A 230,686-nucleotide genomic window follows, 5' to 3' on the forward strand; every position below is an offset into this window, starting at 1 on the left:
CAGGGCCGATTAACGCCAAACCAAGATCTTCTGCGCGAGTGATGTCGTTATAACGTAACGGGCGGAAGCTCACCAGCATTGCGCGTGCTTGCAGGCCGCCGAGTAGGTCACGCAGCGATTCTAGTTTATACAGCGTATCATCGCCATCATCACGCATGCCTTTGGTTTTACACTCGATGATATGCAACTTGTTGTTTACAACGGACGCCACATCCAATTCATTGCGAACTTCACGCTCACCTAATTGGCGGTATACCTGCACATTAAGCGAGTGATCTTGGATCGTCGGCATATCTTGTTGGATTTGTCGTACCGTACTGTGCACCAACGTCTCAAGCCACTCGCCATTTGAGAAACGACGGGCTTCTTCGCTCGTAAAGGTCAAAATTCCGCCTTGATACGTCGCGATATCGGCTTCGACCAAGTCGCTGAGTAGCATGTTCAGTTCACGGTAGCCTTGTTGCTTATCCGATAATTCAACGTCTAAACGTTGTTCTTTACGGCAGGTGGTCGCGAGGTAATTCAGCGTCGCAAGGCCAGGGCCAAGCTCCAGCGCGTTACTTGCCCAGCGTTCGCCAAGCTCGTACAGTTTTTGATCAAGCTGAGGAGGGAGGTCGTGCTCGTTAAATTCGCCTCTTGCACCGAAGATGGTTAAGTAATCATCAATGGTGATGCGGTCTTCAACTTGTGTGTCTTCTTTGCCTTCAGGGTAAAGCCAGCACAAACGGTCGCTGTTCGGTTCTACCACAAAAATAGGCCAATGCAGGCTACGAAAAACTTCATAAACAGACAGCAGTCGGTGACGCAAACCACAGCTTGCGTTGAGTTTTACTTCTTCGCCTCGAGATTTAAGCTCAGTGGCAAGTTGGCAAACGGCTTGCTTGATTTTAGACGTATTAGCCACATTAGGAATTTCAAAAAATTCAGAGGTAATATCGCGCTTGGCCAACACACTATGAAGGCGGTGGTAAATCTCTTCTTGAGCTCTGACACCTATGAATACGATGTGCTGACTGATGGTACGATTATCGAGTAGTGGTGTGACTAATCGAATGGGGTCCTGGTCGATAATCCCAACATGAACGGCCATAGTTGTTCCTCATGTTTGGCTTGCGAAACGGAAAATGAATAGATAAATCAGCAAGCCTTTCTAACGATATAATGCTGCAGTCGACAAAAAACAAGGGCGATTTATCAATTAAATCGCCCTTGTTCAAATATTTAACGGATATTTCTGCATTACACCTTAAATCGATGGACCAATTCACCCTGCTGGTTAGCCAGTTGTGTCAGGTTATTACTGGTGCTGGCGATTTCAGCCATGGCTCGATAGCTGGAGTCCGCGATTTCATTGATCTCTTCGATACTGAGTGCGATTTCGCCGACGGTTTGGTTTTGTTCCTCGGCCGCGACCGAAATATGGCCGCTCATTTGGCTTATCTCCATAATCAAAGATTGAATTTCTTCCATCGCACTGTTTGCGTTAGAGGCTTGATCAACCGACAGAGTCATATCATTCATACAGCTTTGAATCACTTCACCTGCCGACGTTGAGCTGCTTTGCAGTGCGCTGATCATTTTTTCAATTTCGCTGGTGGATTCTGTTGTTCGTTTCGCCAATACGCGCACCTCATCTGCCACGACGGCAAAACCACGCCCTTGTTCCCCTGCGCGGGCGGCTTCTATGGCGGCATTAAGCGCAAGCAGGTTAGTTTGCTCGGCGATATTACGAATTACATCCAAAATTGAACCGATCTTGCTGCTCATGTCTTGCAGTGCTTTAACCGCGTTGACGGATTCGTTTAAGCGGTGTTCAAGTTGGTTTATGGTCGCGATATTTGTGGCCATGATATGTCGACCTTGCTCAGACGCTATTTCCACTTGGCCAACCATTTGCAATGAACTTTGTGCGCTTTGCGCGACTTCATTGACGGAATGTGTCATTTGGTTCATTGCGGTCGCAACGCTTGAGGTTTGATGGCGCTGCTGGTTTAGCTGAGTTTGCGTCGTTGTTAGGGTCGTTTGGTTTTTGTTGGCGGTATCGGTTAGATTGTCTGATGCCTCATTTAGGCGCATCAGAATGTTATGTAGATTGTCCGCTAGATCATTAATGTGCCCGCTTACGCGACTAAATTCATTGTTGTAGCGAATCTCGATACGTTGAGTCATATCGCCTTCACTTAATGCTTCTAGTGTTTTTAAAATTCGAGTTAATGGTGTGCGGACACTATGAGCGATGTGATAACCAATGCCAGCGGCAAAGACCACAACGACAAGACACAAAAAGATCGAACGAATCAATCCTGAGTCGTAAACTTTGCCTGCGTCGCTCAAAGAAGCATTGAGGTTATTTTGTGCCGTTTCACTGAATGAGTTCAACAGTACCATCGAGGTGTCGATTTCTTTAGTTAAGTTGGCAATGTTGTCGTAGAGCGCTTGGCGAGAGCGTAGATAGCTATCGTGCTGGTGCAGTACGCCGCCTTTTTGACCGATGTCGATAGAGAATTGGCCAACGGGCGCGTCAAACTTTTCTTGAAGAGAAGGAAGTTGAGTCAATAAGCCACGGTATGCGTAATTCAGATGAGTGACCGCTTTTTTGTTCTTGGCGACGGCTTTAGCGACAAACTCAGTGTCGCTACTGGCCAGGGCGTCGGAGGTGATCACTTCAGCGTCTTTAAGCTTATCAAAATAGCTTCTTGCCATGACTTTGACGGCAATTTTATCCTGATTATCAACGTATTTTTGCATACCAGAGCTGAGCTCTGAGTGGAGGCGTTGAAACTGACGCGTCGATTTTTGAACCAGTTCTTGCGCGGTAAACATGTTGCGATAGTTGTCCATCGCTTCCGTCGCTTCAGTAAAGTAGCGACGTTCCATGGCTTTGACTTGTTCCATGCGGTTGATGAGGTCGGGGTTATTTGCGCTGGCTTGTTCAAGTTCAACCAGCGTGCGGTCGAAATGCACTTTTGCCTTATCAAATTCGGTACGAATAACGTCCATGCGCTCAAAACTTTGTGTTGTTAAGTAGTCTTTGAACAGTTTATCCGCCGTTAGGAGAGCAACGTTAGTCTGATTCGATATCGAAACAAGAGGTAATGATGTATTGGTGACGCTCGCAAAATGTTGATGAATTTGTTCCATTCCACGTAATGCCATGAATGTGGATACGGCGAACATCAAAATGATCAATGCAAAGCCAGCGTACATCCGTCTTATCACTGAACCTTTCATGGATCTCTCCTTATTGGGGTAGTTAATCATTAAAATTATCAGGTTTGGGACAGATGTATTGAGTTTGATACACGTGTTTTATGACACATAATACAAAAAAAAAGTTTTTTAATTGAGATGATCCATTTTTATTAAATGAACGTTGTTTTAATTGTGATTTTTAGATACATGCCGCATACTTATTTTAATCGTTAGTGAGCGTTATTCATGGAGTACAACATGGCTGAAGAGACCATTTTTAGTAAAATTATTCGCAAAGAAATCCCGGCAGATGTCATCTATCAAGATGATTTGGTTACGGCATTTCGCGATATCAACCCTCGTGCGCCAAGCCATATTTTGATTGTTCCTAATACACTCATCCCGACAGTGAACGACATCGAAACCAATGATGAATTAGCCATGGGCCGTATGTTTACGGTGGCAAAGAAATTGGCAAAAGAAGAAGGGATTGATCAAGACGGTTATCGTTTAATCGTTAACTGTAATGCGCATGGTGGCCAAGAAGTTTATCACATTCATATGCATCTAGTGGGTGGTCGTCCGCTCGGTCCATTACTGATGAACTAAAAGAGATGAACTAAATTAGATGTTATCAGGTCTACAAAAAGCACAGCATAGGGTGTGCTTTTTATTACAATCAATTGGAGTGCGAATTGAAAGCTAGCGTTCGACTCGTGCTGGTCTTGTCCAGCTCTCTACTTCTCTCGGCTTGCGCCAATTTTACTGCCGGCAATTTATTCAGCGATTACAGCACACAAAACGCGGCGGTGTATCAAGCGGTCAAGCAGGGTGATTATGTCAAAGCGAAAGAAAAGTTACCTGATGAAATTGCTGGAGATATCTTAGATAATTTTGAAAAAGGCCGCGTTTACCTCTTGGGCCAAGATTACACGCAAAGCCAAGACGCACTAGGGCTAAGCGACTCTGCGGTGAGAGTGGAGCAAGATAAAGCGGTTGTATCCATTTCAGATACTGCATCCAGTGTCGGCGCTTTGGCGGCTAACGACAACCTCAAAACCTATCAACCAGTCGATTATGAGCTAGGCTTCCTTCACCTCTATTTAGGCTTAAACTATGTAAAAGCCAACCAATTAGATGATGCATTGGTAGAGATGCGTCGCGCCAATCAAGTACAAGAACAAGCAAAAAAAGATCGTGAGCGTGCTCTGGCTTCGGCAGAAAAAGAGATGAAGTCGAAAGGATTGACGCCAAACTTGGGCAGTGTATTGGCGAAATACCCAGATGCGGGTAAGACGTTACAAGCGGTCCAAAACGCCTATCTAATGTATTTGTCGGCTTTACTGTTTGAAGCAGACAATGATCTTAACAGTGCTTATGTTGATTACCGACGTGCGTTGGCGGTCATGCCTGATAATCGCAGCGTGATTGATAGCACCATGCGAGTCGCGAAGCGATTGGGCATGCGAGAAGATCTTCGACAACTCGAACAACGTTATGGCAAAACGCCAAAATTAAACCACAATCAAGCTCGAGTGATTGTTTTTCAAGAGCAGGGGATTGTTGATGCTTTACAAGGCTGGAAGCTATCTTTACCGCTCTATGACAGTCGCGGTAACGGTGCATTGTATTCTTTAGCTCTGCCGTATTACCCATCAAAACACGCCGCTCAATTTTCAGCACCGCGACTTAATCAACAAGCGCTTTCTCAAGATCTGCTGGCTGACGTTAATTTGATGGCACAACGCGACCTTTCTGAACGTATGCCAAACTTGGTGATCAGACAGGCGCTGCGGGTGGTGGCCAAAGATCAATTGCGTAAAGAAACCACCAAAGGTGATGACGTTGGCAATTTGATTTTTAATGTTTGGAATACCCTGACAGAGCAACCGGATACTCGTAGTTGGCAAACCTTGCCAGCGTCAATATACGCCAGTTCTACGGTAGTGGAAGCCGGAGAGCAACAACTTGATATCAATGGGAAACCATACAATTTTAGTGTGTCTCAGGGGCAAACTGTGTTGGTATGGCTTTCACGTCAAGGTAACAACGCCACATTGTGGCATAAGCAACTAGGAAGATTGTGATGAAGAAATTCGTAATAGTGATCTTATCAATGTTTGCCATGGTGGCTTGTACGACCAATACATCAGGCCTTCGCATTGATGGGGATGCTCAAAAAGTATTGTTTGGTGATTCTTCGATGTCGCGCAGTTTAAGCGTGGATGATATTACCACCACTCAGGTGGATGGCCATGCACAAGGTATTGTGAGTCTAACTAGCAATATCAGTAGCGATCTTGATTTGTTATATCGCTTTTATTGGTATAACGATCAAGGCCTAGAGGTCAACACTAAGGTCGGAAACTGGAGAAGACTCATTATTCGCGGTAAAGAAACACGCTCAATTTCGGAAGTATCGGTTAACCCCGATGCCACGCAATTTAGAGTTCAAATTAGACGAAATAACGATTAACTAAAGAAGTGAGGATTTCAGCGAGATTACGCGGGGCTCACGAGAAAATAATGAAGGAATCAAGCATGAAAAAAAGTGTGATTGCGCTATTGGGTTTAGCGGTTGTTTTAGGGGGTTGTTCTAACCAAGTGAGTTACGGCGACGCACAAGCTGTCGAAACGACAACCATTGACTTTGGCTCAACGGATCTGCAAACCATCGCAGCAGAGATGGTTGACAGCATGCTGAACTCAGGTTCAGTGGCGGCGATTACGCGTGATTCTCGCCCAATTGTGTTTGTGGAACGAATCAAAAACAAAACCAGCGAGCACATTGATACCGAATCAATCACTGACAGCATCAGCACCAAAATGTTGAACTCAGGTAAGTTCCGTTTTGTTGATATGGACCGTGTAGAGGCGGTGCGTGATCAATTGAACTTTCAAAACAATGATGAGTTAGTGAATCAAAGCAACGCGATTCAGTTTGGTAAAATGGTCGGTGCGCAATACATGCTATACGGCAACCTATCAAGCATTGCTAAAAATGCCGGTAGCGACAAAGACGTTTACTACAAAATGACGATGCGTTTAATGGATCTGGAGTCAGGTTTGATTGAATGGGCCGATGAAACAGAGATCCGTAAGCAAGAATCAAAGAGCTTCTTGGGTCTTTAATCCATTGACATCCAAACAACGCGAAGTTGCCGTTTAGCGATAGTGATCCTCCATTTAAATTTCTAAGTATTTGATGGCTTAGACGATCGATGTGGTCAGATTTAGAGAGTGAATCCGCGTAGCGGCAACGTCACGTTGTATGGAACAATCTTGGTATGAAAATATCAAAGCAAGGAACGATGTATGGCACGAATGTCGTGGCATGAAGCTTGTCAGCTAGACGGTTCATTGGCATCTCTGGATCGTTTTTTTGCGTCACCCCCGGAATACAGCCAGACACTGACTGGCGGGCTAACGAACCGTTGTTGGAAGATTGTAGAGCGTAGTGGTCGAGCTTATGTATGGCGACCGACCACACCCATTACTCAGGCATTTTCGATCTCTCGGGCGCAGGAATACCAGATTCTTACCTCGATTAACGATTGTGGCTTTAGTCCAAAGCCTGTGCATCTTAACGGCCAAGGCCTATTGGTCGAGTGGCTTGAAGGTCAATCTCTTACGGACAACCTGAGTGCTGAGTTATTAATTGAAGCTCTCGTTAATGTCCATTCGTTACCGACTGCTCGGCTTCCTGTTCCTCCCTTCAATTTTACCGCACGTGTTGACCATTACTGGATGCAATTAGAACCTGAACTTAAAAGTGAAGGCTACCAAGCGATTTACGAAAAATGGCGCAACCCACCGAGTTTACCTCCCGTCGAGCTGTCACTTTGTCATTTTGATCTGGCTGGATACAACATGGTAGGAACGGAACAAGGTGCTAAAATTATCGATTGGGAGTACGCCACGATAGGCGACCCTCGATTGGACTTAACGCTCAGTATTGATGTGGCCGAAGTGGATGAAATGGCTGCGATTCAGCATTACTGCCAATTACGTCAATTAGAGCACCCTGAAGCATGGGTTGAAGGGGTGAGAGCATGGCGTCCGAGGGCAACCATGATGGCGATGCTCTGGTACTTACTTGCCTATCAGTTGTGGGGCGATGAGTACTATTTACAGCAAGCTGAGCTGCTCAAACCGGGTCTTTACTAAGGACATTTTGTTGTCGAGATCACTGTTTTGTTTAGGCTCTGCAAGAATATCGTCTCGCTCTCTTTAAAACCTTAGCTTTCGTGTTAAATTAAATGACGTTTGTTGCCTTTTGGTAAGCGCATTGTGGCATTGTGAATCGGCATTTAAACAAACCGATTAGAATAATAAGGAAGTAACATGATCATCTATTTACATGGATTCGACTCTACCAGTCCTGGCAACCACGAAAAAATACTTCAGCTGCAATTTATTGATGACGATGTTCGCTTCATCAACTACAGCACGCTTCATCCTAAGCACGACATGCAGCATTTATTGAAAGAAGTGAATAAGGTCATCGAGCAGTCAGACGATGAACATCCGATTATTTGTGGGGTAGGGTTAGGCGGTTTTTGGTCTGAGCGGATTGGTTTTTTGTGCGGCATTAAACAAGTTATTTTTAACCCAAACTTACATCCTGATCGCACGATGCAAGGCCGTATCGATCGCCCTGAAGAGTACGTCGATATCGCAACAAAATGCGTAGAAGAGTTTCGAGTAAAGAACAACCAGCGTTGTTTGGTGATCTTGTCTCGTGAGGATGAAATTCACGACAATGGCAAAACGGCGCAAGAGCTAGAGGGGTATTACGACATTATATGGGACGAACATCAACCCCATAAATTCACCAAAATCTCTCAGCATTTACAAGCCATGAAAGCCTTTAAAGAGAGCTAATCAACGTCAATCTTCCGCTTTACACGACATGATTCAAAAGGGTATAAACTTCGGCATCAATGCGTTGTTTACGCCCTCTATTCCCCTTCCGTTTTAACATCCCTCTGCATCTCATTACATAAAACCATACAAATTCAGGTGAGTTTTTCACATTCTCTAGTTGCGCCATCAGTTTTGCTCTATATAATGAGTAAAATAAAATTTATTTGATAAATATCAAAAAAAATTGAGAGCGAGTGAAAAAACTTGCCCATTTTTGCAAAAAAAAGCCGTTTTTCGGCTGTTGAGCAAAACGACTGAGTCAGTCATTGAATTCCAATACGTGTTTCATATTGAGTGAACCTCTATCGCGCGAAAGCTGTGCGGACCAAAAATATTTCTTCAACTTGCCGTGCGAGTTGATCCAATTTCTTAGCTTTTTCATTTTTGAGGGTAATTACTATGACACGAATTATCGTAGTAGGCGGTGGCGCAGGTGGTTTAGAACTTGCGACAAAACTGGGTCGAACTCTTGGCCGCAAAGGTCGTGCAAACATCACTTTGGTTGACCGTAAAGCCAGCCACTTGTGGAAACCATTGCTGCATGAAGTGGCAACCGGTTCTCTGGATGAAGGTGTTGATGCGCTGAGTTACCGCGCTCATGCAAAAAACCATCATTTTGATTTTCAGCTTGGTAGCCTAGAAGATATCGATCGCGATCGTAAGGTCATTGTTCTGTCTGAATTGAAAGATGAGCAGGGTGAGCTACTCATGCCAAGTCGTGAGCTTGAGTATGATGTCTTGGTTCTTGCGATTGGTTCCACATCGAACGATTTCAACACGCCAGGTGTGCGCGAAAACTGCATCTTCTTAGACAGCCCAGAACAAGCACACCGTTTCCGTACCAACATGAACAATCAATTCCTTAAACTGCACGCCAAAAATGGCCAAGGCGCAGTGGATATCGCGATCGTGGGAGCGGGTGCAACGGGTGTTGAGCTTTCAGCAGAATTGCATAACGCAGTAAAAGAGTTACGTACTTACGGTTTTGGTGATTTGGACTCAAGCAAACTGAATGTGAGCTTGGTCGAAGCGGGTGAGCGTATTCTTCCTGCGTTACCGCCACGTATCTCAGGCGCTGCGCATCAAGAGCTAACGAAGTTGGGCGTAAACGTACGCACCGCAACGATGGTGACCAAGGCAGACAAAGACGGCTTAACCACAAAAGACGGTGAAAAGATCCCTGCGCAAATCATGGTTTGGGCTGCGGGTATTAAAGCGCCTGATTTCATGAAAGAGATCGGTGGCCTTGAGAGCAACCGTATTAACCAATTAGTGGTGAAAGACACGTTACAAACAACTCGCGATGACAGCATTTTCGTTATTGGTGATTTGGCACAATGCACACAGCCAGATGGTTCATTTGTTCCGCCTCGCGCTCAAGCTGCACACCAAATGGCCAGCCGTGCATTTAGCAATATTGTGGCGCAAATGACAGGTCGTGAGTTGAAAGCATACGTTTACAAAGACAATGGTTCTTTGGTTTCACTTAGCCGTTTCTCTACTGTAGGCAGCCTGATGGGCAACCTAACGAAAGGCTCAATGATGATTGAAGGTCGCATTGCACGCGTTGTGTATATTTCCCTTTATCGTATGCACCAAATGGCGTTGCACGGTGTCTTCAAGACCGGTCTTATTATTTTGATGGGTCGTATCAACCGCGTTTTACGTCCAAACTTAAAGCTACATTAATCAGTACGGATAGATGAATAGACAAAAAGAGCGCTCCGGCGCTCTTTTTTTATCGCAAATAACCACATTTCGTCCGGGCTAACGGTAACCCTTCCCAATAACCTCTCACCAGCAAATGCATAATGTCGCGTTAAGTATTCCGTGATGAGTCTGCTTATTAGCTTGGTACCATCGAATAAATGGCCCCACATCTTGGTTTGCCATTAAATAGGAAGCGATTCGCTGCATAGGCTTCAAACTGTGCCCCACAAGTTAAGGCGAGTTTTTGGCTGGCAATATTATCGGGATCGCACACAATTTCTAACCGAGTGAGCTTTAACATGTCAAAGCAAAACTCAATGAGTGCATCAAGGGCTCGATGCCCATAGCCTTGCTGCTGAAATTCATCGGCAATCCAATACCCCAAGCTTGCCATATTAAAAGTACGGTAGAATTCATTGATCGCCACCATTCCAATTAACGCATCGTCACTGCGTCGAAAAATACCAAAACCATAAGCATCGGATTTGACCCAATTGAGTCGCGTCGCTAAGAGGAATTGTTCTGCGTCTTCATCGCTAAATTGGGCATGACACCAATCAATCCAATGGTGAAGGTTGGGGGATCGCACAATCAAGGCTCGCAGTTGTTTGCTTTCTTGGGCGTCAATTAATCGTAAGATAAATTCAGGGGTGATGATTTGGTAGTCAGGACTCATAGCGTTCACTATTAATAGCGGTGAATGGTGAGTATATACGGAAAAAGAGGGGATGTGTTGAGGTGTAATGCGTTGCTGTTGCGTTGAGCACGTTAATGCTGGTAGCACGGTGGTGGAGCAATAAAAACGCCCTCTATTTGAGAGGGCGAGATAATGGGCTCAAGTCTGTGAATACTCGAATTTAGTTCACGCGACGAACTTGAATGATCATGCCAAGTAATGGATGGTCTAGGAAATGCGTTTCACTGCTTCGCATGCGGCGTTTCTGATCCATGCGATAGCTTTTCAAGAACGTTTCTGAATGAACGGTTGGCGTCACTTCCGTCATTAAGCCCGCTTGAACGGTATCATCAACATTAGGCGTCAACGTTTCTTCGCTGATTTCTATTTGGCGATCTTCAAGCACGACGTCGCGAACACTCGGCTCTTTTAGATCCAATTCTACGTCGGCATATAAGTAATGCTCTACGTAAATTTGTAACTTACCGTCGAGTTCATAGAGTGGGCGAGGAATCGATTCTTCAGTCACACCATCAATGATGGATTCACTGTGTGATTCAACCGGCGAGCCATCAGCGTTAAATTGACCCGAGTAGTCGTTACCCCCAGTAATATGGAATACAGGCGCAGACAAGCGGCCTTTGTCGCCTTGACGCCATGCTTTGTGCATGAGCACTTCAAAGCCAGCGTGATTACGCAATTTCTGGGCTTGTGCATCAAGCTGATAGCTTGAACGAGAGAGCATTTGTACGCCCTTACGTGCACGGTAGTTGGTGTCCCCAAAACTGCCGACGTTTTCCATACTGATTGCAGGGAGAGTGTTTGGCCAAGATTCTGCCACTTTCTCTGCATCGACTGCGCGTTTAAATATGATCACTTCAATATCGAATTGACGCTGTGCCATGCTCGGCATTGCGACCAATAAGAGAAGAAGTGGGATCAGTTTTTTCATCACAACTCCATATACGGGTAGTTTGCTCAAATGTTGTATTCCCGTGTTACTTAAATATGCAGCATTGTTGTGGATATTTCCTGTTCTAATCGCACATGGTGAATGTGGATGAGAAGCCGTTTACCGATCACAACACTGCCTATTCAATGATTTTCGTTAACGTCTTATTTTGGTAGTAAATTTTGCTGCAATTCAGCCAGCATGTCAGTAACAAACTGAATTCTTTGGCGTCTATCAACCAATGATACCGTAAACTTGAATTTAGTTGGTCCTTCCATTGCAAATTTTTGTGGTTGAGATTGTAGCAGTTTAACTAAATACATTGGGTTTATGTCAGCATCTGGATAGAAATCAATGTATCCGCCTTTATCGTGCGCTTCAATTTTTTTCACTTTTAACGTCGCCGCAGACAGTTTTAAGGCGGCGATCGAAAGAAGGTTTTTGGCTGAATCTGGCAATAAACCAAATCGGTCAATTAATTCGACTTTCAACTGATTCAGCTCATCGCTGTCGGCTACGCTGGCAATCTGTTTGTACATCGACAGACGTGTATTGACATCTGGGATGTAGTCTTCAGGCAGCAGAGCAGGGATGCGCATTTCAACTTCGGTTTGTTCACGTAATAGGTCATCCAGTGACGGCTCTTTGCCTTCGCGCAGCGCTTCCACGGCTTGCTCTAGCATTTCCATGTAGAGTGTAAAACCAACCGATTGAATTTGACCACTTTGCTCATCACCAAGTAACTCACCTGCACCGCGGATTTCTAAATCGTGAGTGGCGAGCGTAAAGCCTGCACCTAAGTCTTCAAGTGAGGCAATCGCATCTAAACGTTTGATCGCATCTTTGGTCATCGCTTTAGGATGTGGCGTCAACAAGTAGGCATACGCTTGGTGATGTGAACGCCCAACACGACCGCGTAACTGGTGTAACTGAGCCAAACCAAGGTTATCAGCACGATCCATAATGATGGTGTTGGCGGTAGGCACGTCAATACCCGTTTCGATAATGGTGGTGCACACCAGTAAGTTAAAACGTTGGTGATAAAAATCATTCATCACTTTTTCAAGTTCACGCTCGCGCATCTGACCATGAGCGACCGTAATGCGCGCTTCAGGTACTAACTTTTCGAGATCAGCGGCAACTTTATCGATGGTTTCGACTTGATTGTGTAAGAAATAGATTTGCCCACCACGCATGATTTCACGCAGAATCGCTTCACGAATGACGGTCTCTTCACGCTCACGCACAAAGGTTTTGATCGCCAAACGTCGGGCTGGTGGTGTCGCGATGATCGATAGATCACGCATGCCACTCATTGCCATATTCAACGTACGAGGAATTGGCGTTGCGGTTAAGGTCAAAATATCGACATCCGCACGCATCGCTTTCATCTTCTCTTTTTGGCGCACGCCAAAGCGATGCTCTTCATCGACAATTAACAGGCCAAGATCTTTAAACACAATGTCGTTCGACAGTAGTTTATGAGTCCCGACGACGAGGTCGACTTTACCGTCAGCAATGTCTTGTAGAACTAATTTTTGTTCTTTGGCGCTTTTAAAGCGAGAAAGCACTTCGACACGGATTGGCAGGTTAGCAAAGCGGTCGCGGAAATTTTCAAAGTGTTGCTGCGCGAGGAGCGTGGTTGGGACGAGCACCGCGACTTGTTTGGCATTGTCTGTCGCGACGAAGGCTGCACGCATGGCCACTTCGGTTTTACCAAAGCCGACATCGCCACACACTAAGCGGTCCATCGCCTTGGCTTGACACATATCAGACATCACAGCGTTAATCGCCATGCTTTGGTCATCGGTTTCTTCAAACGGGAAACCCGCTTTAAAAGTCGCGTATTGACCACGGTCGAGTGCAAATTTGTAGCCAGGCTTGAGTTCACGTTTCGCGTAAACGTCGAGCAGTTCCGCCGCTACATCGCGTACTTTTTCTGCCGCTTTGCGGCGTGCTTTAGTCCATGCTTCGCCACCCAGTTTATGCAGCGGAGCACTGTCTTCTGCGCCACCGGAATAGCGACTAATTAAATTTAGTGAGGCGACAGGTACGTAAAGTTTGGCTTCATTTTGATACTCAAGCGTGACGTATTCAGTCAGCATGCCACCGGCTTCAAGCGTTTGTAAGCCAAGGTAACGACCAATACCATGATCAATGTGGACCACAGGTTGGCCAGCTTTTAGCTCGGCTAGGTTGCGGATAACCGCATCACTATTGGTTGATTTGCGATCTTTTCGGCGACGTTGGATGACGCGGTCACCCAGTAAATCACTTTCACAGATGAACGCTATTTGATGGTCGCCATACAAGAAACCATGCTCAGCGGCACCAATAACGAGGGTGAATTTTTCTTTATGCGCCAGTGCTTCGCAGAAGCTCGCACACTCTGTCGGACGCAGTTTGATGCGTTGCAACAGTTCGAGCAATGCCTCGCGGCGACCTTCTGATTCCACCGAGAAAATGATTTTGCCGTTATAGCTTTCGCTAAATTGACGCAGCGTCGCCATTGGCTCTTTATTTTGATGCTGAACGGTAAGTTCAGGCAGCGGGGCAATCTCAGGGTTTTGACGGCCTTGCTTTCTCTTTACGGCATCGACGCTAAGTAAGGCTTGCGGCAAGGTTTTAAATTGTTTGAACAGTTCGTCTTTTTTCAGCCACAGCTCGTGAGGTTGAAGCAGCGGGCGCAATGGGTCGACTTTGCGCTGATCGTAACGGTAGTCAACATCGGCGAGGAATTGGTCGATAGCGGACTCAAGATCACCGACCGCAATCAATTGACTGTTATCGGGAATGTAGTCGAACAGGGTTTCTGTTTGTTCAAAAAACAGCGGTTGCCAATATTCGATACCGGCAGGCCAGGTACCTTTGCTCACTTGCATGTAGACTGATTCTGGCTCGCGGCGCGCTTCAAAGCGTTGACGCCAACGAATACGAAAATCTTCTATGGCGCTTTCTGATGTCGGGAACTCATGTGCCGGTAACAGGCGGATTTCCTTCACATCTTCAATTGAGCGCTGATTTTCGGGATCAAAGGTGCGGATGGTGTCAATTTCATCATCAAAGAAATCGATTCGGTAAGGATCGCTTGCGCCCATTGGGTACAAATCAATGATAGATCCGCGGCTGGCATATTCGCCGGGGCCGAAGACTTGATCAACATGGCGATAACCTGACTTTTCTAATTGTATACGCAGTTTGTCGAGTGAGAATAGGTCGCCCGTTTTCACCATTAGCGTGTGCTGCATTAAGAAATCACGCGGGGATTGGCGTTGCAGCAAAGTGCTAATAGGAACGATGGTGATGCCGTCACTTTGAGTCGGCAATTGATACAACCTTGCAATACGATCGGAAATAATCTCTTGATGTGGCGAGAAATTATCGTATGGCAGAGTCTCCCAGTCAGGGAAGAGGCGAACCGAGTGGTCGGTAAACTGCTCCAACTCTTGTTGCAGCTTTAACGCGCTTTGCGGATCAGGCGTTGCTAATAACGTGTGGCCAGTGTGCTGCTCTGTCAACTCTGCAATTGCTAGGGCGAGGGCTGAACCGGGTAAGTTGCCAACGAACTTTCTATCGCCAGCACCTTGTGGGTTAACAAGGTTAAGTAATGATGGTTTTGACATGTTTTTACGCTATTTTTCGCGGTTTAGAGAGCGCTGTCTAAGCAGCTTTTGCTGTTGATAAAGGGCGGCCTTTATTAACAAGTCTTGGTCTAAATCGCGCAGTAGGTCGTACTTGACGGTAATCACATGCTGCTGATTATCTTCCGTACATTCAGAAACGGAGCCATAACAATAAATGGCGGCAGCAGGATGATCGAGAAAGAGTTTGATTCTGAGTTTTTGCCCAAGCGCTAATGCCTCACTCGCAGTATAGCTAAATTGACTGGCACCAAATGTGATGGTCTTTCGACGCAGTGCTGGGTCATCTTGCTGCGATAACATAAAAGTCAGCAGCAGATTGAGTTTACTATTTTGTGTGTCCAGCAATTGAATGACGTGCTTAAAGTCATGGCTTTTAAGTTCTGAGCGCGCAGAATCGTTGAGCTGGTCAAGAGAACTGAATTCGCTGGCCACTAAAAATGGAGCCGGAATTTCTGCTTCAAATTGGTTGAAGCTAGGATAAGTTGCCTCTTCTGCCAAGAGCTCGACATTGGCGATCATTGAATAATGAACGGTAAAATATTCTTGGTCAGACATGTGGCTTTTCCTTCTGTTGATGCATTGATTATCGTCATACACAGCAACTAATCAAGGTATGTCATTGTTATCGTCAAACTTAATTACTAAATTTAACGTTGAAATGGCAATTTAAGGCTATCAGCTGTTTAAATTAACCGTTACAGTGTGTTCATTATTAGGTTTTGGTTTTTGCTATGTTTCATCCAGTGTCGACCTACATCGGATTGCGCTATTTACGTGGGCGATCAGGTGATAGATTTAGCCGTTTTGTTTCTTATATGTCCACAGCTGGTATCACGATTGGCGTGATGTCCTTAGTGACCGTACTTTCGGTGATGAATGGCTTTGAGGCACAACTTAAAGGGCGCATTCTTGGCGTCTTACCCCAAGCGATCGTATCTCATTCCGATGGCAAAACCCCTCGTACAGAGATTGCGCCTGAATTTATTCAAGCAATGTCGAGTGCTGGGCAGCCAGAGCCCATCATACAAAGTGAAGCGGTAATTCAAAGTGCCAAGCAATTGAGTGCGGGTTTGCTGATTGGGGTGGAACCTAACGAGCATGACCCGATCGAGCAACATTTGATTGCAGGGCGCTTGTCGGATCTGACGCCAGGCAAATATCAAGTCTTCATTGGTAGTTCATTAGCTCGTTCAATGGATTTAACACTTGGCGATAAAGTGCGTTTGATGGTGACCAGTGCAAGTCAATTCACGCCACTTGGTCGCATTCCGAGTCAGCGACTTTTTACGGTTGCGGGTATCTACAATACCGGCTCGGATGTGGACGGGCAGTTGATGCTTACTCACCTTGATGATGCCGCCCGTTTGATGCGAATGAGCAAAGATTCCATGACGGGATGGCGATTGTTTTTTGATGATCCGTTTGTTGTGGGCGAGTTGAGCCAGCAAACACTGCCTGAACAATGGCAGTGGCAAGATTGGCGCGATCAGAGAGGCGAATTGTTCCAAGCGGTACGCATGGAAAAAAATATGATGGGTTTAATGCTCGGCCTGATTGTCGGTGTTGCTGCGTTTAACATTGTATCGGCTCTGATTATGGTGGTGATGGAAAAACAAGCGGAAGTCGCCATTTTAAAAACCCAAGGTATGACGGACCGCCAAGTCATGGCCATTTTTATGGTTCAAGGCGCAAGTAGTGGGGTTGTCGGGGCGTTGATCGGCGGCGTATTTGGTGTGCTGTTGTCGGTCAATTTGAACAGTTTATTGGAAAGCGCCGGTATTGCGTTGTTTTCGTTTGGTGGTTCATTACCGGTAGACATCAATCCGGTTCAAATTCTCGTCGTTGTTACGTTGGCTGTGATGCTCAGCTTGTTGGCAACGCTGTTTCCTTCTTATCGAGCATCGTCTGTTAAACCTGCTGAGGCTTTAAGGTATGAGTGATTTATTACAGTGTCGTGATGTGACGAAAATTTATCATGAAGGTGCGCTGGAAACTCAAGTATTGAAAGGTGTCAGCTTTGATTTAAAACGCGGTGAACTGGTGTCAATTATAGGCACGTCGGGTTCTGGCAAAAGTACGTTACTGCATGTGCTTGGAGCTTTGGATGATACGAGTGCGGGCAATGTTACCTTTTTAGGCCAAGAATTGTCGAAACTGAGCTCGAATAAACAAGCAAAATTGCGTAATAAACACTTGGGCTTTGTTTATCAATTTCACCATTTGTTAGCCGATTTTAGTGCGTTAGAAAACGTGGCAATGCCGCTGTTGATTGGCGGCATGAAAGTCGCAGAGGCCAAACAAAAAGCGTTAGCCTTGCTTGAAAAAGTGGGATTGTCTCATCGTATTGAACACCGTCCGTCAGAGCTTTCTGGTGGTGAGCGTCAGCGTGTGGCAATTGCCCGTGCGTTGGTTAATAGCCCAGATTTAGTCTTAGCGGATGAACCCACGGGTAACCTTGACCACAAAACCGCGTTGGCGATTTATGACTTAATGCGTGAATTGAATCGAGAGTCAGGGACGGCATTTTTGGTGGTAACACACGACGGAGAATTGGCCGGGAAGATGGATCGTCGATTGCACATGCAAGATGGCCTATTGGTTGATGTGGAGGGCGCCTAGTGTTCTCTTCTCTTTCTCTGTTTATTGGTGGTCGTTTTAGCCGCGCAAAGCAGCGTAATAAAATGGTGTCGTTTATTTCGCTCTCTTCTACTATCGGCATTGCTGTGGGTGTCGCGGTGATCATTATTGGTCTATCGGCCATGAATGGTTTTGAGCGCGAGTTGAAAGACCGCGTTTTATCTGTGATTCCACATGGTGAGTTTGAAGGGGTACATGGACCTATTCAACAATGGCAAACGTTAGTCAATAAAGCGGAACAACACCCAAAGATTGAAGCAACAGCGCCTTATGTGAAATTCACCGCTTTAGCCGAGCGAGGACAGCAACTTAAAGCGATTGAAGTTCGAGGGGTTGATCCAAATAAAGAATCTCAAGTCTCCAATCTCAGTCAATTTATTGATTCCGCGAGCTGGAAAGCCTTTGAAGCCGGTCAGCAGCAAGTGATTCTTGGTCAGGGCGTTGCGGATTTACTTAAGGCCAAAGTGGGGGATTACATCACATTATTGATTCCTTCTTCCGGCAGCACGAGCCAAGTGCAAACGCCGAAGCGCGTGCGCGTGAAAGTCAGCGGCTTATTGAAACTCAACGGTCAAATTGATCATAGCCTTGCTCTTATCCCTTTGGCCGATGCGCAGAGCTATGCAAAGCTGGGGACTGGGGTCTCTGGGGTGTCAGTGCGAGTGACTGAGGTGATGGATGCCTTACCGATTATTCGTGAAGTGGGTATGACGTTAAATCAAGTGGTGTATTTGAAGAGTTGGCAGAGCAAATATGGCTATTTGTATCGCGACATTCAGTTGGTACGCACCATTATGTATTTGGTGATGGTACTGGTGATTGGCGTGGCAAGTTTCAATATTGTCTCAACCTTAATGATGGCGGTGAAAGACCGCGCGGCTGAAATTGCGATTTTACGTACCATGGGAGCAACGGATGGCTTAGTGAAGCGTATCTTTGTTTGGCAGGGGGTGTTTTCTGGTGTTTTAGGCAGTCTATTTGGTGGCATTGTCGGGGTGTTGGTGTCGTTTAATCTCACGCCTATCATCAAAGGACTGGAATCATTAATTGGTCATAAATTTTTGTCTGGCGACATTTACTTTGTCGATTTCTTACCTTCACAAGTCATGTGGAGTGATGTGTTGTTAGTCTCGGGAACCGCGATGATCTTGAGCTTATTGGCGACTTGGTATCCAGCCTCTCGTGCTAGCCAACTCAATCCTGCATCCGTATTAAGTGCGAAATAATATTCTCTGGCGAGTAATATAAAAAAAGGACCGAAAGGTCCTTTTTTTATATTTAAACGATCGCGCCGTATGAAATTCTATTCAAACTTCAAACTTCAAACTTCAAACTTCAAACGGTCACTTTAAAAAACGGTCATTTTAAATTAATGACCTTTCATGACCGTGGCAAACATTCATACTCAAGCAACATACCAGTTTCTTGACGCTATGATGTTTACTTCAAATTGGTCTAAATGATTCGTTTGGCGTTGCCACTCCGTTTATCTTATTTTTCGAGGCAAGCGAAAGCGGCGTTTTTGCCAGCTTCGTACCACAGAGTAACGCCAAAGTCCTTTGATGCCGAAATAGCCGATCATGGCTGAGGTGACACCGCAAATCATGCAACCCAGTAAGAATGGCGGTCCAATAGTGCTCATTTGGTGAAGAATGAACTCCCATGACAGCTCAAAGTGGAACGGCTGTGGTGGGACATGCATCACCCAAGCGCCTAACTTGTAAGCGAAATAGAAAAGAACGGGCATGGTGATTGGATTGCTTATCCAAACCAGAGCGACCGACAGAGGTAAATTAACACCGCATGCGATGGCTAAGCCTGCAGACATAAGCATTTGGCTAGGAAGAGGCACAAATGCCATGAATAATCCTACTGCAAATGCCCCTGCCGCTGAGCGGCGATTTAGGCACCATAAATTTGGGTTATAAAGTACATTGCCAAAAACTTTTAGTGCCTTTTGGCGTTTGATCATTTCGTGATCAGGCATAAAGCGTTTTATGAATTTTCTTGGCATCGGAAATTATGTCTCTCTTTCTTCATTATTGGACATTAGCGTCATTCGCTACCTTGATCATAACCTCACCGCAGTGGCCTATTATGCCGATGTGGATTTGGTCAGTTCCTTGCCTAGGTTGGCTATTGCTTAGTATCAATTGTAGAAGGCTTCGATGGGGCAGTGGTATTGCTTTGGCACTAATTGTTATTTTAATTAGTGGCAATTTGTTGCGCCATCAATCAAACACCCTGTTTCAAGCCGGCTCGAATATTATCATAAATGCCAAAGTTGACAGTCTTTTTAAGCCAATAAAACATGGCTTTCGCGGGGTTGCCTTAGTGAGATCAATCAATGGTGAAATATTGAACGAGATTTCGGCGCCCAAAGTTTATTTAACGACCCCTCAGCATCTTCAGCTTGGTGATGAAATTACCGCACGAGTGACACTGAAACCGATTGTTGGGGTACTCAACGAATTGGGGTTTGATCGTGAAAAGCAGGCAATTAGCCAAGGTATTGTTGGCGCGGCTTCCCTTAACGTTAAATCGTCATATTTCATCAAGAATCGTCCATCGATTCGACAACTTTTGTTTAACCGGATGTTTCACGCTTCTGAATCCCTTCCTCACCAAGGGCTACTGTTGGCGCTCAGTTTTGGTGAACGTGCTTATATTCCGCCTTCTCAATGGCGAGCGTTACAACAGAGTGGTTTAAGTCATCTCATCGCGATTTCAGGTCTGCATGTTGGGATTGCGTTTTCGGTGGGGTGGCTGATTGGTTTTTGTCTTTTGAGGTTGAGATTTCGAGCGGTTTGGTTGCCGATGATTTGTGCCGGTCTCGTCGCCTTCGGTTATTCGTGGCTCGCGGGTTTTACGATTCCAACACAGCGCGCGTTGTGGATGGTTGGGGTGCTCATCACACTGCATTTTATTGGGATTAAAACGTCTTACCGCTTTACCTGGTTAGTTGTGGTGGCGTCATTGTTGCTGGTGCAGCCATTGGCGGCCTACGCGGCGAGTTTTTGGTTGTCGGTGACGGCGGTTGCGATCATTTTTATGTTTCTTTCATTTCGATTGCCTCTTCGCGCGACGTGGCTTAAAGCGGTTTTAATGCAGGGGTGTTTGGTTATCTCAATGGCTTTGGTCGTTGCCTGGTTATATCAAGGGGCCAGTGCTCACAGTCTTTTATACAACTTGGTGTTTGTCCCATGGTTTAGCCTGATTATTATCCCGTTGTTGCTCGTCGCGCTTGTTTTGAATGTTTTTTCCGCCTCTCTTAGTTTGTGGTTATTTGAGCTTGTCGATCGGTTATTGGTGCCTGTCAGTGGCGCATTGCTGTGGAGTGATTGGCTATGGTTCGATTTGTCTAAATCTTCTGTTCTATGGCTTGCGATGGGATGCACCTCATTACTGCTGTCTGTACTGATCCAAAAAAGAACGCTTGCCATTATTTTGTTGAGTCTCACGCTCATGTTTGCGCTTCGACGGGATGAGCCCGATTGGCAAATGGATATACTCGACGTTGGTCATGGCCTCGCGGTGGTGATCAAAAAGAATGGGCATGTTTTGCTCTACGATACTGGTGCTGCATGGCAGCGCCGCGAATTGCGCCGATCGGCGTCTGCATCAAACGCAGAGGTGCCAGCAGAAGAGCATCAACTAAAAGGCAGTTATGCCCAGCAAGTGATTATTCCTCTATTGCTTGCGAGAGGGCATCGCGTAGATGGTGTGATCATTAGCCATTTTGATAATGACCATTCTGGTGGGCTTGAGTCAATATTGGATCGATGGCCTGAGGCCAAAGTGTGGTCAAGTCAGCGTCCGGAAACATCCGACGTCTTACATCAAGCGTGTGTGGCTGGGCAGCATTGGCAATGGCAAGGGCTCAATATTGAGGTACTTTGGCCACCCAAGTTGACCTCACGTGCTTATAACCCACATTCGTGTGTTGTACGCCTGCACGATGAATTTGGGCATTCGGTGTTATTGACGGGAGATATTGAAGCCGTGGCCGAGTGGATGCTATTGCGGAGCGACCGTCTTCTGGCCAGTGATCTCCTTGTCGTTCCTCATCATGGCAGCAAAACCTCCTCGTCTTCCCAATTCATTGCAAGGGTCAATCCACAGATCGCCATTGTTTCTAGTGCCTATCAAGGACGCTGGCAACTGCCAAATTCAGCGGTAAAAGCACGCTATATTGAGGCGGGAGCAAAGTGGCTTGATACGGGGATGTCCGGCCAAATAACGTTCCATTATCGAGGGGAAATTCGTCAACTAACCACAATGCGTTCAAGCAAAGGACGGGCTTGGTATAGGCAGATGCTGCGTAAGCGAGTAGAATAGAAGGATTATTGTAAAAAGAATAAAGCAATTCTATGTCTCTAGATAAAGATGAAACAACTTGGCAAACCTTCCAGCGTTTGTGGGCGTATATCCGCTTATACAAATTAGGTTTAACGGCCGCAGTGATTGCCCTCATCATTAACGCCATTGCTGATACCTATATGGTATCGCTGCTTAAGCCTCTTCTTGATGAAGGTTTTGGTAATGCAGAATCTGATTTCCTTAAAATATTACCTTTCATTATCTTCGGCATGATGATTATCCGCGGTTTGAGTGGATTCGTTTCGACGTACTGCTTGAGCTGGGTGTCTGGCAACGTGGTGATGGAAATGCGTCGTTCCATCTTTAGCCAGTTTATGCATATGCCGGTTTCCTATTTTGATAAAGAGTCAACGGGCGGTCTACTGTCTCGTATTACATACGATTCTGAACAGGTAGCGGGTGCAACGAGCCGTGCGTTAGTGAGCATTGTTCGCGAAGGCGCTAGCATTATCGGTTTATTGACACTGATGTTTTGGAACAGTTGGGAGCTTTCCCTGGTTCTTATCGTGGTGGCGCCAGTGGTTGCTTGGGCGATTGGCTTCGTGTCTAAGCGCTTTAGAAAAGTGTCTAAAAACATGCAAGACACCATGGGTCATGTGACATCTTCTGCTGAGCAAATGCTGAAAGGCCACAAAGTGGTATTGAGCTACGGCGGCCAAGAAGTGGAGCGTGAACGCTTTGATGTTGTGAGCAACAGAATGCGTCAACAGTCGATGAAATTGGTTTCGGCGCAAGCGGTCGCGAACCCTGTGATTCAGCTGATTGCATCGGTTGCCCTAGTGACCGTACTTTTCTTGGCGAGTGTTGATTCGATTCGTGACACGTTAACTCCAGGTACGTTTACCGTGGTGTTTTCGGCGATGTTCGGTCTAATGCGTCCTTTGAAAGCGTTGACTAACGTGACTTCTGATTTCCAACGCGGTATGGCGGCAAGCCAAACCTTGTTTGCGCTGATCGATCTGGATACAGAGCAAGATAACGGTAAGTTTGAAACGAAAAATGTACAGGGTGACGTTGCGGTTAAAGACGTAACATTCACTTATGCTGACAAAGAAAAGCCTGCACTGTCTAATGTGTCATTTACCATCCCTCAAGGCAAAACTGTCGCACTTGTTGGCCGTTCTGGTTCGGGTAAAAGTACGATTGCGAGCTTGTTTAACCGTTTCTACGACGTGGATTCAGGTTCAATCTCGCTCGATAACCATGACGTACGTGATTACACGCTTAAGAATCTTCGTAGCCACTTTGCATTGGTTTCTCAGAACGTACACCTTTTCAACGATACCATCGCGAATAACATCGCTTATGCGGCCACAGAGAAGTACACACGTGAGCAAATTGAGCATGCAGCGCGTCTCGCTCATGCGATGGATTTCATCGATAAGATGCCCGATGGCCTAGACACCGTTATCGGTGAAAACGGTGCGAGTTTGTCTGGTGGTCAACGTCAGCGTATTGCGATTGCTCGTGCGTTGCTGCGTGATGCGCCGGTACTGATTCTTGATGAGGCGACTTCTGCGCTGGATACTGAATCTGAAAAAGCGATTCAAGCCGCGCTGGATGAACTTCAAAAAGACAAAACGGTATTGGTGATTGCACACCGCTTGTCAACCATCGAAAAAGCCGACCAAATTTTGGTGGTTGATGAAGGTGAGATTGTTGAGCGAGGCAGTCATCAAGAGCTTATTGCTCTGCAAGATGGCGCTTATTCACAACTGCATCGTATTCAATTTGGTGGTTAAGCTGTGATTGAAAAGCTTTGGTTTGAGAATCATCCCATTAAGTATTTACTGTGGCCACTTTTGTGGCCGCTGAGTCAACTTTTTGGTCTGATCAGCCGCTCACGTCGTGATGCCTACCAAGCGGGCAAAAAAGAGGCTTATCGCTCACCCGTTCCTGTGATTATCGTCGGGAACATTACCGCGGGTGGTAACGGCAAAACACCCATGGTGATTTGGCTGGTGGAAAAACTGCAAGCGCTCGGATATACACCGGGAGTCGTGTCTCGCGGCTATGGTGCAAAAGCGCCGAGCTATCCGCTCATAGTTGGCGCGCAAACGTCGACTGCGCATTGTGGCGATGAACCCAAGTTGATTTTCAAACGCACTCAAGCCCCTGTTGCCGTCGATCCTGTCCGCTCAAATGCCGTCAAAGCACTGCTGCCGCTGGGGGTTGATATCATCATTACCGATGATGGTTTACAGCACTATGCGCTGGCGCGAGACATTGAGTTTGCAGTGGTGGATGGTAAACGACGTTTTGGCAACCAACAGTTGCTGCCATTAGGCCCACTGCGTGAACGTGTTGAACGTTTGGATGAGGTGGACTTTATCATTACTAATGGTGGTCAAGCTGAATCTGGCGAAGCGGCGATGACGCTTGCTCCAAACTTAGCCGTGAATATGAAGACGGGTGAGCGTGTTCCTGTTGGCCAACTTAAGCGCTTGGTCGCGATGGCAGGCATTGGCCACCCACCAAGGTTTTTCCACACGCTTGAAAAATTAGGCGCAGATCTTCATGTTTGCCAAGGGTTTGCGGATCATCAAAATTTCCAAACATCACAGCTGCTAGAACTGGCCTCTCGTGGTGCACATCTTATAATGACTGAAAAGGATGCGGTAAAATGTGCCGAAGATGCGCAAGATAACTGGTGGTATTTACCGGTTTCTGCGATGTTTTCTCAACATGATGAACAACGCATTTTAGAACGAATTAACCAAATTAAGGAACAGTATGGATCACCGTCTGCTTGAAATCGTTGCGTGCCCTGTGTGCAAAAGCAAACTGACTTATGATAAAGATAAACAAGAGTTGATTTGTAAAGCTGATCGCCTTGCTTACCCAATTAAAGATGGTATCCCTATGTTATTAGAGCCAGAAGCGCGCTCTATAAGCATGGACGAGGGTCGATAATGTCATTTACGGTTGTTATCCCTGCGCGTTATCAATCTACCCGTCTGCCAGGGAAACCTTTAGCAGACATCGGTGGTAAGCCGATGATCCAATGGGTATATGAACAAGCTAAGCAAGCGGGCGCAGATCAAGTGATTATTGCGACTGATGATGAACGAGTGGAGCAGGTAGCAAAAGCGTTTGGCGCTCAAGTTTGCATGACATCACCGAATCATGAGTCGGGTACAGAGCGTTTAGCGGAAGTGGTTAAGCTGATGAATATCGCTGATGATCATATCATCGTGAACGTTCAAGGTGATGAACCGCTAATCCCGCCATCAATCATTGCTCAGGTGGCAGAAAATTTGGCGAATAGCCATGCCCCAATGTCGACCCTTGCTGTTGAAATTAGCGATGAAGCAGAAGTCTTTAACCCAAATGCGGTTAAAGTTCTGACGGATAAAGATGGCTATGCGATGTATTTTAGTCGTGCGTCTATCCCTTGGGATCGTGATAACTTTGCGAATAAAACCATTGCTCAGCCTTTGCTGCGCCACATCGGTATCTATGCGTATCGCGCTGGTTTCATTAATACCTACATCAATTGGGAACCAAGCGCTCTCGAAAAAATTGAATGTCTAGAGCAACTGCGCGTGCTTTGGTATGGTGAAAAAATTCACGTTGCGGTTGCGAAAGAAGCGCCAGCGGCGGGCGTGGATACGCCAGAAGATCTTGAAGCTGTTCGCCAAATTGTCGCGAATCGCTAACGATCGTTAATCAGGTCCAAAAAGACAAAAGGGGCTCGCTTGAGCCCCTTTTTTGCGAGTTACGCCGTTAAGCCATGTTAGATACTTGAATCATAGTTACTGCGCTGTGGGCAAGAACCAATGATTTCTCTTCGACCAGTCTCTTTCAGCTCCTCTAGAATGACATCAAACCCCCACAGACGATAAAGATGCTTTAGCACTTCATTCGCGCTGTCGTGAAGGGGAACGCGATCATGTGGCACATATTGCAGTGTCATGGAACGATCACCGCGTACATCCACATTGAACACTTGAATATTCGGCTCTAGATTACTCAGGTTATATTGAGCCGCGAGTTTTTCTCGGATAGCTCGATAGCCGCTATCATCGTGAATATTACTAATCTCAATATAATTTTTACGATCATCGTCGACGATCGAAAAGAGTTTAAAGTCACGAATTAACTTCGGTGATAAGTACTGGCTAATGAAGCTCTCATCTTTGAAATTGTGCATCGCAAAGTGCACCGCATCTAACCAGTCACTGCCTGCTAAATCCGGGAACCACTCTTTGTCCTCATCGGTCGGCTCTTCACAAATTCGACGAATATCGCGGAACATAGCAAACCCAAGCGCATACGGGTTGATACCGCTGAAGTAAGGACTGTTATAGGCCGGTTGAGCCACGACGCTGGTGTGGCTGTGTAAGAACTCTAGGATAAAGCGCTCTGATACCACACCCTCATCGTACATGTGGTTCAAAATGGTGTAATGCCAAAAGGTTGCCCAGCCTTCATTCATCACTTGTGTTTGTTTTTGTGGGTAAAAGTATTGGCTGACCTTACGGACAATACGGACGATTTCACGTTGCCAAGGTTCTAATAATGGCGCGTGTTTTTCTATGAAATACAGAATGTTTTCTTGAGGTTCAGACGGGAAACGAACCTTACTGTCTTCTTCTTTGTGTGTTGACTTTGGTACGGTGCGCCAAAGGTCATTCACTTGCGATTGCAAATACGCTTCGCGCTCTTCTTGGCGTGAAGTCTCCTCCGCAATCGATATTTTTTCTGGGCGCTTATAACGATCCACACCATAGTTCATCAATGCGTGACACGAATCCAGAAGGTCTTCGACTTCGGTGACCCCATATTTTTCTTCACATTCGGCGATGTATTTTTTAGCAAATAGCAGGTAATCAATAATCGACCCGGCATCGGTCCAGGTTTGGAACAGATAATTACCTTTAAAAAATGAGTTATGCCCGTAACAAGCATGCGCCATAACCAGTGCTTGCATCGTGACGGTGTTTTCTTCCATCAGATAAGCAATACATGGATTTGAATTGATGACGATCTCGTAGGCAAGCCCCATTTGACCGTGCTTATAGCCTTGCTCTGTCTGAATAAACTTCTTACCAAACGACCAATGATTATAATTGATTGGCATACCGATACTTGAGTAGGCATCCATCATTTGTTCAGACGTAATGACTTCAATTTGATTGGGATAAGTATCCAGGCGGTAATGCTCTGCGACCCGCTTAATCTCTACGTGATAACGCTCAAGAAGGTTAAAAGTCCAATCTGGTCCGTCAGGCAGTAGTTTGCTGTTTTTCTTAGTCGGCTGCTTTGTCGTTGTTGTCATGGTGCCTCCCTAAGCATTTTCTTTTTGAAATAGTTCCCTAAAGACAGGGAATATATCTTCAACGCTACGGATGTTCTTCATCGCGAAATTACCAAATGCGCCATCGAGTTTTTCATATTCATGCCATAGTGTTTGGTGAGAACGACGGGTGATCTCGATGTAAGAGTAATACTGACATTTTGGCAGTAAGGCTTCTTGCATGAGCTCTTTGCAACGAGGTGAATCGTCTGCCCAGTTATCGCCATCAGAGGCTTGTGCTGCGTAGATGTTCCATTGACCAACCGGGAATCGGTCGGCAATGATTTCGTTCATTAAACGCAATGCACTAGAGACAATGGTTCCGCCCGTTTCTTGTGAATAGAAAAACTCGTGCTCATCGACTTCTTTTGCTTGTGTGTGGTGGCGTATAAAGACCACTTCTACATTTTCGTAAGTGCGAGTTAAAAACAGGTACAACAGTACATAAAAGCGTTTTGCGATGTCTTTGGTGGCCTGGTCCATTGAGCCGGAGACGTCCATGATACAAAACATAACGGCTTGGCTTGATGGAATAGGGCGGCGTTCGTAATTTTTAAAGCGTAAATCAAACGTATCGATAAAGGGTACGCTTTCAATTTTCTTTCTTAGTGCTTGGATTTCTTCTTTTAAACGGCGCTCTTCCATCAGCAGCGCGGGTTCTTGATTTTGAATTCGAGTCAGCTCTTCTTCGAGCTCGCTCATCATGCGTCGCTTACCGGCCGTCATCGCAGTACGGCGTGCGAGAGACTGCTGCAGTGATTTTACGATCGCGATATTGGCTGGCACACCCGCGGTTTGATAACCCGAACGATGCGTCTTCCATTCTGTGATTTTATTAACTTGCGTCTTGTCTAAATTGGGTAAGGCAAGATCTTCGAAAAGAATATCAAGATATTCATCTTTGGAGATTTGGAACACAAATTCATCTTGGCCTTCGCCATCTTGACTTGCCTCTCCTTCGCCGGCTCCGCCACCTTGACCGCCTTTAGGGCGATCGACTTTATCGCCTTTAATGAATTGGTCGTTACCCGGATGCACGCGCTCTTTCAGCCCGCCTTGGCCTTGGTGGAAAACAGGTTCGTTAATGTCTTTATGTGGAATCGCAACATCTTCGCCGGTGTCGGTATTGGTGATGGATCGACGATTCACCGCGTCAGCAACCGATTCCTTGATTTTTTCTTTATGACGACGAATAAAACGCTGTCTATTGACCGCACTTTTATTCTTTCCGTTGAGTCGTCTATCGATAAATTGCGCCATGAGTCACCTCTTTTAAGCAATCGTATCAGTCCACACGTTGGCGGGAATGTCCGCCAACGGTGGTGAATGTCCTTCCAACCTCAATTAAGAGGATTTACGTACGCGGAGATACCATTCAGAGAGTAGGCGTACTTGTTTCTCGGTGTAGCCTTTTTCCATCATACGAGCGACGAAGTCGTCATGCTTCTTCTGATCTTCAGAAGAGGTTTTACTGTTGAATGAGATAACAGGCAGCAACTCTTCCGTATTCGAGAACATTTTCTTCTCGATAACGGTGCGTAGCTTCTCGTAGCTCGTCCAAACAGGGTTAGAGCCGTTATTATTCGCACGAGCACGTAAGACGAAATTGACGATTTCATTTCGGAAATCTTTCGGATTACTGATCCCTGCGGTTTTCTCAATTTTTTCAAGTTCATTATTGAGTGCAGAGCGGTCGAACAATTGGCCTGTTTCTGGATCACGATATTCTTGGTCTTGAATCCAGAAATCAGCGTACATGACATAGCGGTCAAAGATGTTCTGTCCGTACTCTGAATAGGATTCTAAGTACGCGGTTTGGATTTCTTTGCCGATAAATTCTACGTAGCGCGGTACTAGGTAGCCCTTCAAGAACTCAAGATATTTTTCCGCGACTTCTTGCGGGAATTGCTCACGTTCGATCTGCTGCTCGATGACATAGAACAAGTGCACCGGGTTTGCTGCCACTTCGGCTTGATCGAAGTTGAAGACGCGTGACAAAATCTTGAACGCGAAACGGGTTGATAGACCTGACATGCCTTCATCTACACCCGCATAATCACGGTATTCTTGGTAGCTTTTGGCTTTTGGATCGGTGTCTTTAAGCGTTTCGCCATCATAGACGCGCATCTTCGAGAACACGGAAGAGTTCTCTGGCTCTTTTAGGCGCGACAAGATACTGAATTGTGAAAGCAGCTCGAGTGTACTTGGCGAGCACGGCGCTTTAGACAACTCGGAGTGGTCGAGTAGCTTCTGGTAAATTTTGACTTCTTCAGACACACGCAAGCAGTAAGGTACTTTTACGATGTACACACGGTCTAAGAATGCTTCGTTGTTTTTGTTGTTACGGAATGTCTGCCACTCAGATTCATTCGAGTGGGCGAGAATCATGCCATCAAACGGTAGGGCAGACAGGCCTTCTGTCCCGTTGTAGTTACCTTCCTGGGTTGCTGTTAGCAATGGGTGTAAGACTTTGAGAGGCGCTTTAAACATCTCTACAAACTCCATGACCCCTTGGTTTGCTTTACACAGCGCACCAGAGTAGCTGTATGCATCTGGGTCGTCTTGCGAGTAATGCTCAAGCATACGGATATCGACTTTACCAACCAAAGAGGAAATATCTTGGTTGTTTTCATCACCCGGTTCGGTCTTCGCAATCGCTAACTGATCAAGGATAGAAGGACGAACTTTCACAACCTTGAATTTGGTAATGTCACCGCCAAAGTCATGCAATCGTTTTGCGGCCCAAGGAGACATGATTGAGCGTAGGTAACGCTTTTCAATGCCGTATTCTTGCTTCAGTAAATCCCCATCTTCTGCAACATCAAACAGGCAGAAAGGGTGGTCATTGACTGGACTACGTTCACCATCAGCAGAGAGTACATAAATAGGCATTTGCTGCATGAGTGCTTTGAGTTTTTCAGCGATGGAAGATTTACCACCACCCACAGGCCCTAGGAGATAGAGAATTTGTTTACGTTCTTCCAATCCCTGAGCGGCATGTTTAAGGTAAGAAACGATTTGTTCTATCGCGTCTTCCATGCCATAAAAGTCTTTGAATGTTTCATAGCGTGAAATAACGCGGTTTGAAAATATTCTACTGAGATGTGGATCGAGCGCTGTATCGATTACTTCTGGCTCACCAATGGCGATGAGTAATCGTTCCGCTGCGTTGGCGTACGCGCTCTTATCATCTTTACACAACGCTAAGAAATCTTGTAAAGATAGCTCCTCATCCTTAGACGCTTCATAGCGCGCTTGGAAATGGTCAAAAATGCTCATAATGATTTCCCCTTTGAACCTGTCTAACTGACAAACAACTCGCTAATAAATAACTAATCCCTCAATAATTAAGCCTAGTGTGGATTTCTACTTTTGCTTAAAAAATATGGATTTATTTGGATTTTTTAGCGTTGAGACCGAGGTTAAGGAGTCGATGATTGAATGAAAAAGTGATGGGTGTTGCACTGCAATACCAAGGCGGAATAAGCAATCGTACACTTATTGGATTGATGATCGCTAAGGCGGCAATTGAGCGAGGGTGTTTAATAGCGGGTTTTTGTGAGGATTTAAAAAGGGTTGCACGGCAACCCTTTTGTTAAAGTCGATTTACGGTCTGCCTGTTAGGCATTGAAAATTTGCTTTAACTCATTCGCGCATAGATGGTATTGGCGTGGGCATTTACGCCATGTTGCTAACATACGGCGGTACTTTTCAAGCATTGGCATTTGTGCGTTGAAGTGGTGCTCACCTTTTTCAAATTGCGGGTAAAGGCCTTCAGATTCAACCAAGAAGCGAACGTAATGCACCAATTTACACTCAGAACCACAATCAAAGCCAAGGAACTGTAAACGACGCTGATCGACTTCTTTGCGTTCATGCTCTTCCAGCATATTGTTGGACTCTTGCATCGCATGGTACATTTCCATAATGTCCGTAATCTCGCGACATTCATCTTCTTCAATGCAACCAAAATCTTTATTTAATTCACGCATTTGCATCACATAGCCACGTTCTACAATTGTTTGTAAACGTTTGTATTTAGGTGCATTTTCTGGATCCATTTGTGACATTAAGTAGTATTGGTTCGATAGGATCAAACGTTGAGCGTTTGTCATTTCCATTAAGTGGCCTCGTAGTTCTAATACATCTTTCTTGTGCTTAGGTTAGCCTTTTGTTGTGAGATGAAACATGATCTCAACACAGGTTTATTGGCAAAAATGAAAACTTTTTACATTAATATTTGTGTATTTGTTCGTATATGTCAGTAAGTGAAGGGATCGTTCGGCCTGCCAAGTTTTCAATGAACAAAATGTGCCGCGTAACTTTGTTTATTCGGCCAGATAGGTGTAATTTTATAGGGAAGTTCGAGATGGTCTTCGAGCAGCCTTTAAACTGAAAAATCGAGTGTGATTGAATTATGAAAAAATCGATATTGGCGCTATTTTTTGCAACCTGTTTTAGCTACACAGCCAACGCATGTACGGGTATTTCGCTTTCCACGACCAACGATGATTACATTCAGGCGCGAACGATCGAATGGGGGCAGAATGATCTTAACAGTAAGCTTATTGTGTCGCCGCGTGACTATCGTTATACCGCGACGATGCCCGATCAAAAACAAGGCCTGACATGGGTAAGTAAGTATGGTTTTGCCGGTATTTCAGTCAGTGACGATAAATTTATTGCAGAAGGGGTCAATGAAAAAGGCCTGAGTGCTGGTCTATTTTATTTCCGTAATTACGGCTCTTTAGCCACGTATGACCCGCAAGACACCGGTAACAATATTACCGACATGGATTTTGTTCGTTGGATGCTGAGCCAGTTTGAAACCGTTGAAGAAGTAGAGAGTGCGTTAAAGAAAATTAAGATTGTGACGGTGTATTTTGATCAGCAGGGCAACCCATCACCGACGGCACATTGGCGCTTATCTGACAAACAAGGCAACAGTGTCGTGATCGAAATTATGGACCACGGTAAAATCAACATCCATAAAAACACGGCTCAAGTGCTCACTAACTCACCTGATTACCCGTGGCATGTCACGAATCTCAATAACTACATCAATCTGCATCCAGGCTCTAGCCCGAGCCAAAAGATTAATGATGTGGAAGCTCAATCCTTTGGCGTTGGGTCTGCATTTGTCGGTTTACCTGGTGATATCTCACCACCTTCACGATTCGTACGTGCCGCTTTCTATGTGAACAGCGCTCCGGAAATGAAAACGGGCCAACAAGCCGTGTCACAAGCGTTCCATATTTTGAACAATTTTGATATCCCGCTGGGAAGCGAATTCAATGACAAATCTCATATTCCAGATTTGCCGAGTGCGACGCAATGGACATCTGTTATCGACCAAAGCAATGGATTATTGTTCTATAAAACAATGCACGATAGCACCATTCGTCGAGTGGATTTGAATACGCTTAATTTTGATGCCAAATCAGAAACAAAACAGGCTTTGGATAGCGGTTCATTTAGCTATCAAGACGTGGTGATTAAGCCATAGACAAGGCTTTTTCAGTCATAACAAAAAGGGCGCTTCCGAATGGGAGCGCCCTTTTTTAATCAACTTGAAACCAATTAGTATTTCACGTTTGAGTGGTACTGACCTAGGATGGATTGGATGTTATCCATCGTCTCTTTTGATGGCGGGTTCACACCTTCAAGAGGGTAGTCAAAGCCTAGCGCTTCCCATTTATGGGCGCCTAGCTTGTGGTATGGCAACAGTTCGATTTTCTCGATGTTGTCCATATCTTTAATGAATTCGCCTAGCATGTGCGCAGCTTCGTCTTCGTCAGTGTAACCTGGAACAACAACGTAACGGATCCACGTTTTTTGGCCAATCTTATGTAAGTAGCGAGCAAAGTCTAAAACGCGACGGTTTGACACGCCAATGAAGTCTTGGTGAATTTCATCTTTCATGTGTTTTAGATCGAGCATGACAAGATCAGACACTTCAAGGACTTCATCAATCACATCCGTATGCTTACGGATGTAGCCGTTGGTATCGAGACAAGTATGAATGCCTTCAGCTTGAGCGGCTGTGAATAAGTCACGCACGAATTCAGGCTGAAGCATCGCTTCACCACCAGAACACGTAATGCCACCACCTGACGCTTTCATAAAGTGGCGGTAGCTTTTTGCTTCGTTGATGATCTCTTCAACCGTCACTTCTTTTCCATCGTGGGTGTCCCATGTATCGCGGTTATGGCAATACATACAACGCATTAAACAGCCTTGAAGGAAGACAATAAAGCGAATTCCAGGGCCATCGACTGTGCCACACGATTCAAATGAATGAATACGACCGATTGTTGACATGAGCTCATCTCTTATAAGTTATTTGCCTGTTATTTTATTACAAAAACGCCGTTGAAAATAGGCTTTACCGGAGGAGACGACAAATAAATCACGAGGGGAAGGGATTGTGGTTTTGAGTGAACGCCCCACCTAGCGCGCCTCAATAAAGTCTAGATGGGCGCGGCTAAGTGTTCAATCAGTCTGCTATAGGGTGGCGATTAAAAGAAAGTAAACAGAGTGAGACTACCAGTGCCGTAAATATCATCTGGGGCTTCTTCATAGTCTGCAGTTTTGACCGCCGTAGCAAGACTGAGCCCATAAGCGTTGTTATACCAAGAGACACCAATGACCGCGGTGGCTTGATTGTGCTTGAGGGCAACATCATAGATATTCGGTTCAGGTAGCCCCGAACGGTCACCTTCAATGGTTATATCGTTAAATCGATAGCGCGCTTCAATCCCACCATAGAGGAACCATCCGGAGTTTGATGAGCCGATCATCCCAGGTCTAAATGGATTCTCATTATCAATATTCGCCGCCCCCATATTCGCGCCGAGATCCGTTCCCCAGCGGAACATCACACCGGTAGAGATATCGCTGCGGAAGTTGCCTGCATTTACTTCCGAGATATTCGAAATTTCAAATTCATGGTCGCGACCTGTTGGCTGGCGATACCAATTAAAATGCGCCAGATAGCCAATATTGACGATGAATTGATTATCAACTTGGTAGTGCCAACCTTGCGGGTCATCTGAACCTGTAATGCCATGTACGAGGTCTTGTGCTTTGTCGGCTAAGGAGTTTTCCCCCGTGGTGCCAATAGTCAAATTTACACGCTGAGCCTGTTGGGAATGAAGACTGATATAGTTGAATTCAGAATGCAGAAAACCCGCATAGGGACGATTGTTGGGTAGAGGTTCCGCGGCTTCAATATCCGTCGGAGTATACATTTTGTGGCCGAGCGTAATCTCGTATTTATCCAGTGAGGATATCCCCCAATACGACAAGCTGAACGGGGCCGTCAGTGCGTTAGGTTGCACCGATGCTGAGGTATAAGAGAGGAATAAACCATTGGTATAGTCTTGATCCACACCAAAGATGCCATCATTGTCGATAGCAAAAGACAATGTAGCGCGATCCGATGCTGCGTAAACCGGTGAAAAAACCAGTACAGCTAGCAGGGATGAGAGAGGCAAATAACGCAGTGCTTTCATTCAATCGCTTCTTATAAAGTGTGGATATTTTCATTTTAGAACACTGGCCAAAATGAATCTGGGCGCATTCTCTATGAAATAAAACAGGAATTCACTTTACTACAAAGGGAGGAGGAAGCAGGTAATTAAGACTTAGAGTGTGCGCTGAATCCTAACTCTATTGTTTGCGATTGGCACGAGTGATGGGAAGGGACTTGGTGATTGGCGATTCAAATAACAAGCGAAAAAAAACCCCGCAAGAGCGGGGTTTCATCAATCAATCATTCAGCCGAGAATTATAGAGACTCAGTGAAAGTACGTGCGATTACGTCAGCTTGTTGCTCTGTAGTTAGAGAGTTAAAGCGTACAGCGTAACCAGATACACGGATTGTTAGCTGAGGGTATTTCTCAGGGTGCTTAACTGCGTCTTCTAGAGTAGAGCGGTTAAGAACGTTCACGTTTAGGTGTTGACCACCTTCGATGCCAGCTTCGTGGTGGAAGTAACCATCCATTAGACCAGCAAGGTTAGCGCGTTGGTTCTCTTCTTCTTTACCTAGTGCGTTTGGCACGATAGAGAATGTGTAAGAGATACCATCTTGAGCGTCAGCAAACGGTAGTTTACCTACAGATGTTAGTGATGCTACAGCACCTTTCTCATCGCGACCGTGCATTGGGTTTGCACCAGGAGCGAAAGGAGCGCCAGCACGACGACCGTCTGGAGTGTTACCCGTTTTCTTACCGTACACAACGTTTGAAGTGATAGTAAGGATAGACTGAGTTGGGATTGCATCACGGTACATCTTAAGTTTACGGATTTTGCCCATAAACGTAGAAACAAGTTCACATGCGATGTCATCAACGCGTGAGTCATTGTTACCAAATTTAGGGTAATCGCCTTCGATAGTGAAGTCGATTGCAATGCCATCTTCGTCACGAACTGGTTTAACAGTTGCGTATTTGATTGCAGATAGTGAGTCAGCTGCAACAGATAGACCTGCGATACCACATGCCATAGTACGACGAACGTCACGGTCATGAAGAGCCATTAGAGACGCTTCGTAGCTGTATTTGTCGTGGCTGTAGTGGATGCTGTTTAGCGCAGTCACGTATTGCTTAGCTAGCCAATCCATGAATGTGTCTAGACGACCCATTACGTCATCGTAGTTTAGAACTTCGTCAGTGATCTTGTCTGAAACAGGACCAACTTGAAGTTTCAGTTTTTCATCTACGCCGCCGTTGATTGCGTAAAGCATTGTTTTCGCAAGGTTAGCACGCGCGCCGAAGAACTGCATTTGCTTACCAACGATCATTGGAGATACACAACAAGCGATTGCGTAGTCGTCAGATTGTAGGTCAGGACGCATTAGATCATCGTTTTCGTACTGGATAGAAGAAGTATCGATAGATACTTTTGCACAGAAACGTTTGAAGCCGTCAGGTAGCTGCTCAGACCAAAGTACAGTGATGTTTGGCTCTGGAGAAGGACCCATAGTGTATAGGCTGTTTAGGAAACGGAAGTTAGTACGTGTAACTAGTGTACGACCGTCGATACCCATACCACCCATTGACTCAGTAGCCCAGATTGGGTCACCAGAGAACAACTCATCGTATTCAGGAGTACGTAGGAAACGAACCATACGTAGCTTCATTACGAAGTGGTCGATCATTTCTTGAGCTTGAACTTCGTCGATCTTACCCGCTTCGATATCACGTTGGATGAAGATGTCTAGGAAAGTCGAAGTACGACCTAGAGACATTGCAGCACCGTTTTGTGATTTAACTGCAGCTAGGTAGCCGAAGTAAGTCCACTGGATAGCTTCTTGAGCAGTTTGTGCTGGCTCAGAGATGTCGTAGCCGTATTTAGCAGCCATAACTTTGATTTGACCTAGAGCGCGGTGTTGCTCTGCAATTTCTTCACGAAGTTGCATAGTTGCTGCTAGATCTTCGCCATTCTCAAAACGCTCTTGTAGAGACGTAAATTGAGCTAGCTTATCTTTCATTAGGAAGTTGATACCGTAAAGTGCAACACGACGGTAGTCACCGATGATACGACCACGGCCGTAAGCATCAGGAAGACCAGTCAGAACACCAGACTTACGACATGCAAGGATATCAGGAGTGTAGATATCGAAAACGCCAGCGTTGTGCGTTTTACGGTACTCTGAGTAGATTTTTGAAATCATAGGGTCAAGAGTTTCACCGTATGCTTTGCAAGAACCTTCAACCATACGTACACCACCGTTAGGGATGATTGCACGCTTAAGTGGTTTCTCAGTTTGTAGACCTACGATAGTTTCTAGATCTTTTTCGATGTAGCCTGCATCGTGAGCAGTGATGGTAGAAATAACGTCAGTATCGAAATCAAGAGGCGCTTTAGTTGCGTTCTCGATTTTGATACCTTCCATTACTTTTGCCCAAAGCACGTTAGTTGCTTCAGTACCTTCAGTAACTAGGAAAGATTCGTCGCCTTCATATGGAGCGTAGTTCTTCTGGATGAAATCACGAACGTTTACTTCGCTTTGCCACTCACCTGCAGCAAAACCTTCCCAAGCTTTAGCAAATTGCTCTGCCATGACATACCTACCTTTTTAGTAGAAAAAACACGTACTGGTTTCGCCGTTGAGCCAGCTATCCCGAGAGTCGGGAACAGTACACTCTAATTAATAACAATATGTATAGCCTTTACCGATTCGATTTTAAAATCGATCACAAACCTATAGAAATTGTCACTACTCTTTATGTGGAATCTTACCAGTTCATTTTCAAGGTTACACTAAAAAAATTTTGAAACCTTAAACTAAATCAACAAATCCTAAAAAAAGTTTATAAAAAGGGGGGCTCAAATGTCAGCCCCCCACAGTTATAGCTTAAAAATTATAGGAATGCCTTAAGACCGTATTGATCTTCAAGCATACCAACTGCCAGCATTGCAACCAAACAGATTACAAGTACACCAACAGGGATAACAATCTTATCAACGAATGACAGACGAGCAGCACGCTCTTTGTCACCGATTAGACCGTTGTTATCTAGAAGCATGGTTAGTGCCCAAGCTAGAACAGGGTTCACTACTGCAGAACCAAAGATACAGATACCTGCCGCTTGTGAGTCTTTAGAGTCTTTAACCATCTGCATACCCGCTTCAAGTAGAGGTAGAGATACACCTACTAATAGAGCAACACGCATTACTGGTGGCCATACTGCGATATCCATTGGGAAACCAAGGATCGCGATGATCATAACCAATAGACCTAGCAAGATTGCGCCGCCAGGGATAGGGCGTTTCGCGATCGCAGCTGGGATCATGTAAGTACCCCAAGATGAAGTGATGTTACCACCACCAACTGCAGTACCAACCATTTGGCGGATAGAACACATGGTCATTGTATCATCTACATCCATCAGTACTTTTTCAGTACGACGAGGGTAGTTCAGTTCTTGGAAGATACGGTGACCAAGGAAGTCTGGTGACCACATTGCAACAGCAAGGATAGCAAACGGCAGTGATGCGATGAAGTGCTGCATGTTTGGTAGACCAAGCATCCAACCTTCTTCAGTGCTACCCCACCAGTAAACTGGGTTTAGGTTAGGAAGACCCGTTTCGGTTACAAACTTGATGTCAAAACCAGCGCCAAGGATAAGCGCAATGATTAGACCAGTTGCCGCACACACTGGAATCGCTAACCAACGCTTGTTTACTTTTGCAAGTAATGCGTAAAGTGCGATAGTCACAGCAAGAACAATCAGACCGACGTAACCCATGCTGCCAGCTTCAACGGTTGAAGACTGCAAACCAACGGCCCATTCCTGGATCGAGGTGATTTGGCTCATGGTACCGGTTAGGCCCAAGAAGATCAGCAAGCCGCCAGCGGTGCCTTCAGAGGTCAAATTGACTAACTTAGAGCCGCCTTTCAGGAAGCTTAAGATTAGACCAAAGATACCAATCAAAATAGCCAATGCTAGAGGGTGTGCACCGGCAAGAGCGATCGTACCGATAAGAGGAATCATTGGGCCGTGGTTGCCTGCTAGGTTCGCCTTAGGGTTGATAAAACCTGAGGCAAGAACACAGAATAGGAATGCTGGAATAAGCATTTCAACACGAGCAACTTCAATCGCAAATTCTTTACCAAGATTTACGTGATCCCAAGCGGCTGATAAGCCTTCTGCCCAAGACATCATTACCGCAGAGTACATTGCGATGATGCCGATAGTGCCAGCAAGTGCTGGAACTAGGTCTTCTAATTCGAAACGAAAATCACGACCAGGAAGGTTTAGAGCGAAGCGGCGAGGCTTCATAATTTGTAGTTCGTGATCTAGGTAATCTGAACGGGTTTCGAACTCCGATGCTGGACGGTGCAGCTCTTGGTAGCTCTTGTTCTCGATATCCGAATCAGAATGCGGCTTATTGACAGCGTCTGACATAGATTCCTCATATTTAAATTTAAAAAGTGAATGATTTTTTAAAGTCGCTTGTCTTTAATTATTGTCTAAACGACTGCATAGCAACGATAAGCGTCACTGATAGTGGTCCTTATACCGCTTGTGTGGCACGAAGTCTACGTGCTTTTAGGCAAGGCACAATCCAGATAAAAACAGCGTGTTTAGAGCTTATCTCTCGGGAGTTTAGCGTGCTAATAATGCTGATTGATTGATTTAGATCACTTTATGAAAGAATGTGAAACAAAATTACGCAGAATGGTTAAAGTTTGATTCATTGAGGGAGTCGTGCTGAAAAAACATTTCAGAATGTAACTATTACTAGACGTCGCACATTTGTTTTATTTTTGTGTTGAATGCGTGTCGACTTTCATGATTGAGGTGATGAATGAAGGTAATTTGTTAATGGTCTTTGTGGGGTGGTAGGTCGGTTAATGATGCTTTTAATGCGCAAAAAGAAGGTCAATCAACTAACAAGTGAATGTTTAATCATATTTGTTGACTATATATTGGTATTTTTCAGGTTAATAATTTGTTGCGTAATTTTAATCTTGATGCTAACTTGAAACCAGTTTGGGAGGAGCCCATAAACGGATCGATGTCTTTTTCTGATCGGTTGAATTAAGTACAGGGAGTAATGGCGCATGAGTGATGTATCCGCGCTTAATATCAAAAATCTGCACAAAACGTTCGGTAAAAATCAAGTATTAAAAGGTATTTCTTTAGAGGCGCATAAAGGTGATGTGATTTCTATCATTGGTTCCTCTGGTTCTGGAAAAAGTACCTTTCTTCGCTGTATTAACCTTCTTGAAACTCCCACTGCCGGTGAAATTTGGGTCAATGGTGAATTGATCGAAATGAAAAACGGCCGTTTAGGAGAGGCGGTTCCAGCGAATAATAAGCAAGTTCAGCGTATTCGTTCTCGTTTAGCGATGGTTTTCCAAGGCTTTAATCTCTGGTCACACATGACGGTGCTTGAAAACGTCATCGAAGCGCCAATACATGTATTAGGTGTATCAAAAGCACAAGCAATAGAAAATGCGGAGTTGATACTAAAGAAAGTCGGGTTATACGAACGCAAAGACTATTATCCGGGCCATCTTTCCGGCGGCCAGCAACAGCGTGCCGCAATCGCTCGTGCGTTGGCAGTTGATCCAGAAGTCATGCTATTTGATGAACCAACGTCTGCGCTTGATCCTGAATTGGTTGGTGAAGTCCTTGGCGTGATGCGTGATCTGGCCGAAGAAGGCCGAACGATGTTGGTCGTGACGCATGAAATGGCATTTGCGCGTGATGTTTCCAATCACGTGATGTTTTTACATCAAGGATTAGTGGAAGAGCAGGGGAATCCAGACAACTTATTTACCAATCCAGAATCAGAACGCCTTCAACAGTTTATCTCTTCTATTTATTAATCGCTCTAGTTAGAGGTGATGACGTCACTTCTATCGTTGGGCGGTGATGCGTCGCTCAGTTTAGCGAGGCTATTTTAGAAACGATAAAGACCGAAATGAACGAGATAAGGCACTCGATAAAAGCAATACAACATTAAAAAGTAAAAACAATCACAGGAGTATGGATATGAAAAAGTGGTTAGTCGTCGCAGCACTGGCAGCGACAACGTTGACAGGTATGGCCCAAGCGAAAGAATGGAAAACCGTTCGTTTTGGTATTGAAGGTGCTTACCCTCCATTTAGTTGGACGGAAGCCGATGGTTCACTGAAAGGCTTTGATGTCGACATGGCCAATGCGCTGTGCACCGAAATGGAAGTGAAGTGTAAAATTGTACCGCAAGATTGGGACGGCATTATTCCATCACTGTTAGCGCGTAAATACGATGCGATAATCGCGGCAATGTCGATTACGGAAGAACGTAAAAAGAAAATCGATTTCACGGGCAAATACGCTCTTATTCCAAACAACTTTATCGCGAAGAAAGACGCAGGTTTGAACTTTGATAACCTAGCTGGCGTTAAAATTGGCGTACAACGCGCAACCACACATGACAAGTACCTAACCGATAACTATGAAGACGTTGAAATTGTCCGTTACGGTTCATTTGATGAAGCCTACCTTGATTTAGCCAATGGCCGTATTGCTGCTGTACTCGGCGACGCGTCAGCGCTTGAAGAAGGCGTATTGAATGCTAAAGGTGGTGAGGATTACGAGTTTGTGGGCCCTTCATTGACTGACCCACAATGGTTCGGCGAAGGTTTTGGTATTGCTGTACGTAAAAGAGATAAAGACCTGACGGAAAAATTAGATGCCGCGATTCTTTCTTTGCGTGAGAAAGGTATCTACCAAGAAATTGCAGCCAAGTACTTCAACTATGATGTCTACGGTAAGTAATCAGTAGACCGGCCAGTCTATGTTGTCGGGCGGTGAACATCATCGACCTCTTGAGGCTGGTATCAACGACCGTTGGCTTGTTCAGAGAATGCGCTAACGGTCGGTTTTAAGTTCAGGGGCAGGAATTTACCTATGCTGGATCTTCAAGGATATGAAACCTCCATCTTAAATGGGGCCTTGCTTACCATACAAGTCGCACTCTTATCACTGTTGCTGGCAATGACCTTGGGCATGATAGGGGCATTAGCTAAATTAGCGCCGTACCGTTCCGCTCGCGCGATTGCCACACTTTACACCACGATTATCCGCGGCATTCCTGACCTTGTGCTGATGATGCTTATCTTTTTTGGTGGGCAAATATTGCTCAACAACAGTTTGTATTCGATCAATGAATGGCTCAACGAGTGGTTCACCTCAAGTAACCCAAACCATGAGTGGACAGCTTATTTACCTGACTATATTGATGTCAGCCCCTTTGTTGCTGGTGTGTTGACGATTGGATTTATCTTTGGCGCTTATATGGCAGAGACCTTCCGTGGTGCGATTATGGCCGTGGATAAAGGAGAACTGGAAGCGGCCAAAGCTTACGGGATGAGCTCAACGTTAGCGTTTCGCCGTATTTTGTTTCCACAAATGGTGCGCCATGCGTTGCCTGGTTTTGGTAACAACTGGCTCGTTTTGCTCAAAACCACTGCATTAGTGTCGATCATTGGCCTTGAAGATATGGTGCGAGTGAGCACCTTAGCGGCGGGCTCAACCAAAATGCCGTTTACCTTTTATATGGCCGTGGCCGTTATATTTCTCTTTTTTACCAGTGTATCGACAGGCTTACTCAAGCTGGTTGAGCGCAAGTTTAGTATTCATGCGAGGTAGAAAATGGATTTTTCTCTGATTATTGAAAGCTTGCCAATTTACTTTGAAGGGTTGTGGACGACGACTTGGTTGGTGGGGTTGGCCCTAATTCTGGGTTTAAGTGTTGCGATACCTTTGGCAATTGCACGTAACAGCGGCAATTATTTCCTGATGGCCCCCAGTTGGGCGTTTATTTACTTTTTCCGAGGCACCCCGTTATTGGTGCAACTCTATTTAGTCTACTACGGCATGGACCAATTTTTCCCAGTCAAAGATACGTTGTGGGAGCATGCTTGGTTTTGTGCTTTGGTGGCATTTGTGTTGAATACTTCGGCTTATACAGCAGAAATCATTCGCGGCGCGATTAACGGCTTGCCAAAAGGGGAAGTGGAAGCGGCGAAGGCTTATGGAATGAGTCCGTCTCAAACGTATCGCCGCATCATATTACCAAGTGCTTTACGTCGTGCGTTGCCTGCTTACAGTAATGAGGTGATCTTTATGCTGCATGGCAGTGCTGTGGCGGGGATTGTCACTATCTTAGACCTGACGGGGGCGGCGCGCTTGGTGAACTCTCGTTACTACGCACCGTTTGAATCGTTCTTAACGGCGGGGCTGTTTTATATGGCGCTGACGTTCATTATTTTGTGGGTGTTTAAAAATGCGGAGAAGAAATTTTTGGCTTATATGCGCCCACTATCGTGAATTGTTATCGCTGATGAAATTACATCGAGTTGTTTAATCAAAGAGTCCCTTAAACCGGGGCTCTTTGATTTTACATGCCTTTAAATAAACTTTGCTGGGCGCGGCTTACGGGCAGTTTGTGCTGCTGAACAGTGATAAACATTCGTCCGGTAAAGTCTTTCGACACTTTTTCAATCGATGCCACTCTGACCACGGTAGAGCGATGAATCTTCCAAAACTCTTCAGGATCAAGTTGAGGTAATAACTCTTTTATTGGCGTTCTAATGAGGTATTCACAATTCTCGTCGGTATAAATCGAAACGTATTTTTCTTCTGCTTTGAAATAGAGCACATCATTTACAGAAATGAGATGGATATCTTCACCGCGTGAGGCCTTAAGCCACCTAAGGTACGGTGTCTTTGCTGGCGTGAGTTGGCTGATGTGTGCAAGTAACTGACTGATGTCCGGCGTTTGGCTGGCGACAGAGAGGTTATTGTCGACATGCTGAATAGATTCAAGGCGCTGTTTTAGCTTCTCACAACATGCGGCGAGGCGATCTTCATTGAGCGGTTTGAGCAAATAATCAACGGCGTTATGCTCAAAGGCCTTGATGGCATATTCGTCGTAGGCGGTAACAAAGACAATGAACGGTTGATGTTGTGTGTGCTGGCGAGGCTGATTAAGTGCTTTGGCCACTGCCATGCCATCGAGTTCAGGCATACGAATATCGAGAAACACCACATCGGGTTGCAGGGTTATAATTTGTTCTAGTGCTTGCTGGCCATCACCGCAAGCGGCCACAATGTCCAACTCTGGCCACACTTCAGCAAGGCAACGATCAAGATGATGGCGAAGTAGAGGTTCATCATCCGCGATGATGGCCGTAATAGCGGTCATGGTAATAATGCCTTTTGATTGGTTGAGAGAGGAGTGATAGGGATAGAAATGGTGACACAGAATCCACCACATTGAGGCTGAGTGACAACCACACTCCCCAATTGCTCATATAGGCCTTTAACGCGCTGTTTAATGTTACTTAATCCGACACCGTTTCCCTTGGTTTCGGTTAATTCATTCAAGCCGACACCGTCGTCTTTGACTTGGATTTTAAGGTGTTGTTGATGTTGCGATAGCGAGACATCAATCGTGCCGCCAGCCGCTTTGGGTTCAATGCCATGTTTGATGGCGTTTTCCACCAGTGGCTGAATGAGCATTGGTGGGATCAAGGCGTAAGTCAGTTGATCATCAACGTTGATAGTGAAATTGAGTCGCTCATCGAGACGAATTTTTTGAATGGCCAAATAGGCACTTAATTGGCGGATTTCACTGTCCACGGTCGTTTCGGATAGACGTGAATTTGCCAAGGTCGTGCGCAGTAGCTCAGTTAACTTGTCGAGCATCATGCGCGCTTTGGTGACATCTTGGCTCATCAAAGCACTGATATTGGCGAGAGTATTGAAGAGAAAGTGCGGCTCAATTTGGCTTTGCATTTGCATCAACTGGCTGAGAATAAGCGCCTTTTCTTGCTCGACTTGTTTTCGTTTCGTTTCTTCTAATAGTTTGTCGGCAATCATCATTTGTTCGCGATTGTAGAAATAGTAAAAACACATTAGAGAGAAGATGATGCCAAGCATGACAACGGGCAGCAGATCAGAGAGATTGGCACCAAGGTAAGTATTCAACCAAAACCAAGCATTTAATGAACCTAGAATGACAGAAAACGTAAGTGAAATAGCACTTTCAATACCATTATGCAGCGTCGGAAATAAATTATTTAGAAAAAAGGACGTGAGCAATGCGGAGTAGCCATAGCCCAAGCTGGTCAGAACATGCACGTAGGCTTTGCCGCCCCAGATGGTGTAGGTGGCAATAGAGACCATTAAGCAAAAGAGACTCGTGATAATAAAGTTACGCCATTTTGGGCTTAGTGTGTCGCGTGAACGGGTCATCAAAACTTTCCTTTAATCGTGAACACCAGTGTACGGTGATCGTTGATTTGCGCGTAAGCAGAATTCGAATTTCCCGTTAGAAATCGTGCAGTGAACTCCAAATCGACGGATGCTTCACCCGTATCTATCCATTGATAAGTCAGCCATTGTGTTGCGATGACGCCGCCGTCTTGTGGCGCAATTAACAGATCTAATTTCGGCGTAATGTCACTGAGCCAATGCCAGTGGGTGTTAGATTGCCATTGTAACCATGCTTCGGCATCCCAACTCCAGTGCAACATGAGGCTATGCTGGGTGAGGTTGTAATGGTTCAAACCTTGGGCGTAAGACATTGCTATTGGCGCAGTTAGCGGGCTCGATTGCAAGGTATTGGCTCGCCTTTTTGCTTGTTGCCACTCGTTGTGACTCCATGCGCGACTATCGTACCAATATTCTCCAATCAAGCTATGGCCGCCCATTGAGGTGTAAGTAAAACCCGCAAGCGCTTGCCATGCGTTGCCTTGCTCTTTGATCTCCACCGATTGATACTGAGAGTTCGGCCATGCATAGCCAATGCTCTTGTGTTGCCACAATGCTTCACTATGAAATTCCCAAGCATCACCAATCACGCTTACCCAACTGCCGCCAAGTGCGCCATGGCGAACATCATCATAATAGGCAATCAACTGGTATTCATGTTGATTGATCTGACCATAGCGACGTAGACCAACGCCTTGTTGTTGATTGGCCTCATCAAACGCATCGACATCGGTGTCACTCCAATGTGAGTTGGTGTAGAGCAAGCTCCATTCCCCGTGAGCATCAAATTGCGAAACCGTGGCGATGGTTGCGCCTTCTTCCACGCTTAAACCAATCGGGTTTTGTCGATAAGGTTTGAACATGTCCAGCGGTCGGTAACCGTAACTCACCCCATAATCGAGACGAATTTTACCAAGGCTTAAATCCACATTGTGTTGGCCAATATCAACATCCCCTTGCCATGCGAGTTCACGGACAATCCACTGGCTATCGACATGTTCAAACCAGCCTTGCGGTTGGCTTTGATAAATATCTTGGCTGTATAGCGCAAAGAGACCGCTCCATTGTCCATAGCCGATCTGTACATCAAGCAAGCCATCGATATGCGATGTTGAGTCGTAACGTGGTTGGATAAAATCACTGTTTTGTCGCTGGTGATTTTGGCCTGAGATGGCCCAATCCCAATCAAACTGCCACGGTGTCGCGTGTGCTGGAAACATCGTGACAGCGGCGAGTAGGCCATAAAGCGGAATTAGGCGCATGATTACAGCTCCGAAGTGCTGTTGCGGGCAAGGAAGCTGGGATTATAAAATTTGTCATCCAATTGCCATGGCGTGATTGATTGATACTCAATCACGGTTTTCTTATCGGCTTGTATTGCGTCAAGCAACGTCATCGCCGTGACCGCCAGCGCATCATTACGTTCACCGCGCGAGAAAGTGGCTTGTTTCGCCAACTTACCAGAGCGCAGATAAAGGTTGGCTTTGATTGGAAACCCCGTTTCTTGCTCTAACCATAGCTCGATGCGCTGATAACTTGCGCCCGTCGTTTTTGCCGTTAGCTCAATCAGGTGTGTCGCATATTGGTTCTGATTCTCGTCATTGACTGACTCGTCACTCAGCCACTGACCTTGATAATCGTCACTCCAAGTGAGTGTGCTGATGTCACCAACAGAAGCGTCGCCGAGTAGTTTTTGCATTGGGGTAATGCGAATCGGGCGGCGACTCTTTGGCATCTGTAGCCAAAAGTTATCTTGTAGCATGAGCATTTTTTGCCCGGCTTCTACTGGTGATTTAAACACCACCAGTGATTCGCGATCAGGGCGGGAATACACATTGTATTGACGCGTTTTATCCAACTCGCCGGCTTTGTATAAGTGAACCAGTGAAATAACACGCGCCGAGACATCATCCATTCGATAGTCGTCGGCTTGCTGTACTAATTGGCTGACTTGGTCATCATTTAATGCTTGGGCTTGGCTTGCTAAGCCAATCAAGGCCAGACTCATTGCAAAAGTGGTGAATAGAGATTGGTACTTAGACATGAATTAGCGCCTCTGTGATCGGTTTGTTTACCCCTTTACGGGCGGAGAAAAACGCGGCGGTTAAGCAGATGGCGAGAACGCCCAGCAGCGCCCATACGGCCAATGAATATGAGAAATAAATCGTCAGTGGATACCCTTGCGTCATGCCGGGTGGTGGTGGCATCTGCACGTCGACCAACATTAAGAAAATACTCAAAATGCCCGTCCCGAGGACACCCAATAGACTGCCGATTATTGCGAGCAGTCCCGCCTCGCGCATAAACCCGCCAATGATTTCGTTGGGGTAATTGCCTAAAGCTGAGAGGGTGCCAATTTCACGGGTACGTTCAGTGACGGACATGGTCATGGTATTGAATAGGGCGACAAACACGACCAACGCCATGATGAGCCCCATGATGCCAAAGATTCGGTCATAAAGATTTTTCACGTTTTGATAGTAAAATGCGCGTTCATGCCATGGCGTAATCTGTAATGCTTGAGGTTGTTGAGCGATTAGTTGGTTAATGGCTTGTGAGACCGCTTCGGTCTGCGTTAGATCAAACAAGAATACTGAAATGGTGCTGACTTTCTCGCTATAGAGCAGGTCTTGTGCACTGTCGATATGAACGAACAGTTGACGCTTATCCATTTCAGGTACGCCAGTTGAATAGATGCCATGCACTTTAAAATCGTACGCATTGAGTGCGCCGTCAGTGGTGGTCGCTAATAAAGTCACCCAATCACCAACCGTAACGTTAAGGTTACGAGCCAAGTCCACCGCTAGCATGACTTCGGGTTCGGTAGGATCATAGCGAGATGATCGCAGGCTGGAGAGTGTCTTGCCTTGTTGAACATCTAAGAAGGGGCCTTTCATGTCAAACTCACGCTCGTTAACGCCGTTACCAATATAAATCGCCGATTTATTGCCGTTAGAAATCAAACCGGTGAAAGCGATATTCGGCTGAACACCGCGTACGCTTTCCATCGCGATGATCCTTTTTATCAACTCATCCGGCTGTTCGAGTCCATTGGACAGAGGCATCTCTTCATCTTTTTGAAAGTAATCAGGCGTTGAGATAATTAAGTGGCCAATATCACGAGCGGTGGATTCTTTTAGGCTTTGATAGGTGTATAAGCCAAAGCCTCCTGTGGCGGTGAGCGCAAATACGGCAATGCTAATAATCAACATCGACATCGCGCTACGACGTTGATTGCGACGCAAGTTGAGCCATGCGAGTCGTATTGAATCATGGATGAATAACGTGATTAACTTGCCCATGAGATCACCTCACTCGCTTGTTCAAATGAATATAACTTGCCATCGAGGAGCTCAATGGTGCGATCACAACGAGAGGCCATACGTGGATCATGGGTGGCCACGACGAAGGTGGTGTTCATCTCGTGGCCGAGGTTTTTCATAATATCGATCACTCGATTGGCCGTTTGGCTATCCAAGCTGGCGGTTGGCTCATCTGCAATCACTAACCGAGGTTGATGCACTAAAGCACGCGCGATCGCAACGCGTTGCTGTTGCCCACCAGAAAGATTATCTGGACGGTGATGGCAGTAGCCATCGAGTCCGACAAGGTCAAGCATTTGCTGCGCTTTATAGTGCTGTTCTTTTCGGCTAAATCCATTGAGTAGCAATGGGTAGGCAACATTCTCCATTGCGCTCATTACCGGCACCAAATTAAAACGTTGGAAAATAAATCCTAAATGGGCACGGCGCAGCATGGCGGCTTGCTTGGCATCTTTGGGAAGTGGTGCTCCATCCATACGAACGTTGCCTTGGTATTGCATATCCAGCAAACCTAAAATGTTGAGTAAGGTGCTTTTACCGCTTCCGGAGGGCCCGCACAGGGCGACCATTTCGCCGGCTAAAATTTCGCCTGACACATCTTTTAGCGCGGGGACAGTTTGATTACCTAATTGGTAATGACGTTCAATGTGGTCGAAATTGATCATAGCGCTTCCTTAACCTTGGCTTGCGACGAGGCTTTTTGCCGTCTGAGTTAGCGGGTTATGCGCATCAAGAGACTCCATGGTGTCTAACCAAACTTGTGCTTGTGGTAAATCGTCCGCTTTGAGTGCTGCGACAATACCGGTGTGGTAGATCCAAGCTGAAGCGGCAAAAGGTTGTTGAACGAAACTCTCGTGATTGAGCAGGTTGAGGTACATGTCATAACCACGATCGAAGTGATTGAACATGTCGGGTAGTGAGGTGTAAGTGACCGCCGCCATGGCTTGCGCTAAGTACGCTTCAGGTAATCCTTGGATGCGCTCTTGTTGGTTGATATCTTCCGGCAAGGTATCGAGTAAGCCGATGCCTTTTGCCATGGTTGCTAGGCCTTTCTCGGTGTACTTCATTTTGTTCCATGGCAGGAAGGCGTCACGGCCTTGTAGCGTTTGTGTGCTGCCTAGATAAATCATTGTGAGAGGTTTCGCGCCTTGCTGATCAATCATTACGTTGAGTTGGTTGTATACGCTTTCAACCATGGCTTTATCGCCTTCAGCGGCTTGAGAGTAGTTGGCCAGAATCTCAGCGGTTGGATTGGCATAGAGAGGAGCGCTGCTGATCGTCGTCGCTAGCAGTGTGCTGAGTAATAATAGCTTGGACTTTTTCATGGTTTGAATCCTTGTCTCTTGGTGAATGATGACAGAATAAGTGACAAAAAAAGTCTCTGCAGGTTGATGAGATAAACGGCGATTTATTAGGATAAACGGTAAGCGGGGCAGATAAGTGGCAGCGTGAACTCAGTCGAGGCAAGAATAGGCAGACGTACAAATGCAGGTGAACCGTGCGGTGCGAGACGCCTTTTGGCGTACTAGAAGGTCAGCGGTATAATCCTACAAGGTTCGCTCGCTTCGTTTTTACGCTTGGTATACAGTGTCCGCTCAGCTTAGCTATGGTGTAAATTACAAGCTGTAAAACGCACAAAAATACAGGAATAAAACTTTTATGAGCGAACTGACTCCTCAGCAAGAAGCCGCCTTAGCTGAATTTAAAGCGAATCTTCATCTGCCGCATGGTGGCTTCTATGCATTGATTGTTGAGCTGAGTAAAAAGCACCAACTGCCGTTTCAAACCGTGCGCTCTGTCGTGATGAAAGCGCAGCGGGCGATTGAGGGCCGCATTCGTTCTGAGTCTGACACGCTGAGCGAGATTGATATTAGCCAAGAACATTGGCGTCATCTCATTGAGCAAGCACTGCGCGATCTTGCCAAAGAGAATACCCAAGTGATGGATGACTTAGCGAACAATTCGAGTTATCAGAAGGCATTGAGTGCAATGTCTCAGTCAATCGATAGTGAAGAACAACGTGAAGATATCTTAGAGTGGTTAATGCAAGCCTACGAGAAAGAAGTGCTTAAGCCTTTATTAGCGATGTTAAGAACCTCGCCACTCTATTGGAAATTGATGCTAGCGGAAGAGCTTAATCAAATGAATGAAACTTGTCGTTCTCAATTTCATGAGTATCCACAGCACGTTGAAGCCGCAGCGCATTTATTTGCTTTGGATGAAAAAGCCAGACTAATGGTCTTAACGGATTGATTTTTAAACTCAGTGATAAGTGGGGCAGTTGCCCCACCTACAATTCTAATTAGCTTTTCTTTTCGAAACAAACAGTCAGTTCAGTCGTTGATTTATTGTCAGTGGTGTACTCTGACGTGTAAACCATCGACCAACCATCATAAGCTGATAATTCTTCATTGGTGTCTGAAGAACCGGTTTCAACGGTCACACAACGCAGCATTTTTGAAGAATTTGTCGCATCGAAATCACGCATTTGGCTCGTCACGTTAGCGCCTGAACAAGCTGTTAGCATAAGCGCGATGATTGAAGCAAATAAACCTTTGTACATAGTGTATCAATCCATATAGAGATATTTCGGCAGCGAAATTAATGGAATAGCATTTTGTAAGCAAGGTAAATATGCTGAAAAAAGCCAACAAGATAGAACGCAATCCATTGCGTGTCGTATAAAATCCCTTTTTGTTATTTATCGTTATGAATATTAACAGGAAAGGTAAGGCTGTTATTGGATGATACGGTTGTCTCCGCAACTAAACGCAATGATTTGGCTGATGTGTGTCAAGCTGCGTCCGCTTTGATGTTGCCAATGAGCAAATGCTTGGTTGCATTGACTGAGTGATCGCTTCGTATCTCTGCCACCCTCAATGATCTTATAGGCGCGTAAGTACGCTTCTACATCGCCAGATAAAAGAAACGTATCCACGCCCATCTGACGCAGTGCGTAAGGGCCGGTATTTCCACCGAGTCGTTGGCCATGTTTTTTCAAATAGAGCCAAAGGTCAGTGAGATTGTCCATTGGCCAGTCAGCGATCATTTTTCCAAGTGAGCCGTGTTCAATGCGTACTTCATGAATCATTTGGGCGTTGGCCAAAATGGACATGACCTTGCTGTTGTGACGAATAATACGTTTATCCGTCGCTTTTGTTTCCCATTGTTCATCGGAAAGCATCAGTAACGGGTCAATTTTAAAACCAAAAAACAGTTCCTCAAAATTGGGCCATTTATTTCGGACGACTTTCCATGCCATACCAGATTGAAATACCTTCATCGAGAATGCAGATAGCCAACGATCATCGCTGATCACGGCGATTTCATCTTTTCTCAGCGGGGTTGAAAGGAGGCGTTCAAGATGGCTCTCTCCACCTTTTCGTTCGGCTGCTCTTTGGTAAATCGTATCAAAATGTTCAAGCTGCTTCAGGTCTATAGACACAGTGCTAATCCTAATAAAAAAGCCAGAGCATAGGCTCTGGCTGTTCGTTATATGGTCATTACAGTGTTAGTAGGTGGTTCACTAACTGGTTGTATTCATCGTAGCTTTTGATGTTGCTCGCCACCACAATGTATTTATTATTCACGACGACGGCAGGAACGCCGCGCAGTGTGCTGTTCGTGAATTTTTCTTCATATTGTTGTAGCAGGGCTTCAACCGCTTTGCCGTTGAATGCCGCATCAAATGCTTGGGCGCTGATACCATTGTCGATAAACAGTTGGCGGATTTCAGCGTCGCTTTGTGGTGCTTTACGTAAGACGTGAATTCGCTCGAACATCGCTGGAACCATGACATCTTCGACTTGCAGTTCCGTCATCGTGGCATAGGCCTTAACCATCGACTGTGCCATTTCTCCGCCCATAAAGCCGACGTGTACTTTTTCAAGCGTCACATCGCTTGCTAATGCGGGCTTTAAGTTTGTAATGATCGATTCAAACTTGTAGCAATGCGGGCAATAAAATGAAAAATATTCAGTCACGGTTGGTTGTGTGGATTTGGGTTGTTCAATCACCGTATAGTCGCTGCCTTCGGTAAACGTAGGCGCGGCATGGACTGAAAATGCCATCAGCAATGATGCAAAAAGTGCAAAAATCTTGTTCATATTCTTATTTCCTAATGGTGTCGCTTTAAACGTAATACCCGTGCGTAACGCACGAGGGGCGATCGTTAGATCGGATTAATGAAGTTTGAAGCTAGGATATCGGAGGACGGAACAGACTCTGAGTTCGACTGATGGTTTTGCCCATAACATCATGCCCGATGGGCGCTATCGCACAAGGAGAGCGTTGCATGGCATAATTGATCGGTTCTAAAGGCATTTTCATGATGCAAATCGATGAACAACTTTGATGTTCGACTTTTGCGTGTTGAGCGACGTGAGGTGAGGTCGTGTGAGCGGCACACTCACGATCGGCAGTGGCGATTGGATTGAGATGAACGCCACCAATAGGCTTATTGTCGCTAGAAATATGATGGCGAGAAACATGATTGTCAGCAGCGTAATTGTTCACCGCATTGTGACTGATTTGGTTTGGTCGCGCGGAATTAGCTTGTACGGCGTTAAACGCACTAAGCCATAACAGACAAAAAGCGCTGAATAATGCAATCAGTAACTGACGATTTGTTCGCGGCATCAATGGGCTACCTATTTCCTCATTGTTGTTCATCTTACCCCAAGCGAGTTTGATAGGGTAGTGTAAAAAATGCCCCCGTCCTTTGTCAGGAAGAGGGCACAATGAACGTCAATACAGGGTTTGGCTAACGCTGATTGCTCATGGGGGGGGAGATCGGTCACCCTTAGTTTTTCAGTAGCGTCAATCCGTGTGGTAGTGCATCACCGAAGATGCGCTTCGATTCGCTCTCGGATAGCTCTTTGACATCGGAAACCAGTCCAACCCAAGATTCAGGTACTTTGGTTTGTTTCAGTTTATCGAGCACTTGTTGGCGATAATCGTCAGAAATATCAAACTGGCGATCGCCGGTTTTTCGGCAAATCATCACGGTCGCAAAGGCCACCATTGGTTCTTTTTGCCAATCTTGCTCCAGCAATTTTGGCAACCACTGCTCGGCTTGCTCACGGCTCACCACATTATGCTGACTGCCATACAAAGGCGTGCGTGAGGCTAAACGGCCTAAAGCCCACCAATGCGCTTGTTGATATTGGTTGTGATTCATCGCTTTGCTTAAGAACCAGCTACTCAACAACACTTTATCTTCGACATCCAATTGTTCAAGTGATGCCGACAATCGCACCATCGACTCGTAACCCATCTCTTGCGCGGTTTTTGCTGATTGCGGGTTTTTCATTGCGCCAGGATGCAGGTATTTGGCGATATCGGCCAAGATAGTTTCTTGTTGTTCTTGATTTAATCCACCCGCAATGCGACGCCAAAAGACCCACCAGTCGGTCCAGCCTTGATGGTTTTTAAACTGAATACCTTGCTGGTACAAGCTCCAGACTTGCTCGATGCGCCATCCGTCAGTGGCATCACCAAAGCCAGGGCGAAGCGCGAATCCCGCTAAGCGTAACCAGTTTTTTTCATGCTGTTCTGAGCGACGGCGACGCTTACGCCCTGTCGAAAATGCATCAAACAACTGACGTAGAGTCGTGAAATCCCAATCATCGCGTTGACCAAGACGCTTTTCCAATGCTTTCGTCAGCGTTTTTATCTCATTGCCTTCCGCGCTCTTTTTGTTGGCGCTATAGATTCGGCTGATCAGTTCCTTACACTCGTCCAATCGAGGATGAAGGTTTTGTGCTTGTTGCTCTGCCTGTTGGTTGCGAACTTCAAATTCTAACGCCCAACGTTTGCTGTCGTCCTGGCAGGATACGCACTCCATTTTCAAGGTGCCTACCTCGGTTAGCTGGCAAGCCAGTAACACTTCAACGCGTTCCTTTTGGTTTGCTTGCAGTTCAGCCCCTTCGCTATCTAGGGTCGAAATATAAGGCGGCAATGGTTGGAATAGATCGGGGTCCACATCGACGACCACACCATTTTGAATCGCCGTCTGATGACTCAAAGTATCATGAGTGGAAGTGAGTAGATTAAAACGTACTGGTTCACCAAGCGTGAGTGAGAAACGACGACCGCTTAAGCGGATCTCTTGTCCTTCCTCTGTCCCTTTCGCAAGCAGGCACAGTGCTTTGCCCAGTTTGTTCTTCTCTTGCAGGTGAAGGAAGTAAGAGCGAGCCACACCGCCGCCAATCTTCAACTGAGCGCCACGGCGAGCTTTCCCAAACGCGACTGCGCCAAGTGCCACTGACCAGTCTGGGTGTGGGTTATCCAGCACGGTGATGTCACCGCCGCGCCAGTTTTCCAACAAATTCGTGACTCGTTCGGTGATCAACGCACTGTTAAAAACCCCACCGTTAAGCAGCAAGGCAACAGGAATGGCGTTTTGTGTATCGTCTAAGCCCAGCGCTGCGCGAGACACTTGCTGGTGCTGCGTTAAGAACTCCGCAACGTGTTTGCTCACCGCGGGATCGGCCACGTATGGCAAGCCAAATTCGACCACGGCACTGCGGCGCTTATCGGGCAGTTCGGTAAAGTCACTGATCGGGAAGAAGCCATCTAAGGCAATTTGATGCACTTCTTGCTTACTCAAATCAATGCTTTTTGTCCCGCCCAGCAGTCTAGAACCGCTGCCAAGCATGGTGATTTTAACCTGCTCAGGCGCATTTGCAGAGAGTAGGCTCTCCTTAGCGGCACGAGTTTGTTGAATCAATTTGGTTAAGTTGGCGGCATTGAGCTTTTTGTTTTGGTCTTGGCCAGATTGCGCGAAGCGACTTTCTGCTAGGTGCGCTAACGCTAAATCGAGGTTGTCACCACCCAGCATGAGATGTTCGCCCACACCAATACGATCAAGCGACAATTCATCCGCATGACCATTCTCTAAATCAAAACGCGCTTCAATTAAGCTTAAGTCGGTTGTGCCACCACCGACATCGCACACGAGGATCAATGGTAGATCTTTAAGCTCATCGGCCGCCGTTTGCTGGTGGCGTGCATACCAGTCATAGCAGACGGCTTGTGGCTCTTCGAGCAAGACAATTTTCGTTAGCCCTGCTAGCTCGGCGGCTTCTAACGTCAGTTTACGCGCGGTTTCATCAAATGAAGCTGGAACGGTCACCACGACATCTTGATCTTCAAGTTTGTTGCTTGGGTTGCGGTAATTCCATGCCTGACGGATGTGATTAAGATAACTGGCACTGGCGATCAGTGGCGAAACTTTGTCAACATCGCTCGCGCCAGCCCAGGGTAGGATTTCTGAACGGCGATCGACGGCCTGATGAGAAAGCCAGCTTTTCGCACTAGAAACCTGTCGACCTTCTACTTTCGCGCCAAGCTCACGTGCCCATTCGCCAATGATGATGTTATCACTGTCGCCGGGGACGGCGTCATTGTGCCAAGGTAGCGTGAGATCGCTAGGAGAAACTTGACCGACTGCTGGGTGGTAACGAAAGGAGGGTAAAAGTGGTTTGCGCACCACTTCACCTGCGCCAATCAGCTGGTCGATGTCAAATAGGGAAACTTTGGATTGTTCAAGGGTATCGGTGATTTCACAGTAAGCGACCACAGTGTTGGTGGTGCCTAAATCAATACCAATAAGATAACGAGGAGATGCCATACAAACCTTCGTAAATTTAAAAACGGCACCCGATTGGATGCCGTTTGATGTTCTATTTATTATTCTTCGTCTGAATCGCTGCTCGCGTCTTCGCGCACATCGAACTCAACGTGCCATTTCTGACCATTGTCTGCGGCAATCGCTTCAAGATAAAGCGTGCCAAGCTCAGTCACGCGAGAGGCTAGAGTCACTGGGACAACTTCGCCTTCACGACGACCTTCAGACACGGGCAGTGTCACCTGAATTTCAGGCAACTCTTCGAGCTCTTCTGGTGCCCAGTAATCAAGATGAGTACCCGCAAGATCATCACGACGCACGGTTGAACCAAAGAATTGGAAGTTAACCGGCTGACCGATAATCAGACCAAATGCTTGGCTTGGTACATCGACACTTGAGCCTTCTTCCATACCAAATGGTGCCACACACAGCGCTTCCATTGGCGGAGCCATACCTGGAATGGCAGGCATCGCGCTTTCGATACCCACGTAGTAGCTGGATGCAATACCACCGCGAATGCGTACGCCTTGACCACGACGTACTGCGCCGTAGTATGAAGCGCCGCTTGCAACCGCTAGATCAAGATCGGTACCGGTTAAGCGTGTTGGCAGTTCCGCATCGGCTTCAATCAACCATTCGCCAATCGTCTCTTCTAGGCGGTTAGAAAGCAGTGGTGATTTCAACACGCCGCCATTGAACAGTAGGGCCGTTGGTTTAATGAAATCTGCAGAAGCCGTTTCGCCACCCATACCTGGCATATTGGCGAATGGGTTGAAGTCTTGCGCTTGCGCTGACTCGGTAGAAAGAGCATTCGCTTGCTTAGACAAGAACGCCGCGATATGACGAGTAATGCCTGCATCTTGTGCGTAAGGCAGACCCATCTGTGTCAATGCGCCACGGTTACGTTGCACGGGGTGCTCGGTCACATCGACTTTCGGGAAGAAACCATCAACTAATGTTTGTTGAACTTCTTGCTGAGTCAGCTCAGTTTTTAATGTCGCGCCAAGCAACTTAGAACCGCGGCTTGGTACCACAATCGGCACTGCTTGCAATTCAGCATCGTTCAATAGGGCTTCTTTCGCATCGCGACACGCGTGCGTCATCGCTTGCACTTGCCATGGTTGTAGCTCTTTGCCTTCTTGCGCTAATTTCATTTTTAGGCGGAAAGCTAAGGCAAGATCCATGTTGTCACCGCCAAGCAAAATATGCTCGCCGACGGCAATGCGTTTTAGCGTTAGGTTGCCTTCTTCCTCGGTCACTTCAACCAAAGAAAGGTCGGTCGTACCACCACCGATATCGACCACAAGAACAATATCGCCAACCGTGACTTGGTCACGCCATGCGTCATTGCTGTTATCGATCCAGTTGTAGAGTGCCGCTTGTGGCTCTTCTAATAGAGTCAGGTGCGTCAGACCCACATTGCGCGCCGCTTCTGCAGTTAAATCACGCGCCGCAGGATCAAATGATGCCGGAACGGTGATGGTAACGTCTTGCTCTTGCAGTGGCGCCTCTGGGTGGTTGTGGTTCCACGCCGCGGTCAGATGCTCTAAATACAATTCGGTTGCGCGCAGTGGAGATACTTTTTCCACTTCTTCTGGGCTACCAGCGGGTAGGAAAGCATCACGACGGTTTACGCCTGCGTGACAAAGCCATGATTTCGCACTCGCAATCAAACGAATCGGAGTTTTCGATCCTAGGTTGCGTGCAATGGCACCCACCAACGCTTTTGGCTCACTTGACCATGGCAACACGCGTGAAGCGGCATCCATCTCGTTTTCATGTGGTTGGTACAAGAATGAACCAAGCTGATCACGAGTTTCTACCATGCCTGGCGCTGTTAGCTGAGCGATTGGCATTACTTCAACTTTGGCGTTTTCATCACGAGTATCAAGGTATGACAGTACGCAGTGAGTTGTGCCTAAGTCGATACCGACACTAAATGCCGGTGTCGTTTGTTCTGTCGCTTCTACCGAAGCGGTTTGTTGGTGTTCCATTAAAGCTCTACCTCGGCAGGTGCGATCACTGATGCGTTATAGTTCTCAGCCAGTTTAGGCAAGGTCATGTTTGTTGCTTTCCAGCCTTTATGTACCAGAATGCCATTAAATGGTGCTTGGCCCGTTACGTTGCCAGTTAGGCGAATTTCTTGTGGGTTAAAGCCCGCATCAACGGTAATACGTGTTTCTTCGTCTTCGTTACGAATGTGCTCAAGCGTTACGTAGTCAGCCAATACTTTTTGACCACCAGTGTGAATAACGCGAGCGGCAGCGCCGACTTCATCATCAGAGAATGACGTCAGGTCTTCTTTTAGGAAATCAATCAGTCTTGCTTCTTGCTGCATGATAGAAAGCAGTTGCATTGCAGAATCGGTAGTTGCGGTCGCGAGTTTAGACTCTACTTCAACGACGCGTTCGATGACTTTTTCTACTTCAACAATTTTTTCTACTTCAACGATTTTTTCGACCGGTTTTTCAACCTCAACGATTTTCTCAACTGGCTTTTCGACAATTTTCTCGATTACTTTCGATTTGCGTGAAACCGCAACAAGAAGTAGTAGGACGCTAGAAGCCGCAAGGCCAGCATGTAGCATGTCAAAGGTTTGAGGAATCATTTGTAAATCGAACGTCATGACAATTCTCTTTTAGGTTTGGGTTCAAGTACCGCTTAAATTCGGCACTCGGATAATCACAAATAAATTGGGATGAATGGTATCACATTCAAGTCGCTATTCTCGTAGAAAACGCATGTAAACCATTATAGTCGCTGCTGGTTGATGTATTTTCAAACAATTGCTGCCATTGGAATGCGCGAAATTTCGGAGAATTGAGAGAATAAGAATAATTAGTAAGCAATAAAAGATTTAGTCCTTAAGTCGTAACAGGTAGTATGGGGTTAATAAAACAAGAATTTATGTGATGGAATGATTTCAACGCTTGATAAAAAGTGGCTATACCCTCTACTGACCTTCATGCTGACGGTGTCAGTGACGTTATGTATTGGATACTTTTTTTACCAGTCTCAGCAAAATTACACTCAGACCATCTTTGAGAATCTGGCCGAACGCCAAACCGAAGTGTTGACCGAGTTTGTGGTCAGCGATCTTGAGCATATCGGTGCGGGTGCCAACTTTTTTCATGCGACCGATCGTGAAGATTGGAACCACTTTCCTGCGTTTGCCAAGCATATTGTTGGCGCGTCACAAACGCTGACCACGTTGCAGTGGATGGAGCGGGTAGAACCCTCTCAAATAGACGATTTTCTCAGTGAGGCTCGTGAAGAGGATCCTGACTTCCAAATTTACACGATCCCGAAGGGCGGTGTGGCCAATATTGGCTATCATATGCCAGCGAATGAGCCCATTTTTGTCGCTCGCGATGTGTACCCTCGAGATGAAAGCAACCAGAATGTATTAGGTTTTTATTCTTCTCGTGTTCGTTTCCAGTTAGTGCTCGATCACATGCGCATTAAACACGAAGCCAGTGTGTCGGACAAAGTGCGCTTATTACAAGATGGTGTGGACACTCGTTTAAAGAGAGACGGTATATTGGTTTACCATCCGGTGTTTGACCAAGAGAAACACCAAAAATTAATCGGCGTCGTGATCGGCATTATTCGTACCTCGCACTATTTTGATAACCTGATGCTGCGCACTGCGGCGGAACAAAAACTCGAAGTTCGTGTGGTCGATTTAGGGTTTGATGCTCACGACGACCCGGTGTTGTTTGAAAGCCAAAATTGGGCTGAAACCGATGGTTTTGAAGTGAGTGAAATCATCACGTTGCCGAACCGAAAATGGTCAGTGACCTTTCGCTTAGGGGATAAGGTTACCGCGAATGATCGATTTGTGTTGAGTGGATTTATCTTATCGGGCTTTGTGATTGCCTGCCTGCTCAGTTATATCGTTTTTCTTCAAGCTCGTGCCAAATCTAAACTGCAAGCGCAATTAGCGGCTCGGACCCAAGAGCTGCAATTTCTGGTTGAACACGACTCGCTAACAGGGCTGTATAGCCGTCATGCGTTTAATAAATTGATCACAAAAATCGAGGCCGAAGACATTCAGTTTACGTTTGTCGCGCTCGATATCGATAGATTCAAATCGGTAAACGATAATTATGGCCATATGGGCGGGGATCAAATGCTGGTTCATGTCGCCCATACCGTACAACGTTGCTTAGCGCCCGGTGATATTATGATTCGGTGCGGCGGTGACGAGTTTTATATTATTAGCTACGTGATAGAGAAAGCGCCGCTTAAACGTTACCTCGAGTTTATTTGTCACACGATGGCGAATAGCCAAATTATGGTCGGCGAGAGTGCCGTGTCTTGTACCTTGAGCATTGGCGCTTCGATACGCGCTAACCATTCTGTTGAGCAATTGATTCATATCGCCGATGCCGAACTGTATAAAAGTAAGAAAGCGGGACGAAATTGTGTATCGATTGCTGAATAACTCAGCGAATGGAATCTCGCTGACGATGGGTTACTTGGGTTAGGGCAAGGTTTACGGTAGAATTTATATCGTTAGTTATTTTTGTATCGGGCGAGTAATGAATCACAACCGTATCGTTTGTTTTGATCTAGAAATGTGCTGCTGGAATATCGACGGCGTTGGTTCAACCGGTGAAATTATCGAGATTGGACTTGCAGAGATAGACTTGGTCAAAGGTGAAATCGTTAAACGCGCCCAGTATTACGTGAAACCAGAGCACGATGAAGTGTCTTTGTTCTGTGTTGAGTTAACCGGTATTACGCCTCGTAAAGTTGAAAAACAAGGACGCCCGTTAGCGGAAGTGATCAAGTCAATGATCAAAAACTTCGGCGGCAATAATAAAATTTATGCGGCTTGGGGACGTGACGACTTGATACTGGCGCAAGAATGCGAAGCAAAGGGCATTGAAGTACCGTTTAAAGAATACGTGAATCTAGCGACAATCTACCGCATTCAAAACCGCTTGAAAGAGAAGCGTATTGGCCACAAAGCCGCGCAAGAAGCAAAAGGGATTGAGTGGGAAGGTCGTCAGCATTCCGGTTATGTGGATGCGTATAACTTGGCGAAATTAGCGTTAAAGATGCTTTAGCCCAAATCACAGCAAGATGTTGAGAAAAACCCTAATTTAAAAAAACGAGCGATGATGCTCGTTTTTTTGTTTCTGGATTCAGCCATAAACTCAGCCGCTACTTTTTATCGCCGGTCACTGACAGTTTGGCGCGAATAAACTCACTATGATCAACATAGAGCAGTTCGGCGGATTTACGAATCACCGCGTCTTCTTGCGGGTCAATTTCCCCATCGGCATGCGCCACTTCCCACATTGCTTTGATTAAGTTGTAGCGCGTTTCTTGGCTTAATTCGCGTAATTGTGTCGTGAATTCATATAAAGAAGCGGAGTCTTTGACTTTGCTCTCCGCGCGACGGATTAGGGCTTGTGATTGTGAGGGATCAAGCTCTAACAATCGGCCAATCAGTTGCTGCTTTGCGTCGCGTTCACTTTGCTCAATTTGATGGTCGGCACCAGCGACTTCACATAGTAAACAGGCGATCGCCAAGTTTGGATCGGCTTTGTGTTGATTGCTGAGATCATGGCCTTCGAGCAGTTGCTTGAAGAGTTTACTGATTGAATTGAGCATAATGAATGTCTGCCTATTGGTTATGGTCTCTTACTCTATACATAGTGGCACATGATTGAGATCACAAGCTTTCTTGTGTCGGAGGAAAGTAAATACTCTTGCCTTCTCCGGTCAAAATGGCGATCTCTTGAGGCTTACCATGTGGGTCTAATTTGAGTTCGCCAACGGCACTACTATTGACGAGACGTCGTTCGCCTTGCGTATCTGGATCACGCTTGAAAACCTTGAGACGCTTACGCTTGGTCAAATAGTTCAGCGGTGAACGCGGTGAATAAATCGCCCGGTCAATATGGTCACAAATGCCCAGCAATGGTTCGGGAAATTGGTTCTTAAAGCCACTGCAAGTGATCTGATAAATATTAGGACTCGATTTTCGGAATCTGAGTTTGATGTCGTAAGCAAAGGAGTAATGCACGTCGCCCGATAAGATGACGAAATTAGTGGGCGTTTTTGTATGGGTAAAAATACTCAGCAGTGTATTGGCACTGCCAGGGTGCGCCATCCAGTTCTCCGCATCAATCAATAATGGCTGACCAAGTAACGTCATGCTTTTTTGTAAGGCTTCGATAAATTTCACGCCAAACATGGGCGCTGCCGACACGACAATTACCTTATCTTGGTGCATTAACTGCTGTTGAAACTCAATCAACGCTTCCCAGTCCATCAATCCTGACGGTTTATTCATCCGTGATTCAGAGCGCCAGCGACGTGTGCGCGTGTCGAGCACCACCACTTTGGGTTGGCTGTTTACGGTATAGTGCCATTGCTCAAAGTGATACAGATAGCGAATCAGATCATCGTGAGATTGGTTGTGTTGATGGTCTGATTGCGCAAAGCGATGAGCAAGATCGAGGAGTTCATGACCAAAATTATCCGGTTCATTGCCCCAGCCTTGGCAAAGCCAATAGGCGATCAATCCATTACCAATAATGCGTTTTGAAAAAGGATTATCCAGCGCGGCTTTTTCCCAACCCACCGTTAAATTCCAGTCGTCGGTAATATCATGATCATCAAATATCATGTAAGTCGGAATATGGGCCATTAACCGTTGAACGTTGGGTAGCCCCGCGACAAACTGTTGGATCTCATGTTTTTCTTTGTGCCAAAGCGCGATGTCAGATTTGGCTAATGGTTGATTGCCATGTTGAAAGCCGCGATCCGCGAGGCGATCAAGGTTGATGAGTTGCCACAGCGAAGGTGACCAGACCAATAGATACATTGCGAAAAACTCCGCAAAGGTGATTAGGTGGTTTTCACATTCACGTGAGCTAAAAATTGGGCTGTATCGAGCCGGTAGCCAACGGCTTAACCAGTGGCTGTCATCAATGTAGCTTGGCAGCAATCTATCGCGTTGATAGTAGCAGCGCGGGTGCGCATATAAGGCTTGGCTATTGGCAATAGGCGCATCGCTGAAGGTTTCTTGTTTTAATCCGAGCAATTCACACACTTGATGAATCGCATCCAACATTGGGCCTGCAACATGATCCGCATAAATTTGGTCGCCGCTCATCATCAGCATATCAGGGCGCGCCTCTAGGGGCTGCTTTTCAACCTTTAGGTCTGCTTGAATCAGGGCGTCTTTACTCGAATGATGAGGGTTACGACAAGAACCATGCAATAAGTAATCGGCTTTGTGACTAATCCGAAAGGTCGGACGCACTTCGTCGACATAAAGCAACGACGGCATTAAGGCGACCAATGACTGATTATTTATGATCAGGTCATAGCTCAGCGCCACATTCGCAGGGAAAGCCCCTTTAAATTGAGCACAAACCACATGCGCATGTTGGCCGACTGTCATCGACGGTTGTGAACTCAGCGACGCTTGATAAATGAGTGCTTGATCTGCGTCTGCATACAATTGAAATTCACCTTCAACAATGGGCGCACTGGTGACAAACCAAAGCACGAGCTCTGACGAGGTGGTTTTTCTGAGTATTGGGCCAGCTAAAATAAGCGGCAGAGATGGGGTATCGCTCATAGAGTATTCAATGATAGAGTTTTGTTTAAGGTGTCACGCGAATATTCGCAATCGGTGGCCAAGGCGTTCCGTCGTCAATTAGCGTTCAAATTCGACGCTTTCAAGTATTTCAATGACTTCGGCGCTACTTTGCTCATGTCCAATGAGGAACAACGCCAATATAGCATCGGCTTTGCTTTTTGCATCGATGGGTTCTGTAATAATTTGTTCAAAACGAGAACGGATGAGCTCAACTTCGTGTTGTACGAAGCCTCGGCCTTCTTCGCATTGCGTATCTTCGGGGGCATTGTCAAACTGCATGAATAACATATCGTCGACCAATGACGTAGTGACTAATTGCTCAGGCAACCATTCTTCACCGGTCACGATGTGAATGTCCTTGTCGATAGGCAGCGCGTTAAGTACATCTTTGAGTTCGGAAACTTTCACAATTTTTTGCATCAAGAGATCGTATTGTTCTATCTTAACGGCGAATCGCCTAGAAACATAAGTACAAACTTGTTGAATCGTAGAAATTAATCTTTATTTGGTTAAAAAATGACAGTACCCAATTTGCCCGTGCGTTTAAGCTTGATGATCTCAGCCTCTTTTCCTTTGCTTGCCTTTGGAGAAACTCTGCATTCTCACGGTGAGCAAGAATGGGGGCTTGCCGCGATGATGCGTTCTGCCAGTGTGCCTTTTGCGAACCAAAATGGCGACCAAACGGTCAATACGTTTGTTCCCATGATGTATTTCAATAACGATTATGTGTTTATCGATGGGCTCGAAGGTGGCTTGTATTTGACGGATTGGGCGGATGAAACCTATCAATTTAATGCCTTAACTCGAATGCGCTTTGTTGATATTCCTGCCTCGATACAAAATACCACGCAAGGGGACACCGCTGATTTTGGTGTGCAATTTCGTTATCAACCGAATGAGACGTTGTCGTTTGATTGGGAAGTCATGAGCGATGATGCTTTTCGCTTCCACTCAAACGTTCGCCTCAGTGCCGAGTACGAAATCGGCGATTGGGCGCTCAGCCCTGCCGTGACATTACGATATAAAGATGCGGATTTTAATAGCCAATATTATGCGTTCAGTGAGTTTTCCGGCCAGACCATTGGCGCAGGAGTGGATGCAAAAGTTGGGATTGATGCGCGCTATCATGTCGTGTCTAACTTGTATCTATTGGGTTCAACAAGTGTCACGCGCCTTGATGACAATGCGTACCATGCTGCGGCGGTGGAAGAGCGTTATCAAGGCGAAGTTTTCGTCGGCTTTGGTTTCTTCAATGACAAAAATAGCCCACCCAAATCGCACCTCAGTAATAAGCGCTATCTGAGAGTGGCCCATGGTTGGGCGACCCCCTCAAATATCGGTGACATTCTGTCGCTTAACCGAGAAAAAGACCCGAACAACAATCAACTGACATCGTTTTTCTATGGGCATCCTCTGACCGACGAACTCTTTGGTTTTCCACTTGATCTCTATTTTACGCCAGGCGTGGTGCATCATTGGTCTTCAGATGTGCAAAATGCCAGCACAGAATGGGTTGCCGCGATCAAAGCGTATGTGACGATGGAGTGGCCGACGCGCTGGCGCTTTGGTGTGGCGGAGGGCTTGTCCTATATCGACAATATTACCCATATCGAACAAAGCGAGATGGATGAAAAAGGCTACACACCCAGCCATTTACTCAACTATTTGGATTTTTCCGTCGATGTCAATGTGGGCGATTTAGTCAACAAACCCGCTTGGAATCATGTCTGGATGGGCTATTCACTGCATCATCGCAGCGCTATTTTTGAAAAAGCCTCGCAGTTTGGGCGAATCAAGGGCGGCAGCAATTACAATACAGTTTATCTACAGTTCGATTTTTAACGGCTTATTCAAAGTGATGTTTAGGCGGGGCTGAAGCGTTTATTCGCCCCCAATGACGTTGTTTAAATCATTCCGAGTCGAGGTCGGGTGTGGTTCCTCTTCGCTGAGAAAATGGGCTATGTTTAAGCCTGTATCTACAAGTTACTTAAGGTCATTCTGTGATACAATCCGCGCAGTTTTGATAAGTAAAAAGAATAGGACACGCTTTGACCTCGTCACAGCCTCAAAAATCTCAGCCTAGTGAGAAGACAGTAAACGCGAACACCGCGGTCTCTCTACGTAAGGCACTTGATCAATGTATGATTCGAGACCGCTTCCGTTTGAGTAAGCGTATTTCGGGTGCAAGCAAAATCAATAAAGAAGCGTCGCGCAATGCGGTGTTCGATGAAATTGCACTTGATATCGCCAAATCAATGATGGAAGTCGAGCAGCGCCACGCGCAGCGTATCACCATTGAATATCCAGAAATTCTACCGGTTAGTCAGAAAAAAGATGACATCGCGAAAGCGATCGCCGAGAACCAAGTGGTGATCGTCGCGGGTGAAACAGGCTCAGGTAAAACCACGCAGTTGCCAAAAATTTGTGCCGAGCTTGGTCGTGGTAAGTTTGGCCTCATTGGTCACACTCAGCCTCGTCGACTGGCGGCACGTTCCGTTGCCAATCGTATTGCCGAAGAGATGCAAAGCCAACTGGGTGAGTTTGTCGGCTATAAGGTACGATTTAACGACCAAATTTCTGACAACACACAAATCAAGTTGATGACGGACGGTATTCTACTGGCCGAAATTCAGCACGATCGATTCCTGAATCAGTACGACACCATCATTATCGATGAAGCGCATGAGCGCAGCTTAAACATCGATTTCATCATGGGCTACCTCAAAGAGTTATTGCCACGTCGTCCTGATCTTAAGATCATTATTACCTCGGCAACCATCGATCCTGAGCGTTTTTCTAAGCACTTTAACAATGCGCCTATCATTGAAGTGTCAGGTCGCACGTATCCGGTGGATACGCGTTATCGTCCCCTTAATGGTGATGAAGATGTCGATCGCGATCAGCTAGACGGTATTTTTGAAGCGGTGGATGAGCTGTGTGATGAAGGCTTAGGCGATATCCTGATCTTCATGAACGGTGAACGAGAGATCCGCGATACCGCTGATGCGTTAAGCAAGCGCAATCTTAAAAGCACCGAAATCGTACCGCTTTACGCGCGCTTGTCTGCCAGCGAACAGAATAAGATTTTTCAGCCCCACGCCGGCCGTCGCATTGTCTTAGCGACCAACGTAGCGGAAACCTCTTTGACGGTTCCGGGCATCAAATACGTGATCGATCCAGGTACGGCGCGTATTAGCCGTTACAGCTACCGAACTAAGGTTCAGCGCCTGCCGATTGAACCGGTTTCTCAAGCGAGTGCGAACCAGCGTAAAGGCCGTTGTGGTCGTGTTGAAGAAGGTATCTGTATTCGTTTGTATTCAGAAGAGGATTTCAACTCTCGTCCTGAATTTACCGATCCTGAAATTCTACGTACCAATTTGGCGTCGGTTATCTTGCAGATGACCGCATTGGGCTTGGGTGATATTGAAGCCTTCCCATTTGTGGAAGCGCCAGACAAACGTAACGTGCAAGATGGTGTTCGCCTACTTGAAGAGTTGGGCGCGCTGAATGGCGATGCCAAAGATGCCAAAAAGCGTCTGACCAATACCGGTCGCCAACTTGCTCGCTTGCCGATCGACCCACGCTTAGCTCGTATGGTGCTTGAAGCGCCAAAATACGGCGCGCTGAAAGAAGTGATGATTGTTGCTGCGGCCTTGTCAATTCAAGACCCGCGTGAACGCCCGAGCGACAAGAAACAATCCTCCGATGATAAACATCGTCGATTCTTCCATGAAGATTCAGATTTCTTGACGTTTGTTAACCTGTGGGATTACATCCAAACCCAGCAAAAAGAGTTATCAGGCAATCAGTTCCGTAAGCAATGTAAGCTCGATTATTTGAATTACTTGCGTGTGCGTGAGTGGCAAGATGTTTACTTCCAAATTAACCAGTCAATGCGTGAAATGGAATTCAAACTCAATTCTGAGCCAGCCAACTACGAAAATGTACACAGTGCAATTCTGGTGGGTTTACTTTCTCACATCGGTATCAAAGACCAAGAGAAGAGTGACTATCAAGGTGCGCGTAATGCGCGCTTCCACATCTTCCCAGCATCTGGTCTGTTCAAGAAGCAGCCGAAGTGGATCATGTCCGCAGAACTGGTGGAAACCTCAAAACTTTGGGGTCGAATTATCGCCAAGATTCAGCCGGAATGGATTGAACCTTTAGCGGGGCACTTGATCAAACGCAGTTACAGCGAACCGCATTGGTCGAAGAAACGTGCCGCGGTGATGGCGCACGAAAAAGTGATGCTTTACGGCGTGCCAATTGTGCCAAAACGCTTGGTTAACTACGAGCGTATTGATGCGACCATTAGCCGCGAAATCTTCATTCGTAGCGCGCTGGTGGAAGGGGATTGGGAAACCAAACATGCCTTCTTCAAGCAAAACCGCAAATTGCTGCAAGAAGTCGAAGAGCTCGAGCATAAATCACGTCGTCGCGACATCTTAGTTGATGATGATGAGCTGTTTGATTTTTACGATCAGCGAGTCGGAACCGAAGTGGTTTCTGGCCGTCATTTCGACACGTGGTGGAAAAAAGCGTCAAAACAGAACCCTGAACTGCTTAACTTTGAAAAAGAGATGCTGTTTAGAGGGGATGCGAGCCATGTGACCGATTTGGATTACCCGAATTTCTGGTATCAAAATGGCCTCAAACTAAAGCTGAGCTATCAGTTTGAACCGGGCGATGATAACGACGGTGTGACCGTGCATATCCCGCTACCGATCTTGAACCAGATAGAAATGGCGGGCTTTGATTGGCAGATCCCTGGTTTGCGCCATGAATTGGTGATGAGCTTAATTAAGTCACTACCAAAAACGTTGCGTAAAAACTTTGTGCCAGCGCCAAACTACGCGGATGCATTTTTGGCACGCGTGACGGCAATGGAAATGCCATTGCTCGATGCGTTAGAAAAAGAGCTGCGCCGCATGACGGGTGTGGAACTTTACCGCGAAGATTGGAAGCTTGAACAAGTGCCTGAGCATTTGAAAGTGACTTTCCGCGCGGTCGATCATCGTAATCGCAAACTGAAAGAGCATAAAGACCTGCACGAGTTGAAAGAAAGCCTTAAAGATAAGGTGCAAGAAACCTTATCGAAAGTGGCGGATTCTGATATCGAGCAGCAAGGTTTGCATACGTGGAGTTTTGGCGAACTGCCGAAGGTGTATCAACAAAAACGCGGTGGCTACGAAGTAAAAGCGTACCCTGCGATTGTTGATAACAAAGACAGCGTCGAAATTAAACTGTACGAAACCGAGCAAGAGCAGGTAACGGCAATGCGTGCGGGCCAACGTCGTTTGGTGTTGCTCAATGTGCCATCGCCAGTGAAATATCTGCACTCTAACTTACCAAACAAGTCAAAGTTGGGTCTTTACTTCAACCCTTACGGTCGCGTGATGGATTTGATTGATGACTGTATCGCTTGTGGTATTGATAAGTTGATTGAAGAGCAGGGTGGCTTAGTGTGGGAATCGGCTCAATTTGAGAAGATGAAAGAACACATCCGAGCGGAACTGGGCGATACCGTGGTTGATGTTGCTCAGCAGGTCGAAACGATTCTGACAACTGCATTTAACATCAATAAGAAGCTGAAAGGGCGTATCGACTTCACCATGGCGTTTGCATTGTCAGACATCAAGGCACAAATCGAAGGGCTTATTTTCAAAGGCTTTGCGACGGAATGTGGCTGGAAGCGTTTGCCGGATATTTTGCGCTACATGAAAGCGATTGAACGTCGTATGGAAAAACTGCCAATCGATCCAAATAAAGACCGATTACACATGCTAAAAATCGAATCAGTAGTGAGTGATTACAAAGAGCTGCTGAATAAGATCCCGAAAGGCATGGCAGTACCAGAAAATGTGAAAGAAATCCGTTGGATGATAGAAGAGTTGCGTGTTAGCTTATTCGCTCAGCAGTTGGGTACGCCATATCCGGTATCTGATAAGCGCGTCATCAACGCAATTAATGCTTGTTGATATTTAGATTAATGCCCCACTAGAGTATTTGCCCTAGTGGGGCATTTATGTGCCGGTTATATATCGGTATGTAAATTGCATAATTTCGCCAAATGGCAGAACTGTCAAAGTTCCGGCAATGTATTGCCGTATTTACAAAATTATAAGAGAAGGTTAATTATGAAAAAGACACTACTCGCTCTAGCACTTCTAGGTGCATCTGCGACAGCATCAGCGGATTCTTGGATCTACGGCGGCGCAAGCGCCGGTCAAGCTGATCTTGGTAACGAGTCTGCGACTTCATACAATGTTCACGTAGGTACAGGTATTCTGCCATTTATCGGTCTTGAAGCGGGTTACCAGAACTTTGGTGATTTCGGCACCACTCAATACGGTAACAAGCGCATCGGTGATCTTAACGGTTCAGCAGTGTACTTTGCGGCGAAACCAAGCATTGATTTTGGCCCTCTGCACGTTTACGCGAAAGCGGGCGTACACTCTTATGAGTTGAAAGGCTCTAACTTCAAAGAAGACGAATTTGATACCATGTACGGTATCGGCGCTGAATACTTTGTTTTTGGTCCTATCTCTCTAGGTGCAAGCTACAACGTATTCTCGATGAAAGAAGAAGACGTGAAGAACTTCTCTATCAACGCGACGTTCCACTTCTTGTAATACGCACCTGTATTATTAAACCCAGCAAAGATGCTGGGTTTTTTTATATCTGAATCAATAGCGCTCTCGGTGTGGGCATGCCATCTCTCAGATAACCAGATAACCAGATAACCGGTCAGTGACCGAGGTTAACGTGAGATCTCAGGAGTGGCGACGAGGTAGTGTTTGATTAAACCCTCAAGCGCATCAACGGAATAGGGTTTGAATATCATTTTATCAATTCCGGCATGTTGAGCGTGCATAATGACCTCTTTAGAGTTGTCTGCGGTGCAACCAATAATGGGCACTTGATGAAACACGCTACATTGCCTGATGTGGCGACTAAACTCATAGCCATTCATTTCAGGCATGTGAATGTCAGTAATAACTAGGCCAATATTCGGCTGTGTTTTAAGCGTCTGTAGCGCTTCTTTGCCCGATTCAACAACCGTTGATACAACGCCTAAATTATCGAGTTGCTTACTAAAGACGAGTCGATTAATCGGATCATCATCGACCACTAAAATATGAATAGGTTTACTCGTCGCCTGCGTCAATAAATGCGCGGTGGCTTGCGGTTGCGCGCTGGCCTCATTCAATGGATCTCCATGATTCAAGGATCGAGCGACAAACGCTTCTGAGGATGACGTTGGTGACGGCATGTTGACGTTGCAAGGCAGGCTGATCTTTACGGTCGTGCCGATGTTAATCTCACTGATTATATCGATCTCTCCGGACATCAGGTCAACTAAGCGTTTAACGATAGAGAGTCCTAACCCGGTGCCGCCAAATCGTCGGCTAATGGTTTTATCGCCTTGCTGAAAGGGCGTGTAGAGCGATGCCAATTGCGCTTGGCTCATTCCGCACCCCGAGTCTTTCACTTCGATGTTGAGCTTATTGTGTTGCAAGTTAACCGCCACCTCAATCGCTCCTTGAGAGGTAAATTTGATCGCATTGGTTAAGATGTTATTGAAGATCTGCTGAATTCTTGGCCAATCCAGTTGAACAACCTCAATCGGTGTTGGTTGCCAGTCGAAAGAAAAAATAATGCCTTTTTCTTGGCACAATGGCTGATAAGTGGCCAGTGTGGCGCTAATTTCGTCGAATAGCCTTATGGGTTGTCGATCGAGCTCAAGCTGATCCGCCTCCATTTTGGAGAAGTCGAGGATATCATTAACGTGTAGATTGAGTCGCTGAGCCGACTGAATGGTTGAGTCGAGCAGTTGTCTACTCTCTTTGGATTGGAGATGGCTCGTTAATAAGCGCATTAACCCAATCATTGCCGCAATCGGGGTTCTGAGTTCATGACTGATGATGGCCAGAAAGTGATTTCGAGCCTCAATGGCTTTGCTTAACGCGAGTTGTTTTTCTTGCAGCAAAGTAATGTCATCGAACACGATCATAGAGAACTCACCGGTTTCCAACAGTTGCGTTAATGCTTGTTGTTTGATGCGATAAGTTTTGCCACCCAGAGTTTCAATTATTTCATCTATTTCATCGAATTGGGATTCCGCATGATTTTCTTGAGCGGTTTTTTGTTGCGCCTGATTTTTTTGCCATAGACGTTGAATGTGCGTATCAAAAATCGCTATTTCAGCCAAATCGCCACTGGGGCAGGCCGCGGTCTTCATATACTGAAAATTCTTATTCGATAACACAATCTCATGATCGTTAAAAATCGCGATGGGATTGGGAATATTATCAATGAGAGACGAGAGCCATCGGGTCAAGTTATCAATATTGGTTGTTTTAACGATCGCGTCTAATGCATTCTGTCGATAAGTGATGTCCATGATCACCACAAAAAAGCAATTGAGCTCCTTGTCGTAGGTGGCGATATCATGAATCCACAGTGTCTTTCCTTCTTTATTACGAATTCGAAATTCGTAGTCGAGCGTCGAATTATCCTGCAATGAATATGACACTTTCGCCAAAATTTGGCTCAAATCATCGATCACTAGATTGGCGAATCGATTGTCATGCTCGTGGACCATTTCTTCTCTACTGAAGCCAACAAGTCGATAAAACGCATCATTGGCATCAATGATGGTTGAGAATGGATCGTTGTTACACAGCAGCAAGGCACAATTACTCTTTTGAAAGAATGCTTGTTTATATTTGTGCTTTAGGCGTAAGTCTTTAAAAAATGAGCGTGTCATTATCAGAGCGGTGAGGTGAAAAACGGCCGCCATACTATCACTAGTTCTTATTCTCGCAATGTCAGAAAATTCCGATTTATCTTCCAGTGAAAAAGAGGGGAGAAAGGGGCATCTTAAACGAAACGTTAGCACGAAAGACGCGGGTATAGCATTTGCATTCGGACAAAAAAAAGCCACTCAATCGAGTGGCTTCTATGGTTTAAACATTTAATTAGGCTTGTTGTTTTTCAAGCTCAACGTTTTCTGCAACTTCATCTTCAATTAGCGCATCAACGATAACGGCACAAGCGGCATCGCCTGTGATATTAAGTGCGGTACGAATCATGTCAAAAATACGGTCAAGATCGAACAACAGTGGTAAACCTTCGATTGGAATGCCAGCCGCAAGAAGAACCGCAACCACCAAGAAAGATGGCCCAGGAACGCCCGCTTGACCAACTGCACCAAGCGTCGATGTTACGATGATGGCAATATAAGCGCCCATACCCAGCTCAATATTAAATAGCTGAGCAAAGAAGATCGCAACAAGTCCGTAGTAAATGGCGTTGCCTGACATGTTGATGGTTGCGCCTAGTGGCAACACAAATGATGCAGTGGAGTTACGTACTTTCAGTTCGTGTTCAACCGTATCCATGGTAACGGGCAGAGTGGCCATTGAAGACGCGGTTGATAGTGCGACTGCTTGTGGCTTTTTCATCGCGCTAATGAATTGCTTCGCTGACGTCTTCGTGAAGACGTGGATCATCGCTGGGTAAACCACAAAGCCGAAGATAAGGATCGCTGCGGTGTAAACAAGGAATAGCTTGAATACCACCATTAGCGCACCAAAGCCAAAGGTACCCACCGCTTCAGCCATCAGGCCAAACACACCGATAGGAGCAATGATCATCACTTTGTTGATCATCCATACCATCGCATCAACAACGCAGTTTACGCCATTGATGATAGGAGTACGGCGTTCTTCCGACTGTTTTGATAAAGCGATACCGAAGAATAGGCAGAAAACCAAAATTTGTAGGATGTTTGCTTCGTTCAGTGATTGGAAAACGTTGGTTGGGATCATACCAGTAACGGTTGCCCAAAAAGTAGGGAGTTCACCTTTAGAAGCGTATTCAGCTGAGAACATGCCTTCAACACCCGATAGGTCAATACCGATACCAGGTTGGAAGACGGTGCCCATAACCAGAGCAAGGGCAACAGCAAGTGCAGATGTCACTGCAAAGAAACCCAGAGTGACGGTGCCAACTTTGCCGGCGGATTGGCTATTCCCTAAGCCTGCCGCACCAGAGATAAGCGCGACAGCGACTAAAGGGATGACAAGCATTTTGATTAAATTGATAAAAATTGCGCCAAGTGGTGCGAACATCACCGCGCTGTGACCCATCATGGCACCAACGGCAGTACCCACGATCATTGCGATGACAACTTGAACACCGATGTTGCTAAGTAAATTCTTTTCTTTGAACACGTCCATAACCTCTGTGCTGAATAACTTTTAAATCCTAGTATTAACCACTGTTCATATAGTAACTGGTGGATAATAATTCGAGTCAATTTTTTACACGTAATTTTTACAATTGGCAATACGCAACCGATGACAAAGGGGTGAATAAAATGCTTTTTCGCGGTCTTGCGGTGATTTTTACGTGAAAGTAAACGTTTGCATTTCTGGTGGGCGTGTTTTTGATGGCGTTTGTAGGTTTTGAGTTTGTTATTTGTTGCTGGTTTGGTTTGATGATTTGTTGGTTATGTTCTTTTAAGTGTCGGGGGATAGCTCGGGTGAATCAATGCTGGTTTGGCGGTGTTTAAGGGGCATTAAGTTGGCAGGGATAAACGTGAAAATAGACCAAGAAAAAAGGGATGCTTGGCTAGCATCCCTTTTTAAATCATACCAGTACCGTCAGTTTTGGTGCTTTGCTGACGCTTTACTGTTGTGTTGCTGCTTTCATTGGCGCGATGAATTGTTCAAGTGCTTGCAGCATTTGTTGTGGTTGGTCGAGATTGGTTTCAATGATCTTGACCACCGCGGAACCTGAAATTGCGCCGGCAGCTCCCGCATCAATCGCTTCTTTGACTTGCGCCGGTTCTGAGATACCAAAGCCAAGTAGCGCAGGCGGTGCATCGAATTGATTAAGGCGAGCCAGTAGGTCGGCGACGGGCATATTCGCTTTGGTTTCCGCGCCTGTTACGCCTGCACGAGAGAGCAAGTACGTATAGCCACCGCCCAATTTCGATACCGATTGAAGCGTTTCGTCACTCGCTGTGGGTGGGGCTATAAAGATAGGATGAATCCCAAACTTCTCAGCCGCCGCGACAAACTCAGCACTTTCGTTAGTGGGTACATCGGCAATCAGCACTGAATCGACGCCAGCCTTGGCACAGCGTTGATAAAAGTCTTCAATACCGCGCGAAAAGACCAGATTGGCATACATCAGCAAACCAATCGGCAGTTCTGGGTATTCTTGGCGGATTTTGCTAATCAATTCAAAGCAAATGTCTGGCGTCGCGCCGGAGTTTAGTGCTCGAATATTCGCGCCTTGAATGGTTGGGCCATCCGCAAGCGGATCGGAGAACGGCATGCCAAGTTCAAGCGCATCTGCGCCGGATTTAACCAGGGTGCGCATGATCTCAAGTGATTGTTCTGGGTTCGGATCACAGATTGTCACGAAGGGTACAAATGCGCCCTGTTTGATTTTGCCAAGGCGGTCAAACATCAGTTGATAACGGTCCATTAAAACACTCCTTTTTCTTCAAGAATGGCGTGGACGGTAAAGATGTCTTTGTCACCACGACCCGATAGATTAACCACCAGAAGCTGTTCTTTTTCTGGGTTTTCACGTGCCATGCGCAGTGCATGTGCCAAAGCATGAGCCGATTCAAGTGCCGGAATAATCCCTTCACTGCGAGCGAGTTCTTGGAAGGCATCTAGAGCTTCATCGTCGGTAACGTTGTCATATTCCGCGCGACCGATCGCATTCAGGTGCGCGTGCTGTGGGCCAACGGATGGGAAATCCAGACCCGCAGAGACGGAATAAGACTCTTCTACCTGACCATTTGGGTCTTGCATCAATGGCGCTTTCATACCAAAAAAAATACCGGTTTTACCATGTTTCAGTGGTGCGCCATGTTGGTCGGTATCAATGCCTTTGCCTGCGGGTTCAACCCCAATCAGACGCACGCTCTCTTCTTTGATGAAATCGGCAAACATACCAATCGCATTTGAACCACCACCAACACAGGCGATGACGGCATCGGGTAGGCGGCCTTCACGCGCCAAAATTTGGTTCTTAGTCTCTTCACCAATCATGCGTTGGAATTCACGCACAATGGTTGGGAATGGGTGAGGGCCAGCAGCCGTTCCCAATAGGTAGTGGGCCGTCTCATAGCTACCAGACCAATCGCGTAGCGCTTCGTTACAGGCATCTTTTAGGGTGGCAGAGCCAGAATGAACCGGAATGACTTCCGCGCCCATTAGTTTCATACGAAATACGTTCGGGCTTTGACGCTCAACATCTTTTGCCCCCATATACACACGACATTTCAGGCCTAATAAAGCACAAGCCAGTGCGGTGGCAACACCATGTTGACCTGCGCCCGTTTCGGCGATGATTTCGTCTTTACCCATGCGTTTTGCCAATAAGGCTTGGCCTAACACTTGGTTGGTTTTGTGTGCGCCACCATGCAACAGGTCTTCACGTTTTAAGTAAAGCTTGGTTTTGGTGCCCTTAGTGAGGTTACGAGTGAGCGTAAGCGCGGTTGGGCGACCTGCGTATTCTTGTAGCAGCGTCATAAACTCGCTACGAAATTCCGCATCTTCTTGCGCATCGATAAACGCTTGCTCTAGCTGCTCAAGGGCAGGCACTAAGATTTGCGGAACGTATTGACCGCCGTACTCGCCAAAATAGGCATCTAACTTCGCCATTGTTCTCTTCCTTAATATTGTCTAATTGCAGCAAACGCTTGTTGCAACTTCACTAAATCTTTCTTACCCGGTGCGCTTTCTACACCGGAGTTAAGGTCTAATCCTAAGCAGCCTTGTTGGCTGGCTTGCTGCGCATTGTCGGCAGAAATGCCACCTGCGAGCATCACTTGTTCGGTACTGCCTATCAACGACCAGTCAAACGCTTGTCCTGTCCCACCGCTTTGATTGCCAACTTTGGTATCAAGCAGGTGGCAGTCAACGTGGCGACTTAGGCGAATGGCCGTCTGATCGCTCACGCCATATGCTTTCCAGATCGCGATATCTGCGGGTAGTTGAATGCGTAGTGCATCCACGTACTCTTGCGATTCATTTCCGTGTAATTGGATGGCGGTTAAGTGTAAATGGTCCGCGATTTCTGCAACGATTTCTGCAGGATGATTTTGGAACACGCCCACATAGTTAAGTGGTGCGCCACTCATCACCAAGCGTGCTTGCTCTGGTGTGACGTAACGCTTGGAGGCTTCGACGAAGATCAAACCACCGTATACCGCCCCCGATTGATACGCTTTCGCCGCATCTTCTGAATGGGTTAGGCCGCAGACTTTGTTTTGCCCAAGAGTCACTTTTCGCACTGCTAATTCAATGTTTTTCTCGGCCATCAATGAGCTGCCGATCAAGAAACCGTTGGCGTAAGCACTTAAATCTCGCACTTGCTGGTGAGTATAAATCCCCGACTCGGAAATAATGGTCGCATTAGGTGCCAGTTCACGCAGTGTCGGTGCGAGCGCTTTCGTGCGGTTTAAATCGGTGCTCAAATCCCGTAAGTTGCGGTTATTAATGCCAATCACTTTCGCACCGAGTTTGACTGCGCGATGCAGTTCTTCCTCGTTACTGATCTCGGTTAATACGCCCATCTTTAACGAGTGCGCGACGTCTGCCAGTTGTTGGTATTCTTCATCATCCAATACTGACAACATCAATAGAATGGCATCCGCTTGGTAATGGCGTGCTAAGTAAACCTGATAAGGGTCAATCATGAAGTCTTTACACAGCACGGGTTGACGAACTTGGCGACTCACTTGAGGGAGAAAATCAAAGCTGCCTTGAAAATATTTCTCATCGGTTAATACCGAGATAGCATCGGCATGGTTGTTGTATACCGATGCGATGTAATCAAGATCGAAATCCTCTCGAATCAATCCTTTCGAAGGCGACGCTTTTTTACATTCCAAGATAAAGGCGGTTTTGTCACCGTTCAGTGCTTGGTAAAAATCACGTTCAGAAGATGCAAGCGTGGATTGAAACTCTTCGAGTGGTTGAGTGACTTTACGCGCCGCCACCCATTGGTATTTATCTCGGACAATTTTTGCCAACACTTCAGCCATTTGTGCCTCTTTTATCGAGACATGTTGTGATAAGTGGTCGGATACTTGTGTCATTGGTGATCCCTTTTTTATCCACGCGCCGCGAGTTGTTCAACCAACCGGAACGCCTTGCCTGAATTCATCGCCTCAATCGCTTGCTGCGTGTTGGCTTTCAAATCGTCATGACCAAAGAGGCGCATCAACAGTGCAACGTTGACGGCCACCGCCCCGAGCTGAGCATCGCTGCCTTTGCCGGTTAAAATATTGGTAATGATCGCTTTGTTTTCTTGTGGGTCGCCGCCTTTAATGGCTTCCAGTGGGAAGCGCTCCACACCAAAATCTTCTGGCGTTAAAGTGTATTGATGGATTTGGCCATCTTTGATTTCAGCGACGGTGGTTTCGCCATGAATGGCGACTTCATCTAATCCGCTACCATGAACGACGGCAGCGCGCTTCATGCCCATTTTTAGCATGGTTTCAGCAATTGGAAGAACTAACTCTTCGCTGTAAACCCCCATCAGTTCAATGTTGGGACGAGCGGGATTAATTAGCGGGCCAAGAATGTTGAAGATGGTGCGGGTTTTCATGGTTTGGCGCACGGGCATCGCATGGCGCACGCCACCGTGATACTGAGGCGCAAATAGAAAGGCAACACCAAGTTCATCAACGGCATCACGAGTGTCTTGAGCGCTCATGGCAAGATCAATACCGAACGAGTCGAGTAAGTCAGACGACCCCGATTGGCTTGATACGCTGCGATTGCCATGTTTCGCCACTTTCAGGCCACATGCGGCCGCAACAAACGCTGCAGTGGTGGAGATATTAATCGTGTTGTGGCCATCACCACCCGTACCGACGATGTCGGCAAAGTCATAGTCAGGGCGAGGGAAGGGGTTTGCATTGGCCAGAAGCGCCTTCGCAGCCCCCGCAATTTCTGCCGGTGTTTCGCCTTTGATTTTTAAGGCCGTCAGTGCGGATGCCATCAAGATCGGATCGAGTTCGCCACGAATGATGGTATCAAACAGTTGTTGGCTCTCTTGCTCGGTCAGCGCTTGTTGGTCATAAAGCTTATTAATAATCGGTTCCATGATTATATTCCTTATCCTTGATTTCGCTCTAATGCCCATTCAATGGCATTCGCGAGTAATGTGGCGCCGTAGGTGGTCATAATCGACTCTGGGTGGAATTGAAATCCACACACCTTGTCTTGCTCTTGTACTACCGACATCACGAGGTTATCCACTTCTGCGGTCACCGTCAGCTCTGCTGAGACGTGAGTGGCGACCAACGAGTGGTAACGCGCAATCGCAAGTGGTGACGGAAGGTTGGCGTAAATAGGGTGATTTTGGTGTGCCATCATTGACACTTTGCCATGAACGATATCGCCGGCACCAGCCACCGTACCACCGTAGGCTTCCACAATGGCTTGGTGACCCAGACAAATACCAATCATTGGTACCTTGCCTTTTAGGCGCAGGATCAGCTCTGGCATGCAGCCCGCTTGCGATGGTTCGCCAGGGCCAGGCGAGAGCAGCATGACCGGATTGTCGAGTTGGCCGATAGCGTGTTCAATCGTGGCGGCGGCAATGTGGTTGCGATAGATCGTGACGTGATGCCCCATGGCACGAAATTGATCAACCAAGTTATAGGTAAATGAATCGAAGTTATCGATAAAGACGATATTGGCCATGATAATCTTGCTCCCTTACCTGTGTTGAGAATTGTGCTGATGAGCGGCTTGAATCGCTGAGATCACCGCTTGCGCTTTGCCGCGTGTTTCATCCGCTTCTGCTTGTGGATCAGAATCGAATACCACACCAGCACCGGCTTGCACTTGGGCGATGCCGTTTTCAACGTACGCTGAGCGGATCACGATACAAGTATCTAACGTACCTTCGCCAGTGAGGTAACCCACGGCGCCGCCGTAGCTGCCGCGTCGGGCTTGTTCGACATCACGAATTAATTGCATGGCGCGAATCTTTGGCGCACCGGTTAACGTGCCCATATTCATGCACGCTTGATAAGCATGTAACGCGTCAAGATCGTCACGTAATTGACCGACGACGCGTGACACCAAATGCATCACGTGGCTATAGCGGTCGACTTTGAGTAAGTCTGCCACATGGCGTGTGCCCGCTTCCGCAATGCGTGCGACATCGTTACGAGCTAAATCCACCAACATCATATGTTCCGCGTTTTCTTTACCGTCGGTGCGTAGCTCTAACTCAATGCGGCTATCAAGGTCAAAATCAATCTCACCATTGGCGCGTTTACCACGGTGACGCGTACCGGCAATGGGGTAAATTTCGACTTGGTTGGTGTCGGTTTCATATTTCAAGGCGCTTTCTGGAGAGGCGCCGAAAAGCGTAAATAGCTCATCTTGCATGTAGAACATGTAAGGGCTTGGATTATTCAATTTCAGTTCTTTATAAGCCGCTAATGGTGAAGGGCAAGGTAGAGTGAAACGACGCGAAGGCACCACTTGGAAGACATCGCCTTTGACAACGAACTGCTTTAAATCACGCACGGTTTGGCAAAAATCGTGATCGGACACGCTTGGGGTGACGCTCACATCGGTCAGCGGCGTCGCCAGGGGCAACGTTTTAGGATCGCCACATGCTTGGGTAATCTCAATCAAACGTTTTTCGATAGTAGCTGCACTACTGGTGGTGTCGAAGCGCGTTGCTTGCAATAAACAGCTCTGTGTTTGGTGATCGACGATCAACAACGTTTCTGCAACGTAGAAAACATAGTCTGGGCATTGGTTCGTGGCTTTCGCGTCCCCAAGCGGCTCAAAGTTTGCTACCAAGTCGTAAGCGAATAGACCGCCGAGAAACAAAGCGTGTTTGTCATGTTTTGAGAGATCAAAGCTGTGCTGAATGAGGCGTAGTGCATCAAAAGAAGACGCTTCACGCAGACGAGAATCTTCATCTAATTGATTATTCGGATCTGAATACGTCAGCGTGAGTTGCTTCTCTTGTGACTCAAACACAATACTCGAATGAATGTTTTTTTCGATGTGGCGAAGCAGTGCCTGACCATTGTCGGTCAATGCTGTCATGGTCACTTGATGTCCATAACACACAATGCGTACCGCCGAATCGACAATCAGCAGGCTTTTGAGGTTTTGCTTAGAATCAATCTCAGCCGATTCCAGTAATAAGCTATCGGTCTTGTTTTCGCACAAAGTATGGAAAAGGCGCGTGGGATCTTGAGCATACGGTACTTGCGTATGGATCACATCGACGCTAGCCAGTGCGTTTATTGTAATGGCCTTATTCACAAGACCTCCTTTTAATTGTTTGTATCCTTTCTGTTATACAGTCTCGCATAAAGCAAACGTTCTCCCAAACGGTGAATACTTGTATTTGCTTATTTCTTAAACAGTTGGGTGTGAGGTGTACAACAAAACAAAAAGCCCGCTAATCTAAGCGGGCTTTGTGAGTGACTTCTTTTTCAATCTGTCGATAAATTAGAAATACACGCTTGCCCACCAAGAACGGTTCCAAGTGCGCCACCAAGATAACTCTGCTTGCTTCCCTTTAGATTGGGGCAAAGTCACTTTTGTTTTCTGCTTTTGGTTAAATTCTTGTAACATAGCCTGTCTTCAACTTCTCGCCTGTAATTGCGTACTAGTTAACTAGTATTTTAACCTGGTGTCAACCTTTCGTCCTACACTAATCAATATGTTTTTATTGAGTTGCGCCGAAGAACGGTTAATAAGCCTTGTCGCCACTGACGCTAACAACGTGTCAGTGTTGCGTTATCTATGAATGGCATTGTCGTGGGTGAGAGGGGGCAGCCGAGAATGAACAAAATAATTGGTACCAAAAACAGATATGAAAATAGACTTACACAGCCATACAACCGCCTCTGATGGTCGATTCAGTCCACAAGACCTAGTGGATCGCGCGGTCGGCTTTGATGTGAAAGTATTAGCGATAACCGATCACGATACCGTGAACGGTTTAGCGGCAGCGAAACAATACGTTGCTGACAATAATATTGACCTTAAGATTATCAACGGAATCGAGATTTCAACGGTATGGGAAAACAAAGACATCCATATTGTTGGACTGAATCTTGAACCTGACCATCCGCAGCTACAGAGTTTAATCTGCGAGCAAAAACAACGCCGTGAAGTTCGCGCCGAATTGATGGCGGATCGTTTAGAAAAAGCCACCCGTGAAGGTGTGCTAGAAGAAGTCAGAGCCATTGCCGATGGCGCTCCATTAACCCGCGCACACTTTGCGGCGTGGCTGGTGGCGAATGGCTATGCGAAGACGATGCAGCAGGTTTTCAAAAAGTATTTAACGCGTAATAACCCCGGTTATGTGCCACCTAATTGGTGCTCAATGTCGGAAGCGGTGGCCGCAATTCATGCGGCGGGTGGTAAGGCGGTCCTTGCTCATCCTGCGCGTTATGGTTTGACTGCGAAGTGGATAAAGCGTCTACTGGCTGCGTTTGTTGAAGCAAACGGTGATGCAATGGAAGTGGCGCAACCTCAGCAAGCACAACAAGAAAGACGCAACTTGGCTGATTATGCGATACAATACAATCTATTAGCGTCCCAAGGCAGCGACTTTCACTATCCATCACCATGGATGGAGTTGGGGCGTAACCTCTGGTTGCCATCCGGCGTTGAACCAGTTTGGAAAGATTGGGGTATCGAGCCTTCATATTACGGTACTTCAGAGATCGATTAATGAGGAATTACCATGAGCCAGTTTTTTTACGTTCATCCTGAAAACCCACAGGCTCGCTTGATCAGTCAAGCGGTAGCAATCATTCGTAACGGTGGAGTGGTGGTTTACCCAACCGATTCCGGTTACGCACTTGGCTGCCAGCTTGAAAACAAGCAAGCACTAGAACGTATCTGTCAGATCCGTCGTCTTAACGACAAGCATAACTTTACATTGTTATGTCGTGACTTATCTGAGATTGCATTGTATGCGCGCGTTGATAACGCCGCGTTTCGTTTGCTAAAAAACAACACGCCGGGGCCTTACACCTTTATCTTTAAAGGGACAAAGGAAGTGCCACGTCGTCTCATGAATGCCAAGCGTAAAACCATTGGTATTCGTGTGCCAGATAACCGTATTGCACTAGACTTATTAGAAGCGCTTGGTGAGCCAATGATGTCGACATCGTTGATTTTGCCCGGCAACGAAGTGACGGAATCTGATCCAGAAGATATCCGCGACAAACTTGAGCACGCGGTGGATGTGATCCTAAATGGTGGTTACCTAGGTGAGCAGCCAACCACAGTGATCGACTTTAGTGAAGGCGAAGCGGAGTTGGCGCGTTTAGGCGCGGGTGATCCTACCCCATTTGAATAACCGACATTAGACGAGGACAACGCTTAAAATTAGCTGTCCTCATCGGCAATATTTGATATATTATGCGACCGCGAATTTAGGTCGCATATTTCATTCGACGTCTGAGAAGACGACACATAGGTAGTTAGATGAACGAAAAACTTCAGAAAGTATTGGCTCGAGCGGGTCATGGCTCTCGACGTGAATTAGAAACGTTGATTAAAGCAGGACGCGTGAGTGTGAACGGCATGGTCGCTAAGCTAGGTGAGCGCCTAGAAGATGATAGCGCCATCGTTCGTGTTGACGGACACACAGTGTCGGTTAAAGCAGATGAAGAAGTTGTCTGTCGTGTATTGGCTTACTACAAGCCTGAAGGTGAGTTATGTACTCGTCACGATCCAGAAGGTCGTCGTACAGTATTTGACCGTCTACCTAAAATCCGTGGGTCTCGTTGGATTTCTGTTGGTCGTCTAGATGCAAACACATCTGGTCTACTACTGTTTACGACCGATGGTGAATTGGCTAACCGCCTAATGCACCCAAGTCGCCAAGTAGAACGTGAATACCTAGTACGCGTTTTTGGTGAAGTAAACGAACAGAAAGTGAAAAACCTAGTACGTGGTGTTCAACTTGAAGACGGCATGGCTCGTTTTGAAGACATCGTGTATGCCGGTGGTGAAGGCATGAACCATACGTTCTATGTCGCGATCAACGAAGGTCGTAACCGTGAAGTTCGTCGTTTGTGGGAATCACAAGAGACAACGGTTAGCCGCTTGAAGCGTGTTCGTTACGGTGACATCTACTTAGATAAGAAACTGCCTCGTGGCGGTTGGATGGAACTGCAACTGAAAGACGTAAACTACCTACGCGAATTGGTTGAGTTGAAACCAGAACGTGAAACAATGCTAGACGAAAGCAAAGATTCAACGTCACGTAGCCGTGAGCGTTCACGTAGCCAGAAAATTCGTCGCGCCGTTAAGCGTCACGAAGAGCGTGTAAGCGCGCCAAAAGGTCGCAGCAATAACCCAAGCCGCCGTAAGCCGAAAAAAACGGCTGGTGAGCAAGGTGCTCGCGCTAAAACGCAAGTGAGCCGCCCAAGCCGCCCTGCGAAAAAATAAAAGATAAAAAGCAGCCTTCGGGCTGCTTTTTCTTTTCTTGTCTCTGAATGTCATGCGCCGCGCATCATCAAGAATCAATAGCCCATCATCGATCGTTAATCACCGCAGTAAACATCGTCAATCAGGACTGCCACTAAGCAGCACTCAACGCTGGCAAGTCGCAGACGACTTATTCACATGATAAAGCGATTGATAGGTATCGATACGAATCGTGTGTACTTGAGCAATGTCATTAAGCGCGGCAACCAATCCCTCAAATGGATCGTTTTGATTTAGCCATTCCGCTATCACGGAAAACCGGCGATTAGAAGACAACAAAACATGCGCCAGTTGTGGTGAGCTCATCGTTAGCGGTAGGGTGGTTTCTTCTCGTGAGCGTTCACCCAGTTCGGGGCAATCGCTAAAGTTGATGGCGTGATCATAGCCCGATTCTCCACGAACAATTCGCAAACCGAGCGAGTCCAATATTGGGTCAAGAAGGACTTCAAAGTCGTAGACTAAAATGAGCGCATCGGGATGGCAAACTCGGCAAAGTTCACGGATAAGTGTGTCGCTTTTCGCATAGTAAAGCGATCCTGCAAACGTCACCAAATCAACACTATTACTTTCAAGTGGGATCGATTCACCATGACCTTGTCGGTAAATGACTTTGGGGTGCGATGTTGCTTGATCAATCATGGCCTGGCTTGGCTCTATACCATGTATTTTATCGCAGTATGGCGTTAACGCGATAGCCGATAATCCGGTACCACAACCAATATCAACGGCGTGTGAGAAGGGGGCTGAATCTGCAAATTGCTGCTGTAAAATGAGCGCATGAATCGGTGGGCGGTAGGCCGCATAGTGGCGGGCAATGGCTTCGTTATAATGTTCGCTCACAACGTTTCCTTTTATCAATTTAAGTCTTTGGCTATTTATACTGATTACAATCGCTGATTTAAAACCAGCCAGTACACCTAAAAGAACCACTAAATTAACGTATTTATTGCGTGAAAACTTAGCGACATATCATGATTTGAGAGCGATGGATCTGAGGCTATATAAGATAAATGGCATGAGAAAGCGGGCGTATCGTTGTCCCTTTCTTTCTCATGAGATCGGATGGGTTCTTTGGTGGTTATGCTAGCAACTTAGTGGCACACGTGGCTTTTGATCATGTGTCGGCAGTAATCGATATACTCATGGCTATCTGGCAGGAATTCGTCGTTATCTTCCATTTGCACCACTTGTTGAAAAACCTCGATAGCCGCTTGATACAAACTGCCGCCTTGAGCGAAGTTTTCTAGACTCCATTCCGCTTCACCACTGTCGACAAGCGTGCGTGCTTTGAAGAAAAGATGCTTGGCTGAGGGCTCAGCCTCAATGACGCGGTCCATAATTTCTAGGGCATGCTGCGGGACACCTTCGTAGCTGACGAGATCCGCATACAGCAACAGACATTCAACATTATTCGGCTCGATGCTTAAGGCATGCTCTAACAACTCTTGTGCTGCCGTGTCATCAATATCTAATGAGAAATAGAGCGTCGCTAAGTGGTAGTAGGCTTTGATAAAGTTAGGGTTAAGCTCAATCGCCTTATTAAAGTCTGCCAACGCTTGCTGCGTATCGATTTCCTCTTCTTCCATGAGACGGCCTTCATTTTCAAGGATATGAGGACCAGCAACGTACACTCCACGTTGATAGTAACCATAAGCAGAAAATGGATTCGATTCGATGTACTGATTGAGTCGTTCTAGCTTTGATGCGTCAGCCTGATCAAGGTTAAACGATTTAAGCGAATTGAGGAAGGATTGTAGTCGAGTCATTAGTTATGTCGTGCTGAATGAATAAGAAAAACAAAGCGCAAGCCTATCTAAAATAAGCCGGCGCGTAGAGTAGCACGACTTTGTAGTGAACACTGTATTTGGGACGAATATTTTTTGTACTCAGGCTGTGCTCAACCTTATGATCGTGGTTCATTAGGCATCCAATGCTTGCTGCCAATATTGGCGCGTCAGGTCTGACACGCTTTCAAACCCCTGCGACTGTTCGATAACAAAGTTTGCCAGATTTTGAGCAATGTTTTGGTTACTCAATAACGTTAGGCTACGTATTACGCGGGTGATTCTCAGCTGATTATGATCTTGGCTTTTTAACCATACATGATCACGACTGCTTAGAGGGTGGAGAGAAAGAATGCGCTCGCCATCTCGAGTCAGTCCCCAAAATTCCAACATAAGATCGAGTGCTTTCAAATGTGCTGTCGGTAAACGTGGATCATGAGCAAACTGCGCGCGATCTCCGGGAGTAACTAAAGGCGCGTGGCGGTTGAACTTAGTACCTTGGTCGATTGGAAATAAAACTTGGATGTATTTGTGGTCATGCTCTAGCCAAAAGTGATTGTAGGCTAAGAACTGATCAATCGGTCGACCTAGGCTGTCGGGCTTTTCACCCAGAATAAAACCAGCAATATCATTCATGACAGTTTCCATTGTGTTTGTACTCGCTCTCTTGGCGAGTTTCGCGTATGCAAGATAGCTTAAATGATGAATTATAAGCTGTTTTAGGTTCGGTAACGTGAAGTAAAATCAATAAAAAAGCCAGACAACATTCGCTGACTGGCTTTCAATAATCGTTATTTCGGTACTTAAAGCCCGACGATTAGCGGTTCTGTGCGTCTGCTACCATCGCAAGTGCCACGGCTTCAGCGACCTTGATACCATCAATACCCGCAGAAAGGATACCGCCTGCATAACCTGCACCTTCACCCGCTGGGTAGAAGCCTTTTAGGTTAACACTCTGGTAGTCTTTACCACGTTTGATGCAAATAGGAGAAGAAGTGCGAGTTTCTACGCCAGTCAGTAGACCATCTTCAGAGGCAAAGCCTTTGATTTTCTTATCAAAAGCAGGGATTGCTTCACGAATCGCTTCAATCGCAAAGTCAGGCAGTGCTTTTGAAATATCCGTTAGCTTGATACCTGGAGTGAATGACGGTTCAACGCTACCGATAGCACTAGGATCGCGACCTTTTAGGAAGTCACCGATTTTTTGTGCTGGCGCATCGTAGTTCTCGCCACCGAGCACGTAAGCACCCGATTCAAGTTCACGTTGCAGACGAATACCTGCCAGTGCATCACCTGGGTAATCACGTTCTGGATCGATACCCACAACGATTGCGCTGTTTGCGTTACGCTCAGCACGTGAGTATTGGCTCATACCGTTCGTTACGACGCGGCCTTCTTCTGATGTTGCCGCTACCACCGTGCCACCAGGACACATACAGAAGCTGTAAACCGTGCGGCCATTTTTACAGTGGTGAACCAATTTGTAATCGGCAGCGCCAAGGATTGGGTGACCCGCATTTTTACCAAAACGCGCTTCATCAATCATTGATTGCTTGTGTTCAATACGGAAGCCAACCGAGAATGGTTTTGCTTCCATGTAAACGCCACGCTCGTTAAGCATCTCAAACGTATCACGCGCAGAGTGACCAACAGATAGCACCACATAGCGAGATTTGATTTCTTCGCCATTAGAAAGCGTTACGCCAGTGATTTGGCCATCTTCCATATGGATGTCATCAACACGAGTGCTAAAACGGATTTCGCCGCCTAGCTCGATGATCGTCGCACGCATCTTTTCAATCATGGTGACTAGCTTGAACGTACCGATGTGTGGCTTGCTCACGTACATGATTTCTTCTGGCGCGCCTGCTGCGACAAATTCCGTGGTCACTTTACGGCCGTAGAAGTTTGGATCTTTGATTTGGCTGTACAATTTGCCATCAGAGAACGTACCTGCGCCGCCTTCACCAAACTGCACGTTTGATTCCGTGTTCAGCGTGCGTTTGCGCCAGAAACCGAAGGTATCTTTGGTACGTTCACGAACTTCTTTACCACGTTCAACAATGATTGGGTTGAAGCCCATTTGCGCTAGGATTAGGCCAGCAAAAAGACCACATGGACCAAAACCGATAACGATTGGACGTTCAGTTTGGTTTGCTGGCGCTTGAGCGACAAATTTATAATCCATGTCAGGCGTTTCTTTTACGTGTGGATCGCTAATGAACGCTTCTAACATTTCAGCTTGATTTGCCACTTCAACATCAAGGGTGTAGATCAGTTGGATGTTGGCTTTCTTACGAGCATCGTAGCCACGTTTAAACAGATTAAAAGAAAGAACTTGGTCTGCTGCGATGCCAAGTTTTTTAGTAATGGCGTCTAGGATCGCGCCGTCCTCGTGATTGAGAGGCAGTTTAATTTCAGTTAAACGTATCATAGTGATATCTCGTTACTTATGTTGCTGTAGGTGTCTTAGCCAGTGACTATCTTCAGTATTGAGGACAGTCGACTCGCTCACAATGGCGCGCATTTTACGAGAAATTGAATTGTCTGTCATACTAAATCAGGGATAGGAGAGCATTTTGCCTAATATTAAGCGCGCATAATGTTGAATTTTGATTTGGGACGAGTATTATCCCCATCTTATTTTTTGACTAATTTAAGAGTTGATTGTCATGGCGTTTGTCGTAACGGATAACTGTATCCAATGTAAATACACTGATTGTGTCGCGGTATGCCCAGCAGATGCGTTTCATGAAGGGCCAAACTTTATGGTGATCAACCCGATTGAGTGTATAGATTGCGGCTTATGTGTTGACGAATGTGCAGCGCAGGCGATCTTTCAAGAAGATGAACTTGCTGACGACCAACAAGTGTTCATTGAGCTCAATGCGGAATTGGCTGAGATCTGGCCGGTACAGACTGAAGTTAAACCGGCTATGGATGACGCAGAACAATGGAACGGCGTACCAAACAAGCTAGATAAGCTAGAGCGTTAACCCGTGATTAGGGCGTTTTTGATTTCGCGAACGAAATTAAAATGACGTCATATAGAGATGATAAAAAAGCGTAACGATTGAATCAGTCGTTACGCTTTTTTTGTGCGGTTATTTTGCTCGTATCAGCATGGCATGGTAAGCGCTAATTAGCTGTGCTGACGGCGCATGTTATCGAGGATGATGCCTGTCGCCATCGCAACGTTCAGTGATTCTGCGCCACCAAATGCGGGGATGGTGATTTTATCGGTCACGAATGTTGCCGCTTGCGCGCGAATACCGTGAGATTCACTGCCCATTAACAAAATACCTTCTGCGGCAAACTCGGTTTTATGGACGCTTTCACCTTCAAGGAACGCACCGTAAACCGGTAGATTTGCCTGTTCTAAATAGCTCGGTAGATCCAATTGGTGCACTTGCACCCGGCCAAAGCTGCCCATCGTGGCGCTGATGGTTTTTGGATTGTATGGATCAGCACAATCGTTGCTCGCAATGATGTGTTTAATGCCATACCAATCTGCAACACGAATAATGGTGCCAAGGTTACCAGGGTCTTGAACGCCATCGAGCGCAATCATCATGCCTTTGGCTTCTGGCGCTTCAAATGTTGGGATCTCAACCACGGCGATAGCCGCATTGTTGCTCACTAAGGTGCTGGCTTTGGTTAAGTCATCCAGTGAGGCTTCAATGCACTCGAATCGTTGAAGTTCCGCTTGGTTCAGCGCGAGAAAATCGGCGGTTGCGAAAACGTGTTTTACCGTTAACGTACTACTTGCGAGTTCGAGTACGTTTTTTTCACCCTGAACTAGGAATAAGCCAAGTGCTTTACGCTGTTTTTTTTGGCCCAAAGCACGCAGCAGTTTTAGTTGGTTTTTAGAAATCATTTTTTTATCCCAGATGAAAACGCAGCGATTATAACCGCACTCGCCACTTGATGCTACGCACAGCGTGATTCCTCTGTGGCCTTTATTTTCTTGAGTGTTGAGATTGTTTGAATTACCACCAATGCTTGACGGGTTCCCATTGCATGGGAAAACGGCGTCTAGCGATAATTGTTGCCAGAATAAAAGCGGCGCATATTCGAGTAGAACCAATAAGCAAGATACCGCAGCCAAAAGCCACCGCGATGCGAAGGATTCGCGTTGAAGATGGTGTCCTATGAAACCGTGTCGATGCTGTTTCATTTAGGACAGGGTAAAGAGGATAGGGAATGTTAGAAGAGATCAGCCGTTTGAACGTACCACAGGTCATGACTTCGCCAGAGTGTGCGCTTAAGCACGCGAAGGCTTTGGATAAATCATTGTTTGAGCTAGTGAACGGTATTGAAATTCTCAGTGCCGTCGGCCCCACCAATTATAATCAGCAGAAAGAGGCATTCTTTCAGCGTCATTTTTCCATCGAACCTCAGTTCACCTATAGAGAAAATATTCATAACCCATTTCAGTTGAAGCGGCAGCTGTTTAATCTGCCCATTGAATCGGTTGAAGATACGGATTTACAACGGATTTATGAAGATGTCATTTTGTCTTATGTGGATAAAATCGACCAACTGCAAACCGTCGGTACTCAAGACTTCCTCTATAATTCGTTGCGTTATTTTGGCGAGCCGACAGAGAAGGATATTCGCAATGCGACCTTTATTCTGCACTTACCCGATTCCGATGATGATGATCAAAAACTGGTGGATGCGAATGGCATTCAAGCCATCATGGCCGATTTTGCCAAGCAGGAAGATTACCAGTACGACTTGGTCATTGATGACAACATGATTGCCAATGCGCTGGTCAATAAAACCACGGTGAAAATCAACAGCGCTGCCAGTGTGCCAGAGATCGAAGCGCATGCATTAGCGCATCATGAGTTGGGGGTGCACCTTGCCACGACCATTAACGCAATGAACCAACCATTTCGTGTTTTATCACTGGGTTGCCCGGTTAATACCATGACTCAGGAAGGCATGGCGATTCTCAGTGAATATCTGGCTGGGCATCTCACCATAAAACGATTGAAAATTCTCGCGTTACGCGTACTTGCGGTTGAGTCGATGATTAAAGATAAGTCCTTCCGCACCACCTTTATGATGCTAAAAGAGCAGTTAGGGGTAGAGAAGAACCTTGCCTTCACCATTACGGCGCGTGTTTATCGCGGCGGTGGCTTCACCAAAGATTATTTGTATCTTCGCGGTTTTCACGAAGTGTTGCATGCTTATGAAGAGCAAGAAGGATTTTTAAACTTGCTGTGTGGAAAAACCGCACTGATGCATTTGCCACAAATTAATCGACTTGTGGCGAAGGGGATATTTAATCCACCAATCAAGTTAACCCCTTCGTTTGTGAATCCAACGGATAATGATGACGTGCGCCGTTTTATCACCCACGCGATTAAGTAAACGAACAATCCGTTATTCAATCTATTGAGCAGCCTGAGGGCTGCTTTTTCGTTTAAAGAGTGCTTCTTCAGTGGCGGATTTTTGAGAAGGAAAATCCTATTTCTCGTTAGACTCATTGTGGTTAATTAATCTTTCATTCTCATTTCAAAGGAAATCGAGATCTGTTGCCTTGCTTGAAAAATGAGCAAAAGTAATATGGGCCGTAAGAACGTTACTTCAAGTCAACTTACGCAGGTAATACGTGAATATACTTCTCATCATCTCTACCGTTATTTTGGCTAAATTTATCGGTTCACAAATAGGCTTCACCTATAATCTTTTCTCTGATCCATTCAGCCTGAAGCTGGCGTTTATTGATTTTTGCTTGTTTGTCGTTGTTGGGGTGGCTTTAAATTTTACTTACAACAAGATCAGCACGGCATTCAAAAACTTTAGGCAAAATTAACCCAAAAATATATTAGGTTTTTATGTGGTTACTCGTAATGAAATGTTAGGCCGTTCTACACAGATACAGGAATGATAAAGATAACAGCACGGTAGCAAACGAGTTATGCCGCCGTTATGTTAAAGAAAGGAGGGAGAAATGGACGTTCTCAATCAACTCTACCCATCAGATAGCCAGATGGATAGACTAAAAAACTCACCCAACTCAGGTGAGATTCATTTGCTAAATCTGTTTAAATTTCGTGAACAAGCGGAATATGCAGATGGACGAGAATCAACGTTAACGGGCAGGGAAGCATACGATTTGTATGGACAGCCAATGGCGAATATTCTCAAAAAATACGGCGCTGAGGTCGTTTTCTATTCGGAAATTACAGGTTTAATCTTAGGTCAGGTTGACGACCTTTGGGACTCATTTGTAATCGTGAAGTATCCGTCGCGAAAAGCACTACTTGAAATGACGTCTTCAGAGGAATTCAAAGCGCTCAGTATTCACCGCGAAGCAGGTTTGGCCGGGCAACTAAACATCGAAACGAAAGCACCTTGAGTCGTTCAGTCGATGTCTTTTGTTATAAGCCAATGCATCAAGTTTTTAGGAATGAGACTTTTTTATGAAGAGGGCTTCAAAGAAAGGCATGACTAACCTTTTAGTGGTTAAGGTTTCAATCGTGTCAGCAATAGTTGGAGCAAGTCTTTGTGCAGGGAGAAGCTTATATGAAACGACATTTCTCCAATACGATATGTTTGGGGACGTCTTTCCTGCATTAATCTTTGGGACGTTGGGTGGTATTGCTGGGGCTTTAATTGGGGTGATGATCGGTATTGTCGTAAAAAACGTGGTTGCATGAGATGGAGCACCCGTTAACATAGCATGATGTTTATTCAATAAATTGAGGATCTTATGAGAGTAAGATTAATGGCACAGTCTGATTTAAATGAGACGGCAGAAATACATCAATTAGCTTTCGTGAGACAGAAACAATCTTATGAATGGTTAGTGTGTAATTTTAATGCGTTCCCGCGCGTGCTCTGTTTTGTGGCTGAAGAGAACAATAAGATTATCGGGTATATTCTTTGGACTCAAAAAAGTGGTTTTCGTCCTGAAGTCGTCATGGAAATAGAACAATTGGCGGTCGCACCTATCCACCAAGGAAAAGGCATTGGACGTTGTCTAATCCTAAATTCATTACCACTAGTAAAAGAAAAGTTGGCGGAGAATGACTCGGTACTAAAGCATGTTTTTGTGACGACGAGAGCGGATAATCATGCCCAAGAATTATACAGGTCGACATTGGGTGCTGAGGTAGAAGCAACGATTACAAATCTATACTCCGCGGATGAAATATTAATGATTGCCCGCGATGTGAGTTAAGCAAACATAAACCGTGTGTACGTGTCTCACTTAAATATGGTGGTATCGATAAGGACGTTATATGGGCAGCATCTATCTGTTTGATTGGGGTGACACGCTGATGGTCGATTTCCCTCAACAGCAGGGGAAAATGTGCGATTGGGCAACGGTTCAGCCGGTAAGTGGCGCATTAGAAACACTCGAGCAGCTTTCAAAAACGCACGAAATTTATGTTGCGACAAATGCGGCTGACTCGTCAGAAGTTGAGATTAAGTCTGCGTTTGAGCGGGTTGGCTTGGCTCAGTTTATTTCGGGTTATTTTTGCAAAGCCAATCTAGGAATAGGAAAAGGCACACCAGGCTTTTACCATAAAATTGCCGAGGTTTTAGGGCGGGAACCGCACTTATTTGTCATGGTGGGTGATACATATGACAAAGATATAGAACCCGCATCGGCTGCGGGAATTAAGGCAATTTGGTTTAACCCAGAACACAAGGACATTGAGGTCGGTGTTGGTGTAAAACAAATTCATCACTTGTCGGAGCTTTGTTGTTCAAGATTGGATGTCTGAGTATCGAAGTCATGATGAAGCTCGCGGTATGTAAGTAAGGATATATTAAGATGGATCGAATTGATAAATATGCAGGGATAAGCTTTTGGGGCGTGTTTTTGATTGCGGTTTTCATCAAGTTATTACCCGTCGATATGATGATCATTAACGTTCTAAAAACATTGGTTATTATTGCTTTGTTTCATATGCTTCTGTACTCCTTTTATGTGTCTTTTAGTGCTCGTAAAACGCCGTATAAAATCGGTTTGTTCGTATTCTCTATTGTTTTCCCGATTGCTTCTGGATTCATACTGTACTTCTTAAAGCGGGTTCTAAAAATGGGGGGACGTTGATTGTATCGAGGTTTGCAAAGCCTGTAATACCAGCTTTCGACGTATGCTGTGCTGGCCATTTATACTGATGGTGACGCTGTTTTTCCTGTGTTTCGCCGATTTCTCAATCTTTGATATAACTCGAAAGATAAGGGGTCAATCAAACTCGCTTCCCATCAGCATGCTTAAATGGATCTCATGTGCGAATAATGAGCGTTTTGGGAGGTGATTGTGCATGTAAGAGTTTGGATTGCGACTGGGATTAGGGTGCTGGCCATTTATTTGGTGTTTGAGGCCGCGGTATCATCATTTTCTGCTATGACCACGGCACGATCATTAGGTTTAGAAAACACCGGCGTCTATGTTGTTAATCTCTTGAGTTTGTTTCTTGCTGCAATATTGTGGTTTTTTCCTATGTCGATAGCAGGAAAAATAGTTCCTATTACGATGGAAGAATCAGAAAGTCGTTATACGGCGATAGATCTTGCTAAAGTCGGCTGTGGTTTGCTCTCGATTTATTTGATTGTTGATAATTTATGGTCCATTACACTGGCTTTTTATTTCGTGGATAGTGGGTATCAGCAAAATTCAGACGCGATCGTCAATTTATCGAGTGGTATTTTGAGCCTTGTGTCAGGATTTATCCTTCTGTTTAATACTAGAAAAGTGGCGGTGTATTTATCTAGATTGGCTTAATTTTATTAGTCAAAATTGGTTTTTCCGCTTATCTCTCATCTTTTATGATAAATATCTACCTGAATATAGGTTTAATCATAATGTGTTTTGTACCTATTCTTGGTCGCAATAATATTTAGTATCAAAAATTAAGATAACGGCTTATTGTTAAATGACGTAGTTTTACTCTCAGCACGGTGCTAGGTAGATAGCTCCATGGACATTTATTCCCTCTAAGGATAAAATTATCGGTCGCGGCTGCACAGAATTTTCAGTCAACTCAAGAGAAAATATGATGATTGTAGAAAATGTGCTTCCTGAATATTACGCAGAAATGCTCAGTGTTTGGGAAAATTCAGTCCGAGCTACTCACGACTTTATAACAGAAGAAGATATTGAGTTTTTTAAGCCAATTATCATTGAACAAGCCTTTCCTGCGGTAACACTAAGATGTGTTAAAAGCGATAACGGTGCAATTTTGGGTTTCGTGGGTGTTCATGAATCCAAGATTGAAATGTTGTTTATCTCAAATGAGGCGAGAGGGAAGGGGGTTGGCAAAGCTTTGCTGCAATATTCCATAGAACAGCTCGGCGCAACAAAAGTAGACGTGAACGAACAAAACCCACTAGCGGTTGGTTTCTATGAGCATATGGGGTTCATGGTCAGTTCTCGTTCCCCCTTTGATGATATGGGTAAACCATTTCCAATTCTGCATATGACACTTTAGGGCTCGGTTTGTCGTCACCCGTTTGTCAGAAGAAACGCCCAAAGCTAATAACTTTGGGCGTTTCCGTATGTGTTGTGCACCAGCCGTGACAGTATGAGGCTAGTTATATAAAACTTAGCTGTATGAAACTTGGCTATGTAAGACTTAGCGATACGAGGCTTAGATTGATGAGGTTTGGTTTTGTTAGACCTCGTTCTATTCGCTCTCGTTTTTGACGAACATGTGGTTAGCTTTCGTTACACCGCGATCATAAGTGCAAAAAGTGTCAGTCGCCGCTTCCGTTTTACTGTGAATTTTGATGTTCGTTATTACTTCCACTGCACCGGCGTCATAGCAAGCTTGTTGAGCGCCTTTTACTATGTCTAATAAGTGGTTGAGTTCGCCTTTCATTGTCGTTTCCATTGCACTCACTTGAAATGCTACGCCGGAAGCTTTAACGACCTCAATCGCTTTGTCTACCACTTCGAAATTGTTGCCTTCTTTCACTCGTGGTATTACTTGAAACGCAAGCATGACTTCATCAAGTCGTGGTTTTTGAGCTGACATTAATAATTTCTCATTAGTTTATATCGGTATAGAGTGGCGTATATTAGCATGGTTTTTTTGCTTCGGAACCAAGCAGAGAGTGCTAACTCAGAAAGGGGTAGACTGAAAGTCGCAAGTTATCATCCATACTTGTGATTTAGGTGCTGGTGAAAATACGGCAATAAAAAAAGCAGCTAAAAGCTGCTTTTTCGTGTTATCTAACCGAGGGACGATTTAGACAGTGATCATCAGTTATTCTTTAACCAAATATCACCTTGAGCCGCTTGGTTCTTTTTACGTTTCTTTTTACCCGTACCCGCTGGTTTTGCCATTGGCTTATTCGCTTCAAGCATCGCCGCAGTGATAGTTTCATCGACTTCAAAGCCTGGAACTTGTTCACGCTCAAGGCGGATCTTGTTCTTTTTCTCGATCACTTTGAAGTGATGGTAATCTTCGTAATCGATCAAAGATAGCGCTAAGCCGACTTCACCCGCACGGCCACTACGGCCAATACGGTGCATGTAGTCTGATGGGCTACGTGGTAAGTCGTAGTTAATAACAACTGGCAGCTTTTCAACATCAAGGCCACGAGCGGCAATATCGGTGGCGATCAACACATCCAGTTGGCCCGCTTTAAAATCTTCCAGTACGCGCGTACGTGCACCTTGGCTTTGGTCGCCATGGAATACTTCAACTGAAATACCGCGTTTGTAAAGTTTATCCGCTAAGTGCTCACAGCCGTTTTTCGCGTTGACGAAAATCAATGCTTGGCGCCAATCATTTTCTTTAATGAGATGGGCCAGCAGTGCTGTTTTCTTGCCTTTATCTACCGTGAAAACACGTTGTACAAGTGTGCTTGCTTCACTGCTCTGCAGTTGTACTTCCAGCGGGTCATTGAGCAGTTCTTGTGTTAGAGCCTGCACTTCTTCCGGGAACGTTGCAGAAAACAGTAAGGTTTGCTTTTGTTTTGGTAATAGAGCGAGCAGTTCAGACAACTCTTCGGTAAAACCAAGGCTAAGCATACGGTCAGCTTCATCCAACACGAGGGTTTTGACTCGATCAAGTTTTACCGCATTGCTTGAAATGAGATCAAGCAAACGACCAGGTGTCGCAACCAAAATATCCGCACCACCACGCAGCGCCAACATTTGGCTATTTACCGATACGCCACCAAACACACACACGGTTTTCATTGCGCCATTGAAGTGGGTGGCATAGGACTTGATGTTGTCCGCCACTTGCTTGGCGAGTTCACGTGTTGGAACTAAAACCAGCCCGGTTACCGAGTTATTTTTACGGTAAAGGCTTGGGTGCTGATTAATGAAAATGTTCTGCAACATCGGCAGCGCAAAAGCGGCTGTTTTACCTGAACCAGTATTGGCGCCAGCAATCAAATCACGGCCTGCCAAAACACTTGGGATCACTTGTGCTTGAATTGGGGTAGGTTGTTGATATTCAAGCTCAGTTAATCGTGCTAACAAAGGTTGAATCAGATTAAGTTCAGCAAAGTTGGCTGGTGTTGTAGCAGTAGTCATTAATAGAAAAGGCTCAAAGCAAAGATAATGGCGCGCATTCTAGCGTATTTGTGTGCGTTTAAGTAGTCCAATGATAATCGTCCCGGTTTTCGTGCAACAACGCCATGCGTATTCGAGGTTGTGTGAAATTTACGCACCTTTACGATTGTACGGATAGTGTTCAATGTGATGTTGATGGATAATGTCTGATAAACCACAGTATAAATATGGATATAAGATGCTCAATAAAAACACAGTAAACCCTCACGCTCTCAGTTGGCAAACGATCGCCTTTCATTGGCTGACGGCCCTGATGTTCATCGCTATTTTTTCGGTCGGCTGGTATATGGTTGATTTACCCCGAGGCCCTGAGAAAGGGGAGTTAATTGGTTTACACAAATCTTTTGGCGCGATATTGCTGGTTGTCGCGATGAGTCGCATTACTTGGCGCCTGAAAGAGGGGGCAATTCCGCCAGCGGCTGTGGTTGCGCCATGGCAAAACATACTGGCGAAGGCGATACATGGTTTGTTAATGCTTGCCACGTTGATGATGCCGATATCTGGCATTGCCATGAGTGTGGGTGGCGGGCGTGGTGCTGATGTGTTTGGTTGGTACTTTGTCGCTGAGGGCGACAAGATTCAATGGCTACAAGAGCTGGGTGGGGGCATTCATGGCTGGTCAGTCAATATCATTATTGCCGTCGTTGTACTGCACGTCGCTGGCGCGTTAAAGCACCACTGGCTTGATAAGGATAATACGTTGTCGCGCATGTTGGGGCGTTAATCACGCAGATTGTTCTACCCTGATTCTTTTCTCGGTAGAACTGGGCTTTGTCGGTCAGGCATTAGATAATGCCTGAAGATAACGATGGGGACGACAATGCAAGAGATCTATTTTGCCGGTGGCTGTTTGTGGGGAGTGCAAGAATTCATGCGGCATTTACCGGGTGTGGTAAGCACTGAAGCTGGGCGAGTCAATGGACGTAGCAATACGACCACTTCTCCCTACGATGGTTACGCTGAATGCGTACGAACCCAATTTGATCCTTTAAAGGTGTCGGTCGATCAACTCATGGATTTCTTTTTTGAAATCATCGATCCGTACAGTCTTAATCGGCAAGGTGAGGATGTGGGTGAGAAATATCGCACGGGCGTCTATAGCGTCGATGACGATCATCTTAATCAAGTCAAAGCCTATATCGCAAAGCGTGCTGACGCAGCTAACATCGTGGTCGAAGTGCTTCCGATGAACAATTACGTTAAGAGTGACGCAGAGCATCAAGATAGGTTGACTCATTACCCTGACGATTATTGCCATATTCCGTTCGATTTACTGCATAAATATAAATCGGCGACATCAAAATAATTAAATGGCGGCATTGCCTTTTAGTTCGAGACGAATAAGGCCTGAGTATTCAGGCCTTATTGAATGCTGTTATGCCTTCGTCTTGAGGTGTATTTACGGCATGACTTATTACCGTGCTTTTACTCTAAGCGGATGACCTGCCATTGTTTACTCGTAACCAAATGATCGGTGACTTTGTTGATGGCTTGGTGGGCTTTATCAACAATCATGTCGATGTCATCTCTGGTGGCGATGAGCGGAGGGGCAAAGCCTAAAATATCCCCATGGGGCATTGCTCGGGCGATAAGGCCGACTTCGCCACACGCCGCTGCTATCATTGGGCCGACTTTCATATTCGGATCAAACGCCATTCTGCGCTCTCTTTGTGAAGAAAACTCCAAGGCATGCAGCATGCCCACGCCGCGCGAGTCGCCAATGATGGGATGTTCAGCAAAGGTTTCAGCCATACGTTGCTGTAAATACGCGCCATTATCCGCCGCTTTTTGAATAAGGTTCTCGCGTTCAATAATATCCAGATTACAGTTGGCTGCTGCCGCGCCTAATGGATGGCCTGAATAGGTATAGCCATGACCAAACGCGCCCCACGTATCGGTGCCATGCTCCAATGTTTGCCACACTTTATCGCCCACGATGACGCCAGAAAGAGGCTGATAAGCGGAGGTAAGCCCTTTAGCAATCGTGATGAGATCGGGGCGCATTTCGTAATGGATTGAACCAAAAGCGGAACCAATTCGGCCAAAGCCGCACACCACTTCATCGGCAATCAGTAAAATGTCGTATTTATCGAGTACTTGGCGAATCGCTGACCAATAGCCTTCCGGTGGTGGGACAATACCGCCTGTGCCCAGCACGGGCTCGGCAATCATGGCCGCAACGGTATCGGGCCCTTCTTCCAGAATCATCGCTTCTAACTGATAAGCGCAATAAGCCGAGAACTCTTGCTCAGTCATGGCGTCATCACTGCGATGATAATAGTACGGTGAAAGGGTATGTTTAATGCGCTCAAGAGGGAGATCAAAATGTGCATGAAAGAGCGGTAGACCTGTCATTGAGCCAGAGGCGATGCTTGAACCGTGGTAGCCTCGCTCACGAGAGATGATCTTTTTCTTCTCTGGACGCCCCAGCACATTGTTGTAATACCACACGAGTTTCAATTGGGTTTCATTAGCATCGCTGCCAGACATGCCATAGTAGACCTTACTCATCCCTGATGGAGCCATCTTGATAATGCGTTCAGATAGCTGAACCAACGCTTCGTTAGTGTGGCCGACATAGGTGTGGTAATAGGCCAGCTTTTTCGCTTGTTCGTAAATGGCTTCGGCCATTTCTTCGCGGCCATAACCGATGTTGACGCAATATAACCCCGCAAATCCATCGATGAGTTCGTTACCACATGAATCTTGAATGCGAATGCCACTGGCGCCCGTAATAATGCGCCCCGGCACCTCACCGTGGGCATATTGTTTGAGATGTGTAGAGGCATGAAAAACATGCTGGCGATCGCTATCGAGCAATTGTTGAGTTTTATTATCCATCTTAAAACGCTCCTCGTTCTCGTGCTGCCTAAGTGTTCGTTGAATCTAAAGGGCAGGGTGGACAGTGTTGTGTTGAATGTTGCGATTCAATTTTGGGTTATGTTGTTAACTGCCGCTTGCAGTGGGCAGCGCACCTAAGCAGCAATATTTGATTTCACTGAACTCATCGAAACCATGCTGACTGCCTTCTCGGCCAAGGCCTGATTGCTTCATGCCGCCAAACGGAATGGGATGACCGGTCATTTTGACGGAATTAACACTGATCATGCCGAACTCTAAACCGCGCATGCAGCGCCATATATCATGAATATCGTGACCATAAATGTAGGCGGCGAGGCCGTATTCGGTGTCGTTACCCATCTCAATCACTTGTTCAATATCGCGATAGGGTAAGACGGCGGCGATGGGGCAAAAATTCTCTTCACGGTAAACTGCCATCTCGGATGTGACATCCGCCAGCAGGGTCGGCGGAAAAAAATTGCGCCTTATTGGCGAGTTGTTTTTGGGCAAGCTACTTTGTGCCACGATGCGTGCGCCTTTTGACAAGGCGTCATTGAGTAATTGCGTGGCTTTCTCGGCGGCTTTGCGGTTAATCAATGGCCCAATGGTTACCGCCGGATCTAAGCCATTTCCGACCATTTGCTGTTCGACATGGTGAGCAAAATGCGCGAGGAAAGGTTCATAGTGCGTCTCATGAACGAATATGCGGTTAGCGGCGAGGCAGTCTTGCCCTGATGTCTGAAATTTGGCCTCTGCCGCCGCGCGTGCCGCTTGTGCAATATCCATATCCGGGAGCACGATAAAGGGGGCATTGCCACCCAGTTCCATACTGCATTTTTTTACGGTATTGGCGGCATCACTCAACAAAAGTTTTCCGATGGGGGTAGAGCCAGTAAAAGAGAGCGCCTTCACTTTATCGGATTGGCAAATGACATGAGAAAACGTACTCGCTTTACCGGTGATGACGTTAAATACTCCAGTCGGCATTCCTGCGCGATCGGCCAGTTCTGCTAAGGCAAGTGCAGAAAAGGGGGTTTCACCCGCGGGTTTGATCAGCACTGGGCAGCCGATCGCCATGGCGGCAGCGGCTTTACGGGTGATCATCGCATTGGGAAAATTCCAGGGTGTAATCAATGCCGCCACGCCAATCGGCTCACGAATGGTTGATAGCTGTGCGTTAGGGATATGGCTCGGAATGGTTTCACCGTAGCTTCTTCGGGCCTCTTCGGCAAACCAGCGCACAAAAGACGCGCCATACTCTATTTCACCCAGCGCTTCTGCCAAGGTTTTACCTTGTTCGACGACCATCAAATGAGCTAGGTCGTGTTTGGCATCGAGAATGAGTTGATGCCAGCGCATTAGGTATTCTGCGCGTTGATCGGCTTGTAGCTGTCGCCAAGGTTTGAAAGCCGCATCAGCGTCGTTGACCGCTTGTTCCATTTGTTCACAAGTAAGTTGGGTTGAGTAACCAATAATCTCGTCGCTTGCGGGGTTATAGACGGGGTTAAATTGTTCACCACTGATCCATTTACCATTCACGTAGGCAAGGTTACGCACCAGACGAACATCGCTTAGGGCGGCCATCATTTCATGAGTCGCTTTGGTTTCTTCCGTCACAAATCGTCGAGCTGTGCTCATGACAAATCCTCCAACTCGTTTATTTCTTAATATAGAAAACCGAATATAGAAAAATGAACACTGGCAATAATGTGATCTGCCAGCTGGCAAGCTCGATGTTGTTGAGCCGCGCCAACCGTTTGTAAGAGGAGCTCTAAGGGGAGAGATTGCGTCAAACGGCGTTCATGTCTAAACCTTAGGTGAGGATTGACGTGTTTTTTTTCTGTTGTTGGCGCAAAACATAGTGAATTTTCTGAATGGCCGTTAATTGCGCATGCTGAGCTCAACCGCATCGAGTGTGATAGTGCTAGAGGTATCTTGGATGGGCTGCTTTACGATCTTGGTGACGATATAGGTGTAGTAACGCTCAATACCTAGGTTCGATTCCAGCCAGCGATCAATGCAGCGCTGATACTGGTCGATGTCGGCGCATTTGAATTTCACCACATAATCAATGCCACCACCGGTGGCGTAACACTCAAGCACTTCCTCGGTTTTGGTTACTTGCTGTTCAAACAGTTTAAAGGCCTGTGCGTTATGCTGTTTCAAAGAGATCTCAACCAATACTGTGGTGTATTTGGTTTGATCAGACAGCGCAATTTTCGCGCCGTACCCTTCGATAATACCGGCTTGTTCTAGCTTTTTAACGCGCTCCCAGCAAGGGCTGACGGAAAGGTTGATTTGCTGTGCCAATTGCGACTTGGTAATACGACCATCACGTTGAAGAATATGCAGTATTTTTATGTCGTATTTATCTAAGCGCATATGCGTTCTCCCTAGTGCTTAATAAACAGGTGGCGTGGGAAGTCACAGAGTGTTTTTGCCCCGTGCTTGGTGATCACGATGCTTTCGGTTGTTTCCAACCCCCAATCCTCAAACCATAACCCCGGCATGAGATGGAACGTCATGCCTTCTTGCAAAATCGTATTATCACTATCACGCAGACTCATCGTTCGTTCGCCCCAGTCGGGCGGATAACTTAATCCGATGGGGTAGCCGCAACGAGCCCCTTGCCGAGAAAAATCCGCTTTATCGAGAATGCGATTGATCGTTAAGGCGACTTCGGCGCAGGTATTCCCCGGACGCGCAGCGGCTATACCTGCTTCCAAGGCTTGGGTTAAGGCGAGGTCTGCTCGTTTGAATTTATCGCTTGGTTCGCCCAAAAAAATCGTGCGAGAGAGCGGGCAGTGGTAGCGCCGATGCGCTCCGGCGATTTCAAAAAAGGTGCCTTCCCCTTTGCGAAAGGGACGATCATCCCACGTTAAATGGGGGGCCGAGGCATCAGCGCCTGAAGGGAGTAACGGAACAATGGCCGTGTAATCACCAAAATGGTCTTCATGGCCGAGGATCGCTTGGCGGTTGAGTTCCGCGACTAAGTGATGTTTTGGCAAACCCGGTTCAATCATATCAAAAGCGACGCGATGCATGTTTTCGACAATGCGTGCGGCGCGGTACATGTAGTTGAGTTCGGTTTCTGATTTGACGGCGCGGCACCAATTCACCAATCCCGTGGTATCGACTAAACTGGCATTGGGTAGGTTATCGCTCAATGATTCAAACGCAGTGGCGCTAAAATAGTAGTTGTCCTTTTCGACCCCAATTCGTCCGCGGTCCCACAATCGTGGTTCCAACACACTCTCAGCCAAATAGGCCATGGGATGGAGCGGGGGATTCATGACATAGTGATCGGGGTAGTAGGTGATGTTGTCTGCGGACATGTAGACCGTACGATAAGCGCCATTGGCGTCTTGGCATCGCCCAAACCAGAGCGGATCACCGGATGAACCAACGACCACGCATTGGGGGACGTAGAACGACCAGCCATCATAACCCGTCAGCCATGACATATTTGAAGGGTCATGGATGATCAATACATCGATGTGTCTCTCTTCCATTGAATGACGAACTTTGACCAAGCGCTGTTGGTATTCATCATGGTCAAAATGCAAAGCAAAGCTTGTCATCTCCAATCTCCTTATTGAGCCTCTTAGCTTACGGCTTGTGGCGAATGTGCTCTGGGCGTAGATGCGCTTGGCATTGGCGCTCTGCTAAGGCCTTCAGTATGTCGAAATTAACTGTTTTTTGTCCCCTAATTGCCTACGTTCACTTACTGAGTGTCTCCAGATTGTTATGTGAGAGTGGCTCTTTCATTTGATGAGATAAGGCGTCTTGCTAAGACGACAGAGTTGATTTTGGATACGCTTGTTGCGATCGCTTGCGAACTTAAATGTTATAAACGTGTTAATTATCAGCTTGTGCTAAAAAAACCGTTTTCACAAGCAGCGGATTAAAATATCGGCAAGATAGGGTTGAATAGGCATAAAAAAGGCCGAACATTGACGTTCGGCCTTGCTGTGCTGCAGAGGATACTGGCTGACGAGGTTACAGCGTTTGATTCAACGCGTAGTAGCGGCCTCGTTGCGCCAAAAGTTCATGGTGTGCGCCATGTTCAATCACTTGACCGTTTTCAATCAGACAAACGGTGTCCATTTTGCCGAGATTAACTAAACGGTGAGTAATGAACAGTACGGTCTTATCCGTGAAATGCTGATCAAACAAACGCATGATTTGTTGCTCTGTCTGTTTGTCCAAACCTTCCGTTGGTTCATCGAGAAGCAAAATAGGTGCATTGTGTAGCAGTGCGCGCGCAATCCCAATACGGCGTTTTTCGCCTCCAGACAGTTGACGACCACCATCCCCAAGCCAAGCATCTAAACCGCTCTTTTCAGGGGTATCACCTTGCAGGAGTTTGCTCAAGCCAACCTTATGCAGCGCAAGGCTTATTTCATCGTCATCCGCGTCCGGTTTCGCCAATATCAAGTTGTCGCGCAGCGTGCCGTTAAGTACATCGACGCGTTGACTGACCACGGTGACCGCGGCGCGGAGCTGCGATTCGCTCCACTGCTGAATCGGTTTCCCGGCGATCAGCAATTGGCCTTGATTCACATCCCAGTAGCGTGTCAGTAGTTGGATTAATGTCGACTTGCCTGAACCGGTTTGACCAACAATCGCCATGCGGTGTTTGGCTGGGATCAATAAATCGATGTTTTCCACCACAGAGTGATGTCCATCTGGGTAAGTAAAACTGACATCGCGGTATTCCACACTGAATTGCTGATCATGCTCAACAGGGTTTTCTGGGAACTGCACTTCAGGTTCGGCTAAGATGACTTCGTTTAGGCGACGCGCAGAGGTGAGTGTTTTGCCTAAATGCTGGAAGGCACCGGCAATTGGCATGAGTAACTCAACACTGGCCATGGTGGCAAACGCAAACAGCGCAATCATCGGATCTGGTTTCGCGCCTGCGACGCCATCAGCGGCAAGCCAAAGCATTAACACTAATGTCCAACCATTGGCTAACATAAGCAGCGCTTGAGCTAAGCCTGAAAAGTGTGCGTTGACCATTTGGTTTTTCAGTAGCTTTTCTTGCGCTGAGTAAATGGCATGGCGGTAACGCTCTTCGGCGCCAAACAGCGTTAATTCACTGTAACCTTGCAGCCAATCTAGCGTGGTAATACGAAAGTCAGCTTTGTTTTGCGTTAGTTCACTGCCGTTACGTTTGCCTAATTTGTAGAATAAAATCGGCCATAGGATCAGCAGCGTCATTAGGATGGCGCCCAGCGTTAAGCCAAGAGTCGAGTCAAACCAGTACAATACGCCAGTCAGTGCGGCGACACCCAGCACACCCACTACCACCGGATTAATCAGGCGTAAGTAGACATGATCCATGGCGTCAATATCGGCCACTAAGCGGTTAAGTAGGTCAGCATCTCGTAAGTTGGCCACTTTACCTGGAACCAATGGCGCCAGTTTCGTAAAGAAGAAAATACGTAGGTCGGTGAGTAGCTTAAACGTCGCATTGTGGCTGACGACTCGCTCCCCCCAACGACCTGCGGTTCTGCCCATAGCACAGCCGCGCACAAAGGCGCCAGGCAACATGTAGTTGAAGGTTTCGCGAGCAATGGTTAAACCCGCCACCGCTGCAGCAGAAAGGAACCAACCGGATAAAGTGAGCAGTCCAATTGAAGCGCCAGCGGTGAGTAACGCGAGGAGCATACCAAGCGTTAAACCAAACCAATGCTTACGGTAGAGTTTTAAGTAGGGAAGTAAATCACGCATCTAAGTTCCCCTCATCATTACGCTGCATAGATTGGTTGGCGGATAACATTTGTTGGAACAAACCCTCTGTCTGAGAAAGCTGTTCAAAAGTGCCGGCTTGAATGATTTGCCCATCTTGCATCACCAAAATTTGCTCAACGCTTTTCAGTGGTGCGAGTTGGTGGGTCACGATAAGCGCACTGCGTTCTTGGATTTGGATATTGAGGCCTTGAGTGACCAGATGTTCACTGCGGGCATCTAAGCTGGCTGTCGGTTCATCGAGTAACCAAAATTGACCGTCTTGCAACATGGCGCGAGCTAACGCTAAACGTTGTGCTTGGCCAACAGAAAGACCACCAGAGCGATCGGATATCGGATAATCGAGACCATGCTGGTCAACAAATTCCGCTGCAAACGAGTCTTGCAGTGCTTGTTGAATCGCCGCTTCGCTGAGATTGTCTTTGCCTAAAGTGATGTTGTCACGAATGGTGCCGTGCACCAGTAGCGGGTTTTGTCCAACCCAACTGATGTTTTTACGCCAATCGGCCAAGTTCAGCTCAGTGCGCTCAATGCCGTTGATCGTCAATGATCCTTGGTAAGGCAAGAAGCCTAGCAGCGCGTTGACTAAGCTGGTTTTACCCGCGCCACTTGGGCCAACGAGAGCGGTGGTTTGCTGAGGATTCAGAATAAATGACACCGGGCCGAGTAATTTTTTACCCTCCAAGCTAAACACTTCTAAATCGTTGGCTTGGATAGTGATTTGCGTTGGATTCGGCAGGGGTTTATCGCCCGATTTTACGGCAGTTACGTCGGTGTCGAGAAACTCAACGATGCTTTCTGCCGCGGCAACGGCTTGCTGCTTCGCATGGTAGAAAGTGCCAAGATCGCGCAGAGGTTGATAAAACTCAGGCGCGAGGATTAAAACGAACATACCGGCAAATAAGGTGACTGCGGCGCCGTAGCCACCAAAGTTCAATTCACCAATAAAGGCAAAGCCAAAGTACACCGCCGTTAAGGCAATTGAGATCGACGTAAAGAATTCCAGCACGGCAGACGAAAGGAAGGCGATACGCAAAACTTCCATCGTGCGTGAGCGGAACACTTCGGAAGCGCCTTGCATCAACTCTGTCTCTGCTTTGGTGCGGTCAAACAGGCGGATAGTGGTCATCGATTGCAATCGATCGTAGAAGTGACCAGACAAGCGCTGCATTGCTTTGAAGTTCTTTTGACCTGCGTCTGCGGCTTTGATGCCCACTAAGGCCATAAAGAGCGGGACGAGTGGCGCAGTGAGTAAGAAGATCACCCCTGCCGCCCAGTTTACTGGGAACACGACCACCAAAATGATAAACGGCACCATCACCGCTAAAGACATTTGTGGCAGATAGCGGGCAAAGAAATCGTGCATTTCTTCGACTTGCTCAAGCAAAAGTGTTGCCCAAGCTCCGGCGGGCTTACCTTTGATGTACGCCGGGCCGAGTTCGCGTAACTTATCGAGAATCAGCTGGCGAATATAGATGCGAATTTGTTCACCGCAGCGATAACCGGCAATTTCACGTCCCCATGAGCATAAGGCGCGAAGTGCAATGATTATTGCGAGTGTGGCAAATTGGCTGATCAGCGCTGATTTATCGACTTGTTCAATGATCAGTTGATGAAGGATGGAAGCGAGCAAGGCTGCTTGCCCCAAAAGGAGAACGCTTGAAAGTACGCCTAAACCGACAGCAAACAGTAACCAGCGTTTAGCCAGCTTACTTTGCTCTCTCAGCCACTTATTCAAGCCGCGTTGTTTCTTTTTATCCATTATGAAGGCTTACTGCTGTTTTTATTATAGGTCAACGGTGAGTATACAAAAGAAAGCCCCGCGGTAATACCGCAGGGCTTTAGGGATTTAGTGAAAAAATGTGAGTGGGCTCGGTAGAGGGCGATTTACGCTTTGTCTGCAAGGCCGTCTAGGTAGCGTTCTGCGTCTAATGCGGCCATACAACCAGTCCCCGCCGACGTAATCGCTTGGCGGTAGTTATGGTCCATAACATCGCCGGCAGCGAAGATGCCTTCGATGCTGGTTTGGGTTGCATTGCCATCAAGACCTGATTTAACAACGATATAGCCGTCTTTCATTTCTAGTTGGCCATCAAAAATCGCAGTATTAGGCTGGTGGCCAATCGCAATAAAGGCACCCATCACTTCCAATTCATCAATCGCGTCTGACTGGGTATGCTTCAAGCGTACGCCCGTTACACCCATGTCGTCACCCACCACTTCTTCTAAAGTGCGATCGGTATGCAAAATAATATTACCGTTTTCGACTTTGTCCATTAAGCGTTTGATCAGGATTTTTTCAGCGCGGAAACTATCACGGCGGTGAATCAAATGCACTTCAGCTGCGATGTTTGACAGGTATAGCGCTTCTTCAACGGCAGTGTTGCCGCCACCGACTACCGCCACTTTTTGGTTGCGGTAGAAGAAACCATCACAGGTAGCACAGGCTGAAACGCCACGGCCTTTGAATGCTTCTTCCGATTCTAAGCCCAGATATTTCGCTGAGGCGCCTGTCGAGATAATCAATGCATCACAGGTGTATTCGCTGTTGTCGCCTTTTAAGCGGAATGGACGCTGGCTGAAGTCAACGTCGTTGATGTGGTCAAACAGCATCTCAGTTTCAAAACGCTCTGCATGTTCTTTCATGCGCTCCATTAGTGCTGGTCCGGTTAAGCCTTCAGGGTCACCCGGCCAGTTTTCAACTTCTGTTGTTGTGGTTAGCTGGCCGCCTTGCTGCATACCGGTGACCAAAACTGGTTTTAGGTTGGCACGTGCGGCATAAACTGCTGCGGTATAGCCCGCAGGACCTGAACCAAGAATTAGCAAGTTGCAGTGTTTTACGTTGCTCATTTAGCGCTCCATTAGCATTACCCGAGCTACGCCTTAGGCGAGGTGGGGCTCACTGTTTGTTGAGAGTGTTCGTAGAGATTGTTTCCGATTGTAATAGAAATATTGGGGAGGGGAAAAGGACATTCAAGCCAACCACTGCAAATAATTGGCTATAGCTTAGAACTAAGCTAAGCGGCTGAATTAAATCATAAACGCATCGGTGACCAGTCAACTTGTCTAGTTTTAGAGAGTGCGACTCATTATCAGTGGTGCATCACTCTAATATTGGCCCTATTTATAGTTCTATATCTTATTCTATTATTTTTGGTAGTTTTATCTGTTGTTAAAAGTTGAATGTGAGGAATGAATGCGCAATAGTGTATGTAAATAAAATGTTAACCATAAGCAGTTGTGTAACTTCATTAAGGAGTCAATGATGATACATAATCACGAGAACACATTGCAGCTCACACAGTTGAGTGGCAATGCGATTCGTCAACTTTCCCCATCATTCGGTACGTTACCCAATACAAAGCATGCGGATGGTCAATATCGATTACGCCGTTATTCGGTGGTTCGTTTTATTGATGGGCAAGTTAAAGCCACAGATAGAAATGATTTTGTTCAATCGGAGGATATCAATCATTTCCAAGGTGACGTAGTGCGCCAGTTTGAGCCTTTACTTGAGGCGACGTTGACGAGCCAAGGCATGCAGGAAATGTGCGCGTTGTTTGTTGAGAGTAACGAACTTGCCAATGGCCAAGAAATTGAAATTCACCAGATCCGTGTGACGGCCATCTTTGATGAAACACAAGTTGCGCCAGAAGGTGTGCACCAAGACGGATTTGATCATATCGCGTTAATTGGTATTGATCGGCACAATATTGTGGGTGGCGAAATCATGCTTTATAACGACAGTCATGAAGCGCCATTTTTCCGTAAGGTACTTGAAAATGGGGAAGTCGCCTTATTAGCGGACAGTAAATTATGGCACAACGCCTGTCCGATTCGCGCGATTGATCATCAGCATGAAGGGCATATGGATGTGTTTGTGTTAACGGCAAAGGATGGTGTTAATGAACTTCACTCCTGAACGTGTGAGATCGCAGTTTAATGGGTTGCATCAGCGATATAATCATCAACAGGTGAGTTTCTTTGATGGGCCTGGCGGTGCTCAAGTGCCGATATCTGTGCTCGATGCCATGAGTGCCTATCTTGGTCACTTCAATTCAAATCTCGGCGGGCACTATTTCTCTAGCCAGAAAACGACGCAATTACTCGCAGAAGCCCGATCGGCTTGTCAGGCGCTGCTTAATGCGTCGAGTTCCGATTCGATTGTCTTTGGCGCCAATATGACGTCTCTTACCTTTTCTTTAAGTCGCGCCATCAGTCGCAACTGGCAAGCTGATGATGAAGTGATTGTGACGGCGCTTGATCACTACGCCAACGTCAGTACTTGGCAGCAAGCAGCAGAAGATAAAGGCGTCAAGGTACATACCGCAAGGGTCGATCCACAAGATTGCAGTGTGGATATTGAGCATTTACAGTCTCTTATTTCAAACAAAACGCGCTTGATTGCCATTACCCTTGCATCCAATACCACGGGAACGATCGTCGATATCGCGCCAGTCGTCGCAGCCGCCAAAGCGGTGGGAGCGCAAGTCTATGTCGATGCAGTGCATTACGCCCCCCATCATTTAGTCGATGTACAGTCGCTTGAATGCGATTTTCTGGTGTGTTCTGCGTATAAGTTTTGTGGCCCCCATATTGGCATTGCCTACATCGCGCCCAAGTGGTTGCAAGCGTTACAGCCTTATAAGGTTGAACCCGCTACCGACCTTGGGCCGGGCCGCTTTGAAACCGGAACGCAAAGCTTTGAAGCCCTGGCGGGCTTGGTGGCAACGATTGAATACCTCGCACAATGGGCAGATACGAGCCAGAGCCTTAGGCAACGCCTAGAACAAAGCTTTGCTGCCTACAACCGCTATGAAAGCCAGTTGAGTGACTATTTTTTGAATCGCCTGCAAACGTTAAAAGGGGTGACGCTATGGGGGCGAACGATCGCCGATGCGAATATGCGTACCCCAACGTTTGCGTTGACCTTTGCAAAGGCGGAACCAATAGAGGTTGCTAAGGCGCTGGGTGAGCAGAACATTTGTCTGTGGAGTGGGCATTTTTATGCGTTAGGGTTGGTGCGTCAATTGGCACTGGAAAACAGCGGTGGGGTGCTACGAATTGGAATGATGCATTACAACACCAAGGCTGAAATCGATCGTTTATTTGATGCGCTTATGCCATTTTGTGGTGAGGCCTAAACATTCAGACGAGCGTCTCCGCTTCGCGAAAACGTTAAAATAAAAGCCGCATAATGCGGCTTTATCTCTTTATTCACGATGCTTTTATGATGAAACCATCGTGCTTAAGCGTCGTCACTCACTTCGACTTCGTATGAGGTGAATTTGCGCACGTTGATCACACCCGTATCAAAGATCAAATATTGGCCTTTTATGCCTTTCAATGTCCCAGTGACGACAGGGTTTTTATCAAAGTTGTGCGAAACAATCTTTGTGGGATGTTCCGTCACGGGATAGGCGATAGGTGTCACGGATTCGTTGAGAATCTCTACCGCATCATCGCCAAATTGTTGCTTGATCTCCGCGATCTTGTCTTCAATGAACGGCAGCAACTCCGCAAATTTGTCTTCAAGTGGAAGTGGTGCGCCATCTTCTTTAAGTAGCGTACGCCAATTGGTTTTATCTGCGATGTGTTTTGCGAGTTCGATTTCAACCAAGCCAGAAATATAACGAGTCTTCACTTTTAAAATCGGCAGGCCCTGCGTCGCTCCTTGATCGATCCAGCGCGTTGGGATTTGAGTATGGCGTGTAATTCCGACCTTTAAGCTAGAGGTATTCGATAGGTAGACATAATGGTCAACCATGCAGTTCTCTTCACCCCATTGTGGCTCACGACAAGTCCCTTGTTCATAGTGACATGTTTCGGGTTTCATGATGCACATATCGCAGCTCGCCAGCTTCTTCATGCAGACAAAGCAGTGGCCTTGAGAGTAGCTTTTTTTGGTTTTCTTACCACATGATTGACAGAAGATGTTGCCAGTGTGGGTGAGTGTCAGTGATTTGCCGACAAAAGGCTTAAGATCAACAAGTTGTTCACCAACCGGTAAGTGATAATGAACTTCGTGATCGAGAGATGCACGCATTTTTTGTAGCGTACCTGTTGAGATTAATGACATGACTTTGCTCTATTGGTTTTTATTGTGGGGTGATATCCGTCACCACTGTCTATGGCTATGTTAACAGAAATATTATGATATTTGATCCGCCATACGCTTATTCTCAGCGGGTGGTCTGTATTCCGGTTGGCATGTTGTATGAACTAGCTCAAAATTATTGTGTCACTGATGTACTTTTAGTTGTCTTTCAAAGACTAAATGCGTTAGTTTTCCAAAAAAATAAAAATAGATTTATCGGTCAGTTTGGTTTGGTTGTTTTAGGGAGTGAAATTGAAAATAATTCACAAGGTCGTATTCAGCCTATTCGTCTTTACGATTGCTGTTGTGACTTTACATTGGCTTTATGGCGATAAAAATACGTATCGGATTAATCCGAATGAGTTTACGTATCTAGCAACGAATGATCAGCTGCAGAAAGGCGCATCCACGAGCACGATTTCAAAACACGATAATGAAGTGATTCTCGATTGTGAATTGAAAGTGAGTGCGGATTACAAGTGGCCCTATTGTGGTGTTTCCATTCTTTATGATGAAAATGATCCGACGCAAGGGGTGGATTTTTCCGATGTCCATACTGTGCGCTTAGATGTCGATTTTAAGCGATTGGATGGGGGAGAGAGCCCGGCAATGCGTGTTTATTTGCGCAATTATAACCCGGTTTATTCGCAGCCAGATAATGAATATACGCACAAATATAACGGGCTTGATTACCGGCAAGCGGATTATTCTCGCGTGATTGAAGTGCCATTGAAAAGCTTACAAGTGCTGACTTGGTGGCTAGTCGATAATAAAATTCCTATCGCGCATGCCGCACCTGAATTTAATAATATTAATCGTATTGAATTTGCTACGGGTTCAGGTACACCGGTTGGTGTATATCAATTACACATAAGAAACATTGAATTTGTCGGGCATTATATTGATGGCGAAAAATTGATGTTGTTATTGTTGTTTCTGTGGGTGGGGCTCGGTGTGCTATTCAGCGTATCTGAAATTCGCCACAAACAACGTATTGTGCGGGAATCAGAAGTACGACAGAAGCATCTCAAAAACCTGAATCAATCGCTGCGTGAAGAAAATACGCAATTCGCTGCGATGGCGCATCGTGATGCACTAACGGGCGCGATGAATCGACATGCGATTCGTTCATGGTTAGAGGTAGAATACTCAATCGAAAATGAAACGCGCCCAGCGCTTTCGGTCATCTATCTCGATATCGACCACTTCAAAAAAGTGAACGATGTTTATGGCCATAAGATAGGGGACGACATTTTACGTGAGTTTACTTTGGTGGTGATGGCTGAACTAGAAAAGAGTGATCGCTTTGCTCGTTGGGGAGGAGAAGAGTTTGTCATTTTTTGCCCAACCAAGACGGTCGATGAGGCGTATCTTTTGGCCGAACGCTTACGTCAGAAGATTGAGCAGCATGCTTGGATGCATGATGGCAAAATCACGGCAAGCCTTGGTGTAACAGAGCTTTATGATGAAACCGCTATCGATATGCTGACGCGGGCTGATGAATTACTGTATACCGCTAAGCGTAATGGTCGAAACCGAGTTGAAGTCGCTAACTAAACGATGTTATGCGGTTAATGGCGGTGCTATTGTGACAAACATGCCCTTTGAGGGCATGTTTGTTTATTGAATTATCGCGGGCTGGCTTGTCGGTATCGCTTATTGTGAAGGCGTATCATCCGGTGAATTATGTTGTGCATTTTCACTGACGATGGGCTCTTTAGGCCCTAAAAACTTCGGTTTTTCTTGTGTGATATAAAGGTCAAGCACGGCTTTCACACGCGCAAACACTTCACGGAAACGAACTTTAAAACCAGAATGGCTACTTGGGCCGGGAACGGCGAAACACTTCGCTTCTATGTTGTGATAGTTAGCGATGAACAACGCACGCTCACAATGAAATTTCTGCGAAATAATCAAGAAATTGTCGGTGTCGAAGATTTCTTTCGCTCGCACGACGGAGTCTAAGGTCCGAAAACCGGCGTAGTCTAGGTAGATGTGTTCTTCAGGGACATCAGAGCGAAGTAAGTCGCGCTTCATTGTCCAAGGTTCGTTGTATGAACGGTGGGCATTGTCGCCACTTAGCAGAAAGTTAGACACTTTGTCTTGCTGATAAAGCGTAATCGCCGCATTGATACGATGAAGATAATACTCGTTGAGCACTTTACCTAAATACTTACTGGTACCCAATACCACCGCCACATTGACCGGTTCAACGTCTTCTGCCGCGAAGTAAAGTTGATCTTGGGTTTGATAACTTATCCATCGGTCAATAGCAAAGAGCGCTGCAATCATAAGGATTGCTAACAATAACGTTATCTTTACTGTTGTCATTATCCACTTTGCCCCACGTACTTTTCGCGAGCTGTGATCCAAAAATTTACGCACTAAATCTGTCTATTCCTTTGAGCTCAAACCGACAATAACAACGTTTGTCACTGCCACAGTAAGTAGTATGCCATCAGGTTTCGGGTTTTATGTCTTGATTACGTTAGGTATTACGCACGCAATCCTTAAACGGTCACTAAACGCATTGTTTAAGATAAAGATAATGGTTCTTACGAACAAATGCGCGTTTTGGTCTTATTTTCATCAAAGATAAGGGGCTCTCATCGTTATCCCATCAGACATGCATCGGCTGTCTTTCGTGTCGAAACGTCACCGATATAAACGGAAGGTGATGTTTCTGTGGGAATCAATGGCAAAAGAGACCGAATGAAAACAAAGCCTCACATTAGAGGCTTTGTTTTTGGGCGTCGATTAGAAAGCAGTACGCTTGTAACGACGGTAAACCGGTTGCCAGAAGTAGGCTTCAATCGCTTCTTCCAGTGCTTCATCGGTGATCTCTTGAGCAACGCCTTGCTCAATCGCTTTTTTACCAACGGCAAACGCGATTTTTTTCGATACCGAGTGAATCGCTTCCAAAGGTGGAAGCAATGCACCATGACCATCAATGGCCAGTGGTGAGCAGGTTGCGAGCGCTCGGCTCGATTCCTGCAGCATTTCATCCGTAACACGACGTGCTGATACGGCAAGCACGCCTAAACCAATACCTGGGAAGATGTAACTGTTGTTACATTGCGCGATAGGATAGGTTTTACCATCGTGAACCACAGGATCAAATGGGCTGCCTGTAGCAACTAATGCTTCACCGTTGGTCCAGCGAATGATGTCGTTTGGTGTTGCTTCTACACGACTGGTTGGGTTTGATAATGGGAACACGATAGGGCGTTCACAATGCTTGTGCATTTCTTGGATGACATCTTTGCTAAACAAACCTGGTGCACCTGATACACCAATCAGTACCGTTGGTTTTGCGTTCGCCATGACATCAAGTAATGAGAAGCCATTGCCTTCATTTTCCCAGTTAACCGTGTTTTCGGTAGGTTGAACCAATCGCTGTTGGAAGTCGAGTAGGTTTGGCATACCTTCTTGCAGTAGGCCCCAACGGTCAACCATGTAAACTTGAGAACGGGCTTGAGCGTCAGAAACGCCTTCCGTTACCATTTGTGCAATGATCGCTTCGGCAATACCACAGCCTGCTGAACCCGCGCCTAAGAAGGTGATGCGCTGTTCAGAGAGCTTGGTGCCTGCGGCTTTACATGCCGCCAGTAGCGAGCCAACCGTGACCGCAGCCGTACCTTGAATATCATCATTGAAGCAACAAATACGGTTTTTGTAACGCTCAAGCAGCGGCATGGCATTTTTTTGTGCGAAATCTTCAAACTGAACCAGCGCTTCTGGCCAACGACGTTGTACGGCTTGAATAAATTCTTCCACAAACGCGTCGTAATCTGCGCCAGTAATGCGCGGGTGACGCCAGCCCATGTACATTGGGTCAGCGAGACGTTGTGGGTTATTGGTACCAACATCTAACACGATTGGCAGCGTATAAGCCGGGCTAATGCCGCCACACGCGGTATACAGCGCCAGTTTACCAATAGGAATACCCATGCCACCGATGCCTTGGTCGCCCAGACCAAGAATACGCTCGCCGTCAGTAACCACAATGACTTTTACGTTGTGGTTTGACGCGTTGTTCAGGATGTCATCAATGCGATCACGATTTGCGTAAGAAACGAAGAGTCCACGGCCACGACGATAAATATTTGAGAAGTTCTCACATGCGGCACCGACCGTTGGCGTGTAGATGATTGGCATCATTTCAGAAATGTGGTTCTGAACTAAGCGATAGAAAAGCGTTTCGTTAGTATCTTGAATATTACGCAGATAGATGTGCTTATCCATGTCATTCTCGAAACTGCGATATTGCTGATACGCACGCTCGACCTGTTCTTGAATCGTTTCAGTCGTCTCTGGCAGGAGACCTTCTAAATTGAAGGAGATGCGTTCTTGTGCGCTAAACGCACTGCCTTTGTTCAGCAGTGGAGTACTAAGAAGCGCAGGGCCTGCGAAAGGAATATAGAGTGGACGTTTGTCGTTATACATTGCGAACCTATTATCGGGTACGAGGAACAGTTGAGCGTGTGTTCGATGCCAGTTAAGGAAGCTAACATGGGAATCTTTAAGCTATTGTAACGTGGCTTTGTATGGTCGACAAGGAACACGCGTCTAACTGGGATCTTAATATCCACATATTCGCTTTATCGTTATAATCAGCGAGTTAATTATTATCGTGTGCAGCTATGACCTCATTACCTATCGATACACTTCGCGACACTTTTCTGACTCAGTTGGCGCAAAATCATCTCATTGTCGAAGCCGAGACGGGCTCAGGAAAATCCACTCGATTGCCCGTTTGGGCGGCAGAGCAAGGGCGGGTGTTGGTGATTGAACCGCGCCGTATTGCTTGTACCTCTTTAGCTCAATATTTGGCTCAACAGCGTAATGAAGCTGTCGGTGACTCGATTGGTTATGCGATAAAACTCGAAACGCGCTTTAATGAGAATAGCCAAGTCGTGTTTGTGACACCTGGCGTTGCATTACGATGGTTCAGTGAAAACCAGTTAGCGGAATACGACATCGTGATTGTCGATGAGTTTCACGAACGCCGCTGGGACACCGACCTGTTAGTGGCTTTGTTAAAAGAACATCAGAAGCAGCGCCTGGTGGTGACATCTGCAACCATTGAGGGGGCAAAACTTGCCAGTTACGTTAGCGCCAAACGTCTCCAAGCCGAAGGTCGCCAGTTTCAAGTCAGTTTGCAATATCGTGCCAATGATTCTCGTCAGCTTCCTGATAGCCGACATCTAGAACAACGCGTGAAACAAGAAGTATTAACGGCTTTACAAGCCGGTCCGGGGGATATTTTAGTCTTCCTGCCGGGACGGAAAGAAATCACGCAGTGCGCTCAAATGTTGCAAGGGTTGGAGGACGTGGTCATTGCGCCATTGCATGCCTCGGTCAGTGATGAACAACGCGAAGTTGCCCTCAATATACAACCGAAAACCAAGGTGGTATTGGCAACGAATGTCGCGGAAACATCGTTGACGATCCCCAATATTGTCCGAGTGATTGATTCTGGACTCGAGCGTCGGACGGAGCAGCGCAATGGCCGGACAACATTGAGCCTAAAACATATCTCACAAGCCAGTGCGAAGCAGCGGGCAGGGCGAGCGGGGCGCGTTATGGATGGAACCTGTGTTCGACTTTATGGCGAGCACGCAGCATTGGCGCTTGTAACGCCCCCCGAAATGCATCGCGAGGCTCTGACAGAGGCGATGCTAGCATCGGCTTGCTGTCATCATCCGTTAACCTCACTCGTGTTCGTGGAGGCGCTCCCTGAAAAGAGTGTGAATCAGGCATACCAATTATTACAAGGGATGCGAGCGATTGATTCGCAGGGTAAAGCGACGGAGCATGGGCGGAAAATGTACCCATTGCCAATTGATGCGCTGGTGGCCGATTTAGTTACCCGCATGCCATCAAAAGCGCTTAAAGAAGCCATGATTGATTACGCTGCCGTTTTGGCGACGCCCACAAAGCTCTATCGTTTGAGCCGCGATGAAGAACAACTCGAGCAACTTAATCAACAAGAGTCACTTGGTAGTGACGCGCAATTGGCCATTGGCTTGATGCGTGGCGAGCCCTTTTCTGGTTTAGAGGTGGATATCGATGCGCTTCGCGAAGCGAGAGGGTTGGCCGAGCAAATGCGCGACGTTTTTGAATTACCTCAACTTGAGGTGGCTTCGCGCTATCGTCATGACGATTTGGTTCTGGCCATTGCAACTCTTCACCCCGAGTTGATTTTTGTTCGCCGAACGAAAAGGCGAGAGGCCCTTGGCAATGGTGCGATGGAAGTCGTGCTTGGTCGAGAAAGTCGCTTCTTAAGTCAATCTGAGGCGGCCATTGTGTTGGATACCCATAGCTTACCCGGTCGCGGGGTGAAACAGACGCTGACACTCGCGACACAAGTTCTTCCGATCGCTCTTAGCTCTTTGGAAGACTTGGGGTTGGGAGAGTGGCAAGAAAGCAGCGTTGTTGTCGAACAAGACAAAACGTATATCGAAATGGTGCTGGTTTACGCGGGGCGAGTGATCGCGACGAAAAAGACCTTGGCGCAAGGTGCTCTTGTGATCTCACCTATTTTAAACGCGGTGAAAGCCGGGGAGTATCTAAGCGGTTTCTATTTAAAACGTCAGACTGAGATTTTGCACTGGCGCTTATATGTAGAACTCGGTTTAGCGGGTGATGTGAGCCATAACAATGTCACGTTTGATGGTTGGTTTTCCGAACAACTACAATTGCTGGAACTTAACGATATCGATGATCTTGAACTCTTCTCGAGTGAGGATTTTATGTTTGAGGGCATCCCTTATTGGGAATATGAGGATTTCGCGGCACGTTTCCCTTACCAGTTAGCATTGGGGGACCTCAATCTCGACGTTGAATACCAACCTGCCGCTAAATTGGTCTATGTGGTTTATCGCGACGGTTTACGAAAAGGTGATCCTAAGCGATGGGAGCTGCCTCGTTGGCAGGGGTGGCGTGTGAAGTATCGAAAATCGAGTCGTATTTTAGATATAAAATAGTCACTTATGGTGGTGTCGGTGAAATGGAGAAATTTGGTGAGCCATTTATTAAGCAATAGGTTTTATATGTAATTCACTTGCGCGTGCTTTGTTATTATTTTGGTTTTTATATGCCTTTTTTATGCGCTAAAAACGAATAAAAGACCAATGTTCTATATCCTATTGCTATATGTGTTCAGTTGACTGATATTGGAATTACTGTGTTGCCAATATCGCGGGGGATGGATATGGAATGTCAAGGCAAGACATGCGTGGTTTTTGACTACACTTCATTTTTGGGCGAGGAATGCTCGAAAAAATGGACGTTTTTAGAGGCGTTAAGTACGATTGCTCCCATCTTCAGTCTAGCGTGGAATGATACAATAAAAACAACATGCGGACCGGAAGAGCGCTTGTGGGAGCAAGCGATGAAGTCGCTCTCTGCTAGTCACAGTGATGAAGCCAACATTAATATGCTTGTTAAGCTGGCGAAAACAGAAGGTATTCAGGAATTAAAGCTGGTTATGCCGTATGAACTGGAAAAAGATCAGATCGAACGGTTACAACAGCAATTGAGTGTGAGTATTAAAAACTTAGACCAAGATGAATTCATGATTACGTTATAAAAAAAAGGTTTGCGGCTTCGGCCGCAAACCTTTTTTGTTCCTCGGGCCGACCATGTCCAACCATTAATTTTTACGCCTATCTTCAGTGACGTTTTAACACCATTTAAGACGCTATCCCCAAGATTTAAATACCTAACTTGTTGTTTTTAGATTTGGTTACTACGATTATTTTTGTTCAAAAAGAACGAATCGTAACGACTCGTCGGATAGGAGGTCAGATGGAACTGAGTCAAATTAAAACATGCAGCGTGGCTTTGCTGGTTATCGCCACGACGTTACCTATCTCATTGGCCAGTTACGGGCAAGTTGGTGGTTCTGAACATCGTTATGCCTACGTGGATTTTTCATCAGGCTCGCTGGATGAAAATATAGGCGATAACAGCAATGTGACGGCGATTAAAGTGGGTGGTCAGTTGCCGATGGATCAGCGCTGGCTCGCCACTCTCGATTATTCCGCTCGCTTTATACATCTCGAGAACACAACCACAGAAATTTATACGCTGTTGCCCGGTATTGCGGCTCGGTTTGATGTTGGGTCTGGTTTTGAAGTTGTGACCGGAGCGAAAGTGGGGATGCAATGGGCTCGCTTAACGGATGATGACACGGATATAAAGCTTGAAAGTAGCAATGAATTTGTTTGGGGTGCTGATGTTGGCTTGATTTATAACATCACACCGCGCTGGCGACTAGCGACAGACGCAGAGCTAAATCGTAGTGACATATTGGATGTGGAAATTTATTCATTGCGAGCGGATTACCGATTTGACTCAGGCTTTACCGTTGGTGGCTTTTATAGTCACCGTGATAGTGATCGAGGCTCGACGAATGAAGGCGGGGTTGCGTTGAAGCTGTTTTTCTAATGAGTCCGATGATTTATGTGGCATTCTATCTCCGTCCTACTTGACGTTGCAGCGGTGTTGACTGGCACTCTCAATCCTTATCGCATCGCGTATCTATGCGCATAGGCTTTGCGCGATTGTAGCCTACCCGCATCTTCGAGTTGTTTAGGTATCAGTAAATCGTTCATATTCAAGGTGCTAAAAAGCCAGCGTATGCTGGCTTTTTGGACTGAGCGATAAATCGATACTTACATGACAGCAGCAATACCTTGGCATAGCGGCAGCATATTCGATTTAGTCATGCCAGCGACACTGATACGGCCAGAGCCGACAATGTAGATAGCAAACTCATCTTTAAGGCGAGCCACTTGATCTTTATCCAGACCAGAGAATGAGAACATGCCGTTTTGACGTTCGATAAAGCTAAAGTCAGCATCCACTCCTTGCTCTTTTAAAGTGGTCACGAACAGTTCGCGCATTTCTTGGATGCGATCACGCATCTCTTTCACTTCCGCTTCCCATTCTGCGCGCAGATCGTCGTCGTTCAGAATGTAAGTAACTACTGCAGCACCGTGTGCTGGTGGGTTAGAGTAGATTGAGCGAATGATGGCTTTTACTTGAGAGAAGGCGGTTGCCGCAACATCTTCAGATTCACCAACCAAAGTGAATGCGCCCACACGCTCATTGTACAAACCGAAATTTTTCGAGAACGAACTCGCGATAAGAATTTCTTTGTTGTATTTAGCAAACGTGCGTAGACCAGCAGCATCGTCTTCAACACCTGAGCCAAAACCTTGGTAAGCGAAATCGAATAAAGGCAGTAATTTCTTATCTGCAACTAGCTTAGCCAGTGTTTCCCACTCATCCGCGGTAGGATCGATACCTGTTGGGTTGTGACAGCAACCGTGCAGTAACACAACATCGCCTTCAGCGGCTTGCTCTAAGTCAGCAATCATTGCAGCAAAGTCTTTTTCTTTTGTTTCTGCGTTGTAATAGCTGTATTGAGCCGTTTCTAAACCAGCAGCAGTAAAAACGCCAATATGGTTTGCCCATGTTGGGTTACTGATCCAAATTTTTGGCGCGCCGAGTTGGCGTTTAATAAATTCACCCGCCACGCGAAGTGCGCCAGTGCCACCCGGTGCTTGTGCGGTTTTGGCACGTTGAGTCGCGATGATCTCTGCATTTTCGCCAAACAACAGTTTTTGTACCGCAGTACCGTATTGCGCAGTGCCTTCGATTGTTAGGTATGACTTGGTTTTTTCGGTTTCAACCAATGCCGCTTCTGCTTTTTTTACGGTCACGAGCACAGGTGTTTCGCCTTGCTCATTTTTATATATGCCAACGCCTAAGTTAATTTTTTCAGCGCGAGGATCCTTTTTAAACTCTTCCGTGAGGCCAAGAATCGGGTCTGCCGGAGCAGCAACTACTTTTTCAAACATAATTGTCATCCATGTTAATCGAAGGGGATAATTGTAATAACTTGAATATTTATACCTTTATGACGCACAGGTGACAACACAAAAGCGTAAGAAACAAGAAATTTTATTCACTTGAGACGACTGAGTGTACAAGTCGCGTATTTTGACAACAAGCGATGAGTCTCTCTAAATAGGATTTAGTCTATTTCGCGATTATTCCGCAATCATCACCAATAGAATGACCGGATGCTAGTTGTCTGCTGATCACATTTTTATGAAAATATTTTGTTTCATTATGATTACTACTAGGGTGTTTTTCTCTTTTCCAAAGAGAAATGAGTCGCATTAATTTAGTGAAACGTGCAATAAATTTAATGAATACGAACACCGGTCAATGGTTCTATTACGGGCTTGCCGTTATGCAACTGCATGGTTAATGCTAAAGATTATTTTTAAGCGCAGCACAAGCAAAAGGAATCTGCATGCATACATTGAGGTTAGTTACATTAACATTATCATCGGCAATGCTCATTGCCTGTGGCGGAGACGATAGTGGCTCGTCGTCATCATCATCGTCTTCAACGCCTGATACAGAAACTACGGCATCCACATTATTTGAAGGAACCTTGGTCGTGCCTCAAGGCGCTCAACAGAACTCTTTGCGGGTCATGAGTGCAGGCCTTATTAACAGCTATAGCGTGACATGTCCTAACGTCCCTGATGGCTATGACCCGATGGCTAACGCGGCAGTTTCAATTGAAAAAGCGGATGGAAGCGTCTTAACGCAAACTACTACCACCGATAGTTGTGGTACGTTTTTGTTAAGTATTGATGAAGAGGCCTCGGCTCTAGATGATAGCGTAATTAATGCTGCGCTGGCGGGGTATCGACCTCTAAAAGCAAACGCAAATAACTTCAAAAAGGCGGAGGCTGGACAAGCGGCACCCGTCGCATCAACCATCGCGACGAATGCTGAATATGTTATCAGTGCGATTCAAAAATTGGGTGAGAGCGAGATTAGTTTCTCCGTCACGGACAATACAACCAACAACGCAGTCATTCAGCTTTCCAAAAATGCCTTTGAGGTGTTGGTTAACGATCAGCCAATATCTATCACGACAGTCAACTCTGCCGATCAACTAGCCTTAGCCAGTAGTAATGTTATGACATTAGATGCCAGCGGTTCGATGAGGGCATCAATTAATGATGAAAATAATAACGCTGTCGTCGATTCAGAAGGTCACCAGTACGACCGTTTTCGTATCACGGCAATGGCAGCTCATCAGTTTGTAGCGGAAAAAGCGGACGCGGATGAGATCGCGATCATTCCGTTCTCAAACAGTGTCGATTTGATAAATAACGCATTTTTACAAGATAGTCTGTCCTTGGTCGACAGTAATTCGGCAAGCATTTCCTATGACTATTCTTTAGATGGTTTTACGACGGCGAAAGACAAATTGCATTTTGCGGTCGATCTGTATAATCCGCTTGCTAGCCTTTGGGGGTGGAATGATTATGACGGCCGTCATGCGAGCAGAACAGATTCTGTTGCGCGAGCAGACACCTGGTACCTCTGGGATTCAGGAACTGAATTAGAGGAAGCGATTAAAGTATCGGTTGACGAAGTCGCTACTCGTAGTAATACGCTCAAGCGAGTGTTTGTCATGACAGATGGGGACAGTTACTTTACTGATAGGGATGCGGTGATCGCCGCTGCGAATCAAGCTAATGTAGTGATTCATGCAATAGCGGTGAGCAATAACGCTAATGAGTCTGACCTTCAGCCGATTGCTTCGGAGACAGGTGGGTCCTACCATAAAATTGTGGATGAGCAAAATATCACAGGAATTTATTCATCATTACAAACGACGATTAAATATGCATATATAGCGTCACTAACGACGCCATTACAAAGTGGTGATGCTATTTCGTTGTCATTGACAATAAATGGTGAAAAAGTCACTCGTATATTAGTGATGCCATAACCCTGAGAGTGCAATTAAGTTTGATATCGCCCCATCATATTGGGGCGTTTTTGTCTCTGCCTGTTAAGGTAGGGGAGGTCGCGCGGTTATTTTTTTAAATTGATTTCAGCTTCATGCGCTTGAGTTTCAATCTCTGGATTCTCCGACATTTTAGCGCTGGCCCATTGATTTAGGTGGTCAAGAATGGTCTTTAACGCGTGTTTTTCGGTCGGTGTTTCATTGGCCGCAATGTTCAGTTCCGCTTTTGGGTGCGTTCCCGTCGCATCTTCCGCAATATGTAGCCAATCTGGATGCCAGTAATACGGTTGTCCAAGTGGGGTCGTCCAGCGATGAACTCCGTTGGTTTCCCCTTTGTATTCAATATCGTTTTCGTTGTACTGAGTCATTATTATTCTCTCATCATCGGTAAACAGAGGCAGCAAGTTGCCTATTATTAATGTAGCAGGTTCAGCTTTAATTAATGTGATACCAAACGTTTAACAGAGGAAGGGGCTAATTTTCGTTCGTATTTAGCGCCTATATGACTTGGATAATGAAATGACGGGATAATAACGAGAGGGTTACGCGTTGTTTGGGGCTGAAAGGAAATGATGAGTAAGAATGGGTGTTCAAATTGAGTTAGCGGATAAAGAAAAGGCTTCACAAAGTGAAGCCTTAAATCTTAACTATTGCTTGCGCAATTAGAAGTTAGCAGAGCGTGGTGTACGTGGGAACGGGATTACGTCACGAACGTTGCCCATACCAGTTACGTAAGACACTAGACGCTCAAAGCCAAGACCGAAGCCCGCGTGAGGCACTGTGCCGTATTTACGTAGATCGCGGTACCAGCTCATGTGCTCAGGGTCGATACCCATAGCAATCATACGCTCGTCTAGAATGTCTAGACGCTCTTCACGTTGTGCACCACCGATGATTTCACCGATGCCTGGTGCAAGTACGTCCATTGCCGCGACTGTTTTACCGTCGTCGTTTAAGCGCATGTAGAAAGCTTTGATGTCTTTCGGGTAGTTCTTAACGATAACTGGTGCTTTGAAGTGTTCTTCCGCTAGGTAACGCTCATGCTCAGAAGACATGTCGATGCCCCACTCAACGTCAAACTCAAATTTCTTACCAGAGTCTAGTAGGATTTGGATTGCGTCAGTGTAGTCAACTTGTGCGAAGTCAGCTTCTACGAATTGCTCAAGGCGAGTAATTGCTTGCTTGTCGATGCGAGAAGCGAAGAACTCAAGGTCGTCGCGGCGCTCTTCAAGAACAGCAGCGAAAACGTACTTAAGCATATCTTCAGCCAGTTTCGCGACATCGTTAAGGTCTGCAAACGCAACTTCAGGCTCAACCATCCAGAATTCTGCTAGGTGGCGACTTGTGTTTGAGTTCTCAGCACGGAACGTAGGGCCGAACGTGTAAACTTTGCTTAGTGCACAAGCGTAAGCTTCTGCGTTTAGCTGGCCAGAAACGGTTAGGAACGTTTCTTTACCGAAGAAATCTTCGTTGAAATCCACTTTGCCTTCGTCAGTACGCGGTAGGTTTTCCATGTCTAGCGTCGAAACGCGGAACATTTCACCTGCGCCTTCAGCATCAGATGCAGTGATAAGCGGCGCTGAAGTCCAGAAGAAACCTTGCTCGTGGTAGAAACGGTGAATCGCTTGAGATAGACAGTTACGTACACGTGCTACTGCGCCAATCACGTTTGTACGTGGACGTAGGTGAGCAACTTCACGAAGGTACTCGATCGAGTGACGAGTTTTCGCCATCGGGTAAGTCTCAGCGTCTTCAACCCAACCAACTACTTTTACGTCAGTAGCCGCAAGTTCAAATGCTTGACCTGCTGCAGGAGACGCTACGATAGTACCCGTCACTTCAACAGAACAGCCAGTCGTTAGCTTAAGGACTTCGTCATTGTAATTATTGAGATTATTTGGGACCACGGCCTGAATCGGGTCGAAACAAGAGCCGTCATAGATGGCAAGGAATGAAATTCCAGCTTTGGAATCACGACGTGAACGGATCCAGCCGCGAACAGTTACTTCACTGTCTACTGCTAGCTGACCGTTCAATACGTCTTTAACAGGCGCGTAAGTCATGGTTGAAATAATCTCCATTGAGGTAAAAATAAAACCTAAGGTTATTTGGGATGATTTTTGCCAAATCATGAGCAAAAAAGCATCGAAACATTAGGTAGGTATTACATTTTTATTGAAATGACATATTACCTGTCAAATCGTTAGCTTCAACCTTTATTATCGTTTTGACGGCGATAATTTGGTGAATTTAGTCCACCTTCTGCTTGGCGGAGTAAAAATGCTGCTTGGTCGGCGATAAATGGTTAAGCAAGCGCCTCTTAACCTTGAGGTATCTTCTATCGGGCATGTGTGTGTCCGATATGACCGTCTTTAATTCGCAGCGTCTTACTGTTGCTGTAACCGTTGCTGTAACTGGTGTGCTATTTGTTCAAATCGCGGGCGCTGTGCTAAATCTGGCTGCATACATTCTGTTTTTAACTGAGTTAGCTCAGTGATGTGAGATCGGTCTTCATCATTGGCTAAGCAATGAGAGAGTAAATCCTCGATTAGGCAACCGAGTGCTCTCACTTCAATATGCTGCATGGCTGCGCGTTGTGAAGTAGGCAGTTTACTTAAGTTTGTCGCGGCACCAAAATCACCAAATAAGACGTTGGCATCGGCGTTATACATGGTGTTATGTGCGTAAATGTCGCCGTGACTGACGTGGTGTTGATGCAAATGCGCCAAACCTGAGGCCATTTGCTCAAGCATGGTGACAATCGTTTTTAATTCAAACTTTGAATCAGGTGCAAAAGTATCTCGTGTGCATGTCTGCAGAGACGGCGGTAATCCCAAATTATGATAGTGGCTTGGGATCAATTCCATCACTAAGCCGAGCGCATTGGGTTGTTCGATACGAGCGATGACTTTGATTAAGTTTTTATGTTGTCCAGCTTGCAGGCAGTTCAGCAATTCGTCTTGCGGATAACCATCACTGGTCACTTCCCCTTTGAAAATCTTAACGGCGATCTCTTGGTCAGTACCTTGCAGTTCGTCGGGTTGGTTTGACCATTTTGCGCGATAAATAATGCCCGACGCACCTTGGCCGATCACTTCCTCAAGTTGAATGTCATCAAGCGCCACTAAAGGGATCGTTGGCGCTTGGGCCTCTGCGTGGTCACTTTCTCTGTGACTATGCGGAGAAAGAAAAAGACTTGGATCTAAGGGATTGGTGCTCAAAGGATTGCCATCGATGGCGAGCCAACTGAGTTTTGGTAACTGAAATAGCCAATCGGGCAGAGATTCAAGTTTGTTCGCCGACAGTCTTGCCAGTTCTAAATTTTGGCAGCTTGCCATGGACTCTGGCAGTGCCGTCAATGCATTACCCGCCAATGCCAGCTTTTGTAGACGATATAAACGGCCCATATCATCAGGTAACTGAGTGATGTGATTGTCGGTTAAAATCAACCAGCGAGTTTGATCAGGCAGAGAGCGCTCAGGAATATGCTGTAACTTGTTTGATTTAAAGCTAATCATTTCAAGTTTAGGACACTGCGCTAAGACAGTTGGAATGGCAGTAAAACAGTTATTCGTCAGGAATAAAATTCTAAGTTGTTTTAATTGCGAAAAATCGTCTGGTAAATCCTGCAGCTGATTGTCTGATAGATCCAATACTTCTAAGCTGTCGGCAAGGTTGATAATTTCACGTGGAAACTCGGCTAATCCTTGTTTTAAATAAAGATGCGTGGTGCCATCTAACTCGCCAGATACTAACTGCTCAACTGTGTGCAAAATCCTAAACCTTAACGCTGCTAAAAATAGGGCGCAATATTATCGGATTATCTCGCAAGGAGAAAGTTGTTACATGGTGAGAATCGTGGTTTATAACCGTTGAACTCGCTCGTGGGCCTTTGCGGTTGGGCTTTTCCCGATAAGCGGGAGTTCAGTTTAAGTGGGTGCAAAGGTTGTCACTCAACCGACAACACTTTACTATGGCGGCTTCTTGACGAAACCTGAGAAAAATGATGAAAACAGAGTTGTATAAAGAGTTTATGTTTGAGGCTGCACACCATTTGCCTCACGTACCTGAAGGTCATAAATGTGGTCGATTGCATGGGCACTCTTTTTTAGTTCGTCTTTATGTTGAAGGGGAAGTTGACGCCTATACAGGTTGGGTGGTGGACTTTGCAGAAATCAAAGCAGCCTTTAAACCTATCTATAATCGTCTCGACCATTACTATTTAAACGATATTGAAGGGTTAGAAAACCCGACGAGTGAAGTATTGGCAAAATGGATTTGGCAACAATTAAAGCCGTCGTTACCTCTGCTGAGCAAAGTGGAAATTAAAGAAACATGTACAGCGGGCTGTATCTATAAGGGCGAGTAGAGATTAAGCGGTTCTATTTCTGTCTCTGTTGACCACAGAGAAGGGGAAAGCCGTACTGTCGCCAGCACTAAAAAACCAATCGTTAGATTGGTTTTTTGCGTTCTATATGTCCTACCCAATGTTCACCCCATTTAGCCGACCACTAAAAAGCAGGTCGCGAAGGCGCTTTAGAGCTTGTGACGCATAATGCGTTCTTTTCCAATCTTACTGTAGTAAAAATTATTGGTATCAGTAAAACCGACTCGGGTGAAAAATGAACGTGAAGCTTCATCTTTCGCTGGGATGGTGACACACAGAGAGTCACTGTCGCCATTGATGGCATAAGCATAGACGAGTAATTTTTGAATCACGGCTTTGCCCACCCCTTTTTGCTGGTAGTGTTTATCTACCGCGATGTATTTTAATCCAAGCTCATGACGTCGAGCAAAAGTGGCATAGTGGGCAAACGCTTTATCTAACACGACATAGCCAATGGCTTGATTGTCGGAATAAATCGCAAGAATCACTTCATACTTTGAGCGGTTTTGATAAAGCTGTTCAAAGGGGAGGTGGGTCTCTTTTTGCTCTTGATGTACTTCAAGCTGCATTAAACTGGCGAAATCTTTTAGTTTGGCCGGCTTTATAGCAATCATATTGCCTCGTCTATTAGGGTTTGGTCAAAAATGGGCTAACGATATAAGCACGTTGTCGTGTTTACAGGTACAAAAATGGCGACTTAAAAGTCGCCATTTATAGTCAATGTTATCAATTGAATATCATTCAAACAATCCATTGACCGGGATTCGCAATGAAAGTTAGCAGAGAACTTTAATTGCTAGACCACCTTGAGAAGTCTCACGGTATTTTGCGTTCATGTCTTTACCGGTTTCTAGCATGGTTTCGATAACTTTATCTAGAGAAACAGTAGGAGCAGAAGAACGACGAAGTGCCATACGAGTTGAGTTGATTGCTTTAACTGCAGCAATACCGTTACGCTCGATACATGGTACTTGTACTTGGCCAGCAACTGGGTCACAAGTTAGACCTAGGTTGTGTTCCATGCCGATTTCAGCCGCCATACACACTTGCTCAGGGCTACCGCCCATAAGCTCAGCAAGACCCGCTGCAGCCATAGAACATGCTACGCCAACTTCGCCTTGACAGCCTACTTCCGCACCAGAGATAGAAGCGTTACGCTTGTATAGACCACCGATCGCGCCAGAAGCTGCGAAGTAACGGATGTAATCTTTCTCTGTCACAGTTTGAATAAACTTGTCGTAGTACGCAAGTACTGCTGGGATGATGCCACATGCGCCATTGGTTGGTGCAGTCACAACACGGCCACCGGCTGCGTTTTCTTCGTTTACCGCAAAAGCAAACATGTTCACCCAGTCAACCACAGCCATTGGATCGTTAGAGGTTTTCTCTGACGTTAGAAGCTGTTGACGCAGTGCTGCTGCACGACGTGGCACGCGTAGTGGTCCAGGAAGAATACCTTCAGTATTCATACCACGGTCCATACCTTCACGCATGGTCTTCCAGATGTTAGCAAAGTACGTGCGTGACTCTTCATCTGAATGTAGAGACGCTTGGTTTTTCATAACCAAAGCACTGATAGAAAGACCGTGTTCTTTACACTGGCTTACTAGTTCATCTGCGCTAGTAAATGGGAAAGGAACCTTAATTGGGTTCTCTTCTTCTTTACCAAAGTTTTCTTCATCGACGATGAAACCACCACCGATAGAGTAATAGGTTTTCGAGTACGCGACTTCGTCATCGATCCACGCGTGGATCTGCATGCCGTTTTCGTGTAGCGATAAGTTAGAAGTATGGAAATTCATACCGCCATCTTTCGGGAACGATACTGTGTGACAGTGCATGCCAACAGGAAGGCGTTCAGTTTCTTCTACGCGTGCGATAAAGCCTGCAATAGAATCGATATCAACTTTTTCAGGGGTGTTGCCAGCAAGACCCATGATGATAGCAATATCTGTGTGGTGACCTTTCCCTGTCAGTGATAGTGATCCATAAACGTCCACGGTGATTTTAGTGATGTCGCGCAATTTTCCCATTGAACGAAGGTCATCAATAAATTCTTTACCCGCTTTCATTGGACCTACAGTGTGAGAACTAGAAGGACCAACACCGATTTTATAGATGTCAAAAACACTAATCATATCGATTACCTCAAAAGCAAGCCTCCCTAGAGAGGGAGGCTTAGAATTATCATTATATTTTTAGTTTAATTTTCCACTTGGAAGGGGAGAATTAAAGAGCGCCGTAGATTACAGAAGTAATCGCTGCAAGACCACAGATAACTGTGAAAATCTGTACAGGTGCAGAAGTTTTGTACTTCGCCATCGCTGGTACTTTTTTCATCGCGAATACTGGTAGAAGGAACAGGATAGCCGCAATCATTGGTGCGCCCATTGTTTCAATCATACCTAGGATGCTTGGGTTGATGATTGCAACAATCCAAGTAGTCACAACGATGAAGATTAGTGAACCTTTTTCAATCTTGCTTACTGGAGTAGTAGCGCGAGATTTGATTAGACCAACTAGACCTTCGTGAGCACCTAGGAAGTGACCGAAGTAGCTAGAAGTAATCGCAGCGAAAGCAACAACAGGACCCATGTAAGAGATGATTGGGTTGTCGTGTACGTTTGCTAGGTAAGAAAGTACAGAGATGTTTTGCTCTTGTGCCATTGCTAGCTGCTCTGGAGATAGAGACAGAACAACAGAGAATACGAAGAACATTACAAAGCCCATTAGCATCATTGCCGCGCCGCCAGTGATTGCGTCAGTTTTCTTAACTGCGTCATCACCGAAGTTCATGCGTTGCTCTTTTGCGAACTGAGAAATTACTGGGCTGTGGTTGAATGAGAACACGATGATTGGAATCGCTAGCCAAACGATAGTTGGCATAGTGCTGAAATCAGGTGCAACTTCAATCATTGACGTATTCCAATCAGGGATTAGGAATACAGACAGTGCTAGTAGGATAACAACCAGTGGGTAAACCATTGCTGATGTTGCTTTAAGCATTAGGTCTTTACCAAACACAACGCCCATAGTCATAGCAGCGATAAGCGCGCCAGACAGTAACCAGCGAGGAATTGATTCCATGCCGATTTGGTTTACTAGGAACGAGTCAACCGTGTTTGTGATACCAACACCGTAGATTAGAACGATAGGGTAAATGGCGAAAAAGTAGGCGAAAGTGATAAGGTTTGCGCCAGTTTTACCGAAGTGTTCTTCAACAGTATCAGTGATATCTGATTCAGGGTTCTTAGCAGACAATACGAAACGCGCTAGAGATTTGTGCGCGAACCATGTCATTGGAGCTGCGATTAGGGCAAGCATAACTAATGGCCAGAAGCCGCCAGCACCTGCTTTAATCGGTAGGAATAGCACGCCAGCACCAACCGCGGTACCGAAAAGTGATAGACACCAAGTGAAATCTTTGTAAGTAAACTTACTAGACGATTGAGCGGCATTTGCCGAAGTAGTAGAGCTCATATTGGGTTACTCATTTAAAATTGGGAACAGGAAATAAGTCGGGTGCAATTCTGCACAAAAGAATTACATAAATATTAGATCTAAATCACAAATTGATGGGACTGATAATATGATATTCCAAAAAGCAGTTTGTTGTCACGAAAATGACGTGCCACACGTGATTTTTGTTAATGGCTGACATTAGAAAAACTTATCAATCAAGTGCGGTGCCGTATTTTTGCTCATGGTAAACGTTTGCGTGGTGACGCGTAGATTTCGCTAATGTGAACGTTTGTTGACCAATTGAGGGTTTTATTAACATTGATGCATAATATGATTGCGCATGGCATCGATGATTTGGGCAGTAACACCCCAGATAAAATGCCCTTGGTAGGTCAACCCAAACACTCTGTGCTGTTGGTTTTTTATGCAAAACAAATGGCTGCGAAATTTTTGGCGATCAAAGATGACCGTTAAAGGCACTTCAAATACGGTTTCAACCTCATTAAAGTCAATCTTGGTTGCATAATCTGGGCGAATAAATGCGAGGTAGGGGGTGACGGAGAATTGGCTGACTGTAGGTAACGAAGGCATGTGGCCAAAAATATCAATGTCAGATGACAGGATACCAATTTCTTCTTCTGTTTCTCTAAGCGCGGTCGATCGTAATGAATCATCCGTCAGTTCATATTTTCCTCCAGGAAAACTGACTTGGCCTGGGTGATGCTTCAAATGCGCTGCTCGCTTGGTTAATACTAGATGTACGCCGTCAGGTCGCTCCACAAAACCAATCAATACGGCGGCTTCACGCATTGCTTTGCCTTGTAGGTGTTCGAGCCGTTTTATCGACTGCGGATGATAGGTCGATGGCGTGAGTAATGAAAAACGCTGGATGAGCTGCATTTTACTTGACGGAATGAGCACATTAACTCCCATAGGTATTTGAAAAAGCCCAGTTTATGGATCATGCTTTAGTTTGATTATATAAGATTCGCGCAATCGTGGCGAAATCACAACATAAAAGGCTTAAATGATGGGGGTACACCTGTCAGTCGCTGCTTAAAGGATACGTGATGAAAGGAATCATATTCACTGAGTTTATGGACTTAGTCGAAGCAAAGTTTGGTTTAGACGTTTTAGATAGCATTTTAGTTGAAGCGGAAGATGAAGGGGTTTATACCTCGGTGGGCAGTTATGACCATCGAAGCTTAGTGAAGTTAATCGTTTTGTTAAGTCAAAAAACTGGGATCTCACCAGAAGACCTGCAACAAGTTTTTGGCCAATCTGTCTTCCTTAATCTTTACGCCGCCCTGCCTAATAACGCCAGTTTGGGAGAATGCAAAAATTCATTCCAGTTTGTACGTTTAGTCGAGGACTACATCCATATTGAAGTGAAGAAACTCTACGCAGAAGCAAACCCACCTAAGTTCGAATTTATTTCGGAAAGTGAAAGTGAAATGGTGTTTGACTACAAAAGCGCGCGCTGCATGTCTCATGTTTGTCTTGGGCTCGTGCAAGGCTGTGCGGATCATTTCGGTGAAACATTAGAGATAAAAATGGACGAACAATCTACGGACCATAGTCATGTTCGATTTTTCTTGACGCTTGTGAGCTGATTCGATGCCAAGTAGTGGGCCGCTAGAGCGGAAAATTGCCCGAGAATCGGCCGCTAGAAAGCAGGCCGAGATGCTTTTAGAGCAAAAAAGTCTCGAACTATACAATGCGAATCAGCAGTTGAAATTAGTCCTCAGTCAGCTTGAAATACAAAATTTGAGAGGGCTTAAAAAATTAGAATTTGAAAGTTATATCAGCGAGTCTTTGATTCATTTTGGTCGCGCTTTTCTAACCCGAATTCTAGACGATGGGCTTTTATCGAGTTTTGTCGAGCGTTTATCTGCGTGTTCGTTGATAAAGGCGGTCAACCTTTGCTTGGTTGAAGATGTGTTACCCACGGTAATATCAAATCAATTTGGTGCAAATGAATTGTGCCCTGAATCACCGTTAGCGATTGTTTCTCAGCGATCAACCGCACTTCCTCTGATTTGGCAGGATCAAACGATTCGATTGCCGCTGAAAGTGGATCATCAACTCATTGGTGAGCTGAGTGCCACTATCGATCTTAGCGACATTGACGCAGAGTTCATTGCCAGTCAGATGACTTTGGTGGTCGAGTTGCTGTGCAGTGCCATTAGTCGCCAATTAATTGTTGTGAAAAATCAACAAGCTCGTAAAAGAGCGGAAGAATCGGAACGCGCGACAAAAGAATTTGTGGCGATGATTAACCATGAATTGCGTACGCCGCTGAATGGATTATTAGGCAGTGCAGAATTATTGTCAGATACGATGCTGAATAATGAGCAAACTCAACTTCTAACGAACTTAACGCATTCGGGTGATTTGTTGCGGCATATTATCAATGATCTACTTGATTTTAGTAAAATGAGCGCCGGCATGATGGAGTTGTTTCCTACACGTTTTGCCTGGCTTGACCTCAAAAATATGCTCAATGGGATCTTTTCTCCTAAGGCACAAGAAAAGCAAGTTTACTTCTTAATTGAAGAGTCAGAGAACATGCCAGTCGCCTTTATGGCAGATTTTGAACGCATTAGTCAGATATTGGTCAATCTTATTGGTAATGCCATTAAATTTACGTCAGAAGGGAAAGTCGAGGTGAGTGCTCAGTGGCATAACGAAATGCTGCAAGTTTCAATTAAGGATACCGGTTGCGGTATTCCTGAAAAATCGCAAGCTCAGTTATTCGATCCTTTCGTACAAGCGGATCGCACCACGAAACGAAGCTTTGAGGGAACGGGTCTCGGTTTGGCGATTTGTAAGAATTTGGTTGAGCTGATGAATGGCCAAATTGAATTCAGTAGTGAGGTCGGGGTAGGCAGTCAATTTAAGATTCAGCTACCACTCCAAATTGCACAAGAGCTCGCAGCGAGCGATGCTGCTGTTGACGCCAGACGTGAATCCAAATCACTAGACAGTTTGTCTATATTGGTGGTGGATGACATTCGCATGAACCAAATCATAATCAATCAAATGTTGAAAAAATTCTCGATTGTGCCAGATCTGGCAGACAATGGCCTTGAAGCGGTAAAAATCGCAGAGGCGAAAGAGTATGATTTGATCTTCATGGATTGTCGTATGCCGGAAATGGATGGGTTCGAAGCGTCTACCTACTTGCGCAGCCACCATTATGTAAAACCCATTATCGCGCTGACCGCAGGGACGACGCTTGAAGAGCGTGAACGCTGTATTGAAAGCGGTATGGACGACATTCTTACGAAGCCCTATACCGCTGCAGATCTTAAAGCGATGATTGAAAAATGGGCCTAGCCCCTAGACTGGGCCAACAAACCGATCTTGTAGGCTTAGCTTGTCGATATAGCTTAGCCATCGGCTTATCGATTCAATCCGCTGCACGTTTATTTATTCTGGAGTGCAGGTAGAATTCGGCTCAGTTTATCGAACGTTTCTTGATACTCGGCGTCGCATTGACTGTCGGCAACTAAACCGCCTCCGGCCCACACATGCAATTGGCCATTCTCTGCAATCAGTGTGCGAATCGTAATGCTGGTGTCCATTCGTCCATGGCGGCTGAGATAACCGATACTGCCACAATACACACTGCGACGGTGTGGCTCTAGCTCTTCGATAATTTCCATTGCTCTGACTTTCGGCGCGCCAGTAATTGACCCGCCAGGAAAGCTCGCGCGCAAAAGGTCGATCGCGTTGTGGTCATCTGCTAACTCAGCTTTGATGGTGCTGACCAAGTGATGCACTGCGGGAAAACTCTCAATATCGAACAGTTTAGGCACGTGCACACTGCCAGGTTTCGCGACACGGCCCACATCGTTGCGTAGCAAATCGACGATCATGAGGTTTTCGGCTTGATCTTTTTCGGCATTTTGCAGTTCGACGGCAGACGCTTGATCGAGAGTGGGATCATCGAAGCGTGGCCGTGTACCTTTGATCGGTTTAGTCTCAATGATATTGTCGTTGACCTGTAAAAAACGCTCCGGTGACACGCTCAAGATAGCGCTGTGTTCGGTGCGGATATACGCCGAAAAAGGGGCTTGGTTGGCCTGTTCGAGTTGCTGGTAAGCTTGCCACTCACTGCCTTGATAGGCCGCGCTAAAACGCTGGGCGAGGTTAATTTGATAGCAGTCGCCTGACAACAAATATTCTTGTACCTGTTCAAAGCGTGTTTGGTACTGACTCTTGGTTAAGTTCGATTGCCATGAACTTAGCAACGCGAATGCGTCTGAGCCTGGTTCAGGGGTGAGTGGTGCTTGCTGTTGCAGCCATTGCCAGTGATGTTCGGTATCGTGACCAACGACCCAAGCTTGCTGGAGTAAGTGATCCACAATTACGGCCCACTCATAAATACCGACGGCCATATCAGGGGAAGAAAGGTCGTGCTCTGCGATTGACGGCATCGATTCCACTCGTCGGCCTAAATCATAGGCAAAGTAACCTAAAGCCCCGCCTAAAAATGGTAAATCCCCATCGTATTCACAATTTGGTAAATGTTCGCTTTGTATCTGCGCAATTAAGCTAAATGGATCGTCAGTGGAATGCTGCAAATTACCGCGATGTTCGATAAGAGTGGTATCGCCAAAGGTGGTGAGCGTCGCGACGGGGTTGGTGACTAATATGTCATAGCGGCTATCGACATGTTGCGAAGACGCTGAGCGCAACAACATTGACCAATTGCGTTCGGCAATCGGTGAAAATAGGCGGCATGCCAAGTCAGAAGAGTAAGAAATCTGTTTGATTTGCAAGCGATTTGGTTGACTGTTATTCATTTGTTTAATTTGTGACAAAGAGATCGTTCGCTTCGTGGCGCGTTGAGAAAAGCAAGAGTATCATAACCAAATCATAACCCGCTACTTTGAATCTTGGTTGATGGTTGCTCGTCTAAGTTCTTCGATAGCAAACGTTTAAACAAAGCGGGAATAACGGAAGCAAATAAGAGGCAAGTAATGACTATAATCCGCAAACAGGATGTGATCAGCAGTGTTGCTGATGCGCTGCAATATATTTCTTACTACCATCCGCTCGATTTCGTTCAAGCGCTGGAAAAAGCTTATCATCGTGAAGAAAGTCAGGCGGCCAAGGATGCGATCGCCCAGATTTTAATTAACTCTCGTATGTCGGCGGAAGGTCATCGACCGATTTGTCAGGATACTGGCATTGTTACTTGCTTTGTGAATATTGGCATGGGTGTCCAATGGGACTCCACCGATATGACCGTTCAACAAATGGTGGATGCGGGTGTGCGTGAAGCCTACACCAATCCTGATAACCCATTGCGTGCTTCCGTTTTGATGGATCCTGCGGGTAAACGAATTAACACCAAAGACAATACGCCTGCGGTGGTACACATTAATATGGTGCCAGGCAATAACGTTGAGATTCAAATCGCGGCGAAAGGCGGCGGCAGCGAAAATAAAACTAAAATGGTGATGTTGAACCCATCCGATGATATTGCTGAATGGGTAGAAAAAACCTTACCGTTAATGGGCGCTGGTTGGTGTCCTCCGGGTATGCTTGGTATCGGCATTGGTGGCACGGCCGAAAAAGCCGCGGTACTGGCAAAAGAATCCTTGATGGAACATATCGATATCCAAGAGCTTATCGACCGTGGCCCACAGAATTCAGAAGAAGAGCTGCGTTTGGATATCTTTAATCGTGTTAACAAACTGGGTATTGGTGCGCAGGGTTTAGGTGGTTTGACGACCGTGGTTGATGTCAAAATTAAAACGGCGCCAACACATGCTGCTTCTAAACCGGTTTGCTTGATCCCTAACTGCGCAGCAACTCGCCACGTACATTTTACTTTGGATGGTAGTGGCCCTGCAGAGTTGACGCCACCGAAGCTTGAAGAATGGCCAGATATTACGTGGGAAGCGGGGGCAAACACGCGCCGTGTAAATCTAGATGAAGTGACGCAAGCGGATGTGGAAAAGTGGAAAACCGGTGAAACGGTATTACTGTCCGGTAAGATTTTAACGGGACGAGACGCTGCACATAAACGCATCCAAGGTATGCTTGAAAGTGGAGAAGGCTTACCAGCAGGTGTCGATTTTAAAGGTAAATTTATCTACTACGTTGGCCCAGTCGATGCAGTGGGTGACGAAGCCGTAGGCCCTGCTGGCCCAACGACGTCTACCCGTATGGATAAATTTACCGACATGATGTTAAACGAAACCGGCATCATGGGTATGATTGGTAAAGCGGAGCGCGGCCCTGCAACGGTAGAATCAATCAAGCAACATAAAGCAGTCTACCTGATGGCGGTGGGGGGAGCTGCTTACCTCGTCGCGAAAGCAATCAAGAAAGCCCGCGTGGTGGCGTTTGAAGATTTAGGCATGGAAGCAATCTACGAGTTTGAAGTTGAAGATATGCCGGTCACGGTGGCCGTCGATTCCAATGGTGTGAATGCGCATCAAATTGGTCCCGATACGTGGAAAGTAAAAATCCAAGAAATGGAGCTTGATTAAGTCAAGATACTGAATAAATAGCCAAATAAATGACAAAAGTGCAGCGTAAGTTGCACTTTTTTCTATATACTCTTTATAACGATTCATAAGACAAAAATTAGGGAGAGCGCAATGCCTCGCTTTATCCAAATTCTTCAAATCATCATTGCCGTGGTCATCGGTGCATTTGTGGGCTACGACTTAATCCTGCACGGTATTAGTATTTTCGATGAAAAATACGTCACGATCACTTGCGCATTGGTTGTTCTGCTTGAGATTGCACTCTTTGTGATCTACAAACTGATTGAAGACGATTAGTCACTCTTCAAATACACAACAGACCATTTTGACGCTCTCGTGATTTCTAGTCGCTTGGGCTCGTCAGGCTGTGATATACATTAAACCTCTGATGACCGTCAGAGGTTTTTTTGTTCATCCAAGATTAATCTAGCTTTTGTTAAAGTCAGCATCACTATTAGAGAATGAGAGATTAAATGAAGAATATTCAGCAAGAAGTGAACGATTTTTTACATCGAAGTATGGACTCCCATGTTCGAATTGCTGTAACGGGTTTGTCACGAGCGGGTAAAACCGCGTTTATTACTTCACTGGTCAATCAGTTACTTCATACCTCTACTCATAGCCAGCTGCCTTTATTTAGTGCTAGTCGCGATAAACGCTTGGTAGGGGCAAAACGCGAGCCTCAAAGTAATATGATGGTGCCTCGTTTTGCTTATGATGAAGCGATGGTGCAGCTGCAAGGTGAGCAACCTAATTGGCCAGAGCCAACACGCGATGTGAGCGAAATTCGTTTAGCGCTAAAGTACAAGCCAACCAAGAAAACCAAAAAACTGTTTGGCAGTACCGCGACATTGAACTTAGACATTATCGATTATCCGGGGGAGTGGTTGCTTGATCTTCCTTTGCTTGATATGGATTTTCCCACGTGGTGTCAAAGTCAATTTACCGCGTTAAAAGGCTTACGTTTAGAACTCGCGAAATCTTGGCTTGAAAAGCTCGACGCGCTGGATCTCACCGCTGAGGCGAGTGAAAGTCAGTTGGCTGAGATTGCGCAAAGCTACACTCAATATCTGCATGATTGTAAAGAGAACGGTTTGCACTGGGTGCAGCCGGGACGATTTGTGTTGCCGGGTGAACTTGAGGGTGCGCCGGTATTGCAATTTTTCCCTTGTCGGTTTGATGCCGGGGCTAAAACCGATAAGCACAGCAATTTAGCGATGTTGAAAGCGCGGTATCAGGAATACCAAACAAAAGTTGTGAAAGCGTTTTATAAACATCATTTTTCCACCTTCGATCGTCAAATCGTATTGGTGGATTGCTTGCAGCCGCTGAACGCAGGTTATGAGTCGTTTATGGACATGCGAGATGCCCTTGATCAAATCATGCATAGCTTTCGCTATGGTCGAAGCTCGCTATTGAAGCGATTGTTTGCCCCGCGCATTGATAAAATCTTGTTTGCGGCAACAAAAGCAGACCATGTCTCGCCGGATCAGCATCCAAATTTGGTGTCATTATTGCAGCAAATGGTGCATCCCGCCTGGCAAACGGCGTCGTTTGAAAATATTGAAATGAGCTGTATTAGCATGGCGTCGATTCAAGCGACGCAAACAGGGTTCATCGCCCAAGGGGATAAGTCCATTCCTGCGATCCAAGGAACGACAATGGATGGCCAGTCAATCACCGTCTATCCCGGGGAAGTGCCACGAAAATTGCCGTCTGCCGCCTATTGGCAGCAGCAGGGGTTTGAGTTTACGGCCTTCAAGCCGTTACCGAGCCACCAAGATGAACCGTTGCCGCATATCCGTATTGATAAAGCATTAGAATTGCTGATTGGAGACAAATTAAAATGAGCGAATTCAAATCAAAACAAGTCTTTGATCAACCATTACGCCAAGAATCACAGCCAGATCAAGAGTTAACCGCGCAGATTCAATTTCAGGCGTCAGAGAAATTTGTACCGAGTGCGATTGAAGAGCCTGAGGATGACACCGCAGAACAACAGCTTGAGCGCGTAATTCGACCAGCATCGGGTCGTAAATGGCTCGGGGCTGGTTTACTGGGCGCATTTTCTGGTTTAGTGGGTTGGCAAGTGATTGATACCGTCATCACTGCGATTCAAACCGCCGATTGGCTTGCTTTGGGCTGGGCAGGTTTCATCTCGACATTAGCCGCGTTGGGTATTGGCGCAATAGGGAAGGAATTATGGAAACTGCGCTCGTTACGCAATCATTTTTCTGTTCAAGAGCAAAGTGAAGTGTTGTTGGCGAGCGACAGTGTTGGGCAAGGTAAAGCATTTTGCCAGAACTTAGCAAAGCAGGGTGGTATCCAAACGCATTCGCCTTATTATGATCGCTGGATCAATGCCGTCAATGGTTCGCACAGCGATGCGGAAGTCTTAGATATGTATGACGCCATGGTGATTACTGAGCAAGATGCATTGGCGACAAAAATTGTGTCTAAACATGCAACCGAATCTGCCGCTCTCGTGGCGATCAGCCCATTAGCCATGGCAGATATGCTGCTGGTGGCTTGGCGCAATTTTAAAATGATTGATAGCCTCGCGGATGTTTATGGTATTGAACTTGGTTATTGGTCACGCCTGCAACTGTTTAAATCAACGCTCGTTAACATGGCCGCAGCCGGAGCGAGTGAGTTGGCCATTGATGCGAGTATGGATTTACTCTCGATGGATCTCGCAGGTAAGCTTTCAGCTCGCGCTGGGCAGGGACTTGGTGTGGGTATTCTTACGGCTCGATTAGGCATTAAAGCAATATCTTTATTGCGCCCAATGCCTTGGCAGCCAGAAAGAGCGGTTAAACTGTCAGCAATCCGCAAGCAAATTGTGGCGAAAGTGGCCGCGATCACGGTCAAATAGCGTGAATGTGAAGCAAGTGATATCGCTTTGCTTGACGAGGATCTAGGGTTAGGCGAAACTACTGTCAACTTTTCCTGACACCCTAACTTAGGACTCTCTCAGTGCGTCTAGAAGTTTTTTGTGAAGACCGACTTGGCTTAACCCGCGAGTTGCTCGATATCCTTGCCTCTAAGAGCATTGATTTACGTGGCATCGAAATTGATATCTCTGGAATTATTTACTTAAACTGCCCTGATATCGATTTCGATACCTTCAGTGAATTGATGGCGGAGATTCGCCGTATCGCTGGTGTAAAAGATGTACGAAAAATTCAGTTCATGCCGATGGAAAGACATAATACTGAGCTGCTTTCTCTGTTAAATAACCTCCCTGAACCTGTACTCGCGATTGATTTGAAAGGGAACGTAGACATGGCTAACCATGCTGCTTTGACCCTATTTAATCGTGAAGAACAAGAGGTCATTGCTCATCAAATTGGCCAGCTATTACCGAGCTTTAACTTCAGCAAATGGGCTGAAGGGAACATTACTCGCCAACGTGAAAATATCGTGATCAATGGCTTAGACTACGTGATGGAAATCATGCCGGTCTACATCACGACAGAGAGCAAAGAGTCTATTTTAGCGAGCACAGTGATGATCATTCGCTCTGCACAAGACAAGCCTTTGTTTAAAGAAACACTGCCACTGCAAAATAACTTAGGTTTTGAGCATTTTGTGGGTGTCTCAAATCGACATAAAGCCTTAATCACACAAGCGAAAAAGCTCGCGAGTCTTGATCAACCGTTGTTGATTCAAGGTGAAACCGGCACGGGGAAAGAAATGCTTGCGCGTGCTTGCCACAGTCGGTCTCATCGCGCGAGTGCGCCTTTTCTTGTTTTGAGCTGTGCGTCGATGCCTGATGATGTGGCCGAAACCGAATTGTTTGGTCATGCGCCGGGCAGTTTTAATCATCAAGAAGGCAATAAAGGCATTTTTGAGCAAGCCAACGGCGGTACTGTTTTTCTTGATGAAATCGGAGAAATGAGTCCGCACTTGCAAATAAAATTGCTGCGCTTGCTGCAAGATGGCACGTTCCGCCGTGTAGGGGAAGAGCATGAAGTGCATGTTAACGTTCGTGTGATCGCTTCTACACGCCACAATCTTGCCGATCTGGCGGAGTCAGGCGTATTTAGAGAAGACCTATTTTACCGCTTGAACGTACTGACTTTGAATATCCCATCACTGCGTGATCGCTCGAATGATATTGCACCACTGCTTGAGCTTTTTGTGGCGAAATACATTAATCAACTTGGAATGGTGAAACCGACTATCGAGAGCGGGCTCGTCGATCAGTTAGCGTCATACAACTGGCCAGGTAATATGCGTCAGTTGGAAAACATGGTATTGCGTGCGTTAACCGAGTTGGAAAATGATCAGTTGACCGTTGACGTGTTCCATCTTCCTCAGGTTGAAGCTTCGGGATCTGGCGGTGGCTCTTTGAACCTTGATGGTTCATTAGATGAGATCATGAAAGATTACGAATCAAAAGTATTGGACCGACTTTATCAGTCTTTCCCTTCTAGCCGAAAGTTAGCGAAGCGATTGGATGTTTCACATACTTCGGTCGCGAATAAGCTACGTGAATATGGAATCCGTAAAAGTTGATGTCGAAAGTGAGTACGCCTCAGCATGTTTACGAAGTGGATGAAACCTTCATCTTGCGTACCGCTGAGCCGACGGATGCCTATTTAATTAGCGAGTATTTTATTGCTAACCGTGCTCATTTAAAACCATGGGAGCCTGAACGCGAAGGGGAGTTCTTTACGTTACCTGGTTGGACGCAGCGTTTGATCAAGCTGAATGACCTGCATCGGTTAGGTTTAGGCTATTATTTGTTGATCATTGATCGCAGCAGTGGCCAAATGCTTGGTACGATATCGTTTAGCAGCCTAACTCGCTTCCCGGTTCATGCCTGCCAAATGGGGTATTCCTTGGCGGGTGATGCACAAGGCAAAGGTGTGATGAATCGTGCATTGAAAATGGCGTTAAACTATATGTTTAGCATACAAAATATGCATCGAATTATGGCGAGCTATATGCCGCACAATCAACGCAGTGAAGCGGTGCTAGAGCGCTTAGGTTTTGAGCGAGAAGGCTACGCCAAACAGTACTTATTGATTGATGGGCAATGGCGAGATCACGTATTGACCGCGTTGGTGAACCCAAACTGGGTGGATAACAAACACTAATGGAACGATTAGAACAACAGCTCAATCTGATCATTGAATTGGATAAGTTGAAATCAGTGCTTCGTCGTACACGTGTAAAAAGTGTGGAAGGGCGCTTAGAAAATAGCGCCGAGCACAGCTGGCATGTTGCTCTGATGGCTATTTTAATGCAAGAGCATGCGAATGAGCCGGTCGAGATCAGCAAAGTCATGAAAATGCTGTTGCTGCATGATATTGTTGAAATTGACGCCGGTGATACGTTTGTCTATGACACAGCGGCGTCAGCGCAGCAAGAAGAAAAAGAGCGCATTGCCGCAGAACGTTTATTTGGTTTATTGCCCAACGATCAGGGCGATGAGTTAAAAGCAATATGGCTTGAGTTTGAACAAGCACAAAGTGCGGAGGCGAAATACGCCAAAGCACTTGATCGCATTATTCCTATGCTTCTGAACTATCATAATGATGGGCAAAGCTGGCAAGAACATGGTGTGACCAAACACCAAGCCTTGACAATAAATAGAAAAATCGAAGATGGCTCAACCATTTTATGGCATAAAGCCAAGCAACTAATTGAAGAAGCCAGCGAGAAAGGCTGGTTGAAGTCTTAACTGAGGAACATAGATGTCGTATTTACCTTTGGACCAGTACCAAAGAAAATGGATTTTTACCCACCAATCGATGCCTGTGCCAGAAGAAGATCTTGAAGCGATCAAACCGATGGAACAAGCGCGCGCGGCGCAGTTGTGGAAAGATAATATTAGCGCTCAAAGCCCTGATGCTGATCGTCTTAGCTCTAGTGATTGGCCGATGAAAGCTCATAACTGGAGCGACAGTGTTGATTGGATGACGGCTTGGGAATCTGACGAAGAAGAATTGCCTGCCGTCATTTTAGAGTTTGTTGATTGGCAAGATGACGTCACTGTTTATTTTTGTTATGAGAAATATAATATTCTCGAAACAAAATGGAGCATCTTTAAGAAGTATTGGAAGAACTTTTTATTCTACGATGATGGCCCATTTTTGATTGGCCGTCGCCGTAACGAAGCGCTCTGGTTTGACGATAAAGGCCAAGTGAAATTGGGTAAGCGCGACTAACTTAGACATTTCTTTAAGATTAAAGCTTTATTATTATCAACGGGTTGGCCATTTGGTCGGCCCGTTTTTTTTGGTGGAAGATTATTTTGAATCTAGGTTTTATTTTTAATATAACGCGATTTTATGTGATTTTGCTCCAGTATAAATGATGCTTTTAAGCGTGTGTGTTCGGTTTTGCTATCATGTCGCGGATGGATCGTAATAACTAAACTTATGCTCTAGTTTAAAAGTTAAGGATGAACTGTGGAATCGATATTAGTGCAACTAAGACAAGAGTTTTACTCTCACATTCGTTCGCTACAAGCTTATGCGCAGCCAAATAGCCAGCCAACATTAAGCGTGCTGACAGAAGATGAGCTTAAAGAGCTCGAACATGCTTGGATTGAACTGTCTGTATGGCAGCGAGCTCAAGCGCACTAAGTTGAATCAGCGGCGGTCTCGTCAATCATTCATATAGCTATTACTCTTATTGCCTGCTCTCAATATCGCTCGCACACATTCTAGAATGGTGGGTAGACGTTTAATGTGAGCCGCAGCGGTTGGCTCTTGCCCAAGCAAATCTGGCTTACACTCGACCTGTCATTTCTCTATCCCTCGTTATCGGTTTCCTATCTCAGCGTCTCTTGCTCTCTAATTTATTCAGCAGAGCTTCGCACTTTTGATGTTGATGCGCTTTTTATCGGCAATATTCATTTTTCTTCATCGCTAGTTTTCATGGCCTTAGCGCGTCTTCTTCTCAACCATACTGACTTGAAGCGGCGACTAAAAGGGCGTAAATTCAGCGATTCACGTCCGCGAATAGCGTGACGTATAATTGTTATGTTATAACAATTATGATCTAACCATTGAAATATTGAGTAAGAGTCCTCATAGTTAATCACAAAGGGCGATCATTTTATGACGATGGCCGAAATGTTAAAGAGTTCAGGTGAGTATTGATATGGCTGAAGTTCGTGCCAGAGTAGAATTTAAAGTCGGTGTCGGAAGTAAAATCGATGCGGAAATTTTGTCTTTTAGTGGATTAAAAACGGATAAAGAGCATGTTGCGATTATTTTTAAGCAAGCTGATTTAAATGATGATATTCCACTGGTTCGCATGCACTCGGAATGTTTAACGGGAGATGTATTTCATTCCTCTCGTTGCGATTGTGGCGAGCAACTCGATGAAACCATCGAACGCATGAGTGAGTCAGGCGGAATCATTCTCTATTTACGCCAAGAAGGGCGTGGTATTGGCTTATACAATAAGATTGATGCTTATCTTTTACAGAGTGAAGGTATGAACACTTACGAAGCCAATAATCACTTGGGCTTTGGCGATGACTTACGTGAGTTTGAAGAAGCGGCTCAAATGCTTTTGGCTTTAAATGTCGGCAAAATTCGTTTAGTGACGAACAACCCTAAGAAAGTGAATGATCTCAAAGAGCACGGCATTGAGATTACTAATGTGGTTAATACTCTTGCCCACATTAAAGAGGGCAACGAAAGTTACCTAAAAGCGAAGGTGTCACACGGTAAACACCGCTTGAAATTCTAGTCTCTTCCTTGTGAACTTGACGCGACAAAAACCTCATCTCGATGAGGTTTTTTTGTTTTTATCTTGCAAATAAAATGTAAATTTGTATTATTCGAAATCTAAGTGCAAATAATAATGATTAGCACTACGAATATAAGATTTAATAAATAAGGTAATTTCAAGCTCAACAAGGACTCAAATCATGAAGGTTAAATCAGCGGTGGCACGCTCAGTTATCGTTACTCTCACGCTTGCTAGTGGCTCAACATTGGCTGGGGATGTGACAAAACAGCAAGTTGTGGAACAGTACGCGGAGATTGCTCATGCCGTATTTTCGGATGCACTGACGACCGCACAAACACTCGATAACGCCATCGAATCATTTCTTAATGCGCCTTCAGAAAAAACGCTGGGCGATGTAAAACAAGCTTGGGTCGATTCTCGTGTTCCGTACCAACAGTCTGAAGTTTTCCGTTTTGGTAATGCGATCGTTGACGATTGGGAAGGGCAACTAAACGCATGGCCTTTGGATGAAGGTTTGATCGATTATGTCGCTTCAGATTATCAATACGAGCTTGGTAACGAAGGCGCGATTGCCAATATTGTGGCCAATGAAGCCTTGACCATCGGTGCCAATCAACTGGATGTCTCAACGATTACCCCTAAGTTGATCGCTGATCTCAATGAAGTTGGAGGATCCGAAGCAAACGTGGCGTCGGGTTATCACGCGATTGAATTTTTGTTATGGGGACAAGATTTAAACGGCACCAATGCCGGCGCGGGTGAACGCCCATATACGGATTTTGTTGTCGGAGAAGAGTGCACAAATAACCATTGTGAGCGTCGTGGTGATTACCTTCGTGCGGTAGCCGATCTTCTTGTCCAAGATCTCGAATGGATGGAAAAACAGTGGTCGGCCGATCAAACTGGCAACTACCGCGAAGAATTGCTTAACGGCTCTGCGGACAATGGCCTCCGTAAAATGCTGTTTGGAATGGGATCTTTATCATTGGGTGAATTGGCGGGTGAGCGAATGAAAGTGGCGCTTGAAGCCAACTCAACCGAAGATGAGCATGATTGTTTCTCAGACAATACGCATAATTCGCACTATTACAATGAGCAAGGTATATACAACGTTTATACCGGCAGTTATCAAAAAGTGGATGGTAGCAAAATAGAAGGCCCTAGCCTTCACGACCTCGTGGCGAAGAAAGATCAAAAAGCGGCGGATGAAATTCAAAAGCAATTTGATGCAACGCGAGATCAAGTCGGCCTGTTGGTGACCTCGGCAGAAAAAGAGAATCAACATTTTGATCAGCTGATTGCGGCAGGAAACACCCAAGGCAATGCATTAGTTAATGCAACGATTCTTTCTTTAGTGGCACAAACGGCCTCAATTGAACGTGCTGCCAGTGTGATAGGGATTACGAGCCTTAACCCTGATACGGCTGATCACGAGTTCTAGGTGAGAGTTTAGACGTCGTATTTTCACTTTTATACCCGCATCTACTTAAAGTTGCAGCGTTGCTGGCAGTGCTCATTCCCCCCGTCATCGAGTTTATCTAGGCTCTAAGGATGGGTTCGAGTGCCGCTGACCAGCAGCGAAATTGTTTTGGGTATAACAAGTTAGTGGTGAAAGGGCTCGATACTCAAGAGCCCTTTGTTTTAAACCTCCCGTGCATAAAAACTCATTCTAAAAGGCACGGTCGTCGTAGGATGCACTGGCATAATGTTGTACTTAAAATCCTTTTCAGTCTGGTGGCTAATTTTCTGTGTTTTCACCCTCTCTTTCTCCGTCACCGCGAATGAGAGTAAATCGGGTGGGCACACTTCTGTCAAAAAAGAGGGGGCCAATGCGTTCTCCTTGCCCGCTGCTAATTTACCAATGTCAAAACGGCTCGATTTTAGTGTCGGCAACAGTTTTTTCCGTAACCCCTGGGTTCAAGCGCCTGCATCAACGGATGCACGAGATGGCTTAGGGCCGCTGTTTAATACCAATGGATGTCAAAACTGCCACGTTAAAGATGGGCGAGGGCATCCTCCAGAAGAGAACGATTTGCATGCGGTGTCGATGTTGGTGCGACTTAGCATTCCGGCCATGACCGATGAGCAGAAAAAAGCGGTGATTATCCATGGCGTCATTCCCGAGCCCACCTATGGTGATCAGTTGCAAGATTTCGCTCTGCAAGACCAAACGCCAGAGGGGACAATTAAAATCCACTATCGCGATGTTCCCGTCACGTTTAGCGACGGCACGACGGTGATACTACGCAAACCCAGCGTCAAAATTACCGACTTAGGTTTTGGCCCAATGCATCCGGACACGCTACTCTCTGCGCGTGTTGCTCCTCCAATGATTGGCTTAGGTCTATTAGAAAGCATTCCTGATGAAACACTTCAGGCATGGAGTGATGAAGCCGATAAAAATAACGATGGCATCTCGGGGAAAGTAAACCGAGTGTGGGATGTGCAAAAACAAGATTTTGCCATTGGTCGATTTGGTTGGAAAGCCGGTCAGCCAACATTAATGCAGCAGAATGCCGCTGCTTTTAACGGTGATGTTGGGTTAACGAGCCGTCTATTCCCCAATGAAAATTGCACCAGTGTGCAAACGCTTTGTCATGATCTTCCAAATGGTGGTCAGCATGAAGTGAGTGACAATATCCTCAAGTTTGTCGAATTCTACTCACAGCATCTTGCGGTTCCGATACGCCGTCATGTAGATGATCCTCAAGTGAAGCATGGACAAGCACTGTTCAAGCAGATTGGGTGTCAGAATTGCCATAAAACCAACGTTAAAACGGCACAACGTGAGGGGTTGCCTGCGTTATCAAACCAAATCATTCACCCTTATAGCGATATGTTGTTGCACGATATGGGTGAGGGCCTTGCGGATAATCGTCCAGAATATCTTGCGAATGGGCAAGAGTGGCGAACGACGCCGTTGTGGGGATTAGGTTATACCGAGGAAGTGAACGGGCACACCTATCTGCTTCATGATGGGCGCGCGCGAAATGTGATGGAAGCGGTACTTTGGCATGGCGGTGAAGCCGAAGCGAGCAAACAAAAAGTGCTCCAGTTTAGTGCTGATGAGCGTGCGGCATTAATCGCTTTTCTCAACTCTCTATAATGGTGCTGAAGATGAATTGTGTATTGAATAAAACCCTTTTGGCAATAACCTCAGCCGGCATTCTGTTGGGATGCCAAGTACAGCCAGAAGCAGAACATGCGCAAGCTGATAGAGTATCTCTCGTGTCTCATCGCAGTGCTGAGGTCTATCAGCTTGAGTTGAACGCTGCCGTGAACTTTCATCAACACGCGAGAGCGCTGAATCACGCGATGGTTGGGGTTTGTCAAACGGGGCAAAATGGCATCAGTTTAAAAGGGCAATGGCAACAAACGATGCAAGCATGGATGGCGCTGCAAGGGCAAGAACGCGGACCACAAGCAGCGCTTGAGCAAAGTTGGAATGTGCAATTTTGGCCAGATAAGAAAAACACCACGGGTCGCAAGATGAAGGGCTTAGTAACGTTAGAGAAAAATTGGTCTGCTGAGGAGATTACGATGCAGAGCGTAACGGTACAGGGGTTAGGCTCTATGGAATGGTTGCTTTATGATCCCGCATCTGATTTCAATACTTCACCAACAACGTGCCAATTGGGTGTCGCGATTAGCGACAATTTAGCCAATAACGCAGAGGCAATCATGGCGGCGTGGCAAGTGAATCCTTGGCTTGAACTTGATCAGCATGCCTGGAACACAGAATACATTGCATTGCTGTCCAATCAACTCGATTACAGCATGAAAAAGTTAAGCCGTCCGCTGGCAAAGATAGGCAAGCCACGCGCTTATTTCGCAGAATCATGGCGTTCACAAACGTCGATGGCGAACGTAAAACAGAATGTGATCGCGTTGAAAGCTCTGTATTTTGCCAATGGTGATGGTTTGGATCACATACTCCGTCAACGTGGATTAGATGGGTTAGCGGATCGTATCGTTAACCAATTTGATATGACATTGGACACTTGGCCAGAGAATTCGAGTTTGTTTACGTTACTGCAAACGAAAGCGGGTTATCAGTTAGTGATGGCGCAGCTCAATAAGTTAGAGCATCTAAATTACCTAATTCATGAAGAGGTCGCGATTGAGTTGGGTGTCGTCATCGGGTTCAATGCAACCGATGGTGACTGATCAAGCAAGACGAAGGTTGCTGAAAGCCGCGTTATTTGGCGCGGCAACGCCAATGCTGCCTTTTGGCTGCGGGTCCATATCGAAGCCGACTCTTCGTACGCCGGCGCTGATTGGGTGTGCATTATCAGGCCGTGAGCGTTTTAATGTCGTGGTCGCCGATCAGCAAGGTCAACCGATCTCGGAGCTGCCTTTGCCTTCGCGTGGGCATGGTGTTGCGATCAACGCTCCGGTGGGTCATGCCGTTGTATTTGCTCGTCGCCCCGGCGACTATTTGATGGTGTTCGACTATCAACGTGGTGAGCTGATCCAACTGCGTCAAGCGGATGCTCGTCGACATTATTATGGCCATGGGGTCTATTCATCGGATGGCCAATGGCTGTATGTCACCGAGGGGGATCGCAGCACAAGCCGCGGTATTATTGGCGTTTATGAGGTCGCGACAGGTTATCAAAAACGGGATGAATTTACCGGCTTTGGGCTGGGACCGCATGAAGTGATCAGTATGCCAAATGGGACGCTGGCGATTGGTGTTGGTGGTGTGCACACTCATGGGCGGGAGCCAATGAATCTAGATCGCATGCGGCCAAGCCTGAGTTATGTCTCGTCGCAAGGGCATTTATTGGATCAAATCACCCTAGCGGATAAGAAACTCAGCATTCGACATCTCGCTCATGATGGCAATAAAACGGTGCTATGCGGTCAACAATACCGTGGGCAAACGGAAGGCAACCCCGCTTTGCTATCTATGCATACTCAAGGCGAAGGCATGATTGATCTCCAAGCCGAGCCTGAGCAATGGGCGCGTTTTAACCATTATATCGCCAGTATCGCGGCCACAGAAGAATGGATTTTGGCGACGTCACCACGAGGTAATTGCTACGGTATTTGGTCAAAACGTGATTTGAAATTGGTAGAGCTTGCACCATTGCCCGATGCTTCAGGAGTGGTTGTCTTTGATAATGTGTTTCGAGTGAGTTCTGGTGCGGGTTCTGTTATTTCACAATCTAACCCGCATGATAAAACCGTACTTCGCTCATCAATTCAATGGGATAATCACTGGAATGCCATTGTGTAATTATTACTTCAAACGTTAATAATTCATTAAGTTATTGATATGTAATCTCAAAAACAAGTCGGTTGAATATAAAAATCTCTGCCATACTTACATTCAAAGAGTGTAAGAAGTGTGCAAATAAATGTTAAAACGTTACTCAGTTCTATTAATGCTGGTCTTAATACCGGCGACATCATGGGCATCACCGTATTTTGAAAATATTGGTTGGGTGAACCCCAAAGGCCATGTTACGTCGCAACTTCAGTATCCTCAGCTAGTGGAAGAGATTTACCGTGAAAATGGTGAACAACTGATTTGGTTTGATTTGCAGGAAAGTAGTCAGCTTGAATTTCAACTGGAAGTGATCGATGCGGGCAATATTAGCCCGATGCTATCCCGTCAGTTAAAACAGCTGCGCTTTTATCGCAACAGCCATCGTTGGTTTGAGTACGACATACTCGCAACGGATGCGATGATTACCTACATGAGTTATGCAGAACAAGCAAAGCACATGGGGAAAGAGTGGTATTTTGAAAGTAAATTGAATCACTCTCTACCGCCACCGAGTGATGAGGGGCTTAATGCTTTATATGCCTCAATCAAAACCCAAGAACTTGGCGAGCTCATTGACACTCACACGCCAGATAGTGACGACTATCAAGACCTGATTAAAGCCTATTTGCATCTCGCCCAATCCCATGACAAAGAATTACCAAAATATCATCAAGACGCCAAGCTGAAATCCATGGGAGATTTATTGTCGGCTCGCAAACAGCTACTCGCCCGATTAGAAGTGGTGGATATCGATGTTTCTCACGTTGATTTTAATGTGGGCTACTACGACGCTAAATTAGAGAGTGCGATCAAACAATTCCAACGTATGCATGGCTTGAAGCCAGATGGCGTGATTGGACCAAAAACTCAAAAGTGGCTAAATACATCCAATAGTGAACGTTTAGCCATGCTGGCTGTTAATGCAGAGCGCACTCGGATGTGGCCTGAACAACGTAATACGATTATTTTGGTTAATGTGCCGAGTTTTGAAATGGAGTATTGGCACAATGGTGAATCGGTATTTCAATCGCGAGTGGTGGTGGGTAAACAAGCGCGTAAAACGCCAGTCATGACGACAAATCTTGATTCGGTCATTTTAAACCCAACGTGGAATGTGCCATGGAAGATCATGGTCGAAGACATCATCCCGAAAGTTAAGGCTGATCCCCAGTACCTTCGTAAACAAAACATCGACATTATTGCTAGTTGGCGTTCGAACACGATCATTGATCCGGCAGCCATCAATTGGAACACATTGAATCCCAAAGCATTTCCATACCGCATGCGACAAATGTCTGGTCATTATAATGCGCTCGGGCTCTACAAATTCAATACGCCAAATAAGCGGGCGATATTTTTACACGATACACCAAGCAAATCGCTCTTTAGCAAAGAAAGCCGAGCATTCAGTTCTGGTTGTGTACGGGTAAAAAATGCGGATGCTTTCGCGTCTTTGTTGCTCGAAAAGCAAGGGGTCGATTTAGACAAATTGAATGTATCACCGAATGAAGCCAATAAATCAATCCCGCTTCGCAAGCGCATTCCAGTGCATATCATTTATCAAACGGCGTGGGCTGAGGGTGACACGGTACAATATCGTGATGACGTTTACCGCTTTGACCATTAATTTACTATTTTGACATTAAAAGATCACGGCGGCCTAAAAAACGTGATCTTTACTAAAAATTTGCATTTCTACTTTCAAATTAAAATTCCCATTTAGTTCAACAATTAACCTGTGCTAGAAATAATTTGTCACATTTGTAGCACACTTTATGCATTTGCACTTCACAAAAGAGTTAGGTAGTGTCGCTTTCGACACCAATGCTGTCTCGATATTGTGAAGGGTTTTAGAGTGCAAGTAACACGTAGAAATTTTTTTAAGTTGGCTGGAAGTGGTCTGGTTGTCGCAAGTTGTGCTCCAAGTGTGGCGCTTGCGTCTTATCCCGATCTTTCACGCTCATTAGCGATGAGCAATGTACATACCGGTGAAGCGCTTGAAACACGTTATTTCGATGGTCGCCAGTATATTCCGAAAGAATTAACCAGAATCGATAAGATCTGTCGTGATTTTAGACGAAATGAAATGCATAAGATGGATAAGCATTTGTTCGACCAAATTTCTCTGATTCAAACAGAGTTAGGTGTGGAAGCTGAGGTGCAAATTATCTCTGGCTATCGCTCACCAGCGACGAACAAAGCGCTACGCTCACAATCGAGTGGTGTGGCGAAGAAAAGCTATCATATGCTTGGTCAAGCGATCGACTTTCGTCTTGATGGTGTACCGTTGAAGAAAGTACGCGATATTGCCCGTGAAATGAAAGTGGGCGGTGTTGGGTATTACCCAAGTAGCAATTTTGTTCATATTGATACAGGCCCAGCGCGTTACTGGTCTTGAGCCTTATGACACGGTCGTTAACTCACTTGAGCTTAGTTAGCTATCGTGTCATAGTTCGGCCAGATTCGATATTTAGAAGGTTTAGCTATGTCTCTGAAGTATCAGGTTGTTCCTGTCACCTCGTTCTCTCAAAATTGCTCTATCGTTTGGTGTGATGAAACCATGAAAGGCATTGTGATTGACCCAGGTGGTGATGAAAAACAACTTGCGGTGCTGATTAAAGAACTTGGGGTTCAGGTTGAAAGTTTGGTACTCACGCATGGTCACTTAGATCATGTCGGTGGCACTGAGCCTTTGGCCCGTTTATTGGACGGAGCAAAGGTTGTCGGCCCACATAAAGAAGACAACTTCTGGCTGCAGGGCTTAGAAGGTCAAAGCCAAATGTTTGGTTTCCCTTTGACTGAAGCGTTTGAACCTGATCAATGGCTGAATGACGGCGACGTTATTACGTTCGGTCACCAAACGATGGACGTTATCCATACGCCTGGTCATACCCCTGGTCACGTCGTGTTGTTCAGTAAAGAAGCGCAACTCGCGTTTGTTGGTGATGTCTTGTTTAACGGCGCAATTGGCCGTACTGATTTCCCGAAAGGAGATTTTAATACGCTGATCAACTCGATCAAGACTAAATTATGGCCATTGGGTAACGAAGTCCGTTTCGTGCCGGGTCATGGTCCTGAGTCAACGTTTGGCCGTGAAAGAGCATCAAACCCATTCGTGGCAGACGAAATGCCGCTGTATTAATCGATGGTTCTATTCCATTAGATACTAAGGTCGCTTATTGCGGCCTTTTTTGTACGTATAATTTGGCGTCTAGGTTGCATGCACCTTGAATGGGATTAGAGGCGATCTGATTGTGAAGCCGCGAGATAGCGTCTGAGTAAGCCAACAAACTCTTCTGCAGGGCGATCGAGATCGCTGGTGGAGATAAAGACATCGTAATCGAAGTATTGACGCTGATAGTGCATCCGATTGGCAAGCATTGCTTGTAACCCTTGATATTCTTTACCTTCGCACTCATAAGGTAATGAATTTAAAACGACGTCTTCAAACTCTAAGCCATTTTTCTGTTGTTGAAAGCCGACATATAGCAATGCACGTTGATTGAGCAACATCTCAGAAGTGATTCTTGGGCAGATACTGTCAATGAAAGGCGGGTAACGCTTTATCTTTAAGCCTATCCACGGTAAAGGTTGGCACCAACCTTGATATTGGTGCTGACAGATGCCGATGTGGCTGATATTTTGCCATTGTAATACCCAGCCCCCTTTGGGCAAGTGTTGCTGGAAGTGTGTTGCGGTCAAAGTGTGGGTGACCGTGCTTTGTTTGATTAGCCAGCGGACAACATAAATGGTCATTATCACCACCACTAACCCAAATAAGAGTTGCTGAACCGTATTTGCAAGCCAGATGATGGTTGCGAAGACCACTGAAAAAGCCAGAGTGAACCATAAGCGTGGTCGTGCGAGACGAAAGGAAGGTCGGTTCGATATATGGCGTGTTTGCATATCAAATAGAGTCCGTGTAATCAGATATCTGGTTATATAGTCAGTAGTCTTAAACCCATCAGATTGTCGATTGTTTAAATTGTAGCCTTATAAAGGCCGTTCGCTTATTTTTGTCGCAGAAAATCTCCGATATCCTGTCATTAATGGCAATTTTTTGGTATAAAACGCGCTTCAAATTTTCACCACTGCTCCGTATGCAGTGAAATGGAGAAACACTCGATGAGACTTGCTCATAAGCGCAAAGTGCAACAGAAACTACAAAAGCACATCAAAGCGGTAGTTGCAAATATCCAAGCAACTAAAAAAGCTAAGCCTGTAGCTGAGAAGAACGTCGCTGTAGTACCAGCAGCGGAGAAAGTAGTTGCACAAAAACAAGTTGTAGCAAAACAAGTTGATGTAGCTCTTACTCCTAAGCAGCAACAAGTTCTTGATATCGTAATCAGCAATGCTGACGGTATTAATCCAAAAGGTATCGGCCTTGCCGCTGGCCAAGAAGAAGCTAAAGCAGCATCTTGGGCGACAGGCGCACTGAAAAAACTACTTGATGAGCAGCTTGTAGTAAAAGAGCAATTAGCGGGCAACAAAGTTATCTACAAAATTTTTAAATAGCACGTTAAGCTGACTTTTAGCCTCGACATTGTCGGGGCTTTTTTATGTGTTCAATTCTAGATTTTGTACATAATATAAACGGTTGTGTCACATAATTTAAACTATTCACTCGGAACTTTGCTGAATTAATACGTACGTATTTTCCGCTATGCCTCTATTTTTCTCTCTAATCTAACGACTACAACTTCAGTGCTTTAATCACGCCTAAGCGCATCACCTACGTGTTTATACGTACTTCCTATTTTTTTCGTTCTCTCTCGATTGTTAATTTCTCCGTGTTCTCGCCGATTTTTTACTGCTCGCAATTCATCCATCCTCTAATAGCAATAGATAAATAACAGGAAGTCATTAGGGCTCACCGTGAAACAAAGGATCTGATAATGAGAGCATTACATTCATTTTTTGATGGAAAACTAAAATTGGGCGTTGCAACGCTCGCCGCCACGATCGCTTTAGTCGGGTGTGGTGAAGAAAAGCAAAAAGCTGATGAGGTTGCTCAGCAAGCTGAACCTGACAAAGTCTATAAATTAAAATTGGCAGAAACATGGGGACCCAATTTCCCAATTTTTGGTGATGCCACAAAAAATATGGCAAAGATGGCAGAAGAGATGTCGAATGGTCGTCTGATCATTACGATTGATTCATCCAATAAACATAAAGCCCCGCTGGGTGTGTTTGATATGGTGAAGTCAGGCCAGTACGATCTTGGCCACTCTGCGTCGTATTATTGGAAGGGTAAGGTTCCCAATACGCTTTACTTCACCTCAATGCCATTTGGCATGCTACCAACCGAACAATACGCGTGGTTCTACTACGGTGGCGGTATGGAGCTGATGGAAGAGGTTTATGCACCTCATAATCTATTGTCTTTCCCTGGTGGCAATACCGATACACAGATGGGGGGGTGGTTCCAAAAAGAAATCAACTCAGTCGATGATCTGCAAGGTCTTAAAATGCGCATTCCTGGATTTGCAGGTGAAATTTTAGCGGAACTCGGTGCGAAACCAACCAATATTGCGCCGGGTGAACTCTACACATCATTAGAGCGTCGAACCATTGATGCGCTCGAGTGGGTAGGGCCTTCGCTCGATCTTCGCATGGGATTCCATAAGATTGCGCCGTACTACTACACGGGTTGGCATGAGCCAGGGACTGAGCTGCAATTCTTAGTCAACCAACGCACATGGGATAAGTTACCTGCCGATCTTCAAGCCATTCTTCAAACCGCAATGAAAACCGCTGCGTATGATATGTATACCCAGTCTAAGCATGAAAGCGGCAAGAACTGGGCGTCAATTCAGTCGGAATACCCAGATGTTCAAGTGAAAGATTTCCCTGTTGAAGTGATGACGTCTTTGCGTGAAGCGAATGATCGTCTGCTGAGCGAGCATGCTGATAAAGATGCGTTAGCGAAGAAAATTCAAGACTCGCAAGCCGCGTATATTGAGCAGGTTCGACCTTGGTCAAACATTTCACATCGTGCGTATCTCAATAGCCAAGCGCAATAACGGAACGTCATCATTACGTTCAATCGCTGAGAACATAATCTTGTGTGGTACACACACTTATTTTAAGTGACATTGTCACTCTGGGGCCCAAGAAACCCTACAACAATAAGCTCCGCCGACGTTGTCGAGCGGAGCACTTTTAAAAATTCCACGGAGTTAGGAATGCGAAGTTTAATTTATGTTGAACGGCTATTTAATCGCTTTGGCGATTTGCTCGGCTGGTTATCAAGCCTTTTATTTATCCTGCTACTTGTGAACGTTGTCTATGACGTGGTGATGCGTTATGTGTTTAACGACGTGTCCATCGCCTTCCAAGAAATGGAATGGCATCTCTTCTCAGCCGTCTTCCTGATAGGTGTGCCTTACGCGATTAAAGCGGGCGGGCATGTTCGCGTTGACTTGTTTTATGAGCGTCTGTCAAACAAGGCTCAAGCGGTGATCGATATACTGGGTACGGTCTTCTTCTTACTTCCGTTCTGTCTGTTGGTCGCCTGGTTTGGTGTCGATTTTGCCAAAGAAAGTTATGCCTTAGGCGAGACGTCAGGCGATCCCGGCGGCTTGTCATATCGTTGGATCATTAAAGGCATGATCCCACTTTCATTTTTGTTTATGGCGGTGAGTGGCGTTGGGTTGGTACTGCATTCGTTAAACAGAATTTTTAATCCACATCTGATGCACGCGCAAGCGGCGAAATAGGAGACGAAAGATGATTGGTATCGTTATGTTCTTTGTCGCCTTGTTTGCTTTGCTGCTTGGCTTTCCAGTGGCCTTTACCTTTGGCGGTATTGCGCTTATTTTCGGCGTTTGGGCGGAAGGACTAGAAATGTTCGCTTTCATGCCATATCGCATTCAGTCCATCATGGAAAATACCGTTTTGATGGCTGTGCCGCTGTTTGTTTTTATGGGGCTAGTGCTGCAAAAAACACGTTTAGCAGAGCAATTATTGGAATCGATGGGGCGTCTTTTTGGCGGCGTTCGTGGTGGTATTGCGATTTCTACCGTCTTGGTTGGTGCATTATTAGCGGCATCAACAGGTGTGGTTGGCGCATCGGTGGTGGCGATGGGGCTAATTTCATTGCCGGTTATGCTGAAATACAATTACGACAAAGGATTAGCTTGCGGAACGATCTGTGCGTCAGGCACGTTAGGCCAAATCATCCCACCTTCTATCGTTCTTATTCTGCTTGGTGATGTTCTCGGTGTGCCGGTTGGTGATCTGTTCCAGGCGGCGATTTGGCCTGGGATTGTGCTGGTTGGTGCGTATGTCATCTATATCTTAATTTACGCCAAACTTAATCCCCAAGCGGCGCAGTCGATGGAGCGGGATCCGAATGTCAGCCGCTCACAAGAGGTATTCACGGCACTGAAAGCGGTCATTCCGCCGCTTGCATTGATTGTGGTGGTCCTAGGTTCGATTTTTGCGGGTATCGCAACACCAACCGAATCGGCGGCCTTAGGAGGCGCTGGTGCGATCGTATTAGCTCTGCTTTACAAGCAATTTAGCTGGCGCATGATTTATGACGCGTCAAAAGAAACGGTAAAAGTAACGGCAATGGTGTTTGCGATCTTACTGGGCGCAACAGCATTCTCAATGGCGTTTACTTACACGGGGGGCGATGCGCTCGTTGAAGAGTGGATGCTGCAAATTCCGGGTGAAAAATGGGGCTTTCTCATCATCACCATGTTGGTCATTTTGGTTTTGGGCTTCTTTATTGATTTTGTGGAAATCTGTTTCATTATCGTCCCTATCATTGCGCCAGTCGCCGAGCTGATGGGGATCAATATGACTTGGTTTGCTATTTTGATTGCCATGAATCTGCAGACGTCATTCTTAACACCGCCTTTTGGTTTTAGTCTTTTCTATCTGAAAGGCGTCGCTCCGAGTGGTATAACGACTCGGGATATTTATCGCGGGGTGATGCCATTTATTGCCATCCAAATCGCGGTCCTCGCATCGCTGTTGGCCTTTCCTCAATTTTACGGAATGTGATCATGTGATTTTTGTTAACGCCTTGTAAATGATAGAGTAAAGCGGCTTACCTTGGTAAGTCGTTTTTTTTTGGTTTCGCCTGGCGAGATGGCTAAGGCTGATTTCTTATATTTGGGGGAAGGATGCCTCTAAAGATCAAACTGATTTTACTCAGCTTGTTGCCGTTGTTATTGGTGACGATAAGTACGAGCTGGATTTCTGTTTATCAGTCACAGACTTTGCGTGATAAAGAAGTGGAAATTATCCGCTCTAGCCTTATTAAGTCAAAAGAGTCGGCGCTCAAAGACAGTGTCGATTTGGCCTTTGATGCGATTCGGCACGTCTATAATAATCCGAACATTGAAGAGCAAGCGGCGAAGCAACAAGTTAAGCATATCCTCTCTAAATTACGCTATGGAAAAGATGGTTATTTCTTTGTGTATTATCAGGATGGAACCAACCTCGTTCACCCGATTATGCCTGAATTAGAAGGGCAAAATTTATTACATATTCAAGATGAAAATGGCGACTATCTTCTGGAGGCCTTGTTGGCACGCGCCAAATCAGGCGGCGGTTTTCATCAATATTTGTGGCAGAAACCCTCCACAGGGGAGACCGTGCCCAAGTTAAGCTACGCGCAATGGCTTGATAAATGGAATTGGATGATCGGCACGGGCTTATACATGGAAGATGTCAGTGTAGAAGTCGCTAATTTAAAAGACGCGGTAAACAAAAATATTGAGACGACTTTTTTTTCTCTCGTCGTTATCGTGGTTATTTCCATGGCCGTAATTGTGGTACTGACGCTTGCGGTGAACTTACATGAGCACCGTATTGCCGATCGTAGTTTAAAAGAACTGGCCCATAAAACCGTGATGTTTCAAGAAGACGAAAAGAAGCATCTCGCGAGAGAGTTGCATGATGGTATTAACCAGTTGTTGGTCTCGAGTAAGTGCCATTTAGAACTATTGGGCAAGAAGATTGAAGACCCAGGGCAAAAGCAGCATTTAGCGCATTCTCAGCATTCATTGATGATGGCGATAAACGAAGTTCGTCACATCTCGCATAAGCTAAGGCCAAGCGCTCTTGACGATATTGGGTTGGAAGCGGCGCTCACGACCTTACTTCAGGATTTTAGAGCGCATTCAGGGATAGGCGTTGAAGTGGTGTTTGAGCGCCAAGAACGCAAACTGCCGTCGGAGATTGCCACAACGTTATACCGCGTTGCTCAAGAATCGTTGACCAACATTGAAAAACACTCGCGAGCGAAGACAGTCAATGTGATTCTGCAGCAAATGGGGCCGATGTTACAGCTGATTATTCGCGATGATGGCGTGGGATTTGATGCCAGTGCGACGCTTCGAAAAACAGGTATCGGGCTTAGAAACATGCGAGAGCGGGTGGAATTTATTGGTGGGGAGTTCGAGCTAGCCAGTGAGCCTGGCTTTGGTACGGAGATAACCGTGTTATTGCAAGTGGATGGATTCGTTTATGAATAAACCGATCAAAGTAGTGATTGTGGATGATCATCAAGTGGTCCTTGATGGATTTATGGCGCGATTAAGCTTAGAGCCCGATATCGAGGTGATAGGCACAGCAAGCAATGGCGTTGAAGCTTTTGAAGTGGTGAAAGCCTTGTCTCCGGATGTCGTGTTGATGGACGTGAGTATGCCGGTCATGAATGGGATTGATGCGACTCGTGTCATTAAAGATGAATTACCCCATGTTAAAGTGTTGATGCTCACTATGCATGACAACCGTGAGTACATCATGAAGGTGATGCAGTGCGGTGCGGTCGGCTATATGCTGAAAGAAATTTCATCGGAAAAAATGGTGCAAGCGATCAAAACGGTTGAACAAGGGTCAACGTATTTTTGTGAGTCGGTCACTCAAACCTTGTTCTCGCAAGGTGACATTTCCATGGCGAATAAGCCCAATCCTCTGAGTCGCCGAGAAGAATCGGTGTTGAAATTAGTGGCGCAAGGTTGCAGCAGTAAAAAAGTCGCTAGCTTATTGAATATCAGTTATCGAACGGTGGAAACGCACCGCCAGAACATCAAACACAAACTTGAACTGAGCAGCACCGCGGAGCTGGCTAAATACGCGGTGGAGCAAGGCATGATTTAGCGCTACCCTCAAATCCTTATCGTCACAGGGCAGTGGTTGCTTGCTATGTGATGTGAGGTGATGTGAGCAACTGAACCTGACACGCGGTGAGTGGGACGAGATGAAACGTCTTTGTCTGTTTGGTTAGCAACAAGTTATGTAAGTTATGTAAGTGTGGCTGAGATAGAAGGGGGGAAAGGGTAGAATCCACTTCAAATTCTTTAAGCGGCAACACTATGTCATACCCGGTCAATCTACATCAAAACTACCACGCCCACTTCTATTTTGGTCCTGAAACGAGCGATTACGCGGCCCAAGTTCGAGAGGATATCCATCAAAAATTGGGGTTGTTTGTGGGGCGTTTTAACCAACGTTTGGTAGGTCCGCATACGCAATGGAGTTTTGAAATCGATTTCAACCATGCCCAGTTTGATGACGCGATTGCTTGGCTTGATAACATTCGCCAGCAGCATTCTGTGTTAGTTCATGCGGTAACGGATAATGATTATCTTGACCACACGGAGTACGTCTATTGGCTAGGAGAGCCGATTCAGTTGGACCTGTCCCTGTTTAGCGCGCCTTAGTTATGGTTTCGTGAGGGCTTAAACGGCTCTCACATTCGGCGTTCTTTGCATATAGTGTTTTTGCATAAAACGCTCGGTAAACTGCTCGGCCGAGACCGGTTGGGAAAAAAGGTAGCCTTGATACTCGTGGCATCCCTCGCTCACAAGCAGCAGACGTTGCGCTTCATATTCTACGCCTTCCGCAATCACTTTTTTACCCATGTTATGCCCAAGTTGAATAATGGTCTTCACCAGCATGTGATCGTTTTTTATGTTTACACAGTCATCGACGAAAGACTTATCAATTTTGAGCACGTCTATAGGCAGATGTTTGAGGTAATTGAGGGATGAGTAGGCGACACCAAAGTCATCAATGGCGATAGTCACCCCCTCATCTTGCAAGCGTCGGCAAATCTTAGTCACGCGATCAGTGTCTTTCATCAGAGTGGTTTCGGTTATTTCAATCTGCAATAAATGAGGGTCTAATTCCGTTTGACGCAGAATATGCCGAATGTAAGGGAAGAGGTCATCATGAGCAAATTGAACCGTTGAAACATTGACTGAAATCGTAATTGGGTGACCGGCATCCGCCCATTGTTTTGCTTGTAAACAAGCCGTACGGATAACCCAACGGCCAATCATAATGATTTGCTTGGTCTGCTCTGCAATCGCAATAAATTCCGCAGGGCTGATGGTTCCAAGGACAGGATGCTGCCAACGAATGAGGGCTTCGGCCCCGTTTACACATTGCGCATTCATGGTCACTTTAGGTTGATAGAAAAGTTCGAATTGCCCTTGTTTAATCGCTTGTTCCAGTTGCGATTCGATTTGATGAGTACGGATCGTTTCATCAAGCAATGATTCGTCATACCAGCGGACTCGATTTTTTCCGGTGCTTTTGGCTTTTTGAGTGGCAATATCGACGTTTTTTAGCCAAATGTCATGATTATTGGCGGCTTTTTTTAATGAAGAGATCCCGGCAGAAAAAGTGATCTGATAAGAGCCTCTGTTTAATTCAAATTGAAATTGATCCGAGCGCATTAATTCGCGCACCATGCCGCTCACTTGATGATCAATATTGTCCCGCTCAGTCAGTAGAATAACAAACTCATCCCCCTCTAAGCGAAACAACTGTGCTCTATCAATCGAAATATATTTAAGTTGTTCCGCGATCGCTTTTAACAGCATATCGGCCTGATGTTGGCCAAATGACTCGTTAACTTCTTTAAAATTATCGATATCAACTTTTAGCAACACAAAATCTTTGTTGTCACCGCTTATGTTGGTGTGCGTCTCTATATACTCATAAAATGCTCGACGATTGGGCAGTTGGGTTAGGAAGTCGGTTAAGCTTTCTTTGCGGTATACCTTAAGTTGTTCATCAAATTTGCGTTTGTAATACGTCATCACGGTAGCAAAAGTGGTGATCAATAATAGCTCGATCGTGTTTTCAACTAAGTGCGGGAATTGGTCGGACGGAACCGTAAAGAAATAATGGGCGATTAAAGAAATCACAACTAACATCGGCCAAATGGTGCCAGGGAAAAGAACCAAATAGCACAGCGGCAGCAATAAAAAGGCGTCATCAAGCGCCCCCAGTTCTAAGGGCTCGATGGCGCCACCTAAAAGAACATGGACAAAGGAACAAAATGCGAGAAATTTACAACGCTTTGGGGAGTGAGTCAGTAGTGCGGCAATCATACCAAAAGGAAAGAGAATATACGTCCAACCGACGACGTGATGTTCGGTGATCAAGGTGTAAGAAATGAGGCCAATTGCAATCATATAGCCAGCACGAACTACTACTTTGATGTCTAATGCATCTACTACTTTCTGCGTAATACTCTTCATTCCATATCTCAGCAACTTGTGCGACGACAAGCGACCATAAAGGCACTTAACCTATTTATAAACCTGTCAGAAGACACTAGCATGACTCGATTCATAATGAATCGCTTCCGGCAAAATTAAGGGCGTTATTCGAGCGAATTCACACCCTCTTTTGGACGCAAATCACGAGTTCAGCGGTGAACAAACGATCGGGAGGAGAAGCAAAAGACGCGGGTACTTTGCCGAGCGATGAGGCTCAAAAATAGGATGATATATCTCCCCGTTCTACTTGAAATTGCAGTGGTGTTGACTGGCACTCTCAAACCTCATCACATAGCGCCTCTGCACTCAGAGGCTTTGCTCGTTTGTCGCCTATGTGCATCTTCAAGTTGTGTTTGGGCTTAGGTTTAAGAGTTAGTGACGCAACCGTCATCCATAAAAAACGCTGATAGTATAGAGGCCTCATCGCTCATCAACTTATCCATTATTGTTATCGAACAAACGGTTAATCGCATTGTTCTATATCTGAGTGGCATGAAAAGTCAGATTAATATAACTGGGTTTTTATACAGTAAAACTTGACAATTATTTCAGGAGAACTATGCTGTATATAGATACAGTAAAACGGAGGTGGGGTATGTTGTGGGAAACTCTCGAACGCGTAAACCGTGCACGCCAACAGGCGATGCTTGATTCTGAATATTTAAAATCAGCACGAGCTCATCAAAAAGTATTACAAACACAATCGTATTCTTCGGCAATGAAAAAGTCAGCTCGAAGTGCTCAAAAACAAGAGAAGAAATTGGCTGATATCTATCAACAAGTGGAGTTTGGAGTGAATCCATCCGGACGTGAACACTGATCGATAGGGATGACCATGTTGTGATACTTTATCTCGCGTCATTTAATCCGCGATTACAGTTAATACAAATAAGCCTTGCTTGATAGCAAGGCTTAATTATTTCAGCGATAAAGCCTCTGATTGAATCCTCCAATCCTGGCTTGCGTTTTTTCGCTAGGGCTTTGCCAGAGGTCGGCGTTTAATCATACTTTCAATGATAATGAACAGTAGGCCCGCCCAAATCAAACTAAAGCTGATCAGTTTTACTTCATCAAACACTTCACCGAAGAGGAACACCGCTAAGACAAACTGCAAACTCGGCTCAATATATTGCATTAACGCCACATTCGACATTGACGTTAAACGGATCGCCATTGAGTAGAAAATCAAAGGCAGCAAGGTAATCGGGGCTGAGCCCATATAGAGCAGCAGTGTTTGCCAATCAGTTTGTAATGACACCGCACCGACAGTCGCGTGTTTCACCACTAAATAAGTCAGTGCAATTGGGGTCAGTAATAACACTTCAACAAAGAGGCAGGTTGCCCAGTCATAACTGATTTTCTTTTTAAACCAGCCATAAAGAGTGAAAAATATTGCCATGGTGAGTGCAATATATGGGATTTGCCCATATTGCATGACTTGATAGCTTAATCCGGCTGTCGCCAACACTAAGGCGATTTTTTTACCTAAGCTAATGTGCTCTTTAAGAACAAACACGCCCAGTGCAGCCATGGTCAGTGGACTGATGAAAAAACCGAGGCTAGCGTCGATAACACGATCGTTGGTCATCGCCCAAGTAAAAGCCGTCCACGATACACACATAAGAAAGCTGGCCAAAAAGGCGGTTTTCAGTGAATAACGGTCAGCAAAAATGGCTTTGAGGTCAATACGTTTGCGCTGGAGTAAAATGATCATTAACGCGGCGAAAGGTACAGAGGCGATCAAACGAAATGCCAGCAACTCATCCATTGCCGCATTAGGTAAAAATTGGTAATACAGTGGCAGGAGACCCCAAAGTGCAAAGGAGAGGGCGGCCATACTGTTGCCGAAGCGTGATTCATTCATAGTAAGTCGGGAGAATCATGAGAAATAGGCGGCAATTTTAGGCTTAATTAGTGCATTGTAAAGCAATAGATTTTATTCAACAGCCGACATATTTTTTATCAATTGAAACCGATGGATATATTGTTGTGAGCGTTGGTTTTGGTGGGTGAGTAGTACAGGATTTTTGATGTGAAAACTGAGGTGCTAAAAACGGTGAAACCCCAGAGGTGGTAAGTCCCTGGGGTTTCGAATTTTTTAGAATTGTCGGATGGTAAGGCCGATATTCTTATATGCAAAAGGTTGGCTTTTTATCCAACTAATTCCTCGGTAAAGGAAATTAGATACGGATGAAGTCCATGTGCTCAACTTTTGGCTTGAAAGCGTGACGTTGAACGTCTTGAGGCTTAACTTTAACTTCAGCGCCATCGATCACTAGAACGATACCTTCGTAGAACGCAGGCTTGTCCATTTGGTTAACGATGTCGTTGTGGTTAAGAGTGATTGATACTGGAGCTTCAGAACCACCGTAAACGATAGCTGGGAAATTACCAGTGTGACGTAGGCGGCGGCTCGCACCTTTACCTAGTTCAGTACGTACTACTGCTTCAAATTTCATAGTATAACTCTTATAAAATTAATATAAATTTCATAACACGATGCGACCTCGTGTCATGGTATACGCCGTAGGAAACTAAATAGTAACTCTAACAGCGAGCGCGGATACTAGCATTCAATCCTAATTTGAGCAATACCTTTGGTGGCTGTCTGGCGATATTCTAAACGTTAAAAAGGCCATTTAGGTAAAGTGCTCGCTTAATCACCAATCTGCGCTTAAGCCTTGATAGGTATTCACTTTAAAAGCGGCGAGCGAATAAACTCAAGATGAACGGGATCTGAATGAAGATGTCACGATAGGTTAAGCTGAGTCGCGTAATCTAGCTTCAAAATACGTTATTGATTTAGGAGCAAGTGATGAAGCCAATTAGTATTGTCGTGATTACATTAAATGAAGAAAAACGCATTAGCCGCTTATTAGAAGATTTAAGCCAGCAAACGCATCAGCAGTTTGAAGTTATCGTGGTCGATTCAAACAGCGATGATAATACCGTTGAAGTGGCTCAAGCGTATCAAAATGCATTACCGGATTTGACGGTACACAAGATGGACCGACGCGGTGTCAGTTTAGGCCGCAACACTGGTGCGAACTTAGCTAAACATGAGCGACTATTATTTCTTGATGCTGATGTGCGTCTTACGCCTGCATTCCTGACGCTGGCGATCGAGCAACTTGAGCGCAAGCAGCTCGAGGTAGCGGGTGTTTACATGGGAGCAAAGGATCTGCCTTTGGTTCATAAGTTGGGCTATGGCCTGTTTAACTTGGGCTTGTTTATCACCCAATTTACTTTTCCGACGGCGGTGGGGGCGTGTATTTTTTCCAGTAAAAACGTTCACCAGCGTATCGGTGGCTTTGATGAACAAATTACGCTTTGTGAAGATTGTGACTACGTAAAACGTGCAGGAAAAACGTGGCGTTTCCGTTTCTTAAATTTAACCTTTGGTTTTGACCCTCGTCGTCTTGATCAAGATGGTACGTTTAAAATGGGCGCAACGTATCTCAAAGCCAATGTGCGACGTTTCTTCTTTGGGGAGATGCGTAATAACGAGATGGAATACAAATTCGATCATTACCGCGATCAGCAGCGATAAGACTGGATAACCGATCATGTTGTTTGAAGCACAAAGCCTGTTTATTGGCGCTTTGCTTGATGCGCTTATTGGTCCCAACTTGTTTGTACCCGGCGAGCCGTTTTTACTCGCCGCGGGTTATCAATTACAACAAGGGGTGTGGACTGGGTTAATCGCGGTTTTACTTGGCGCACTGCTTGGTGATCATATCAGCTATTGGATTGGTCGGTACGTGGGGGTGCCAGCACAGAAAAAACTGATCGCTTGGCAACCTAAAACGCGCCGTCCTATCGCTCGCTGTCGCCGATTGATATACAAAAAGGGCAATTATGTCTTAGCATTTGCTCGCTTGCTGGGGCCGGTTGCTTGGGTCGTTCCATTTATCGCGGGCACTCATAAGGTGACATGGTCACGTTTTGCCACGTTTGATTTGTTTGGTGTGATACTCGGTGTTGGTCAGTTTGCTATGTGGGGGTATTTGCTGGCCATCGGTATAGAGCGTTTTCCTATGTTGGCGCAAGCCAAAGCGGTCCTTATAGAGCATCAATATCTATTGCTGGTGTTGTTATGCGGTGCCGTATTCTTTTACTTGGGCCGAAAGCTGCGTTGGCGCTTTTTATTACCTAAATTAACCGCATTGGTTTTCTCACTAATGCTGCTGACGAATTACAGCCATTTTTTCTGGTTTGCCGATGACTTTCAAAAACAACCTGTCGATGATCGCTATAAGCATCTAGTCGTTGAACCGAGTGAATTATTGTTTAAAGCGTATCCGGGAAAATCGGGCGTTTTTGATGCGCAAGCGATCAACGTGGTCTACATCGGTGAACAACCTCGCACGCTCATGACGTCTTTGGGCTGGATTGAGAACAAAACGTTTTCACGTAATGAGATTGAATTAAGAGACTATGTTCGTTTGCTTCGAGATCATACACCGCCTGTGTCGGATCTGTTTTGGCAGGGGCAGCCACAAGATATGGCTTTTCAACTGCCGGGTAATTTGACGCATCGTAGCCACATTCGCTGGTGGCAGGTGGGTATTGATAATGCGACGAGACACCCGATTTGGTTTGGTGCGTTAAGTTATGACAATGGATTACAAATAACCCCATATTCCGGCATCTTTACTGTACTGCACAGCATCGATCCTAATGTGGATTCTGAACGGGATCGTTTAGCCAAGCAAATTGGCGAGTTTCTTCCTCAGCACAGTGCGATACTGCAGCCATTACTGACTGCTCGTCATCAGGATGAAGAGCATGAATATTTCACCGATGGCCGTGTATTAATGGTGCAAGATCAGAATTTGGCGCTCATTAGCCAACAGGCAAGCCAGTAGAGCCCTTTATATAATGGGGCCGCTTAATGAAGTGGTCTAATTGTATTGGGCTCTAAAATCTGATGGCGTCATGTTTTTTACGGTTTTAAATTGGCGATTAAAATTGGATAAATTTTGAAAGCCACTCTGCTCGGCGATCAGCGCCACTGACAACTCTGAATTAAGTAACATTTCACACGCCTTACCGATACGAAATCGTTTTAAGTGTTCAGAAAAACTTGCCAAAAAATGACGTTCAAAAAGTCGATACGCAGAGCTTTCGCTAATGTGTAAATGTCGGCATAAGTCACTTATTTTAATCGATTCAGCATAATGCTGCTCGATGAAGTTTTTCGCCGCTTCCATTCGTTTGCTCGATTCCTCATCACTATTTCGGATGTGTAACCCATATGGATTGACAGAGAGCTTGCTGGCGTTGACATCGTCAGCCAGTAAGCTGAGTGATTGCAATACTCGCAGCAGCTGGTGATGAGGCTCGTCGTCGTCGAGGTTGTTTAGCATATGAAAGATTTTTTCGGTGGTTTCAGCGCTGAACTTCAAACCATGATCCGCATGATTGAGAAATTTTTTGATGAACTTGAGTTCGGGCATGCTATCGATCAAAGACTCTATCCATTGATGGCGAAACCAAAGGATCATTGAATAATGGCCTTGCTCTTTATCATCATTGATCGTTCCTGAGATCATATGCGGCAATCCGGGTCCGAATAAAAAAAGGCTGTTGGGCTCAATGTTTGTCACACTGTCTCCGGCAAAACAAGTGCCTTGAAAAACATGGTTAGGATCGCGATAGAGCACCAATTCATACTCTGAATGGTAATGCCAAGGGCAAGAGAACTGCTCGATTTTATTTTTGCAGTGGTATTCTTTGAATTGCCAACTGAACTGGTTGTTATTTAATACATTTTCTATGGTTGGTTTCATCTGCGCTTCCTTGATCTAACCCGAGTTAGATTACTTGGTTAGGTATAATCCGTCAAAAAAAAGACCTAAAATGAGGGGAAAGTATCATTAGTCGATGGGAAGTTATTAATGTATTTGATTTATTTTGAGTAGACTGAGGGCATTCAGTTTAGTCAGATCAAGCAAGAGTTTGTACAGGTTAGGAGAGGTTTATGTTCAAGGAAAAAACCGCCTTGATATTTTTAATTATGACGTTTGTTTCCGGGTTATGTGGTTCATTTTTCTACCCATTATCAAGCCTATTTATTATTGAGGCGTTAGGAGCCACTCCGGCCATGTTGAGCGTGTATATGATTTTATCGATATGTGCAGCCGTGGTGGTGTCTCAGTTTATGGCGGTAAAATCTGACAAAGGTTGGAACCGTAAGACGGTGCTGTTGGTGGCATTAAGTTGCTATTTGATCACGGTGTTAGCGTTTAGTGTGATTCGTGATTATTATCTCGCGGTCGCGGTCGCGGTTGCGGTGATCTTTGGCAGCCTGAGTGGGTCTATATTTGGCCAATTATTTGCGCTCGGGCGTGAATATGCCGATGAACATATTGAAGACAGCACCACATTCTTAGCCATTATGCGTGCCGGTATAGCCATCGCCTGGGTCGTAGGGCCGCCGATCGCTTTTATCCTAAAGGCCTCGTTTGGCTTTAGCGCATCATTTGCTGCTGCCGCTGTTGCAACGTTACTGAGTATTCTTTTGGCTCATTTGTATCTGCCAAACAGCGTCATTAAAGAAAAGAAAGGGCGGGAGGAGAGTAAAGGGCCGTTTAGTCCAACCATCATTTTGTTTTCGGTGGCGTTGGTGTTTATGTTTAGCGCCAATAACCTATACGTTACCAGCATGCCTCTTTATCTGACCCAAGAGCTAAAGGTGAACGCCAGTTGGGTCGGTTATATGTTTGGCTTTGCCGCGCTATGTGAAATTCCCATTATGCTCAAAGTCGGTCGAATGGCCGCGAGATTCGGCACGATGAAGTTATTAGCCTTGTCGCTAGTGAGTGGCTGCGTGTTCTTTGTTGCAATGCTGCATGTGCGAGATTTCTGGCAATTGCTTTCAATCCAGTTATTGAATGGTGTCTTTATTGGCGTGACCGCGACGCTGGGTATGGTGGCGATTCAAGATATGATGCGCGATCGATTAGGGACGGCGTCAACCTTGTTTTCTAATTTGATGCAGGTGAGTATGTTATTTGCCAGTCTGTCGGTGGGGTTTGTGGGTGAACTTTACAGTTACTATTGGGCGTTTTATATCTGCCTCGCGTCAGCGCTATGCTCACTGCTGCTATTAAGCTATTTTGTGTTTAATGAAGTAAAAGCAGACAAAATGAAGTTGTCACAACAAGTTGCGTAATTTGACAATCTAATCACATAAAAACAAAGGCTTGCCATAAAATGACAAGCCTTTTTTACGATGCTGAGTTTGAGATTTAAAACGGGACGATATGTTTCGCTTCGGCGCCAAAATGGGCGGCTAATTCTCGCTTTAGTGGCTTATCTTTAAGGTTAAAACCGCTTTCACGCCACCCATTGGGCTGTGCGTGAGTGACAGGCTGCCTCGATAGCTATGCACCATTTCATTGACAATATTTAGACCAAGGCCAGTACCCGGGGTGGTTTCATCTAAACGAACCCCTCTTTTTATGACATGTTCGAGTTGTTCGTCAGGAATGCCAGGGCCATCGTCTTCAATGATGAGACTCACATTATCATTATCGACCATTTTAGCGTGAACACGAATGATTGAATTTGCCCATTTGTACCCATTTTCAAGTACGTTACCGACCATCTCATCCAGATCCGTTGGATCAACGGATACTTCGAGATCATCGTCAATTTCGTTGACTAAAGTGATGTCTCTCGAGGCATAGACTTTATCAAAGGCCATCGAAATGGCGTCAATTCGTTCGGTCGGTGAGGCCTTCACGGACAAAATGTTTCTTGAACCTGCCATGCGAGCGCGCCCAAGATGGTAGTCAATTTGGGTTTGAATCTGGCTTACAGGGGGTAACAGTTTGTCTTTTAATTCGGTATCACACTGCTGGATTTCATTTTTCAGCACGGAAAGCGGTGTTTTGAGTGCGTGAGAAAGATTACCAGCGTGGTGCCTCGCGCGTTCTAGCAGCTCTTGATAATGGAATAATAACGCATTGAGATCGGAGACCAGGGGAGAGATATCTTTCGGATAATCGCCACTTAAACTGGTTTTATCGCCATTACGTAACTCGCTTAATTCTTTGTGCATTTTGGTGAGTGGGCTTAAAGACCATGCAATCTGAATCAAGATGACGGCTAAAACACCAAAGTAGAGTAGGGCAAGGATCACCCAAAGTTCACCCATGAGATTTTGTACGGTATCTTCGATGGGCTGCTCATCGATGCCCACTAAGACAGTGATTGGACCATCGTATTCGGGAAAATAGAGATTGGAGTGAACAAAGATCAGTTTTTCGCCACGGGAACCAAGTGCTTCGTTTTTTTTCTCGAGCAGCTCAATATTGCTGTCCCATAATGAGCGAGAGCGCAATTGGTTGTCGGCGGTTGAGGCATACCAATAGAGACCACTATACGGCTGAGAAAATCGAGGGTCGGAAAGTTGCGCAGAAAGCGTCAGTTGGCCCGCTTTATCAACCTCTAAGTTGCCAGAGATCTCATCCATATATAGGGAAAGCTGAGATTTTGTATCGGCCACCATGTAGTTAAAGACTTGCGAGGGGACGGTGACGCCCGCAGCAATGATCATCGCCGTCAGCCAAACAACGGCCGCCAGAACAAGGCGGCTTTTGAGACTGAGTCGTTTAATAAACGGCAGCTTATTAATCGGCATTCAACTGATACCCTAAACCGCGCACAGTTTTGATGACGTTTGGTGCAATTTTTTTACGGATACGGCCAATGAACACTTCGATAGTGTTGGAATCACGGTCGAAATCTTGTTTGTAGATATGCTCCACCAGCTCGGTACGTGAAATGACCTTTTCTGGGTTATGCATGAAATAGGCAACCACCTTGTATTCCAGCGCTGTGAGGCTGATAGCCGAACCTTGCCACATCACTTTTGATGTGCGGGTATCCAGGCTTAGGTTACCGACTTGCATTACCGGCGAAGCGTTACCAGAAGCACGACGCAGTTGCGCGCGAATACGGGCCGTTAACTCAACCATTTCAAAAGGTTTGGTTAGGTAGTCATCCGCGCCTGCATTTAAGCCTTCAACGCGTTGAGTAAGCGTGTCACGCGCGCTAAGAATCACGACGGGCGTATTGATGTTTTCATCGCGAATGCCTTTCAGCACGGTGAGGCCGTCAATTTTTGGTAAGCCTAAATCGAGTACAATCACATCCCATTCTTCAGAGGTAGCACGATAGAGCGCATCGATACCATCCGTTGAAAGCTCTGGCACCCAGCCCGTTTGTTCGAGAGATTCAATAATTTGTTCGCCTAGACGTGGTTCGTCTTCTACTACTAATATTTTCATTGTTTTATTCTTCTGTTTTTAGGGCTTTCTTTAAATTTCTACCACGGATTTCGATCATGTCCAGCGTTTGCGCGTTGTATTCCACTTTGATGATGTTGTTATCGTAGTTAATTTTGAGCTCATAAACCCAAATGTCATCGTCTTCTTCTAATTCAACTTTGATAATGCGGCCGTGTAAATCGCGCTCAACGGCGGCGTACATTTCAGAAAAGGGACGAATATGGCCTTTCTGCACCGCTTCGTAGACTTCGTCTTGATCTTCTTCGAATTCAATTTTTGCGCCTGGCTTTTCAACATCACGCACCAGTGCATGGCCATCATTGTGCTTGCTGCTGCGGTGATTGTCGTCACCGTACCAAGCTGCATGGCTAGGTAATGAGAGTAACCCGCAGCTCGCAATCGCGATGAACCCGACGATGAATTTTTTAAACATAGCGTTACCTTTGCGCAAATTCTTGTGGCTAGGATAAATAATGCAATATGAACATAAAGTGAATCACAAAGATCTTCTGTATGTCTCATTTTTGTTTTGAGTATTAACCGTCAGTGAGTTCATCAGCAAATATTTTATCGCGCATTTTCCAAAAACGTCCCACTTTACGCGCAATCACAAACTGCGGCGGACGGAAACGGTGTTGATTGACGATCACTTTACTGGGTGATGACTCAATAAATGGACGATGTTTATCGGCTAAATGAGGGCGAACAAACTGCGCTAAAAATGTTTGTTTCTGCTTCGGTGTATTAAGCGACCAAAACTCATGGACCGCGGCTTGATTTTCGCCACGATAGGTGACTTTGAGTTGGTTTTTTCCTTTGTCATCTTTGAACAAGTTAAAGTCCATTTCAAGGCATTCATACACCAATGCATCTTTTAGGTTGAGCGCTTCTTTAAGCTTTTTGTCTGGATCAACCAAGGTCGCATCGCACTCATGACAAATGCGCGCAGCAATATCGTTGTCTGCACCACACTCTCCGCAATATTTAGCGCGGAAACGGTAACCGCAATGTTCACGCTCACCGGTGTCGTCGTCTTCAAAATAACCTTGGCAGCGACGACCAAAGTGCTCAATCAAGAAGCCATTACTATCGAGTTTTCCCCAGAAGTTGTTGTTGAAACCACAAGCAGGGCAGGGGATGGTGATGATTTCGCTGTCTGAATCGGGTTTAGGGTTACCCACCTCTGGTTGATACAAGTCGTAGCTGTTTCCCGCATAGTCGAGCACCAAGCATTCGGTTTTTCCTGGAGACAAGCGTAAGCCGCGACCCACAATCTGTTGATACAAACTGACTGATTCGGTTGGACGCAAAATGGCAATGAGATCAACGTGTGGCGCATCAAATCCCGTGGTCAAAACGGAGACATTGACTAAGAACTTAATCTCACGCTGTTTAAAACGTTGAATGATGGCATCGCGCTCAGGTGTTGGGGTATCCCCGATCACGATTGCGGTTTGACCTTGTGGCAACAAGCCGAAGATTTCTTGGGCATGGCGCACGGTGGCCGCAAAGATCATGATGCCTTGTTTTTCTGCCGAAAATTGAATGATTTGTTGCACAATTTGTGGCGTTGCGCGTTTGGCTTGATCGATGACCATGACCATGTCCATTTCCGCTTCTTTATAACGCCCTGTGCTGGCCGGTTTCAGCTGTGAAAAGTCGTAACTGAGTACCGGCGCATCCATCATTTTAGCGGGTGTGAGGAACTCTTCATCCAGCAAATAACGAATCGGTAACTCGAAAATACAATCGCGGAAGAAACGTGGTTCTTCACTGCGTACTTGACCGCGGGTATGGTATTGATAAATCCAACCGACACCCAATCGATAGGGCGTCGCGGTTAAACCGAGCACCTTCATTCCGGGGTTTAATTCACGTAGATGTGTGATGACCTTTTGGTAGCTCGAGGTTTTTTCTTCTGGTACGCGGTGGCATTCATCAATCACTAATAGTGAAAATTGATCTTTGAACTCAGTCAGATTGCGAACGACAGATTGCACAGAAGCAAACACGACTTGCTGATCGGTCTCTTTTCGGCCTAAACCTGCGGAGAAAACGGCACCTTTAAGATCATAACCTTCGTACTTAGCGTGGTTTTGTTCAACCAGCTCTTTAACGTGTGCCATGACCAGCACGCGGCCTTTGGCAAGACGCGCCAGTTCGGCGATCACGAGGCTTTTACCTGCCCCAGTGGGTAGCACAATGACCGCTGGAGTGGTGTGTTTGCGAAAGTAATGGATGACCGCTTTTACGGAGTCAGCTTGATAGGGGCGAAGGGTGTACATAAATTATGTGAAATAGCTCAACTATTTGTCTTAGGCGCACTATAATAGCGCAGCTAACAGAGATGAGGTATCTATGGCTCAAAATAAAGTGCAGCAAGAAAAAGCACGTTTAGACAAATTTTTATGCGACACGCTGGGCGTGACACGCCGAGAAGCGACGATTCTAGTGAAACGTGGCGAAGTGACGATTGATGGTCAAGTTTGTAAGATCACGTCAGTCAAAGTGACCAATGAGAACGTGGTTATGTGGCAAGAGCGCGAGCTTAAAATGCGTGGCCCTCGTTACATTATGCTGTTTAAGCCAGATGGCTTTGTATGTTCACACGATGAAGGCGCTCATCCAACGGCACTGGCGTTGATCAGTGACATCAAAAAAGAAGATTTGCATTTTGCTGGTCGTTTGGATGTGGATACCACCGGTTTAGTCCTGATTACCGATGACGGCCAATGGTCTCACCGTATTACAGCACCTAAGCACAAATGTGAAAAAACCTATCGCGTACTGCTTGCTGATGCGATTGGTGATGATTACGCAGAAAAATTGGCGCAAGGTATTGAACTTCGCAATGAAAAAGGCCTAACCGCACCGGCGAAACTTGAGATTGTTGATGCATCAAACAACGAAGTGTTGCTGACCATCACAGAAGGTAAGTACCACCAAGTTAAACGTATGTTTGCCGCATTGGGCAACAAGGTTGATGAATTGCACCGTGAACGCATTGGCGACATCGTATTGGATGCCAACCTTGAGCCGGGCGAATACCGCGATTTAACCCAAGAAGAAATTGATTCTATTTGGAAATAATTGCTCGTTGAGCAGTTGATAGTCAGTTGCATACGCTTCCTATTGAGAAATAATAAACATAGTAGGAAATTATTTATTTCCTACTAGGAAGTAGTCTTTTGCGCTAATTTCAACGACGATAGACCGGATACCCTAAGGATAGGTTTGTCTCAAACTCTGTTTGGTTGTAGCAAGGAGCGCTGCAACGCAATCGCAACTGACTAGGAGACGTATGTCTGCCACTGCTTCACAATCCAATGCCCCACAAATCAATTTTATTCTCTTTCTTGTATTGGGTGCGATTGGCGCGTTAACACCGCTTGCCATTGATATGTATTTGCCTGCCATGCCAACCATTGCCCGTGATTTGGGTGTGGGGGCTGGGGAAGTACAGATCACTTTAACGGCTTATACTGCAGGTTTTGCTATTGGCCAGCTTTTTCATGGTCCGCTGGCGGACAGTTTTGGACGTCGACCGGTCTTAATTTTAGGCGTGGTGCTGTTTGGCATTGCGTCTGTGGTCAGCGCGACAACCAATGGCATTGATGCGTTAACCTGGGTTCGTACCGCGCAAGGTTTTGCTGGCGCGGCGGCGGCTGTGGTTATTCAAGCCGTTGTACGTGATATGTTTGATCGAGAAGATTTTGCTCGTGCGATGTCGTTTGTTACCTTGGTGATCACCATCGCACCACTAATCGCCCCAATGATCGGTGGCTATTTAGCGATTTGGTTTGGTTGGCGTTCTATTTTCTGGGTGTTGGCTGCGTTTGCTGCCATCGTTATCGTTTTAGTATTATGGAAAATTCCTGAAACGTTACCGACAGAAAATCGCCAGCCTTTGCGCATTGCCACCACGCTGCGTAATTACGTGCGTTTGTGTCGTAACCCTGTTGCGATGGGCTTAGTGCTTTCAGGCGCGTTTTCGTTTGCGGGTATGTTTGCTTTCTTAACGGGCGGCTCATTCGTCTATATTGATATTTATGGGGTGAGACCGGATCAGTTTGGCTACCTATTTGGTTTGAACATTGTTGCGATGATCATTATGACCAGCATCAATGGCCGATTGGTGAAAAAAGTGGGCTCTCACGCGATGTTGCGCTTTGGTCTTTGGGTTCAGTTGTTTGCCGGTATTGGTTTGTTTATCGCGTGGACGATGGATCTTGGGCTGTGGGGCATTGTGGTTTTTGTTGTGCTCTTTATTGGCACAATCTCGACCATCGGTAGTAACTCAATGGGCTTATTACTGAGTGGTTACCCAACAATGGCTGGTACGGCGTCTTCATTGGCGGGTACGTTGCGTTTTGGTATTGGTTCTATCATTGGTGCGATTGTTGCTGCATTGCCTAACGGCGTAGCATGGCCGATGATAGTCGTAATGACGGCATGTTCACTGTTATCTGCCGCATTTTATTGGTTATACGGAAGAAAGGCTTAATGGCTGAATATACAGTTGAGATTCAAAGGTTAGTTAATGCAGCGTTGGAAGAGATCCACGCTGAGCACCAAGCAAAAAAGTTGGCAAATGCACCGGTTGCAAATAACAACTTTTTAATTCGCTGGGTGACCAAAGCATTAAAAGCTCAACGATTTCATCGCTGCGTAGTGGCTGATCTGACTCGTTGGCAGAAAGAAGGTCGCACAAAGGGCAATGCCTCTAACTTGATGGCGACGTTTGAGCGAATCTCTGGTTTTTATGCGGAATTTTTCCCTATTGGTGAAGAATCGAAAGCAATAAAAGACAGCCAGATCAATGAGTTTCTCGACTTTATGGAAGAGAACGATTGGGAGGTTTCAACCTCTGAGCCTCTGATTGGCGTGGGTAAAGTACAAATTTTCATTGAAGGTCAAAATTCATTCGCCTTATGTACAGAGCAATGCGATAGCTGCTTTGATGGCGAGTTAATGGTGAAACCGATGAACTGGTTTGTACGCGGTAATCACGCGAAATTCATTGAATTGGCGGCGAACGCAGGCTTTATGCTGCATAAAGTGACGGACTATAAATCGAACGTGAAATATCACGGCGAATATATTGTCTTCCCAAACAACTTGGGAACCCAGTTGGCGGAAATCCCAAGCAGTTTTGTTGTCAGCAAATAATGTTACGAATGTAAGGTTATGCGTATTTAAGAGCTTCCCAAGGGAAGCTCTTTTTGTATTCTCTCGGCAATAAGGGAACACATGGTCGATCCGCTAACAGCGGTGATTCGTGTCATGAGCAAAGTAGATCGGTCGGTGATTATCGAGCCATAACTCATGCTTTTCCATGACCTTTGAAAACATACGGCTTTGCAAGTAACGGTTTAGCCACTGGCGTAATTTCGGGTAAGGGCTTTGTCTAAACCATTGCTTTTCGATACGGGCAAATTTACGCAGAAAGGGCAGTAACGCGATATCGACCAAGCTTTCTTGCTCGGCGAACAAAAAATGATGCTGAGTTAATCGTGCTTCTAGTTCAATTAAGTGCGCTTCGCATGCTTGGCGGCATTGCAGTAGGTTGTCTTCATGGTAGCGTTTCGCACAGCTATACGCGTTAAAGGCAGGGATAAAGTCGGATTCAAACCGGGCAATCAAACTCACCATGCTTGGTAATGCGTCAGGATCGTTACTGCGTAATAGGTTATCGTCATCGCGTTGTGAAAATGCCCACAGCATCACTTCTAGGCTCTCTTCAATGATCATCACAGGTCTAGGCTCATCCTCAGTTTCAACAACTAAAACGGGCACGCTACCTTTAGGCGAAGCGAGTAACATTTCTGGCGGTTTATTATTGAGCTTGATCGCTCGAATCAAGACGGGTTGATTTGCTTTGAACAACGCAATGCGCGCCCGCATCGCATAAGGGCAGTTTTGCAGTGAGTAGAGTATCGGCAGTGTTTTGTTTGTGATCATCCTTGTCATGCTCGCTTGAAAGCTTGATATAAGCCTAATACGTTTAGCGGTGACTCAACAGCTTTTTGAGCCATAAATAATCGTTAATTACGCAATCGTTTTCAGCCGTAGAGCGTTATGCGAGAAGCATCCAAACAAATAAGGATTGGCTTGGGGCCAATCCTTATGAATCACGAGAGATTATTCGTAATCTGACGAGTAAGTTTCTTCGTAAGTGTGCGAGTAAGTTTCTTCGTAAGTGTGCGAGTAAAGCTCAAACAGTGTGCCAAACGGGTCTTCTAGGTAAACCATTTTTGCTGGCTTGTTGTCATCTTCTGGGTGGTAACGCATGATGTCCATACGTGTTTTGCCACCATATTGTTGAACACGTTCAATCACGCCTTCAAAGTCATCACTTTGTAGAGAGAAGTGGAATAAACCAATGCGAGAAAAATCGACGCGGTGGCGCTCTTGATGATCAACCATTTCAAATAATTCGAAGCCAACACCATCTTCTGTCACAAGGTGAGCGATGTTAAAGCCTTTAAAGCCTTCACCAAAAACCTCGATACACATGCGGCCAATCGCGGTTTCACGCTCTTCTATTACGGGTGTATTGTCCATGACGATACGTAAACCAAGCGCTTTGGTGTAAAACTCAACCGCTTTAGCCATGTCACTGACCATAATACCAATATGACTCATTTTCATAATCTGCTCCAATCGCAATCATTTATCGTGCTGTGTTTAGTGTCGGAAACGAACATATTTAGTCGCTTGAAAGTATTGAACAATCAAAGCCCTTAATGTGCGTTCCTTGTTTCGATGAGGAGAGTATAGGGAGGCGCGGCAATTAATAAAAATTATCATAAATTATTCAAATGATAATTTTACGTTATGAGTTTTTTGGGGTGGTTTTCCGACCATGCTAGACAACGCCCGTTGCCTAGAGGTCGATACGTTATTTTTCAAGTTCAGTCGCTATTCGTTAGCGAGAGCTTTCTCTATTGCCATTACTGCTACTGTTACTGTGCTGTTACTTCGATTCTAATGACTGATTCGCTTTCCTGACGATGGCTTTCACCATCCCTTTAAAGATAAAAAGATGAGCAGGCATCATCGCAAACCAATAAAGCAGTCCTTTAAAGCCTTGTGGGTGCCACCATGCCGTGATGTTAAGTAGACGAGTGTCCCCTTGGTCGGTGATTGAGAACTCCAATCGACCTAATCCAGGGCCTTGCATACCAAATAGCAGTGATAGAAACTGATTTTGTTCACAGCGGATGACTTTCCAAGAATCAATATGATCCCCGATTTTGAGCTCAGGCCCTTCAGGTGAACGACGAAGGGGCTTGCCTCCGCCAAAAAAAATATCCAGCCATTCGCGAGTGCGCCATAGTGCGTTGGCGAAGAAATAAGGGTCTTGCCGGTTGCCTAACGTTTTCACCACTTGCCAGAGTTGTTCAGCGCTCAAATCGGTTTCAATGCTGGCTCCGGTTTGTTTGGGGTAATAACCGTAGCCGGCTTGCCAGCGATTCAATGCCGCGGGATCAAACCCCCAAACATTGCTGCGTACAAATTTCCCTTCCTGTTCAATGCTGGTCTTTACCATGGTTTCAAATGTGATCATTGGTTGAGGAAAGCGGTTTTCGAGTGCTGATGAATCGGCAATAAAATCGTGTTCTAACCCGGCTAACAACGCCGCTCCAATGGTCGCCGGAACGGATGTCACCATTCCTAACCAGTATGACGCCATTTTCGGGGTTAAGAGTGCGGTGGCGTAGAGGCGGTACGGCTGGTGGCTCGCTTGGCAAATGACTCTAAATTGTTCACGATAGGAAAGTAAATCAGGCCCACCGGCTTCATAAAGCTGATGTTCTCCACTTGGGTTTTCTGCTAATTGGAGTAAGTAATAATTGAGGTTTTCTAAGGCGATAGGGTTGGCTTTGGAGTCAACCCATTTTGGCGTGATCAGTACGGGCAGGTTATAAACAAAGTCACGCATAATCTCAAAGGCCGCTGAGCCTGGGCCAATAATGACGCCTGCGCGTATTTCGGTGATTGGCACATGGCTTGTTCGCAATATCTCGCCGGTCATTTTACGCGCGAGCAAATGCTCTGAATTTCCGGTTTGCGGTTGGATGGCACTGAGGTAAATGACCTGTTCGACATGGCTGATCGCCAGTGCGGCTGTGAAGTTTTCGGCAAGAGCGATTTCATAGTCAATAAAGTCATGCCCTTGAGCCATGCCATGCACTAAGAAATAGACAATATCAAAGGTAGGCACGAGTGCTTTAGTTGCTTCGGCATCCGCAAGGTCAAGATAGCAAAGTGTTAGGTTCGGCCGTTCTGGTGTGCGAGCGCGCAGGTAATCAATTTGTCGGGCTGCCGCCGTGACATCGTAACCTTGGTCGCACAGCTTTATCAGCAACTGTGAACCAATATAGCCAGAGGCACCGAGTACCAGTACTTTTTTCATAAGCCTTCCCACTCTTTCAAACGCTAGGTAAAGATATCTGTTTGTTTTTCATTGAGTATATAATGAGCAACTCAATTGGCAATGCCACTATAGGGAAATATGACTTTCCATCGCGGTATGACGTGTTTTTAGTCATTAGTGCGTTTGAAATTTAAACACGATACGCGGTGTTGGAGAGGGATTTTCATTCGCCCATGCCCTCGATTATTTTGCCATGTTTTATTCTGTAAACCTAAGCTATCGATAGGGGAATACCTTTGGTGGCGTGTTTGCCGTTTTTAAATGCAAGAATAAATCAATAGCAGCGTATAATTTTACCAATTCTGGCGATATGAATCAGGGTAAAACATATATTTATTATATAGATAGAGCGAATGTTGAGCATTCTGATGCATACGTTGTTGGGGGGCATGCAAAATGCTTCCTACGGGGCGCTTATTAGTGTAGATTCACACTCCTAATTTTTTCTTCATCGAGCGTCAAATGTTACGACTGTCAGACCTGTGCAAAGGCTATGTAGACGGGGGGGAGTTCCATCCAGTTTTACAAGGCGCTGAATTGTCGTTACACCAAGGCCAACAAGTGGCGTTGATGGGGGAGAGTGGGTCCGGTAAAAGCACGCTGTTAAACCTGATTGCGGGGCTTGATACTGTCGACTCTGGTGAAATTGAATTTCCCAATTTCATGATGCAAAAAGAAACCGAAGGTAAGCGCACCGCTTATCGTCGCAGTAATATTGGCCTTATCTTTCAGCAGTTCAACTTGCTGCCTACGCTTAATATCGCCGATAACATTCGTTTTTGCCGCCAACTGAAAGGCTTACCAGAAGATCAGGGCTTGTGGCGTCAGATTCTATCTGCGTTGGACCTCATGCCATTGCTTGGCCGTTACCCAGAAGAAGTGTCGGGTGGTCAGCAACAACGTGCGGCGATTGCCCGCGCTCTGTATATGGAACCAAAACTGCTGTTGGCCGATGAGCCCACAGGCAGCTTGGATGAGCGCAATGCTGAAGCTGTTATGCGTTTACTTACGTCATTAACTCGCCAATTGGAATGTACTTTGTTGCTGGTGACACACAGTGAAAAAGTCGCGTTACATATGGAAGGGCGCGTTCGCCTTCAAGGAGGGCAATTGCATGTTATGGCCCGTAATTAAAGCACTGCTTGGCCATTACAGACGCTACCCTTTTCAAATCCTTCTTGTCTGGCTCGGTCTTACCTTAGGCGTCTCACTGCTTGTTGGCGTGACGGCGATCAACGAACATGCGCGCGAAAGCTACGCACATGGTGAACAGCTATTTTCAAACCCTTTGCCTTACCGCATTCGTCCAAAGCATGCGACGAATCAGATCCCGCAAGGCTATTATATTCAATTGCGCCGTGAAGGCTTTAATCAGTGTACGCCGTTCACCAATTTAAGAGTGCACACTGAAGACAATACCGACCTTATTCTGGTGGGCATTGATCCTATTGCGCTATTGCAGTTACAACCCGGCGTTAATTTAAAAGAATTGACGACATTAGGGTTAATGAATCCTCCATACCCGATTCTAGTAAGTCAAGATTTGGCCAGTCATATGCATTGGCAAGATGGGGATTTTATTCGTCTGGATGATGGCAGTGATTTAGGTCCGCTGATTGTTGATAGAGAAAACCGCATTAATGGCACTCGCGTAATTGCGGATATGGCATTGATACGCATGCTAGAACGCAGTTCTGGTCTTTCTACGATTGCATGCGCGGATATGCCGGCCAAAAAACTGGAATTACTCAAATCTCGACTGCCGAATGGGTTATCGCTGGTTCGTAGTTCAAGAGCTGAGTTGGAGTCTTTAACTCAAGCGTTTCACATGAATTTAAGCGCGATGGGGATGCTGGCGTTTTTAGTCGGTCTTTTTATTTTCTATCAAGCAATGTCATTGTCGTTAACTCAACGTCAGCCTTTGGTGGGCATTTTGCGTCAAACCGGGGTGTCTGGCTGGCAGTTAACTCAAGCGATTTTACTCGAGCTGTTTGCACTCGTGCTGGTGAGTTGGCTGTGCGGTAATGTGCTTGGTATGCTTTTGGCTAATCAATTGATCCCAACCGTTTCGGCGAGTCTGGGGGATTTATACGATGCCAACGTTGGCTTAGCGATTAACTGGAATTGGACATCGAGCTATCTTAGTCTCGGCATGACACTGATCGGTGCGATTGCATCGTGTGCATGGCCTTTGGTTCGATTACTACGCAGTCAACCCATTCGTTTAACCACGCGCTTATCACTATTGCGTTTTACGGGTATTGAATTCTCTGTTCAAGCCTTACTTGCTTGTGCACTTTGCGTCGCGGCAGTGGCGATTTATCAAGCGCCGCATACGCAAGAAACGGGCTTTTCTATCATCGCGTTAATGTTATTGAGTGTCGCGTTATTTACGCCATTTTTAATGTGGCGATTGTTTATCAGCTTTAGTTATTCAATGCGCTGGGTAAAAGTGCGTTGGTTCTTCTCTGATGCGGCAGCCAGTATGAGCTATCGTGGCGTGGCGACGATGGCCTTTATGCTCGCGATGGCCGCAAACATTGGCGTAGAAACAATGGTGGGCAGTTTCCGTGATACGACCGATAAATGGCTTAGCCAGCGCCTAGCTGCGGATATTTACATCTACCCTAATAGCAGTTCTGCAGCGCGATTGAGCACTTGGTTAGATCGTCAACCGGAAGTGAAATCGGTGTGGTGGCGTTGGGAGAAAGAAACCATTACGCCCAATGGTGCTCTCCAAGTGGTGAGTACTGGTCCATCGGATGGTGAGCTTGATGCGCTAACGGTGAAGTTGGGTGTACCAAACTATTGGTATCATTTGCACCATTCTAAAGGTGTGATGATCAGTGAGTCGATGGCGTTGAAGCTGAACATTCGTCCTGGTGATTACATTAACCTTTACGGTAAGTTGGGGCAGGGCTGGCAAGTTGTGGGGGTCTACTATGATTATGGTAATCCGTACAACCAAGTGCTGCTATCACATCGTAATTGGCTCTACTCTTATGCGGGCACCGGTGCTGTAGCGTTGGGGGCTGTCTTACATGACGATGTAAATTCGGTAGGGTTAAAACGCCGTATGGAGTCTGTCTTTAGGCTCAGTTCTGAACGTATTTTTGATAATGGCAGCATCCATAAGCAAGCGATGAAGGTGTTTGACCGTACGTTCTCGATTGCTGACACTTTGGGTAACATTACTTTAGTGATCGCCGTTTTCGGTATTTTCTTTTCGACCGTTGCTGGAGAGGTGTCGCGACAGCGGCATATTTCATTGTTACGGTGCTTGGGAATGTCGGGTAAAGAATTGATCATGATGGGGAGTTTGCAGCTGTTTGTGTTTGGTGCGATCTCCGTCATTATCGCCATGCCTCTTGGATTAATGTTAGCGCATTTAGTGGTCGATATTGTTATCAAACAGTCGTTTGGGTGGACATTAGAATTGCAGTTCATTCCATATGAATATGTTAATACGATCTCGTTAGCGATGTTGTCCTTGGTTCTTGCAGGGGCGCTGCCAGTGTTGCGATTAGTAAGAAATACGCCGATGAAGTCTCTCAGGGATGCACTATAGATGAAGCGACAGACCTCACTTAAACAGCGTCTAACCGCATTGCTGATGCTATGCATTGCCGTTTTCATTCTGGTTTTGGTTTATCAGCAATATTATGTAAAGAAGCCAGAGCGAAAGCGCAATGACGTGACGATATTGCACACACAAGAGCGGCAAGTTTTTGAGCCAGTATTGCCGATTGATCCGGTTGTACTGCCTCGCGATTTCGCGTTCCAGAATGAATATCAGCATGGCTGGTGGCACTTTTTTGCCAATGTTCAAGATCGATCTGGTCAGCGTTATGGGATCCAATGGAGCTATCTCCGCGTCACGAATAACGAGCATGAGCGTGCCGGTTGGCAAAGTTCTCAGCTTTATATTTCTCACGTGGTGATTTCAAACGGTAGTCAGGTTTGGAAAGAGCAACGCTTAGCGCGCGGCGGGATCGGACAAGCAGGAATGGACAATGATCCCTTTAAAATTTGGATTGATAATTGGTCGTGGAATTCTCTCGGTTCTACGCCATTTCCCGGTGAACTTAAGGCCGAAACAGACTCGTTTGGTTTACAATTACGCGCGAATGCCTCAGGGCCGTTTGTTTTGCCCGGAGACCGTGGTTATGTCGTTAAGCACGATTTACAACCCGCCGCGTCACTGAATTTAAGTGCGCCATTTCTCGATGTGGCCGGCAGCATTCGTCTCGATGATAATCAAAGTATTCGTGTTTCTGGCGAAGGTTGGATGAGTAAAGAGTGGGGAAGCGGTCTACTTGCAGAAGGTCAGCAAGGTTGGGATTGGTTTGTATTCCATCTTGATAATGAAACCACATTGTCCGTGAATCGTTACCGTCATAGTAAACAAGAACCCTATATTTTTGGTACGTTGTCGACCAGCGATGGCAAGGTGATTAACCTAGATCAAAGTCAGATCAAGGTTATGCCTTTGCAACCGACACTCTTTACGAATCAGAAGCGCATTCCGCTTCAGTGGGTGATCAACGTGGCAGACTACGACATTAACCTCACCACACAGGTTCTGAATGAAAATTTGTGGTTGCCGTTTGTTGTCCCTTATTGGGAAGGGGCGATTTCGACGACAGGCAGCCATGAAAGCGTGGGCTTTATGCAATTAGCAGGTTATTGATTTTAAAAAATATTTTTTAATTGATACAGAAAAAGCGCGATGTTTCACATTTGTGAAAGAATTCGCGCTTTTTCTATATATGATGCGAGTAAAATAGTAAAAATGGATGTCCAGCAAGCCATAATAAGGCATGGAAGGACGATTTTGTCAGTGATTCGATAAGGAATATGCGCAAAATAGCAGCGTACACTTCGGTATTTCCGAGGTTTATACTCTAAACAAGCGATTTTTCCTTAGCAAAAGATAGCTATAAACTCTAAGTTATTCTTTGTTAATCGTTTATTAACATAATAAATATAAGGACAATATCATGAGTGATATTATTCGCGACTTCTTCAAAATGGAGTCGGCAGGTGGCGTGTTATTGGTAATCGCAGCAGCGATTGCAATGACCATTGCAAATACTCCAATGAATGAGATGTACCAATCATTCTTACACACCTATGTTTTAGGTATGTCGGTATCTCATTGGATTAACGATGGCTTAATGGCGATCTTCTTCCTTCTGATCGGTTTGGAAGTAAAACGCGAGCTACTTGAAGGCGCATTGAAATCAAAAGAGACCGCAATTTTCCCTGCGATTGCAGCGGTCGGCGGTATGTTAGCGCCTGCGCTGGTTTACGTTGCGTTTAATATTAACGATCCTGAAGCGATTCAGGGGTGGGCGATCCCCGCAGCAACCGATATTGCTTTTGCTCTAGGTATCATGGCGCTGTTAGGTAGCCGAGTGCCAGTGAGCTTAAAAGTCTTCTTGTTGGCTTTGGCCATCATCGACGATTTGGGCGTTGTGGTTATCATCGCATTGTTCTACACCGGTGATCTTTCGACGACAGCATTAGCGGTTGGTTTTGCTATGACCGCGGCATTGTTTGTACTTAACTCACGCCACGTCACTAAGTTACTGCCGTATATGATTGTGGGCGCCATTTTGTGGTTCGCAGTATTGAAATCGGGTGTACACGCGACGTTAGCCGGTGTAGTGATCGGTTTTGCAATCCCACTTAAAGGCAACAAAGGGGAACGATCGCCATTGAAACATATGGAGCATGCACTGCATCCTTATGTAGCGTTCTTTATTCTGCCACTGTTTGCTTTTGCCAATGCGGGTATCTCTTTAGAAGGCGTATCGATTGATGGTTTAACCTCAATGCTACCACTGGGTATCGCAATGGGTCTGTTAGTTGGTAAACCTCTGGGCATCTTTACCTTCAGCTGGGCCGCTGTAAAACTGGGTGTAGCAAAGCTACCTGAAGGTATTAACTTTAAGCATATTTTTGCAGTGTCTGTGCTTTGTGGTATCGGCTTTACGATGTCGATTTTCATCTCATCACTGGCGTTTGGTCCGGTGAATGCAGAGTTTGATACGTATGCACGTTTAGGTATCTTAATGGGTTCAACGACCGCTGCTGTGCTTGGCTATGCATTGTTGCACTTCTCATTGCCTAAGAAAGGTTAAGCAAAATAGCGTCATGTGACTGGTTAGAATCTTCGCGCTAGAAACATGACGTTAAAAATCGGACGTAAAAATCGGATTTAAAAAATAAAAAACCTCGGCGAATGATTGCCGAGGTTTTTTTATTTTCAATTTGCGACGGTTTATTTTTCAATGATAGAGAAAATGTTCCATTCTTCTACGACTTCTTCACTTAATCCCACCACGGTTGCCGTGACTCGGCGGTTGAGAGCATGAGAGAGCTCATCATTGCCGTTTGCAGCTAGTATGGTGTCGCCATAGCCCACGATGGAAACGCGATCAGGTGAAATTTGGTAGGACAACAGCTTATCTCGCACTGCATCCGCTCGCTCTTTCGATAGTGTTAAGTTGTATTGATGAGAACCGACACGACTTGCGTAACCTTGTATCTCTATAGAGGCACTTTGATATTTTATTAAAAAGTCAGCCATGGTTTGGATTTGACCGGTGAAGATCGGTGAAATCTGATAAGAGTCATTTTCAAACAAAATACGCAGTTGACGTTGCTCTTCTTCAAGTAATATTTCACCACAACCATCGTTTGTAATGAGAGAACCTTCTGGGGTAAAAGGGCAGCGGTCGCGAGCATTCACGACTCCGTCTCGATCATCATCGGTAAGATCGCCAATTTGGTTCGCTGTCGGCGTTGGAATGTATTCGTATTCATCTTCTTCAGCGAATACGAAAGGGCTCATGACTAAGGCCAAGCTCGACACGGTGACAAGTAATCGCTTTTTCATATTAATACTCCACTCGCTGTGTCCATTCACTTGGTACTTCAACCAACAATGAATCTAATAGGTTGCCCGTTGCATTCATAACGCGATACTTTGCATATTGCTCTGCATAGTGAGCGTCTAAATAATCTTTTCGTGCTTGGAACAATTCATTCTCAGTGTTGAGTAAGTCCAATAAGGTACGTTTACCAATTTTGTATTGCTTTTCATAGGCAATAACAGTTTCAGACGCTGAGTCAACGTGATCCGCAAGGAAGTTCTTTTGTTGCAACGTAAGATCGAGGGCGCTCCATGATAAGCGTAAACTCTCCTCGACTTGACGGTGGGCATCGTCGCGTAGGTCTTTTGCTTTGTTCAGTTGGTAAGCCGCTCGATCGGCTAGGTCACTGTCGCTGCCACCATTGAATAAGTTGTAACGTAAGCGAAGCACCGCTAAGGTTTCGTCACTGCGACCTTTGTCGCCGCCAGCATCATCACGCCACGCTTGACTTGCCTCAATCGAAATCGTTGGGTAGTAGTTACTTTTCGATTGATCATATTGGAAACGTGCTGCATCGACGTCTGCGGCTGAGATTTGCAACACGGGATGATTGGCATACGCTTCATCAATGGCGAGATCAAGAGACAATGGAATTCGGGTTTCATCGGCTCGTGGATAAATGAGGCCAAGCGGTTGTTGTCCGACAACACGCATAAACTGTGTGTGGGTATCAATCAGATTGTTTTGCGCGGCCAGCAAGTTACCATGAGCCTTTGCAATACGAGCTTCCACTTGAGAGACATCGGCGGTGGATCCAATACCAGAATCGGCCCGTTTCTTGATATCTTTATAGATATCTTTGTGTACGGCTAAGTTGCTTTCAGAAAGGGCAAGAACCTCGGTTGCTTTCACGGCATTGAGATAAATGTCCGTGACCATTAATGCCATATCAGAAGCGTCCGCAATGAGTTGCAAACGAACAGATTCGGCTTCGGCGGCCGTTCTGTCGATATCATTCAAAGTCCCATTACCGTCCCATAAAAGTTGAGTCAGGCTTAGCTTTGCTTCCTTTCGGGTTAAATCCGTATCACTTTTCCCCGAAGAGGCTGCAGGGTCGAGCCCTTCATAACCAATACCAGCATCTAAATCTATACTCGGTAAGTAGGCACCCTCGGCGGCATCCGCCTGTTTGAGCGAGCTTTGATACTCATTAAATGCGCTTTTTAATTCAGGATTGGTTGCGAGCGTAATTGATACCGCTTGCTCTAATGTCTGACCATAGCTATGAAAGCTTGCAGCAATCATACAACCTAAAATTAGTGGTTTATTCCAACTCACAGAGTTCTCCTTAACAAGGTTATAGGTGATTGACTTACCTAACTAAAGTTTATTGTAGTAGCGTAATATACGCTTTATTGAAGCTTAGTTGAGTATTTGAAAAATGGGGAATTTTTATCAAATTTCTTGCGAAAACATGATGAAAAAGAACAAGAAAAGTCAATTCCTTGCTCTATGTCGCTAGTTTCGTTTTGACTCATACCCATACATTAGTTCATATCGAGGTAAAAAAAGAAGGACGGATTGCAAATTCGCAGTCTTTTATCCATCGTGAGGGAGGTAATCGTTGGTCATGAGTTGAGTGTCTCTATAGTGATAAATGTAACCATTATTGCGTGGGGTTGTTGTGAAAGGGTGTGTTTTTGTGTTATTTTCGCGCGCAATCTCGGTAGACAATTTTTTGGTTGCTCTGGGGGACACGCGTAAAGCGCATTCAAGCTGAGTACTTTTTACGTAGGGTAGGTATCGATAAGCCTTTATCGATAGACGGGATACTAGTGCCGCATAGCGGTGTATAAATGGGAAACCCAACATTGAATTCATTTAACCAACAAACACCAATCAGCTTTATTCTTCCAAAATGCCCTGTTTTACGTAACGACAGCATTACTGAGCCGTGATTCATCCTGTAGACATACCATCTATCGGTTAGATAGATGCGCTTTCGCACGCCTATCGGCGGTGAAATGTATGGTTACGCCTAATCATCGGTCTTCGCAGAACCGATAATGGATGAATGTATCTCAAGGGAATTATGATGAGTACAGCCTTTGACGTCGATACTCGAGATATCGCGACTTATTTTTCAGATAAAGTGCCGCAATTGGTCGACGGCCTTTATGAAATCCCCCCCAATCAAACACCGTTCGAACACGTGGAATATCGTTCGGAGGTGAATCAATACTCGTGTGAACTGCCTTTGAGCATTAAGCGAGCCATGTTGGCTCTCAGTCCCACGGCGAATGAGTCGTTCGTCGATACTGAATATCAAGAGCCGCGCCCTTGGCGACAGCATTTTATTCAGACGGGTGAAAATGGCAGTGATGTTTTCGCCCAGGCGATGAATCATGCGACGGCGCAAATGAAGCAACTTTTTGAGCAAGCAGATTCGCCGTACTCAGGCGTGGATCCTCAGCAATTAGAGCGAATGATCAATGCGATCGATTTGGATCGTGCGCATGGCTCACTTGAAGAGATTGTCACGGAGACCACCGCGCTGGTCGGTCGGCATTCCATTATTTTGCAACACCCTGATTGTATTGCTCATCTCCACACGCCACCTTTGATGCCCGCTATTATTGCTGAATCAATGATGGCCGCACTTAACCAATCGATGGATTCATGGGATCAAGCGCCAGCGGCTACCTATGTTGAACAAAAAGTCGTGAATTGGATGTGTGATAAATTTCAATTGGGACTTCATGCCGACGGCATTTTCACCAGTGGGGGCACTCAGAGTAATTTAATGGGGCTGCTTCTGGCTCGTGATCGTATCGCTGATACTTTAGCCGGTCATTCGATTCAAAAGCAGGGGCTACCTTCATTTGCGAATAAGTTGCGTATCTTATGCTCAAAAAAATCGCATTTTACGGTGCAAAAATCCGCGTCCTTATTAGGACTTGGAGAGCAAAGTGTATGCTGTGTTGATACCCACCAGAACGGCACGATAAAGATTGATGCGTTAGAAAATGAGATAGAACAGCTGCACCAACAAGGTTTGATCCCTTTCGCGGTGGTTGGAACGGCAGGCACGACGGACCATGGCGCAATCGATGATTTGACTGCGATCGCTCAGATTGCTCAACATCATCAGCTTTGGTTTCATGTTGATAGTGCTTATGGTGGCGCTCTGATCTTGAGTCGTTATAAAATACGTTTAGCCGGTATAGAGCAGGCCGATTCTGTCAGTGTCGATTTCCACAAGTTGTTCTATCAAACGATCAGTTGCGGCGCTTTATTACTCAAAGACAAAGCGAACTTCAAATACCTATTACACCACGCAGATTATCTGAATCGTGAGCACGACGAATTACCCAATTTAGTCGATAAATCGATCTCAACCACAAAGCGTTTTGATGCATTAAAAGTGTTTATGACCATGCAAAATGTCGGACCTGATGTATTAGGAGAAATGGTTGAGCATTTGATAGAGCAAACTCAGTGCGTTGCTCAAAAGGTAGAACAATATAAAGGAATGGAGCTTTTGGCGAAGCCCTCATTGTCGACGGTATTATTTCGAGTTGTCGATGACTCGGCCATTGACTCTGAGGTTGACGATTTAAATCGAACCTTGAGGCTCGAAGCGCTACTTCGTGGCATCGCAGTGCTAGGGGAAACCGTTGTTGGCGGTAAAACAGCACTCAAATTTACCATTTTGAATCCCTGCTTAACGCTGGCGGATTTTGAACGTTTACTTGAGAAAATCAACACACTCGCGGTTGAACTCATCAATAAGAGGTAATGAAAAGGATGGCAATTTTACAAATTGGTGCAGGCGGTGTTGGTTGGGTGATTGCTCACAAAGCGGCACAGAATAATGACGTACTGGGCGCGATTACGATCGCCTCTCGTACGATTGAAAAATGTGAAAAAATCATTGAATCAATTGAAAAAAAGAATAATCGCAAAGATACAAATCAGCCCTTACAAGCACGTTCAGTGAACGCTGACGACATTGATGCGGTTGTTGCGCTTATTGATGAAATTAAGCCCGATTTAGTGATCAATGCTGGGCCTCCGTGGGTCAACATGGCGATTATGGAAGCTTGTTACCAGACAAAAGTGTCGTATTTGGATACCTCTGTCGCCGTGGATTTATGCAGTGAAGGACAACAAGTACCGCAGGCCTATGATTGGCAGTGGGCATACCGTGAAAAATTTGAGCAAGCAGGAATTACGGGAATTTTGGGGGCCGGTTTTGATCCGGGCGTCGTGTCTGTTTTTGCCGCTTACGCAGTAAAGCATCTGTTTGATGAAATCGATACCATCGACGTGATGGATGTGAATGCGGGAGACCACGGTAAAAAGTTTGCGACGAACTTTGACCCTGAAACGAACATGCTGGAAATTCAAGGCGATTCATTTTACTGGGAAAACGAGCAGTGGCATCAAGTTCCTTGTCATTCGCGGATGTTGGAATTTGATTTTCCAAACTGTGGTAAGCACAAGGTGTATTCAATGGCCCACGACGAGGTGCGCTCACTCAAAGAATTCATTCCGGCCAAGCGTATAGAATTTTGGATGGGATTTGGTGATAAGTACCTGAATTATTTCAATTGTATGCGTGATATTGGTCTTTTAAGCCCCGATCCGCTGACATTACATGACGGTACGGTTGTACAACCTTTGCATGTACTCAAAGCATTGCTGCCAGATCCGACGTCCCTTGCGCCTGGCTATAAAGGGTTAACGTGCATAGGTACGTGGGTTCAAGGTCGTAAAGACGGTCAATTACGTAGCGTATTTATTTATAACAATGCTGATCACGAAGTCGCTTATGAAGACGTAGAGCACCAAGCGATTGCGTATACCACTGGCGTACCAGCGATCACGGCGGCGTTGCAATATTTCCGTGGTGAGTGGGCGCAGGCTGGTGTGTTTAATCTGGAGCAGCTGGATCCTGACCCATTTTTAGAAACGATGCCATCGCTTGGTTTGCGTTGGGGTGTTCAAGAATTACCTGCCGGTCAGCCAAATATCACGAGTTTATAGCCGTGCTATCCGTTGAATGATCGCATGGTCACGGCCTCATGAGCTTATTGGCGATGAGTGAGGTCGCTGGCCGTGAAAGAATACGGCAAAAGAATGTCGCGGAAAGGGCGCGTTTTTTTGGATCGAAGATAGCAAGGAATTACGTGCTGAACTATGGAAAATAGCATGACAAATACTGCGTTTAGAACACCTTACTTTATGATCAATGAAGACAAATTGATCGATAATTTAGAAAAGGCGAAGCGACTAAAAGAAGCGTCGGGCGTTAAATTGGTCTTGGCGCTGAAGTGTTTTTCGACTTGGGGCGTGTTTGACATCATTAAACCTTATCTCGACGGCTCGACGAGCTCAGGGCCTTACGAAGTTAAACTTGGACATGAAACCTTTGGTGGTGAAACGCACGCTTATAGCGTGGGCTACAGTGAAGATGATGTGCGTGAAGTGGCTGATATTTGCGATAAAATGATTTTTAACTCCCAGTCCCAACTTCATGCTTATCACCACTTGATTGAGGGCAAGGCCTCGGTTGGGTTGCGTTTGAATCCGGGGGTGAGTTTCGCTGGACAAGATTTGGCAGACCCTGCGCGGCAATTTTCCCGGTTAGGGGTGCAAATGGATCACCTAGATCTTCCATTGTTTGATTCAATCGACGGTGTGATGTTTCACATGAATTGTGAGAATAAAGATGTGGATGCGTTTATTGCGCTATTAGACACTATTTCACAGCGATTCGGTGCTTATCTAGATCAACTAGAATGGGTCAGCTTAGGAGGCGGAGTGTTCTTTACATGGCCGGGTTACGACATCGACAAATTAGCCGCGGCGTTGAAGGATTTTTCGGAAAAGCATCAAGTTCAGCTTTATTTAGAGCCTGGTGAAGCGATCATTACGCAAACGACCGATTTGGTGGTGACCGTCGTTGATATTGTCGATAACGGTAAAAAAACCGCGATTGTTGATTCTGCGACAGAAGCGCATCGGCTTGATACGCTGATCTACAATGAACCCGCGTCATTGCTCGAAGCCAGTGAAAATGGGGAGTATGAGTACATTATTGGTTCTTGTTCGTGCTTGGCGGGGGACCAGTTTTGTGTTGCCCGTTTTGATGAACCGCTCAAAATCGGCCAACGTTTACACATTTTAGACAGCGCAGGTTACACCATGGTGAAACTGAATTGGTTTAATGGTCTGCGTATGCCGTCAGTGTATTGTCAAAGAAGTCACGGTGAGGTTGATAAAATCAATGAATTTGATTATTCAGATTTTAAACGAACCTTGAGCCGATGGTCTACGCATTAAGATAAGGTGGTAATGGGCCGAGCTTAATGGATGTAAGCCAACGTTGGCCATAAGCCCACTGGAATCGCAGTGGGCTGTACTATGGATATGGACTTGTGAATCACGGACACTGAATCATAGACAGTGAGTAAGTGCATTTAACCCTCGAGGATCACTCGCGTATCTTCGCTAAGCGATTCGAGCTCTTTCGCGACATCTTCAATCGCGACATTACTTGGTAAGCGTAATGCAATCGTTGAAGTAAAGAGACTGGAGCTAATGCCACCGCCACCGGCAATGAAAACACGTTGGCAATCCATATCGAGAATATTGATGCCTTGCCCATCAAGCACGTGGGTAATTTCATTTACGATGCCAGCACGATCATTGGCATCGAGTCTGAGCTGATAGATTTGCTCAGTGTTGTGCTTTGAGTTGTCGGCATTCACAATTTCTACAAGCAGATCAGGCTGTTGTTTAAATGCGTCTTTTACGATGGCTGCATTTTGAGTGGGCAGCTCAACTTTGATCACCGCGGCGACTTGCTCTTCGATGAAGTTGACCTTACTGATGAGCCATTTTCCGCCATTTTCATGGGTGATGGCCGCGAGCTGTTTGATGGTGGCTGGAGTGGCTTTGCCAACAAAGTTTGCGATGAAAGTCGTGGTCATAAGTTGTCTCCTAAATGCATGTGCGGAGTAGGGAACAATACGACATATTGCGTTGTCGGTGCCGTATTGCCTATACATTCAGTGTAGATGGCCAGGTAGGGTAAGGTTTGATATGGGTCAATTTTTTTGACCTAAACGGCATTTATATTCGCTAATGTATAAGCTAAAGCACAAAAAAAACGGCACTTAAGTGCCGTAAAAGGAAAGTGATTAAGTGGCCGAACTAAAAGGTTATTTTTAATTCCATGCCATAGAATTGGTGATCATAATTTGCCCCTGCATCTAGGGCGAAATTGGCGGCTTCTTGATTGCCAAACCATGGCTTGCTGCTGAACTGTACATCGGCACTTCCTCCCCAAGCACCGGATACCCAACCATGGATATGTCCTACCGGATTGAGGAAGAATAAAGTCACATCCCCCATCGTTTGAGACCCCATCACTTCGCCACCAGAGGCAACAATGTCTTGCTCAGTTTCAAACATCAATTCGCCGACGACGGCGCCGAAAAATGGGGTAATAAACAAGTCTTGCCATGATGGAACTTCCGCAAAAGCTTCTACGCCATATTCCCAGAAAAAAGTAGAGAGGAAAGCGGAATAGAGGAAAGAATCAAATTCATTAAAACCAGCGTGGCGCGCTGCGGTGTAATAGACCCCACCGAAATAGGGGTGCATGACATAGTTCAAAACATGCTCATCTCGATCCCAGACAGGGCCTTCACTGACATTATCAGACCATTTTTTACCAAGGTTACTGATATCTCGATCGTCTTCGTCCCATTTCGTTATGGACTCTGGCAGCATGGTCATTAAGCCGACGGTCGCAACACTTAAACCAAGTATGGTATAGGTTTGTTCTTTGAGATATTGCCAGTTACGCTCATCGGATACGCGCAAATATTGTGGCAGTTCAGGGTCACTGAGATCGAGTTGGGAGTCATCATAGCTCAGCGAAAAAGCATCTGCAGGTTGTGAATATGCATAGCTATTGCTATAAAGATGCTCATTAATACGAGAATCTACGGTATATGAAAACTCGTAATGTTCGTTTGTGTTAGCCGCGTTAGCACAAGCTGAAAAAGACAACATCAAAGCAACGATGTTTTTATTAAGCACGGAATGACTCCACATCTATTTTTAGTGAGCATAATCACAATTATCTAGCAAAATCGACAACTTAGGAACAGTAAAGCCGTTTTTATTTAACATTTGTAGTGTTGTAATAAAAAGTAGTGTGTTTTTGCAGAAATATAAATAGGTGATGGCTAAATTTTCTCATACGAGGAAGGTTATGTTAAAAATAGCAATGCTAAGTACTGGTGAAGAAGTTTTGCACGGCGATATCGTGGATACGAATGCCGCTTGGCTATCTGAACAGTTCTTTCAGCAGGGATTTGCCCTCACTAAACGTTCGACGGTTGGGGATACATTGGGTGGGTTAGTCGAAGAGCTGCTCATGCTTAGTTTTAACAACGATATCGTGATCGTGAATGGCGGGCTCGGCCCAACGAGCGACGACGTGAGTACCGAAGCGGCAGCCATTGCCGGTGATGTAGCGTTAGAACTGCATCCATCTTGGTTAGAGCGTCTTGAGGCCTTTTTTGCGTCAAGAGGTGTCGTGATGCCAGAAAGTAATCGCAAGCAGGCTATGCTGCCTGTTGGCGCGCTATTGATCGATAATCCGATAGGAACAGCTTGTGGTTTTAAAGTAAAAATCAATGATTGCGATTTTTACTTCACACCGGGCGTACCGAGTGAATTTAAGCGGATGGTATTAGAGCAAATCATACCGGATATGAAAAACCAGCACTCTGATGTGGTTGGACTTCACTGTAGTCGTTTATTTACCTTTGGCACCTCAGAATCGGCACTATCCGATAAACTGGATAAATTACAGTTACCCCAAGGTTATAGTCTCGGCTATCGTTCATACTTACCGTTTATTGAGGTCAAACTGTTTGGACCGAAAGGTGAGATCGAGACACGTTTAAAGCTGATGCAGCTTGTCTTTAAATTGATCGAGAGTTCGGTTGTGAGTGTTGATGAACCAATGCAAGAGCATGTGGGTCATTTAATCAGTGAGAAAAAGTACGCGATTTCGGTTGCGGAACGTTCTACACAGGGGCGCTTGTCGACGTGGCTGCATTCCAATGAAAAAGCGGCGGATTATTGTGGTCATGGCTGGGTGCTGGGCGGTCATGTCACGGTAGGTGCGAACGACAATGACTCTTTAGCGGAAACCTTGGCACTAGCGGGCGCGACAAAAGAAAAATGTGCAACGGATATTTCGATTGTGACGGGTCAACTATTGGATAAAACCTTTACGCTGGCGCTCGCGACCCCTGAAGGTGAATGGGGGCAAATATTAACATTGAATCGTACGTATAGCCGTGAAGATCAGGCGATCATGATCACGACCGTGGCCGCGGATATGTTGCGTCGCTATTTATCCGGTAAGACCATGTTTCCCCATTACAGTTCATTGACTCGAGAAAAGGAACTTTATATTCCACAAGGTGCACTTGGTTCGTAAGGGTAAAGGTAAAATTGTACGGAAAGAAATGTGATAGGGCACTCATTTTACGCCATATAATAAAATCATCTAAGTGTTATCTCTATGAATTTAATGTGCTTTTTTTGAAAAGATGCCCAGATCACGCCATGGCTTGAAAATAGGTCTTAAACTGAATGTTCTTCTACCAATTGACGCAAGGAGGGTAGGATGTTTCAGCAGTCGAAGATCTTAGTTTGGTATCAAATAGCCAGTCAGAAAGTCGTGTTAGGTGAAGCATTAAGCGTTGAGCATAATGATGTGAATTCGATTTGGCGTCGAGCTCCTGAAGAAAGTGAGAGCAAACACGGACTCGGTTACCGGCTATCCTTGTTCGATGATGGTGGCAGAGAGATTGCAGGTAAAGCGATTTCTATGCATACCGCTGATCTGCTTTTGTCTGGGGGGAGATAATGAATAAATTAAGGCCAGCATTTGCTGGCCTTAATATTTACGAGAACAAACAGGAACACGCCTAAGCACGTTTCTCTTTAAGTTTGTAGCTGACCGCTTCTAAGGTCAGATCACTCTTCGCTCTTGTCACACAAGGTAAAATCTCATCTGCTTGCGTGTATGCCATTGCAAAACCAACGTATTCAACCTCACCTGAACTGAGCTTGCAGCGACAAGCGCCACAGTGCCCATCTCGGCAGTTGTATTCGACTACCATTCCCGCCGCTTCCATTGTTTCTAGTAATGTACTAGAAGGGTTGCTCGTGATCGTATGCAGTCCGTTGATTTTGACTTTAGCCATTAAAGTTCGAAGTCCTTAAAGTCGTCTGCTTTCGCATCACTTTCAATCTGACCCACTAGGTAAGATGAAATCTCAGCTTCTTGTGGCGCAACCTGTACGTTATCTGAAGACAACCAAGCGTTAATCCATGGGATTGGGTTAGAGGTCGCGTTAGGGTAAGCCGCAGGTAGACCAACCGCACTCATACGAACGTTGGTGATGTATTCAACGTATTGGCAAAGAATATCTTTGTTTAGACCAATCATCGAACCATCTTTGAACAAGTATTCTGCCCATTCTTTCTCTTGCTCAGCCGCTTCTTTGAAGAGGTCGAAACACTCTTGCTTACATTCTTCCGCGACTTGCATGAATGAGAAATCATCTTGACCATTACGCAAGATGTTGATCATGTGCTGAGTACCAGTCAGGTGCAGCGCTTCATCACGAGCAATTAGCTTGATGATTTTTGCGTTACCTTCCATCAGTTCACGTTCTGCAAAAGCAAATGAACATGCAAAGCTGACATAGAAACGAATCGCTTCTAGTGCGTTCACTGACATCAAACACACGTACAGTTTTTTCTTCAGTTCATACTTGCTGATCTTAACGCTTTCACCGTTGATCTGGTGAGTACCTTCGCCGTAACGGTGGTAATCATTGGTCATTTCAATCAGGTCATCGTAGTAACGAGCAATGTCTTTTGCGCGCTTTAGAATGTGTTCATTTTCTACGATGTCATCGAAGATGATACCTGGATCGTTAACGATGTTACGGATGATGTGCGTGTATGAACGCGAGTGGATCGTCTCAGAGAACGACCACGTTTCAATCCATGTCTCTAGCTCTGGTAGTGATACAAGAGGGAGTAGGGCAACGTTTGGGCTGCGGCCTTGAATTGAATCCAGCAGCGTTTGGTACTTCAAGTTTGAGATGAAAATATGCTTCTCATGATCAGGTAACTTGTTGTAGTCAATGCGGTCGCTTGATACATCAACTTCCTCTGGACGCCAGAAGAAAGACAGTTGTTTTTCGATCAGTTTTTCAAAGATTTCGAATTTTTGTTGGTCGTAACGTGCAACGTTTACCGACTGACCCAAGAACATTGGTTCTTTGAGTTGGTCATTTTTTGTATGGTTAAAAGTACTGTAAGCCATGATGCCTCAATTCCTTTTAACCCCTCGAATTTCAAGGGGCATATGTTCGTTAAAATAAAGGGACTATTTGGTTTGCTGGTGCAATATTAGATCTTGCAGCCGCCGCCTTCACAATCTTCATCAGCAGGTTGAACTGCGTCTTTTTGATCGTCTTTCGCGCCATCGCGAGTGTTATGGTAGTAAAGCGTCTTCACACCATATTTATACGCGGTCAGCAAATCTTGTAGCAACTTAGTCATCGGTACTTTACCGCTTTCAAAACGACTTGGGTCGTAGTTGGTGTTTGCTGAAATCGCTTGGTCAACGAATTTCTGCATGATACCCACTAGGTGTAAGTAACCGTCGTTTGAACCGATATTCCAAAGCAGCTCATAGTTGTTTTTTAGGTTAACGAAGTCAGGTACAACCTGCTTCAAAATACCGTCTTTTGATGCTTTTACAGAAACATAACCACGTGGAGGCTCAATACCGTTGGTCGCGTTTGAGATCTGAGAAGAGGTCTCAGATGGCATTAGCGCGGTCAGGGTAGAGTTACGCAAACCATGAGTCATGATTTCTTGGCGAAGTTCATCCCAATCGTAGTGAAGCGGTTCATCACAGATAAGATCGAGATCTTTCTTATAAGTGTCGATAGGCAATAGGCCTTTCGCATAGTTGGTTTCACCAAACAGCGGGCATTTACCTTGCTCTTTCGCCAGACCAACAGACGCTTTCAATAAGTGGTATTGAATCGCTTCAAAGGTGCGGTGAGTTAGGCCGTTAGCGCTACCGTCAGAGTATTTCACACCGTGTTTCGCTAGGTAGTATGCGTAGTTGATCACGCCCACACCGAGAGTACGACGGTTCATGGTTGACTTATACGCCGCTGGTAATGGGTAGTCTTGGTAATCAAGCAGTGCATCCAGAGCGCGAACGACAAGTTCAGACAGCTCTTTAAGATCATCTAGCTCGTTGATTGCACCCAAGTTAAATGCAGACAGTGTACACAGCGCGATTTCGCCTGAGTCGTCTTCTACATTCACGAGCGGTTTCGTTGGCAGTGCGATCTCTAAACAGAGGTTTGATTGACGAATCGGCGCGACTTCTGAATCAAACGGGCTGTGAGTGTTACAGTGATCAACGTTTTGGATATAAATACGACCAGTTGAAGCGCGCTCTTGCATCAGCAGAGAGAACATTTCGATCGCTTTTACGCTTTCTTTCTTAATCGCAGGATCGTTTTCGTACTGTACATATAGACGCTCGAATTCCGCTTGGTTTTCGAAGAACGCATCGTATAGGCCAGGGACGTCAGATGGCGAGAATAGAGTAATGTTGCCGCCTTGAACTAAACGTTGGTACATCAGTTTGTTCAGCTGAACACCGTAGTCCATATGACGAACACGGTTCTCTTCAACGCCACGGTTATTCTTTAGAATCATCAAAGAACGTGATTCACCGTGCCACAGTGGGTAGAAAACAGTGGCTGCACCACCACGAACACCACCTTGAGAACAGCATTTTACTGCGGTTTGGAAGTATTTGTAGAATGGGATACAACCGGTGTGGAACGCTTCGCCACCACGGATTTCAGACCCTAGTGCGCGAATGCGGCCCGCGTTGATACCAATGCCTGCACGTTGAGAAACGTAACGAACAATTGAGCTTGCCGTTGCGTTGATTGAATCTAAGCTGTCACCACACTCGATAAGGACACATGAGCTGAACTGACGAGTAGGGGTACGCACACCAGACATGATCGGTGTTGGCAAAGAGATCTTGAACGTTGAAGTGGCATCGTAGAAGCGCTTCACGTAATCAAGACGAGTATTGCTAGGGTATTTAGCAAAGAGACATGCCGCGACTAAAATATACAGAAACTGTGCACTTTCATAGATTTCACCAGACACGCGGTTTTGCACGAAGTATTTACCTTCAAGCTGCTTCACTGCGGCGTATGAAAAATCTAAATCACGAGTGTGTTGAAGATAGTTGTCTAACTCTTCTAGTTCTGCTTTTGTGTAGTCGTCAAGAATATGGCTGTCGTATTTGCCCATTTCCACAAGACGAGAAACATGATCAAACAGCTTTGGCGGTTCATATTGACCGTACGCTTTTTTGCGTAGGTGGAATACGGCCAATCGCGCTGCAAGATATTGGTAATCTGGCGTTTCTTCTGAGATTAAGTCTGCAGCAGACTTGATGATAGTCTCGTGGATGTCAGATGTCGTAATGCCGTCATAGAACTGAATGTGAGCCTTTAGTTCTACTTGTGAAACCGAAACATTGTCTAGACCTTCCGCTGCCCATGTAATGACACGGTGAAGTTTTTCAAGATCAATGTTTTCTTTGCGGCCATCACGCTTAGTGACGGTAAGTTGTTGGTTCATTCTGATTCTTTTCCCTAACAAAGCTGATAAAAGCCGTATTTTCGTGTAATTGTTGTAATTTCGTATTCGGCTTTGTGATCAAAATCGATATATAGATTGTAGTGCAAACACAAGATATAGGGGTGATATCGTTCGCGGATTACAAGATAGTGCTATTTGGGTGCTTTTTCAAGTTGAAGATCTTGGATGACTTGTGGATAAGTGACAAAATATAAAAAAACAGTAAGTGGATACTAACTCATGAAATTAGGTGGGATTTGACTGTATAAAATTCCGCTTTTTGAATCGCTTTATTCTTAACCGTCAGCAAAAAAAAATATCTTGATCTTCAATAAAAAATGGGAGCTATTTTACGGCTGTATAAAGTGGAATCGATCGCACGAAAATCATGCAAATATGGGTTAAAAGGCGGTCGAATTTGCGCAACCGCCTCGAATTGTTTAATCGTTCATCAGCCTACGGTTTACAAGTGTGAACGATGTAATTGACATCCACATTGCGGCCTAACTTGTAGTTGCCCGTAATTGGGTTGTAATGCAAGCCTGTGATCCCATATTCCACAAGATCAGTTTGATCGATCATTTTGATCATTTCTGAAGGTCGAATGAATTTCTCATGGTCATGTGTGCCTTCCGGCACGATGCGCAAGAGTTTTTCTGCCCCCACGATCGCGAACAAATAAGATTTGATGTTTCGGTTCAGTGTCGAGAAAAAGACATGGCCACCCGGTTTCACCAAATTTGCGCATGAGCGGATAACGGAAAGTGGGTCAGGCACGTGCTCGAGCATTTCCATGCAGGTTACGACATCGTAAGCCCCTGCGTTTTCTAGCGCATGATCTTCGATGGTGCTGCGAATGTAATCTAACTTCGTCCCCGTTTCTAACGCATGCAGACGCGCGACTTCAAGGGGTTCTTTACCCATATCTAAGCCCGTCACTAACGCGCCTTCACGTGCCATGCTTTCGGCAAGAATGCCGCCACCACAACCGACATCAAGTACCTTTTTACCGAATAGACCGTCAGAGCATTGCAACACATAATTTAGGCGAAGAGGGTTAATTTGGTGCAGGGGTTTAAATTCCCCCTCTAAATCCCACCAACGTGATGCCATCTCTTCAAACTTTCGGATTTCATTCGGATCTACATTTTGTGTTTTTGTCATAATCCATCTATCAGTGTCAGTAAACGTCAAAGGCATTATAGCGACAAAACGTTTCCTCTCCATAGTGAAACTCAGTTTTCGCAATTATTGCTGTAAATATAACCACTAATCAGCAAGATATATGTGCTGTGTGCAAATTCTCGGCAGTTGAATCGCAACAAAGCTCACAACCTGATAAAAGGAGAGGGAAAGTGATGCCGAAGTGACGATTTATATGTTATATTTTTGCACCTTACACGAATCGTATTTACGATCTGAAAATAGAGGGATAATGGCTCTATGAGCGATTTAGCTAAAGAGATCACGCCCGTAAACATTGAAGATGAGCTTAGAGGTTCATACCTCGACTACGCGATGTCAGTCATCGTGGGTCGTGCTCTTCCTGATGTGCGTGATGGCCTAAAACCAGTACACCGCCGCGTTCTATTCGCGATGAATGTACTAGGCAACGATTGGAATAAACCATATAAAAAATCTGCCCGTGTTGTTGGCGACGTAATCGGTAAATATCACCCACACGGTGATAGTGCAGTGTACGAATCGATTGTTCGTATGGCGCAGCCGTTCTCACTACGCTATATGCTAGTTGACGGTCAAGGCAACTTTGGTTCAGTCGATGGCGATTCAGCAGCGGCAATGCGTTACACCGAAGTTCGTATGTCAAAAATCGCCGGTGAGTTGTTGACGGATCTTGAAAAAGAAACTGTCGATTTCGTACCTAACTATGACGGTACGGAACAGATCCCAGCGGTTCTACCAACAAAAATTCCTAACCTATTGGTAAACGGTTCATCCGGTATCGCAGTAGGTATGGCAACAAACATTCCTCCGCATAACTTGACGGAAGTGATCGACGGCTGTTTGGCTTTCATCGATAACGAAGAAATTACGATTGATGAGCTGATGGATTACATTCCAGGCCCAGACTTCCCAACTGCTGCACTGATCAGTGGCCGTAAAGGCATCGTTGATGCTTACAAAACGGGCCGCGGTAAGATCTACATGCGCTCAAAAGCGGAGATCGAAACTGAGAAAAATGGTCGCGAAACCATTATTGTTAGTGAAATTCCGTACCAAGTAAACAAAGCTCGCTTGATTGAAAAAATCGCTGAGCTTGTTAAAGATAAGAAAGTGGAAGGCATCAGTGCACTGCGCGACGAATCTGATAAAGATGGTATGCGTATTGTTATTGAATGTAAGCGTGACGCAGTCGGCGAAGTGGTGCTAAACAACCTTTACGCACAAACTCAGCTGCAAACGACTTTCGGTATCAACATGGTCGCGCTAGACCATGGTCAGCCAAAACTGTTCAACCTAAAAGAAATGTTGAAGTGTTTTGTTGATCACCGCCGTGAAGTGGTTACTCGTCGTACTATCTTCGAATTGAAAAAAGCACGTGAACGTGCCCATATCCTAGAAGCTCTTGCTTTGGCTCTTGCGAATATCGATGAAATTATCGAGTTGATTCGTAATGCAGCAACACCAGCAGAAGCAAAAGCGGGCTTAATCGCACGCGGTTGGGATCTTGGTAATGTCGCGGCAATGCTTGAAAGTGCTGGCAATGATGCAGCGCGTCCAGATTGGTTAGAGCCTGAATACGGTATCCGTGACGGTCAATACTTCCTAACTGAGACTCAAGCACAAGCGATTCTAGAACTTCGTCTACACCGCTTAACCGGTTTAGAGCATGAGAAGATTCTGGACGAATACAAAGCACTTCTAGAAGAAATCGCAGAGTTAATGCATATTCTTGCAAACACTGAGCGTTTGATGGAAGTGATCCGTGAAGAACTTGAATTGGTGCGTGAAAGTTACGGCGATGCTCGTCGTACTGAAATCACAGCAGCAAGTCACGATATCGACATGGAAGAACTTATCGCTCGTGAAGATGTTGTTGTTACACTTTCTCACGAAGGCTACGTTAAGTACCAAATCCTAAGCGACTACGAAGCTCAACGCCGTGGTGGTAAAGGTAAGAGTGCAACGAAGATGAAGGAAGAGGATTACATCGAGCGTCTGCTTGTTGCGAATACTCACGACAACATCCTATGTTTCTCTACTCGTGGTAAGACGTACCGTCTGAAAGTATATCAATTACCGCTCGCGAGTCGTACTGCTCGTGGTAAGCCTATCGTTAACATCCTTCCTCTAGAAGATGGTGAGCGTATTACGGCAATCCTACCTGTATCTGAATTCAGTGCTGAGAAGTTCATCTTCATGGCAACTGGCGATGGTACGGTTAAGAAAACACCACTGAACCAGTTCGCAAATGTGCGTGCAAATGGTCTAATCGCGGTTAACTTGCGTGACGAAGACTCTTTGATTGGCGTTGATATTACTGATGGTCAAAGCGACATCATGCTGTTCTCTAAAGCGGGTAAAGTGGTTCGCTTTAGTGAAGATAAAGTTCGTGCAATGGGCCGTACGGCATCAGGCGTACGCGGCATGAGACTGGCTGACGAAGATCAAGTTGTATCGTTGATTGTTCCTTCAAATGAAGGTGACATTCTGACTGTGACGCAAAATGGTTACGGTAAGCGTACAGAACTGGCTGAGTACCCAACGAAAGGTCGTGCAACGCAAGGTGTTGTCTCTATCAAAGTTTCTGAACGTAATGGCCCTGTAGTAGGTGCTGTTCAAGTTGAAGAAGGCGATGAGATGATGATGATCACCGACGCAGGTACGCTGGTTCGTACACGCGTTGCGGAAGTAAGCCAAGTTGGCCGAAATACCCAAGGTGTGACTCTAATCCGTACTGCAGCTGACGAAAATGTTGTTGGTCTGCAACGCATTGATGAAATTGACGAAGTTGAATTGCCAGAGGGCGAAGAGGATGACGTTGTTGAAGCAACGACATCGGAAGACGCACCACAAGCGACAAACACTGAAGCAAACGACTCAGTTGAAGATGACGCAGCAGAAGATGATTCTGACGCGTAATTGAAAGCGTGAAGTAAGAACCGAGCCAAATGGCTCGGTTTTTTTATGTCTGTAATATTGGCGTGTGCCGTCATATCAAGCAGGACAAATCAGTGATCGAAATCGGCGCTAGACAAATCGCTTAAAACTCGGCTCAGAGGTCAATGAGCCCATGACTCTAAGTTCATTCTTTTTCCCAAAATAGCAATAAAAGCCGCCTCATCTCGAATGCTCATAGCCCTATGTCTCATAGACAAACGATGTAAATTTTGTTGTATTGAGGGCTTATGAGTATTACACGAAGTAATGCTGCAACTCACAGGGAGAGAGTTATGCCATCACCATTTGCATTCACGGAGAGTTTAATGCACCTCGGCTCAGCGATGAGCTTGGAAACTTGGTTATTGTACCTGGTCGCCATTCTTATTTTGACGGCTTCACCGGGGCCAAGTTCACTGCTTTGCATGACCAAAGGGGTCACACAAGGTTTTCGTATTGGCGTCTATACAGCGATTGGCAGTTTAACGGCCATCACCATTATCTTAACCTTATCGTTTACCGGCCTTGGTTTGATTATCACTTCATCAGAACTGACGTTTAACATTATTAAATACACCGGCGCGGCCTATCTGATCTACCTCGGCATTAAAGCCATTTTAGCCAAACAACGTGACTATCAATTGGACGAGGGGCAAGAGAGACAAGTACAAGCGCCAGTTAAGCACTTTATCTCGGGTTTTATTGTTGGCAGTAGTAACCCCAAAGCGATCTTATTTTTTACCGCATTGTTTCCTCAGTTTATCGACCCGAGTGCGCCACTTCTGGCTCAGTACTTCATTTTCACGGCCACTTTTATGGTCATGGAATTTTCGTGGCTCACTATTTATGCCTTATTAGGCGCAAAATCGTCAAATTGGTTGTTCGCAAAGGGGAGGGCGAAACTCTTTAATCGTATTACTGGAGGGGTATTTATTGGTGCAGGTACCTTGCTGTCTACAGCGTCAAAAGCTTAACTGACTCGCAACGATGGTTTGCCAAATTTGCTACGCTGCCATCGTATCTCCCAATTAAGGAACATGTATGCCTAACGGACAGCTCACTGAGATGGCCATGTCTAACTATTTGCTATGGCTGATAGTTCTTATTATTGGCTACCCATTTGTATTAGTCGCGGTACAAATTATTGCTTATGGGGAGTACGATAAAAAGCGTTACACTCAGCGGGTTAACATTTTGTGTGCCGCTGCTTTTGCTATTCTCTTATTTCTCCATCTGCAGACGGAAGTGTTCTATGGGAAAGACATGCTAGATTGGTTGAATGAACACGACCAATAAATAGGTATTCTTAAACCAAGCGCGCGTCACCCCAATCAGCGTCTAATCCTTCATTTACGAATTATTGCTCCTCTATATTGATGTAGTTGCGTAGCAAATCACATTATTAATGATAGAAACAATTTGTTGTAATAGCCCGTGCAACTGCCTGTTTTTACGTCTAAAATTCCGCCATCGAATTTCTGTTACCTTCATCACGAAAAAAATCCTATGACCCTGTCACTAAAACAAAAATTGATTGGAGCAAGCCTATTAGCCGTGATGCTAATGGCCAGTGCATTGACTTTACTTTCGGCTGATCAGCTATATCAACAAACGCGCAACGGTATGTATAGCCGAGCAAATAGTTTATCGAACACCGCTGCTGTTGGGATTTCTGATTGGATCAGCATTCGCCGCGATATCGCGTCCTCTTTTAATCAGCACAGCACGCAAGCGGATGTTGTTCCTTTTCTAAAACAAGCGCGAGTTGCGGGTGGTTTCGATGATATTCTATCGTGGTAATATCACCACTGAATAAGTAATGCGGATATGGAAATGAAGAAAGCATACTCATACATACGATACTCCTCACCACAACAAGCTAAGGGTGATAGTTTTCGTCGTCAATTATCAGCAACACAAGCCTATTGCAATGCAAACGGCTATGCATTGGATGAAGAAATTTCTGTCTATCAAGAGCTTGGTGTGTCGGGTTTCAAAGGAGATCAAGAAAATCTAAAACGATTTATCAATGATTGTGCCTCTGGACGAGTCAAGAAAGGTAGTTTATTGATTGTTGAAAACCTTGATCGCCTATCTAGACAAACAATCAATGTTGCTTTGCGTCAGTTCCTCGAAATTCTCGAATACGTGGATATTTATACACTGCAAGATGAAAAATATTATTCGAGTGATATAGCTCACTCTGATAATCAACTCTTGGATATCATGACGAGTTTGATTGTTATGTCAAGGGCTTACAATGAAAGTGCGACAAAACAAAAACGCTTGAAAGATAAATGGGATGAAAAGCGAAAAAACATCAATTCGAAGAAACTAACTACGATTTGCCCTCATTGGTTGACGTTGAGTGGTGATTGGTCAAAGTTTAATGTGAAACCTGATAGAGTCAGGATTATCGAGAAAATCTTTAAACTGTGTTTATCAGGAAGAGGCTTTAATCAGATTCTAAGATTCTTGAATAGTGATCTTGAAAATTATCCCACTCCATCAGCAAAATCTAAAGTCTGGGCAAGGACTACTGTTGCTCGTATCCTCTCTGATCGTCGTGTCATTGGTGAATTTCAACCATATATTGGCGATCACTCAAATCGTGAACCTTTCGGAGAACCAATTCCTGATTATTTTCCGCAAGTGATTGATGAAAAGACGTTCTTAGATGCTCAAATTTCTTTAAAACAAAGGCAAATTGGGGCTGGTAAGACAAACGGCGAACACTTTTCAAACGTTTTTCGTGGTTTTCTCTTCTGTGGAACTTGTGGAAGTAAAATTGAATATGTGAATAAAGGGAAGCCACCAAAATCAGGTTCATATCTGACTTGCACTAACGCTAAAAGAGGTGGTGAATGCTCCCAATCAAAGCATTTTAGATATGATCCTATCGAACATATGTTGATTCATCTGTCTACGGTGAATGGATTTATACCAAAACCAGAACAACCAAATGATATCAAACGACAACTTGAAAAAGTCGAGATTTTGCGAGAAACAACCAATAACAAGCTAAGTGTTCTTTTAGAACAAGATTTTACATTGCCTATTATAAGTGCCAAGGTGAAAGAGTTATCCGCTCAAATCGTCGATTTTGATAGCCAAATAACTTCGTTTAAAGACAAGTTGGACGATACAAGACATATTTATGAATATGACCAACTCTATGCAGATACAATTCTTGAGCCTGACAACCTAAAACGATACACAAATCGCACCATTTTTCACAACTATCTAACTAAGCAAATTAAAAAAGCCTATATTTTTACTGAGGGGCGTTGTGCATTGATGCTTTTCGAAATGTCTGATTCATCACTACATAGCGTCATATTGGACGAAAAATACAACTTTGGTGGTGTAAGTATGCCAAACGGACAAGATGCGTATAAACGCCTTAATGGTAGTGGTTTGTCAGTGGTTGATGAAAACCTGTGGAAGCTCCAAAAGCAATATTTTGACTTTATCCAATCGTTGAAGGAAGTTCCTCTAAAAGATGAAGATAAAGAGCTAGTGTCAGCGAGTTTGATTACAATTAGTAAGAAATTGAGCAAAATCATCTCTGATTACAAACACGCAAAACTATTTGATGTTGTTATGGATGAATCACTGTTGATAGAAAGTGTTTTAGTTAAATACCAAAAAGCCTTAATTTAAAGCGAATTATAAAAAATTTCTTTAAATAGTGAAGTCGAATTTTATAACTACGTTAGTTATAAAATATTTTAAAAAGAAGAATCACTGTCATTTTGACGGTGATTCTAACTCCGCAACAGAAGCTCTTGGAATAAATGACCCATTAATATTAAAGAACAAATTAGCGAGAAATAAAAGCTGAGGAAACTGCTAAAGAAGCAGAGAACGCTAAGAAAAAACCTTGTCTTTTGGTCGTAAAAATCAATGAAAGTAAGAATAATAAAGAAAAGAACGAGTAGCAAAAACAAAAGGAGGCTCTGTTTTTTAGTAAAAAACAACAAAAATAAATTTCAATAGATAATAGTAAAAGCAATTTTTTAAATAAAAAGCTCTCCATTGTGCGCTTTAAGCATAATAGTGATTGAAAATTATAATTACATGTTATATTGAATAGTGAGCAAACTATAACAATAAATATAAGGAGTTTTTATGACAAGGATTGCCCTTTGTTCAATATTAATCATTTCAATTACTTATCCACTTGCAGCGACAGCAGAAAATAATTTTGTAATGATTTTACAGAAAAGTGATTCAGTAAAATATCAAATAGCTGGTGAAGAACCGCCTCAACCCTGTATAAGTAAAGATGAGTTAATAAGAAAAATTTCGTTTGGTGACGATATTACGATGGTCAACACATCCTGTATAACCGATTTCTCTACCTTATTTAAGGGTAATAAAACGTTTAATCAAGATATTAGTGGTTGGGATGTTTCAAATGGAGAAAATTTTTCTGAAATGTTTAAAGGTGCTACAGTATTTAATCAACCTCTTGGTGGATGGAATATGTCATCTACAACAAACATTTCAGGAATGTTTTCAAGCGCAAAGGCATTCAATCAGCCACTAAATGATAGGGATGTTTCTAACGTGACAGATTTTAATAACGTCTTTGGTAGTGCCTCGGCTTTTGACCAACCATTAGGAAAATGGAATGTATCCAAAGGGACAACTTTTAGCTTTATGTTTGATAGAACAAGTTATAACCAAGATCTTGGCGACTGGGATGTGTCAAGCGCAGAATCTTTTCATTGTATGTTCCAAGGAACAAAGGCTAATTATGATTTGAGCAAATGGGACGTATCGAAAGCAAAGGGGTTCGGCTGTATGTTCTCTTATTCAAACTTCAACCAAGATATCTCAATGTGGGATGTGTCAAATGCTGAAAGCTTTTTTATGATGTTTATGGCGTCAGATTTCAATCAAGACATTAGCAACTGGAATGTATCGAAAGCAGATACATTTGTATATATGTTTAGACAATTACCACACTACAACCATCCTCTTGACAGTTGGGATGTGTCAAATGGAGGAACTTTTGAAGGGATGTTTGCTGAATCAACATCATTTAACCAGCCACTCAATAGTTGGAACGTGTCTAAGGCTTGGAATCTTACTAACATGTTCTGGGCGACATCATTTAACCAGCCATTAGAAAAATGGGATGTATCACTGGTCAGAGATTTTAGATATGTGTTCGAAGAAACTCCGTTTAATCAAGACATTAGTAGTTGGAACGTTTCAAGTGGAACAAATTTTACGGGTATGTTTAATGGTGCTGATGCATTCAATCAAAACATTAGTGGTTGGAATGTAGATAAAGCAACGTCTTGGACAGACTTTAAAACCAACAGTCCTTTAACTGACGAGAACACACCTCCGAAGTTTAGATAGTAGATAAAACAAAGCATATGAGGCAATGTCCCGTATGCTTTTTTGTTTTATTTGCTATCATTTTGATATACATTGAAATAATTTGCATTATGTTGATTTTTAAGGGATGTATATGCCAGTTGAGAAGTTATGCTATGAGGGTGGCATCAAAGCCGTTCATCAAATCATCGAACAACGCATTTCAAAAGGTAAGTCTAACTTTCAACGATTAGATGAAGATAAAAAAGTGCCGTTTATCGTTCCAAAAGTCACGTGGAACAATGCACTTGGCACTGGTTCACTCAATAATGAACACTGGGCTTATCGTGTTGGTTATGCTTTTAGAGAAGCTCTAGATCTTCAGTTTATGGAGCGAGTTCGAGACAAAAAGAAAGTTCATCTTTGGAGTCAAGGATGTCTACTTAACTTCAAAGAGGGTGATCTCATCTCGTCAAACTGTGGAAAGAAATACGTTCAAGTGAAATATGCATCTCCAATGGGTTGGGATGAAGCCAAAAACGAAATGCACTATGGAACGGTTACTTATTCATTTATTGATCAAGAAAAGAATACATCAGAACAACGTCATGCAACACAAGTTGAGTTTCTTCAAATGTTGATAGAGGGCTAAAAATGGATGTGTTTGAACTTTTGGGCATAAAACAAGGTGATTCGATTATTGTCGATAATCCTTGGACGGGTTCAGGTGAACGTGAAGTGATTCCTCTGGCATTGTCACGCAATGGTATATCCATTCGCTCTATTGATTGCAGATATGGTGATATTCGCTATGTCGGTTCAGATTGGCTGATTCGTTTGAGTGATGATGAAACGGTTGAACTGAGAGATTTTCCTTTCATTGCTCAAAAATTAAAAGAATTCGAACATCAGAAAGAATTTGGTAAGCCAACAATCGATCCTAATGTTTCAATTGAAGATATCGAGCGAGAGTATGCGTCTATCAACGAAATTTTAGACACAATCCCTCTTGATGAAATTAAAGTTGCAATTACTGGCACATTACCTTTACCAAGAAAAGAAGCAAAAGCCTTATTGGAAAGTAAGGGAGCAATAGTCGTTGGTTCAGTCAATAAACAAACTTCTTTCTTGTTTATGGGAAACACTGGACGCTATGAAATCACCGATAAAATGAAGAAAGCGCATAGTTTTGGTGTGAAAGTCATTACGATCTAACTAGGATTTTGTCTCTAACGATACATTAATGTATCGTTTGAGATACAACCTGTATCGACAAAACAAAACCTGATGTTCTACCAACTTTAAAAACTGAGAGTGTAATAACTTTTAGGAAAAAGAGCTTAAAATAAGATTTTGCAAAAAACAAGCCTTTCAATTTAAAATGAAATCAAATCAAATGTTTTGCAGTGTTATATAAAAATCTGTTTCTTAACACAAACGATCACCATGATTAAAAATCATGAAAAACGAAAGAAAAAAGACAGAGTTTTTTGTGGCATATAAAAAACATATAAATATTTTCGCTATACATAGGCATTTACCCTTACTATTTGACAAGGGTAAAATAAAATGGCAACCCTAAACCTCCTTATGAAAATATATATTTTTATGCAATAAATTATATACAACGCAAACTTACCAAAACGATTTTAAAAAACGCCTGCATATAAGAAAAAAATCACCATTGACATTAACATTTAAGCATTACAATGTGAAAAGTATAAAGTTCCCCCCTTATAGCAAGGTTTGCATTTTCGGCTTGTATTGAAGAATGTAAAGAATATCACAGGAAGAAGAAAAGATTTCCAGAACTACCAGAATTAAATGATATAGAACGTAGCGTAGTTAAGTATCAATTTTGAAAGAAATAACGAAATTCATCAACATTACCACTCTTAGGAGTGATTTTTCAACAAATGACAAATCAATATCAAAACAAGCAATTTAAGGCGAGATCTCTATTTATTTGATAAATGAGTCGATTGATTGAAAAAAATATCTTAAATCGAAGATTATGATATTAAAAAACAAAAAAGCAGTCTTAATGACTGCTCTTAAAACTTCCACGTTTTTTCACCTTTCTTATGGTTTTTCTTTTGATCCGTGTTCTTTCCCAACCTACGTTTTTCTTTCTTTTCTGTGCAAGTATAAATATACATTGGCAAGAAAATTTCGCCAGTTTCTTGATACTCTTTAAGTATTTCGAATGCACGGTCATCAAGATCTTTTTCCATCTTCGGCGTGTCTTTATGTTTAGATTCTTGATTGCAATATTGGATCATATCTTTGTGTTTCTTATAGGCCAATCTTACAAAGCTTGTAAAGAATATCATAATAAGGCTCACCAGCTTTGATCCATTCGTCTATTGCATGGGTTTTTTCGAAAACACGAGGAAATTTATCTCGTATTTCCATTGCTCTTTTACTCAATACTCTATGTTTCATATTTTGTCCTCTTGGTTTTAATATGCAAAATTCAAATCAAACAAATCTTTGTGGTGTTTTTCTTGTAACACTCGTTGCTTGTAGCCACTAACGACATTTAAGATATGTAGGTTCTCATACAGTTTTTCTATTGTTGCTTGATAATTGTTTGGCTCAATATCGTTATTCAATTCAATTTCGTCGATACAATCGATTATCTCATCCAAATCATCCAAATCATCCAAATCCATGTTAGATTGGATAAACTCGCTTATTTCTTTAATTTCGTTATCATTAGGAGTTACGAGTATTATTAAAAATAAAATCTCATCTAGCAAAGTCAACTCCGTAATGTTTTTTATTATGTTAATGTGTTTTTTATTTCTTACAACTAATCTTAATTACACTTATTTTTGTCGAATCGAACAATTTTTATTTAGCGTAGTGATTAAATTGATATTATTATTCTTTAAGATGATATTTTCGATCATCTTAAGTGTAATTATATTATTTTTGATTAATATCTTTGTTAAAATCTCGCATGTACACACGTATGTACGTTACTAAATTGTATATATATATTCTTAAGATCTTTTAAAAGAAAAGAGCTCTGCCTTAATCTTGGGGGTTAAAACCCCGCTTACAGGCAGACTTTTCCCAAGGACTCTTTAAAAGTATTCCCTAGTTTATTTCACAAAAAATTAAAATTTAGTCATCGTTGAAATGCGTAAAAAGCAAATATAATTCTGTTCGATGATAGCTGTTAAGATGAATAATTCATCTTATATTTTTGTAATACTAGAACTTTTAAAAACTTGAGATAGTTTGCCTGTAAGCCATGTTTTCCTACGCTTACATTGTCTTCTAAACACACCTTATGTTTAAAAGCAGAGAATTATTGTGGAATAAATTAGGTTTTTCCACTGCCTATGCATTCTCGTTATATTTCCTCAAAGTCACAGTTCGTTAGACGTCTCGCCGTATTCTAGATACTTGCTCACTAACCCCTCTAGCATAATGACCTTTACACAGAGTAATACAACCCCCTCACATACCCGCCCTTAGCACCCTAGTTGCGGGGATTTAAAATATGAACCTACCTTTCAGCCAAATTTATAAGCAGCTTCTTTTCTTACTAGGAAAATCTACCTTGGCGTTTCACTTATAAATATTTCATATTCTGAGATTTGTTAAGTTTTAAAATTAAAAAAACACACATCAATTAATGATATATGCGTAGAGGTAAAAATTATTATTAGTGAATCCTTGATGTTTGGAATCGATGTGCTTTAATATAATTAAAGGATTTTTACTTCTACTAAAAATCTAAAACTTAAAGGTCGTCGTTTTTGACGACTTTTTTGTTTCTCAATAATTAAATTATCATGAAATAATTTAATTGCAAGTCATTATTAACATAATTATTTATAAGCACAAGCATAGAAAGTGTTTTAACGTTATGCCATGCTAATTTATTTAACCCTTAAAGGTTGACCAGCATTTCACTACGTTTTTTATGGCATGCCAAGAGGAAAAGTCACTCACAACAAGATGATGTTTAATTTTAATAACCTAAACTCAATTATTAATTACGAATGAACAATATTCTCGATATTTTTAATTAAGTCTGACCTTTCGGTTAAATGATCATCACAAAGTATATTGCCGTACTTATGCGGGGTTACTATTGAAAATCAAAGTCAATCTTACATAGCCCAACATTAAACACATTCGACATCTTAAACTTAATGCTAATGATTTATTTTTATCGAGACGACAAGATGGCGCTATCAAACGTAGCCTGACATCTTTTTCCCGTCAAGTTTATGACGATATTGTTTATATATTTGTGTTTTTGTGCCAATGTGTATATATAAGCACTTAAATGTTGGATTGTTTCTCGCAATATAATTAAAATATAGTTGACTAAGGCTTTTTAATTTGGAGCAAAGGATGGCGTGTAAGTTTATAGCAAGAAAAAATGGGGTATTTGTTACAAAAGAATCCGAATTCGCTGTTCTGGATTTTCTATTACAACCTATTTGTGAACCTGAAAATACATCAACAATGTACTATGAAATTCTTTCTCGGGTAACGTCACAATCTGGAGAGCAATTTGATAGTCAAGATTTTTTTCTGAATGTCGGTGATGAGTTTATTAAAAACATATGCTTACAACAGTTAAAGTATGCCAAACGTTTGCAAATAAGAGAAGTGATCTCCACAAATGTTACTATGGCATGTCTCGAAGATGGTTTTTTTATTGATAGTTTGCTTTCATTTGAGAGTGTTAAATTTGCTCTAGAAATAAACGAATTGAATTGTAATACGTCATCTATACAGATATTGAAAAATATTGATAAATTACAAAGAAAAGGCATCATGATTTGGTTAGATGATTATCACTCTAACAATGAACAGGCAAACCTTTCTTTAGGTAATATTCAATGGGATTATATTAAAATTGACAAGAGTTTTCTTCTTTACAATAGTGACGATTCAATGGCAGCTAAATCTCTAAGTTATGTGTTAACACCTTTTGTGAAAAGAGGTCTGATTTACGAAGGAGTAGAAACTTATGAACAACATAAAATTATACGGTCCACTGGTTCTTTAGCACAAGGTTATTATTATAGAAGACCTGACAAGTGGTCTAATTTAAAACAGGATACTAAAAATGAGCATTCTGAAAAGAAATATTCAATTATTTGATCAAGACCATTTTAAAGTCAGAAAAAGACTAAAAAGAGAACACATAGTTTCTTTCTCATGTTTTGGTAGCCTATCTTACGAAGGGTTTGTTATTAACATCAAACCAGGGTTGATAGTTTATTTACCCAAAAACAAAAGAATCAGTCTATTTCTATATGGAGAAAGCCCAGCATCAATAACTATTTACAAATATATGTCCGATGTAGGCATGTCGTCATCAAAAGTAATTGTCGACTATATAAATGCCATTTCAGAGATAAAAAAGAAAAACATAACAAGTAAAGAAATGCTATTTATAGCGTTAAATAATTATATAAGGAAGCAACTTAAATCTCACAAAAGAACTGATAAGTTGAATTCAAGTATAATTCATAAAATAGAAAACCTAATCATGTCTGATCTGAGAAATAATTGGTCTGTCAAAACGGTATGTCATCATACAAACATGTCTAAATCTACGTTATATCGAGCTCTTGTTACTTACAATATTTCACTAAAAAAATTAGTACTAGATTTGAAAATTAATTATGCAATGGACTTGTTAACCGATACAGATTTGTCTATTAGCGAGATATCGTACAGGTCCGGCTTCGATAATCCTTCCTATTTTTCAAACCGATTCAAGATGAAGAAAGGAGTTTCACCAACGTCTTTTAGAACGATGTTGAAAATGAAATAGTCAACATATTACACTTCGTCTACTAACATCCATTTTATATGTAAAACTAATTTATTATTTTGGTAGGCCATTAAAACTGTCGATTTTCAATTTTAAATGTTTTTATTTCGAGATTTCAAAAAATACCGCATCCGTCCTTCAAAGAAATTTATAGAAAACATCAGTGGTTGAAATGTTAAAGCAGCTAGGCATAACCGGGGTTAAGGCTAACAGTGAGTTAATAGATGACAACTCACCTCCGAACCTTAAATAGATAGATAAAACCAGCATTTGCTCTGGATTTATCTATCTATTTATTATGGGAACAATAAAGCATAAGTAAATGACATTTTAAATAATTAGAATTTTAAATCTTCGTAATTTATATCATTCTTACTGTAAGTAACCTTGACTTTCTTTGTATTTGACGGTTCTTGATTACCCCTGTTAAATGTTCTTGATTTATCAATTTCACCTTGTGTCTTTTTCTTGTTAAATACATTACTTTTAACGATAAAATCCCCACGAACACTCTTGGCTTTGTGTGTTCTTTCTTCTAACCATCTATTTTCTATTGAGGATAAACCGACATTTTCTGCTTTATAGTCGGGGTTACAGGTAGCCGCATGAGTCATAAAGCTTTGTCTCATTACATCTTCATCCGTTCTTTCATTGAGTTTTTTGTGAAAAAATGCAATGTTTCTTTCATCCATTTCTTCTGTTCGAACCATCAGAGCTATGATTTCACTAGCTTTTACGTTTTTCTTCAAATCAAGATGATCAACCAAATAGTTTTCTTTGAGCAAATTATCTACAAATGCTATATCTTTTGCTTTTACTTCAAAAAATCCTTTGTTGTAAGGTTTTGGTTTTGCTGCTTCTATTGCATCCAAGCGTTCTTTTTCCACTTGATCTTGCTTTTTCTTTGCTTCTTCAATTCGTTTTAATCTATCACTTGCTGCTTTTGCTAATATTGCATCGTGCTCTGATTTTTTCGCTACTTCTGCCTTTTTATCTTCTTCTGGTTTAGTGATGAGAGTTGATATTAAGTCATCTTTTAAAGCTTTATCTTGTTTCTCGACCTCTTTTTCATTCTCATCTTCTTGCTCTGGTGATGTGTTTTCAATCGGCGTGTTGATAGTATCGATATTTTCATTAGTTACTGCTTGTTCTTGCGACATAGCTTCGTTTAAAACATCATCAACCACAGATAGAAACTCAGAATTTAATGCTTTTGGTTTACTCGTAACCAAAAGCTTCTCAATCTCTAAGGAGTATTTATCAAAATCTTGAGGTGATAGTAGATTTTGCTTTATATAAACAACTTCTTTATCTGTAAATTTTAAGCCTTTTACTGCCGAATGGAAGTCAGCCCAATTAATATGCTGCACTTTACTTTCTGTGTTGAAATTGAATTGTTTGATGGTCTTTTTAGGGTCAGAATCAAGTTTTAACCATGCTTCTAGCTCATAACTAGCCCATCGACTAGAAGACGTTTTGATAACAATACCATTCCAGTTTTTAGCCAATTGCATTGATTTAAACGCTGCGTCTTTCGATTTAGTATTTAGAAAAGTAATAGCTTTATCTTTGCTGTTATAGTCAAAAAGAGGCTCGTTTGTCTTTTTATCAAAACCACGCCACACAGATTGCTGTTTACCTTTAACAAAACGAATATCGAGAATCGTTTTGAAATCTACAAATCCCGTATTACCAACACTCATTCGTGTATGATCAGGTTTGATATCGGCATATTTAGCCATTTTAGTTTCAAATTCAGTCCAATCATCAATGCTTTCTCTTAGATTTTTCAGCTCAAATCGACGCTTTCCCTTGCCTTTAAGAGTTTTAGATAATGCAGTAGCACTTAGAGCTGTCGTGATTTCACCAGCTTCATTGACTAATTCATAGCTAATGCCTCTAACCACCTTGTTTCCATCGTTATCTAACTTAAAAGAGAAGTTGATGTTGATGTTATTTTCAGCCAAAACTGCTGAAAACTGTTGTGCTGTGAGGTTTGGCGTTGTTTTGATTTTTCTCATGATATTGGTTAAATCATAGTAACCAGACTTTTTAGATATGTTTCTTTTTGTTTTGATTTCATCTCGCACACGCTCGATCATCGCTGGATCTTCAATAGCCTTGGCTTTTTTCAAAAGATCGGCTGCTGTGTGTCGGCCAATCATTAAAGATTGCGCAAAATTCATATCATTTGATAGGTTAGATGTATGTTCATTATTTTCACCAGTCAAAGACAATCCATACTTCTGCTCTGCTTTTTCAATTGCTTTCCTTAAAGCTATTCGTCTTTTCCAGCCCTTGTCATAGACTATTCCCTTATCGGTTCGATATACCGTAGGCAAAACGAAATGGAAGTGAGGTTTATCTGTGTCTTGGTGAAGTCCACAGATGAATGGTCTTTCATAGATCTCTGGTATGGCTTCGCTCATTATTTCCATTGAAATTCGTGCTAGTTCTTCTTTTGAAAAACTAAGAAAATCGGTAGGAGTAGGACAAATTTCAATATGCTCTACGATATTAGCACCAGCTTTCTTCGATTTTTTCTTCATTTGAGCTTCATACTCAGCATAATTGGCTAAGATCAGTTCTTGTTGTTTGGCGAAAGAAAGCTTCATAGCTTCTACATCGTGATAAAAACCCTGGTTTGTAAAGGCGTAGGAAATACGCTCTTTTTGACCAAGAACGTTTAAGTTTTCACTCTGAATCGTTTTACCTTGCTTTGGGTTTACGATGTAGGCAATCAGTCTGTTAAGGCTGATTCGGGTTGTTATCTTGCTTTCTTCCGTGATAATCATTTTATCTTTTCAATTTCCTCTTTTATCTCAACTGCAATATATACCGATGTTTCAAACAATTTATTCATATCATTGTTGATCTTTGTAGCTGTTTCACGATCTAATTCTACAAATAATTTAAGACTTTCATTTCTAAAATTTGATTGATTAGCATAAATTCTTTTTACTATTTCACCTCTATATTTATTATTAAATTCTTTCAATAAATCAGTAATATTCAAATACATTTCTATCGAATTATTTATGTTTTCCAACAATTCTTCTGAAAAGCGAATGCTCTTTGTTGATAGCGTTGTTTCAATATAGTTCTTAAAGAAAAGTAAGTTGGTTGTTTGCTTTTTTTCTTAATCTTTTCAAATTTTGCAAGTTTTTCAGGTGTTGTTGTTAGTTGATATACTTTAGGTTTTTCTTGTTCTAATATGGCTATATCAGTTAACATTTCAGCTTCAATTTTTGAATCTAGGCTGATAAATTTGCATTTTTTAATCAAATTCATAGCGTCTTTTATTAGTGATTTTTCTTCATCAGAACACTTGCTTCTGCTGTTGTTTATCGTCCAATCGAATAAATTAATCAATGCATATTCTGAGACAATTTGATTACAATAAACTGTCTCATCTTCACTCAAAACAAGCTCAACAAGTGAACCAAGTTGATACAGTTTTCGAAATGATTTTATTTCTAAAATGGCATTAGAATCTCCTGTGATTACGATTCTTTTTTCTCGAATTGATCTGTTCTTAGCCGCTTCTTTTTTCTTTTTTTCCTTTTCTTGATCTTCCATTTTTCAATTCCTTTTTATGTTGTTTTTTGATCTTTTTTAAACAAAAACTCGTCAGAGTTTGCGTTAGCACCCGAAGTGGTGACAGTCATTTTTTGAAAAATTTTTCGTGAAAAAATTTTCAAAAACCGAATGATTTCAAAAAAACAATTGTTTGAAAACTTGTCAAAGTTTGAGTTGTTTTTTTGTAATCGTATTCGGATAAAAGCCCTCTGCAAGAGCAAGTTCGCATTACGGAATATTGTCGTAGAAAAGTGTGTATTGAGCGTAGCGAAATACTCGCTTTTTTATCGGCATATTTCGTAAACACAATCGTAAAAATTAACGGCATATATCGTAGATAAATGTAGTTAATTTTGTAGCGATGGTGTGTATGCGGTCTAACTTGCCTGTCACAAAATAATACGTTTTGTTTTTATGTGTCGTAAAGACTCTTTTTGGACGATTATTTGTGCATATTTTATAACTACAAGATACCATGTGAAATTGTTTTAAAGAAATAATAAAGTAATACTATGTTTTGATTTTTAATATATAAAAGAAAAATTAAAAAATTATCATTTCTATTTTCTACTTTAATAAGTTTAATGCTTAATATCATACATTGTTGCAAATAAAAATCCCATGACAGTGATGTGCTATATACTTAAAAAGGAGTTTGTAGTGACCAGTGTAATTATAATGATGATTGTGTTTATGTCATTTGCAACAATCGTAAGTTATTCTGTGATGTCTTTAAATAATACTGTTATTATTTCGTCACAAATTTATCAACAATCTGATGAGATGAAAATGATTAGAATGTTTAATAAAAAAGTAGATACCAATTGCGGGAAAATGGAGCTATTTTTTTGCCAATTGGTGTTGCTGGTGATAATTATCATACGCTATCCTGATAGCTTTGGTTTTTCACTAAGAAACAAAGATGGCAGAAATTATATGTATTGTCCTTATGGATTTTGATTTCCTGTTTGCTTCACGTTTTAATTTTATATTATTATCAATAGGCGCTTGTGAAAGTTGCTGTAAGAAAAATCCCACGTTGAGCGGTGTTTATTTTGTTAGTATCACCAGTGTTATTGAATTATTATTAAAACGATCCTTGCCAAGCTGAGGATTTTACCTAGAAACCATTGTGAGAATGTTCTCATAAACCTTAACTATTCCTTGTCAGTTAAGGTTTTTTTTTGCCCTTTACGCTTTGTGGTGTTATTGACATACTAGTATTTTCTTGGGCACCCCAGCGGGCGATATGTATCGTTCACATCCAGAGCGAAATCGTGCCGATTACGATCCAAGAACTCGCCCTTGGTATATTGATGCAAATAAAGCAGGCCGCCAAATCATTACGACTGCCTACCAAGATGCCATCACAGGCGCTTTATTGGTTTCGATTGCAGAGCCGGTCAGTGTTAATGGTGTAAAAGTCGGGGTTGTTGCGGCGGATGTATTGTTGGATCAATTGATTGATGATGTGATCAGTTTGGATGCCGGTGACAATGCTTATGCGATGTTGATCGATAAGCAAGATGGGACTTTCTTGGCCCACCCGAATAAAAGTTTACTGCTAAAACCTGTGACGGCACTTGGACCACAGATGACGATGTCCGTTATTGAACGTTTAGCCAATGCAGGTGATATCGAGATCGTAGAAAAAAATGGGGCAGAGAAGCTCTATTACTTCAAGAACGTACCTGATACCGATTGGATGTTCGCGATTGAGATGGATCGAGCGACAGAACAAGCCGGTCATAGTGAGCTACTGCAAGAGCTGATACTAACGGCCATTGTGATTACGATATTTGTTGCTTTGGCGGTGTCTTGGTTAGTGAGCTTTTTGTTCCGCGATTTATTGCGCGTATCGAAAGCACTCGATGAAATTGCATCAGGCGATGCGGATCTGACGCAACGTTTGGTACCAAATAGCCAAGATGAGGTGGGTCGTCTCGCGGTCAGCTTCAACACTTTTGTTGGTAATATGCATCAGATGGTCACGACCTTAAGCAATGTTTCAACGGCGCTTAATGGTCAAGCGAGCGATACAGCGAAGCAAGCTGAAGATCGCCGTGTACGCATTCGTACTCAGCAAGATGAAATCAATATGGTCGCGACGGCTATTAATGAAATGGCCGCAGCCACGCAAGAGATCGCAGGCAATGCAGAAAATACTGCGCAAAATGCCACTGAAGCGGTCGGCGCATGCACCCATGGCAGTTCGCAAGTGACACAAACTCAAAGCTCGATTCAGAATCTAGCGCAAGAAGTGGTCGTTGCTACCCAAGTCATTCAAGAGCTCGAAAGCCATGGAAACAGCATTAACTCTATCTTGGCAACCATTCAAGGTATCGCAGAACAAACCAACTTGTTGGCGTTGAACGCGGCGATTGAAGCGGCGCGTGCCGGAGAGCAGGGCCGTGGATTCGCTGTGGTTGCAGATGAAGTGCGTGTACTTAGTAAGCGCACTCATTCTTCAACGCAAGAAATTCAGCAAATGATTGAGACACTGCAAGCCACAACGGCTCGCGCGGTAAGCATCATGGGCGACAGCCGTATGCTGGCCGATACCAGCGTGCTCGATGCCGATTCAGCCGCTGTTAGCTTGACGCAAATCCATACTACGGTTGAAACGATCAGTGATATGGCGACACAAATTGCATCAGCTGCGGAAGAGCAGGCGTCAGTCACATCAGAAATCACGCGCAACACCGTCGGTATTCGAGATGTTTCTTTTGAACTGGCGGAAGAGGCGAACTTGGCAGCGGACCAAGCGGTGAAACTGTCTGAACTCTCTCAAGAGTTAGAAAGTGAAATTCGTCGCTTTAAGTTGTAATTCTTCTGCCTAATTCAGCGAACGCAAAACCCGGTTTATACCGGGTTTTTTTACTTTTCGGTTATGCAATTTTGAGGAAGTGTAATTTCCTAAATGGAAAAGTGTGTTTCTTTTAATTTCAATTGTGGACACGCATCGCGCGGTTTAAAATCCATAAAAATTATAAGGAATAACCCATGTCCAACTCTCTTAATGCTTTTCAACAACGTATTCATTCAATTGTTACGGATGCGAATCTTAACCCTAAGCAAAAGAACCAATTTTTAGCTTTAGAAGCAGAAGCAAACTTGCCATATATGCCTATCTCAGATGAGATCGCACAGGCAATGAAAGAGGGTATGTTATGTGACATGTTCGAAGGTCACGCACCATTTAAGCCACGCTATGTACTGCCTGACTACGCGAAGTTTCTTCAGCAAGGTTCAGAGTATCTTGAGCTAGCAGCCGCACAAGATTTTGATGACGCGTTGAATTTGCTGACCATCATTTACCATCACGTGCCTTCTGTAACCAATATTCCAGTGTATCTTGGCCAGTTAGATGATGTGCTGATGCCATTTGTCGGCGACTTAAGCGATGAGCAAATCTACACCAAACTAAAACGCTTCTGGATCATGCTAGACCGCACTTTGCCGGATGCCTTTATGCACGTCAATATTGGTCCAGCGGACAACATCATTTGTCGTACGATCCTTAAAGTCGATGCCGAGCTAAAACAAATCGCGCCAAACCTTACCTTTATGTACGATCCTGCGATCACGCCAGATGATTTGTTACGTCAAGCGGCATCAAATATTTGTGAGTGCAGCAAGCCCCATATCGCTAACTACCCAATTCATGCTCAGACATACGGCGATAAGAAATTCGGTATTGTAAGTTGCTACAACTCACTGCCATTAGCGGGTGGTTCAAACACACTTGTGCGTATGAACCTAAAAGAAGTCGCTAAAGCGTCAGAAAACAGTGAAGACTTCCTTGCGACGGTATTACCAAAATACTGTGCATTGATGATTGAATTAATGGATGCGCGTAGCAGCCATCTACACGAAGACTCAAATTTCTTTAAAGGCTTCTTAACGCAAGAAGGCTTGATTGAAGAGTCACGTTTCGCGCCGATGTTCGGTATTTACGGTATGGCTGAAGCGGTGAATACGTTACTTGATAAAGAAGACAACGCAGCGCGCTACGGTCAAGATGACGCGGCAAACCAAATGGGTCACCGCATTTCTGCAAAATTGGCAGAAATTGTTGAGAACTCGCCGGTAAAATATGGTCTTGAAGGTCGTGCACTACTGCATGCACAAGGTGGTATTAGCCTTGATGAAGGTGTCACTCCAGGCGTACGTCTTCCTTACGGTACAGAACCTGATCCAGTAAGTTACATTCAAGCGAATGCGGCTCACCACCAGTACTACACATCTGGCATCAGTGATATTCTTACGATTGATGAAACGGTAAAATCAAACCCTGAAGCGATGTACAACCTATGTAAAGGCGCACTGGCGCTGGGTTACCGTGAGTTTACGGCGAACGTTGCCTCTAACGATTTGATTCGTGTGACGGGTTACATGGTGAAACTGTCTGATATTGCGAAATTTTCAGAATGTGGTTCTCGCACCAATACGACTTGGTTAGGCACAGAAGCGGCAGAACGCACGGGTATTTTAGACCGTACGGCACGTGTTGTTAGTATGGAAATGTCACCGACTTACCGCTAATTGGTATCGCTAACGTAATGAGTCATACAGTGGAAAAACAAGCCGTTGTGAGTCGGATTTTGAATTTTTCTTGTGTGGATGGACCAGGCAATCGCCTGGTCATTTTCCTACAAGGATGTAACTTCAATTGTCTCAACTGCCATAATCCCCATACGATCAATTACTGCAATGATTGCGGTGATTGCGTGGAAGGATGTCCGACAGGTGCTCTGTCTTTTGGGCAAACGTCTTTTGGGCAAACCGAATCGCAGGCTAAAAAAGTTATTTGGGATGAAGCCAAGTGCACGCACTGCGATCAATGTGTCGATGTGTGCGGCAATAAGTCCAATCCTAAAGTGAAGCATTACACGGTAGAGCAGATCCTCTCGATTATTCGCAAGCAGCAGTTTTTCATCAGTGGTATCACGATTTCTGGTGGGGAAGCGACGGTGCAACTGCCGTTTATCGTTGACCTATTTAAAGCCATCAAATCGGATGCGGGCTTACAGCACCTCACTTGCTTTATCGATAGTAACGGTTATTTAAGTGCGACAGGCTGGCAGCGCGTCATCCCCTATATGGATGGCGCAATGATCGACCTTAAAGCGTGGCAGAACGACACCCATTTGTGGTTGATTGGCCGCGATAATCATAAAGTGATCGCCTCCATTAAGCTGTTGGCAGAGGCGGGTAAATTGCATGAGTTACGCTTACTGCATATTCCGGGTAAGAGTGATTTGGACAGCGAGATCGATGCCGTTGCTCAATTGATTATGGACTTACCAGTTGATGTTATCGTCCGCTTAAATGCTTTTCAGCACCATGGCGTGATAGGTGAAGCGTTGACGTGGGATAAGTGCAGTGAGGCGCAAATGACAGCGTTTCATCATGCGTTGCAATCTCGAGTACCTCATACTTTACAACTGCCTCGCGTTTATATGTAGTTTGCCTTTTCGCTAGGTGTATTGCCCATATTCGCCGGTCAAGACATGATCAGCATCTGAAGCGCTTAAATAAATGAATATCGGCGCTTCTATTTTCCCTGTTTTTTTCAGTCTCACTTCTCTCCAATCTTGATGCGATTTCGTGCTGACGCTTAGTCCGCATTGCGATCCGCTTTAGCAACTGACGCACGGTTAATCGGTCTTCGCTTGGTTAACTCACTAATTTAGCATGCAGCCATTGCAGCGCAGGGTCGTTCAAACTCACCGCATTCCAAACCAAGCTATACGCGACTTTTCCATATTCAAAAGGTAAGGGTTTTTGCACCAGACCTTGAGCTTGATACGCGCATTGTGCCCACATTTTTGAGCAGGTTAATAGATGTGTCGTGTGGTGGCACATCACTGCGGCCGCACCAAAATCGGAGACAGACATGGCCATTGTTCGCGTGCCATGCTGTTGCTTTAAATTTTGTTCAAAATAGGGCTCAGACAAATCTCGATCGTGGATTCCGATATGCTGGAAAGCCAAATAATCAGGAATGGAAAGTGTCGTATTCGCCAAAGGGTGGCTCGGGTTCATCAAGCAGACCATTTCATCAGCAAATAATTGCTGCCACACCAATTCACGACTTTTTGTGGGCGGCTGACTAATGTCGTGCGGCAAAATCATAAAATCGACCTGCCCACGGATCAGCGCGTCAAAACTCATTTGTTCTTTCGCATAAACGTTGATCTGATTGGCTTGCGGTAATTGCTCACGTATTCGGCTAATTTTATCTGCAAATAACTCAAAGGTGCTTTCTCGCATTGAGAGCGCAATCGAACCGTTAAATTGCGCAGGTCTAAATTCACCTTGATGCAAAATGCCATTCATACTGGCTAATATTTTATGAATTTGCGCTGCGATGCCAAGAGCGAAAGGCGTCGGGACTAATTGAGAACCGTCACGATAAAATAGCTCATCGTTGAGTTGCTCTTTGAGTTGCGCCATTGTTTTACTCACGCTAGAAGGCGTGACGCATAAAGTCTGTGCAGTACCAGTGACACTGTGAGTTGTGAGCATCACATGCAGTACCGTTAAGTGCTTTAGGCTGATGCGAGAAAGGGCGATAAAATCCATAAGTAGCGACAGATAGGCTGTACAAGTGGCTATTATAGACTGAAGCGGTAGATAGGAAGAAGGGTTAACGTGTTAAATCCGTTTATGGCGTTATGGCGTTTATGGAATAGTTGAGAAAGTTTGGGGTGGGCAAGGAAAGAATAAGTAAGCGAATAAAAACGCGCTCGTAAACCAAGCGCGTTTTAAAAAAGCATGGCAATCGTAAGAGACCGATTTAGTCTATCAAACCATACTGAGAACTCAGAATGTCGACGATTTCTTGTTTAGGATTTTCACTCAACACGATCGCTTTGCCAGTGATTTTCTCAGCAATGGCGGTGTAGGTTTTGGAGATATCCATTAACGCTTCAAGCGGTAAAATATTGTTCTTGGCGAGCGCTTCACGCTCTGGCATGCGATCTTTATTCAGTAGAATATCGGGATCAGGAAAATGGTTCAGCAAGAACTGGCGGAAACCCTCTTTCGAGTTTTCAACAATATGGCCTTGTTGGTAGGCTTGTTGATCCCAGATGCGAGATGAATCTGGCGTGCCCACTTCATCCATATAGATGAGCTTTTCATTGCCCGCCGCATCATTGACATAACCAAACTCAAATTTGGTATCAACGAAGATTTGATCGACCTCTGAAAGTGCTTTACTGATCACACCAAAGCCTTCGCTTAGCAGCTTTTCATAGATGGCAATATCATCCGCATTGCTGAAATTAAAGGCGGCGAAGTTATCTTCGATGTTTTGACGGGTGATATTCACATCATCCGCTTCCGGTACGCCGGCAATGCCTTTCAAAATACCTTTGGTTGATGGTGTCATCAGTAGGTGAGGAAGCGCAGTATCTTTTTCAAGATTATCTGGTAATTCAATCCCACAAAACTCGCGCTCACCTTTGCTGTAAGCGCGCCACATCGAACCCGTAATATATTGACGACAAATCGCCTCAATCATGATGGGTTTGGCTTTTTGTACGATCCAAACGAGTGGGTGAGGAATATCAAGAATGTGGCTGTCAGCCAAGCCATTTTCTCTAAACAATTTAAACCAATGGTTTGAAATCGCATTGAGAGCGGCACCTTTACCCGGTACGCCTTTTAGGCCACCTTCACCGTGCCAAATACAATCGAAAGCGGAGATACGATCGCTGATCACCATAATAGCCAGTGGCGCGTCAGGTGCAACGTCATAACCTTTTTCTTGGATAAGACGTTTGCTGTCTTCTTCTGTTAGCCAGTACACAGAGCGAACTTTGCCGCTGTGGACAGGTTTATGGGTGCGAATAGGGAGATCGTCGTTAACGGCGAGGACTTGGTCTGCGAGACTCATGAGATATTCCTATCGTTGACATGAAAATGAGTTAACCGATGAGCGCATCATACCCAGAAATTTGTTTTGCTTCCAGATAAAAAGCAATCGTTTGCGTAAAAAGTTTAGCGCCGCTGATGAACATAAGAATGGGCTCGGTTTTTCCGTTGGGGGAGGCGATGTCATAGAGAAGGAAGGCCTCCCAATAGAGAGGCCAAAAGCAATGCTGCAAATCGTCGAGCTTAATTAGTGGTACTGGTTTACTCTGCCCTCAACGAAAAAGACTTCACAGCCATGGGATTGCGCTAAATTTTGTAGAAGCGATTGATTAATGCTGTCGATTTGATTCGACGCGACGACCGCACTGGCGTTGCCGGATTGAATTGCTTTTATGACAATCTCTAATTCAGATTGAGAATTGGAGGATTTTAATTGAATGATCTTCTGACAACGCACGTTCGACGCTGAGAATTGAGCGTGGTTGGGGCGAGGGCACTCTGCGGTAAAGAAGATCCACTGCTGCTGTATAGAAAGACCCGCTAAACGATTCAAGACTGAGTCTGCAATATTCATTGGCTGAGTCGGTTGTGCCAAAACATTGTACTTAGAGTAAGTGTGACTGTGAGCGTGTGAATGAATCATAATAACTGTCCTTATATACATGCTGTATGTGTATACAGTAGTTATTTTGCCTGTTTTGGTCAAGCGCTATGTTCGATTTATAAACGAGTTTTTCGTTATTTATCGACTTTTATCAACGTAAAGCATTGAGTTGTAGGTGTTTTTTATTTTGATGCGCGAGGGGGCTAACCATTAGAATGTGACGAGTTACACATTCTAATGGTGGTCATATACAGGTGTTTTATTGGGGAGGGGCTGAGTGAGTGGTTTCTCAAACCTTATTATGACAGCGTTTACCCAAAGCTCTCTATTATGCAGAGAGCTTTTATGTAGAGAGCTTTGCTGTCTATCATTCTTGTGGTTTGTCTGTGCGTGATTACATCGATGCCGTCAGAAATCGATGCGGATAGTCACTAAAAATAGCATCCACGTTTTGCAGATGTTGCAGTTGTTTTGGATTATTGACGGTAAAACACCACACCTGATATCCCGCTTGTTGTAACGCAGAGATTTGTTTTTTGTTGGTGTTTCTGACATTGAGGTTGCAAGCCACAGCGTTGATTTCTTTGAGTAATTGCCAATCTTGGGTTGAGAGCTTTTCACTTAATACCGCGATAGGGTAGCCAAGTTGTGCGTGGTGCACGTGACGCAGTATTTGATGATCAAAGCTTGAGATCAGGATTCTCTCTTCAGGTAATGCGAATTGCTCTAGTTGACGCTTCAATTCATTCACAACGACGTCATAATCGTCAGTATCCACTTTGATTTCGATGTTCAAGCCAATATTGAGCGGCTTAATTAACCGTAGCAACTGCTCTAAGG

Annotated in this window: 197 protein-coding genes, 3 pseudogenes and 1 other annotated feature (2 of these 201 cut by a window edge); of the genes and pseudogenes, 104 read left to right on the forward strand and 96 right to left on the reverse strand. The window is 44.9% G+C overall.

The genetic code is table 11. From position 1 onward, the window contains the following. On the reverse strand, positions 1–1,090 hold the 5' portion of the coding sequence (locus tag OJ16_RS05560; RefSeq protein WP_040988214.1) for a DUF1887 family protein. Its footprint begins 80 nt before the window's first position; 1,090 of the gene's 1,170 nt are visible here — the first part of the coding sequence; it begins with the start codon at positions 1,088–1,090; its stop codon lies off the left edge, out of view. 149 nt (positions 1,091–1,239) lie between these two features. Beyond that, positions 1,240–3,231, reverse strand: a complete 1,992-nt coding sequence (locus tag OJ16_RS05565; protein WP_040988215.1) for a methyl-accepting chemotaxis protein — start codon at positions 3,229–3,231, stop codon at positions 1,240–1,242. A gap of 219 nt (positions 3,232–3,450) precedes the next feature. On the opposite strand from OJ16_RS05565, the gene hinT reads away from it, so the two are divergent. The 7 genes from hinT to OJ16_RS05600 all read left to right on the forward strand — a co-directional run bounded on the left by hinT (position 3,451) and on the right by OJ16_RS05600 (position 9,807). Next, complete coding sequence (hinT, locus tag OJ16_RS05570) at positions 3,451–3,801, forward strand: purine nucleoside phosphoramidase (protein ID WP_040988216.1); 351 nt, start codon at positions 3,451–3,453, stop codon at positions 3,799–3,801. 86 nt (positions 3,802–3,887) lie between these two features. Next, entirely contained in the window at positions 3,888–5,279 is a 1,392-nt protein-coding gene (locus OJ16_RS05575) for a COG3014 family protein (protein ID WP_040988217.1), read from the forward strand. Further along, positions 5,279–5,668 (forward strand): YcfL family protein, encoded by a 390-nt coding sequence (locus tag OJ16_RS05580; protein WP_040988218.1) that lies wholly within the window; start codon positions 5,279–5,281, stop codon positions 5,666–5,668. The genes OJ16_RS05575 and OJ16_RS05580 overlap by 1 nt, the downstream gene beginning before the upstream one ends. A gap of 65 nt (positions 5,669–5,733) precedes the next feature. Beyond that, positions 5,734–6,324 (forward strand): penicillin-binding protein activator LpoB, encoded by a 591-nt coding sequence (gene lpoB, locus OJ16_RS05585; RefSeq protein ID WP_040988220.1) that lies wholly within the window; start codon positions 5,734–5,736, stop codon positions 6,322–6,324. Positions 6,325–6,507: 183 nt separating this feature from the next. After that, the gene (locus tag OJ16_RS05590) at positions 6,508–7,359 is read left to right on the forward strand and encodes a phosphotransferase (protein WP_040988222.1); all 852 of its coding nucleotides are present in this window, start codon (positions 6,508–6,510) and stop codon (positions 7,357–7,359) included. A 177-nt stretch (positions 7,360–7,536) separates the two neighbouring features. Continuing rightward, positions 7,537–8,076, forward strand: a complete 540-nt coding sequence (gene ycfP / locus OJ16_RS05595) for an alpha/beta hydrolase YcfP (RefSeq protein ID WP_040988224.1) — start codon at positions 7,537–7,539, stop codon at positions 8,074–8,076. 441 nt (positions 8,077–8,517) lie between these two features. Further along, complete coding sequence (locus tag OJ16_RS05600; protein WP_040988225.1) at positions 8,518–9,807, forward strand: NAD(P)/FAD-dependent oxidoreductase; 1,290 nt, start codon at positions 8,518–8,520, stop codon at positions 9,805–9,807. 157 nt (positions 9,808–9,964) lie between these two features. On the opposite strand, the gene OJ16_RS05605 is transcribed toward OJ16_RS05600, so the two are convergent. The 4 genes from OJ16_RS05605 to OJ16_RS05620 form a co-directional block, all read right to left on the reverse strand. Continuing rightward, positions 9,965–10,504 carry a GNAT family N-acetyltransferase gene (locus OJ16_RS05605; protein ID WP_040988226.1) on the reverse strand — a complete coding sequence of 180 codons (540 nt, stop codon included), beginning with the start codon at positions 10,502–10,504 and terminating at the stop codon, positions 9,965–9,967. A 181-nt stretch (positions 10,505–10,685) separates the two neighbouring features. Next, a complete protein-coding gene (locus tag OJ16_RS05610; protein WP_040988228.1) occupies positions 10,686–11,456 on the reverse strand; it encodes a peptidoglycan binding protein CsiV in 771 nt (256 codons plus the stop codon). A 164-nt stretch (positions 11,457–11,620) separates the two neighbouring features. After that, on the reverse strand, positions 11,621–15,079 hold the full coding sequence (gene mfd / locus OJ16_RS05615; protein ID WP_040988230.1) for a transcription-repair coupling factor: 3,459 nt from the start codon (positions 15,077–15,079) through the stop codon (positions 11,621–11,623). 9 nt (positions 15,080–15,088) lie between these two features. Next, positions 15,089–15,655 (reverse strand): hypothetical protein, encoded by a 567-nt coding sequence (locus OJ16_RS05620; protein ID WP_040988232.1) that lies wholly within the window; start codon positions 15,653–15,655, stop codon positions 15,089–15,091. A gap of 176 nt (positions 15,656–15,831) precedes the next feature. On the opposite strand from OJ16_RS05620, the gene lolC reads away from it, so the two are divergent. From lolC to lolE, 3 genes are read left to right on the forward strand one after another with little or no spacing between them, the layout of a single operon-like run. After that, a complete protein-coding gene (gene lolC, locus OJ16_RS05625; protein WP_040988233.1) occupies positions 15,832–17,040 on the forward strand; it encodes a lipoprotein-releasing ABC transporter permease subunit LolC in 1,209 nt (402 codons plus the stop codon). Beyond that, positions 17,033–17,719 (forward strand): lipoprotein-releasing ABC transporter ATP-binding protein LolD, encoded by a 687-nt coding sequence (gene lolD / locus OJ16_RS05630; protein ID WP_040988235.1) that lies wholly within the window; start codon positions 17,033–17,035, stop codon positions 17,717–17,719. The genes lolC and lolD overlap by 8 nt, the downstream gene beginning before the upstream one ends. Beyond that, positions 17,719–18,963 (forward strand): lipoprotein-releasing ABC transporter permease subunit LolE, encoded by a 1,245-nt coding sequence (gene lolE / locus OJ16_RS05635; protein WP_040988237.1) that lies wholly within the window; start codon positions 17,719–17,721, stop codon positions 18,961–18,963. Before lolD ends, lolE begins: the two co-directional genes overlap by 1 nt. 260 nt (positions 18,964–19,223) lie before the next feature. Here the strand turns inward: lolE and OJ16_RS05640 are convergent, their stop codons facing one another. After that, positions 19,224–19,751, reverse strand: a complete 528-nt coding sequence (locus tag OJ16_RS05640) for a DUF2062 domain-containing protein (RefSeq protein WP_040988239.1) — start codon at positions 19,749–19,751, stop codon at positions 19,224–19,226. An 89-nt stretch (positions 19,752–19,840) separates the two neighbouring features. Between OJ16_RS05640 and OJ16_RS05645 the strand changes: the two genes are divergently transcribed. From OJ16_RS05645 to kdsB, 5 genes are read left to right on the forward strand one after another with little or no spacing between them, the layout of a single operon-like run. Further along, complete coding sequence (locus OJ16_RS05645; protein WP_160289865.1) at positions 19,841–22,075, forward strand: DNA internalization-related competence protein ComEC/Rec2; 2,235 nt, start codon at positions 19,841–19,843, stop codon at positions 22,073–22,075. Between the two features lie 32 nt (positions 22,076–22,107). Beyond that, on the forward strand, positions 22,108–23,859 hold the full coding sequence (gene msbA, locus OJ16_RS05650; RefSeq protein WP_040988244.1) for a lipid A ABC transporter ATP-binding protein/permease MsbA: 1,752 nt from the start codon (positions 22,108–22,110) through the stop codon (positions 23,857–23,859). 3 nt (positions 23,860–23,862) lie between these two features. Further along, positions 23,863–24,870, forward strand: coding sequence for a tetraacyldisaccharide 4'-kinase (gene lpxK, locus OJ16_RS05655; RefSeq protein WP_040988246.1), 1,008 nt, complete (start codon positions 23,863–23,865; stop codon positions 24,868–24,870). After that, entirely contained in the window at positions 24,851–25,030 is a 180-nt protein-coding gene (locus tag OJ16_RS05660; protein WP_040988248.1) for a Trm112 family protein, read from the forward strand. The genes lpxK and OJ16_RS05660 overlap by 20 nt, the downstream gene beginning before the upstream one ends. Next, positions 25,030–25,776 carry a 3-deoxy-manno-octulosonate cytidylyltransferase gene (kdsB, locus tag OJ16_RS05665; RefSeq protein WP_040988249.1) on the forward strand — a complete coding sequence of 249 codons (747 nt, stop codon included), beginning with the start codon at positions 25,030–25,032 and terminating at the stop codon, positions 25,774–25,776. Before OJ16_RS05660 ends, kdsB begins: the two co-directional genes overlap by 1 nt. 77 nt (positions 25,777–25,853) lie before the next feature. Here the strand turns inward: kdsB and OJ16_RS05670 are convergent, their stop codons facing one another. The 3 genes from OJ16_RS05670 to OJ16_RS05680 form a co-directional block, all read right to left on the reverse strand. Then, positions 25,854–27,398, reverse strand: a complete 1,545-nt coding sequence (locus tag OJ16_RS05670) for a SpoVR family protein (protein ID WP_040988252.1) — start codon at positions 27,396–27,398, stop codon at positions 25,854–25,856. A 9-nt stretch (positions 27,399–27,407) separates the two neighbouring features. Beyond that, complete coding sequence (locus OJ16_RS05675) at positions 27,408–28,676, reverse strand: YeaH/YhbH family protein (RefSeq protein WP_040988254.1); 1,269 nt, start codon at positions 28,674–28,676, stop codon at positions 27,408–27,410. An 84-nt stretch (positions 28,677–28,760) separates the two neighbouring features. After that, positions 28,761–30,695, reverse strand: a complete 1,935-nt coding sequence (locus OJ16_RS05680) for a PrkA family serine protein kinase (protein ID WP_040988256.1) — start codon at positions 30,693–30,695, stop codon at positions 28,761–28,763. Positions 30,696–30,853: 158 nt separating this feature from the next. Here OJ16_RS05680 and OJ16_RS20040 point away from each other — a divergent pair, with 158 nt between their 5' ends. Continuing rightward, positions 30,854–31,015: a hypothetical protein gene (locus OJ16_RS20040; RefSeq protein WP_160289862.1), complete on the forward strand. Its 162-nt coding sequence runs from the start codon at positions 30,854–30,856 to the stop codon at positions 31,013–31,015. A gap of 21 nt (positions 31,016–31,036) precedes the next feature. On the opposite strand, the gene OJ16_RS05685 is transcribed toward OJ16_RS20040, so the two are convergent. Next, the gene (locus OJ16_RS05685) at positions 31,037–31,537 is read right to left on the reverse strand and encodes a YfbU family protein (protein ID WP_040988258.1); all 501 of its coding nucleotides are present in this window, start codon (positions 31,535–31,537) and stop codon (positions 31,037–31,039) included. 296 nt (positions 31,538–31,833) lie between these two features. On the opposite strand from OJ16_RS05685, the gene OJ16_RS05690 reads away from it, so the two are divergent. Further along, positions 31,834–32,922 (forward strand): linear amide C-N hydrolase, encoded by a 1,089-nt coding sequence (locus OJ16_RS05690; protein WP_040988259.1) that lies wholly within the window; start codon positions 31,834–31,836, stop codon positions 32,920–32,922. Positions 32,923–32,996: 74 nt separating this feature from the next. Here the strand turns inward: OJ16_RS05690 and pflA are convergent, their stop codons facing one another. From pflA to OJ16_RS05710, 4 genes are all read right to left on the reverse strand, one after another. After that, a complete protein-coding gene (gene pflA, locus OJ16_RS05695) occupies positions 32,997–33,737 on the reverse strand; it encodes a pyruvate formate lyase 1-activating protein (protein WP_040988261.1) in 741 nt (246 codons plus the stop codon). A gap of 197 nt (positions 33,738–33,934) precedes the next feature. After that, entirely contained in the window at positions 33,935–34,930 is a 996-nt protein-coding gene (locus OJ16_RS05700) for a lipid A deacylase LpxR family protein (RefSeq protein WP_040988263.1), read from the reverse strand. 275 nt (positions 34,931–35,205) lie between these two features. Next, positions 35,206–37,482, reverse strand: coding sequence for a formate C-acetyltransferase (gene pflB, locus OJ16_RS05705; protein ID WP_040988265.1), 2,277 nt, complete (start codon positions 37,480–37,482; stop codon positions 35,206–35,208). A gap of 301 nt (positions 37,483–37,783) precedes the next feature. Then, a complete protein-coding gene (locus OJ16_RS05710) occupies positions 37,784–39,331 on the reverse strand; it encodes a DUF3360 family protein (protein ID WP_040988267.1) in 1,548 nt (515 codons plus the stop codon). Positions 39,332–39,990: 659 nt separating this feature from the next. Between OJ16_RS05710 and OJ16_RS05715 the strand changes: the two genes are divergently transcribed. The 4 genes from OJ16_RS05715 to OJ16_RS05730 all read left to right on the forward strand — a co-directional run bounded on the left by OJ16_RS05715 (position 39,991) and on the right by OJ16_RS05730 (position 43,249). Beyond that, entirely contained in the window at positions 39,991–40,761 is a 771-nt protein-coding gene (locus tag OJ16_RS05715) for an ABC transporter ATP-binding protein (RefSeq protein WP_040988269.1), read from the forward strand. Between the two features lie 166 nt (positions 40,762–40,927). Beyond that, the gene (locus OJ16_RS05720) at positions 40,928–41,695 is read left to right on the forward strand and encodes an ABC transporter substrate-binding protein (protein ID WP_040988271.1); all 768 of its coding nucleotides are present in this window, start codon (positions 40,928–40,930) and stop codon (positions 41,693–41,695) included. Between the two features lie 132 nt (positions 41,696–41,827). Beyond that, positions 41,828–42,568: an ABC transporter permease gene (locus tag OJ16_RS05725; RefSeq protein ID WP_040988273.1), complete on the forward strand. Its 741-nt coding sequence runs from the start codon at positions 41,828–41,830 to the stop codon at positions 42,566–42,568. A 3-nt stretch (positions 42,569–42,571) separates the two neighbouring features. After that, positions 42,572–43,249: an ABC transporter permease gene (locus OJ16_RS05730; protein WP_040988275.1), complete on the forward strand. Its 678-nt coding sequence runs from the start codon at positions 42,572–42,574 to the stop codon at positions 43,247–43,249. A gap of 70 nt (positions 43,250–43,319) precedes the next feature. On the opposite strand, the gene OJ16_RS05735 is transcribed toward OJ16_RS05730, so the two are convergent. From OJ16_RS05735 to OJ16_RS05765, 7 genes are read right to left on the reverse strand one after another with little or no spacing between them, the layout of a single operon-like run. Continuing rightward, positions 43,320–44,126, reverse strand: coding sequence for a LytR/AlgR family response regulator transcription factor (locus OJ16_RS05735; protein ID WP_040988277.1), 807 nt, complete (start codon positions 44,124–44,126; stop codon positions 43,320–43,322). After that, positions 44,123–45,178: a sensor histidine kinase gene (locus OJ16_RS05740; RefSeq protein WP_040988279.1), complete on the reverse strand. Its 1,056-nt coding sequence runs from the start codon at positions 45,176–45,178 to the stop codon at positions 44,123–44,125. The genes OJ16_RS05735 and OJ16_RS05740 overlap by 4 nt, the downstream gene beginning before the upstream one ends. Then, a complete protein-coding gene (locus OJ16_RS05745) occupies positions 45,178–46,458 on the reverse strand; it encodes a hypothetical protein (protein WP_040988281.1) in 1,281 nt (426 codons plus the stop codon). Before OJ16_RS05745 ends, OJ16_RS05740 begins: the two co-directional genes overlap by 1 nt. 2 nt (positions 46,459–46,460) lie before the next feature. Continuing rightward, a complete protein-coding gene (locus OJ16_RS05750) occupies positions 46,461–47,240 on the reverse strand; it encodes an outer membrane lipoprotein-sorting protein (RefSeq protein WP_040988283.1) in 780 nt (259 codons plus the stop codon). Then, complete coding sequence (locus tag OJ16_RS05755) at positions 47,233–48,498, reverse strand: ABC transporter permease (protein WP_040988285.1); 1,266 nt, start codon at positions 48,496–48,498, stop codon at positions 47,233–47,235. The genes OJ16_RS05750 and OJ16_RS05755 overlap by 8 nt, the downstream gene beginning before the upstream one ends. Beyond that, the gene (locus OJ16_RS05760) at positions 48,486–49,184 is read right to left on the reverse strand and encodes an ABC transporter ATP-binding protein (RefSeq protein ID WP_040988287.1); all 699 of its coding nucleotides are present in this window, start codon (positions 49,182–49,184) and stop codon (positions 48,486–48,488) included. Before OJ16_RS05760 ends, OJ16_RS05755 begins: the two co-directional genes overlap by 13 nt. Positions 49,185–49,193: 9 nt before the next feature. Next, entirely contained in the window at positions 49,194–49,844 is a 651-nt protein-coding gene (locus OJ16_RS05765; protein WP_040988289.1) for a hypothetical protein, read from the reverse strand. Positions 49,845–50,178: 334 nt separating this feature from the next. Between OJ16_RS05765 and OJ16_RS05770 the strand changes: the two genes are divergently transcribed. Beyond that, entirely contained in the window at positions 50,179–50,772 is a 594-nt protein-coding gene (locus tag OJ16_RS05770) for a hypothetical protein (RefSeq protein WP_040988290.1), read from the forward strand. A gap of 49 nt (positions 50,773–50,821) precedes the next feature. On the opposite strand, the gene OJ16_RS05775 is transcribed toward OJ16_RS05770, so the two are convergent. The 7 genes from OJ16_RS05775 to OJ16_RS05805 form a co-directional block, all read right to left on the reverse strand. Further along, positions 50,822–51,082 carry a hypothetical protein gene (locus OJ16_RS05775; protein ID WP_040988291.1) on the reverse strand — a complete coding sequence of 87 codons (261 nt, stop codon included), beginning with the start codon at positions 51,080–51,082 and terminating at the stop codon, positions 50,822–50,824. A 174-nt stretch (positions 51,083–51,256) separates the two neighbouring features. After that, positions 51,257–51,958: a DNA-3-methyladenine glycosylase I gene (locus tag OJ16_RS05780; RefSeq protein WP_236688421.1), complete on the reverse strand. Its 702-nt coding sequence runs from the start codon at positions 51,956–51,958 to the stop codon at positions 51,257–51,259. A 64-nt stretch (positions 51,959–52,022) separates the two neighbouring features. Continuing rightward, positions 52,023–52,625: a thiol:disulfide interchange protein DsbA/DsbL gene (locus OJ16_RS05785; RefSeq protein ID WP_040988292.1), complete on the reverse strand. Its 603-nt coding sequence runs from the start codon at positions 52,623–52,625 to the stop codon at positions 52,023–52,025. 91 nt (positions 52,626–52,716) lie between these two features. Then, positions 52,717–53,157, reverse strand: a complete 441-nt coding sequence (locus tag OJ16_RS05790) for a hypothetical protein (RefSeq protein ID WP_040988294.1) — start codon at positions 53,155–53,157, stop codon at positions 52,717–52,719. Between the two features lie 163 nt (positions 53,158–53,320). Further along, positions 53,321–56,152: an Hsp70 family protein gene (locus tag OJ16_RS05795; protein WP_040988295.1), complete on the reverse strand. Its 2,832-nt coding sequence runs from the start codon at positions 56,150–56,152 to the stop codon at positions 53,321–53,323. Between the two features lie 59 nt (positions 56,153–56,211). After that, the gene (locus OJ16_RS05800) at positions 56,212–58,143 is read right to left on the reverse strand and encodes an Hsp70 family protein (RefSeq protein ID WP_040988297.1); all 1,932 of its coding nucleotides are present in this window, start codon (positions 58,141–58,143) and stop codon (positions 56,212–56,214) included. Then, complete coding sequence (locus OJ16_RS05805; RefSeq protein ID WP_040988299.1) at positions 58,143–58,775, reverse strand: DUF2760 domain-containing protein; 633 nt, start codon at positions 58,773–58,775, stop codon at positions 58,143–58,145. The genes OJ16_RS05800 and OJ16_RS05805 overlap by 1 nt, the downstream gene beginning before the upstream one ends. 291 nt (positions 58,776–59,066) lie before the next feature. On the opposite strand from OJ16_RS05805, the gene OJ16_RS05810 reads away from it, so the two are divergent. Both OJ16_RS05810 and OJ16_RS05815 read left to right on the forward strand, forming a co-directional pair. Then, positions 59,067–60,596, forward strand: a complete 1,530-nt coding sequence (locus tag OJ16_RS05810; protein WP_040988301.1) for a sensor domain-containing diguanylate cyclase — start codon at positions 59,067–59,069, stop codon at positions 60,594–60,596. A 97-nt stretch (positions 60,597–60,693) separates the two neighbouring features. After that, positions 60,694–61,224: a 3'-5' exonuclease gene (locus tag OJ16_RS05815; protein WP_040988303.1), complete on the forward strand. Its 531-nt coding sequence runs from the start codon at positions 60,694–60,696 to the stop codon at positions 61,222–61,224. 97 nt (positions 61,225–61,321) lie between these two features. Here OJ16_RS05815 and OJ16_RS05820 read toward each other — a convergent pair whose 3' ends face one another. The 3 genes from OJ16_RS05820 to OJ16_RS05830 all read right to left on the reverse strand — a co-directional run bounded on the left by OJ16_RS05820 (position 61,322) and on the right by OJ16_RS05830 (position 64,196). Further along, complete coding sequence (locus tag OJ16_RS05820) at positions 61,322–61,774, reverse strand: tellurite resistance TerB family protein (protein WP_040988306.1); 453 nt, start codon at positions 61,772–61,774, stop codon at positions 61,322–61,324. A 61-nt stretch (positions 61,775–61,835) separates the two neighbouring features. Then, positions 61,836–63,755, reverse strand: coding sequence for an alkaline phosphatase D family protein (locus OJ16_RS05825; RefSeq protein ID WP_040988307.1), 1,920 nt, complete (start codon positions 63,753–63,755; stop codon positions 61,836–61,838). A gap of 78 nt (positions 63,756–63,833) precedes the next feature. Further along, positions 63,834–64,196: a VC1380 family protein gene (locus OJ16_RS05830; protein ID WP_040988309.1), complete on the reverse strand. Its 363-nt coding sequence runs from the start codon at positions 64,194–64,196 to the stop codon at positions 63,834–63,836. Positions 64,197–64,328: 132 nt separating this feature from the next. Here OJ16_RS05830 and OJ16_RS05835 point away from each other — a divergent pair, with 132 nt between their 5' ends. The 3 genes from OJ16_RS05835 (at position 64,329) to OJ16_RS05845 (ending at position 70,408) form a co-directional block, all read left to right on the forward strand. Then, positions 64,329–65,618 (forward strand): MipA/OmpV family protein, encoded by a 1,290-nt coding sequence (locus tag OJ16_RS05835; protein ID WP_236688420.1) that lies wholly within the window; start codon positions 64,329–64,331, stop codon positions 65,616–65,618. 206 nt (positions 65,619–65,824) lie between these two features. Beyond that, the gene (gene hrpA / locus OJ16_RS05840) at positions 65,825–69,754 is read left to right on the forward strand and encodes an ATP-dependent RNA helicase HrpA (RefSeq protein WP_040988313.1); all 3,930 of its coding nucleotides are present in this window, start codon (positions 65,825–65,827) and stop codon (positions 69,752–69,754) included. Between the two features lie 159 nt (positions 69,755–69,913). Further along, positions 69,914–70,408: an outer membrane beta-barrel protein gene (locus OJ16_RS05845; protein WP_040988315.1), complete on the forward strand. Its 495-nt coding sequence runs from the start codon at positions 69,914–69,916 to the stop codon at positions 70,406–70,408. Positions 70,409–70,536: 128 nt separating this feature from the next. On the opposite strand, the gene OJ16_RS05850 is transcribed toward OJ16_RS05845, so the two are convergent. From OJ16_RS05850 to OJ16_RS19730, 9 genes are all read right to left on the reverse strand, one after another. Further along, positions 70,537–72,546: a PAS domain-containing hybrid sensor histidine kinase/response regulator gene (locus tag OJ16_RS05850; RefSeq protein WP_160289863.1), complete on the reverse strand. Its 2,010-nt coding sequence runs from the start codon at positions 72,544–72,546 to the stop codon at positions 70,537–70,539. Positions 72,547–72,757: 211 nt separating this feature from the next. After that, positions 72,758–74,020 carry a dicarboxylate/amino acid:cation symporter gene (locus tag OJ16_RS05855; RefSeq protein ID WP_040988317.1) on the reverse strand — a complete coding sequence of 421 codons (1,263 nt, stop codon included), beginning with the start codon at positions 74,018–74,020 and terminating at the stop codon, positions 72,758–72,760. A gap of 451 nt (positions 74,021–74,471) precedes the next feature. Beyond that, on the reverse strand, positions 74,472–75,278 hold the full coding sequence (trpA, locus tag OJ16_RS05860) for a tryptophan synthase subunit alpha (RefSeq protein ID WP_040988319.1): 807 nt from the start codon (positions 75,276–75,278) through the stop codon (positions 74,472–74,474). Beyond that, positions 75,278–76,468, reverse strand: coding sequence for a tryptophan synthase subunit beta (gene trpB / locus OJ16_RS05865; RefSeq protein WP_040988321.1), 1,191 nt, complete (start codon positions 76,466–76,468; stop codon positions 75,278–75,280). Before trpB ends, trpA begins: the two co-directional genes overlap by 1 nt. 11 nt (positions 76,469–76,479) lie before the next feature. Further along, entirely contained in the window at positions 76,480–77,907 is a 1,428-nt protein-coding gene (gene trpCF, locus OJ16_RS05870) for a bifunctional indole-3-glycerol-phosphate synthase TrpC/phosphoribosylanthranilate isomerase TrpF (protein ID WP_040988322.1), read from the reverse strand. Positions 77,908–77,921: 14 nt separating this feature from the next. Next, on the reverse strand, positions 77,922–78,920 hold the full coding sequence (trpD, locus tag OJ16_RS05875) for an anthranilate phosphoribosyltransferase (protein WP_040988324.1): 999 nt from the start codon (positions 78,918–78,920) through the stop codon (positions 77,922–77,924). A gap of 11 nt (positions 78,921–78,931) precedes the next feature. Further along, complete coding sequence (locus tag OJ16_RS05880; RefSeq protein ID WP_040988326.1) at positions 78,932–79,522, reverse strand: aminodeoxychorismate/anthranilate synthase component II; 591 nt, start codon at positions 79,520–79,522, stop codon at positions 78,932–78,934. A gap of 15 nt (positions 79,523–79,537) precedes the next feature. Further along, complete coding sequence (locus OJ16_RS05885; RefSeq protein WP_040988329.1) at positions 79,538–81,115, reverse strand: anthranilate synthase component 1; 1,578 nt, start codon at positions 81,113–81,115, stop codon at positions 79,538–79,540. A 126-nt stretch (positions 81,116–81,241) separates the two neighbouring features. Continuing rightward, positions 81,242–81,358 (reverse strand) — a sequence feature (Trp leader region). Next, positions 81,305–81,430 (reverse strand): Trp operon leader peptide, encoded by a 126-nt coding sequence (locus tag OJ16_RS19730; RefSeq protein WP_082030216.1) that lies wholly within the window; start codon positions 81,428–81,430, stop codon positions 81,305–81,307. It overlaps the preceding feature by 54 nt. Before the next feature lie 241 nt (positions 81,431–81,671). On the opposite strand from OJ16_RS19730, the gene rnm reads away from it, so the two are divergent. From rnm to rluB, 3 genes are all read left to right on the forward strand, one after another. Then, positions 81,672–82,538, forward strand: coding sequence for an RNase RNM (gene rnm / locus OJ16_RS05890; RefSeq protein WP_040988330.1), 867 nt, complete (start codon positions 81,672–81,674; stop codon positions 82,536–82,538). A 12-nt stretch (positions 82,539–82,550) separates the two neighbouring features. Then, complete coding sequence (locus OJ16_RS05895; RefSeq protein ID WP_040988332.1) at positions 82,551–83,171, forward strand: L-threonylcarbamoyladenylate synthase; 621 nt, start codon at positions 82,551–82,553, stop codon at positions 83,169–83,171. Positions 83,172–83,299: 128 nt separating this feature from the next. Then, complete coding sequence (gene rluB / locus OJ16_RS05900) at positions 83,300–84,268, forward strand: 23S rRNA pseudouridine(2605) synthase RluB (RefSeq protein ID WP_040988336.1); 969 nt, start codon at positions 83,300–83,302, stop codon at positions 84,266–84,268. A gap of 144 nt (positions 84,269–84,412) precedes the next feature. Here the strand turns inward: rluB and OJ16_RS05905 are convergent, their stop codons facing one another. The 4 genes from OJ16_RS05905 to OJ16_RS05920 all read right to left on the reverse strand — a co-directional run bounded on the left by OJ16_RS05905 (position 84,413) and on the right by OJ16_RS05920 (position 88,525). Continuing rightward, positions 84,413–85,147 (reverse strand): class I SAM-dependent methyltransferase, encoded by a 735-nt coding sequence (locus OJ16_RS05905; RefSeq protein ID WP_040988338.1) that lies wholly within the window; start codon positions 85,145–85,147, stop codon positions 84,413–84,415. 251 nt (positions 85,148–85,398) lie between these two features. Further along, on the reverse strand, positions 85,399–86,073 hold the full coding sequence (locus OJ16_RS05910; RefSeq protein WP_152613823.1) for a tetratricopeptide repeat protein: 675 nt from the start codon (positions 86,071–86,073) through the stop codon (positions 85,399–85,401). A gap of 153 nt (positions 86,074–86,226) precedes the next feature. Next, positions 86,227–86,727, reverse strand: a complete 501-nt coding sequence (locus OJ16_RS05915) for an opioid growth factor receptor-related protein (RefSeq protein ID WP_040988340.1) — start codon at positions 86,725–86,727, stop codon at positions 86,227–86,229. Positions 86,728–86,908: 181 nt separating this feature from the next. Further along, entirely contained in the window at positions 86,909–88,525 is a 1,617-nt protein-coding gene (locus OJ16_RS05920; RefSeq protein ID WP_040988342.1) for an NAD(P)/FAD-dependent oxidoreductase, read from the reverse strand. Between the two features lie 238 nt (positions 88,526–88,763). Between OJ16_RS05920 and fdxA the strand changes: the two genes are divergently transcribed. Then, positions 88,764–89,087, forward strand: coding sequence for a ferredoxin FdxA (gene fdxA / locus OJ16_RS05925; protein ID WP_040988343.1), 324 nt, complete (start codon positions 88,764–88,766; stop codon positions 89,085–89,087). A 146-nt stretch (positions 89,088–89,233) separates the two neighbouring features. Here fdxA and OJ16_RS05930 read toward each other — a convergent pair whose 3' ends face one another. After that, a complete protein-coding gene (locus OJ16_RS05930) occupies positions 89,234–89,968 on the reverse strand; it encodes an RNA methyltransferase (RefSeq protein WP_040988848.1) in 735 nt (244 codons plus the stop codon). A 326-nt stretch (positions 89,969–90,294) separates the two neighbouring features. Between OJ16_RS05930 and OJ16_RS05935 the strand changes: the two genes are divergently transcribed. From OJ16_RS05935 to OJ16_RS05970, 7 genes are all read left to right on the forward strand, one after another. Further along, a complete protein-coding gene (locus OJ16_RS05935) occupies positions 90,295–91,473 on the forward strand; it encodes a flavohemoglobin expression-modulating QEGLA motif protein (protein WP_040988346.1) in 1,179 nt (392 codons plus the stop codon). A gap of 583 nt (positions 91,474–92,056) precedes the next feature. Next, a complete protein-coding gene (locus tag OJ16_RS05940) occupies positions 92,057–92,464 on the forward strand; it encodes a DUF1330 domain-containing protein (RefSeq protein ID WP_040988348.1) in 408 nt (135 codons plus the stop codon). Positions 92,465–92,833: 369 nt separating this feature from the next. Beyond that, positions 92,834–93,289: a GNAT family N-acetyltransferase gene (locus OJ16_RS05950; RefSeq protein ID WP_201773362.1), complete on the forward strand. Its 456-nt coding sequence runs from the start codon at positions 92,834–92,836 to the stop codon at positions 93,287–93,289. Positions 93,290–93,350: 61 nt separating this feature from the next. Beyond that, the gene (locus tag OJ16_RS05955; protein WP_040988354.1) at positions 93,351–93,839 is read left to right on the forward strand and encodes an HAD family hydrolase; all 489 of its coding nucleotides are present in this window, start codon (positions 93,351–93,353) and stop codon (positions 93,837–93,839) included. 50 nt (positions 93,840–93,889) lie between these two features. Continuing rightward, on the forward strand, positions 93,890–94,171 hold the full coding sequence (locus OJ16_RS05960) for a hypothetical protein (protein ID WP_040988356.1): 282 nt from the start codon (positions 93,890–93,892) through the stop codon (positions 94,169–94,171). Positions 94,172–94,381: 210 nt separating this feature from the next. Continuing rightward, the gene (locus tag OJ16_RS05965; protein ID WP_040988358.1) at positions 94,382–94,846 is read left to right on the forward strand and encodes a hypothetical protein; all 465 of its coding nucleotides are present in this window, start codon (positions 94,382–94,384) and stop codon (positions 94,844–94,846) included. Between the two features lie 274 nt (positions 94,847–95,120). Continuing rightward, complete coding sequence (locus tag OJ16_RS05970; RefSeq protein WP_040988850.1) at positions 95,121–95,552, forward strand: GNAT family N-acetyltransferase; 432 nt, start codon at positions 95,121–95,123, stop codon at positions 95,550–95,552. 195 nt (positions 95,553–95,747) lie between these two features. Here the strand turns inward: OJ16_RS05970 and OJ16_RS05975 are convergent, their stop codons facing one another. Beyond that, the gene (locus OJ16_RS05975; RefSeq protein ID WP_201773364.1) at positions 95,748–96,065 is read right to left on the reverse strand and encodes a thiamine-binding protein; all 318 of its coding nucleotides are present in this window, start codon (positions 96,063–96,065) and stop codon (positions 95,748–95,750) included. A gap of 260 nt (positions 96,066–96,325) precedes the next feature. Continuing rightward, positions 96,326–97,612 carry a DEAD/DEAH box helicase gene (locus OJ16_RS05980; protein ID WP_040988362.1) on the reverse strand — a complete coding sequence of 429 codons (1,287 nt, stop codon included), beginning with the start codon at positions 97,610–97,612 and terminating at the stop codon, positions 96,326–96,328. Positions 97,613–97,829: 217 nt separating this feature from the next. On the opposite strand from OJ16_RS05980, the gene OJ16_RS05985 reads away from it, so the two are divergent. Beyond that, positions 97,830–98,375 carry a cytochrome b gene (locus tag OJ16_RS05985; protein WP_040988364.1) on the forward strand — a complete coding sequence of 182 codons (546 nt, stop codon included), beginning with the start codon at positions 97,830–97,832 and terminating at the stop codon, positions 98,373–98,375. A 96-nt stretch (positions 98,376–98,471) separates the two neighbouring features. Further along, positions 98,472–98,957, forward strand: coding sequence for a peptide-methionine (S)-S-oxide reductase (locus tag OJ16_RS05990; RefSeq protein WP_040988366.1), 486 nt, complete (start codon positions 98,472–98,474; stop codon positions 98,955–98,957). Between the two features lie 119 nt (positions 98,958–99,076). Here OJ16_RS05990 and OJ16_RS05995 read toward each other — a convergent pair whose 3' ends face one another. The 7 genes from OJ16_RS05995 to trxB form a co-directional block, all read right to left on the reverse strand. Then, positions 99,077–100,492, reverse strand: a complete 1,416-nt coding sequence (locus OJ16_RS05995) for an aspartate aminotransferase family protein (protein ID WP_040988368.1) — start codon at positions 100,490–100,492, stop codon at positions 99,077–99,079. Between the two features lie 105 nt (positions 100,493–100,597). After that, positions 100,598–102,130: an NAD-dependent succinate-semialdehyde dehydrogenase gene (locus OJ16_RS06000; protein WP_040988369.1), complete on the reverse strand. Its 1,533-nt coding sequence runs from the start codon at positions 102,128–102,130 to the stop codon at positions 100,598–100,600. Positions 102,131–102,373: 243 nt separating this feature from the next. Beyond that, positions 102,374–102,874, reverse strand: coding sequence for an Lrp/AsnC family transcriptional regulator (locus OJ16_RS06005; protein WP_040988371.1), 501 nt, complete (start codon positions 102,872–102,874; stop codon positions 102,374–102,376). An 11-nt stretch (positions 102,875–102,885) separates the two neighbouring features. Further along, on the reverse strand, positions 102,886–104,073 hold the full coding sequence (locus OJ16_RS06010) for a M24 family metallopeptidase (RefSeq protein ID WP_040988373.1): 1,188 nt from the start codon (positions 104,071–104,073) through the stop codon (positions 102,886–102,888). A 418-nt stretch (positions 104,074–104,491) separates the two neighbouring features. Beyond that, a complete protein-coding gene (gene cydC / locus OJ16_RS06015; protein ID WP_040988376.1) occupies positions 104,492–106,228 on the reverse strand; it encodes a heme ABC transporter ATP-binding protein/permease CydC in 1,737 nt (578 codons plus the stop codon). After that, positions 106,221–108,008, reverse strand: coding sequence for a heme ABC transporter permease/ATP-binding protein CydD (cydD, locus tag OJ16_RS06020; protein ID WP_040988378.1), 1,788 nt, complete (start codon positions 108,006–108,008; stop codon positions 106,221–106,223). Before cydD ends, cydC begins: the two co-directional genes overlap by 8 nt. Before the next feature lie 125 nt (positions 108,009–108,133). Then, the gene (gene trxB, locus OJ16_RS06025) at positions 108,134–109,096 is read right to left on the reverse strand and encodes a thioredoxin-disulfide reductase (RefSeq protein WP_040988381.1); all 963 of its coding nucleotides are present in this window, start codon (positions 109,094–109,096) and stop codon (positions 108,134–108,136) included. Positions 109,097–109,511: 415 nt separating this feature from the next. Here trxB and OJ16_RS06030 point away from each other — a divergent pair, with 415 nt between their 5' ends. Both OJ16_RS06030 and OJ16_RS06035 read left to right on the forward strand, forming a co-directional pair. Continuing rightward, entirely contained in the window at positions 109,512–110,168 is a 657-nt protein-coding gene (locus OJ16_RS06030) for a 2OG-Fe dioxygenase family protein (protein WP_040988383.1), read from the forward strand. Continuing rightward, positions 110,152–111,390: a cysteine desulfurase-like protein gene (locus tag OJ16_RS06035; RefSeq protein ID WP_173425005.1), complete on the forward strand. Its 1,239-nt coding sequence runs from the start codon at positions 110,152–110,154 to the stop codon at positions 111,388–111,390. The genes OJ16_RS06030 and OJ16_RS06035 overlap by 17 nt, the downstream gene beginning before the upstream one ends. A 104-nt stretch (positions 111,391–111,494) precedes the next feature. Here the strand turns inward: OJ16_RS06035 and OJ16_RS06040 are convergent, their stop codons facing one another. Beyond that, a complete protein-coding gene (locus OJ16_RS06040; protein ID WP_040988387.1) occupies positions 111,495–112,325 on the reverse strand; it encodes a DUF2797 domain-containing protein in 831 nt (276 codons plus the stop codon). Between the two features lie 270 nt (positions 112,326–112,595). Between OJ16_RS06040 and OJ16_RS06045 the strand changes: the two genes are divergently transcribed. Beyond that, positions 112,596–113,900 carry a GGDEF domain-containing protein gene (locus OJ16_RS06045; RefSeq protein WP_040988389.1) on the forward strand — a complete coding sequence of 435 codons (1,305 nt, stop codon included), beginning with the start codon at positions 112,596–112,598 and terminating at the stop codon, positions 113,898–113,900. 99 nt (positions 113,901–113,999) lie between these two features. Here OJ16_RS06045 and OJ16_RS06050 read toward each other — a convergent pair whose 3' ends face one another. Continuing rightward, entirely contained in the window at positions 114,000–114,674 is a 675-nt protein-coding gene (locus OJ16_RS06050) for a SanA/YdcF family protein (RefSeq protein WP_052810331.1), read from the reverse strand. Between the two features lie 426 nt (positions 114,675–115,100). Continuing rightward, positions 115,101–116,789: an NAD-dependent malic enzyme gene (locus OJ16_RS06055; RefSeq protein ID WP_040988394.1), complete on the reverse strand. Its 1,689-nt coding sequence runs from the start codon at positions 116,787–116,789 to the stop codon at positions 115,101–115,103. 197 nt (positions 116,790–116,986) lie between these two features. On the opposite strand from OJ16_RS06055, the gene OJ16_RS06060 reads away from it, so the two are divergent. From OJ16_RS06060 to OJ16_RS06070, 3 genes are all read left to right on the forward strand, one after another. After that, a complete protein-coding gene (locus tag OJ16_RS06060) occupies positions 116,987–119,332 on the forward strand; it encodes a helicase-related protein (RefSeq protein WP_040988396.1) in 2,346 nt (781 codons plus the stop codon). Positions 119,333–119,559: 227 nt separating this feature from the next. Next, complete coding sequence (locus OJ16_RS06065; RefSeq protein ID WP_040988852.1) at positions 119,560–119,937, forward strand: hypothetical protein; 378 nt, start codon at positions 119,560–119,562, stop codon at positions 119,935–119,937. Between the two features lie 218 nt (positions 119,938–120,155). Next, positions 120,156–120,797 (forward strand): outer membrane beta-barrel protein, encoded by a 642-nt coding sequence (locus OJ16_RS06070; RefSeq protein ID WP_040988399.1) that lies wholly within the window; start codon positions 120,156–120,158, stop codon positions 120,795–120,797. Positions 120,798–121,024: 227 nt separating this feature from the next. Here the strand turns inward: OJ16_RS06070 and OJ16_RS06075 are convergent, their stop codons facing one another. Further along, positions 121,025–122,215, reverse strand: a complete 1,191-nt coding sequence (locus OJ16_RS06075) for an amino acid aminotransferase (protein WP_040988401.1) — start codon at positions 122,213–122,215, stop codon at positions 121,025–121,027. A gap of 461 nt (positions 122,216–122,676) precedes the next feature. Here OJ16_RS06075 and OJ16_RS06080 point away from each other — a divergent pair, with 461 nt between their 5' ends. Further along, positions 122,677–124,179: a vWA domain-containing protein gene (locus OJ16_RS06080; protein WP_040988403.1), complete on the forward strand. Its 1,503-nt coding sequence runs from the start codon at positions 122,677–122,679 to the stop codon at positions 124,177–124,179. 86 nt (positions 124,180–124,265) lie between these two features. Here OJ16_RS06080 and OJ16_RS06085 read toward each other — a convergent pair whose 3' ends face one another. The 3 genes from OJ16_RS06085 to OJ16_RS06095 form a co-directional block, all read right to left on the reverse strand. After that, positions 124,266–124,565: a hypothetical protein gene (locus OJ16_RS06085; protein ID WP_040988405.1), complete on the reverse strand. Its 300-nt coding sequence runs from the start codon at positions 124,563–124,565 to the stop codon at positions 124,266–124,268. A gap of 294 nt (positions 124,566–124,859) precedes the next feature. Next, a complete protein-coding gene (asnS, locus tag OJ16_RS06090) occupies positions 124,860–126,260 on the reverse strand; it encodes an asparagine--tRNA ligase (protein WP_040988408.1) in 1,401 nt (466 codons plus the stop codon). A gap of 324 nt (positions 126,261–126,584) precedes the next feature. Beyond that, a complete protein-coding gene (locus OJ16_RS06095; protein WP_040988409.1) occupies positions 126,585–127,970 on the reverse strand; it encodes a protein kinase in 1,386 nt (461 codons plus the stop codon). A gap of 233 nt (positions 127,971–128,203) precedes the next feature. Here OJ16_RS06095 and queD point away from each other — a divergent pair, with 233 nt between their 5' ends. Further along, complete coding sequence (gene queD / locus OJ16_RS06100) at positions 128,204–128,566, forward strand: 6-carboxytetrahydropterin synthase QueD (protein WP_040988411.1); 363 nt, start codon at positions 128,204–128,206, stop codon at positions 128,564–128,566. Positions 128,567–128,733: 167 nt separating this feature from the next. On the opposite strand, the gene OJ16_RS06105 is transcribed toward queD, so the two are convergent. The 4 genes from OJ16_RS06105 to OJ16_RS06120 all read right to left on the reverse strand — a co-directional run bounded on the left by OJ16_RS06105 (position 128,734) and on the right by OJ16_RS06120 (position 132,967). After that, positions 128,734–129,198 carry a GNAT family N-acetyltransferase gene (locus tag OJ16_RS06105; protein ID WP_040988413.1) on the reverse strand — a complete coding sequence of 155 codons (465 nt, stop codon included), beginning with the start codon at positions 129,196–129,198 and terminating at the stop codon, positions 128,734–128,736. Positions 129,199–129,360: 162 nt separating this feature from the next. Then, positions 129,361–130,722, reverse strand: coding sequence for an L-serine ammonia-lyase (locus OJ16_RS06110; RefSeq protein ID WP_040988415.1), 1,362 nt, complete (start codon positions 130,720–130,722; stop codon positions 129,361–129,363). Between the two features lie 91 nt (positions 130,723–130,813). Continuing rightward, positions 130,814–132,064, reverse strand: a complete 1,251-nt coding sequence (locus OJ16_RS06115) for an aromatic amino acid transport family protein (RefSeq protein WP_040988417.1) — start codon at positions 132,062–132,064, stop codon at positions 130,814–130,816. Positions 132,065–132,358: 294 nt separating this feature from the next. Then, the gene (locus OJ16_RS06120; RefSeq protein WP_040988419.1) at positions 132,359–132,967 is read right to left on the reverse strand and encodes a CoA pyrophosphatase; all 609 of its coding nucleotides are present in this window, start codon (positions 132,965–132,967) and stop codon (positions 132,359–132,361) included. A 149-nt stretch (positions 132,968–133,116) separates the two neighbouring features. Between OJ16_RS06120 and OJ16_RS06125 the strand changes: the two genes are divergently transcribed. Together OJ16_RS06125 and OJ16_RS06130 are read left to right on the forward strand one after the other, a co-directional pair. Beyond that, positions 133,117–133,659, forward strand: a complete 543-nt coding sequence (locus tag OJ16_RS06125; protein ID WP_040988421.1) for a heme NO-binding domain-containing protein — start codon at positions 133,117–133,119, stop codon at positions 133,657–133,659. Positions 133,660–133,663: 4 nt separating this feature from the next. Beyond that, complete coding sequence (locus tag OJ16_RS06130; RefSeq protein WP_040988423.1) at positions 133,664–135,385, forward strand: ATP-binding protein; 1,722 nt, start codon at positions 133,664–133,666, stop codon at positions 135,383–135,385. An 89-nt stretch (positions 135,386–135,474) separates the two neighbouring features. Here the strand turns inward: OJ16_RS06130 and pabB are convergent, their stop codons facing one another. Then, positions 135,475–136,857, reverse strand: coding sequence for an aminodeoxychorismate synthase component I (pabB, locus tag OJ16_RS06135; RefSeq protein ID WP_040988426.1), 1,383 nt, complete (start codon positions 136,855–136,857; stop codon positions 135,475–135,477). A 177-nt stretch (positions 136,858–137,034) separates the two neighbouring features. On the opposite strand from pabB, the gene OJ16_RS06140 reads away from it, so the two are divergent. From OJ16_RS06140 to OJ16_RS06220, 17 genes are all read left to right on the forward strand, one after another. Further along, a complete protein-coding gene (locus tag OJ16_RS06140) occupies positions 137,035–138,555 on the forward strand; it encodes a fumarate hydratase (protein WP_040988428.1) in 1,521 nt (506 codons plus the stop codon). Between the two features lie 111 nt (positions 138,556–138,666). Further along, positions 138,667–138,852, forward strand: coding sequence for a hypothetical protein (locus OJ16_RS06145; RefSeq protein ID WP_040988430.1), 186 nt, complete (start codon positions 138,667–138,669; stop codon positions 138,850–138,852). A 176-nt stretch (positions 138,853–139,028) separates the two neighbouring features. Then, positions 139,029–140,405, forward strand: a complete 1,377-nt coding sequence (locus tag OJ16_RS06150) for a YcjX family GTP-binding protein (protein WP_040988432.1) — start codon at positions 139,029–139,031, stop codon at positions 140,403–140,405. Continuing rightward, the gene (locus tag OJ16_RS06155; protein ID WP_040988434.1) at positions 140,402–141,430 is read left to right on the forward strand and encodes a YcjF family protein; all 1,029 of its coding nucleotides are present in this window, start codon (positions 140,402–140,404) and stop codon (positions 141,428–141,430) included. The genes OJ16_RS06150 and OJ16_RS06155 overlap by 4 nt, the downstream gene beginning before the upstream one ends. Before the next feature lie 101 nt (positions 141,431–141,531). After that, positions 141,532–143,076 carry a transcriptional regulator TyrR gene (gene tyrR, locus OJ16_RS06160; protein ID WP_040988436.1) on the forward strand — a complete coding sequence of 515 codons (1,545 nt, stop codon included), beginning with the start codon at positions 141,532–141,534 and terminating at the stop codon, positions 143,074–143,076. Next, positions 143,076–143,660, forward strand: coding sequence for a ribosomal protein S5-alanine N-acetyltransferase (gene rimJ / locus OJ16_RS06165; RefSeq protein ID WP_040988437.1), 585 nt, complete (start codon positions 143,076–143,078; stop codon positions 143,658–143,660). Before tyrR ends, rimJ begins: the two co-directional genes overlap by 1 nt. Beyond that, a complete protein-coding gene (locus tag OJ16_RS06170; RefSeq protein WP_040988439.1) occupies positions 143,660–144,247 on the forward strand; it encodes an HD domain-containing protein in 588 nt (195 codons plus the stop codon). The genes rimJ and OJ16_RS06170 overlap by 1 nt, the downstream gene beginning before the upstream one ends. 13 nt (positions 144,248–144,260) lie before the next feature. Next, a complete protein-coding gene (locus OJ16_RS06175; protein ID WP_040988441.1) occupies positions 144,261–144,734 on the forward strand; it encodes a DUF2947 domain-containing protein in 474 nt (157 codons plus the stop codon). 243 nt (positions 144,735–144,977) lie between these two features. After that, entirely contained in the window at positions 144,978–145,154 is a 177-nt protein-coding gene (locus OJ16_RS20125; RefSeq protein ID WP_040988443.1) for a hypothetical protein, read from the forward strand. A gap of 520 nt (positions 145,155–145,674) precedes the next feature. Further along, on the forward strand, positions 145,675–146,271 hold the full coding sequence (locus OJ16_RS06185; RefSeq protein ID WP_040988854.1) for a GTP cyclohydrolase II: 597 nt from the start codon (positions 145,675–145,677) through the stop codon (positions 146,269–146,271). Positions 146,272–146,452: 181 nt separating this feature from the next. After that, positions 146,453–147,715, forward strand: a complete 1,263-nt coding sequence (locus OJ16_RS06190) for an imelysin family protein (RefSeq protein ID WP_040988444.1) — start codon at positions 146,453–146,455, stop codon at positions 147,713–147,715. Positions 147,716–147,979: 264 nt separating this feature from the next. Then, positions 147,980–149,380, forward strand: coding sequence for a di-heme oxidoreductase family protein (locus OJ16_RS06195; RefSeq protein ID WP_040988447.1), 1,401 nt, complete (start codon positions 147,980–147,982; stop codon positions 149,378–149,380). A gap of 11 nt (positions 149,381–149,391) precedes the next feature. Then, positions 149,392–150,441 (forward strand): imelysin family protein, encoded by a 1,050-nt coding sequence (locus OJ16_RS06200; RefSeq protein WP_408063499.1) that lies wholly within the window; start codon positions 149,392–149,394, stop codon positions 150,439–150,441. After that, entirely contained in the window at positions 150,431–151,516 is a 1,086-nt protein-coding gene (locus tag OJ16_RS06205; RefSeq protein ID WP_040988856.1) for a DUF1513 domain-containing protein, read from the forward strand. Before OJ16_RS06200 ends, OJ16_RS06205 begins: the two co-directional genes overlap by 11 nt. A 121-nt stretch (positions 151,517–151,637) precedes the next feature. Next, complete coding sequence (locus OJ16_RS06210) at positions 151,638–153,176, forward strand: L,D-transpeptidase family protein (protein ID WP_040988451.1); 1,539 nt, start codon at positions 151,638–151,640, stop codon at positions 153,174–153,176. A 228-nt stretch (positions 153,177–153,404) separates the two neighbouring features. After that, positions 153,405–153,947, forward strand: a complete 543-nt coding sequence (locus tag OJ16_RS06215; protein ID WP_040988452.1) for a YcbK family protein — start codon at positions 153,405–153,407, stop codon at positions 153,945–153,947. 87 nt (positions 153,948–154,034) lie between these two features. Beyond that, positions 154,035–154,691 carry an MBL fold metallo-hydrolase gene (locus OJ16_RS06220; RefSeq protein ID WP_040988454.1) on the forward strand — a complete coding sequence of 219 codons (657 nt, stop codon included), beginning with the start codon at positions 154,035–154,037 and terminating at the stop codon, positions 154,689–154,691. 95 nt (positions 154,692–154,786) lie between these two features. On the opposite strand, the gene OJ16_RS06225 is transcribed toward OJ16_RS06220, so the two are convergent. Then, on the reverse strand, positions 154,787–155,455 hold the full coding sequence (locus tag OJ16_RS06225; RefSeq protein ID WP_040988456.1) for a DUF2982 domain-containing protein: 669 nt from the start codon (positions 155,453–155,455) through the stop codon (positions 154,787–154,789). Positions 155,456–155,674: 219 nt separating this feature from the next. Between OJ16_RS06225 and OJ16_RS06230 the strand changes: the two genes are divergently transcribed. The 7 genes from OJ16_RS06230 to OJ16_RS06260 all read left to right on the forward strand — a co-directional run bounded on the left by OJ16_RS06230 (position 155,675) and on the right by OJ16_RS06260 (position 162,231). After that, positions 155,675–156,064, forward strand: coding sequence for a hypothetical protein (locus OJ16_RS06230; RefSeq protein WP_040988459.1), 390 nt, complete (start codon positions 155,675–155,677; stop codon positions 156,062–156,064). A gap of 380 nt (positions 156,065–156,444) precedes the next feature. Then, positions 156,445–157,572 (forward strand): TRAP transporter substrate-binding protein, encoded by a 1,128-nt coding sequence (locus OJ16_RS06235; protein ID WP_040988461.1) that lies wholly within the window; start codon positions 156,445–156,447, stop codon positions 157,570–157,572. A 162-nt stretch (positions 157,573–157,734) separates the two neighbouring features. Then, the gene (locus tag OJ16_RS06240) at positions 157,735–158,268 is read left to right on the forward strand and encodes a TRAP transporter small permease subunit (RefSeq protein ID WP_040988463.1); all 534 of its coding nucleotides are present in this window, start codon (positions 157,735–157,737) and stop codon (positions 158,266–158,268) included. 10 nt (positions 158,269–158,278) lie between these two features. Then, complete coding sequence (locus OJ16_RS06245; protein WP_040988465.1) at positions 158,279–159,562, forward strand: TRAP transporter large permease; 1,284 nt, start codon at positions 158,279–158,281, stop codon at positions 159,560–159,562. A gap of 122 nt (positions 159,563–159,684) precedes the next feature. Then, positions 159,685–161,040, forward strand: a complete 1,356-nt coding sequence (locus tag OJ16_RS06250; RefSeq protein ID WP_040988467.1) for a cache domain-containing protein — start codon at positions 159,685–159,687, stop codon at positions 161,038–161,040. Further along, a complete protein-coding gene (locus tag OJ16_RS06255) occupies positions 161,033–161,668 on the forward strand; it encodes a response regulator transcription factor (RefSeq protein WP_040988469.1) in 636 nt (211 codons plus the stop codon). The genes OJ16_RS06250 and OJ16_RS06255 overlap by 8 nt, the downstream gene beginning before the upstream one ends. Positions 161,669–161,883: 215 nt before the next feature. Beyond that, the gene (locus OJ16_RS06260) at positions 161,884–162,231 is read left to right on the forward strand and encodes a DOPA 4,5-dioxygenase family protein (protein WP_040988471.1); all 348 of its coding nucleotides are present in this window, start codon (positions 161,884–161,886) and stop codon (positions 162,229–162,231) included. A gap of 18 nt (positions 162,232–162,249) precedes the next feature. Here the strand turns inward: OJ16_RS06260 and OJ16_RS06265 are convergent, their stop codons facing one another. After that, positions 162,250–164,061, reverse strand: a complete 1,812-nt coding sequence (locus OJ16_RS06265) for a putative bifunctional diguanylate cyclase/phosphodiesterase (protein WP_040988473.1) — start codon at positions 164,059–164,061, stop codon at positions 162,250–162,252. A 616-nt stretch (positions 164,062–164,677) separates the two neighbouring features. Between OJ16_RS06265 and OJ16_RS06270 the strand changes: the two genes are divergently transcribed. Continuing rightward, a complete protein-coding gene (locus OJ16_RS06270) occupies positions 164,678–164,902 on the forward strand; it encodes a hypothetical protein (RefSeq protein ID WP_040988474.1) in 225 nt (74 codons plus the stop codon). A 153-nt stretch (positions 164,903–165,055) separates the two neighbouring features. On the opposite strand, the gene rarD is transcribed toward OJ16_RS06270, so the two are convergent. Then, positions 165,056–165,946, reverse strand: a complete 891-nt coding sequence (rarD, locus tag OJ16_RS06275; protein ID WP_040988475.1) for an EamA family transporter RarD — start codon at positions 165,944–165,946, stop codon at positions 165,056–165,058. 316 nt (positions 165,947–166,262) lie between these two features. Beyond that, complete coding sequence (rplY, locus tag OJ16_RS06280) at positions 166,263–166,541, reverse strand: 50S ribosomal protein L25 (protein ID WP_040988476.1); 279 nt, start codon at positions 166,539–166,541, stop codon at positions 166,263–166,265. Positions 166,542–166,897: 356 nt separating this feature from the next. Between rplY and OJ16_RS06285 the strand changes: the two genes are divergently transcribed. Both OJ16_RS06285 and OJ16_RS06290 read left to right on the forward strand, forming a co-directional pair. Continuing rightward, positions 166,898–167,632, forward strand: a complete 735-nt coding sequence (locus OJ16_RS06285) for a glycosyltransferase family 2 protein (protein WP_040988477.1) — start codon at positions 166,898–166,900, stop codon at positions 167,630–167,632. Between the two features lie 16 nt (positions 167,633–167,648). Next, entirely contained in the window at positions 167,649–168,950 is a 1,302-nt protein-coding gene (locus OJ16_RS06290; RefSeq protein ID WP_040988479.1) for an LssY C-terminal domain-containing protein, read from the forward strand. A gap of 36 nt (positions 168,951–168,986) precedes the next feature. Here OJ16_RS06290 and OJ16_RS06295 read toward each other — a convergent pair whose 3' ends face one another. Next, positions 168,987–169,874: an AraC family transcriptional regulator gene (locus tag OJ16_RS06295; RefSeq protein WP_040988481.1), complete on the reverse strand. Its 888-nt coding sequence runs from the start codon at positions 169,872–169,874 to the stop codon at positions 168,987–168,989. A gap of 191 nt (positions 169,875–170,065) precedes the next feature. Here OJ16_RS06295 and OJ16_RS06300 point away from each other — a divergent pair, with 191 nt between their 5' ends. Continuing rightward, complete coding sequence (locus OJ16_RS06300) at positions 170,066–171,259, forward strand: sugar efflux transporter (protein WP_040988482.1); 1,194 nt, start codon at positions 170,066–170,068, stop codon at positions 171,257–171,259. Positions 171,260–171,391: 132 nt separating this feature from the next. Here OJ16_RS06300 and OJ16_RS06305 read toward each other — a convergent pair whose 3' ends face one another. From OJ16_RS06305 to OJ16_RS06320, 4 genes are all read right to left on the reverse strand, one after another. After that, positions 171,392–172,732, reverse strand: coding sequence for an ATP-binding protein (locus OJ16_RS06305; protein ID WP_040988484.1), 1,341 nt, complete (start codon positions 172,730–172,732; stop codon positions 171,392–171,394). Further along, a complete protein-coding gene (locus OJ16_RS06310) occupies positions 172,722–173,381 on the reverse strand; it encodes a response regulator transcription factor (protein ID WP_040988486.1) in 660 nt (219 codons plus the stop codon). The genes OJ16_RS06305 and OJ16_RS06310 overlap by 11 nt, the downstream gene beginning before the upstream one ends. A gap of 4 nt (positions 173,382–173,385) precedes the next feature. Continuing rightward, positions 173,386–173,814: a PepSY domain-containing protein gene (locus tag OJ16_RS06315; protein WP_040988488.1), complete on the reverse strand. Its 429-nt coding sequence runs from the start codon at positions 173,812–173,814 to the stop codon at positions 173,386–173,388. Between the two features lie 103 nt (positions 173,815–173,917). Then, positions 173,918–175,666, reverse strand: a complete 1,749-nt coding sequence (locus tag OJ16_RS06320; RefSeq protein WP_040988491.1) for a DEAD/DEAH box helicase — start codon at positions 175,664–175,666, stop codon at positions 173,918–173,920. 73 nt (positions 175,667–175,739) lie between these two features. Between OJ16_RS06320 and rsuA the strand changes: the two genes are divergently transcribed. From rsuA to OJ16_RS06335, 3 genes are all read left to right on the forward strand, one after another. After that, a complete protein-coding gene (rsuA, locus tag OJ16_RS06325; protein WP_040988493.1) occupies positions 175,740–176,471 on the forward strand; it encodes a 16S rRNA pseudouridine(516) synthase RsuA in 732 nt (243 codons plus the stop codon). Between the two features lie 211 nt (positions 176,472–176,682). Further along, positions 176,683–177,885 (forward strand): Bcr/CflA family multidrug efflux MFS transporter, encoded by a 1,203-nt coding sequence (locus tag OJ16_RS06330; RefSeq protein ID WP_040988495.1) that lies wholly within the window; start codon positions 176,683–176,685, stop codon positions 177,883–177,885. After that, positions 177,885–178,550, forward strand: a complete 666-nt coding sequence (locus tag OJ16_RS06335) for a DUF2913 family protein (RefSeq protein WP_040988497.1) — start codon at positions 177,885–177,887, stop codon at positions 178,548–178,550. The genes OJ16_RS06330 and OJ16_RS06335 overlap by 1 nt, the downstream gene beginning before the upstream one ends. A 93-nt stretch (positions 178,551–178,643) precedes the next feature. Here OJ16_RS06335 and OJ16_RS06340 read toward each other — a convergent pair whose 3' ends face one another. The 3 genes from OJ16_RS06340 to OJ16_RS06350 all read right to left on the reverse strand — a co-directional run bounded on the left by OJ16_RS06340 (position 178,644) and on the right by OJ16_RS06350 (position 181,800). After that, a complete protein-coding gene (locus tag OJ16_RS06340) occupies positions 178,644–179,342 on the reverse strand; it encodes a glutathione S-transferase (RefSeq protein ID WP_082030218.1) in 699 nt (232 codons plus the stop codon). Positions 179,343–179,522: 180 nt separating this feature from the next. After that, positions 179,523–180,032: a VOC family protein gene (locus OJ16_RS06345; RefSeq protein ID WP_040988498.1), complete on the reverse strand. Its 510-nt coding sequence runs from the start codon at positions 180,030–180,032 to the stop codon at positions 179,523–179,525. Positions 180,033–180,357: 325 nt separating this feature from the next. Then, positions 180,358–181,800 (reverse strand): DUF2867 domain-containing protein, encoded by a 1,443-nt coding sequence (locus tag OJ16_RS06350; RefSeq protein ID WP_040988500.1) that lies wholly within the window; start codon positions 181,798–181,800, stop codon positions 180,358–180,360. Between the two features lie 483 nt (positions 181,801–182,283). Here OJ16_RS06350 and OJ16_RS06355 point away from each other — a divergent pair, with 483 nt between their 5' ends. From OJ16_RS06355 to nhaA, 4 genes are all read left to right on the forward strand, one after another. Continuing rightward, the gene (locus OJ16_RS06355) at positions 182,284–182,955 is read left to right on the forward strand and encodes an ABC transporter ATP-binding protein (RefSeq protein WP_040988502.1); all 672 of its coding nucleotides are present in this window, start codon (positions 182,284–182,286) and stop codon (positions 182,953–182,955) included. After that, positions 182,936–185,389 carry an ABC transporter permease gene (locus tag OJ16_RS06360; protein ID WP_040988504.1) on the forward strand — a complete coding sequence of 818 codons (2,454 nt, stop codon included), beginning with the start codon at positions 182,936–182,938 and terminating at the stop codon, positions 185,387–185,389. Before OJ16_RS06355 ends, OJ16_RS06360 begins: the two co-directional genes overlap by 20 nt. After that, positions 185,390–186,511: a lipocalin-like domain-containing protein gene (locus OJ16_RS06365; RefSeq protein ID WP_040988506.1), complete on the forward strand. Its 1,122-nt coding sequence runs from the start codon at positions 185,390–185,392 to the stop codon at positions 186,509–186,511. A gap of 310 nt (positions 186,512–186,821) precedes the next feature. Then, positions 186,822–187,967, forward strand: a complete 1,146-nt coding sequence (nhaA, locus tag OJ16_RS06370) for a Na+/H+ antiporter NhaA (RefSeq protein WP_040988508.1) — start codon at positions 186,822–186,824, stop codon at positions 187,965–187,967. Between the two features lie 140 nt (positions 187,968–188,107). Here nhaA and OJ16_RS06375 read toward each other — a convergent pair whose 3' ends face one another. Together OJ16_RS06375 and OJ16_RS06380 are read right to left on the reverse strand one after the other, a co-directional pair. Then, on the reverse strand, positions 188,108–188,725 hold the full coding sequence (locus OJ16_RS06375) for an OmpA family protein (protein WP_040988510.1): 618 nt from the start codon (positions 188,723–188,725) through the stop codon (positions 188,108–188,110). 1 nt (position 188,726) lies between these two features. After that, positions 188,727–190,007 carry a TolC family outer membrane protein gene (locus tag OJ16_RS06380; protein ID WP_040988859.1) on the reverse strand — a complete coding sequence of 427 codons (1,281 nt, stop codon included), beginning with the start codon at positions 190,005–190,007 and terminating at the stop codon, positions 188,727–188,729. Positions 190,008–190,884: 877 nt separating this feature from the next. On the opposite strand from OJ16_RS06380, the pseudogene OJ16_RS06385 reads away from it, so the two are divergent. The 3 genes and pseudogenes from OJ16_RS06385 to nspC form a co-directional block, all read left to right on the forward strand. After that, positions 190,885–192,501: pseudogene (locus OJ16_RS06385) on the forward strand (pyridoxal phosphate-dependent decarboxylase family protein); the annotation flags it as partial. 8 nt (positions 192,502–192,509) lie between these two features. Continuing rightward, positions 192,510–193,751, forward strand: coding sequence for a carboxynorspermidine synthase (locus OJ16_RS06390; protein ID WP_040988512.1), 1,242 nt, complete (start codon positions 192,510–192,512; stop codon positions 193,749–193,751). 165 nt (positions 193,752–193,916) lie between these two features. Then, a complete protein-coding gene (gene nspC / locus OJ16_RS06395; RefSeq protein ID WP_040988514.1) occupies positions 193,917–195,050 on the forward strand; it encodes a carboxynorspermidine decarboxylase in 1,134 nt (377 codons plus the stop codon). Between the two features lie 137 nt (positions 195,051–195,187). On the opposite strand, the gene OJ16_RS06400 is transcribed toward nspC, so the two are convergent. Together OJ16_RS06400 and OJ16_RS06405 are read right to left on the reverse strand one after the other, a co-directional pair. Continuing rightward, a complete protein-coding gene (locus OJ16_RS06400) occupies positions 195,188–195,700 on the reverse strand; it encodes a glycine cleavage system protein R (protein ID WP_040988516.1) in 513 nt (170 codons plus the stop codon). Positions 195,701–195,923: 223 nt separating this feature from the next. Further along, complete coding sequence (locus tag OJ16_RS06405; protein WP_040988517.1) at positions 195,924–196,817, reverse strand: DUF3943 domain-containing protein; 894 nt, start codon at positions 196,815–196,817, stop codon at positions 195,924–195,926. Positions 196,818–196,992: 175 nt separating this feature from the next. Here OJ16_RS06405 and OJ16_RS06410 point away from each other — a divergent pair, with 175 nt between their 5' ends. After that, a complete protein-coding gene (locus tag OJ16_RS06410) occupies positions 196,993–198,234 on the forward strand; it encodes a CinA family nicotinamide mononucleotide deamidase-related protein (RefSeq protein WP_040988519.1) in 1,242 nt (413 codons plus the stop codon). Between the two features lie 189 nt (positions 198,235–198,423). Beyond that, the gene (locus tag OJ16_RS06415) at positions 198,424–198,666 is read left to right on the forward strand and encodes a hypothetical protein (protein WP_040988521.1); all 243 of its coding nucleotides are present in this window, start codon (positions 198,424–198,426) and stop codon (positions 198,664–198,666) included. A gap of 61 nt (positions 198,667–198,727) precedes the next feature. Here OJ16_RS06415 and yfaE read toward each other — a convergent pair whose 3' ends face one another. From yfaE to ubiG, 4 genes are all read right to left on the reverse strand, one after another. After that, a complete protein-coding gene (yfaE, locus tag OJ16_RS06420) occupies positions 198,728–199,006 on the reverse strand; it encodes a class I ribonucleotide reductase maintenance protein YfaE (protein WP_040988523.1) in 279 nt (92 codons plus the stop codon). Next, positions 199,006–200,139: a class Ia ribonucleoside-diphosphate reductase subunit beta gene (gene nrdB, locus OJ16_RS06425; RefSeq protein ID WP_040988524.1), complete on the reverse strand. Its 1,134-nt coding sequence runs from the start codon at positions 200,137–200,139 to the stop codon at positions 199,006–199,008. The genes yfaE and nrdB overlap by 1 nt, the downstream gene beginning before the upstream one ends. Positions 200,140–200,225: 86 nt before the next feature. Next, a complete protein-coding gene (gene nrdA, locus OJ16_RS06430) occupies positions 200,226–202,508 on the reverse strand; it encodes a class 1a ribonucleoside-diphosphate reductase subunit alpha (protein WP_040988525.1) in 2,283 nt (760 codons plus the stop codon). 456 nt (positions 202,509–202,964) lie between these two features. Next, positions 202,965–203,672, reverse strand: coding sequence for a bifunctional 2-polyprenyl-6-hydroxyphenol methylase/3-demethylubiquinol 3-O-methyltransferase UbiG (ubiG, locus tag OJ16_RS06435; RefSeq protein WP_040988863.1), 708 nt, complete (start codon positions 203,670–203,672; stop codon positions 202,965–202,967). Positions 203,673–203,951: 279 nt separating this feature from the next. On the opposite strand from ubiG, the gene gyrA reads away from it, so the two are divergent. The 8 genes and pseudogenes from gyrA (at position 203,952) to gapS2 (ending at position 213,179) form a co-directional block, all read left to right on the forward strand. Then, positions 203,952–206,612 carry a DNA topoisomerase (ATP-hydrolyzing) subunit A gene (gene gyrA / locus OJ16_RS06440; RefSeq protein ID WP_040988527.1) on the forward strand — a complete coding sequence of 887 codons (2,661 nt, stop codon included), beginning with the start codon at positions 203,952–203,954 and terminating at the stop codon, positions 206,610–206,612. Between the two features lie 362 nt (positions 206,613–206,974). Next, entirely contained in the window at positions 206,975–207,604 is a 630-nt protein-coding gene (locus OJ16_RS06445) for a LysE family translocator (protein ID WP_040988865.1), read from the forward strand. Positions 207,605–207,671: 67 nt separating this feature from the next. Then, positions 207,672–207,926 (forward strand): hypothetical protein, encoded by a 255-nt coding sequence (locus tag OJ16_RS06450; RefSeq protein WP_040988529.1) that lies wholly within the window; start codon positions 207,672–207,674, stop codon positions 207,924–207,926. 210 nt (positions 207,927–208,136) lie between these two features. Continuing rightward, a pseudogene (locus OJ16_RS06455) lies at positions 208,137–208,418 on the forward strand (methyl-accepting chemotaxis protein); the annotation flags it as partial. Positions 208,419–208,463: 45 nt separating this feature from the next. After that, positions 208,464–210,293: a recombinase family protein gene (locus OJ16_RS19595; RefSeq protein ID WP_052810320.1), complete on the forward strand. Its 1,830-nt coding sequence runs from the start codon at positions 208,464–208,466 to the stop codon at positions 210,291–210,293. A gap of 468 nt (positions 210,294–210,761) precedes the next feature. After that, entirely contained in the window at positions 210,762–212,006 is a 1,245-nt protein-coding gene (locus OJ16_RS06465; RefSeq protein WP_052810319.1) for a BspA family leucine-rich repeat surface protein, read from the forward strand. Between the two features lie 112 nt (positions 212,007–212,118). Beyond that, on the forward strand, positions 212,119–212,616 hold the full coding sequence (locus tag OJ16_RS06470) for a hypothetical protein (protein WP_040988533.1): 498 nt from the start codon (positions 212,119–212,121) through the stop codon (positions 212,614–212,616). A gap of 2 nt (positions 212,617–212,618) precedes the next feature. Next, on the forward strand, positions 212,619–213,179 hold the full coding sequence (gene gapS2 / locus OJ16_RS06475) for an anti-phage protein GapS2 (protein WP_040988535.1): 561 nt from the start codon (positions 212,619–212,621) through the stop codon (positions 213,177–213,179). 839 nt (positions 213,180–214,018) lie between these two features. Here gapS2 and OJ16_RS19930 read toward each other — a convergent pair. After that, positions 214,019–214,198: a hypothetical protein gene (locus OJ16_RS19930; protein ID WP_152613827.1), complete on the reverse strand. Its 180-nt coding sequence runs from the start codon at positions 214,196–214,198 to the stop codon at positions 214,019–214,021. A gap of 228 nt (positions 214,199–214,426) precedes the next feature. Next, a complete protein-coding gene (locus OJ16_RS06485; RefSeq protein WP_040988539.1) occupies positions 214,427–214,726 on the reverse strand; it encodes a hypothetical protein in 300 nt (99 codons plus the stop codon). A gap of 1,615 nt (positions 214,727–216,341) precedes the next feature. On the opposite strand from OJ16_RS06485, the gene OJ16_RS06490 reads away from it, so the two are divergent. Together OJ16_RS06490 and OJ16_RS20280 are read left to right on the forward strand one after the other, a co-directional pair. Further along, complete coding sequence (locus tag OJ16_RS06490) at positions 216,342–217,100, forward strand: EAL domain-containing protein (RefSeq protein WP_052810318.1); 759 nt, start codon at positions 216,342–216,344, stop codon at positions 217,098–217,100. 391 nt (positions 217,101–217,491) lie between these two features. Then, a complete protein-coding gene (locus OJ16_RS20280; protein ID WP_408063501.1) occupies positions 217,492–217,779 on the forward strand; it encodes a helix-turn-helix domain-containing protein in 288 nt (95 codons plus the stop codon). A gap of 338 nt (positions 217,780–218,117) precedes the next feature. Here the strand turns inward: OJ16_RS20280 and OJ16_RS06500 are convergent, their stop codons facing one another. From OJ16_RS06500 to OJ16_RS06510, 3 genes are read right to left on the reverse strand one after another with little or no spacing between them, the layout of a single operon-like run. Beyond that, on the reverse strand, positions 218,118–220,574 hold the full coding sequence (locus OJ16_RS06500) for a relaxase/mobilization nuclease domain-containing protein (protein ID WP_040988542.1): 2,457 nt from the start codon (positions 220,572–220,574) through the stop codon (positions 218,118–218,120). Then, positions 220,571–220,795: a hypothetical protein gene (locus OJ16_RS06505; protein ID WP_152613828.1), complete on the reverse strand. Its 225-nt coding sequence runs from the start codon at positions 220,793–220,795 to the stop codon at positions 220,571–220,573. The genes OJ16_RS06500 and OJ16_RS06505 overlap by 4 nt, the downstream gene beginning before the upstream one ends. 20 nt (positions 220,796–220,815) lie before the next feature. Next, the gene (locus tag OJ16_RS06510; protein WP_040988546.1) at positions 220,816–221,358 is read right to left on the reverse strand and encodes a hypothetical protein; all 543 of its coding nucleotides are present in this window, start codon (positions 221,356–221,358) and stop codon (positions 220,816–220,818) included. A 660-nt stretch (positions 221,359–222,018) separates the two neighbouring features. On the opposite strand from OJ16_RS06510, the gene OJ16_RS06515 reads away from it, so the two are divergent. The 4 genes and pseudogenes from OJ16_RS06515 (at position 222,019) to OJ16_RS06530 (ending at position 226,826) form a co-directional block, all read left to right on the forward strand. Beyond that, positions 222,019–222,318, forward strand: coding sequence for a hypothetical protein (locus OJ16_RS06515; protein ID WP_152613829.1), 300 nt, complete (start codon positions 222,019–222,021; stop codon positions 222,316–222,318). 262 nt (positions 222,319–222,580) lie between these two features. After that, positions 222,581–224,185: pseudogene (locus OJ16_RS06520) on the forward strand (methyl-accepting chemotaxis protein); the annotation flags it as partial. Positions 224,186–224,361: 176 nt separating this feature from the next. Then, positions 224,362–225,903: a YjjI family glycine radical enzyme gene (locus OJ16_RS06525; protein WP_040988551.1), complete on the forward strand. Its 1,542-nt coding sequence runs from the start codon at positions 224,362–224,364 to the stop codon at positions 225,901–225,903. A 17-nt stretch (positions 225,904–225,920) separates the two neighbouring features. Beyond that, the gene (locus OJ16_RS06530; protein ID WP_040988553.1) at positions 225,921–226,826 is read left to right on the forward strand and encodes a YjjW family glycine radical enzyme activase; all 906 of its coding nucleotides are present in this window, start codon (positions 225,921–225,923) and stop codon (positions 226,824–226,826) included. Between the two features lie 211 nt (positions 226,827–227,037). Here the strand turns inward: OJ16_RS06530 and OJ16_RS06535 are convergent, their stop codons facing one another. The 4 genes from OJ16_RS06535 to OJ16_RS06550 all read right to left on the reverse strand — a co-directional run. After that, entirely contained in the window at positions 227,038–227,946 is a 909-nt protein-coding gene (locus OJ16_RS06535; protein ID WP_082030219.1) for a LysR family transcriptional regulator, read from the reverse strand. 214 nt (positions 227,947–228,160) lie between these two features. Next, positions 228,161–229,264: a phosphoribosylaminoimidazolesuccinocarboxamide synthase gene (locus tag OJ16_RS06540; RefSeq protein WP_040988557.1), complete on the reverse strand. Its 1,104-nt coding sequence runs from the start codon at positions 229,262–229,264 to the stop codon at positions 228,161–228,163. A gap of 225 nt (positions 229,265–229,489) precedes the next feature. Further along, the gene (locus OJ16_RS06545) at positions 229,490–229,885 is read right to left on the reverse strand and encodes a SulA-like leucine-rich domain-containing protein (protein WP_040988558.1); all 396 of its coding nucleotides are present in this window, start codon (positions 229,883–229,885) and stop codon (positions 229,490–229,492) included. A gap of 355 nt (positions 229,886–230,240) precedes the next feature. Further along, positions 230,241–230,686, reverse strand: the 3' portion of a protein-coding gene (locus OJ16_RS06550) for a glycerophosphodiester phosphodiesterase family protein (RefSeq protein WP_040988559.1). 274 nt of this gene lie beyond the right edge of the window; 446 of the gene's 720 nt are visible here — the last part of the coding sequence; its start codon lies off the right edge, out of view; it ends in the stop codon at positions 230,241–230,243.

The sequence above is a fragment of the Vibrio renipiscarius genome (genome assembly GCF_000827885.1).
Classification (GTDB): Bacteria; Pseudomonadota; Gammaproteobacteria; order Enterobacterales; family Vibrionaceae; genus Vibrio; species Vibrio renipiscarius.

Bases quoted from the DNA above. Each gene is read 5' to 3' on its own strand.
- OJ16_RS05565 (WP_040988215.1), bottom strand. From the start codon at position 3,231: ATGAAAGGTTCAGTGATAAGACGGATGTACGCTGGCTTTGCATTGATC.
- hinT (WP_040988216.1), top strand. From the start codon at position 3,451: ATGGCTGAAGAGACCATTTTTAGTAAAATTATTCGCAAAGAAATCCCG.
- OJ16_RS05580 (WP_040988218.1), top strand. From the start codon at position 5,279: ATGAAGAAATTCGTAATAGTGATCTTATCAATGTTTGCCATGGTGGCT.
- lpoB (WP_040988220.1), top strand. From the start codon at position 5,734: ATGAAAAAAAGTGTGATTGCGCTATTGGGTTTAGCGGTTGTTTTAGGG.
- OJ16_RS05590 (WP_040988222.1), top strand. From the start codon at position 6,508: ATGGCACGAATGTCGTGGCATGAAGCTTGTCAGCTAGACGGTTCATTG.
- ycfP (WP_040988224.1), top strand. From the start codon at position 7,537: ATGATCATCTATTTACATGGATTCGACTCTACCAGTCCTGGCAACCAC.
- OJ16_RS05600 (WP_040988225.1), top strand. From the start codon at position 8,518: ATGACACGAATTATCGTAGTAGGCGGTGGCGCAGGTGGTTTAGAACTT.
- OJ16_RS05605 (WP_040988226.1), bottom strand. From the start codon at position 10,504: ATGAGTCCTGACTACCAAATCATCACCCCTGAATTTATCTTACGATTA.
- OJ16_RS05610 (WP_040988228.1), bottom strand. From the start codon at position 11,456: ATGAAAAAACTGATCCCACTTCTTCTCTTATTGGTCGCAATGCCGAGC.
- mfd (WP_040988230.1), bottom strand. From the start codon at position 15,079: ATGTCAAAACCATCATTACTTAACCTTGTTAACCCACAAGGTGCTGGC.
- OJ16_RS05620 (WP_040988232.1), bottom strand. From the start codon at position 15,655: ATGTCTGACCAAGAATATTTTACCGTTCATTATTCAATGATCGCCAAT.
- lolC (WP_040988233.1), top strand. From the start codon at position 15,832: ATGTTTCATCCAGTGTCGACCTACATCGGATTGCGCTATTTACGTGGG.
- lolD (WP_040988235.1), top strand. From the start codon at position 17,033: ATGAGTGATTTATTACAGTGTCGTGATGTGACGAAAATTTATCATGAA.
- OJ16_RS05640 (WP_040988239.1), bottom strand. From the start codon at position 19,751: ATGCCAAGAAAATTCATAAAACGCTTTATGCCTGATCACGAAATGATC.
- OJ16_RS05645 (WP_160289865.1), top strand. From the start codon at position 19,841: ATGTGGATTTGGTCAGTTCCTTGCCTAGGTTGGCTATTGCTTAGTATC.
- msbA (WP_040988244.1), top strand. From the start codon at position 22,108: ATGTCTCTAGATAAAGATGAAACAACTTGGCAAACCTTCCAGCGTTTG.
- OJ16_RS05660 (WP_040988248.1), top strand. From the start codon at position 24,851: ATGGATCACCGTCTGCTTGAAATCGTTGCGTGCCCTGTGTGCAAAAGC.
- kdsB (WP_040988249.1), top strand. From the start codon at position 25,030: ATGTCATTTACGGTTGTTATCCCTGCGCGTTATCAATCTACCCGTCTG.
- OJ16_RS05670 (WP_040988252.1), bottom strand. From the start codon at position 27,398: ATGACAACAACGACAAAGCAGCCGACTAAGAAAAACAGCAAACTACTG.
- OJ16_RS05675 (WP_040988254.1), bottom strand. From the start codon at position 28,676: ATGGCGCAATTTATCGATAGACGACTCAACGGAAAGAATAAAAGTGCG.
- OJ16_RS05680 (WP_040988256.1), bottom strand. From the start codon at position 30,695: ATGAGCATTTTTGACCATTTCCAAGCGCGCTATGAAGCGTCTAAGGAT.
- OJ16_RS05685 (WP_040988258.1), bottom strand. From the start codon at position 31,537: ATGGAAATGACAAACGCTCAACGTTTGATCCTATCGAACCAATACTAC.
- OJ16_RS05690 (WP_040988259.1), top strand. From the start codon at position 31,834: ATGAAAAAATCGATATTGGCGCTATTTTTTGCAACCTGTTTTAGCTAC.
- pflA (WP_040988261.1), bottom strand. From the start codon at position 33,737: ATGTCAACAATCGGTCGTATTCATTCATTTGAATCGTGTGGCACAGTC.
- OJ16_RS05700 (WP_040988263.1), bottom strand. From the start codon at position 34,930: ATGAAAGCACTGCGTTATTTGCCTCTCTCATCCCTGCTAGCTGTACTG.
- pflB (WP_040988265.1), bottom strand. From the start codon at position 37,482: ATGGCAGAGCAATTTGCTAAAGCTTGGGAAGGTTTTGCTGCAGGTGAG.
- OJ16_RS05710 (WP_040988267.1), bottom strand. From the start codon at position 39,331: ATGTCAGACGCTGTCAATAAGCCGCATTCTGATTCGGATATCGAGAAC.
- OJ16_RS05715 (WP_040988269.1), top strand. From the start codon at position 39,991: ATGAGTGATGTATCCGCGCTTAATATCAAAAATCTGCACAAAACGTTC.
- OJ16_RS05720 (WP_040988271.1), top strand. From the start codon at position 40,928: ATGAAAAAGTGGTTAGTCGTCGCAGCACTGGCAGCGACAACGTTGACA.
- OJ16_RS05725 (WP_040988273.1), top strand. From the start codon at position 41,828: ATGCTGGATCTTCAAGGATATGAAACCTCCATCTTAAATGGGGCCTTG.
- OJ16_RS05730 (WP_040988275.1), top strand. From the start codon at position 42,572: ATGGATTTTTCTCTGATTATTGAAAGCTTGCCAATTTACTTTGAAGGG.
- OJ16_RS05735 (WP_040988277.1), bottom strand. From the start codon at position 44,126: ATGACCGCTATTACGGCCATCATCGCGGATGATGAACCTCTACTTCGC.
- OJ16_RS05740 (WP_040988279.1), bottom strand. From the start codon at position 45,178: ATGACCCGTTCACGCGACACACTAAGCCCAAAATGGCGTAACTTTATT.
- OJ16_RS05745 (WP_040988281.1), bottom strand. From the start codon at position 46,458: ATGCGCCTAATTCCGCTTTATGGCCTACTCGCCGCTGTCACGATGTTT.
- OJ16_RS05750 (WP_040988283.1), bottom strand. From the start codon at position 47,240: ATGTCTAAGTACCAATCTCTATTCACCACTTTTGCAATGAGTCTGGCC.
- OJ16_RS05755 (WP_040988285.1), bottom strand. From the start codon at position 48,498: ATGGGCAAGTTAATCACGTTATTCATCCATGATTCAATACGACTCGCA.
- OJ16_RS05760 (WP_040988287.1), bottom strand. From the start codon at position 49,184: ATGATCAATTTCGACCACATTGAACGTCATTACCAATTAGGTAATCAA.
- OJ16_RS05765 (WP_040988289.1), bottom strand. From the start codon at position 49,844: ATGAAAAAGTCCAAGCTATTATTACTCAGCACACTGCTAGCGACGACG.
- OJ16_RS05770 (WP_040988290.1), top strand. From the start codon at position 50,179: ATGAGCGAACTGACTCCTCAGCAAGAAGCCGCCTTAGCTGAATTTAAA.
- OJ16_RS05775 (WP_040988291.1), bottom strand. From the start codon at position 51,082: ATGTACAAAGGTTTATTTGCTTCAATCATCGCGCTTATGCTAACAGCT.
- OJ16_RS05785 (WP_040988292.1), bottom strand. From the start codon at position 52,625: ATGAACAAGATTTTTGCACTTTTTGCATCATTGCTGATGGCATTTTCA.
- OJ16_RS05790 (WP_040988294.1), bottom strand. From the start codon at position 53,157: ATGCCGCGAACAAATCGTCAGTTACTGATTGCATTATTCAGCGCTTTT.
- OJ16_RS05795 (WP_040988295.1), bottom strand. From the start codon at position 56,152: ATGGCATCTCCTCGTTATCTTATTGGTATTGATTTAGGCACCACCAAC.
- OJ16_RS05800 (WP_040988297.1), bottom strand. From the start codon at position 58,143: ATGGAACACCAACAAACCGCTTCGGTAGAAGCGACAGAACAAACGACA.
- OJ16_RS05805 (WP_040988299.1), bottom strand. From the start codon at position 58,775: ATGACGTTCGATTTACAAATGATTCCTCAAACCTTTGACATGCTACAT.
- OJ16_RS05810 (WP_040988301.1), top strand. From the start codon at position 59,067: ATGATTTCAACGCTTGATAAAAAGTGGCTATACCCTCTACTGACCTTC.
- OJ16_RS05815 (WP_040988303.1), top strand. From the start codon at position 60,694: ATGAATCACAACCGTATCGTTTGTTTTGATCTAGAAATGTGCTGCTGG.
- OJ16_RS05820 (WP_040988306.1), bottom strand. From the start codon at position 61,774: ATGCTCAATTCAATCAGTAAACTCTTCAAGCAACTGCTCGAAGGCCAT.
- OJ16_RS05825 (WP_040988307.1), bottom strand. From the start codon at position 63,755: ATGAGCGATACCCCATCTCTGCCGCTTATTTTAGCTGGCCCAATACTC.
- OJ16_RS05830 (WP_040988309.1), bottom strand. From the start codon at position 64,196: ATGCAAAAAATTGTGAAAGTTTCCGAACTCAAAGATGTACTTAACGCG.
- OJ16_RS05835 (WP_236688420.1), top strand. From the start codon at position 64,329: ATGATCTCAGCCTCTTTTCCTTTGCTTGCCTTTGGAGAAACTCTGCAT.
- OJ16_RS05845 (WP_040988315.1), top strand. From the start codon at position 69,914: ATGAAAAAGACACTACTCGCTCTAGCACTTCTAGGTGCATCTGCGACA.
- OJ16_RS05850 (WP_160289863.1), bottom strand. From the start codon at position 72,546: ATGACACGCTCATTTTTTAAAGACTTACGCCTAAAGCACAAATATAAA.
- OJ16_RS05855 (WP_040988317.1), bottom strand. From the start codon at position 74,020: ATGGACGTGTTCAAAGAAAAGAATTTACTTAGCAACATCGGTGTTCAA.
- trpA (WP_040988319.1), bottom strand. From the start codon at position 75,278: ATGGACCGTTATCAACTGATGTTTGACCGCCTTGGCAAAATCAAACAG.
- trpB (WP_040988321.1), bottom strand. From the start codon at position 76,468: ATGGCGAAGTTAGATGCCTATTTTGGCGAGTACGGCGGTCAATACGTT.
- trpCF (WP_040988322.1), bottom strand. From the start codon at position 77,907: ATGACACAAGTATCCGACCACTTATCACAACATGTCTCGATAAAAGAG.
- trpD (WP_040988324.1), bottom strand. From the start codon at position 78,920: ATGGAACCGATTATTAATAAGCTTTATGACCAACAAGCGCTGACCGAG.
- OJ16_RS05880 (WP_040988326.1), bottom strand. From the start codon at position 79,522: ATGGCCAATATCGTCTTTATCGATAACTTCGATTCATTTACCTATAAC.
- OJ16_RS19730 (WP_082030216.1), bottom strand. From the start codon at position 81,430: ATGTTACAAGAATTTAACCAAAAGCAGAAAACAAAAGTGACTTTGCCC.
- rnm (WP_040988330.1), top strand. From the start codon at position 81,672: ATGAAAATAGACTTACACAGCCATACAACCGCCTCTGATGGTCGATTC.
- OJ16_RS05895 (WP_040988332.1), top strand. From the start codon at position 82,551: ATGAGCCAGTTTTTTTACGTTCATCCTGAAAACCCACAGGCTCGCTTG.
- rluB (WP_040988336.1), top strand. From the start codon at position 83,300: ATGAACGAAAAACTTCAGAAAGTATTGGCTCGAGCGGGTCATGGCTCT.
- OJ16_RS05910 (WP_152613823.1), bottom strand. From the start codon at position 86,073: ATGACTCGACTACAATCCTTCCTCAATTCGCTTAAATCGTTTAACCTT.
- OJ16_RS05915 (WP_040988340.1), bottom strand. From the start codon at position 86,727: ATGAATGATATTGCTGGTTTTATTCTGGGTGAAAAGCCCGACAGCCTA.
- OJ16_RS05920 (WP_040988342.1), bottom strand. From the start codon at position 88,525: ATGATACGTTTAACTGAAATTAAACTGCCTCTCAATCACGAGGACGGC.
- fdxA (WP_040988343.1), top strand. From the start codon at position 88,764: ATGGCGTTTGTCGTAACGGATAACTGTATCCAATGTAAATACACTGAT.
- OJ16_RS05930 (WP_040988848.1), bottom strand. From the start codon at position 89,968: ATGATTTCTAAAAACCAACTAAAACTGCTGCGTGCTTTGGGCCAAAAA.
- OJ16_RS05935 (WP_040988346.1), top strand. From the start codon at position 90,295: ATGTTAGAAGAGATCAGCCGTTTGAACGTACCACAGGTCATGACTTCG.
- OJ16_RS05940 (WP_040988348.1), top strand. From the start codon at position 92,057: ATGGACGTTCTCAATCAACTCTACCCATCAGATAGCCAGATGGATAGA.
- OJ16_RS05950 (WP_201773362.1), top strand. From the start codon at position 92,834: ATGGCACAGTCTGATTTAAATGAGACGGCAGAAATACATCAATTAGCT.
- OJ16_RS05955 (WP_040988354.1), top strand. From the start codon at position 93,351: ATGGGCAGCATCTATCTGTTTGATTGGGGTGACACGCTGATGGTCGAT.
- OJ16_RS05960 (WP_040988356.1), top strand. From the start codon at position 93,890: ATGGATCGAATTGATAAATATGCAGGGATAAGCTTTTGGGGCGTGTTT.
- OJ16_RS05970 (WP_040988850.1), top strand. From the start codon at position 95,121: ATGATTGTAGAAAATGTGCTTCCTGAATATTACGCAGAAATGCTCAGT.
- OJ16_RS05975 (WP_201773364.1), bottom strand. From the start codon at position 96,065: ATGCTTGCGTTTCAAGTAATACCACGAGTGAAAGAAGGCAACAATTTC.
- OJ16_RS05980 (WP_040988362.1), bottom strand. From the start codon at position 97,612: ATGACTACTGCTACAACACCAGCCAACTTTGCTGAACTTAATCTGATT.
- OJ16_RS05985 (WP_040988364.1), top strand. From the start codon at position 97,830: ATGCTCAATAAAAACACAGTAAACCCTCACGCTCTCAGTTGGCAAACG.
- OJ16_RS05990 (WP_040988366.1), top strand. From the start codon at position 98,472: ATGCAAGAGATCTATTTTGCCGGTGGCTGTTTGTGGGGAGTGCAAGAA.
- OJ16_RS05995 (WP_040988368.1), bottom strand. From the start codon at position 100,492: ATGGATAATAAAACTCAACAATTGCTCGATAGCGATCGCCAGCATGTT.
- OJ16_RS06000 (WP_040988369.1), bottom strand. From the start codon at position 102,130: ATGAGCACAGCTCGACGATTTGTGACGGAAGAAACCAAAGCGACTCAT.
- OJ16_RS06005 (WP_040988371.1), bottom strand. From the start codon at position 102,874: ATGCGCTTAGATAAATACGACATAAAAATACTGCATATTCTTCAACGT.
- OJ16_RS06010 (WP_040988373.1), bottom strand. From the start codon at position 104,073: ATGACAAGCTTTGCTTTGCATTTTGACCATGATGAATACCAACAGCGC.
- cydC (WP_040988376.1), bottom strand. From the start codon at position 106,228: ATGCGTGATTTACTTCCCTACTTAAAACTCTACCGTAAGCATTGGTTT.
- cydD (WP_040988378.1), bottom strand. From the start codon at position 108,008: ATGGATAAAAAGAAACAACGCGGCTTGAATAAGTGGCTGAGAGAGCAA.
- trxB (WP_040988381.1), bottom strand. From the start codon at position 109,096: ATGAGCAACGTAAAACACTGCAACTTGCTAATTCTTGGTTCAGGTCCT.
- OJ16_RS06030 (WP_040988383.1), top strand. From the start codon at position 109,512: ATGATACATAATCACGAGAACACATTGCAGCTCACACAGTTGAGTGGC.
- OJ16_RS06035 (WP_173425005.1), top strand. From the start codon at position 110,152: ATGAACTTCACTCCTGAACGTGTGAGATCGCAGTTTAATGGGTTGCAT.
- OJ16_RS06040 (WP_040988387.1), bottom strand. From the start codon at position 112,325: ATGTCATTAATCTCAACAGGTACGCTACAAAAAATGCGTGCATCTCTC.
- OJ16_RS06050 (WP_052810331.1), bottom strand. From the start codon at position 114,674: ATGACAACAGTAAAGATAACGTTATTGTTAGCAATCCTTATGATTGCA.
- OJ16_RS06055 (WP_040988394.1), bottom strand. From the start codon at position 116,789: ATGTATAACGACAAACGTCCACTCTATATTCCTTTCGCAGGCCCTGCG.
- OJ16_RS06060 (WP_040988396.1), top strand. From the start codon at position 116,987: ATGACCTCATTACCTATCGATACACTTCGCGACACTTTTCTGACTCAG.
- OJ16_RS06065 (WP_040988852.1), top strand. From the start codon at position 119,560: ATGGAATGTCAAGGCAAGACATGCGTGGTTTTTGACTACACTTCATTT.
- OJ16_RS06070 (WP_040988399.1), top strand. From the start codon at position 120,156: ATGGAACTGAGTCAAATTAAAACATGCAGCGTGGCTTTGCTGGTTATC.
- OJ16_RS06075 (WP_040988401.1), bottom strand. From the start codon at position 122,215: ATGTTTGAAAAAGTAGTTGCTGCTCCGGCAGACCCGATTCTTGGCCTC.
- OJ16_RS06080 (WP_040988403.1), top strand. From the start codon at position 122,677: ATGCATACATTGAGGTTAGTTACATTAACATTATCATCGGCAATGCTC.
- OJ16_RS06085 (WP_040988405.1), bottom strand. From the start codon at position 124,565: ATGACTCAGTACAACGAAAACGATATTGAATACAAAGGGGAAACCAAC.
- asnS (WP_040988408.1), bottom strand. From the start codon at position 126,260: ATGACTTACGCGCCTGTTAAAGACGTATTGAACGGTCAGCTAGCAGTA.
- queD (WP_040988411.1), top strand. From the start codon at position 128,204: ATGAAAACAGAGTTGTATAAAGAGTTTATGTTTGAGGCTGCACACCAT.
- OJ16_RS06105 (WP_040988413.1), bottom strand. From the start codon at position 129,198: ATGATTGCTATAAAGCCGGCCAAACTAAAAGATTTCGCCAGTTTAATG.
- OJ16_RS06110 (WP_040988415.1), bottom strand. From the start codon at position 130,722: ATGATTAGTGTTTTTGACATCTATAAAATCGGTGTTGGTCCTTCTAGT.
- OJ16_RS06115 (WP_040988417.1), bottom strand. From the start codon at position 132,064: ATGAGCTCTACTACTTCGGCAAATGCCGCTCAATCGTCTAGTAAGTTT.
- OJ16_RS06125 (WP_040988421.1), top strand. From the start codon at position 133,117: ATGAAAGGAATCATATTCACTGAGTTTATGGACTTAGTCGAAGCAAAG.
- OJ16_RS06130 (WP_040988423.1), top strand. From the start codon at position 133,664: ATGCCAAGTAGTGGGCCGCTAGAGCGGAAAATTGCCCGAGAATCGGCC.
- pabB (WP_040988426.1), bottom strand. From the start codon at position 136,857: ATGAATAACAGTCAACCAAATCGCTTGCAAATCAAACAGATTTCTTAC.
- OJ16_RS06140 (WP_040988428.1), top strand. From the start codon at position 137,035: ATGACTATAATCCGCAAACAGGATGTGATCAGCAGTGTTGCTGATGCG.
- OJ16_RS06145 (WP_040988430.1), top strand. From the start codon at position 138,667: ATGCCTCGCTTTATCCAAATTCTTCAAATCATCATTGCCGTGGTCATC.
- OJ16_RS06150 (WP_040988432.1), top strand. From the start codon at position 139,029: ATGAAGAATATTCAGCAAGAAGTGAACGATTTTTTACATCGAAGTATG.
- OJ16_RS06155 (WP_040988434.1), top strand. From the start codon at position 140,402: ATGAGCGAATTCAAATCAAAACAAGTCTTTGATCAACCATTACGCCAA.
- rimJ (WP_040988437.1), top strand. From the start codon at position 143,076: ATGTCGAAAGTGAGTACGCCTCAGCATGTTTACGAAGTGGATGAAACC.
- OJ16_RS06170 (WP_040988439.1), top strand. From the start codon at position 143,660: ATGGAACGATTAGAACAACAGCTCAATCTGATCATTGAATTGGATAAG.
- OJ16_RS06175 (WP_040988441.1), top strand. From the start codon at position 144,261: ATGTCGTATTTACCTTTGGACCAGTACCAAAGAAAATGGATTTTTACC.
- OJ16_RS06185 (WP_040988854.1), top strand. From the start codon at position 145,675: ATGGCTGAAGTTCGTGCCAGAGTAGAATTTAAAGTCGGTGTCGGAAGT.
- OJ16_RS06190 (WP_040988444.1), top strand. From the start codon at position 146,453: ATGAAGGTTAAATCAGCGGTGGCACGCTCAGTTATCGTTACTCTCACG.
- OJ16_RS06195 (WP_040988447.1), top strand. From the start codon at position 147,980: ATGTTGTACTTAAAATCCTTTTCAGTCTGGTGGCTAATTTTCTGTGTT.
- OJ16_RS06200 (WP_408063499.1), top strand. From the start codon at position 149,392: ATGAATTGTGTATTGAATAAAACCCTTTTGGCAATAACCTCAGCCGGC.
- OJ16_RS06205 (WP_040988856.1), top strand. From the start codon at position 150,431: ATGGTGACTGATCAAGCAAGACGAAGGTTGCTGAAAGCCGCGTTATTT.
- OJ16_RS06210 (WP_040988451.1), top strand. From the start codon at position 151,638: ATGTTAAAACGTTACTCAGTTCTATTAATGCTGGTCTTAATACCGGCG.
- OJ16_RS06220 (WP_040988454.1), top strand. From the start codon at position 154,035: ATGTCTCTGAAGTATCAGGTTGTTCCTGTCACCTCGTTCTCTCAAAAT.
- OJ16_RS06225 (WP_040988456.1), bottom strand. From the start codon at position 155,455: ATGCAAACACGCCATATATCGAACCGACCTTCCTTTCGTCTCGCACGA.
- OJ16_RS06230 (WP_040988459.1), top strand. From the start codon at position 155,675: ATGAGACTTGCTCATAAGCGCAAAGTGCAACAGAAACTACAAAAGCAC.
- OJ16_RS06235 (WP_040988461.1), top strand. From the start codon at position 156,445: ATGAGAGCATTACATTCATTTTTTGATGGAAAACTAAAATTGGGCGTT.
- OJ16_RS06240 (WP_040988463.1), top strand. From the start codon at position 157,735: ATGCGAAGTTTAATTTATGTTGAACGGCTATTTAATCGCTTTGGCGAT.
- OJ16_RS06245 (WP_040988465.1), top strand. From the start codon at position 158,279: ATGATTGGTATCGTTATGTTCTTTGTCGCCTTGTTTGCTTTGCTGCTT.
- OJ16_RS06250 (WP_040988467.1), top strand. From the start codon at position 159,685: ATGCCTCTAAAGATCAAACTGATTTTACTCAGCTTGTTGCCGTTGTTA.
- OJ16_RS06255 (WP_040988469.1), top strand. From the start codon at position 161,033: ATGAATAAACCGATCAAAGTAGTGATTGTGGATGATCATCAAGTGGTC.
- OJ16_RS06260 (WP_040988471.1), top strand. From the start codon at position 161,884: ATGTCATACCCGGTCAATCTACATCAAAACTACCACGCCCACTTCTAT.
- OJ16_RS06265 (WP_040988473.1), bottom strand. From the start codon at position 164,061: ATGAAGAGTATTACGCAGAAAGTAGTAGATGCATTAGACATCAAAGTA.
- OJ16_RS06270 (WP_040988474.1), top strand. From the start codon at position 164,678: ATGTTGTGGGAAACTCTCGAACGCGTAAACCGTGCACGCCAACAGGCG.
- rarD (WP_040988475.1), bottom strand. From the start codon at position 165,946: ATGAATGAATCACGCTTCGGCAACAGTATGGCCGCCCTCTCCTTTGCA.
- rplY (WP_040988476.1), bottom strand. From the start codon at position 166,541: ATGAAATTTGAAGCAGTAGTACGTACTGAACTAGGTAAAGGTGCGAGC.
- OJ16_RS06285 (WP_040988477.1), top strand. From the start codon at position 166,898: ATGAAGCCAATTAGTATTGTCGTGATTACATTAAATGAAGAAAAACGC.
- OJ16_RS06290 (WP_040988479.1), top strand. From the start codon at position 167,649: ATGTTGTTTGAAGCACAAAGCCTGTTTATTGGCGCTTTGCTTGATGCG.
- OJ16_RS06295 (WP_040988481.1), bottom strand. From the start codon at position 169,874: ATGAAACCAACCATAGAAAATGTATTAAATAACAACCAGTTCAGTTGG.
- OJ16_RS06300 (WP_040988482.1), top strand. From the start codon at position 170,066: ATGTTCAAGGAAAAAACCGCCTTGATATTTTTAATTATGACGTTTGTT.
- OJ16_RS06305 (WP_040988484.1), bottom strand. From the start codon at position 172,732: ATGCCGATTAATAAGCTGCCGTTTATTAAACGACTCAGTCTCAAAAGC.
- OJ16_RS06310 (WP_040988486.1), bottom strand. From the start codon at position 173,381: ATGAAAATATTAGTAGTAGAAGACGAACCACGTCTAGGCGAACAAATT.
- OJ16_RS06315 (WP_040988488.1), bottom strand. From the start codon at position 173,814: ATGTTTAAAAAATTCATCGTCGGGTTCATCGCGATTGCGAGCTGCGGG.
- OJ16_RS06320 (WP_040988491.1), bottom strand. From the start codon at position 175,666: ATGTACACCCTTCGCCCCTATCAAGCTGACTCCGTAAAAGCGGTCATC.
- rsuA (WP_040988493.1), top strand. From the start codon at position 175,740: ATGGCTCAAAATAAAGTGCAGCAAGAAAAAGCACGTTTAGACAAATTT.
- OJ16_RS06330 (WP_040988495.1), top strand. From the start codon at position 176,683: ATGTCTGCCACTGCTTCACAATCCAATGCCCCACAAATCAATTTTATT.
- OJ16_RS06335 (WP_040988497.1), top strand. From the start codon at position 177,885: ATGGCTGAATATACAGTTGAGATTCAAAGGTTAGTTAATGCAGCGTTG.
- OJ16_RS06340 (WP_082030218.1), bottom strand. From the start codon at position 179,342: ATGATCACAAACAAAACACTGCCGATACTCTACTCACTGCAAAACTGC.
- OJ16_RS06345 (WP_040988498.1), bottom strand. From the start codon at position 180,032: ATGAAAATGAGTCATATTGGTATTATGGTCAGTGACATGGCTAAAGCG.
- OJ16_RS06350 (WP_040988500.1), bottom strand. From the start codon at position 181,800: ATGAAAAAAGTACTGGTACTCGGTGCCTCTGGCTATATTGGTTCACAG.
- OJ16_RS06355 (WP_040988502.1), top strand. From the start codon at position 182,284: ATGTTACGACTGTCAGACCTGTGCAAAGGCTATGTAGACGGGGGGGAG.
- OJ16_RS06360 (WP_040988504.1), top strand. From the start codon at position 182,936: ATGTTATGGCCCGTAATTAAAGCACTGCTTGGCCATTACAGACGCTAC.
- OJ16_RS06365 (WP_040988506.1), top strand. From the start codon at position 185,390: ATGAAGCGACAGACCTCACTTAAACAGCGTCTAACCGCATTGCTGATG.
- nhaA (WP_040988508.1), top strand. From the start codon at position 186,822: ATGAGTGATATTATTCGCGACTTCTTCAAAATGGAGTCGGCAGGTGGC.
- OJ16_RS06375 (WP_040988510.1), bottom strand. From the start codon at position 188,725: ATGAAAAAGCGATTACTTGTCACCGTGTCGAGCTTGGCCTTAGTCATG.
- OJ16_RS06380 (WP_040988859.1), bottom strand. From the start codon at position 190,007: ATGATTGCTGCAAGCTTTCATAGCTATGGTCAGACATTAGAGCAAGCG.
- OJ16_RS06390 (WP_040988512.1), top strand. From the start codon at position 192,510: ATGGCAATTTTACAAATTGGTGCAGGCGGTGTTGGTTGGGTGATTGCT.
- nspC (WP_040988514.1), top strand. From the start codon at position 193,917: ATGACAAATACTGCGTTTAGAACACCTTACTTTATGATCAATGAAGAC.
- OJ16_RS06400 (WP_040988516.1), bottom strand. From the start codon at position 195,700: ATGACCACGACTTTCATCGCAAACTTTGTTGGCAAAGCCACTCCAGCC.
- OJ16_RS06410 (WP_040988519.1), top strand. From the start codon at position 196,993: ATGTTAAAAATAGCAATGCTAAGTACTGGTGAAGAAGTTTTGCACGGC.
- OJ16_RS06415 (WP_040988521.1), top strand. From the start codon at position 198,424: ATGTTTCAGCAGTCGAAGATCTTAGTTTGGTATCAAATAGCCAGTCAG.
- yfaE (WP_040988523.1), bottom strand. From the start codon at position 199,006: ATGGCTAAAGTCAAAATCAACGGACTGCATACGATCACGAGCAACCCT.
- nrdB (WP_040988524.1), bottom strand. From the start codon at position 200,139: ATGGCTTACAGTACTTTTAACCATACAAAAAATGACCAACTCAAAGAA.
- nrdA (WP_040988525.1), bottom strand. From the start codon at position 202,508: ATGAACCAACAACTTACCGTCACTAAGCGTGATGGCCGCAAAGAAAAC.
- ubiG (WP_040988863.1), bottom strand. From the start codon at position 203,672: ATGACAAAAACACAAAATGTAGATCCGAATGAAATCCGAAAGTTTGAA.
- gyrA (WP_040988527.1), top strand. From the start codon at position 203,952: ATGAGCGATTTAGCTAAAGAGATCACGCCCGTAAACATTGAAGATGAG.
- OJ16_RS06445 (WP_040988865.1), top strand. From the start codon at position 206,975: ATGAGCTTGGAAACTTGGTTATTGTACCTGGTCGCCATTCTTATTTTG.
- OJ16_RS06450 (WP_040988529.1), top strand. From the start codon at position 207,672: ATGCCTAACGGACAGCTCACTGAGATGGCCATGTCTAACTATTTGCTA.
- OJ16_RS19595 (WP_052810320.1), top strand. From the start codon at position 208,464: ATGAAGAAAGCATACTCATACATACGATACTCCTCACCACAACAAGCT.
- OJ16_RS06465 (WP_052810319.1), top strand. From the start codon at position 210,762: ATGACAAGGATTGCCCTTTGTTCAATATTAATCATTTCAATTACTTAT.
- OJ16_RS06470 (WP_040988533.1), top strand. From the start codon at position 212,119: ATGCCAGTTGAGAAGTTATGCTATGAGGGTGGCATCAAAGCCGTTCAT.
- gapS2 (WP_040988535.1), top strand. From the start codon at position 212,619: ATGGATGTGTTTGAACTTTTGGGCATAAAACAAGGTGATTCGATTATT.
- OJ16_RS19930 (WP_152613827.1), bottom strand. From the start codon at position 214,198: ATGGAAAAAGATCTTGATGACCGTGCATTCGAAATACTTAAAGAGTAT.
- OJ16_RS06490 (WP_052810318.1), top strand. From the start codon at position 216,342: ATGGCGTGTAAGTTTATAGCAAGAAAAAATGGGGTATTTGTTACAAAA.
- OJ16_RS20280 (WP_408063501.1), top strand. From the start codon at position 217,492: ATGTCTGATCTGAGAAATAATTGGTCTGTCAAAACGGTATGTCATCAT.
- OJ16_RS06500 (WP_040988542.1), bottom strand. From the start codon at position 220,574: ATGATTATCACGGAAGAAAGCAAGATAACAACCCGAATCAGCCTTAAC.
- OJ16_RS06510 (WP_040988546.1), bottom strand. From the start codon at position 221,358: ATGGAAGATCAAGAAAAGGAAAAAAAGAAAAAAGAAGCGGCTAAGAAC.
- OJ16_RS06525 (WP_040988551.1), top strand. From the start codon at position 224,362: ATGTCCAACTCTCTTAATGCTTTTCAACAACGTATTCATTCAATTGTT.
- OJ16_RS06530 (WP_040988553.1), top strand. From the start codon at position 225,921: ATGAGTCATACAGTGGAAAAACAAGCCGTTGTGAGTCGGATTTTGAAT.
- OJ16_RS06535 (WP_082030219.1), bottom strand. From the start codon at position 227,946: ATGGATTTTATCGCCCTTTCTCGCATCAGCCTAAAGCACTTAACGGTA.
- OJ16_RS06540 (WP_040988557.1), bottom strand. From the start codon at position 229,264: ATGAGTCTCGCAGACCAAGTCCTCGCCGTTAACGACGATCTCCCTATT.
- OJ16_RS06545 (WP_040988558.1), bottom strand. From the start codon at position 229,885: ATGATTCATTCACACGCTCACAGTCACACTTACTCTAAGTACAATGTT.